At 54.5% G+C, this 230,686-nt stretch carries 178 protein-coding genes and 1 tRNA gene; 101 read left to right on the plus strand and 78 right to left on the minus strand.

Features of this window, described 5'->3' with window-relative positions:
- The first annotated feature begins 406 nt into the window (after window positions 1-406).
- The 4 genes from ABDW36_RS22145 (at window position 407) to ABDW36_RS22160 (ending at window position 8,218) form a co-directional block, all read left to right on the plus strand.
- Window positions 407-1,555, plus strand: coding sequence for a FecR domain-containing protein (locus ABDW36_RS22145; protein WP_343704114.1), 1,149 nt, complete (start codon window positions 407-409; stop codon window positions 1,553-1,555).
- Between the two features lie 222 nt (window positions 1,556-1,777).
- Entirely contained in the window at window positions 1,778-5,023 is a 3,246-nt protein-coding gene (locus tag ABDW36_RS22150; RefSeq protein ID WP_343704115.1) for a TonB-dependent receptor, read from the plus strand.
- 26 nt (window positions 5,024-5,049) lie between these two features.
- The gene (locus ABDW36_RS22155; protein ID WP_343704116.1) at window positions 5,050-6,495 is read left to right on the plus strand and encodes a RagB/SusD family nutrient uptake outer membrane protein; all 1,446 of its coding nucleotides are present in this window, start codon (window positions 5,050-5,052) and stop codon (window positions 6,493-6,495) included.
- 28 nt (window positions 6,496-6,523) lie between these two features.
- Entirely contained in the window at window positions 6,524-8,218 is a 1,695-nt protein-coding gene (locus ABDW36_RS22160; protein WP_343704117.1) for an FAD-dependent oxidoreductase, read from the plus strand.
- Between the two features lie 36 nt (window positions 8,219-8,254).
- On the opposite strand, the gene ABDW36_RS22165 is transcribed toward ABDW36_RS22160, so the two are convergent.
- Both ABDW36_RS22165 and ABDW36_RS22170 read right to left on the minus strand, forming a co-directional pair.
- Window positions 8,255-8,512, minus strand: coding sequence for a DUF4342 domain-containing protein (locus tag ABDW36_RS22165; RefSeq protein WP_343704118.1), 258 nt, complete (start codon window positions 8,510-8,512; stop codon window positions 8,255-8,257).
- A gap of 12 nt (window positions 8,513-8,524) precedes the next feature.
- Entirely contained in the window at window positions 8,525-9,286 is a 762-nt protein-coding gene (locus ABDW36_RS22170; RefSeq protein WP_343704119.1) for a hypothetical protein, read from the minus strand.
- A 131-nt stretch (window positions 9,287-9,417) separates the two neighbouring features.
- On the opposite strand from ABDW36_RS22170, the gene ABDW36_RS22175 reads away from it, so the two are divergent.
- The 7 genes from ABDW36_RS22175 to ABDW36_RS22205 all read left to right on the plus strand — a co-directional run bounded on the left by ABDW36_RS22175 (window position 9,418) and on the right by ABDW36_RS22205 (window position 19,811).
- Window positions 9,418-10,008: an RNA polymerase sigma-70 factor gene (locus ABDW36_RS22175; protein ID WP_343704120.1), complete on the plus strand. Its 591-nt coding sequence runs from the start codon at window positions 9,418-9,420 to the stop codon at window positions 10,006-10,008.
- A 65-nt stretch (window positions 10,009-10,073) separates the two neighbouring features.
- The gene (locus ABDW36_RS22180; protein WP_343704121.1) at window positions 10,074-11,201 is read left to right on the plus strand and encodes a FecR domain-containing protein; all 1,128 of its coding nucleotides are present in this window, start codon (window positions 10,074-10,076) and stop codon (window positions 11,199-11,201) included.
- A gap of 232 nt (window positions 11,202-11,433) precedes the next feature.
- On the plus strand, window positions 11,434-14,787 hold the full coding sequence (locus ABDW36_RS22185) for a SusC/RagA family TonB-linked outer membrane protein (protein WP_343704122.1): 3,354 nt from the start codon (window positions 11,434-11,436) through the stop codon (window positions 14,785-14,787).
- Between the two features lie 11 nt (window positions 14,788-14,798).
- Window positions 14,799-16,346 (plus strand): SusD/RagB family nutrient-binding outer membrane lipoprotein, encoded by a 1,548-nt coding sequence (locus tag ABDW36_RS22190; RefSeq protein WP_343704123.1) that lies wholly within the window; start codon window positions 14,799-14,801, stop codon window positions 16,344-16,346.
- Between the two features lie 20 nt (window positions 16,347-16,366).
- On the plus strand, window positions 16,367-17,140 hold the full coding sequence (locus tag ABDW36_RS22195; protein WP_343704124.1) for a hypothetical protein: 774 nt from the start codon (window positions 16,367-16,369) through the stop codon (window positions 17,138-17,140).
- Window positions 17,141-17,158: 18 nt separating this feature from the next.
- Complete coding sequence (locus ABDW36_RS22200; RefSeq protein WP_343704125.1) at window positions 17,159-19,042, plus strand: endonuclease/exonuclease/phosphatase family protein; 1,884 nt, start codon at window positions 17,159-17,161, stop codon at window positions 19,040-19,042.
- Window positions 19,043-19,052: 10 nt separating this feature from the next.
- Window positions 19,053-19,811: an endonuclease/exonuclease/phosphatase family protein gene (locus tag ABDW36_RS22205; RefSeq protein WP_343704126.1), complete on the plus strand. Its 759-nt coding sequence runs from the start codon at window positions 19,053-19,055 to the stop codon at window positions 19,809-19,811.
- Between the two features lie 96 nt (window positions 19,812-19,907).
- On the opposite strand, the gene ABDW36_RS22210 is transcribed toward ABDW36_RS22205, so the two are convergent.
- From ABDW36_RS22210 to ABDW36_RS22240, 7 genes are all read right to left on the minus strand, one after another.
- A complete protein-coding gene (locus ABDW36_RS22210; RefSeq protein WP_343704127.1) occupies window positions 19,908-21,947 on the minus strand; it encodes a DUF5689 domain-containing protein in 2,040 nt (679 codons plus the stop codon).
- A gap of 4 nt (window positions 21,948-21,951) precedes the next feature.
- Window positions 21,952-22,803, minus strand: a complete 852-nt coding sequence (locus tag ABDW36_RS22215; RefSeq protein ID WP_343704128.1) for an endonuclease/exonuclease/phosphatase family protein — start codon at window positions 22,801-22,803, stop codon at window positions 21,952-21,954.
- Between the two features lie 6 nt (window positions 22,804-22,809).
- A complete protein-coding gene (locus ABDW36_RS22220) occupies window positions 22,810-24,318 on the minus strand; it encodes a RagB/SusD family nutrient uptake outer membrane protein (RefSeq protein WP_343704129.1) in 1,509 nt (502 codons plus the stop codon).
- 14 nt (window positions 24,319-24,332) lie between these two features.
- Complete coding sequence (locus ABDW36_RS22225; protein WP_343704130.1) at window positions 24,333-27,788, minus strand: TonB-dependent receptor; 3,456 nt, start codon at window positions 27,786-27,788, stop codon at window positions 24,333-24,335.
- Window positions 27,789-27,870: 82 nt separating this feature from the next.
- Window positions 27,871-29,007: a FecR domain-containing protein gene (locus ABDW36_RS22230; protein WP_343704131.1), complete on the minus strand. Its 1,137-nt coding sequence runs from the start codon at window positions 29,005-29,007 to the stop codon at window positions 27,871-27,873.
- A 72-nt stretch (window positions 29,008-29,079) separates the two neighbouring features.
- Complete coding sequence (locus ABDW36_RS22235) at window positions 29,080-29,679, minus strand: RNA polymerase sigma-70 factor (protein ID WP_343704132.1); 600 nt, start codon at window positions 29,677-29,679, stop codon at window positions 29,080-29,082.
- 302 nt (window positions 29,680-29,981) lie between these two features.
- Complete coding sequence (locus ABDW36_RS22240; RefSeq protein WP_343704133.1) at window positions 29,982-33,398, minus strand: HEAT repeat domain-containing protein; 3,417 nt, start codon at window positions 33,396-33,398, stop codon at window positions 29,982-29,984.
- Window positions 33,399-33,576: 178 nt separating this feature from the next.
- Here ABDW36_RS22240 and ABDW36_RS22245 point away from each other — a divergent pair, with 178 nt between their 5' ends.
- Window positions 33,577-34,377: an alpha/beta hydrolase gene (locus tag ABDW36_RS22245; protein ID WP_343704134.1), complete on the plus strand. Its 801-nt coding sequence runs from the start codon at window positions 33,577-33,579 to the stop codon at window positions 34,375-34,377.
- Between the two features lie 63 nt (window positions 34,378-34,440).
- Here the strand turns inward: ABDW36_RS22245 and ABDW36_RS22250 are convergent, their stop codons facing one another.
- From ABDW36_RS22250 to ABDW36_RS22300, 11 genes are all read right to left on the minus strand, one after another.
- Entirely contained in the window at window positions 34,441-35,760 is a 1,320-nt protein-coding gene (locus ABDW36_RS22250) for a sulfatase (protein WP_343704135.1), read from the minus strand.
- A gap of 20 nt (window positions 35,761-35,780) precedes the next feature.
- The gene (locus ABDW36_RS22255) at window positions 35,781-37,358 is read right to left on the minus strand and encodes a RagB/SusD family nutrient uptake outer membrane protein (protein WP_343704136.1); all 1,578 of its coding nucleotides are present in this window, start codon (window positions 37,356-37,358) and stop codon (window positions 35,781-35,783) included.
- Window positions 37,359-37,379: 21 nt separating this feature from the next.
- A complete protein-coding gene (locus tag ABDW36_RS22260; RefSeq protein WP_343704137.1) occupies window positions 37,380-40,688 on the minus strand; it encodes a TonB-dependent receptor in 3,309 nt (1,102 codons plus the stop codon).
- Between the two features lie 243 nt (window positions 40,689-40,931).
- Window positions 40,932-42,122: a FecR domain-containing protein gene (locus tag ABDW36_RS22265; protein ID WP_343704138.1), complete on the minus strand. Its 1,191-nt coding sequence runs from the start codon at window positions 42,120-42,122 to the stop codon at window positions 40,932-40,934.
- A gap of 92 nt (window positions 42,123-42,214) precedes the next feature.
- The gene (locus tag ABDW36_RS22270) at window positions 42,215-42,805 is read right to left on the minus strand and encodes a sigma-70 family RNA polymerase sigma factor (RefSeq protein WP_343704139.1); all 591 of its coding nucleotides are present in this window, start codon (window positions 42,803-42,805) and stop codon (window positions 42,215-42,217) included.
- 62 nt (window positions 42,806-42,867) lie between these two features.
- Window positions 42,868-43,992 (minus strand): hypothetical protein, encoded by a 1,125-nt coding sequence (locus ABDW36_RS22275; protein WP_343704140.1) that lies wholly within the window; start codon window positions 43,990-43,992, stop codon window positions 42,868-42,870.
- A gap of 4 nt (window positions 43,993-43,996) precedes the next feature.
- Window positions 43,997-44,596 (minus strand): DUF4412 domain-containing protein, encoded by a 600-nt coding sequence (locus ABDW36_RS22280; protein WP_343704141.1) that lies wholly within the window; start codon window positions 44,594-44,596, stop codon window positions 43,997-43,999.
- 131 nt (window positions 44,597-44,727) lie between these two features.
- Window positions 44,728-46,737, minus strand: coding sequence for a T9SS type A sorting domain-containing protein (locus tag ABDW36_RS22285; protein ID WP_343704142.1), 2,010 nt, complete (start codon window positions 46,735-46,737; stop codon window positions 44,728-44,730).
- Between the two features lie 133 nt (window positions 46,738-46,870).
- The gene (locus ABDW36_RS22290; protein WP_343704143.1) at window positions 46,871-47,806 is read right to left on the minus strand and encodes a hypothetical protein; all 936 of its coding nucleotides are present in this window, start codon (window positions 47,804-47,806) and stop codon (window positions 46,871-46,873) included.
- A gap of 29 nt (window positions 47,807-47,835) precedes the next feature.
- Entirely contained in the window at window positions 47,836-49,068 is a 1,233-nt protein-coding gene (locus tag ABDW36_RS22295; RefSeq protein ID WP_343704144.1) for a DUF6596 domain-containing protein, read from the minus strand.
- A 155-nt stretch (window positions 49,069-49,223) separates the two neighbouring features.
- Window positions 49,224-49,577 carry a YciI family protein gene (locus tag ABDW36_RS22300; RefSeq protein ID WP_343704145.1) on the minus strand — a complete coding sequence of 118 codons (354 nt, stop codon included), beginning with the start codon at window positions 49,575-49,577 and terminating at the stop codon, window positions 49,224-49,226.
- A gap of 134 nt (window positions 49,578-49,711) precedes the next feature.
- Here ABDW36_RS22300 and ABDW36_RS22305 point away from each other — a divergent pair, with 134 nt between their 5' ends.
- Window positions 49,712-50,644, plus strand: a complete 933-nt coding sequence (locus ABDW36_RS22305; protein WP_343704146.1) for an alpha/beta hydrolase — start codon at window positions 49,712-49,714, stop codon at window positions 50,642-50,644.
- Window positions 50,645-50,683: 39 nt separating this feature from the next.
- Complete coding sequence (locus tag ABDW36_RS22310) at window positions 50,684-51,370, plus strand: GNAT family N-acetyltransferase (protein WP_343704147.1); 687 nt, start codon at window positions 50,684-50,686, stop codon at window positions 51,368-51,370.
- 3 nt (window positions 51,371-51,373) lie between these two features.
- Here the strand turns inward: ABDW36_RS22310 and ABDW36_RS22315 are convergent, their stop codons facing one another.
- A complete protein-coding gene (locus tag ABDW36_RS22315) occupies window positions 51,374-52,387 on the minus strand; it encodes a LacI family DNA-binding transcriptional regulator (protein ID WP_343704148.1) in 1,014 nt (337 codons plus the stop codon).
- Window positions 52,388-52,752: 365 nt separating this feature from the next.
- Between ABDW36_RS22315 and ABDW36_RS22320 the strand changes: the two genes are divergently transcribed.
- Genes ABDW36_RS22320 through ABDW36_RS22340 form a run of 5 tightly spaced genes read left to right on the plus strand, consistent with a single transcriptional unit; the run spans window position 52,753 to window position 63,052 of the window.
- A complete protein-coding gene (locus ABDW36_RS22320; protein ID WP_343704149.1) occupies window positions 52,753-55,836 on the plus strand; it encodes a TonB-dependent receptor in 3,084 nt (1,027 codons plus the stop codon).
- 13 nt (window positions 55,837-55,849) lie between these two features.
- Window positions 55,850-57,649: a RagB/SusD family nutrient uptake outer membrane protein gene (locus tag ABDW36_RS22325; RefSeq protein ID WP_343704150.1), complete on the plus strand. Its 1,800-nt coding sequence runs from the start codon at window positions 55,850-55,852 to the stop codon at window positions 57,647-57,649.
- A 28-nt stretch (window positions 57,650-57,677) separates the two neighbouring features.
- Entirely contained in the window at window positions 57,678-60,761 is a 3,084-nt protein-coding gene (locus ABDW36_RS22330; protein WP_343704151.1) for a TonB-dependent receptor, read from the plus strand.
- Window positions 60,762-60,784: 23 nt separating this feature from the next.
- Window positions 60,785-62,638 (plus strand): RagB/SusD family nutrient uptake outer membrane protein, encoded by a 1,854-nt coding sequence (locus ABDW36_RS22335; RefSeq protein ID WP_343704152.1) that lies wholly within the window; start codon window positions 60,785-60,787, stop codon window positions 62,636-62,638.
- Window positions 62,639-62,659: 21 nt separating this feature from the next.
- Window positions 62,660-63,052, plus strand: a complete 393-nt coding sequence (locus tag ABDW36_RS22340) for a hypothetical protein (RefSeq protein ID WP_343704153.1) — start codon at window positions 62,660-62,662, stop codon at window positions 63,050-63,052.
- Window positions 63,053-63,208: 156 nt separating this feature from the next.
- On the opposite strand, the gene ABDW36_RS22345 is transcribed toward ABDW36_RS22340, so the two are convergent.
- Both ABDW36_RS22345 and ABDW36_RS22350 read right to left on the minus strand, forming a co-directional pair.
- A complete protein-coding gene (locus ABDW36_RS22345; RefSeq protein WP_343704154.1) occupies window positions 63,209-64,702 on the minus strand; it encodes a glycosyl hydrolase family 28 protein in 1,494 nt (497 codons plus the stop codon).
- Between the two features lie 26 nt (window positions 64,703-64,728).
- Window positions 64,729-66,915, minus strand: a complete 2,187-nt coding sequence (locus tag ABDW36_RS22350; RefSeq protein WP_343704155.1) for an alpha/beta hydrolase family protein — start codon at window positions 66,913-66,915, stop codon at window positions 64,729-64,731.
- 135 nt (window positions 66,916-67,050) lie between these two features.
- On the opposite strand from ABDW36_RS22350, the gene ABDW36_RS22355 reads away from it, so the two are divergent.
- Together ABDW36_RS22355 and ABDW36_RS22360 are read left to right on the plus strand one after the other, a co-directional pair.
- Entirely contained in the window at window positions 67,051-67,326 is a 276-nt protein-coding gene (locus ABDW36_RS22355; RefSeq protein WP_343704156.1) for a hypothetical protein, read from the plus strand.
- A 41-nt stretch (window positions 67,327-67,367) separates the two neighbouring features.
- On the plus strand, window positions 67,368-68,153 hold the full coding sequence (locus ABDW36_RS22360; RefSeq protein WP_343704157.1) for a DUF481 domain-containing protein: 786 nt from the start codon (window positions 67,368-67,370) through the stop codon (window positions 68,151-68,153).
- Between the two features lie 257 nt (window positions 68,154-68,410).
- On the opposite strand, the gene ABDW36_RS22365 is transcribed toward ABDW36_RS22360, so the two are convergent.
- Window positions 68,411-68,707 carry an SWIB/MDM2 domain-containing protein gene (locus ABDW36_RS22365; protein WP_343704158.1) on the minus strand — a complete coding sequence of 99 codons (297 nt, stop codon included), beginning with the start codon at window positions 68,705-68,707 and terminating at the stop codon, window positions 68,411-68,413.
- A gap of 716 nt (window positions 68,708-69,423) precedes the next feature.
- Here ABDW36_RS22365 and ABDW36_RS22370 point away from each other — a divergent pair.
- Genes ABDW36_RS22370 through ABDW36_RS22385 form a run of 4 tightly spaced genes read left to right on the plus strand, consistent with a single transcriptional unit; the run spans window position 69,424 to window position 76,008 of the window.
- Window positions 69,424-72,588: a TonB-dependent receptor gene (locus ABDW36_RS22370; RefSeq protein WP_343704159.1), complete on the plus strand. Its 3,165-nt coding sequence runs from the start codon at window positions 69,424-69,426 to the stop codon at window positions 72,586-72,588.
- Window positions 72,589-72,600: 12 nt separating this feature from the next.
- Entirely contained in the window at window positions 72,601-74,181 is a 1,581-nt protein-coding gene (locus ABDW36_RS22375) for a RagB/SusD family nutrient uptake outer membrane protein (RefSeq protein ID WP_343704160.1), read from the plus strand.
- A gap of 27 nt (window positions 74,182-74,208) precedes the next feature.
- Window positions 74,209-74,907 carry a fasciclin domain-containing protein gene (locus ABDW36_RS22380; protein ID WP_343704161.1) on the plus strand — a complete coding sequence of 233 codons (699 nt, stop codon included), beginning with the start codon at window positions 74,209-74,211 and terminating at the stop codon, window positions 74,905-74,907.
- A 9-nt stretch (window positions 74,908-74,916) separates the two neighbouring features.
- Window positions 74,917-76,008 (plus strand): hypothetical protein, encoded by a 1,092-nt coding sequence (locus tag ABDW36_RS22385; RefSeq protein ID WP_343704162.1) that lies wholly within the window; start codon window positions 74,917-74,919, stop codon window positions 76,006-76,008.
- A 191-nt stretch (window positions 76,009-76,199) separates the two neighbouring features.
- Here ABDW36_RS22385 and ABDW36_RS22390 read toward each other — a convergent pair whose 3' ends face one another.
- From ABDW36_RS22390 to ABDW36_RS22410, 5 genes are all read right to left on the minus strand, one after another.
- Window positions 76,200-76,631, minus strand: a complete 432-nt coding sequence (locus tag ABDW36_RS22390; RefSeq protein WP_343704163.1) for a VOC family protein — start codon at window positions 76,629-76,631, stop codon at window positions 76,200-76,202.
- A 150-nt stretch (window positions 76,632-76,781) separates the two neighbouring features.
- Window positions 76,782-77,309 carry an SRPBCC family protein gene (locus ABDW36_RS22395; protein WP_343704164.1) on the minus strand — a complete coding sequence of 176 codons (528 nt, stop codon included), beginning with the start codon at window positions 77,307-77,309 and terminating at the stop codon, window positions 76,782-76,784.
- 97 nt (window positions 77,310-77,406) lie between these two features.
- The gene (locus ABDW36_RS22400) at window positions 77,407-77,886 is read right to left on the minus strand and encodes a DinB family protein (RefSeq protein WP_343704165.1); all 480 of its coding nucleotides are present in this window, start codon (window positions 77,884-77,886) and stop codon (window positions 77,407-77,409) included.
- 77 nt (window positions 77,887-77,963) lie between these two features.
- Window positions 77,964-78,251, minus strand: coding sequence for a hypothetical protein (locus tag ABDW36_RS22405; RefSeq protein ID WP_119080590.1), 288 nt, complete (start codon window positions 78,249-78,251; stop codon window positions 77,964-77,966).
- Window positions 78,252-78,399: 148 nt separating this feature from the next.
- Window positions 78,400-80,760, minus strand: a complete 2,361-nt coding sequence (locus tag ABDW36_RS22410; protein ID WP_343704166.1) for an ABC transporter permease — start codon at window positions 80,758-80,760, stop codon at window positions 78,400-78,402.
- A gap of 175 nt (window positions 80,761-80,935) precedes the next feature.
- Here ABDW36_RS22410 and ABDW36_RS22415 point away from each other — a divergent pair, with 175 nt between their 5' ends.
- Both ABDW36_RS22415 and ABDW36_RS22420 read left to right on the plus strand, forming a co-directional pair.
- Window positions 80,936-82,177, plus strand: a complete 1,242-nt coding sequence (locus tag ABDW36_RS22415; protein WP_343704167.1) for a geranylgeranyl reductase family protein — start codon at window positions 80,936-80,938, stop codon at window positions 82,175-82,177.
- An 89-nt stretch (window positions 82,178-82,266) separates the two neighbouring features.
- Window positions 82,267-82,776 carry a DinB family protein gene (locus tag ABDW36_RS22420; RefSeq protein ID WP_343704168.1) on the plus strand — a complete coding sequence of 170 codons (510 nt, stop codon included), beginning with the start codon at window positions 82,267-82,269 and terminating at the stop codon, window positions 82,774-82,776.
- Between the two features lie 31 nt (window positions 82,777-82,807).
- Here ABDW36_RS22420 and ABDW36_RS22425 read toward each other — a convergent pair whose 3' ends face one another.
- Genes ABDW36_RS22425 through ABDW36_RS22435 form a run of 3 tightly spaced genes read right to left on the minus strand, consistent with a single transcriptional unit; the run spans window position 82,808 to window position 85,403 of the window.
- Entirely contained in the window at window positions 82,808-83,830 is a 1,023-nt protein-coding gene (locus tag ABDW36_RS22425; protein ID WP_343704169.1) for an MlaD family protein, read from the minus strand.
- Window positions 83,831-83,833: 3 nt separating this feature from the next.
- Window positions 83,834-84,607 carry an ATP-binding cassette domain-containing protein gene (locus ABDW36_RS22430; RefSeq protein WP_343704170.1) on the minus strand — a complete coding sequence of 258 codons (774 nt, stop codon included), beginning with the start codon at window positions 84,605-84,607 and terminating at the stop codon, window positions 83,834-83,836.
- A 4-nt stretch (window positions 84,608-84,611) separates the two neighbouring features.
- A complete protein-coding gene (locus ABDW36_RS22435) occupies window positions 84,612-85,403 on the minus strand; it encodes an ABC transporter permease (protein WP_343704171.1) in 792 nt (263 codons plus the stop codon).
- A 148-nt stretch (window positions 85,404-85,551) separates the two neighbouring features.
- Between ABDW36_RS22435 and ABDW36_RS22440 the strand changes: the two genes are divergently transcribed.
- A complete protein-coding gene (locus ABDW36_RS22440; protein WP_343704172.1) occupies window positions 85,552-86,007 on the plus strand; it encodes a YhcH/YjgK/YiaL family protein in 456 nt (151 codons plus the stop codon).
- Between the two features lie 314 nt (window positions 86,008-86,321).
- On the opposite strand, the gene ABDW36_RS22445 is transcribed toward ABDW36_RS22440, so the two are convergent.
- Window positions 86,322-87,008, minus strand: coding sequence for a DUF1080 domain-containing protein (locus ABDW36_RS22445; RefSeq protein ID WP_343704173.1), 687 nt, complete (start codon window positions 87,006-87,008; stop codon window positions 86,322-86,324).
- 74 nt (window positions 87,009-87,082) lie between these two features.
- Between ABDW36_RS22445 and ABDW36_RS22450 the strand changes: the two genes are divergently transcribed.
- The 3 genes from ABDW36_RS22450 to ABDW36_RS22460 all read left to right on the plus strand — a co-directional run bounded on the left by ABDW36_RS22450 (window position 87,083) and on the right by ABDW36_RS22460 (window position 92,531).
- Window positions 87,083-88,915: a sugar-binding domain-containing protein gene (locus ABDW36_RS22450; protein WP_343704174.1), complete on the plus strand. Its 1,833-nt coding sequence runs from the start codon at window positions 87,083-87,085 to the stop codon at window positions 88,913-88,915.
- 132 nt (window positions 88,916-89,047) lie between these two features.
- The gene (locus tag ABDW36_RS22455; RefSeq protein WP_343704175.1) at window positions 89,048-91,888 is read left to right on the plus strand and encodes an insulinase family protein; all 2,841 of its coding nucleotides are present in this window, start codon (window positions 89,048-89,050) and stop codon (window positions 91,886-91,888) included.
- Window positions 91,889-91,946: 58 nt separating this feature from the next.
- Window positions 91,947-92,531: a GrpB family protein gene (locus ABDW36_RS22460; protein WP_343704176.1), complete on the plus strand. Its 585-nt coding sequence runs from the start codon at window positions 91,947-91,949 to the stop codon at window positions 92,529-92,531.
- Here ABDW36_RS22460 and ABDW36_RS22465 read toward each other — a convergent pair whose 3' ends face one another.
- Window positions 92,532-94,814: a GAF domain-containing protein gene (locus tag ABDW36_RS22465; RefSeq protein ID WP_343704177.1), complete on the minus strand. Its 2,283-nt coding sequence runs from the start codon at window positions 94,812-94,814 to the stop codon at window positions 92,532-92,534.
- A gap of 109 nt (window positions 94,815-94,923) precedes the next feature.
- Here ABDW36_RS22465 and ABDW36_RS22470 point away from each other — a divergent pair, with 109 nt between their 5' ends.
- Window positions 94,924-95,694: a DUF4846 domain-containing protein gene (locus ABDW36_RS22470; RefSeq protein WP_343704178.1), complete on the plus strand. Its 771-nt coding sequence runs from the start codon at window positions 94,924-94,926 to the stop codon at window positions 95,692-95,694.
- A gap of 78 nt (window positions 95,695-95,772) precedes the next feature.
- Here the strand turns inward: ABDW36_RS22470 and ABDW36_RS22475 are convergent, their stop codons facing one another.
- Complete coding sequence (locus ABDW36_RS22475; RefSeq protein ID WP_119080576.1) at window positions 95,773-95,976, minus strand: cold shock domain-containing protein; 204 nt, start codon at window positions 95,974-95,976, stop codon at window positions 95,773-95,775.
- A 191-nt stretch (window positions 95,977-96,167) separates the two neighbouring features.
- On the opposite strand from ABDW36_RS22475, the gene ABDW36_RS22480 reads away from it, so the two are divergent.
- The 5 genes from ABDW36_RS22480 (at window position 96,168) to ABDW36_RS22500 (ending at window position 101,048) form a co-directional block, all read left to right on the plus strand.
- Window positions 96,168-97,001: a S1-like domain-containing RNA-binding protein gene (locus ABDW36_RS22480; protein WP_343704179.1), complete on the plus strand. Its 834-nt coding sequence runs from the start codon at window positions 96,168-96,170 to the stop codon at window positions 96,999-97,001.
- 5 nt (window positions 97,002-97,006) lie between these two features.
- Window positions 97,007-97,387 carry an SRPBCC domain-containing protein gene (locus ABDW36_RS22485; protein ID WP_343704180.1) on the plus strand — a complete coding sequence of 127 codons (381 nt, stop codon included), beginning with the start codon at window positions 97,007-97,009 and terminating at the stop codon, window positions 97,385-97,387.
- Between the two features lie 9 nt (window positions 97,388-97,396).
- Window positions 97,397-97,876 carry a hypothetical protein gene (locus tag ABDW36_RS22490; protein ID WP_343704181.1) on the plus strand — a complete coding sequence of 160 codons (480 nt, stop codon included), beginning with the start codon at window positions 97,397-97,399 and terminating at the stop codon, window positions 97,874-97,876.
- 67 nt (window positions 97,877-97,943) lie between these two features.
- Window positions 97,944-98,780, plus strand: a complete 837-nt coding sequence (locus tag ABDW36_RS22495) for a metallophosphoesterase (RefSeq protein WP_343704182.1) — start codon at window positions 97,944-97,946, stop codon at window positions 98,778-98,780.
- A gap of 114 nt (window positions 98,781-98,894) precedes the next feature.
- Entirely contained in the window at window positions 98,895-101,048 is a 2,154-nt protein-coding gene (locus ABDW36_RS22500) for a TIM-barrel domain-containing protein (RefSeq protein ID WP_343704183.1), read from the plus strand.
- 94 nt (window positions 101,049-101,142) lie between these two features.
- Here ABDW36_RS22500 and ABDW36_RS22505 read toward each other — a convergent pair whose 3' ends face one another.
- Window positions 101,143-101,982 (minus strand): DUF3800 domain-containing protein, encoded by an 840-nt coding sequence (locus ABDW36_RS22505; RefSeq protein ID WP_343704184.1) that lies wholly within the window; start codon window positions 101,980-101,982, stop codon window positions 101,143-101,145.
- Between the two features lie 221 nt (window positions 101,983-102,203).
- Between ABDW36_RS22505 and ABDW36_RS22510 the strand changes: the two genes are divergently transcribed.
- The 3 genes from ABDW36_RS22510 (at window position 102,204) to ABDW36_RS22520 (ending at window position 108,060) form a co-directional block, all read left to right on the plus strand.
- Window positions 102,204-103,733 carry a carboxypeptidase gene (locus ABDW36_RS22510; RefSeq protein ID WP_343704185.1) on the plus strand — a complete coding sequence of 510 codons (1,530 nt, stop codon included), beginning with the start codon at window positions 102,204-102,206 and terminating at the stop codon, window positions 103,731-103,733.
- A gap of 103 nt (window positions 103,734-103,836) precedes the next feature.
- Window positions 103,837-105,564: a family 43 glycosylhydrolase gene (locus ABDW36_RS22515; protein ID WP_343704186.1), complete on the plus strand. Its 1,728-nt coding sequence runs from the start codon at window positions 103,837-103,839 to the stop codon at window positions 105,562-105,564.
- Window positions 105,565-105,696: 132 nt separating this feature from the next.
- Complete coding sequence (locus ABDW36_RS22520) at window positions 105,697-108,060, plus strand: ABC transporter permease (RefSeq protein ID WP_343704187.1); 2,364 nt, start codon at window positions 105,697-105,699, stop codon at window positions 108,058-108,060.
- 67 nt (window positions 108,061-108,127) lie between these two features.
- Here ABDW36_RS22520 and dinB read toward each other — a convergent pair whose 3' ends face one another.
- Together dinB and ABDW36_RS22530 are read right to left on the minus strand one after the other, a co-directional pair.
- Window positions 108,128-109,225 (minus strand): DNA polymerase IV, encoded by a 1,098-nt coding sequence (gene dinB, locus ABDW36_RS22525; RefSeq protein ID WP_343704188.1) that lies wholly within the window; start codon window positions 109,223-109,225, stop codon window positions 108,128-108,130.
- 15 nt (window positions 109,226-109,240) lie between these two features.
- Entirely contained in the window at window positions 109,241-109,555 is a 315-nt protein-coding gene (locus ABDW36_RS22530; protein WP_343704189.1) for a hypothetical protein, read from the minus strand.
- A gap of 95 nt (window positions 109,556-109,650) precedes the next feature.
- Here ABDW36_RS22530 and ABDW36_RS22535 point away from each other — a divergent pair, with 95 nt between their 5' ends.
- Window positions 109,651-110,163, plus strand: a complete 513-nt coding sequence (locus ABDW36_RS22535) for a DUF4251 domain-containing protein (protein WP_343704190.1) — start codon at window positions 109,651-109,653, stop codon at window positions 110,161-110,163.
- 51 nt (window positions 110,164-110,214) lie between these two features.
- Here ABDW36_RS22535 and def read toward each other — a convergent pair whose 3' ends face one another.
- Window positions 110,215-110,730 (minus strand): peptide deformylase, encoded by a 516-nt coding sequence (def, locus tag ABDW36_RS22540; protein ID WP_343704191.1) that lies wholly within the window; start codon window positions 110,728-110,730, stop codon window positions 110,215-110,217.
- A gap of 148 nt (window positions 110,731-110,878) precedes the next feature.
- Between def and ABDW36_RS22545 the strand changes: the two genes are divergently transcribed.
- Window positions 110,879-111,658: a helix-turn-helix domain-containing protein gene (locus ABDW36_RS22545; protein WP_343704192.1), complete on the plus strand. Its 780-nt coding sequence runs from the start codon at window positions 110,879-110,881 to the stop codon at window positions 111,656-111,658.
- 3 nt (window positions 111,659-111,661) lie between these two features.
- Here the strand turns inward: ABDW36_RS22545 and ABDW36_RS22550 are convergent, their stop codons facing one another.
- Window positions 111,662-112,819, minus strand: a complete 1,158-nt coding sequence (locus tag ABDW36_RS22550) for a DUF2341 domain-containing protein (RefSeq protein WP_343704193.1) — start codon at window positions 112,817-112,819, stop codon at window positions 111,662-111,664.
- Between the two features lie 146 nt (window positions 112,820-112,965).
- Here ABDW36_RS22550 and ABDW36_RS22555 point away from each other — a divergent pair, with 146 nt between their 5' ends.
- Entirely contained in the window at window positions 112,966-113,457 is a 492-nt protein-coding gene (locus ABDW36_RS22555) for a hypothetical protein (RefSeq protein WP_343704194.1), read from the plus strand.
- A gap of 203 nt (window positions 113,458-113,660) precedes the next feature.
- On the opposite strand, the gene ABDW36_RS22560 is transcribed toward ABDW36_RS22555, so the two are convergent.
- Both ABDW36_RS22560 and ABDW36_RS22565 read right to left on the minus strand, forming a co-directional pair.
- Window positions 113,661-114,347 carry a DsbA family oxidoreductase gene (locus tag ABDW36_RS22560; RefSeq protein WP_343704195.1) on the minus strand — a complete coding sequence of 229 codons (687 nt, stop codon included), beginning with the start codon at window positions 114,345-114,347 and terminating at the stop codon, window positions 113,661-113,663.
- 32 nt (window positions 114,348-114,379) lie between these two features.
- Entirely contained in the window at window positions 114,380-115,588 is a 1,209-nt protein-coding gene (locus ABDW36_RS22565) for an FAD-dependent oxidoreductase (RefSeq protein WP_343704196.1), read from the minus strand.
- A gap of 146 nt (window positions 115,589-115,734) precedes the next feature.
- Between ABDW36_RS22565 and ABDW36_RS22570 the strand changes: the two genes are divergently transcribed.
- From ABDW36_RS22570 to ABDW36_RS22605, 8 genes are all read left to right on the plus strand, one after another.
- Window positions 115,735-118,113, plus strand: coding sequence for an ABC transporter permease (locus ABDW36_RS22570; protein WP_343704197.1), 2,379 nt, complete (start codon window positions 115,735-115,737; stop codon window positions 118,111-118,113).
- A gap of 19 nt (window positions 118,114-118,132) precedes the next feature.
- Complete coding sequence (locus ABDW36_RS22575; RefSeq protein ID WP_343704198.1) at window positions 118,133-118,720, plus strand: hypothetical protein; 588 nt, start codon at window positions 118,133-118,135, stop codon at window positions 118,718-118,720.
- Window positions 118,721-118,854: 134 nt separating this feature from the next.
- Window positions 118,855-120,822, plus strand: a complete 1,968-nt coding sequence (locus ABDW36_RS22580; RefSeq protein ID WP_343704199.1) for a M1 family metallopeptidase — start codon at window positions 118,855-118,857, stop codon at window positions 120,820-120,822.
- Window positions 120,823-121,313: 491 nt separating this feature from the next.
- The gene (locus ABDW36_RS22585; RefSeq protein WP_343704200.1) at window positions 121,314-125,483 is read left to right on the plus strand and encodes a two-component regulator propeller domain-containing protein; all 4,170 of its coding nucleotides are present in this window, start codon (window positions 121,314-121,316) and stop codon (window positions 125,481-125,483) included.
- Between the two features lie 222 nt (window positions 125,484-125,705).
- Window positions 125,706-128,894: a TonB-dependent receptor gene (locus ABDW36_RS22590; protein WP_343704201.1), complete on the plus strand. Its 3,189-nt coding sequence runs from the start codon at window positions 125,706-125,708 to the stop codon at window positions 128,892-128,894.
- 18 nt (window positions 128,895-128,912) lie between these two features.
- Window positions 128,913-130,556: a RagB/SusD family nutrient uptake outer membrane protein gene (locus tag ABDW36_RS22595; RefSeq protein WP_343704202.1), complete on the plus strand. Its 1,644-nt coding sequence runs from the start codon at window positions 128,913-128,915 to the stop codon at window positions 130,554-130,556.
- Window positions 130,557-130,574: 18 nt separating this feature from the next.
- Entirely contained in the window at window positions 130,575-131,807 is a 1,233-nt protein-coding gene (locus ABDW36_RS22600) for a glycan-binding surface protein (protein ID WP_343704203.1), read from the plus strand.
- A complete protein-coding gene (locus ABDW36_RS22605; protein WP_343704204.1) occupies window positions 131,807-133,531 on the plus strand; it encodes an alpha-L-arabinofuranosidase in 1,725 nt (574 codons plus the stop codon). The genes ABDW36_RS22600 and ABDW36_RS22605 overlap by 1 nt, the downstream gene beginning before the upstream one ends.
- 149 nt (window positions 133,532-133,680) lie before the next feature.
- On the opposite strand, the gene ABDW36_RS22610 is transcribed toward ABDW36_RS22605, so the two are convergent.
- From ABDW36_RS22610 to ABDW36_RS22620, 3 genes are all read right to left on the minus strand, one after another.
- Window positions 133,681-134,379: a LytTR family DNA-binding domain-containing protein gene (locus ABDW36_RS22610; protein WP_343704205.1), complete on the minus strand. Its 699-nt coding sequence runs from the start codon at window positions 134,377-134,379 to the stop codon at window positions 133,681-133,683.
- An 11-nt stretch (window positions 134,380-134,390) separates the two neighbouring features.
- Window positions 134,391-135,452 carry a histidine kinase gene (locus ABDW36_RS22615; protein ID WP_343704206.1) on the minus strand — a complete coding sequence of 354 codons (1,062 nt, stop codon included), beginning with the start codon at window positions 135,450-135,452 and terminating at the stop codon, window positions 134,391-134,393.
- A 92-nt stretch (window positions 135,453-135,544) separates the two neighbouring features.
- Window positions 135,545-136,531, minus strand: coding sequence for a histidine kinase (locus ABDW36_RS22620; RefSeq protein ID WP_343704207.1), 987 nt, complete (start codon window positions 136,529-136,531; stop codon window positions 135,545-135,547).
- 236 nt (window positions 136,532-136,767) lie between these two features.
- On the opposite strand from ABDW36_RS22620, the gene ABDW36_RS22625 reads away from it, so the two are divergent.
- The 4 genes from ABDW36_RS22625 to ABDW36_RS22640 are packed head-to-tail and all read left to right on the plus strand — an operon-like array spanning window position 136,768 to window position 143,595.
- The gene (locus ABDW36_RS22625) at window positions 136,768-139,824 is read left to right on the plus strand and encodes a SusC/RagA family TonB-linked outer membrane protein (protein ID WP_343704208.1); all 3,057 of its coding nucleotides are present in this window, start codon (window positions 136,768-136,770) and stop codon (window positions 139,822-139,824) included.
- Window positions 139,825-139,836: 12 nt separating this feature from the next.
- A complete protein-coding gene (locus ABDW36_RS22630; protein WP_343704209.1) occupies window positions 139,837-141,156 on the plus strand; it encodes a RagB/SusD family nutrient uptake outer membrane protein in 1,320 nt (439 codons plus the stop codon).
- A 13-nt stretch (window positions 141,157-141,169) separates the two neighbouring features.
- Window positions 141,170-142,414 carry a TlpA disulfide reductase family protein gene (locus ABDW36_RS22635; protein ID WP_343704210.1) on the plus strand — a complete coding sequence of 415 codons (1,245 nt, stop codon included), beginning with the start codon at window positions 141,170-141,172 and terminating at the stop codon, window positions 142,412-142,414.
- An 11-nt stretch (window positions 142,415-142,425) separates the two neighbouring features.
- Window positions 142,426-143,595, plus strand: a complete 1,170-nt coding sequence (locus ABDW36_RS22640; protein ID WP_343704211.1) for a TlpA disulfide reductase family protein — start codon at window positions 142,426-142,428, stop codon at window positions 143,593-143,595.
- Between the two features lie 216 nt (window positions 143,596-143,811).
- Here ABDW36_RS22640 and ABDW36_RS22645 read toward each other — a convergent pair whose 3' ends face one another.
- The 7 genes from ABDW36_RS22645 to sufB form a co-directional block, all read right to left on the minus strand.
- Complete coding sequence (locus ABDW36_RS22645) at window positions 143,812-144,282, minus strand: GAF domain-containing protein (RefSeq protein WP_343704212.1); 471 nt, start codon at window positions 144,280-144,282, stop codon at window positions 143,812-143,814.
- Window positions 144,283-144,366: 84 nt separating this feature from the next.
- Complete coding sequence (locus ABDW36_RS22650) at window positions 144,367-144,675, minus strand: DUF59 domain-containing protein (RefSeq protein WP_343704213.1); 309 nt, start codon at window positions 144,673-144,675, stop codon at window positions 144,367-144,369.
- Window positions 144,676-144,681: 6 nt separating this feature from the next.
- Window positions 144,682-145,113 (minus strand): SufE family protein, encoded by a 432-nt coding sequence (locus ABDW36_RS22655; protein ID WP_343704214.1) that lies wholly within the window; start codon window positions 145,111-145,113, stop codon window positions 144,682-144,684.
- An 18-nt stretch (window positions 145,114-145,131) separates the two neighbouring features.
- Window positions 145,132-146,376, minus strand: a complete 1,245-nt coding sequence (locus ABDW36_RS22660; protein WP_343704215.1) for a cysteine desulfurase — start codon at window positions 146,374-146,376, stop codon at window positions 145,132-145,134.
- Window positions 146,377-146,391: 15 nt separating this feature from the next.
- Window positions 146,392-147,717: a Fe-S cluster assembly protein SufD gene (gene sufD / locus ABDW36_RS22665; RefSeq protein WP_343704216.1), complete on the minus strand. Its 1,326-nt coding sequence runs from the start codon at window positions 147,715-147,717 to the stop codon at window positions 146,392-146,394.
- A 3-nt stretch (window positions 147,718-147,720) separates the two neighbouring features.
- Window positions 147,721-148,488, minus strand: a complete 768-nt coding sequence (gene sufC / locus ABDW36_RS22670; RefSeq protein ID WP_343704217.1) for a Fe-S cluster assembly ATPase SufC — start codon at window positions 148,486-148,488, stop codon at window positions 147,721-147,723.
- A 17-nt stretch (window positions 148,489-148,505) separates the two neighbouring features.
- Window positions 148,506-149,951: a Fe-S cluster assembly protein SufB gene (gene sufB, locus ABDW36_RS22675; protein ID WP_343704218.1), complete on the minus strand. Its 1,446-nt coding sequence runs from the start codon at window positions 149,949-149,951 to the stop codon at window positions 148,506-148,508.
- 247 nt (window positions 149,952-150,198) lie between these two features.
- Between sufB and ABDW36_RS22680 the strand changes: the two genes are divergently transcribed.
- The 3 genes from ABDW36_RS22680 to ABDW36_RS22690 all read left to right on the plus strand — a co-directional run bounded on the left by ABDW36_RS22680 (window position 150,199) and on the right by ABDW36_RS22690 (window position 151,600).
- Entirely contained in the window at window positions 150,199-150,840 is a 642-nt protein-coding gene (locus ABDW36_RS22680; protein ID WP_343704219.1) for a metalloregulator ArsR/SmtB family transcription factor, read from the plus strand.
- 123 nt (window positions 150,841-150,963) lie between these two features.
- Window positions 150,964-151,314: a type II toxin-antitoxin system RelE/ParE family toxin gene (locus tag ABDW36_RS22685; RefSeq protein WP_343704220.1), complete on the plus strand. Its 351-nt coding sequence runs from the start codon at window positions 150,964-150,966 to the stop codon at window positions 151,312-151,314.
- A complete protein-coding gene (locus tag ABDW36_RS22690; RefSeq protein ID WP_343704221.1) occupies window positions 151,292-151,600 on the plus strand; it encodes a helix-turn-helix transcriptional regulator in 309 nt (102 codons plus the stop codon). Before ABDW36_RS22685 ends, ABDW36_RS22690 begins: the two co-directional genes overlap by 23 nt.
- Before the next feature lie 5 nt (window positions 151,601-151,605).
- Here ABDW36_RS22690 and ABDW36_RS22695 read toward each other — a convergent pair whose 3' ends face one another.
- Window positions 151,606-153,012 (minus strand): hypothetical protein, encoded by a 1,407-nt coding sequence (locus ABDW36_RS22695; RefSeq protein ID WP_343704222.1) that lies wholly within the window; start codon window positions 153,010-153,012, stop codon window positions 151,606-151,608.
- A 146-nt stretch (window positions 153,013-153,158) separates the two neighbouring features.
- Here ABDW36_RS22695 and ABDW36_RS22700 point away from each other — a divergent pair, with 146 nt between their 5' ends.
- Window positions 153,159-154,235 carry a hypothetical protein gene (locus ABDW36_RS22700; RefSeq protein ID WP_343704223.1) on the plus strand — a complete coding sequence of 359 codons (1,077 nt, stop codon included), beginning with the start codon at window positions 153,159-153,161 and terminating at the stop codon, window positions 154,233-154,235.
- A 120-nt stretch (window positions 154,236-154,355) separates the two neighbouring features.
- Window positions 154,356-155,852, plus strand: a complete 1,497-nt coding sequence (locus tag ABDW36_RS22705) for a S41 family peptidase (protein ID WP_343704224.1) — start codon at window positions 154,356-154,358, stop codon at window positions 155,850-155,852.
- Between the two features lie 5 nt (window positions 155,853-155,857).
- On the opposite strand, the gene ABDW36_RS22710 is transcribed toward ABDW36_RS22705, so the two are convergent.
- A complete protein-coding gene (locus ABDW36_RS22710; protein WP_343704225.1) occupies window positions 155,858-157,036 on the minus strand; it encodes a sialidase family protein in 1,179 nt (392 codons plus the stop codon).
- Between the two features lie 114 nt (window positions 157,037-157,150).
- Between ABDW36_RS22710 and ABDW36_RS22715 the strand changes: the two genes are divergently transcribed.
- A tRNA-Lys gene (locus tag ABDW36_RS22715) sits at window positions 157,151-157,223 on the plus strand.
- A 65-nt stretch (window positions 157,224-157,288) separates the two neighbouring features.
- Here the strand turns inward: ABDW36_RS22715 and ABDW36_RS22720 are convergent.
- Complete coding sequence (locus ABDW36_RS22720) at window positions 157,289-158,110, minus strand: DUF4249 domain-containing protein (RefSeq protein ID WP_343704226.1); 822 nt, start codon at window positions 158,108-158,110, stop codon at window positions 157,289-157,291.
- A 10-nt stretch (window positions 158,111-158,120) separates the two neighbouring features.
- Window positions 158,121-160,493, minus strand: coding sequence for a TonB-dependent receptor (locus ABDW36_RS22725; protein ID WP_343704227.1), 2,373 nt, complete (start codon window positions 160,491-160,493; stop codon window positions 158,121-158,123).
- 465 nt (window positions 160,494-160,958) lie between these two features.
- Between ABDW36_RS22725 and ABDW36_RS22730 the strand changes: the two genes are divergently transcribed.
- A complete protein-coding gene (locus tag ABDW36_RS22730) occupies window positions 160,959-161,714 on the plus strand; it encodes a histidine kinase (protein ID WP_343704228.1) in 756 nt (251 codons plus the stop codon).
- Complete coding sequence (locus ABDW36_RS22735) at window positions 161,711-162,433, plus strand: LytTR family DNA-binding domain-containing protein (protein ID WP_343704229.1); 723 nt, start codon at window positions 161,711-161,713, stop codon at window positions 162,431-162,433. The genes ABDW36_RS22730 and ABDW36_RS22735 overlap by 4 nt, the downstream gene beginning before the upstream one ends.
- An 18-nt stretch (window positions 162,434-162,451) precedes the next feature.
- Here the strand turns inward: ABDW36_RS22735 and ABDW36_RS22740 are convergent, their stop codons facing one another.
- The 6 genes from ABDW36_RS22740 to ABDW36_RS22765 form a co-directional block, all read right to left on the minus strand.
- Window positions 162,452-162,985, minus strand: coding sequence for a hypothetical protein (locus ABDW36_RS22740; RefSeq protein ID WP_343704230.1), 534 nt, complete (start codon window positions 162,983-162,985; stop codon window positions 162,452-162,454).
- 6 nt (window positions 162,986-162,991) lie between these two features.
- Window positions 162,992-163,504 carry a hypothetical protein gene (locus ABDW36_RS22745; RefSeq protein ID WP_343704231.1) on the minus strand — a complete coding sequence of 171 codons (513 nt, stop codon included), beginning with the start codon at window positions 163,502-163,504 and terminating at the stop codon, window positions 162,992-162,994.
- Between the two features lie 89 nt (window positions 163,505-163,593).
- Entirely contained in the window at window positions 163,594-164,727 is a 1,134-nt protein-coding gene (locus tag ABDW36_RS22750) for a glycoside hydrolase family 43 protein (protein WP_343704232.1), read from the minus strand.
- An 81-nt stretch (window positions 164,728-164,808) separates the two neighbouring features.
- Window positions 164,809-166,281, minus strand: coding sequence for a sulfatase-like hydrolase/transferase (locus ABDW36_RS22755; protein ID WP_343704233.1), 1,473 nt, complete (start codon window positions 166,279-166,281; stop codon window positions 164,809-164,811).
- Window positions 166,282-166,367: 86 nt separating this feature from the next.
- A complete protein-coding gene (locus tag ABDW36_RS22760) occupies window positions 166,368-166,811 on the minus strand; it encodes a DUF1572 family protein (RefSeq protein WP_343704234.1) in 444 nt (147 codons plus the stop codon).
- 69 nt (window positions 166,812-166,880) lie between these two features.
- Window positions 166,881-167,147, minus strand: a complete 267-nt coding sequence (locus ABDW36_RS22765; protein WP_343704235.1) for a helix-turn-helix transcriptional regulator — start codon at window positions 167,145-167,147, stop codon at window positions 166,881-166,883.
- 112 nt (window positions 167,148-167,259) lie between these two features.
- Between ABDW36_RS22765 and ABDW36_RS22770 the strand changes: the two genes are divergently transcribed.
- Entirely contained in the window at window positions 167,260-167,511 is a 252-nt protein-coding gene (locus tag ABDW36_RS22770) for a hypothetical protein (protein WP_343704236.1), read from the plus strand.
- A gap of 7 nt (window positions 167,512-167,518) precedes the next feature.
- Here the strand turns inward: ABDW36_RS22770 and ABDW36_RS22775 are convergent, their stop codons facing one another.
- On the minus strand, window positions 167,519-169,894 hold the full coding sequence (locus ABDW36_RS22775) for an ABC transporter permease (RefSeq protein WP_343704237.1): 2,376 nt from the start codon (window positions 169,892-169,894) through the stop codon (window positions 167,519-167,521).
- A 147-nt stretch (window positions 169,895-170,041) separates the two neighbouring features.
- On the opposite strand from ABDW36_RS22775, the gene ABDW36_RS22780 reads away from it, so the two are divergent.
- From ABDW36_RS22780 to ABDW36_RS22820, 9 genes are all read left to right on the plus strand, one after another.
- On the plus strand, window positions 170,042-170,731 hold the full coding sequence (locus ABDW36_RS22780) for an SH3 domain-containing protein (protein WP_343704238.1): 690 nt from the start codon (window positions 170,042-170,044) through the stop codon (window positions 170,729-170,731).
- A 314-nt stretch (window positions 170,732-171,045) separates the two neighbouring features.
- Window positions 171,046-174,117, plus strand: coding sequence for a TonB-dependent receptor (locus tag ABDW36_RS22785; protein ID WP_343704239.1), 3,072 nt, complete (start codon window positions 171,046-171,048; stop codon window positions 174,115-174,117).
- Window positions 174,118-174,128: 11 nt separating this feature from the next.
- Window positions 174,129-175,466, plus strand: a complete 1,338-nt coding sequence (locus tag ABDW36_RS22790; RefSeq protein ID WP_343704240.1) for a RagB/SusD family nutrient uptake outer membrane protein — start codon at window positions 174,129-174,131, stop codon at window positions 175,464-175,466.
- 11 nt (window positions 175,467-175,477) lie between these two features.
- Window positions 175,478-176,320: a cyanophycinase gene (locus ABDW36_RS22795; protein WP_343704241.1), complete on the plus strand. Its 843-nt coding sequence runs from the start codon at window positions 175,478-175,480 to the stop codon at window positions 176,318-176,320.
- A gap of 11 nt (window positions 176,321-176,331) precedes the next feature.
- On the plus strand, window positions 176,332-177,651 hold the full coding sequence (locus ABDW36_RS22800; RefSeq protein ID WP_343704242.1) for a DoxX family protein: 1,320 nt from the start codon (window positions 176,332-176,334) through the stop codon (window positions 177,649-177,651).
- 14 nt (window positions 177,652-177,665) lie between these two features.
- A complete protein-coding gene (locus ABDW36_RS22805) occupies window positions 177,666-179,213 on the plus strand; it encodes a hypothetical protein (RefSeq protein ID WP_343704243.1) in 1,548 nt (515 codons plus the stop codon).
- The gene (locus tag ABDW36_RS22810) at window positions 179,197-179,799 is read left to right on the plus strand and encodes a cytochrome c (protein WP_343704244.1); all 603 of its coding nucleotides are present in this window, start codon (window positions 179,197-179,199) and stop codon (window positions 179,797-179,799) included. The genes ABDW36_RS22805 and ABDW36_RS22810 overlap by 17 nt, the downstream gene beginning before the upstream one ends.
- 5 nt (window positions 179,800-179,804) lie before the next feature.
- Entirely contained in the window at window positions 179,805-181,028 is a 1,224-nt protein-coding gene (gene soxC / locus ABDW36_RS22815; RefSeq protein ID WP_343704245.1) for a sulfite dehydrogenase, read from the plus strand.
- Between the two features lie 19 nt (window positions 181,029-181,047).
- On the plus strand, window positions 181,048-182,493 hold the full coding sequence (locus tag ABDW36_RS22820) for an NAD(P)/FAD-dependent oxidoreductase (protein WP_343704246.1): 1,446 nt from the start codon (window positions 181,048-181,050) through the stop codon (window positions 182,491-182,493).
- Here the strand turns inward: ABDW36_RS22820 and ABDW36_RS22825 are convergent.
- Window positions 182,490-183,227 (minus strand): YggS family pyridoxal phosphate-dependent enzyme, encoded by a 738-nt coding sequence (locus ABDW36_RS22825; RefSeq protein ID WP_343704247.1) that lies wholly within the window; start codon window positions 183,225-183,227, stop codon window positions 182,490-182,492. The genes ABDW36_RS22820 and ABDW36_RS22825 overlap by 4 nt on opposite strands.
- A 138-nt stretch (window positions 183,228-183,365) precedes the next feature.
- Between ABDW36_RS22825 and ABDW36_RS22830 the strand changes: the two genes are divergently transcribed.
- From ABDW36_RS22830 to ABDW36_RS22855, 6 genes are read left to right on the plus strand one after another with little or no spacing between them, the layout of a single operon-like run.
- The gene (locus tag ABDW36_RS22830; protein ID WP_343704248.1) at window positions 183,366-183,635 is read left to right on the plus strand and encodes an Ada metal-binding domain-containing protein; all 270 of its coding nucleotides are present in this window, start codon (window positions 183,366-183,368) and stop codon (window positions 183,633-183,635) included.
- Window positions 183,636-183,678: 43 nt separating this feature from the next.
- Window positions 183,679-184,332, plus strand: a complete 654-nt coding sequence (locus ABDW36_RS22835; protein WP_343704249.1) for a methylated-DNA--[protein]-cysteine S-methyltransferase — start codon at window positions 183,679-183,681, stop codon at window positions 184,330-184,332.
- 12 nt (window positions 184,333-184,344) lie between these two features.
- Entirely contained in the window at window positions 184,345-185,196 is an 852-nt protein-coding gene (locus ABDW36_RS22840) for a methylated-DNA--[protein]-cysteine S-methyltransferase (RefSeq protein ID WP_343704250.1), read from the plus strand.
- 13 nt (window positions 185,197-185,209) lie between these two features.
- Window positions 185,210-185,923: a 2OG-Fe(II) oxygenase gene (locus ABDW36_RS22845; RefSeq protein ID WP_343704251.1), complete on the plus strand. Its 714-nt coding sequence runs from the start codon at window positions 185,210-185,212 to the stop codon at window positions 185,921-185,923.
- A 26-nt stretch (window positions 185,924-185,949) separates the two neighbouring features.
- Complete coding sequence (locus ABDW36_RS22850) at window positions 185,950-186,813, plus strand: hypothetical protein (RefSeq protein ID WP_343704252.1); 864 nt, start codon at window positions 185,950-185,952, stop codon at window positions 186,811-186,813.
- A complete protein-coding gene (locus tag ABDW36_RS22855; RefSeq protein ID WP_343704253.1) occupies window positions 186,810-187,406 on the plus strand; it encodes an alpha-ketoglutarate-dependent dioxygenase AlkB in 597 nt (198 codons plus the stop codon). The genes ABDW36_RS22850 and ABDW36_RS22855 overlap by 4 nt, the downstream gene beginning before the upstream one ends.
- Here the strand turns inward: ABDW36_RS22855 and ABDW36_RS22860 are convergent.
- Complete coding sequence (locus ABDW36_RS22860) at window positions 187,403-188,194, minus strand: hypothetical protein (RefSeq protein ID WP_343704254.1); 792 nt, start codon at window positions 188,192-188,194, stop codon at window positions 187,403-187,405. The two genes, ABDW36_RS22855 and ABDW36_RS22860, sit on opposite strands and share 4 nt — an antisense overlap.
- A gap of 427 nt (window positions 188,195-188,621) precedes the next feature.
- Here ABDW36_RS22860 and ABDW36_RS22865 point away from each other — a divergent pair, with 427 nt between their 5' ends.
- The 9 genes from ABDW36_RS22865 to ABDW36_RS22905 all read left to right on the plus strand — a co-directional run bounded on the left by ABDW36_RS22865 (window position 188,622) and on the right by ABDW36_RS22905 (window position 195,554).
- The gene (locus ABDW36_RS22865) at window positions 188,622-188,945 is read left to right on the plus strand and encodes a metalloregulator ArsR/SmtB family transcription factor (RefSeq protein ID WP_343704255.1); all 324 of its coding nucleotides are present in this window, start codon (window positions 188,622-188,624) and stop codon (window positions 188,943-188,945) included.
- A 6-nt stretch (window positions 188,946-188,951) separates the two neighbouring features.
- Window positions 188,952-189,419, plus strand: a complete 468-nt coding sequence (locus ABDW36_RS22870; RefSeq protein ID WP_343704256.1) for an SRPBCC domain-containing protein — start codon at window positions 188,952-188,954, stop codon at window positions 189,417-189,419.
- Between the two features lie 6 nt (window positions 189,420-189,425).
- Window positions 189,426-189,806 (plus strand): DoxX family protein, encoded by a 381-nt coding sequence (locus tag ABDW36_RS22875; protein WP_343704257.1) that lies wholly within the window; start codon window positions 189,426-189,428, stop codon window positions 189,804-189,806.
- A gap of 10 nt (window positions 189,807-189,816) precedes the next feature.
- Complete coding sequence (locus ABDW36_RS22880) at window positions 189,817-190,395, plus strand: YdeI/OmpD-associated family protein (protein WP_343704258.1); 579 nt, start codon at window positions 189,817-189,819, stop codon at window positions 190,393-190,395.
- Between the two features lie 245 nt (window positions 190,396-190,640).
- Complete coding sequence (locus tag ABDW36_RS22885) at window positions 190,641-193,043, plus strand: TonB-dependent receptor (RefSeq protein WP_343704259.1); 2,403 nt, start codon at window positions 190,641-190,643, stop codon at window positions 193,041-193,043.
- 157 nt (window positions 193,044-193,200) lie between these two features.
- Window positions 193,201-193,803: a DUF1629 domain-containing protein gene (locus ABDW36_RS22890; RefSeq protein WP_343704260.1), complete on the plus strand. Its 603-nt coding sequence runs from the start codon at window positions 193,201-193,203 to the stop codon at window positions 193,801-193,803.
- A 48-nt stretch (window positions 193,804-193,851) separates the two neighbouring features.
- Window positions 193,852-194,157: a DUF1493 family protein gene (locus tag ABDW36_RS22895; protein WP_343704261.1), complete on the plus strand. Its 306-nt coding sequence runs from the start codon at window positions 193,852-193,854 to the stop codon at window positions 194,155-194,157.
- Window positions 194,158-194,399: 242 nt separating this feature from the next.
- Entirely contained in the window at window positions 194,400-194,759 is a 360-nt protein-coding gene (locus ABDW36_RS22900; protein ID WP_343704262.1) for a hypothetical protein, read from the plus strand.
- Between the two features lie 327 nt (window positions 194,760-195,086).
- Complete coding sequence (locus ABDW36_RS22905; protein ID WP_343704263.1) at window positions 195,087-195,554, plus strand: hypothetical protein; 468 nt, start codon at window positions 195,087-195,089, stop codon at window positions 195,552-195,554.
- Window positions 195,555-195,622: 68 nt separating this feature from the next.
- Here the strand turns inward: ABDW36_RS22905 and ABDW36_RS22910 are convergent, their stop codons facing one another.
- A complete protein-coding gene (locus tag ABDW36_RS22910; RefSeq protein ID WP_343704264.1) occupies window positions 195,623-195,925 on the minus strand; it encodes a glycine zipper domain-containing protein in 303 nt (100 codons plus the stop codon).
- 305 nt (window positions 195,926-196,230) lie between these two features.
- Here ABDW36_RS22910 and ABDW36_RS22915 point away from each other — a divergent pair, with 305 nt between their 5' ends.
- From ABDW36_RS22915 to ABDW36_RS22925, 3 genes are all read left to right on the plus strand, one after another.
- Complete coding sequence (locus ABDW36_RS22915) at window positions 196,231-196,437, plus strand: hypothetical protein (RefSeq protein WP_343704265.1); 207 nt, start codon at window positions 196,231-196,233, stop codon at window positions 196,435-196,437.
- A gap of 143 nt (window positions 196,438-196,580) precedes the next feature.
- Complete coding sequence (locus ABDW36_RS22920) at window positions 196,581-197,588, plus strand: nucleoside hydrolase (RefSeq protein WP_343704266.1); 1,008 nt, start codon at window positions 196,581-196,583, stop codon at window positions 197,586-197,588.
- Window positions 197,589-197,621: 33 nt separating this feature from the next.
- Window positions 197,622-198,455, plus strand: coding sequence for a hypothetical protein (locus ABDW36_RS22925; protein ID WP_343704267.1), 834 nt, complete (start codon window positions 197,622-197,624; stop codon window positions 198,453-198,455).
- 68 nt (window positions 198,456-198,523) lie between these two features.
- On the opposite strand, the gene ABDW36_RS22930 is transcribed toward ABDW36_RS22925, so the two are convergent.
- Both ABDW36_RS22930 and ABDW36_RS22935 read right to left on the minus strand, forming a co-directional pair.
- Window positions 198,524-201,172, minus strand: a complete 2,649-nt coding sequence (locus ABDW36_RS22930) for a c-type cytochrome (RefSeq protein ID WP_343704268.1) — start codon at window positions 201,170-201,172, stop codon at window positions 198,524-198,526.
- Window positions 201,173-201,248: 76 nt separating this feature from the next.
- A complete protein-coding gene (locus ABDW36_RS22935) occupies window positions 201,249-202,127 on the minus strand; it encodes an AraC family transcriptional regulator (protein WP_343704269.1) in 879 nt (292 codons plus the stop codon).
- Window positions 202,128-202,285: 158 nt separating this feature from the next.
- On the opposite strand from ABDW36_RS22935, the gene ABDW36_RS22940 reads away from it, so the two are divergent.
- From ABDW36_RS22940 to ABDW36_RS22950, 3 genes are all read left to right on the plus strand, one after another.
- The gene (locus tag ABDW36_RS22940) at window positions 202,286-203,764 is read left to right on the plus strand and encodes a sodium:solute symporter (protein ID WP_343704270.1); all 1,479 of its coding nucleotides are present in this window, start codon (window positions 202,286-202,288) and stop codon (window positions 203,762-203,764) included.
- Window positions 203,765-203,796: 32 nt separating this feature from the next.
- Entirely contained in the window at window positions 203,797-204,741 is a 945-nt protein-coding gene (locus tag ABDW36_RS22945) for a dihydrodipicolinate synthase family protein (RefSeq protein ID WP_343704271.1), read from the plus strand.
- A 91-nt stretch (window positions 204,742-204,832) separates the two neighbouring features.
- Window positions 204,833-205,426 carry an RNA polymerase sigma factor gene (locus ABDW36_RS22950; RefSeq protein WP_343704272.1) on the plus strand — a complete coding sequence of 198 codons (594 nt, stop codon included), beginning with the start codon at window positions 204,833-204,835 and terminating at the stop codon, window positions 205,424-205,426.
- Between the two features lie 42 nt (window positions 205,427-205,468).
- Here the strand turns inward: ABDW36_RS22950 and ABDW36_RS22955 are convergent, their stop codons facing one another.
- On the minus strand, window positions 205,469-206,860 hold the full coding sequence (locus ABDW36_RS22955) for an amidohydrolase (RefSeq protein WP_343704273.1): 1,392 nt from the start codon (window positions 206,858-206,860) through the stop codon (window positions 205,469-205,471).
- Between the two features lie 15 nt (window positions 206,861-206,875).
- Complete coding sequence (locus ABDW36_RS22960; RefSeq protein ID WP_343704274.1) at window positions 206,876-207,718, minus strand: helix-turn-helix domain-containing protein; 843 nt, start codon at window positions 207,716-207,718, stop codon at window positions 206,876-206,878.
- Between the two features lie 121 nt (window positions 207,719-207,839).
- On the opposite strand from ABDW36_RS22960, the gene ABDW36_RS22965 reads away from it, so the two are divergent.
- The 7 genes from ABDW36_RS22965 (at window position 207,840) to pafA (ending at window position 221,295) form a co-directional block, all read left to right on the plus strand.
- Window positions 207,840-208,805, plus strand: a complete 966-nt coding sequence (locus ABDW36_RS22965; protein ID WP_343704275.1) for a FecR domain-containing protein — start codon at window positions 207,840-207,842, stop codon at window positions 208,803-208,805.
- Between the two features lie 21 nt (window positions 208,806-208,826).
- Window positions 208,827-212,288, plus strand: coding sequence for a SusC/RagA family TonB-linked outer membrane protein (locus ABDW36_RS22970; protein ID WP_343704276.1), 3,462 nt, complete (start codon window positions 208,827-208,829; stop codon window positions 212,286-212,288).
- Window positions 212,289-212,308: 20 nt separating this feature from the next.
- Window positions 212,309-213,775: a SusD/RagB family nutrient-binding outer membrane lipoprotein gene (locus ABDW36_RS22975; protein ID WP_343704277.1), complete on the plus strand. Its 1,467-nt coding sequence runs from the start codon at window positions 212,309-212,311 to the stop codon at window positions 213,773-213,775.
- Between the two features lie 6 nt (window positions 213,776-213,781).
- A complete protein-coding gene (locus ABDW36_RS22980; protein ID WP_343704278.1) occupies window positions 213,782-215,020 on the plus strand; it encodes a metallophosphoesterase family protein in 1,239 nt (412 codons plus the stop codon).
- A gap of 86 nt (window positions 215,021-215,106) precedes the next feature.
- Window positions 215,107-217,428, plus strand: a complete 2,322-nt coding sequence (locus tag ABDW36_RS22985; RefSeq protein WP_343704279.1) for a hypothetical protein — start codon at window positions 215,107-215,109, stop codon at window positions 217,426-217,428.
- A 3-nt stretch (window positions 217,429-217,431) separates the two neighbouring features.
- On the plus strand, window positions 217,432-219,594 hold the full coding sequence (locus ABDW36_RS22990) for a hypothetical protein (protein WP_343704280.1): 2,163 nt from the start codon (window positions 217,432-217,434) through the stop codon (window positions 219,592-219,594).
- 78 nt (window positions 219,595-219,672) lie between these two features.
- Complete coding sequence (pafA, locus tag ABDW36_RS22995) at window positions 219,673-221,295, plus strand: alkaline phosphatase PafA (protein ID WP_343704281.1); 1,623 nt, start codon at window positions 219,673-219,675, stop codon at window positions 221,293-221,295.
- A gap of 68 nt (window positions 221,296-221,363) precedes the next feature.
- Here the strand turns inward: pafA and ABDW36_RS23000 are convergent, their stop codons facing one another.
- From ABDW36_RS23000 to ABDW36_RS23035, 8 genes are all read right to left on the minus strand, one after another.
- Entirely contained in the window at window positions 221,364-222,353 is a 990-nt protein-coding gene (locus ABDW36_RS23000; RefSeq protein ID WP_343704282.1) for an outer membrane beta-barrel protein, read from the minus strand.
- A gap of 69 nt (window positions 222,354-222,422) precedes the next feature.
- Complete coding sequence (locus tag ABDW36_RS23005) at window positions 222,423-224,873, minus strand: glycoside hydrolase family 2 TIM barrel-domain containing protein (protein ID WP_343704283.1); 2,451 nt, start codon at window positions 224,871-224,873, stop codon at window positions 222,423-222,425.
- 249 nt (window positions 224,874-225,122) lie between these two features.
- The gene (locus tag ABDW36_RS23010) at window positions 225,123-225,824 is read right to left on the minus strand and encodes a hypothetical protein (RefSeq protein WP_343704284.1); all 702 of its coding nucleotides are present in this window, start codon (window positions 225,822-225,824) and stop codon (window positions 225,123-225,125) included.
- Window positions 225,825-225,931: 107 nt separating this feature from the next.
- A complete protein-coding gene (locus tag ABDW36_RS23015; RefSeq protein ID WP_343704285.1) occupies window positions 225,932-227,848 on the minus strand; it encodes a DUF2207 domain-containing protein in 1,917 nt (638 codons plus the stop codon).
- Between the two features lie 8 nt (window positions 227,849-227,856).
- A complete protein-coding gene (locus ABDW36_RS23020) occupies window positions 227,857-228,414 on the minus strand; it encodes a LemA family protein (protein WP_343704286.1) in 558 nt (185 codons plus the stop codon).
- Between the two features lie 45 nt (window positions 228,415-228,459).
- Complete coding sequence (locus ABDW36_RS23025) at window positions 228,460-229,092, minus strand: DUF1361 domain-containing protein (protein ID WP_343704287.1); 633 nt, start codon at window positions 229,090-229,092, stop codon at window positions 228,460-228,462.
- On the minus strand, window positions 229,089-229,829 hold the full coding sequence (locus ABDW36_RS23030) for a ferritin-like domain-containing protein (RefSeq protein WP_343704288.1): 741 nt from the start codon (window positions 229,827-229,829) through the stop codon (window positions 229,089-229,091). The genes ABDW36_RS23025 and ABDW36_RS23030 overlap by 4 nt, the downstream gene beginning before the upstream one ends.
- Window positions 229,830-230,047: 218 nt before the next feature.
- On the minus strand, window positions 230,048-230,452 hold the full coding sequence (locus tag ABDW36_RS23035) for a hypothetical protein (protein WP_343704289.1): 405 nt from the start codon (window positions 230,450-230,452) through the stop codon (window positions 230,048-230,050).
- Between the last annotated feature and the right edge of the window lie 234 nt (window positions 230,453-230,686).

Genomic DNA, 230,686 nt, shown 5'->3' on the forward strand with positions numbered 1-230,686 from the left:
ATGGGCGACTACTTGCCGCTTAAAGGCCAAATCATGGATACTACGACGGCCCCTTCTTTTTAATTGATTCATTGGTTTACATTTTTGGGTGTAAACCTATTTTAGGATGTGACCTGCCCCCAGGTTACTCCCAGTCTCCGGCATAGTAACCCCCACCATACTCCCAGTATACTCCCAGGATGGTACGTGGGGAGTGTATGTTTTAGCCATTTTCAGGGGTAAGGTACATTTGGGACAGTCCCGGTTTCCGGGAGTTTGGTACCGGTACCTGCAACTGCCGGTTTCAGGACTGTAACCCCCGCCCGTAAAATTTTTTTCCGGCAGGGTACCCTCCATGCCTTTCTTTTCGTCTTATACGGGAAAACACGTTATCCGCGGCCCACACGCGGCAAGCATACTGATACGCATGGAAAACAAGGCATTTTATCAACGGCTGGTACGCAGGTACATGGAAAACAAGGCTTCTGATGAGGAGCTGGAAGTTTTTTTTCACCTGCTGGAAAGAGGTTTGCTGGACGAGCCTATCACCGCCTATATGAATGCAAGGGCGGGGGAAGAACAGCCCGGAGGGGAAAGCGAAGCTCCCGTCCGCCGCATCTCCCCGCGAAAGCTTTGGTGGGCCGCCGCCACACTGGCGGGCGGGCTGCTGGCAGCAGGCGCCGTTTATTTCATGCAAGGCGGCAAAGCCCCGCAGCCGCTGGTACAACAAAACATAACGCCCCGGCAGGATATTGCGCCCGGCGGGGACCATGCCGTGCTCACGCTGGCAGACGGCTCCACCATTACGCTAGACAGTGCGGGCAACGGCTCCCTTTCCACCCAGGGCGGCACCACCATTTACAAACACGCGGGCGGCAGGCTTGCCTACCAGGCCGGCGGGGCACCGGAAACCGTTCAGTACAACACGCTCAGCACGCCACGCGGCGGCAAGTACCAGGTGCTGCTGCCGGACGGCACCTCCGTGGTGCTGAACGCGGCCTCTTCGCTTCGTTTTCCTACCGCTTTCAGCGGCAGCAGCCGGGAAGTGGAGCTGAACGGCGAAGCCTATTTTGAAGTGGCGAAAAACGCCGCCGCGCCTTTCCGCGTAAAAGTACAGGCGGCCGGCGGCCCGGGCAGAACAATAGATGTACTGGGCACCAGCTTCAATGTAATGGCCTATCAGGATGAGCCGGTGATGAGGACCACGCTGGTGAGCGGCGCGGTAAAGGTAACGGCGGAAGGCGCCCCGGCGTTGCTGCAGCCGGGCCAGCAGGCTGTTATCAGCAACACGCAGTCCGGCGGCATCAAGGTGGAAAAGGCCGCGCTGGATGAAGCGCTGGCATGGACGCATAACGAGTTCTATTTTTCAAATACCAACATCTACAGCATAATGCGGCAAATATCCCGCTGGTACAACGTAGACGTGAGCTATGAGGATTCCCTGCACGTGTTCCTCAACGGTAACATCCGCAAGAACGTGCCCGCATCACAGGTGTTCAAAATGCTGGAGCTGACGGGAGAAGTGCAGTTCAGCACGGTGAACGGGCAGGTGACGGTGCGCGCGGCAAAGCGGTAAAAGATTATTCAACCAAAAAAATCTGCCACGTATGAAAAAATGATCCATTCCACGCACAAAAAAGGCCAGGAACATCGGAAGTGTTCCCGGCCGGTCAGGCGCTAAAAAAATTCCGGGCGGAATTTCTCATTCACACCTAAACATTTTAAAAGTATGCAAATTTATGCACGCTGCAAAGTCTTATGCATAAGCAGTCCTTACCTTTCCAAAACCTTACGGTGTATGCGATTAACAACCATCCTCCTGTTCACCTTCCTGATGGAAAGCAGTGCAGAAGGTTTCTCGCAGCAAACCATCACGCTGTCTAAAAAAGATGCGGCCATTCAGCAGGTGTTCCGTGACATCCGGCGGCAAACAGGGTATGATTTTCTCTACAGCAGCCAGGTGCTGGCCAACGCGCTGCCGGTTACCGTTTCGCTCCGCAACGCTTCATTACAGGAGGCCATGCAGGCGGTGCTGAAAGGGCAGCCCATGGTCTACAATATTGTAGACAGAACGGTGGTGATCAAACTGAAAGAACGGGCGCCCGCGCCGGCGGCAGATACCACGCAGCCCCTGCAGGTAAGCGGGCAGGTGAAAGACGATAAGGGCGAGCTGCTGCCCGGCGTTACCATACAGGTAAAAGGCACCGCCACCGGCAAGGCTACAGATAAAGACGGGCGCTTCACTATTGCCGTGCCCGGCAAAGACGCCGTGCTGCAATTCTCCTATATCGGCTTCAGCCCGCAGGAGCAGCCGGTAGGGGAGAACACTGCGTTCAACATTACGCTGCGGCCCTCACTGGAAGGGCTCAACGAAGTAGTGGTGGTAGGCTATGGCACAGTGGCCAAAAAAGACCTCACGGGTTCTCTCACACAGGTGAAATCAAAAGAAGTGAACGCGGTACCGGCGGGCAACGTGCTGCTGGCGCTCAGCGGCCGCGCGGCCGGGGTGCAGGTCATGCAGAACAACGGCGCGCCGGGCGGGCCGGTGAGCATCCGCATCAGGGGCACCAACTCCATCAAGGGCAGCAACGAGCCGCTGTACGTGGTAGACGGTTTCCCGGTAAACGGCACCAACCCTACCATGATCAACAATATGGACATTGAGACCATAGACATTCTCAAAGATGCCTCCGCCACCGCCATTTACGGCTCCCGCGGCGCCAACGGCGTGGTGCTCATCACCACCAAACGCGGCAAGGCGGGCAGAACGAAAGTAGACTTCGAAACCAGCTACGGCATACAGCAATTGCGGAAGAAGCTGGACCTCATGAACGCAAAGGAATACGCCACGTTTTACAACGAACAGGCAAAGAACGATAACCAGCAACCTTATTTCACCCAGCAGCAGATAGACGGCTTCGGGGAAGGGTATGACTGGCAAGACCTGGTGTTCACCACCGCGCCCATGAAGCTGGCCAGCCTCAATGTGAGCGGCGGCAACGAGCGCACGCAATTCTCCATGTCTGGCAGCGTATTTGACCAGGCGGGCATTGTGAAGGGCAGCAACTACAAGCGTTATTCCCTGCGGGCCAATGTTAACCACGAGATCAGCAAGAAGTTCACGTTCAATCTCACCAGCACGCTCACCCGGCTGGAAACAGACCGCAAAGACCACGAAGGCGGCAGCCGCGGCAATTCCATGATCTCCGCCGCCATTTCCGCGCCGCCCACCTTAACGCCGTACAATGATGACGGCAGCTACCGCGTGCTCTCCGGCGCCTATCCCTTCGTAGCCACAGACCTCATCAACCCGCTCAATTTCCTGAACGAACGGAGCCGTACCACCAAAGCCAATGTGATATTGGCCAACGCCTCCCTCAGCTACCAGGTACTGCCGGGCCTCACGCTGAAAATTGCCGGTGGTATCGAGAACCGGGACGACCGTACGGACGAGTACGTCACCTCCAACTACATCAATTCCACCGGCTCCAGCAGCGTAAGTACCGGCCAGTTCACCAGCCTGCTGAGCGAAAACACCATCAGCTACAACAAAACCTTTGGCCGCCACAGCCTGGCGGCGGTAACCGGCTTTACTTTCCAGGACTTCCAGACCACCTTCCTCAGCGGCGGCGGCACGGGTTACCTGAGTGATGCGCCGGGCACGGGAAACATAGGCTCCGCAGATGCGCCCGGCGTTCCCAGCACGGGGTACGCCAAATCTGCGCTGGCTTCTTTCCTGGCCAGGGTGAACTATAGTTATGACGATAAATACCTGGCCACCATCAGCTTCCGGCAAGACGGGTCTTCCAAATATTCTGAAGGCAACAAATGGGGCGGCTTTCCCTCCGCGGCGCTGGCATGGCGTATTTCCAACGAAGATTTTATGAAAGGCAACGGCGTGGTGTCTGACCTGAAGCTGCGCGCCAGCTGGGGCGTTACGGGCAGCCAGGCCATTGACCCCTATGCCACGCTCAACCGGCTGTTCTCCAACAAAACCGTGTTTGACGACAAGCTGTTCACCACCTACGCAGCGGGCAACGTGCTGCCCGGCAACCTGCGCTGGGAAACCACGGAGCAGAAAGACATAGGCCTGGATGTTGGCCTGCTGCAAAACAAAATAACAGTAACGGCCGATTATTACGTGAAACATACCCGCAACCTGCTCAACACCGTGATACTGCCGTCTTCCATGGGTTTTGGCAGCACGCTGCGCAACGTGGGAGAGATCAAAAACCAGGGTTTTGAGCTGGGCGTGGACGCGCATATTTTCACCGGCGCCTTCCAGTGGGACCTGGGCGGCAACATTTCCTTCAACCGCAACAAGGTGGTAACCTTGTATGGCGGGGAAGACATCATGGGCGGCGGCGTGGGCGCCATCATCATTAACGACAACAGCAACATTCTGCGCGAAGGCCAGCCCCTGGGCCGCTTCTGGGGTTATGTGGAAGACGGGTATGACGACAAGGGGCGCATCAAATACATAGACACAGACAAAGACGGCGCTATCACCGCCAGGGACAAAACCTACATCGGAGATCCCAATCCTGATTTCATTTACGGCCTCAATTCCAACATGTCTTACAAAAACTTTTCACTGAACATATTTGTGCAGGGCTCCCAGGGCAATGACATCTTCAACATCAGTGCCATCGGCAATACCATAGACTACGGTTTTGGCCTCAACATGCCGCGGGATGTATACAACAACCACTGGACGCCGCAGCACACCAACGCAAAATACCCGCTCATCAGCGTGAACGCCAATGTGAAAACATCCAACCGCTTTGTGGAAGACGGTTCTTACCTGCGGGTGAAAAACGTGGAGCTGGCCTACCTGCTGCCGGTACAGAAAGCCGGCATCAACTGGCTGCAGAGCCTGCAGATATTTGCCAGCGGGCAGAACCTGCTCACGTTCACCCAATACTCCTGGTGGGACCCTGAGGTGAATGCCCGCGGGGGAGAGAACTCTACGTCCCAGGGCTATGACGCCTACGGCTATCCCATCTCGCGTTCTTATACATTCGGCATCAGGGCCGGTTTTTAACATTACTGGACGAAAAAAGAGGTATCATGAAAAACAACATTCTTGCAATATTGCTGAAAGCCGCCATGCCGCTGCTGTTGCTGGCCTGCAAGCACGAGCTGACGGAAAGCCCGCAATCATTGATGGCGGAAACTTTTTATAACACGAAGGCGGAAGTAGAATCTGCCGTGTTCGCTATTTACCTGCCGCTGCGGCCCAATACCATGCCCAACTATTACGCCACGCTGGAGTGCCAGTCTGACTACGGCTATGGCCGCGGCAGCTGGGCGCAGATGAACGAGTACCAGGGCTTCAACGATGTCAATACCAACCGCATCAACCCCTTCTGGGCAGATTTTTACGTGAGCATCCGGAACGCCAACTTTGTGATCAGGAACACGCCCAACGGCAATGCCATCAGTGAAGCGGAGAAAGCCATGTACATCGGTGAAGCCCGCTTCCTGCGGGCCTTCGATTATTTTCATCTGGTGCGCAACTGGGGCGGCGTGCCGCTGCGCACGGAAGAGAACCTGGATGTAACAGACATTCCGCGCAGCAGCAAGGAAGACGTGTACGCGCTCATCCTGGCAGACCTGGCGTATGCGGAAACCAACCTGCCCGATGTGGCCGCCCAATCAGGCCGCCCTTCCAAATGGACGGCTAAAACCCTGCTGGCAGACGTATACCTGGAGCTGGGGCGTTTTGCCGAAGCGAGAGACAAGGCAGACGAAGCCATCAAATCAGGCAAATACGCGCTGGTGCCGGTCAGCAGCACGGCAGACTACCAGAAGATTTACGGCCCGGAAGTGATCACCACCAAAGAAGAGATCTTTTATTTCAAATACAGCCGGCAGGTAGAGCAGGGCAACTACATGCTCTGGATCACCAATCACCCCAGCACCGGGCTGTTCAAGGCCGGCGGCGCCTATGCCATTTACAGCGAAACCACCAACCCCGTATATGCCGGCTGGAACAACGCAGACTTCCGCAAAGGCATGTGGACGAAGATCAATATCGGCCTGGGGCCTAATTCCCTGGTGAGCAGCAAGTACCAGGACCCGCAGGCCATCAGCCAGCGCGGCGCCGGAACAGACCTGCCGGTATACCGCTATTCAGAGCTGCTGCTCATGTACGCGGAAGCCGCCTGCCGCGCGGGTAACGCGCCCACGGCGGAAGCTATGGAAGCGCTCAACAAGGTACATCGCCGCGCGTACGGTTATAACCCGGAAGCGCCTTCTGCGGTAGACTTCAAGCTGGCTGATTACGATGCCCAAAGTTTTGTTGACCTGGTGATGAAGGAGCGGGGCTACGAGTTCCAGTTTGAAGGGAAAAGATGGTTGGAGCTGAAGCGCAGCGGCCGCGCCAAAGAGATCATCAAGGCGGTGAAGAACATCACGGTGGCAGACAAGAACATGCTCTGGCCCATTCCGCTGTCTGAAATGAATTACAACAAGGCGCTTGACCCGGCCAAAGATCAGAACCCCGGCTATTGAGGCATTCATTCACGTTTAAAAAAAGATCATGGAACATAAAAAAGGAAAAGACCAACAGCCCGCAGGCTCCCTGCAACACCGCCGCGCCTTCATCCGCTCTTCGGCACTGGCCGCGGCTTTTATTCCGCAGCTGTTTTCGGCAGGCACGGCCGGCGCGGCAGATTTTATACTGGACGTAACCGGCCCCCGGCAGGAATTTGACGTAGTGGTATACGGCGCCACGCCCGCAGGCATAGCGGCCGCCGTGGCCGCAGGGCGGGAGGGGAAACGCACCGTGCTGGTAGAGCCGCTGCTCATAGCGGGTGGCATGATGAGCGGGGGCCTCAGCTTCAGTGACTCCAACCAGATGGCGCGCGAAGCGCTGCGCGGCATTTTTGAAGAGTTTCACCTGCGCGTGGAAAAACATTATAAAGACAAAGGCGTACAGCTGCCCTATGAAGTGGGCGTAAAAGATAACCGCCCGTGGACGTACGAGCCGCATGTGGCGGAAAACATCTTCCTGGCCATGCTGCAGGAAGCAGGCGTAACCCTGGTGCTGGGAGAAACCTTGCAGCGCGTGCGCAAAAAAGGGAAAGCATTGCAATGGCTGCGTACCGCCTCCGGCAAAACCTTTGCCGGCAAGGTGTTCATTGATACTACCTATGAAGGAGACCTGATGGCTGCCGCGGGCGTGCAATTCCGCGTGGGGCGCGAGGGCAGGAGCGAGTTCAATGAAGCTTTGGCCGGCGCGGCTTATCCAAAAAAGCCGGTGAAGCTGGATGTGTACGATTCGCAGGGCAAACCGCTGCCATACATTTCCGCTACCAAAAGGCCGCCCGAAGGCGAGGGAGATGATCTCATCATGACCTACTCCTTCCGCTTCTGCTTTTCTACGGACCCCGCCAACCAGGTGCCCTTCACCAAACCGGACAACTACGATCCCGCCGAGTATGAGCTGGTACGCCGTTTCCTCAAGGCCTACCCGGAAACGGAAAGGCTCATTGATCTGTACCAGTTACCTGGCAACAAGTTTGACGGCAACAACGGCATCGGCCTGCAGCTGTCTATAGGCCTGGTAGGTCTCAACGCGGAGTATCCCAACGGCTCCGCCAGCCGCCGCAAAGCTATCTGGGACGCACACACGGAGTACTGCAAGGGGCTGTTCTATTTCCTCTGTACGGACCCGGCCGTGCCGGAACATATCAGGAGCAAAATGAAAGGGCTGGGGTATGCCAAAGACGAGTTCGCCAAATTCGGCCACTTCCCGCCGGTGCTGTACGTGCGCGAAGGGCGGCGCATGGAAGGGGCGTATTTCCTGACGGAGAAAGACATCTTGCATGATGTGGAGAAACCTGATTCCATCGGCATCGGCTCCTTCCCCGTAGATTCTCATGATTGCCAGCGCATAGCCACGGAAGACGGCTTCATCAACGAAGGCACTATTTTCCCCAAACGCCTGGGCAACCGGAAAATAGGCCGCCCTTACCAGATGCCCTACAGGGCCATTACGCCCAAAGCGGAGCAGTGTACCAACCTGCTGGTGCCGGTGTGCCTCTCTTCCTCCCACGTAGCGTTTTCTTCCGTAAGGGTAGAGCCGGCCTGGATAGTATTGGGGCAAAGCGCCGGCGTTGCGGCGGCAGCCGCCATTGATGAAGGTGCTGCCGTGCAGCAGGTAGATTATAAAAAGCTGGCGGCCCGGCTGGAGAAAAGCGGGCAGCAACTGAATATTCCTGTAGTAGACTAGTGGCAGGATGCTATGGTACGGAGGGCTGGTCTGCGATCAGCCCTCTTTCTTTTCTTCCCCGTCCCGCTCCACGGTAATGGTACATTCCCCCACAAAAGCCGCCACGGCGCCTACCGCGGCCAGCACCGGCGCCAGCAGGGCGCCCACTACGCCAATGGTGAGGGGAAAGCTCATGAATTCCTTGCCCTCCTTGTCGTGAATAGTGATCTTGCGAACGTTGCCTTCCGCAATCAGTTCCTTTACTTTTTTCAGCAGGTTTTCACCATGCAGGGTAAATGTTTCTTTGAAGCTCATGGTAAATGGATGTTATGATGATGAACGGTTGAGGTACATGTTGAGTTTCATGCGCAGGCGGTCCAGCCGGTCTTTCGGAAAGTTCTTGTGCTCGTACGCCGCGTTTTTGCTGGTGATGCGCAGGAGTTTGTGGTTGCGCATATAGCTGTCTACCCGCTTTTCAAACAGCTCGCCGCCATAGGCGGGGTAGCGGGCGGAAAGGGGATGGGTCTCGTTGTAGATGCGCTGCCTGAAATCTGCTGTTCTGACCAGGTAACACTGGTCTGAAAAACCGTAGCCCAGGTAAAAGTTGCCGATGCTGTCAAAAGATTCCTCTTCGGCGTGCGTGAAACGGTAGTCCCACGTAGGGTTGGCCACCAGCACGTCTTTCCTCTCTTTGAAAATAGCCAGCGCTTCCGGTATCCAGTTGGCGTGAACGGGGCCGGGCATGGTATCGCTGGAGAAATGGAGCAGGTATTCCGTCTGGCACACATAAATGCCTACCAGCTCTGCAATGGAGTAATAATAGCCGCCGCGGAAAGACTGCGGGTCAATATCAAAAAACGTCAGTGCCTCGGCGGCATGCTCTTCCGCCACGTAGTAGGCGTCAATAACGCCTTCCCGCACTTTTTTATCTGCATGCCTTTTGACCCTCCTGGTGTTCCGTACGTTGTTGATGATCACCACCCGCCTGGTGAAATCCACTCCGCACCGCTCCGCCATCTGTTGCAGGCGGGGGCCTTTGAGCAGGAATTCCCAGTCGTTTTCATAGCATTTTGTTTCGAATGTGAGCATGGTGCGCTGTTTCTGGGTTAAAGGTAGGTTTTTTCAGCTTTACGCTTCCTTAACGCGCCCAAATTTGAGTATTTGAAACAAACTGTTATTTTCGGCTTTATTTTTCAACCAAAATATAAACTGAAGCATAGTTGACGGAGCACATGTCATACGGCGATGAGGAGCTGGTACTGAAGAGTATCAGGGGCGATGTGCAGGCTTTCGGGGACCTGTACGAGCTGCACCGGGACAAGGTGTTCGCTTTCAGCTATACCCTCACAAAAAGCCGCGACGTGGCGGAGGAAGTAGTGCAGGAAGTATTTACCCGCTTGTGGGAAAAACGGGAACAGATCAAGCCTGACCACTCCTTTGCGGCATATCTCCGGAAAATCACCTACCACGAAGTGCTTGCCTTTTTCAGGAAAGTTCAACGCAACCATGCATTAAAGGAACGCCTGTACGCCAATATGCAGGCCCTGGCGCATACCAGCCCTGACGAGCTGATAGGGAAGGAGCTTTCCCGCCTGTACCGGGAGGCGGTAGAGCAGCTTCCCGCGCAAAAAAAGCAGGTGTACCTGCTCAGCCGGGATGAGGGCATGAGTTATGATGAAATAGCCGGCAAGATGGGCCTCAGCAAAAACACCGTAAGAAACCATATGACCGGCGCCATCCGGCAGGTACGCCATTATGTGGCTACGCACGGAGACCTGGCTTGCCTGGTGCTGGCCATTTGCCTGCGCTGAATTTTTTTTATATCCTTATAGTACTTTTTCTTTTCACCGGCATATAAGTATAGAGATCACCACGTATGCACGTTCCTGAAGATCAATTGCGAGACATTTACCGGAAGTATGTCAACAATCAATGTACACCGGAAGAGCTGGCCCAGCTGGTAGCAGCGCTGGGAGAAGATCTGTCTCCTGCAGCGGAGGAGCAGGTAGCCCGGCTGATGGACGAAACCTGGGAGCAGTTGCAGACCACGCCCGGGCAGTATCCATTACCCGGAACGCCCGTTGTTCCCATGCGCCCTGCCGCCGTTCGCCGTTGGTGGAAGCCGGTGGCGGCCGCCGCGGTGTTACTGCTGGCAGCGGCCTTGTATTTTTTAAGACCCTCTCCATCACTGCCTGCGGGCCAGCCACTGGCAGAGGCCGCCATCGCTCCCGGTCAGCAAGGCGCTTTGCTCACGCTGGAAGACGGCAGAGTAGTAGCGCTGGATAGCGCCGGTAATGGCGTGATAGCGGTTCAGGGCAGCGCAGAGCTGGCTATAGACAGCGGAAAGCTCACCTATAACACCCGGCCCGGCGCGCAGGCAGCGCCCGCCATGAACGTGCTGCACACGCCGAGGGGGAGAACGTTCAGGGTGATATTGCCTGACGGTACCGCCGTTTGGCTGAATGCGGCCAGTACCCTGCGTTACCCGGTGGCGTTCACCGGTGAGGAACGGGCAGTGGAGTTAAGCGGTGAAGCCTATTTTGAGGTTGCGAAGGCGGAACGGCCCTTCAGGGTCAAAGCCGGCGCCCTGGCGGTAGATGTGCTGGGTACCCACTTTAATGTCAATTCTTATGCAGATGAAGAACGCGCGGTTGCCACCTTGATGGAAGGGCGCGTAAAGGTCAATAACAATTTGTTGACACCGGGGCAGCAGTTTGTGCAGGAAGGGGGCAAAGGGCGCGTGATACCCGCGGCAGACACGGAAGAGGCCATCTCCTGGAAGAACGGTTACTTCCGGTTCAAGGATGAAAATATTCAACGCGTAATGAGGAAGATAGAACGCTGGTACGATGTAGAGGTAGCGTTCCGCGGAGAAGTGACCCGCGAAGAATTCAGCGGTACCATTTCACGAGACCGCAGCATCACGGAAGTGCTGGAGCTGCTGGAGTCTACAAAAACCGTCCATTTTAAAACCGAAGGGCGGAAAATCATTGTTTCCCGGTAACATTCATTGTGCCCTTACCTGAAGAGAAACCAGGGAACCGGCTGGAACCGGCTCCCCGGGGAAGGTATGGCATTTTGTGTACCTGCATAACAGATATTGATCACTGCAAAGCGTCCGGCCATCTTGCAAATGAAGGACATGCTTTGCGCAAAGCCAAACGTGCCAAATGTACAGTTTTTACATTAGAAACCTGCCTGTGCCTATACGGTACGTGCAAAAAATCCTGCTGGTTATGAGGATAACAGCATTTCTTGTCTTTGTGGCGCTGATGCAGGCCTCCGCCGCATCATACGCGCAAAAGGTCACATTGTCTGAAAAGAACGTTCACCTGTCTGTACTGTTCGAAAAGATCCGGGACCAGACCGGTTTTGACATCCTGTATACCAGGGCCATGCTGGATGGTACGCAACCGGTATCGCTCTCTGTGAAAAATGCACCGCTGGAAGAAGTGCTGCGCCAGGCCTTCAGTAACCAGCCCTTGCAGTATGAGCTGCGGAACAGGGCGGTGGTAGTATCCCGCAGGCTGCCCGGAGAAACAGTGCGGGTGGCCGGTATTGACGTGCGCGGGCGGGTGCTGGGAGAAGAAAAAATACCACTGCCCGGCGCTTCCGTGAAAGTGGCGGAAACAGGGCAGGCCACCGTTACTGGAGAAAATGGCCGCTTTGAGCTGAGCGGCGTGGAAAGCTCCCATCACCTGCTCATTACCTTTATCGGTTACCAGCCCAAACGCATAGCAGCCTCTGCCGTGAAAGGGGACATACAATTGCAGCCGCTCTCCCAGGAGCTGCAGCAGGTAGTGGTAACGGCCATGGGCATCAAACAGGAAAGCCGTGCGTTGGGCACTGCCGTAACCGTGCTGGACGGTAAAACCATTCAGGACGCGCAGCGGGAAAACTTCATCAATGCATTACAGGGCCGCGTGGCCGGTATTGAAGTAGCCAATACTTCAGGGCTGCCGGGCTCTTCATCTTCCATTGTCATACGCGGCATCACTTCGCTCAGCGGCAACAACCAGCCGCTGTTCATTGTAGACGGGCTGCCGATAGACAATACCACCTTCGGGGCAGAAACGCTGGCCTCCAATTCTCCCGGCTCTTCTACCGGCATCTCTTCCAAGAACCTGGATTTCAGCAACAGGGCCGCAGATATCAACCCGGACGATATTGAAAGCATCACGGTGCTGAAAGGCCCGGAAGCCAGCGCGCTTTACGGAATTGATGCGGCCTCCGGCGCCATTGTGATCACCACCAAAAAAGGGAAGGCCGGCGCCGCGCGCATCAATTACCAGAACAGTTTTAAGGTGGCAAAGGCTACCCGCTACCCGGAGATACAGCAGGTATACGGGCAGGGCGTGGTGGGCGCCCCTAATGCCGCCAGCTTTATGTATTTAGGCCCCAAATATGCAGAAGGCGAAGTGCTGTACGATAACATCAAACCTTTTTTCCGGAACGCCTTCACACAAAAACATAACATCTCTTTTGAAGGGGGAACAGACCGTGCCACGTATCGCCTGTCTTCCAGCTACCTGGACGAAAGCGGCATCATTGGCGGGGCGGACCTTAAAAGGCTCACCGTTACCAGCGCTACGTCTGCAAAGATCAGCAGGCTGCTCACGGCGGATGTTACGCTCAGCTACATCAACCAGGTGAACAACCAGGTGTTCAAAGGCGCCAACGGCGCGCTGCTGGGCCTGCTCACCTGGCCCACTACGGACGACGCGCGGAACTACCTCAACCCTGACGGCTCCCGGCGGGCCGTAGGCAGTGACGCCAACCTGGCGGACGAACCGGAGAATCCTTATTTCCTCATTAATAAAAACAAGAACCAGAGCACCACCAACCGCGTAATGACCAACGCCGCGCTGACGCTTTCTCCCGTAAGCTGGTTTACCAGTAAAGGGCAGGTAGGGCTGGACGTGTATGCTACAGACATCAGCGTGCTCCGGCATCCTGAATCCAATTTCGGATATTCCAAAGGCGGCCTGATAGATAATGCCACGGTGACCAACAAGAACCTCAACATCCAATGGATCAATACTTTCAGGTATAACACCGGTAAATTTAAAACCTCCCTGTTACTGGGCGGGTCTATCAATGACAGCCGGTATGTAACGCATTCCGTAACGGCAGAAAATTTCCAGGTGCCTGATTTTTTCAACATCAACAATACCCAGCTGGGTACCAGCCGGCCTTCCACCATTTACCGCAACCGTTACCTGGCGGGCGTGTTCTCCAACCTCAATGTCAACTACGGCAACCTCCTGTACCTCACGCTCACCGGCCGCAATGACTGGACGTCTACGCTGGCGCCCGCCAACCGTTCTTTCCCTTCGTGGTCTGCGCAGCTGGCCTTCATTTATACAGAGCTGGAAGCGTTCAGGAACATTCCCTGGCTGTCTTTCGGCAAGCTGCGCGGTTCAGTGGGCAGCACGGGTAAAGATGCGCCGCCTTACAGCATCTACGCCGCCCTGGAAAACCAGGTGACAACAGGCGGCGGCTACGCCTACGGCTTTACCGGCCCCAGCCCCAACCTGAGAGCGGAGCGTACCCGTTCTTATGAAGCGGGCATGGAGATGAAGCTGTTCAGGAACAGGCTGGGCATAGACGTGGCCTATTACCGCAAAAATTCCCTTGACCAGATCATCAGCGATCTCCGCCTGAGCTACGCCACAGGCTCCGTGCTGCAGGTGCTCAATGGCGGCGATATCTGGAACAAAGGCGTGGAAATACAACTGGAAGGCACACCGGTGAAGTCGAAAAAATTCAGCTGGAACATACTGGCCAACTTCAACGCCGCAAGAAGCCGCCTGGTACGCCTCCCGCAGGAGTTGCCGGAATTTTACGTGTCAACCACCCGCCTCGGCAGCTTCAACGTGAGGAATGGCGCGGTGCCGGGAGAATCTGTTACCTCCTTCACGGGTAAAGCGTACCTGCGCAACAACAGGGGAGATATTCTCATCAACCCCGCTACCGGCCTGCCCCTGCGCGAAGCCACAGATTTCAAAAAAATAGGAGACCGCAATCCGGACTTCACCGCCGGCCTTACCAATACCTTCCGGTACGGGAACCTGTCTTTGTCTTTCCTGCTGGATATGCGTAAAGGAGGAGACATATTCAACGGCACGGAGCTTTACCTGGTGAACCGTGGCCTGAGCATGCGCACGCTCAACCGCGAAGAGCCGGTGGTATTCAAAGGCGTGCTGAAAGACGGGCTGGAGAATACAGACCATCCCACCGTCAACACCCGGCAAATTGTTCCCTATTTCAACGTAGACTATTACAGCATTACGGCAGGCACCGCCAATGAAGAAGATTTTATTGAAAGGGACATTAACTGGATCAGGATGAAAGACGTAACGCTCAGCTATGAGCTGGGTAAAAGCATTATCAGGAAGGCGCGCGTTATCAGAACGGCCAGCGTATTCTTCACGGCAACAGATCTTTTTCTCATCACCAATTACTCCGGCCTTGACCCTGTAGTGAACGGCAACAATGCCTCCATTGGGGGCAGCGGCTCCGTAGGGTTCGACTTCGGGAATTTCGCTTTCCCCGTTGGGCTGAATTTCGGTATCAGGTTAGGACTGTAAAACAGAAAAACATGAAAAATTATTTGATCCTTTCTTTTATAGCGGTGCTTGTACTGGCCGCCGGGTGCAAAAAGCAACTGGAAGCCAACAGGAACCCCAATTACCCGGTAGAGATAGCCCCGTACCTGTATATGCCGCCCATTATTTCCAATATGGCGCTGGGTGTGCAGTTTGATGCAAGAGTAGTAGGCAAGCTCACGCAGAACTGGTCTTCCACTGCAGCCAACGATGTTTGGGAGCGACATGGCTATGCCCCCGGCAGCGATGGCGGCGGCGATATCTGGAAGGCCGTGTACTTCCTGCTGGGCAACAACCTGGGAGATATGATCCGCATTGCCGAAGAAGAGCAGCGGTGGGATATTGCCGGCGCCGGCAAAGTGATCAGGGCATGGGGCTGGCAAATGGCCACGGACTATCACGGAGAGATCGTTCTCAAAGAAGCATTCAACGCCAACCAGAAGGTATTTGCATATGACAGCCAGGAAGCGGTGTACGCGGAAGTGATGCGGCTCTGTGAAGAAGGCATTGCGCTCCTGCAGCGGACAGACGGCAGTGTGTCTCAAACTTACATGGCCAAGGGAGATATGCTGTACCAGGGGGACCGTTCCAAATGGATAAAGTTTGCCTACGGGCTGATGGCGCTGAACAGGCTGCATCTTTCCAATAAAGCCGGCTATGATGCGGCCAAAGTGGTGGAGTATATTGACAAATCTTTTACCTCCAATGCAGATGACGCACTGGTGCCTTTCACCGGCAGCAATACGGCAGATGGCAATTACTTTGGCCCGCGCCGCGCTATCATCACGGCTTTCCGGCAATCGGAATACCTGGTGAGCCTGATGAACGGAACGGTCATCACCGGTGTGGCAGACCCGCGTATGAGCCGCATGCTGGTACCTTCCCCTGACGGCACGTATAACGGCGTTCCCACAGGGCGCGGCCAGGGCGCTATAGCCGTGGCCGCCAAAAGACCGGTAACGGTATGGAATACCGCTGGTGCGCCGCCTGTCAATACTGTAGGGCGGTTCTTGTTTCATGACAATGCAAAGTTCCCGCTGATGACCTATGCGCAGCTGCAATTCGCAAAGGCGGAAGCCGCGCTGTCATCAGACCCCGCGGCCTCGCTGCGGGCGTATAAGAACGGCGTGCTGGCACATATGGAATTTGTAGACAAGGCCAATGCAGACATCCAGGCGCCCGGCGTAACACCCATCAGCCAGGCGGAAAAAGACACCTATATGGCTAGTGCGGCCATACCTGCCACGCCGGGAGAACTGACCGTTAGCCGCATATTGTTGCAGAAGTTCATTGCCCAGTATGGCTGGGGCTTCCTGGAAGCCTGGTGTGACATCAGGCGGTATCACTACGACCCTGACATGCTCAACGGGTTTACGCCGCTTGACAGAACAAAGCTGTACCCTGACAATAACGGCGCTTACGGCCAGCGCTACCGCCCGCGATACAACTCGGAGTACATCTGGAACGTAGAAGCGCTGGACAAAATAGGCGGCCTGAACCCGGACTACCATACATATGAAATGTGGTTTTCCAAACCTTAACCATTCAAACCGGTCAGACAATGAAAAAAGATCAAATCATCCGCTGGTGCATATATACCTGTTGCTGCCTGCTGGCAGCTTGTGCAAAAGACGGTCTCATAGACCGCACGGCGCCAGCCGGCAAAACAAGGCTCATGTTCATCCACGCGGTGCCGGAAGCCATTCAGTTCAACTTCTTCAGCGGCAATACCAAACTTACCGCCGCTATTCCCAACGCGTCTACGGAACAGCAGCAGGGCATGGGCTACAATACCGCCAACCAGCCTTCTTATTTCGGTTACCTCGGTATTGCGGGCGGGGCCATGCCCATCAGCGCCATATTGCCGCAGGATTACGGCGTAGGGGAGAAAGATACGCTGTATGCAGGCGCCAGCGTGCTGGACACCAGCTTTATACCGGAAGAAAATAACAGCTATACCATTGCCGCCTTTGGTACGGCAAAATCAGTAACCAGCCTGATACTGAAAGACAGCCTTATAGCGGCAGACAGCTGCGGCGGCATCCGCTTCATCAACCTGATGCCCGGCACGGTGGTGGTAGATCTTCAAATGACTTATACACCTCCCAACGGCGATGCTCCCGTTACCTCCCTCTTTGCGGAAAAGATCGCCTACGGCGGCGCAACAGGGTTTAAGGCGCTGAAGCCCGGCAATTATGTGTTTCAACGGAAAAGAACAGGTACGCAAACCAATGTGGGCAGCGCGCTTTCCATTACCCGCCTCAAAGCGGGGCAAAACTTTACGCTTTGCGCAAGAGGCACCCTGGCGGCCATGCTGCAGGTGCCGCATGAATAACCTTTTAAACCGTATCATATGGCAATTCATCATCGTTTTCTCACAGGCAGTGGTGTATGTATGATGGCAATAGCGCTGCTTTCCTGTTCAAAAAAAGAAAAGCAGGCCCCGGCAATGGCGGCACCCGCTACGTTGTCCGTAACCGCCTCTTCCTCAGCGGGGGCGCAAACCGTACAGGTAATGACGTACAACATACTGCGGGGCAAGAACCGGGACGGGGTAGACAAACTGGCCGAAATATCTTCACTCATTGAAACCTCGGGCGCGGACGTGGTGGCTTTGCAGGAAGTAGACAAAAATACCGTGTCTTCCGGCAATACGGACCAGATGGCATGGCTGGCGGCCAACACGCCGGGGTATCCCTATTATACTTTTGCCAGCCATTTCAACTACGACGGCGGGCAGTACGGGCTTGGCATCCTTTCCAAATACCCTTTGTCAGACATCCGGAATAACCGGATCACCCACCGCGAAGCCGGCGAGCCCAACACTACGCTTGCCATGCTGACAGCGCGGGTGGCGCTGGGCAGCGGGCGGTCTGTTGCACTGGCCTGTGTTCACTACTCCGGAGACAACAAGCTGGAACAGGCGGAAGAAACCCTGAACTATCTGCGGTATTATAACAACACGCCTGTTTTTGTAGCGGGAGACCTTAATTCCATCCCGGGCTCGGCGCCCGTGAACCTGCTGCTGGGCCAATTCGATGATACCGAAAACCGGTATGGCAACACTATCATGGACTATTATACATTCCCTGCGCATAACGTGCCTGACAGTACCTACCGCAAAAAACTGGACTATGTGCTGGCCAGCAAGCCGCATGTATCCGCCATACTTTCCCGCACAATTATCCGCGTACCGAATGTTACGAGAGATCATTATCCCTTCCTGGCCGCGGTGGAGATAAAAGGGAATTTCTTCACGGCAGGCAACCTGCTGGTGGAGCGTTATGGCAACGGGTCTGCCCTGAGCGCGGTTACCACGCAGGTATTCATAGATGAGTATACGCCATCGGGTACGCTGGTAAACACTGTTGCGGTGCCCGTTACTTCTTCCTCAACCGGTGGCGTGGTGTTTAACAGGAGGCTTACCGGCATTGGCACTTCCACCCACGAGGGGCTGATGACCCGTTCCCGCAACGGGCAGTCTGTTTCCTTGATGGGGTACGACCTGGCGGCCGGCGTTACGCCGCCTTCACCTATTGCTTACCGTGTGGTAGGCTTGCTGACGGCAGACGGCGTGCTCAATACCATGACGGCCACCAACACCAACTCCGGCAGCACTCGCTGTGTTACCAGTGTAGATGGCAGCGCGTTCTGGTCAGTGGGTTCAGGCGGCAACATACGCTACATGCCCATGGGCCTGAACGGCGCCGGCGGTACAGACCTTGGCGGCCCTTCCGGTTCCAGGAGCGTTTTCCTGTATGACAACAACGAGCGGCTCTATTTATCTACCACCATTGCCGGAGGCCCGCGTATTGCCCGGGTAGGCGCCGGCAGCACGTTGCCAACCAGCGGCACGCCCGTGCTGGGGCCCTTTCCGGGATACCCGGCTACCAGCACGGCGCCCAACCAGTTCGTGATGTTCGATACGGGTACCAACAACACGCCAGACGTTCTTTATGTAGCAGACGATGCCACCGGCGAAGTGCTGAAATATACCTACAGCTCCTCAGCGTGGGTGGCGCAGGGAGCGGTACCGGTGCCCGGCATCAAAAGCATCACCGGCAAAATAGCCTCCGGCACGGTTACCCTATACGTTACCACGGTGGGGGCCGCTTCCGCGCTGAAAACTATTACCAACGCCGCCGGGTCAACGCTGACGGGCGCTACCGTTACCAATGTAGTATCAGCCCCTGCCAATTGTGTATTTAAAAGTGTGGCTTACGCCCCTGTTTTCTAATTTTACCAGTATGAAAAAACAATTACTGCTGCTGTTTTGCCTGGCTGCGGCTGCGGCGCTGAACGCCCAAACGCTGAAAGTGATGAGCTATAACATCCATCACGGGGCAGACGCCACCGAAAAAGACCAGCTGGACAATATGGCCCGCTTCATCAAAGCCTCCGGGGCAGACCTGGTGGGCCTGCAGGAAGTAGACAGCGTGTGCCGCCGCTCCGGGCAGGTTGACCAGATGAAACGCCTGGCGGAGCTGACGGGCATGTATTACGCTTTTGTACGGCACCGTGCGTATGACGGCGGGGCGTATGGGCAAGGTATCCTTTCCCGTTATCCCGTGTCAGACGTCAGGAATGACCGTATCACTTTACTCACCGGCAAGAACGGCAGCACGGCGCTGTTGTCTGTGAAAGTAACGCTGCCGCGTAGCCGCTCCCTCAACTTCGCCTCCGCCCACTTTGCGCTGGACTCCGCCAGCAGGCTGGTACAGGCGGAAGAGACCATCAGATACCTTGGCAGCCGCGGCCTGCCCGTTATTCTCACAGGAGACCTCAACACGCTGCCTGAGAACCGGGACGTGCGTCTGCTGCACGAACAATTTGCAGAAACGGACCCGCAGGGGCTGCTTACCTTCCCGGTAAAAGTGCCGGTTAAAAAAATAGACTACGTACTGGTATCCCGCCAGCACCTGCGGAAAGTGAAAGACTACCGCGTATTCAATGATATTATCTATTCAGACCACCTGCCGGTAATGGCAACGGTACAGTTGCGGTAAGAAAAATACGGGTATAAAAAAAGAGGCTGCATCAGTTTGATGCAGCCTCTCGCTTTTAAACAATAAACAGTTGCAGTAATAGCAGGGTTTCCGTTCTTACTTGTTGTACTTGACAGATACATGCACCAGCCTGCAAGCCGTAGTAGCCCCCAACGTACCGCCGGAGGGGTTGGTAGACGTGCCCGCCGTTTTGTTGGCCACCCTTATTCTGATGTAGAGATTGGGCAGCCCGCTGGCGGCCTGCGGGAAGTTGAAGTTCACCACCTTGTAGCCCGGCACCTGTGTGAGCAGGGTGTTAGACCAGTTGGCCACGTCTTCAAAAGTAAAGGTGCCTACGCTGCTGAAAGTGGTATTGTCTGCAGACCATTCCACTACAAAGTTGCGCGGCCCGCCAATGTCTGTATTGCCTTCCAGCTGCAGGGAAATGGGCGTGCTGATGCCCGCGGTAGAAATGTTGATGCCCCAGTATTCGCCGCGGTTGGCGGTGGTGTTCCACCAGTTCTTGGAAGCCCAGCCGCCGTGGGTAACGGCGCCTTTCAGGGTGGTAGGGTCTTGCTGCAGGCCGTTGTAATCCGTAGTGGTGTAAATGCCTGTGCCGGTAAAGTCCATTTGCGTTTTGGCGCTCTGGAACAGGAGGCCCTGGCCTGCGTCTGGCGTGAGGGGATTTTGTGTTTCGGTAGGTGTAGCGGCAAATTCGTTCTTGAACCGGCTCCATTCCACCAGCACGTTGGAGAAGCCGTTGTTCCTTTCAGGTTGCAGGGCAATGTCTTCCCGCTTCAGGTGGCGGATGGCGTATTTGCCGATGTTGCCGCCGAAGCGCTCCATGGTCTCGCTCACCAGCACGCCGGCAATGGTGCCGGAGCCTTGCGGTACGGGCGTACCGTCACGGCGGTAGGGCACGTCCAGGTTGGTGAGCATGTACAGGCTGCTGCCCTGGATGTCACGGATGTGGGTGGGGTAGCAGTCCATACGGGCGGTATACCCTTCGTTGATGTTGGTGAAAGCGCCGGAGGGCACGGATATTTCCACGTCTTTCAGCTTCACGTAGGTGTACAGGTCGTTATCCGTCAGCTCGCTGATGTATTTTTCGCGGGGCTGCAGCGGGGCGCTGCGGCTTTCCTTGTGCATCACGCGGGTGGCTTCCAGGCCGCTGATCACGGTGCGGCCGGGGTTGTTGAGTTTGGCCAGCGTGGCGCCGCCGAGCCATATCTTCACATGGTCATTGAAGCTGAAAATATTATCGCCCGCGGTCTTCATTTTCAGGTAGAGGCCGGTGGTACCGTCCAGGCTCTGCACGTATACGGCAATGGCGTTCTCCGTTTTGTCTACCGTATGTTTATTGGTGGCGGTGTTGAGGTTTTTGGCAATGTTGGGATGCCCCTTGTCACTGATCACCACGCCTTCGAGGTAGATGTTTTCCGCAATGGCGCCGGCGGGCAACCCTTTGATGTACGCAAAATCTTTCAGCACGGCCCCGTCAAAGCTCATGCCGGGGTGTTGCCTGATCTTCACGGAATCACGCGTGGTGGCGCCCAGCGCGTCAAGATAGCTGAGGGTGAGCACGCCGGTGCGGGCAGCGGCGGTTTTATTGGTGTCTGCCTTTACGAAGAGGTAGCCGTTGCTGATGCTCACGTCTTTCAGCCAGCCGCTTTGCGCAGCGTCTTCATACCGGTAGTCTATGGTCATTTTCTCCAGCGGTACGTTGGTGGCAATTACGGTTTTGAGGGAGCCGCCGTTGGCGATGCTTTGCAGGGTAGTGTCTGCAATGGCCACCTGCGGCACCAGGCCGCGCTGCTGCAGGGAAATGGTGTCTGTTTTGCCGCCGGCGCGTACAATGAGCTTCACGGCGCGGGGCAGCTGCCCGTTGTTGTCCGTCACCTCCGCGCGCACGCTGCCTTTCCCGTTGCCGGCGGTTGATTGCAGCTGCATCCAGTCTGTTTCTTCCGCGGGCTCAATGCTCCACTTCCCGTCTGCGTACACAATGATCTGCGTAGTGTCTGCATTGGCGTTGAGGCGTACAATGCGGCTATCTATGGCCAGGTCTGTGCTGAACTTGTAGTCTTCCGTTTTGCGGCAGGCGGATGCCAGCAATGCTATCAACCCACAGGCCGCCAGGTATAAGAACGATTGTTTCATGCCGTTAGTTTTTTAATTCGAGTATGATGGGCTTGTGGTCTGAATGGGTAGCCGTAAAATCATCGTAGATGAAACGGCAGGTACCTATTTTTTTGGCCAGGTCGCTGCTCAGGTAGATATAGTCTATCCGGGAATTGGTGGCAATGGCGCTTTTACCGGTGCGGGCGGTCTCCCGCTTGTCCCAGGCGTGCCCCGCATCGGTGAAGCCGGCGGAGAGCATGTTTTGCTGTACCTGGAAGTCGATTTCCTTGCCGTTCACCAGGTTTTCCAGCACGGGCCTTTTGGCGGCGGCGGCCAGCGCTTTTTCCAGGTAGCCGCCCTGTGCCAGGCGCTCCTTGTCAAGCGGCGACACGGAGTTGAAATCTCCCATGATGAGCCAGTTCTTCCGGTCTTTCTGCAGCTCTATGTTTTTCAGCACCTGCGCAATTTCCGCCCTTCTCTTCCAGTACTTGTGCGGGTTGAGGTGGAGCACCACAAAATTGTACTGCTCTATGCGGGCCATGATGAAGCCGTGGGTCATGCTTTCGTTCACCTTGCGGATGTCTGCAATGGGAAACCTGGATGTAAGGCCGGTAGGGTAGCCGTTCTCCTTCACAATAACAGCGTAGGGATGGCCCCAGGAGAGGGCCAGCTCTTCCAGCGTTTTTTGCGTGAAGCCGTTGCATTCCTGCAGGGCCACCACGTCCGGGTTGAGCGCCTTCACCCATGCCACAAAATGTATCTTGCCTTTGGTAGTATCTTTTACCATGCCCTCCAGGATGTTGTAGCTCAACACCTTCAGGGAAGTTTGGGCCGCAGCGGGCTGCGCCAGGCAGCAGGCGGCCGCGATCAATAAAAAGCCGGTCAGTTTTTTCATGTGTTGTTATTGATATGCAGGGTTAGTTAATGCACCGCCGGAACGTACCACTTCTTTATCCGGTATCGGGTAGTATTCATGATAGGGGCGGAGGTTTTCCTTGATCACCGCGTATTCTTCCGCAATGGTTTCCGTCAGCACGCGGTAGTAGTCTCCCCAGCGCACCAGGTCCCATTTACGGCCGTATTCTCCCATCAGCTCCCGCGCGCGTTCTTTCTTCAGCTCTTCCAGGAACTCCGTTTTGCCGGGGTAGCTGGTGAGCTTGAAGTCTTCACCGGCCCTGCCTTTCACTTCGTTGATGCATTGCATGGCCAGGTCTGTATTGCCGGTTTCATTGGCGGCCTCCGCCAGCATCAGCAAGGCGTCTGCATAGCGGAACACTTTCTGGTTGTTGCCGTCTGCAATATTGGTCATGCCCGGGCACCAGAATTTGGGGCCCATCCAGGGTTTGCCGGTGCCGTTGTTGGCCATGGGGCGTTTGAACCAGGTGCCGTTGTAGCTGTAGGCCAGTATGGTTTCCTTGCGGGGGTCTGCCAGGTCGTAGAGCGACATGAAATATTCCGAAGGCGTGATGGAATTGAAAGGATTGGCGGCGGAGCCCAGCTCCGGGATGTTCACGCCGTCATACGTACTGGTGCCGGAGGCTTTGGTGGGCGTGAAGAAGGCGGCCACGGTGGTGGTCTTTTTCAGGCCGGTAGCGCTCCAGGTATACTGCACCTCAAAAATGGATTCAGGCGTGTTCTTGTTCCGGAACCAGGTATCGGAGAGCGGGTATTGCAGCAGCTGGCCGTATATCTTCCTGATCTCTTCCATAGCGGTTATGCAGGTAGCGTAATCCTTGTTCCAGAGGGCCAGCTTGCCTATCAGCATGTAAGCCATAGGCGCTGATATGCGGTTGTCTTTCACTTCAGCCGTGCGCATCTGGGGCAGGTGCGGCACGTATTCCTGCAGCTCCTTGATCAGCGCGGTGCGGGTGTCTGTAGCGCTCATGCGGCCCATTTTGGCAACTGTTTCCAGCACGGCCAGGCTGTTGATGTCTTGCGTGTAGTAAGGCACATCCCCAAAGCTGCTGGTGAGAATGTAGTAGTACAATGCCCGCAGTGCGACAGCTTCCGCTTTCAGCGGCGGCTTTTTCTCATCGGGGATGGTGGCGTTGTCTATACCGCTGAGGGCGGCGTTGCAATACATCACGCCGCGGTAGCAGGCCGTCCAGATGTTATCTCCAGCGCCGGGGTTGGCGGGGGAGATCTCCAGCTTGGCATCCAGGTTGGAGGAGTTCAGGAAAGCCAGGTCTGTAGCGCCTTCCAGGGCAATCATCAGGTCTGCCATGTAAAGGTTGTTCAGGTCCATGTAACAGCTGTTCAGCGCGGCAATGCACTGGCTTTCAGACTTGAAGAAACCGCCTGCGTCTACAAAGCTGTGCGGGTCTTCTTCCAGCAGCTTGCTGCAGCCGCCAAAGGTGAGGGTGCTGCCCAGCGCTATGGCTAAAAATATGTGGTGTTTGTTCGTTTTCATCGTCAAGATCGGTTTTAGAATTTCAGTTCTGCACTAAAAGTGATAGTTCTGCTGGTGGGGTAGGCGCCGTTGTCCATCCTGCGGATGGTGGAGCCGCCGCTCTGGGTAGATACTTCGGGGTCATACCCGTTGTAATATTTCCAGAGCACCAGGTTGTTGCCGGTGAGCGCCAGGTAGAGAGACTGCAGCTTGCCGCCGGTAACACGGGCCAGGTTCAGCGGGTAGCCTACAGATACGTTCTTGAGGCGCAGGAAGCTGGCATCGTGCAGGAAGCGGTCGTTCGGGATGTCGTCTTTGGAATCTGCCCGCGGGTAATCCGAGTTGGGGTTGCGCACGGGGTGCCATGCGTTCACCATGTAGCGGTACTGGTTGCTCAGGTAGGTACCGGTGCCCATGAACAGCTCCGTAGGGTTGTATATTTTACCGCCCAGGGAGTAGTTGAGGTATACGGACAGGCTCAGCTTCCGGATGTTGAACGTGTTCTGGATGCCGCCGTACACGTACGGGTCTGCATTGCCGAGGTAGATGAGGTCGTTATTGTCCAGCACACCGTCTTTATTCTGGTCTATATACCGCTGGCGGCCGGGAGAGTAGTAGCTCACCGCGGAAGAGGCGTACTCTTTGGTGGTTTTGTTCTTCTCTATTTCTTCCGCGTTCTTCCATACGCCGGCGTATTGCATGCCCCATACGGCGTTGAGCGGGCGGCCCTGTACATAGCCGTACATCATGTACTGGGCGCCGTAGGGGTTGTCATATACAGACACCCTGTCAAGCCCGCCGATGTCTTCCACGCGCTGCGTGTTATGCGCGGCGGTAACGGTGGTAGACCAGCTGAAGTTCTTGCGGCGGATGTTCTCGTGGTTCACCGTCAGCTCTATACCGCGGTTGGAGGTTTTGCCGATGTTGGCCAGGCGGGAGCCGTAACCAACCTGCGTGGGCAGCTGCACGGTGAGCAGCAGGTCAGACGTGGTGCTGCGGTAGGCGTCTATCACAATGTCCAGCCGCTTGTTGAAGAAAGAAAGGTCTATGCCCGCGTTGAAGGTGGTGGTCTTTTCCCAGGTCAGCCCTTCGTTGGAGATGCGGGAAGGGTAGTAGGCCACGGGTTGCGCACCACTGAAAATATATCCGCCGGTGGTGGAAGAAAGGCGGGAGAGCGACTGGTAACGGGAAATAGCATCGTTGCCGGAAGTGCCGCCGCTGAGGCGGAAAGACAGCTCGCTCAGCTTGGTGAACTGTTTCATGAACTGCTCGTTGCTCACGTTCCATTTAAAGGCGGCGGAGGGGAAGAAAGCCCACTTGTTGTCACGGGAGAAGTTGGAGGCCCCGTCACGCCGCATGGTGGCGGTGAAGTAGTACCGGCCGCGGTAGTTGTAGTTCAAACGCGCCAGGTGGCTCATTCTGCCCAGGGTTTCCAGGGAAGAGCCGAGGCTGATGGTTTCTTTTGACGGCAGGGCGCCCAGGTCGTTATTCTCAATATCGTCTACAAAATACCCCTGCCCGCTGGCGGTCATGTTGTTGTACTTCCTGCGTTGTACGGTGAAGCCGTACATGGCGTCGAAGATATGGTGTTTGTTGAACGTCTTTTTATAGGTGATGGTGTTCTCGTTCAGCAGGTTGTTTTCCGAATAGCTGCTTTTGTAAGCGTACCCGCCTGAATTGGCGTTGATGCGGGTGGGCAGCGTGGAAGGAAAATACTGGTCATTGTTGCGCACCAGGTCTGAATAAGAAACGGTGGAGCGGATCAGCACGTCTTTCACCGGCTTGATCTCGATATAGGCCATGGAGCTGAGGCTTTTCTCCAGCCGGTTGTTTTTCTTCAGGAGGGCGTTGGCCAGCGGGGAATCAAACAGGGTGCCGCTGTACCATTGCGAGTTCCAGTCGTTCAGGCTGCCGTCTTCCTTATACGCCGGAATGGTGGGCGCCAGGAAGATGGTAGAGCGGTACCAGAGCGTTTGCGTGCCTACGTCTGCATTGTTCAGTGCCCGGTCTACGTTGGAGTAGTTGAAGCGCACGCCGGCTTTCACGAACTTGCTGATGGTCCTGTCGAGGTTGAGGCGCACCTGGTAGCGTTTCATGCCGCTGTTGAGGATGATGCCCTGGTTGTTATTATAGTTGGCGGAGAAATAATATTGCGTGGCCTTGTCACCGCCGGAAGCGGAAAACGTCAGGTTGTGATAAGGCGCGCGGCGGGTGATCTCTTTGGTCCAGTTGGTGCCTTCTCCCAGCGCCAGCGGGTCAGGGTAGGGATATTCTTCCAGCGGTTTGGTCTGGTTAGCCGTGCTGGCAAAATAATAACGGTCGTTCTGCAGCTGCGCAAATTCCGTGGCGTTCATCAGGTCCAGGTAGCGGGGCAGCTCTGAAATGCCCACATCGTTGCGCAGCGTAAAATTGGTTTTACCGGTTTTGCTGCCGCCTGTTTTGGTGGTGATGATGATAACGCCGTTGCTGCCGCGGGAGCCGTAAATAGCGGTGGAAGAAGCGTCTTTCAGCACGCTGATGCTGGCAATGTCTGAAGGGTTCAGCTCGTTGAGGTTGGTGATGGCGTCCATGAGCCCGTCTACAATGTACAGCGGCTCGTTGCTGGCGGTAATGGAGCGCGTGCCCCTGATGCGCACGGAAGTGCCTGCACCGGGCTCGCCGTCTGTAGACACGAACTCTGCGCCCGCAATGCGGCCCTGCAGCATCTGGTCTACGCGGCTCACGGGCACGTCTGCCAGGTCTGACATTTTCACGGTAGATACGGCGCCGGTCAGGTCTTTTTTGGTAACGCTGCCGTAACCGATCACCACTACTTCATTCATGCTTTTATTGGAAGGCTGCAGTGTCACTGTCAGCGGCTGCTTGATGTCTTTCACCGGCAGTGCCCGCCTGTCAAAACCGATGTAGGAAATATAGATCACGTCCTGCTGGCCGGCGGTAATGCTGAACTCGCCTTTTTCGTTGGTCTGCACGCCGCGGTTGGTACCGGCAACAGATACGGTGGCGCCCGGGAGGGGATTGCCCGCTTCATCCGTTACCGTGCCTTTCACAGGCGGGTCTGCCACCACGGCGGGCTGCTGCGCGGGCGTAGCGGCCGTTTGCGCACGTTCCTTGATGGTGATGGTTTTGCTGCTGATCTCGTAATCAATGGGCTGGCCGGCCATCACCGTGTTGAGAAAGGTTTCCAGCGGCATGTTCTGCGCATTGACGGTTACCGGCGTTGTTTTGCCCAGGAGGGCCTGGTTGTAGAACACCACGTAACCCGTCTGTTTTTCCAGGCGGGAAAAAATTTCCCGGAATGAGAGGTCTTTGCCGCTGAGGGTAACGGTTTGGGCGGTGACCCTGCCCTGTACCTGCAGGCAAAGCACGGTCACCAGCATGGCAATCAGTTTCATGACCAGTAATTTTTGTTTGCTGAAAACCGGCGGAGCGGGCAGGCGCCCGGCTATGACCGGCATTGTTCCTGTTGTGCGGTAGTTGATTGGCAACATGTTCGTTTTACGAATTTTAAATACATAGGCATCCCGTCCGTAACCAGCGGTTACGGTTGCGGGGCTTTTCCTGTTACATGAATTATTGTGTGACGATCAGTTTTCTTCCTTCCAGCCTGCAATGCACATTGGATATTTCCAGTATCCGTGTAATGTTCATCAGGCTGAGGCTGCGTTCTATTTTTCCGCCGAACTGCATGGCGGGTATACCGTTTTCATATGTTACATCTATATCGTACCAGCGTTCCAGCTGTTTCATCACATCACTGATGCCGGCGTTCTCAAAGTTGAACATGCCGTTTTTCCAGGCCATTACCTGGCTGGTGTCTACGCGGCTCACCTTCAGGGCGCCGCCTTCCGCAATACGCGCCTGCTCTCCCGGCTGCAGCACTTTGCTGTTCACCGCTACCTTGCCGTGCAGCAGGGTGGTGGCCATTTGCGCATCGTTGCTGTAGGCGCTTACGTTGAAGCCCGTGCCCAGCACCACTATTTCCTGGCCGGCGGCCTTTACTTTAAAGGGCCGGCTGGCTTCCGGGCTGATGGAAAAATAGGCTTCGCCGCTCAGCTCCACCGTTCTGTCTGCACCGCTGAAGCTGGTAGGGTAGCGCAGGGTGCTGGCCGCATTGAGCCACACGCCGGAGCCATCTGGCAGCGTGATGTGGAACACACGGCCGCGGGGCGTATTGAGCGTGTTGAAGGTAACGGCCTCAGACTGGCTGCTGTTGTAGGATACAGAGCCTTTGCCCAGCAATACCTTTGTGCCCGCCTGGTTGGCAATGAGGCCCTGGCCCAGGCTGTCCAGCGAAATTTTGCTGCCGTCCGCCAGGGTGAGCACCGCGCCGCTCACGGCGGCGGGAATGTCTTGCACTACCGGGCTGCCTGCAGGCGGCGCCGTTGCCGGCCGTTGCTGGAAGTACCGGATGCCTGCCGCCACCAATGCCAGTATGGCGGCAGCCGCAGCCACCCGTTTAAGCAGGGTGAACACCTTGCTGCGCCGGCTTTTGCCGGTGCCCGCTTTCAGGATAACGGACAATATCTCCTGGGCGCGCGCGGCGTCTACTTCCTTCTCTTCGTCCATGCCGGCTATGAGCCCGTCCAGCAGCTGCTGCAGGGCCGCATCGTTCTCCGGCCGGGCAATGAGGGCAAACAGCTCCCGTTTTTCCTGCTGCGTGCAGGAACCGTTGATAAACCTGGAAAATAACTCATCGAGTCTGGACATAGGCGGCGTGTTCTATAAAAGGAGACAGTAAAAAAAGAAAGATGGGTCAGCGGAGGGGAAAATAAATGACACTCATAACAATTCCTTAATAAGGACCAGCGCACCGTACATGCCCAGGTGGGAGAGGCAGTATACGCGGATGAACTGCATGGCCTCGGAAAGGTGGCGTTTGACGGTTTCAGGGGAGAGGTTCAGCTCTGTGGCGGCTTCTTCCCGCTTGAGGCCGTGCTCCTTGATGAGGTGGTACACTTTTTTCTGCTGGGGCGGCAGCTGGTTCACCGCCTGCTGCAATACGCTGCGGTACTCTTTTTCCTGCAAGATGGCGCCGGGGTTGTCTGCATGGGGCAGCAGGTATTCTTCCTGCTCCATGAGCGGCGCAGGGGCCATTTGCATGGCCGTTTGTTTCAGCAGGTTAAATATATGGTTGCGGGTAACGGTGAACAGCCATGCGGTGAAATGTGTGATCTGCGGCAACTGGCCCCGCTTCAGCCATACCTTCAGGAATACGTCCAGCAGCACTTCTTCGGCAAGGGCTTCAGAGCCGGTTACCTTGAAAGCAATGGCGTATATCCTGTTGCGGTAAAGATGGAAGATTTCGCTAAAAGCCTTTTCATCCCCTTCAGAAACTGCTTTTAACAGACCGGGCTCAATATGTATTTTATGAGCAGACATCACATTGATTTAGGTTGCAAATATAATATGGCCGTTAAGAAAGGCAGTTCCATCCGCTTGCGCCCGCCTGCGCGCTTACCGGCGGCAGTAGCCGCAAAAGCTGCCTGCTGGCTGTAATACGCGGAAAAATAAAGCTCATGCCGTTGCCTTGAATTAACGATAATATAACGTGTTCAGATCCTGGTTTTGGTTGTTTTACGGGGATAAAGTACAAAATTAAAACTATCGGGAAGGAAAAAATAAAACAGCCGGGGCAGGTCTTTATTGGCGGCCTGCCCCGGCTGTTCAGCAACGTATGCGGGTTAATTATCTTCTTTCGCTTCAGAGAGGAAGCTCACCACGTCACGTATTTCTTTTTTGGACAGGATGGCTTTCATATCCGGCATGCTGGAGGGGGCCAGCGTTTTCTTCACAATGTCCGCCGCCGCAATGGTGCGTTCCGGCTCCAGCCCTTCTTTTATCTTGATGCCTGTTTTGCTTTCTCCCTGCAGTACGCCGGTGAGTTTTTTACCGTCTTTCAGCTCCAGCGTTACCATGCCGAAGCCGGGCGCCAGGCGTTTGCCGGGGTCTATGAGGGCTTCCAGCAATTGCTCGCGGGAGAGGCGGGCCGCTACGCCGTTGAGGCGCGGGCCGGCGTTGCCGCCCCTGTCGTCATACGCGTGGCATTTCATGCACTGCGCGTTCTGGTTGCGGTAGAAGATCTGCCGCCCGCGCTGCGGGTCTCCGCCCTGCAGGCTGCTGGCGTAGGAGGCCAGCAGTTCATCCTGGCTGAGGCCGCGGTTAATGGAGGCATAACGTTCTTTCAGCGCTTTGGAGCCGGTGCTGTCAATGGCTTCGCCCAGCTCCAGGTAAATGCCTGCGCCCAGTTTGCCGGCCGCCATTTTATCCAGCAAGGCGGTAATGGCGGGTTGGGTGTTTTCCAGCGGCAGGCGGCCCAGGGTGAGCACGGCGGCCTGCTGCTCTTCCATGGTTTTGGTATTGATCACGTCTGTGAGCAGGCTCACCATGGTGTTTTTGGGAATGTTCATTTTCTCCAGCAGGTCAAGCCCGGCTACACGCACCTTCTTTTCCCTGTCAGACAGGGCATGTTTGATGGCCTGTTCCATCCGCGCGTCCTGCACGGCTACCATGGCCTTGAGGGCTTCCACCCGCATGGCGGGCTCGGCGTCTCCCATTACGGCGGTGAGCAGGGCCGGCGCCGCATGCTGGATGTGGAGCTTGTTGATGGCTTTGGCGGCGCTGATCCTCACGGGCAGCTCTTTATTTTTCAGCAAGGCGGTCAATGCCGTGGCGGAGGCGGCGGTGGTGGTAGCGGCGCTTCTTTCCACGGGGCCGCGGAGGCGGCCGTCTACCCGGTCCAGCACAGAGGGTTTGGGCCATACGCTGATCACATCTATGGCTTCCGCCCGCATGGCCGCGGGAGCGCCTTCTTGCTGCGAGTAGGCCACCAGGCTGTGCAGCGCGCTGTCTGTACCCACGCGCAGGTTGGCGTTGATAACGCGGCGCAGCAGCGCTTCATTGGTGAACGCGGTAGTATGCAGCAAGCCGGCCAGCGCGGGCAGCGCGGCGGGAATGGACAGGTCGTCATTAATAGCGCGGGCGGTTTCGGTTACCACAAACTCATCCTGGTCTTTGAGGAACACGGCAATGCCGGGGTGGGCCATGCGGCGCAGGGCTACCACGGCGGCAATCCTCAAGGCGCGGGACGGGCTGGAGGCCAGCGCCAACAGCGGCTCCGGCTGGCCAATGCGGGCCAGCGCCAGGCAGCCTGCGTGGCGGAGGTAGGCATCTTCGTCATTATTAGCTTCCAGCATGGCAATGAGGGGCTGTACGGCCGGCGCATGTTTGATTCTGCCCAGGGCTTCCGCGGCAAAGAAACGGGCGCGGCTGGCGGTATCTTTCAGCAGGGGCAGCAGGGCGGCCCCGGCTTCCGCATAGCGGATGTCTCCCAGCCACTTGGCGGCCTGTGCGCGTATTTCAGCGTCCTGGTCTTGCAGCAGCGGCAGCAGGGGAGCGGCATACTTTTTATCTTGCCGGGCCAGCTGGGCGGTGCCCCAGATGGCGTGTACCCGTGCCAGTTGGTGGTCTTTCTGCTGCAGGGCGGCTTTAAACACTTCGGCGCCCTTGTTTTTCCGTTTCACCAGCTCAAACTGCGCTTTCTGGCGGATGCGCATGTCTGCATGTTTCAGCAGGCCGCCCAGCTCATCTTCCTTGCGGTCTGCAAAACTTTCTCCGAGCAGCTTTTTCACTTCAGCGCGGATGGCCATAGATCTGGCGTCTTTATGGTCCAGCTTCCAGATGCGGCCATAGTCATGCGTGTCCCAGCCGTCTATCCAGTCTGCCAGGTAGAGCGCGCCGTCTGGCCCAAAGTCAAGCCCGGTGGGCAATACGCCGCCCAGCACTTTTTTATGCTCGCCCAGCTCAAAGGTGGCGCCTTTGGGGTTCAGCTTAAAGCTGTGGATGCCGGAGCTGGAGGGGTTGCCTACAAACTCCGCAATAAAGAACGTGTTGTTGTATTCCGGGCCCAGGGCGGTGCCGGGGTTGTAGGCCATGCCGGCGGGGCCGCTTACGAAGTTGGTGATGCAGGGCGTGATGTAGGCTGCCTGGCCCTCAAAGCGGGGCAGGTACATCTTTTCGTCCATCCATACCTTGTAGGTGTTGTTATTGGGATCACGATACTTGCCGTATTGCCAGTTGCTGCGCCAGCCGGCGTCAGAACCGTTCACGATGTATACCAGCCGTTCTTTTTCGCCGGGGTGGTCTCCGTCGTTATCTTCACTGATGAGGTTGGCGTATTCGTCAAATACGAACTTGTGCGTATTGCGCGTGCCGTGGGCAAATATCTCGAAGTCGCTCCCGTCCGGGTTGCAGCGGGCAATGACGCCGCTGTTGGGGTGTTCCCATTTTTGCCCGTCAGGGCCTTTGCCGTTGAAGCCGATGTCTCCTATCTGCCAATAGATACGGCCATCAGGCCCCATCTCTATGCCGCTCATGCCGTGGCCGCTGAAGCCGATGTGTATGCCGTAGCCGTGGGAGAGGGAGATCTTTTCATCGGCTATGCCGTCTTTATTCTTGTCCCGCATCTTCCAGAGGTCTGGCGCTACGGCCACGTACAGATCTTCCCCATTGGCCAGCACGCCGCCGGCCACGTCCGTCACCTCGTCGTTAAAATCATCTACCACCAGCTGGGAGCGGTCTGCCACACCGTCGCCATTCAGGTCTTGCAGGCGGTATACATGCTCTTTTTCGATGGTGAGATCGCGCCAGTCGTGAGAGCTGTCTCCGTTCAGGTCTTTGAGCCATTTGTTGCGGTGGCTGTTTTCGGGAGAGAGTTCCTGGTGCAGGAAAGCGCGCCGGTCTTCTACCGTTTGCAGGCTGATGGAGGGAATTTCCCAGTCGCGGTGGCCGCGGATGTCAAATTCAGAGTTCTTTTGCCGGGAGGTGGTGGTGAAATACACCTGCCCCTGCTCATCCACATCGAGCGCAATGGGCGAGATCACCAGGGAGTCTATGCCCCACAGCTCAAGCGTGAGGTTGTCTGCGATGGTGGGTTTCATGGCTTTGGTGACAGAGTCTGCAAAGCGGGCGGTAAAGGTGGAATCCATTTCTTTTACGCGCAGGTCGGCGGCCTGTTGCGGCCCGCAGCCATGCAGCAATGCGGCTGTAACGGGTAATGAAAACAGGGCAAGGTGTTTAATCTTTCCGGTAAACGTGGACATTTTCAAGATTGTAGACGTTATAAAAATAAAGGCCGGTAGCCGGGCCATGAACGGCCAGTTAAAATATAGTAAAAAACAGCTAAAAGCAAGAAAAGCGGGATTTTTTGGAGGAGCGGCTTTCTGCCCCGGTTACCTGCGAAACGCATTTTTTCCTTTCTTTGCCTGTAAACATGCGCCCATGAAACATCTTGCATTCCTGTTACTGCTATGCCTGGCCTTGCCCGCGCTGGCACAGGACGCCGTTTATAAAGAGCAAAAAAATGTTGCCTACCGTACCGGTCAGCAAACGGACTATATGAAAGAACGTTGCGTGCTGGACGTATACTACCCTGAAAAAGCAAAAGGCCTGCCGGTGATAGTATGGTTCCATGGCGGCGGCATTACCGGCGGCAATAAAAGCATACCTGAAGAGCTGAAAAAGCAGAACGTCATCGTAATGGCGGCCAACTACCGCCTCAGCCCCAAAGTGAGCTGCCCGGCCTATATCGAGGACGCGGCGGCTGCCGTGGCCTGGGCCTTTCAGCATGCAGCCGAATACGGTGGGGATACGGCGCAAATTTACGTGGCGGGCCACTCCGCGGGCGGTTACCTCACCTCCATGATAGGGTTGGACAAACAATGGCTCGCCAAATACAACATAGACGCCAACCGCATTGCCGCGCTGTTCCCTTTCAGCACGCAGGCCATCACTCACTTCACTGTGCGGAAAGAAAAAGGCATTCCTGAAAAGCAGCCCACCATAGACGCCTTTGCGCCGCTCTACCACGTGCGGGCAGACGCGCCGCCGTTATATCTCTACACCGGCAACCGGGATATGGAAATGCTGGGGCGGTATGAAGAAAATGCCTACCTGGCCCGGATGATGCAGCTGGTGGGGCATAAACAGACCTACCTGTATGAACTGGATGGTTACGGGCACGGAGATATGCCGAAGCCTTCGTTTTATTTGATGTTGAAGGAGATCAAGAAGAAGAAGTGATGATATTGCAAGAAAGGCCGCCTCATTTTGGGGCGGCCTTTTGTTGTAAGGTTTATAATACAGTTAAAGAGACGGGTAGGCATCCAGCAACCGCTGCAGCTCCTTCACCTTGTCAGGGAAGCGGGCGGCGAGGTTGTGTATTTCCGAAACATCCCGGGAGAGGTTGAACAGTTCTGTTTCAGCCGGTGCCGTTTTGGCTACCCGCAGTTTCCAGTTGCCCTGGCGTACAGCTTCCAGCGCGCCTGAGGCGTTGAGGTAATAGAGCGTTCTTTCCGGCGGCGCGGGCTGTTGGCCGCTGATGTGGGCCCACATGCTGACGCCGTTCAGGTTGCCGGGCAGCGGCCGGGTGTAGCCGGTGGCGGCGGCCAGGGTGGGCAGCATGTCGTTCATGATGCAGGGGGCGGAAGAAGAGGCGCCGGCAGGTATGCGGCCGGGCCACCAGGCCAGGAAGGGCTCGCGGTGGCCGCCTTCGTAGGTGTTGGCCTTGCCGCCGCGGAAGGGGCCGGTGGAGCCATGGTCCCAGGGCTTTACAATATCCCGCCCGAACATGCGCTCCGGCATATTGTTCCAGGGGCCGTTATCGCTGGTGAAAATCACCAGGGTGTTTTTGTCCAGCTTCATGCTTCGCAATTGCTCCATAATTTTTCCAATGCTGCCGTCTATTTCTTCTATCACGTCTCCATATTCACCGGCGGCGGAATGGCCTTTCCAGCTTTTTCCGGCGGCCACGGGGGCGTGGGGCATGGGGATTGGCAGGTAGAGGAAGAAGGGCTTGCGCTGTTTCCCGGCCCGGCTGATATAGGCCATGGCGCTGTCTGTATACAGCTCCATCAGCGTGCTGTGGTCCGGTTTTTCCAGCACGCGCGTATTGTCATAGAACACGGCCAGCGTGGTGTCTGTTTTTACGAAGGGATCTTTATAGTCATGGCTGTACAGCATGCCGAAGAAATGATCAAAACCATGGGAGAGCGGTCTTGTATCCGGCCTGTCTCCCAGGTGCCACTTGCCGATGATCATGGTTTGGTAGCCCTGTTCCCTGAACATTTTACCGAGGGTGAAAATGCTGTCTGCCAATCCGTTTTTGCCGCCGGGGCCTACTACATGCCCCATGTTCACCTTGTCAGGGTAGCGGCCGGTGAGCAGGGCCGCCCTGGCGGGCGTGCAGGCGGGAGAGGGTACCATAAAGGCGCCGCTTTTAAAACCTTCACGCGCCATGCGGTCCAGGTGCGGCGTTTTGATCAGCGGGTGCCCGTAGCAGCTGAGGTCTCCATACCCCATATCGTCTGCCAGTATAAAAATTACGTTGGGCCTGGGCGTATTTTGTGCCTGTACGCCAGCCGCAGCCAGCAGCAGGGTGCATAGCAGCCTGTATAGTCTATTCATCCGTTATCTGTTTTATTGTTTTACCATCCCGGGTTTTGCGGCAGCAGGCCGGGGTTGAGATCTACTTCCGGCTGCGGTACGGGCCACAGGTAGTGTTTCGGTTCAAAGTTGCGGGTAAAGCCGCTGACGGTAATTGTTTTCAGGGCGCCGCCATCCATATACGTCATGCCGTATACTTCACCTTTCATAAGGTCTGCCGCCGTTTTCCAGCGCCTGATGTCAAAGAGGCGCAGGCCTTCCAGCGCCAGCTCTGTCATGCGCTCATGGCGTACTGCCGCGCGCAGCTGGTCCTGGCCGAGATTGGCGGCTATGGGAGGCATGTTTACGTCTGCGCGCGCCCTTACGTCGTTAATGGCCTTGTATACGCTGGCATCTATCTGGCCCAGCTCAATTTTTGCTTCCGCGTAGGTCAGCAGCACTTCCGCATAACGGAGCAGTATGATGTTGATGCCGCAGTTGCCGGGGTTGGCGTAGTCTTCCGCATTGATGTACTTTTTAATATTGAAGCCGGTGCTGGTGGCCAGGTAGGTATTGCCCACCGCATCTGCGGTGCCGCTGTTGGGAGCGGGATTGTAGGTAATACCTGAAGGCAGCGCGTCTCCCTGTATGAATATGGAGTATCGCAACCGGGGATCGCGGTTGTCATATGGATGCGCGGGATCAAAACCGCTGCCGGCTTCCGTGATGGCTTTGCCGTTGCTCATCTGGTAGGCATCGGCCAGCGTTTTGGTGGGCACGTAGTAGCTGGTGGCGCTTTTCTGGCTGTAGGGCGCCAGGCGGTTGAATATGTTATTGGCGGCCACATCCTTGATGTATTGCCGGTCCAGTATCACTTCGCTGTTATTCTCCGCGGCGTAGGAAAACAGTTGTTTATAGGAGGGATACAAGGTGTAGCCCAGGCCCATCACGGCCGCTGCGGCATCAGCAGCCTGCTGGTAGCGGCCGGCGTAGAGGTTGGCCCTTGCTTTGAGCGCCAGCGCGGCGCCCCGGGTGATGCGGCCTTTTTCAGCGGCCGCATAGGAGGGCGGCAGCAAAGGGGCGGCGGCCGTCAGCTCTGCGTCTATAAAATCCCACAGCTGCGTTACTGGCGCGCGTTTTACTTTGCCGGCTTCGGCAATACTGATGGTGGCCGTGATCAGGGGCGCATCTCCGTAGAGTGCGGCCAGCCGGATGTACTGGTAGGCGCGCAGCGTTCTGGCTTCGCCTTTCAGGCGGTTCACCAGCACGGTGTCTGTAATGGTTATTTTGTCAACGTTTTCCAGGAAATAGTTCACGGCGCGGATGCCGGCGTAGGCCCTGGCCCATTCGTCTATCACCGTTCTGTTCAGCGCGTCATAGTTGCCCCTGTCAAGCGCGGCTTCGGCGGCAATGTTCTGGTTTACGTGCGCAATATCGGTAAGTGCGTCCCAGGTGAAAATATTGGTGGAGTCCAGGAAAGGATAAAGGGCGTTGACGGCCAGTTTGGCATCGTTATCCGTTTTCCAGAAAACACCGGAAGAAAGCCGGTCGTTCGGCACGGTCTCCAGCAGGCTGTTATCACAAGCCTGGAAGCCGAGCGCCGATAGTAACAGGATGTATATGGTTTGAATACGTTTCATATGTTCTGCATTGAAGAATGATTAAAACTGGATGTTGCAGCCAATAGTGTACAGCGCAGTTTGCGGGTAGTACTGCAGGCGGCCGGAACCGGCTTCAGGGTCGAGGTTCCATTCATTCAGCTTTGATATGGTGAAAAGGTTGGTGGCGGCCACGTATACCTTCACGCTGTTCAGCACGTTGCGCGTCCATTGCTGCGGCAGGGTGTAGAGCAGCTGGATGTTCTTGAGGCGGAGGTAAGAACCGTCTATCACCAGCCTGTCTGAGGTCATCACGTTGCGGAGGTCGCTTTTCACGGGCCGGGGAAACCGGGCGTTGGTGCGTGTGGGCGTCCAGTAGTTGTTGGTGAAGATGCTGGACACAAAACCTTCCTGCACGCCCATTTCCGCCAGGGCGCCGGAAAGGCGGGCGTCTACATCGGCCACTCCCTGGAACAGGGCGTTCAGCTCAAAGCCTTTGTATTCCAGCCCTGCGTTGAACGCAAAGGTATATTTGGGAAAGGAGTTGCCGATGGCGGCCATATCTCCTGCGTCTATTTTGCCGTCATTATTCCGGTCTATGTACTTCACGTCACCGGGTTTGGTGTTGATGGCATAATGCGGGTAGCGGTCTATTTCGTCCTGCGTCTGGAAAAGCCCGTCCGAGGTGTATCCCCACAGCGTATTGATAGGCAGGCCCACCCTGATGATGTAGCGCGGGTCTGTATCCGAGCCGGTAATGTAAGGGCCGGTGCCCTTCAGGTCTGTCACCTTGTTCTGGTTGATGCTGAAGTTGCCGCCTAGGTTGTAGCGCAGCGCTCCCGCCTGGTTGCGGTAGTTCAGGGATACTTCCAGACCTTTGTTCTCTACCACGCCCGCGTTCTGCGGCGGCGCGGCCAGGCCCACTGCGGAGGGGATGGGGAGGTTCAGCAAAATATCGTCCGTTACTTTTTTGTAGTAGTCTACTGTGAGTGACAGCTTATTGTTGAACAGCGTAGCATCCAGCCCGATGTCTGTTTGTGTGGTGCTTTCCCAGCCAAGGCCGGGGTTGGCCAATACCAGCTGGCGGTAGCCGTTTACGGCGGCGCCTCCGAAGGTGTAGGAGCTGAGCACCAGTGATTCGTAGAAGCTGTACAGGTCTACAGACTGGTTGCCGGTAACGCCCCAGGAGCCGCGCAGCTTCACGTTGCCGGCCACTGTTTTGAGCGGCGCCCAGAAGCTTTCTTCAGACAGCCTCCAGCCGGCGGAGAAAGAGGGAAAGAAGCCGTACTGTTTGCTGCCGGTAAAGCGGGAAGAGCCATCGTACCGGGCGTTGGCTTCCAGCAGGTATTTATCCCGGTAGCTGTAGTTGACGCGGCTGAAGTAGGAGCGGAGGCCAAAGGTGGCGTCGCTGCCGTTGTTGGACTTGGTGCCGTCGTTAGCGCCCTGGCCAATGGAGCCCAGGTCGTTATTATAAAACCGCTCCCGGTAAGCGCTGAGGCGTGTTTGCGTGTTGCCTATCTGCGAATAGCCAACCAGCGCTTTCAGGTTATGCCCGCCAAAGTCCTTTTCGTAGGTCAGCAGGTTGTTCAAAGTGTATTCCCGCAGGGTATTGCGCGTTTCGGTAAGCGTATTGTTGGCTACCGTGCGCACAATGTTGGTGGTTTTATCGCGGTTCGTATAGGCATTGGTGTATTCCTTGCCGCCGGAGAGCATAAAACGCTCGCCGTATTGTACAGACAGTTTGAGGCCATTGATGATCTCCCATTCGCCTTTCAGGTTGCCCGTGAAATAGTCTATGCTTTGCCGGTTGGTACCGCCTATTTCCGCAAACATCAGCGGGTTGGCACCCTGCGGGCTGAGGCCGTAGGTACCGTCTGCATACTTGGGTACTGCCCACAGGGAGCCGTGCAGCATATACTGATAGATGGTGCTTTCATTAGCCGGGGAGAGAGATGAATTGTTGCGGTAGTTGGCGTCTGCGCTGAACTTCATGCGGTGCGGGGCATTGAAGTCTGTGCTGACGCGCACCTCTTTCAGCTTGCTGTTGAAGTTGGGGAGAATACCCTGCTGGTCTGCATACCTTACGCTCATGCGCGCCCTGAAGTTTTCACTGCCGCCGGCAACCGCCAGGCTATGGTTCATTTGCGGCGCCACGCGCAGCATTTCCTGGTACCAAACGTTCGGCAGCGGGAATTTTTCACGGTCTGTGGCATTCACCCAGTTGTTGATAGACTGTTCGGAGAAGCGCGCCGGAACGTTCACGCCGGCATTGGTATAAGCATCTACCTGCTCCCGCATATAGCTCTCGAGGTCCATCATTTCAGGATTGTTGATGCTTTTTTGCAGGGCGTAAAAGAAGTTGTAGTTCACGGCCAGCCTGCCTGCCTTTGCTCTTTTGGTGGTGACCATCACTACGCCGTTGGTAGCCCTGGAGCCGTAAATGGCAGTGGAGGAGGCGTCTTTCAGCAGGGAGATGGATTCAATATCGTCAGGGTTGATGTCTGACAGCCGTTGTTCAATACCGTCTACAATTACCAGCGGCTCATTTTTGCTGAGGTCATAACCGCTGACGCCGGCGGTGGCGCCGGCATTGAAAGTGGTAATGCCCCTTACCCTGATGGTGGCGCCAGACCTGCCGGGCGCGCCGCCGTTGTCAAGAATGGTAACGCCGGGGGCGGCTCCCTGGAGGGCCTGCTGGATGTTGGATACCGGCCTGCGCGTCAGATCTTCGCCGGTTACCTGGGATATGGAGCTGGTAAGGCTTACTTTTTTCTGTACGCCGTAGCCAACTACCACGATGTCTTTCAGCGCCTGCTCCTGTGATTGCAGCTGTATGTTGAGCGGGCCGCCGCCGCTCACGGTCACTTCTTTGGACTGGTAGCCCAGGAAAGAGACCTGGAGCACATCACCTTCTTCCACCGTCAGGGTGAAAGTACCATCTGCCGCGGTAACCGTGCCGGCGGGTTTGCCTTTTATTTTAATGGTAACACCGGGCAGCGGCAAGCCGTCTGAAGAGGTGACGGTGCCGCGTACAGGCGGAGCGGCGGCCGTTGCTGCGGCCAGCGGTGCGGCGGGCTGCGGCAGCGGTTTGATGATCACGTTCCGCTCCACTATCCTGTAGGAAAGGTTCAGCCCTTTCAGGCAGGCATCCAGCGCCTGCTGCAGCGAGGCGTCTTTCAGGTCTACGCTTACCGGCTGCAGGCGGTTGATCTGTTTATCATCGTAAAGGAAAAGGTAGCCTGTTTGCTGCTTGATGTTGTGCAGTACTTTTTCAAGCGGCATATTGCCGGCCGTCAGGTTGATCTTCTGGGAAACGGCCTTCCCGCTTACATGCAGCAGGCCCACCAATAAGAAGAATGCGGTCATTTTCATGGCCAGAAGGAGTTTGGATAAAGCAGGCCCCCTCATACCAGGAGCCTTCCCGATAAATTTTAAATGCATACATTTACAATGTTTGGGTAATACGAAAATCAGTCTTTGAAAGGATCGCATTTGCGGATGCCCGAACGCTTTACCGGGGGTGCTTCCAACACCTCCGGCTTTTTCGGGACTTAGCGTGGTGTTAAGTCTTCATGCCGTGTATTTTTTGGTTGATATAAACTTGTTGCCCGTTACTTACGGCAGCACGGTAAGCTGCCGGCCGCTGATGCGGAAATGCAGGTCGGCCGCCTGTAATACGGCCAGCGCCTGCTGCAGCGTATAGCTGCGGTATACTTCGCCGGTGAGCTGCCTGGCAGCCGGTTGCCCTTCAAACACCACTTCCACATCATACCAGCGGCTGAGCTGCCGCATCACCGCGTGAATGTCTGTTTTGTTGAAAATAAAAAGCCCGTTCTTCCAGGCCATGGTACCTTCCAGGTCTGCCGGCCGCAGCAGTATTTCTTGTTCCCGCATGCCGGCCTGGTAGCCGGGCTTCAGCATTTTTTGCGTGCCGGCGGCGGATATCATGACGGAGCCTTCCAGCAGCGTGGTGGTCACTTCCGGTTCGTCCACATAGGCGTTCACGTTAAAGCGTGTGCCCAGCACCGTTACTTCGCGCTGTGGGCCTATCTTCACCCTGAAGGGGGCGGCGGGGAGGTGCGTTACCTCAAAATACGCTTCGCCGGTAATGGTCACGTTGCGGGCCGTATCGCTGAAGGCGGTAGGGTAGGTGAGCGAGGAAGCGGCGTTGAGCCACACCCTGGTACCGTCAGGCAGCAGCAGCTGAAACTGCCGGCCGCGAGGCGTGGTGATGGTGTTATAGGCCACGGGTTCCCCTGCGCCTGTATGCTTGTCTTTTTTATAGGAGAGCTGCCCGTTTTGCAGTATTACCCGGGTAGCGCCCTGGGCGGCAATGGTGCCGTTGTGCAGGCTGTCCAGCTCAATCACGCTGCCGTCTGCCAGGGTGAGCACAGCGCCCGTGGCGCCGGGAGGAATGGCGCCGGCAGCTGTTTGCGCGGTTTGAACGGGTGTTGCGGGCTGTTGCGGTTTTTGCCACCATAGCAAGGTGGCGGTGGCTGCCAGTATTGCGGCGGCGGCGTAAGGCAACCACCGGCGGAGCGGCATCACACGGGCCGCTTCTTTTTTGCCCGGCGGTTCCGCCATGGCCAGCCGCACTTTGTCCAGCACGCGCTCACGGGAATCAACAGCCTCATACATCCTGGCTAAACCCTGTTTCAACACCTCCGGCCGGCCAAGCTCTTCATACAAACTGCGGTTGGCGGGAGATTCCGCCAGCCATGCATCCAGCTCCTGCTGTTCCGCCGGCGTCAATTCTCCCGTGAGAGACCTGAAAATCAGTGTGCTTAGTCTTTTGGTGGCGTCCATATGCTTGCGGTGACGGTGTGGTTTACCATAATAACAACCAGGTACCGCCGGCGTACAAGTGAAACAGGATATTTTTTTCGGGAATGAAGCGATCAGGTCAGGAGGAGGAAAGAGAGCACGAGTAAAAGGTCTGGGTCCCTGAAGATCTTCCGCAAGGTTTTCAGCGCTGTTACCTTCTGGTTTTTGACCGCCTGCACGCTGATCTGGAGGGCCGCCGCAATGCCGGCATTGTCCATTCCCTGGAGGAAAAACATTTGTACAATGCGTTGCTGCTGGGGGTGGAGCTTGTGTATTTCCCGGAGAATGAGCGCCTGGAGGTCTGCTTCAAGCTTGTCACGGAAATAGAGGTGCTCATACCCGGCTTCGGTTTCATGCAGCAGCCGGTGTTGTTTCTCCGTATGGCGCTTCTCCTGCGTCAGCACGTTCAGGCAGGCATTCCGCACCGCCACCCGCAGCCATTTATGAAGGGCGGGCATGCTGCTGAAGGAACCGGTGAATTGCCAGAGTTTGATGAATACTTCCGCCAGTACGTCTTCTGCCTGCTGAAGCGGTAAAAAACGCTGCGCAAAAAACAGCAGGCCATTGTAATATTCCTGGTAAATTTCCTCGAAAGCGGCCCTGCTGCCTGCCGCCAACTCCGTGAGCAGCATTTTTTCATCATCTTGTAGTTCACCTGTTGGCATGCCCGGGACAATCTTGGATCAGGTATAAACATACAAAAAAAGAACGTTGCACGGCCGGTGCGTCAGGGCATGCGCAAAAACTGCCAGTTCCGCATGTCTGCAAAGAAGGGGAAGTAACCGAAGCCCCACTTGTCAAGCGCTTCGCACTTTTTCAGATCGCTGATGATCTGCTGTTTGTCAGTGGCGGGAATATTGAGCGGGGGATTGGTGTTGAGGTATCGGGTCAACGCTTCTTCATCTGTACGTTTTACCTGGCTTGCAACGTACGCATATTTTGCAAGGCGCATATAGGCGCGTTGCAGGAAAAAATTCGGTTCGTAAGGTTCCAGCGAAAGGCAGGTATCCATATACTGAATAGCTTTATCAAACTGCAGGCTGTCTACGGCCGCCTTTGCCAGGTAGTGAAAAACGTCGGGATGGCCCGGATAGAGATGGCGGGCTTTGGTGTATTCCCGGTTGTCTACCAGCTCGTAGTATTGCCGGATGTGCGGGGGGCGGTACAGTTGTTTGCTTTTGTTCTTGTACTTCACTGTTGAGTCTCTTACAAGCCCGGAAGAGAAGTAGGAAACAGATAAGGTACGCTTGTCTGACACGGAGAGCTGGTGTTTCACCTGGCCGTTCACATAATAACTTTCCGTTTGCTCAGGCCGGTTGCGGTAGCGCACTTCACGCCTGGTGAGCCGGCCTTCGGTGTCTGTTTCGGTAACCTGTACCACACCGTTGCTCTTATTGGTGTAGGTGCGCCGCATGGCCACCCCGAAAGGATTGTAATAAAAGTGGGTGCCCTCCGGCTTCCCTTTTTTGATAGAACCCCGGTGGCTGACCTTGCCGTTGTAAAAATAGTCTATCACCTTGCCGGTATAGGGTTGCCCTTTGTAATAATACAGGTCTCCAAAAAGCGGGAGCTGGCCCATGGCCGGTATCTGCTTCAGTTCAGCAGGGCGGTCTACCCAGGCTTTGGTAAAGAAGTATATCAGGCTGTCATACGCCGGGAACGGAATAATTTTGCGGGTGGCCGGGTAGAGCACCATGTCATAGTAAGCAAGGTCTTCCTGCGATATTTGCGGGGCGCCGGTCAAGGGCACGGAATCAACAAAATACTTCACCCTGCTGCGGTTTTTGGGCTGCTGCGCGGCGGTGTGCAATGCGGCCATGGAGAGGAAGGTGATGATGAGGAGGCGGAACATAGCATTATTTCAATTGATACCCGGCCGGGAACCTGAAATCTTCAGTCGACATTTTTTGCTCGTTCACGACTTTTGCAACAGAAGTCCATATAAACTTGTTTTTGTGATCTTTCATGACAAACTTCAGCGGCAGCGCGCCATTGCTGGCTTCCATGTATTTATTCCAGTCGCCAAACTGGTGCCTGGCATAGGTGGCCGGGTCAACTTTTATCTTGTCTGAATAATAGTATATCGTGGTGGTAGAGCCGGTTTCCATCTGCAGCGCCTGACAGTCGAATCCGGCTATTTTTTCTTTTCCGGGATGTTTAGTGATAACAGCCGGAGAGGAAGAGCTGGTGGCTGCGTCAATTTTATGTGCAGCATTGCCCGAAAAGTGGTAGTAGGTATTAGTTTGGCCATTGTATAGTTGTATATACCGGCCATTTTCATTCAGGGCCTTATAATTTTTGTCATCTATAAGGTAGTGTTGCTCCCGTCCAAGTGCAGTATACAGTGCATTCATCGTCTCTTTCCCATCTAAATCTGTAAAAGTATGCTGGTAAACTATTTTGCCGGTAAAGTAGGAAGGGGCGTGTATAAACGAACTGAATAATGTTATCAGCATCAGACAATATATTTTTCTCATGGTATCGGTATAAGCAGTACTAAAACTAACAATTTATTGCCAACCACCCATGTTAAATATAACAAAGACGCCCGCACAGTGTGCAGGCGTCTTGATACAACCCGGGCTGCCTATAGCTTCAGCAGTACAGCCCCGCCCACTGTTTGCTGTGCGGCCACATCCCAGGCTTTCAGGAAGTAGACGCCCCGGTTCAAGGGCACGTTGGGCACAATGTTGATCTTGTGCAGGTAGTCTGCCAGCACCGTTACCACGGTACGGCCGCTGAGATCGTGCAGGGTGAGCACGTATTTCCTGGACGGCTGCAGCCCTTCTACCGTGAATTGTGTGGTGAAGGGGTTGGGGTAAACGATGATGAGCAGCTTGCTGTCAAAGTCTTTACCGGGTATGTGGGAAAGGAAGGTCTTGATGATGTGCACCCGGTCTGTTGCCACAGAATCTGTTCCGCAGCCGGTGCGCAGCCTTACGTAGATATTGTTGCCGCCTTGCTGCAATGCGCCGGGGGGCAGCAGCAGCACGGAGTCTGTGCTTTCCGGCCGCAGCAGGGAGGTGAACGATGTATCCCGCGCAAAGGCGAAGAGGCCGGGGGCGCTGCCATGGGCGGTGAGCACCACCGTATCACTGTTGTTGTTCACTACGTTGATGCTGGACGTAAGGGTGACCGCTGCAGGCGGGCAGGCCACGGGCGCAAAGCGGAACCTGATCAATGCATACGGCGTGGAGGTGGCGCCGTCATTGGCCGTCCATAACACAGAGTCTATGCCGGAGGCGTTGGGAGACGGCAGATACACCAGGCTGTCCAGCCGCGCACGGTCTATCCAGCGGTTGTACAGCTGGAGCGTATCTCCGGCGGCCACCAGGTAGCCCTGGTACGGGCCGTTGAAGAAACCGGCTGATTGCAATTGGCCGGGGCCGTATTTCACGCCGGTATAGTAATTCAGCAGACTGTCCAGCGTGAAGCGGTACGGAACGCCGGGCTGCACGGTTACTTCAAACGGCAGCACCTTTGGTTTAACCATGTCTGGCTGTACGCGGTACACGGAATCGTTATAGAAAACATAGAACGATCCGTCTTTATACACATGCGGGGGCACCTGGCTCCGGCCGTTCCAGGGGAAGCTGGCAATGAACCGTGATGCGCTGTCCCACGGCGTGTAATGCAACCCGTTTTCCCACCGGTAGTTTTCTTTGGCCAGCAGCAGGCCGCCGTTTTCAGTGAGGCCCCATAGCTCCGGGCGTACCCGTACGTCCCCGCGGTCTCCCAACTGGCTGAAGGCCAGGTTCCGTTTTCCGGAAGGGGCTCTTACGTACACCGTTGTGCTGGCGGTGGGGTAGGGCCAGGTGTCTCCCGTCTGGTCTATAGACACAAAAGCCGCGTACCCGTTGTTGAGGCTATATTGCTGTTTAAAGAAAATCTGCTGGTTGGAACCGCGCAGTATGGCCACAGTATCCGTTGCAGTACCGTTGTAGAGATAGAGCGTGGGGTTTTGATGTGCCTTTTCCATGAGGTACATGATCTGCTGCCCGTCAGTGACCACGTACAGGAACCTTTCAGACGTTTCCTCACCGGTGGCAAAGGGAGTGGTAACGCCGTTTTTGTGGAGGTACAGCGTATCGTCAAGGCTATACAGGTACCAGCCTTCGGGAGACATGGTGAACGTTCCCGGGTTGGTGGATACCCGTTGTTTTTCCGCGCCGGAACGCTGGGAGTAGAAGTAGCCCCAGCTTGTCCACAGCACGTCGTTACCGCCCACTTCCACGCTGGTGGCCTGTTTTTCCACTACCGAGAGCGTTTGGCCGCGCCACTCATATAGCGCCACCATGCCCGCCACGTCTGAAGGCACGGTAACGAAAGCACCGCTGTCTGTGAGCCATCCCTGCCTGTCTTGCTGCAGGGCCAGGGCGGGCGGTTGGTGCAGCGGAATGTCTATGGTATTGCCGGTATTCAGCTGGTGGATGTGATAAGCGCTGTCTCGCCAGTAGAGCAGCCGATCTTTTTGGAAGTCGAGCACCTGCGTGGGCCCGTTGCCGGGAATATCGTAGAAGAAATGGAAATAAGGACTTTGCTGGGCAGAGGCAGTCAGGCTGCACAGCAAAAGCAGAAGGGGGTAGATATTTTTCATGGAGATACGGTTGATAGTGTGAACGGAAGGGTTCTCGCCGTATTAAAAGTAGCAAGTAACGGCGGGGTAAAACATACTTGAATAAGTAGTTAAAGACCGGGAGGAGCGGGGGATGGGTTACTAGACCGCAGGGTTAACGGGGAGCAGTGAAGATATGCAGTAGTTGCGAACCAAGCCCGCTGATGAACATGCGTTCCTTTTTATCATGCAGCAGTTGTTGCGTCCAGTTCACCAGCCCGCCGTCACCTATTTCAAATTCCCGCTCCTCCAGGGCCACAATTATTTTCACCTGCAGGCCGCTGTAATAGTTCTTGTTGACGGGTTGCGGGCGGACGGTGACATGCAAGCCCGGCGCTGCTGCCTGCAGGTGCTCCATGCAGGCGGCTATGAGCGGGTGTGTGGCGGAATAGCCCTTTTGCGGGACCAGTTCGGCGCGTACCTGCGCTTTGCCATACACCTGCATGCAAACGGCGTTCTGCACTGTAATATGTTCGAGCAACGCGGTCTTCTCAAATGTAAAGCTGCCGGCATCGTGCCCCATGGTGGTGAGGGTACATACGGCAAAGTGCGGTGTGAAGGCGGGGTCTGGCAATGCCTGTGTTCTCAGTACTCTGCTGATGCTGCAGAACCGGTGGGCGCCCTTTGCCAGCGCGCCCGTTTTCCGCTGGTGGGCGTAGTGAAGGGCCAGGGCATTGGTAGGGTCTGCCTGCACTTCCGTGCCCCTGAGCGCCGTCAGCACTTTTTTCTGGTCTACCGCGGCTATCACAGAGCTGGTACCCAGTTGCGCCACCGGCGATAGTTCAACCGGTTCAAAACCCGCCTTTTGAAGCAGCTGGTAAGTTTGCAGCTCTTCGGCCTTCAGCCTGATAACGTCTACCGCGGCGGGTTTCACCAGGCGGTTCTGCGCATAGCCGCGCAACAGCGCGCCGGCATTCAGCTGTGCGGTGCGCTGATGAAATACGTCCAGCAGAATGGAGTTGAGGGCTGTTGCGGGGAGGCGGCGGGCGAGGGTGTTCACCAGTTCCGGGTCGTTTATTTTTTTGAGGATGTGGTGGCTGATGTTCTTCATACGGGAGCGGCGGGTTTGCGGGCCGGATGTTAAAGATACAACTCCGCCATCATCTCCGCTATCACCTTCCTGTCTGCCTCCGTTCTGGCCAGCCCGTGAGCTGCCTGCAGGCACGCGTGCGCCTTGTGGTTATCCATGCCGCGGTACAGTTCCCCCAGCAGGGTGTAGTAATATTGATTGCCGGTTAGCTGCAACTTCTCCGCTTCTGCAATGGCAGCGGCTTTGCCTTTGACCCTGGACAGTGCGAACGTTCTGTTCAGCGCGGCAATGGGAGAGTAGTGCAGCATCAGCAGCTGGTTGTACAATTGCAGGATGGCGCCCCATTTCTCCGCCGTGTCTTCCTTGATGGTATGATGGTAAGCGATGGCGGCCTCCAGGTGGAACCTTGACAGCCGGCCGCCCGTGGAGGCGTTATGCAGGTAAAACGCACCGCGGCCGATCAGCTCCTGGTTCCAAAGCGTGGTATCCTGGGCGTGGTACAGTACAATTTCACCGTTAGCATCTTTGCGGGCGGGGAAGCGCGAAGCATGGAAACACATCAGCGCCATCAGGGCGTTTACGGGCGGCAGGTTGGTGTTTTCATTCTCTATGAGCTGCAGGCAGAGGCGCATGGCTTCCCGGCAAAGATCTTCCCGCAGTACAGTGTTGCTGCTTTCAGAGTAGTAGCCTTCGCTAAAAAGCAGGTAGAGCGTGGTGAGCACCACGTCCAGCCGCTGGTGCACTTCCGCGGGTGGCGGGAATACGATGGCCACTTTTTCCTGCCGCAGTTTTTCACGCGCCCTGTACAGTCTTTTGTTGATGTTCTCTTTGGTGCTGAGCAGGGCGTCTGCAATTTCTTCTATGCCAAAGCCGCAGAGAATACGCAAGGCAAGGCCTATCTGCGCTTCCGGGGCAATGGCGGGGTGGCAGATGGCAAACAGCATTTGCAGCTGGCTGTCTGTAATGTTCTGGCCGGAAAGGTCTATGTCTGATTCTTCCGCGGCGGGCGTGGCACGCTGCAATGCGGGAGAAACATTGGCCTGAAAAGTACGGTTGCGCGAAAAATGATTGTGCGCCTTGTTTTTGGCCACGGTGTACAGCCAGGCCACGGGGTTTTCAGGCACGCCGCGGTAGGGCCAGGTTTCCAGCGCGGCCAGGAAGGTTTCTCCGGCAATGTCTTCCGCCAGTTCCATATGCTCCATGCCGAAGTGGCGGCAGAGCACGGCGGTGATCTTGCTGAACTCTGCGCGGAAAAGATGTGGTATGAGCTCCTGCTGTTTCATGTGATGAGGGGGCTGACCAAAGAGTAAAATCAAGGTGCCGGGAATTGCCGTGAACCCGGCTTCGTTCCGCCACCTGCCCGAGACGGGGAACCCGTTTTAGTCAGCCCCGTAAGTGTTTTAATATGCGGCCTGCCTTTCAGGGCCGCCCGTGATCTTTAGTGTACACCGTCTCCTGTTACTATCCGCCGTACCTCCACCGTATTCCCTTCTCCCTGCAGCACGGGACAGCCTTTGGCAAACTCCGCCGCTTCTTCGGCTGATTCTGCCTTTACCATCACATACCCGGCCAGCGTTTCCTTGATATCTCCAAAGGGGCCGTTGGTCACCACCTTGTTGTGGTGCACTACGAGGGCATCGTCAAACAGCAGGCCATTGCCCGCAATGAATTTGTTCTGCGCGGCAATACCGCCTATCCAGTCCATGGTCTGTTGCATCCAGACCTGTATCTGTTCGGGAGAGGCAACCTTTTTGCCATCTTCGTGCCTGAAAATCAGCATAAATTCATGCATGGTAAATCGTTTTAAGTGTTATTGAATGATGTTATAACCCAATAACAAACGCCCATGGCCGGATTGGACATTGCCCGTAAACTTTTTTCCGGGGCGCTCTTACAAAGTACGTGGTATTTTGTATAAATGCGGTCTTGCCGTATCTTCTGCCCCTGATCAATATTTCCAGGATGTATATACGCGGATATTTCATTTTGCTGACCCTGCTGCTTGCAGGCCCGGCGCTGCAGGGGCAGCAGGTTATTCCTTTGTACAACGGCCCGGCGCCAGACATGCTGCCGGCCGCACAGGTGCAGGAGAAAACCCGTACAGATGCGGTGATGGGCGTGCTGGTAACCATGGTTACCCGGCCTGCGCTTGAAATATTCCTCCCTGAAAAGAACAAGGCCACCGGTACCGCCGTGATCATCTGCCCCGGCGGCGGGTACGGTACGCTGCTGATGAGCCGGGAAGGCAGGGATGTGGCGCGTGCATTTAACCGGCTGGGCGTGGCCGCTTTTGTGCTCAAGTACCGCCTGCCCCAGCCGGCGGCTATGCGCAACCCTGCCATGGCCCCGCTGCAAGACGCGCAGCAGGCTATCAGGCTGGTAAGGCAGCACGCGGTGGAGTGGGGCGTAGATACCGGCAAAACAGGTATTATGGGCTTCTCCGCAGGCGGCCACCTGGCTGCTACGGCGGGCACCCATTTCAATCATCAAGGCATTGACCTGCGGCCCAGCTTTATGCTGCTTATCAACCCGGTGATCAGCTTTTCAGACAGCATTGGCCACAAGGGCTCCCGCAAGAACCTGCTGGGGCCTTCTCCGGATGCGGCGCAGGTGCGCTGGTTCTCCAATGAGCTGCAGGTAACGGACAAAACACCGCCGGCCTTCCTGGTACATGCCGGAGACGATTCTGTGGTACCCGAAGAGAACAGCCTTTCTTTCTACCGGCAGTTAAGGGCGCATGGCGTACCGGCGTCTTTACACATTTACCAGCGCGGGGAACACGGTTTTATAAAAGAGCCGGCTTTTGAGGAATGGTTCGGCCGCTGTGTGTTCTGGATGAAACAGGCGGGTTGGCTGTGAGTTGCCCGGCATCAACGAATTATGCAGTAACTTGCCCGTATGAACGAATTTTTGCTGGATAACCCGGCCTGGAGCGCGCTCACCACGGAGCATGCGGACTTTGCCATGGGCACTGCCCGCGCCAAAAGGTACCGGCCGGGCGTACTGCCCTTTACGGCCTGCCGCCAGCCGCAGGAAGAGGGCATCAGCGAACTGGCGCCCTGGATGGCCGGCGGGGAGAATTTTTATATCATCGGAGCGCTGCCGCCTGCCTTGCCGCCGCACTGGACGGTGGAGCATGAGCTGCCCTGCGCCCAGATGCTGCTGCAGCAGCCGCCGCGGCAGCAGGAGACAGACGCCGGCATTGTGCTGCTGGGGCCGGAGGATGCGGAAGTGATGTACCAGCTCATCAACCTGGTGCAACCCGGCTACTATAACATGGATACCCGTTTGCTGGGCACTTACTTCGGCATCAAACAGGAGGGAGAACTGGTGGCCATGGCAGGGGAGCGCATGCGCATGACCGGCTTCAGCGAGCTGAGCGCCATCTGCACCCACCCCCAGCATACCGGCCGCGGCTACGCACAGCGGCTGATCACAGCGCTTTGCAATAGGCATGCGGAGAAAGGGATCACTTCCTTCCTGCACGTAGCGCTCACCAATGACCGCGCCATCAGGCTGTATGAGCACATGGGCTTTGTACAGCGGCGGGTGATCAGCTTTTACAGGGTAAGGGTAAAGGCGTAGCATCTAGCTGCGCACCGCTGTAGACTTCCTTTCGATCAGCAAAGATTTCAGGATCACGTTTTCCCGCCGTTCCTTTTTATGCTTGCCGTCTATCTGTTTAAACAGTTCCCGCGCCGCCGTTTCACCAATGTCGAAAGCCGGCTGGGTAATGGTAGTGAGTGAAGGGTTGAGCAGGGAGGCTGTTTGCAGGTTGGAAAAGCTGATCACCTTCACCTGGTCCGGAATGGTGAGCTGGACCTTTTCACATACGCGGTAACAGATCACCGCCAGCTTTTCTACGGAGGCAAAAACACCATCCGGCCGGTGGGCCGTCAGCATTTTTTTAATGGTCATAAAAGCATCGTCATAATCACTGGCGCACTCCACCACCAGCGGCGTTTGCTGCGGGGCGTAGCGGCTCAGCGCGTCCAGGTAGCCCTGCATCCTTTTTTTACCGATGGAAATGTTTTTGGGCAGCTGCAGGTAGGCTATCTTTTTGCAGCCGGCGTTGATCAGGTGGCGGGTGGCGGTAATGCTGCTTTCATAATTGTCTGAGGTCACTTTCACATTGTCTGCCGTTTCACATACCCGGTCAAAAAAAACGAGGGGCACCCCGTTCCTGTTCAGCTCTTCAATATGGCTGTTCTGGTTGTTTTCCCCTGATACGGACAGCAGCACGCCGTCTACTCTTCCGTTGGAGAGCATGTTGATGAAAGATACTTCCAGCTCATGGTCTCCATGCGTAAAATACATCAGGATGTGATAGCCTTTCTGATGGGTTACTTTTTCAATACCGCCAATTACAAGGGAAAAGAAATCGTTCACCATTTCCGGGATCACCACTGCAATGGTTTTGGTCTTTTGCGCCCGTAAACCGCTTGCATTGGGGTTCGGCTGGTAATTTAGCGCTTTGGCCAGCGCAAAAACCTTTTCCTTGGTTTCCGCGCTTATTTCATAGCTGTCTCTCAAAGCGCGGGATACGGTAGATATGGATAGGTTCAATTGCCTGGCCAGGTCTTTGATATTGATCTTACTCATTGGATAGGTCTCAACTCGCTGTGCACTTTAAAATGTATGAATAATACGGTTTACTTCCAACAATAAATGCCCCTTTTCACGGAAACGTTTCCGTAAATAAATGATCTAAAACTGGCAAAAGCGGCGTTCTTTGTATCATGTAGCGGCCAGAAAGTTATTCCACGTAAACTATTCACGCCACAAAAAACCAAAATTGAATGAAACAGATCGCCACCAAACCGGCTACCCTTGGCATAACCTGAATACCTGGTAAAGCTGTTCCCTGAAGGGGGAGCTGTATGCCATTCCTATGCCTTGCCCGTGCACGGCCGGGATTGTTATGCGCGTTCTATTCGTCACTTTAAAAATCGCTGAAATTCCTACGTATGAAACATTTCCAACTAACCAGTATGGTACAACTGCCGTTTTGGACGGCCTGTTTATGCATCTGGCTGATCTCTTTCCCGGCAAGGGGCAGCAGCGGCGGGCCAGCCACGGTTACCGGCAAGGTGACGGCCCCCGGCGGCACTGCCGTGCGGGGAGCGCAGGTGCAGTTGAAAGGCGGTAAGGCCACCACGTTCACGGCGGATGACGGTAGTTTTTCTATTGCCGCGGAAGCCGCCGCCATTCTCATTTTCACGCACGAGCGTTTTGCGGCCAAAGAAGTGCCCGTGGCGGGCCGCACGGCGCTGGCGGTAACGCTGGAAGCTAACATGGCCGGCAGCTCGGACAGCCTGTACGTGTTCAACGGCCGCCAGGCCAAACACAATGCTACCGGCGCCTTTGCGCAGATTTACGGCCCCGTGGTTGACAATGTGCCCATTATCAATAACCGCAACAGGCTGCAGGGCATGCTGCCGGGGCTGTTTGTGATGCAAGACAACGGCGAGCCGGGAGATGAAGGCGCTTCCATGCTGCTGCGCGGCAGGCGTACCTTCCGTACCAACTCACCGGTGGTGATGGTAGACGGGTTTGAAAGAAGCATGGACCTGCTGGACCCGAACGAAATAGAATCCGTTACCCTGCTGAAAGATGCGGCGGCCACAGCCCTCTATGGCCTGCGGGGCGGCAACGGTATTATACTCGTTACCACCAGGCGCGGGCAGGAAGGGAAGATAAAAGTCTCCCTCAACGCGCGCGCCGGCATTAAATCGCCTACCACGCAACCCAGGCTGCTCAACTCTTACAACTACGCCACGCTATACAATGAAGCGCTCACCAACGACGGCGGTGCGCCCCGCTACACTGCGGCAGACATCGACAAATATGCAAAAGCGGCACAGGGCATTTATGAAAGCGAGCTGGACCGTTACCTCTACCCGGACATTAACTGGTACGATCAGTACGTGAACCGCTCCACCTGGCAGCAACGCTACAGCCTCAGCATAGACGGCGGCAACAAGAACGCCCGGTATTTTATTTCTGCCGGCTATACCAACAACAGCGGCCTGTACAAGGTGGATAAAAATGCCAATACCTATAATACCAACGCCAATTTCAACATGATCACGCTGCGCTCCAACGTAGACATTACCGTGAACAAACGTTTCTCCGTTACGCTGGATATTGCGGGCAGGCAGGAGCAGCGCACCTATCCCGGTTCCCGGACGGACGCTTCGCTGCGCGTGTTCCGCTCCCTCTATAAAACGCCGCCCAACGCCTTTCCCGTGTTTACGCCAGACGGGCTGCTGGGCGGCACCAAAGATTATAAAGACAATCCCTACGGCCTGCTCAATAACCAGGGCTACTCCCTTTATTACGTGCGCAGCATGTATGCCACACTGCGGGCAAAACATGAGCTGGACTTCATTACCAAAGGCCTTTCCATCAGGGGGAGCGTGGCCTTTGACAGCTGGTACGATCAGAATACCAACCGCAGCAAACAATTCAAGGTGTATGATCTGCGCCAGCCCAACGGTACCGTAGCGTACAAGCCGGATGGCAGCATCCGCTACGTGGAAACGGGCTCCAATACACAGATGGCGTCCGGTGTGGAATACCCCGCCACGCAGCGCGTATTCAACACAGACGCTTCGCTGGATTATGCGCGTGATTTCGGCCGCCACAGCGTAACGGCCTATGTAGGCATCATGCAGCGCATTCTCTCGGACGAGAACAATGGCAACGTAGACCGCGCTTACCTGGGCGGCAGCGGCCGGGTAGCCTATGCTTATCACCGGCGTTACCTGGCGGAGTTCAACTTCGGCTACCAGGGCTCCGAGCAGCTGGTGGAAGGGAGCAAGTTCGGGTTCTTCCCGGCCGTGTCTGTAGGCTGGGTGCTGACGGAAGAGAGCTTCCTGAAAAACAAAAAATGGATCAGCTTCCTCAAACTGCGCGCTTCACAAGGTATAGCGGGGAATGACGACCTGGGCGGCTATTTCATCTGGTACCAGAAATATGCGCAGTCCGGCACCATGAACTTCGGCTGGACCTCTCAAAGCTACACCGGCTGGAACGAGTCTGCCTTTGCCCTCAACAATGTGACCTGGGAAAAAGTGAAGAAGAGCAACTACGGCATAGACGCCGCCCTGCTGCAAAACAAGCTCACCCTTTCCTTTGATTATTTCCATGAAAGGGACCGGGATATTATGATACAACCGGCGCTGCCCAACATCATGGGCATCCGCTTTCCGGACTTTCCCATTGGCGTAGTGGAAAACAAGGGCTTTGATGCGGCGCTGGGCTATACAGACCGGATAGGGCAGCTGCAGTTCTCCATCAACGGCACCATTACCCGTGCACAGAACAGGGTGCTTGACAGGGGAGAGGAAAAGCAGCGCTTTGAGTACCAGGCCCGCACCGGCCGCTCGCTGGATGCCATTTTTGGCCTGGAAGCGCTGGGCTTGTTCCGTGACCAGGCGGAGATAGACGCCAGTCCCGCGCAGACCTTCGGCGTAGTGAAACCCGGAGACATCAAATACAAAGACCAGAACGGGGATGGCGTGATAGACGCGTATGACCAGGTATACCTGGGAGAGGGCGGCATGCCCAAACTGCAGTACGGCGCCGGGCTGGGGCTGCAATACAAGGGGTTTGACCTCAGCGTGCTGATCACCGGCCAGCAGGGCACCCTGCAGAACATGACCGGTGAGGCCATCTGGGAGTTCCATGACAACGGCACGGTACGGGAGCACCACCTGGGCCGCTTCAATCCCAATGATCCCGCCAGCTGGGACGGCGCCACCTACCCGCGCCTGTCTCTTTCCAACAAGGCCAATAACCAGCGCACTTCCACCTACTGGCTGAAAAACGGCGCCATGGTGCGGCTGCGGTCTGCCGAAATAGGGTACTCCCTGCCGCAAAGCCTCATGGCCCGCTGGAAGATGCAGAAAATAAGAGTGTATGTGAACGGTTATAACCTGCATACCTGGTCTTCTACAGACCTGATGGACCTGGAGGCGCGCTCCAGCCACTACGTGGTATACCCCATTCAGCGCATCATTAACGGGGGGCTGCAAGTAACATTCTAAAAGATTACCTGTCATGAAAAATACTGTGAAAAAACTGGTTGTTATCTGCTCCATGGCCGCGGCGGCATTGCCTGCCTGCAGGAAGCCGCTGTTTGTAGTGCCGGTGGAGTTCAAGTCTGCGGAAGACGTATTTACCGATTCCGCCCGGGCAGAATATTTTATCAATAACGCCTATACAGATATGCCGGCAGACGTGGCCGGCAGCTTCAACTGGCTGGACGGCAACGCCATGCTGGCCTCCGCATCGGATGAGGCCATGCACGTGTCTACCAACAAAACGGCCCCTTCCGCCGCACAGCGCATGAGCGCAGGCAACTGGAACCCTTCCAACATGCGCTACTACCGCGCCAGCGACGGGGCGGGGGAGATAGGCTCCTGGCTGAAATGGGGCGGCTATCATGGTAACCGCAAGGCCAACACCGCCCTTAAAAATGTGCACCTGCTGCCTGCTAATACTACCCAGCGCTTCCGGGACCGCATCAAGGGGGAGGCCCTCTTCATCCGCGCCATGCACCATTGGTTCCTGTTCCAGAAGTGGGGTGGCATTCCGGTGGTAGATAAATCTTTTGAAGCGTCTGACGATGTGCGGCAGCCCCGCAACGCCGTGCGCACCGTGGTAGATTTTATTGTGCGCTCCTGTGATGAGGCGTACGCCCTGCTGCCGGAGGAGCCCTACACCGCGCCTTCTGAAGTAGGCCGTGCAGACCGTGGCAGCTGCATGGCGCTGAAAGCGCGCGTGCTGCTCTACGCCGCCAGCCCCTTATACAACCAGGCGGGGCCTGACAGTCTGACCTCCTACGGCCATGAAGACGCCACCCGCTGGCAGCTGGCCGCCAAAGCGGCGCAGGCCGTGGTAGACCTGGGCTGGTACCAGCTCTACAAACCCAGCACCACCGGGCAGCGCAATTACCAGGAGCTGTTTAACGCCTGGGGCGCCGGCAACAGCAACCGGGAGTATATTTTTGCCCGCCTGAGAACGCCCAACCGCGATACGGAGAACGATAACTTCCCCGCCGGCTTTACCAACGCCAAAGGCGGCACCTGTCCTTCGCAAGACCTGGTAGATGCCTACGAGATGGAAGACGGCACCCTCTTCAGCTGGAATAATGCCACGCAGGCCGCTAACCCTTACCAGAAGCGAGACCCGCGGTTTTACGCCAGCATCATTTACAACGGCGCCAAGTATGCCAAGTTTGCCAATAAAACCAATTACACCTTCCAGACCTACACCGGCGGCGAAAATGCGCAGGGCCTCGCCAAAACGGAAACGTCCTATTACCTCATGAAGTTTATGGACTACGCCAACGTAAACCCCGCGCAGGGCACCGGCTCCGCCTACCATAACTGGCCGTATTTCCGGTATGCGGAAGTATTGCTGAACCTGGCCGAAGCGGGCAATGAAGCAGGCGGCCCCGCCTACGTGGTACCCGGAGCGGTAAACGCCCTCAGCCCGGTGGCGGCCATCAACCTCATCCGCGCACGCGTGGGCATGCCTGATGTGCAAACCACCCTTGCCCGCAGGGGCCAGCCGCTGGACCAGGCTTCGCTCCGGGAGCTGATCCGCAACGAGCGCCGTATTGAGCTGGCCTTTGAAGATCACCGCTACTACGACGTGCGCCGCTGGATGATCATAGAGCAGCTGCCGAAGTTTATCCGCGGCTGCACCATCACCAGAGAAAGCAACGGCTCCTTCACCTACAACCCCAACGTGGTGGTGGAAAACAAGGTGTTTGAACCGAAACACTACTTTTTCCCCATCCCGCAAACGGAGGTGAACAGGAACCAGAACATGCAGCAAAACCCCGGCTGGTAACAGGGCTTAACCTTTAAATTTTTCAAGGATGAAAAAAATTATATCCATCATCATACTGCTTTTTATGCACCTTCCCCAGCTGTGGGCACAGGGCAGGCAGGTGGCGGGCAAGGTAGTTGACCAGGATGGTGAGCTGCTCATAGGCGCCAACATTGTGGAGAAAGGCACCAGCAACCGCGCCATTACTGACCCCCAAGGAGAATTTACCCTGACGGTAGCCGGCGCCAACAGCGTGCTGGTGATCTCCTACATCGGTTATGTAGCGCAGGAGGTAGCAGTGGGTAACCGTGCCAGCGTCACCGTCCGCATGCGCCCGGACGCAACAAGCCTGGGAGATGTGGTGGTAGTAGGCTACGGCACGCAGAAAAAGGCCAGCGTGGTAGGCGCTATTTCCCAGGTAAAAGCGGAAGAGCTGCAGCAGTCTTCCACGCCCAACCTTACCAACGCCATTGCCGGCCGCGTATCTGGCGTAGTGACCATCATGGGCGCGGGCAAGCCGGGGGCAGACAATGCGGAGATATTCATCCGCGGCATGGCCACCACCAACACCACGGCCCCGCTGGTGCTGGTAGACGGGCTGGAGCGGGAGTGGAGGCAGATAGACCCGGCAGACATTGAGACCTTTTCCGTGCTGAAAGACGCTTCCGCCACGGCGGTATACGGTGTACGCGGCGCCAACGGCGTAATACTCATCACCACCAAACGCGGGGTGAAAGGGCGCCCGGTGCTCAGCGTCTCTACACAGGCCGCCGTGCAGCAGCCCATCCGCACGCCGCAATACCTGGGCTCTTATGATTTTGCCATGCTCACCAACGAAGCGCTCACCAATGAAGGCAAACCGGCGGAATATTCCGCCAGCGACCTGGAGCATTACCGTCTGGGCAATTCACCGTACACGCATCCTGACAATGACTATTACAAGGATTTTGTGCGCAGCTCCTCCTGGCAGCAAATGACCAATGTGAACGTGCGCGGCGGCAATGAGGTGCTGGCGTATTTTATATCGGCCAACCACCTGCACCAGGAAGGGCTCTACCGCGAAATTCCCAATGCCCGCTATGAAACCAATTCCAACTTTGAACGCTACAGCTTCCGCTCCAACCTCGACTTTACGGTAACGCCTTCCCTCAAAGTAGGGGTAGACCTTACCGGCCGCTTCGAAGTGCGGAAGCAGCCCAATTTCGGGGAAGACCTTTTTGACAAGCTGCGCAGGCTGCCGCCTAACTGGCAGGCCTATGTGAACCCTGACGGCAGCCTGGGCGGCCGCTCGGACGAAAGCCGCCTTTCGCCCTACGCCCTGCTGTCACAGTTCGGCAACCGCCAGCGCAATACCAACGTGCTGGAAGGCGCCTTCACCGTGAAACAAGACCTCCATAAAATACTGAATGGGCTCTCTTTCCGCGCCCTGGCGGGTTTTAACAGCAACTACGAATCACGGCGGGATATTGTGGAGAAACCGGAGCTGTGGGAGTACACCCGCTTCGGGCAATATATTCTCAACAAGTCTCCCACGGAGCTGAGCATTTCTACCGGCAAAGGGCCGGGGCGGCGCAGGATGTCTTTTGAAGCCGCACTGAACTACAACCGCACCTTTAATGACCACGCCGTTACCGGCATGGTGCTCTACCAGCAAAGCCAGTATTACGATGAAGGTAAAATACCTACGGGGTACCTGGGCTGGGTGGGCCGTGCTACCTACGCCTTCCGGAACAAATACCTGTTTGAAGTGAACGCGGGCTACAACGGCTCCATGCAGTTTGACGCCAGCCGCCGCTTCGGCTTTTTCCCCGCCGTATCCCTGGGCTGGGTGCCTTCTGAAGAAGCTTTCTGGAAGAACAATATCCGGTTTGTGAACTACTTCAAGCTGCGGGGCTCTTATGGAGAGATCGGGAACGACAAGATCGGCAACTTCAACTACCTCTATGAACAGCGCTACCTCTACGCGCCGGATGAAGACGGCTGGAAATACGTGTGGGGAGAAAACTCCTACTCGGAGCGCGGCCTCATTGAAGGGCAGCCTGGCAATGCATTCGTAACCTGGGAACGGGCCCAAAAATCCAACATCGGGTTTGACGCCAAAATGCTGACCAGCAAAATATCCGCCACGGTAGACGTGTTCTATGAAAAACGGCGTGACATCCTGGCCATACCTTATTCCGTGCCCCTGCTCTACGGCATGAACAACCCGCAGGGCAGCACCCGTAAAGACGGGCAGGGCCTTCCACCGGAAAACATCGGCCGCGTTACCAACAAGGGGATCGATTTTGAGCTGGGGTTCAATGACAAGGTGGGGCAGCTGAACTATTTCATCAAAGGCAATTTCACCTTTGCCCGTAACGTGATCGAGCGCATAGACGAAGAAGGCAAACGGTACGAATGGCAGAAGATAGAAGGCAAGCAGATAGGCCAGCACTTCGGTTTGACAGACATCGGCCTCTACTCCCGCAATGATTTTGAGATGGATGCCAACGGCGAGCTGCTGCTGGAAGGCGGTTTTCCCGTGCTGAAAAAAGGCATGCCCATTCCGTCTTTCGGCGTGGTATACCCCGGTGACGCGCGGTACAAAGACCTGAACGGAGACGGGATTATTGACAGCTACGATGTAGGCGCCATCGGCAAAGGCACCGTACCGGAGTACATCTACGGCATTACGCTGGGCGCCAGCTACAAAGGCTTTGATATCAGCATACTGCTGCAGGGCGCCGGCGGGGCGGATATGTATTACAAGGAAGATGCCGTGTGGGAGTTTTTTGCCATGGGCAAGGTGATGAAACACCACCTGGGCCGTTACAACCCGAACGATCCCTCCACCTGGGAAACGGCCACTTACCCGCGGCTGCACCCCAGCGAAAATACCAACAACCACCGCAAGTCTACCCGCTGGCTGTTTTCCCGCAACTACATCCGCCTGAAGAACGTGGAAATAGGCTACAACCTGTCCAAAGCCATGTTGTCTTCCATCAAGCTGAGCAGCGCCCGCGTTTTTGTGAACGGCACCAACCTGCTTACCTGGGACAAGATGATGAACTGGGACCCCGAGGCGGCCAGCGAAACCGGGAACTCTTACCCGCAGCTGCGCACGTGGAATTTTGGTGTAAGAATATCGCTGTAATGCTGACTAAAATGAAAAAGACCATGAAACAATTCAAACATATACTGGTGATGCTGCTGTGCGGCTCCCTGCTGGCCGCCTGCACCAAAGACGGCGCCGGCCTGCTTGACAAGGCAGAGTCTGGCGAGCTGAATGAGGAAAGAGTATTTTCCAACGCAAAATATACCAAGGAGTTTCTGACAGACATCTACCGCCGCATCCCTTACGGCTGGGACGAGCAGGTGTACCTGGACGCGGCTACGGACGATGGAGAGTCCCGCCCATGGTGGGGCTGGGTGAACAACGTGCATGTGGGCGCCTACAATCCCACCAGCCTGCCGGACAAGTTCAAGCGCTGGGCCAACTACTATGCCGCCATCCGCGCCTGCAACCTCTTCCTCAGTAAAATAGACAATGCGCCTACTGACCCGGAACAATACATGAGCTCGGAGGAGGTGAAGGAACGTATGAAGTACGAAGCCGTATGCCTGCGGGCTTACTTCTATGCGGAGCTGGTACGTTGGTACGGTGGCGTGCCCATTATCACCAAAGTGCTGGAGCGGGATTCTCCCGAACTGTATTCCGCCCGCGCGGGTTTGCAGGAAGTGAAAGATTTTATTACAGCGGAGTGTGACCTGGCCGCGGCGCATTTGCCTGCAAAACAAACAGGGGTAGACTACATGCGTATTACCAGCGGCGTGGCCAAAGCCATTAAAGCAAGGCTGCTGCTGCACCTGGCCAGCCCGCTGTTCAACAGCACCGGTGCGGGCCCTGTGAGCCCCTGGTCTTGGGGCGGGTACGATGCAAACCGCTGGAAAGAAGCGGCAGATGCGGCCCTGAACGTGATCAACCATACGGATGAGAACGGCGCGCCGGTCTACAGCCTGGTGGTGAAAACGGAAGCGAACAACTATTTCGGCAACGGCGTTACCTATCCCGGCTCCTACAAGGCCATGGGCTGGTACAACGTGTTCATCACCCGCGTGAACACAGAAATGATGCTGGCGTACGGCAAAAAAGGCATGACCAATGAGCTGGACAAATGGCAGCTGCCCGGCGCCATGCAGAAAGCGGGAGACGCCTCCTACACGCTGCCTACCTACAACTATGCCGCCTGCTTCGAGAATAAAGAGGGCATACCCGTTTACCAGACCAACGAGTACGGCATGCCGCTGCTGGACGCCCAGGGCCAGTTCCTCGTAAACCCCGCCTCCAATTTTGATCCGCAGAAGCCGTATGACAACCGGGACTCCCGGTTCTATCATTCCCTCTGGTATAACGGCGCGCGGTTTGGCGGCGCTACTTTCAACACCTGGCGTGGCGAAGATGGTTCCCTGGGCGCGGAATACCTCACCGGCTACGGGCATACCGGTCTTTTCCTGCGCAAGTTCATGGACCCGAAGAACATCTCCCTCAGCAACGGCGTAACGGGGCAAACCAACCATAACTTCCCGCTGTACCGTTATGTGGAAATGCTGCTCAGCTACGCGGAAGCCATGAACGAGTTTTTGCCTGACGGGGCTTCCCGCGCGGCCATTATCCCGGAGCTGAACAAAATACGCCTCCGCGCAGATATGCCGGATGTGCCCACCACCTTTACCCGCAACGGTTGGGACGTGAACAACCAGCAGCACATGCGCAAGTTCATCCGTAATGAACGAAGAATTGAGCTGGCCTTTGAAGAGCACCGCTTCTTTGACGTGCGCCGCTGGCTGATAGGGGAGCACACGCAGCGGGTAGTGTATGAGCATGACGTGCTGAAGAAAGCCAACGGCAGCTTTGAATACACCATCAAGGTGTGGGAGAGAAGGGTGTTTGAGCCCAGGAACAACCTGCTGCCCCTGCCGCAGTCTGAAGTGAACAACAATCCTAACATGCAGCAAAACCCCGGCTGGTAATGCTTTAAAAAAGATGGAACTATGAAAGGAAGATGGTTATTTTTTATACTGGCGCTCCTCACGTTCAGCAGTTGTAAAAAAGATGATTTTTATGACAAGTTTGCGCCGGAAATATTGTTTTACGAGAAGAGCAAGGTAGAGAATGCGGACTTCGTAAGCATTACCCTTGGCAGCGGCGTGAGTGAATGGACGGTGAAAGCGCGGGTGAGCGCACCTTCAAAATTGAAGCAGGTACGCCTGTCTAGGAACGGGTCTGTGCTGGAAACCTATGACGATCTGAGCCTCACGCCGCATGTATTTGACCTGGAATACCGGTTGCAGGGCATTACGGCGGAAACGGCGGTGGAAGTGACGGCGGTTGATATGAATAATAAAAGCACCACACGGCGGTTTACGGTGAAGGTGCAGCCTTGATAAACGTGAACGGCAGCATCAGGCCTGGTTTTCACTGGAACCACGCGGGTAGTTATGGACAAGTATATAAATTTATACTTGTCCATAACTATCAAGTATGATTTATTTCGGGACGATTATAAAAAATAATTACCTCTCTGGTCCCCCACTTATTATTTATTCCTCCGTTTTCTGTACCTCCTGCTTCCAGCCCAGCGGCGCCTCTACGGAAACGTTCCGCACATTCTTGCCATAGAAGAACGTACCGGCCGTATTGTTCCTGATCTTCGACACGTTACGGATCTGCAGGTCTTCCACGTCTACCGCAATTACCGGTGTACGCGGATCTGGCGCTTCAGCGCCCAGCATCAGCCCGTTGATCTGTACGTTGCTGGCGTGGCGGATGAAAAGGCCGGATGAAGGCAGCTCTTTCCACACCGTAGGCTGCGGGTAACCTTTTTCATCTTCCTTCACGTCTTTTATATCTGCAATATAACCACCGGCCTGTAACCCGCCTTTGTTGAAGAACTGCACGTTTGAAATGGACACGTTCTCCACATAGTGGCCGGGAATGGCCGTGATGGAGGAGCTGTAATTGCCGGTGCCGTAGGCCGTTACGTTGCTGATGGCAATGTTGCGCATTTGCCCCATGGGCGGAACAGGCGCGCTCTGCGTATGCTTGCGGGCGCGGTTGCCCAGCCTGATGTAAAGGGGGCAGGCCGTTCCTTCAATGGCGATGTTGCTGATGGTGATGCCTTCCATCATGCCGCCGTCTACGATCTCCAGGGAAAGGGCCGCAATGCCGCCGCGCATGCCGTAAACAGGCGGCCGGGTGTTTACGCCGGGTTTGACCACGCAATTGGAAATGGCAATATTGCGGAAGCCGCCCGTGCTTTCCGTACCCGCCTTGATGGCATTGCAGAAGCTGGATACTATGCAGTTATTGATCACCACGTCTTCTACCGCGGCGGCCCCGGTACATTTGAGCACAATAGCGTCATCGTCCGTATCAAAGGTGGAGTTGGACAAAATGAAGCGGCGGCAGCCGTCAATGTCTATACCGTCGTTATTGCGGTTGCCGTGGTTGTACACCTGTATGCGGTCTACCACCACGTCTTCGCAGTTCAGGTAATGCTGGTTCCAGATGCCGGCGTTGCGCATGTGCACCTGTTCTACCCGGATGTTCTTGCAGGAAATGAACAGGATGTTGCGCGGCCGGCCGTCAAGGTCGCCGCCCAGCTTGTTGGCAGGGTCCGGCTTTTGCTGCGCGCCGTTGCCGTCTATGGTGCCGGGGCCGGTGATGGCAATGTTATTCACTTCGTTGGCGTAGATGAGCGCGCGCCAGCCGCCGGGGTCTTTCTGGGAGCGGTAAGCGGGCTGCGGCTGCAGCGGGAAGTCTTGCAGGGCCGTGCTGGCCAGCAGGGTAGCACCCATTTGCAGGTGCAGCTCCACGTTGTTTTTCATCAGCAGCGTGCCGGTGCTGAATACGCCGGCAGGTACCACTACGCGCCCGCCGCCATGTGTATGGCAGGCCTGGATGGCTTTGTTGATGGCAACGGTGTTCACCGCCTTGCCGCCGGGTTTGGCGCCGAAGTCCGTGATGAGAAAGTCTTTGCCGGCGCTTTGCTGTGCAAGGAGGAGCAGGCAAAGACGAAAAATAGTTTTGAGCATGATACGTGGTTTACATGAAAGGCCGGCTACCTGGAGCCGCCGGTTAATGTGGTGAGAGATTGGGTTTGCAGCCATTTTTTCAGTGCATCGTGCAGCTGTTCCGTACCCGCTTCGGGCACTATCTGCAGGCGTGTCTCCGCATGCTGGCCGCGGTAGGCTTTTTTGACCAGATCCGCTTCATCCGCATCTCCGCCGTTGGCAATCAGCAAATAGCGCGGGGCCAGGCTGGCGGCCAGGTCTGGCAGGTCATACGCCCCCAGGGCGCGGGGTACGGCGCTCTGTATGGCCTCGGGAGGGTATTGCAGGGTACTGGCAATGGACTGGTATGAAAGGCCGGGATTGACCAGCGCTATCCTGGTAATGTTTTTATCGAAGGCAGCTGCATGCAGCAGCACGGGCGCCATTTCTTCTTTGGCCAGCGCGCAGACCTCCTTTACGTCTTTATCCTGCGCCAGCACCTGTGCCAGCCGCACCACATCTCCCGCGCGGATGCCGGTAATGCTGCGGCCGGTCAGCATGGCGGCAAACCAGGTGTTGTAGGTGCAGCTGTCTATATAGGAATCGCCTTTGAACACACCCGGGCCGGTTTCACCGGTGCCTAGCAGGTCTGGCGCCAGTACGGTGAAGCCGTTTTTCGCCAGCCACGCCATTTCACCGGCTGCGTCTGCCGCTTTTCCGGCGGGGTGCAGGTAGATGACGGCCTTGCCGGTGCTGCCGCTGCCGGGCCGCAGGGTGATGTACGGCACGGGGTAGTCTCCTTCTCCCTTGATGAACGCTTTTTCTATGGTATACCCTTCTTTTTGCAGCCGGCCGGTAAATACAGGTTTTTCAGCTTTACCGGGAGCGCGGTAACCGCTCAGTTCGCGGGCGTTTTTCACGGCCCCGGCAAGGTAGTCGGGCTGCTGCCGCGCTTTTTGCAGCTTGTTTTTCAGCCGGTCAGCTTCCCGGAGGTTGAGGGTGAACACCGTTTCTCCCTGCAGGGAGGTGGCTACCTGGCCGCTGGGCGTTACCTGCAGCTCTTCATCCGTCAGTGCCGTTACGGGCTCGTCTTTCCCGTTGCCGGGGTTGTTCAGGTGCCGCTGGAAAAAAGCGTACATGGCCTCCCGGTTCTTTTCCGTGGAGGCATGGGCCGCATCGTCTGTTACCATGCGGAAGTTATCTTGCTTGTGATAAGCGGCGTAAGCGGCTTTTACTTCTTCCGCCGTTTCTATGGAGCCTTGTATGGAAAAAATATCGCGGGTGGTGGTGATCATGAGCGTGGGCGCGGGCGCGCGCACCAGCAGCAGGTCCCCGATATCAAAACCGCGGGCAATGGCCTGGGGGAAGTTCTGCTCCGCGTCTTGCGGGCCCATGGTTTGCAGCAGCCGGGTATAGCTGGTTACATAATTCTCCGGCGCGGCGGCCTTCACCCGTTTGTCAAACGCGGCAATGTAGGCGCTTTGCGTGCCCCCGCCGGAGCGGCCGGTAACGCCGATGCGCTGCGCGTCTACCTCCGGGCGGCTCACCAGGTAGTCTACAGCCCTGATGCCGTCCCATATCATGTACCGCGCCATGGAGCTGCCGGTGATAAAGAGCTGTGCACCGGGGTAGGAATGCTCCCAGGTGGGCCATTTGAAGCGTGATGTTCCCGTTTCGGGGTTCATGTACTGCAGCCGCTCCCCCTGGCCGACGGGGTCAAATGCCAGCACAATAAAGCCTTTTTTGACCAGGTTCAGGATAACGCGCTGGTACGCACCGGAGCGGTAGCCGGTGTTGGAATGCCCGCTGCAATACAGGATGGCGGGCGCTTTGGCGCCTTTTTTCAGCGTGGCGGGCAGGTAGAGCGAAGCGGTTACATAAAAGGAAGGCTGTGACTCAAATACCACATGCTCCACCCGGTAGTCCGTTTTCTGCACTGTGCGCATCACTTTGGGGCGCAAGGGCGTTGGTCCGGGGAAAGGGCCCAACATCTCCATCAGGTTGTTGCGGATGCTTTGCTGCCGCTGCTGCCAGGCAGCCTGCCCCTTCAGCGCCGCTACTGCTGCCTGGCGCCGGGCCAGCAGGGGATAGGCCTCCCCGGCGAGGTGGCGGTAAAGGGAATTGGGCGCATCGGTAAAATGCATCCAGTTGCGTATCACATCCAGCTCCTGCTGGGCCTTCAGGCCGGCAGGGCAGCAGAGCACCAGTACGCATAACAGTTGGAACGTTCTGAAAAAGCCGTGCAATTGTTTCATATCTATGAGACAACTGAAATTACACAGGGGAGTAGTGAAAAGGAAATTTTTTTGCCGCCGGTACGGTTGTTCCGCTACTGCTGTGGCACCATATTTGGAGCCCGCAGGGTATTCATCATCCTAAAAATGCTATTTATGGACAAGCGGGAAAAGGCGCAATTGATGGACAAGATCCTCCGGGAGCTGGAAGACCTTAAAAATACCCAGTCTTCCCTGGTAAAAAAGATCGGGCAGATAGAAACGGATAATATCAACCTGGGAGACAGTGAGCTGGAGAAATCGCTCGGCGATATTTATGACAGCATTGTGGGCGGTACAGACAAGGTAGATGGCCTGCTGGTGAGCTACAAGGAGAAGCGGGACAAATACGTGGCGGATAACGGCCTGGAAGAATCGCTGGCTGTAGAATAGCCGCCCTGCCTGATGTTCCCTTTGCGCAAAAACGGCAGTTTTTGGCCGCAGCGGCATGTTCAGGCATGTTAATTGTGGCAGCGCAGGGCGTGATGACAAAAAGGACAATTTTACTGCTGGCGCTGCTGCTGGGCTGCGGCCAGCTGTTGGCGCAGTTTAGCGACTCTACCCATTATTACCTGAAATACGCTTCTACCGGCTCTATGAACCATACCAATGATGGCCGGGCCTATCTCCTCAACAATGCCCTGGGGTTCAAGGTGAGCAAAAGAAAGATCACGCTGAATGCCAATGCCGCCTATATTTACGGCCAGCAAAACAGCGATCTTACCAACAACGATTTTTCAGCCGCAGTGGATTTCAATCTCTACCGTGACAGCAGCCGGCTTTATTACTGGGGCCTGGCCAGTTATGACAAGAGTTATTCCCTCAAGATCAATGACCGCTTCCAGGGCGGCTTCGGGCTGGCGTACGATGTGCTCAACAAACCTAACGCCCAGCTCAATATCAGTGACGGCCTTTTGTTTGAGAACAATGACCTGATGCTGCATGACACCGTGCCGGACGTGTACCAGACCTTCCGCAATTCCCTGCGCCTCCAGTACAAGTTTACCATAGCCAATATGGTGGTGCTGGAAGGCAGGCACTTTTTACAGAACTCGCTCTACCTCCGCCGGGATTATATCATTAAAAGCAATACCAGCCTTTCCGTAAAGCTGCGCTCCTGGCTCAGCATTACGGCCGCCATGACGTACAACAAGCTGAACCGCACCAACCGGGAAAACCTGCTGATGAACTACGGGCTAACCGTGGAGAAATATTTCTGATGTAGCAGGAAAAAGTGATGGGCGACGGGGATTGATTGCCTGCCTTTTGAACAGGAATAGCGGCGCTGTGCCGGAAAATGCACCCTGGACCGCCAAAGAGCAGGGCCGGCCATCATCCGGCCGGCCCGTTAAAGAGGTATTCTCATGCCTGTTTCTGAACAGGCTGCGGGCATGCGTGCAGGAAAGGGCCGTAACGCCCTCCCGCGGGCAGAGGGCCCGCATTAAATACTGTTCAACTGCGATGTAACAATATCCGCTTATTTCACGTGCTGGTTGATCAGTTTGGCCAGCTCGAACATGGAGATCTGGTCTTTACCGAAAACAGGCTTCAGCTTGGCATCTGCGTTGATCATGCGTTTGTTTTTCTGGTCTTGCAGGCCGTGAGCCTTGATGTAATCCCAGATCGCTTTAACAATGGCGGTCCTTGCCAGGGGTTTATCGCCTATTACGGCTGCCAATGCAGGGCTGGGGGTGAGGGGCGCCATAAAACCTGAATTGGATTTTTCCGCCGTTTTTTTAGTTGCCGTAGCTGCTTTTTTTACTGCTTTTGCCATTGTGAGTTGATTTTAAGTTCGTTAACACTGCAATGTAATATATTGTTGCATAGGGCGGGTGCAAATTTTATGCCCCGGACGGGGAAATTTCTCCCCGGGCTATGCAAACGTTTTCAAAAACAGGCCAATTGCCGTATTATTTTCACCCGGTTCACCACACCTCATCGCCCCCTGCTTCAATGTCCGCTCCGCAAAGCAGCTTGAAAACTTCATTTTCCCGCATTTGAACACCATGTCAAAAAAGTATCACTATTAGCGAATAAACATCAAGGAATTTCAGGCGAATTAAGTGACTTTTACGGCAGTAAACGTTGATGCCACGGTTATGAAAGAGCAATAGCTTACCAAAATCAGCTTACGGACTTAGTATATGTAGCAGATGGATTTAGGTAGAATATTCAGGTTCATTTCAAACAATTTCATGTAAATAAAACGGCAGACCGGCAAAAATTTCATCGTTGAAAAACGGACGGGCTGGACCGCTATTTTTTTGAAGATTAATGCAAACGATTGCATTCCTTCGGTAAAAAAAGCAGGAGATCCGGCCCGGGATATATTTCATTGTAGAAAAAAGAGTAACACGTTATGACAGGCCATCTATGCTTCTTGTCCGGGTTTTACCCCGGAGCCAACTCAGCTAGTTCCTAAGGACCGTAGGCTAAATTCCAGTTCACCAGCTTCTGTATCTATTTCAAAAATTTTAAAGCAATTCCCTTATGAGAAAACGTATGAGCGCAAACACCTGCATTTTCTACGCCAGGAAGTGGCTTTTGCCTTTTACCTTCCTGTTGCTGCTGCAGGCCTGGGCCGCCGCAGCTTTTGCACAATCAGTAAAAGTGCAGGGCGCCGTAAAGGATGAGAAAGGCAACGCCCTGCCGGGCGTAAACGTTGTGGTAAAAGGCACCAAACAGGGCGTAGCCGCCAATATGGAAGGCCAGTACATGATTTCCGTAGCCCCCGGCGCCACCCTGGTGTTTTCCATGACCGGTTTTCTGAGCAAGGAAGAAGTGGTAGGAGATCGTACTACCATCAACGTTACCCTGCTCGAAAACATCTCCACCCTCAACGATGTGGTAGTAGTAGGCTACGGCACCCAGAAAAAACGGGACGTGACCGCGGCCATCAGCTCCATCAACGCCAAGGCCATTGAGGAAAAACAACCGGTCAGCATCTTTGACGCCATCCAGGGCGCCGCCCCCGGCGTAAGGGTAATGAGCAACTCCGGCGCGCCGGGAGATGAGCAGGATATCACCATCCGCGGCCTCTCCACGCTCTCCGATGCCGGCGTAAAGCCCCTGTACATTGTAGACGGGGTGACCATGAACAACATCAACAGCATCAACCCGAAAGACATCCAGTCTATCGAAATACTGAAAGACGCCGCCTCCGCGGCCATTTACGGCTCCCGCTCCGCCAACGGCGTGATCCTCATCACCACCAAGCGCGGGGAAGAAGGCAAGCCGCAGGTAAACCTGGATTACTTCCGCAGCTGGGGCAAGCTGGCCAACCGCGTACCGCAGTCTAACCGCCTGGAAAGGCAGATCTACGAGCGCCGCGCCAACATCGGCCTTGACCCCAAGCCGGATGATTCCACCTCCTTTGCCCGCAATGCGGACAATGATTACCAGGCCCTCATCACGCAAACTGCCATCAGGAACCAGTTTGACATCGGCGTGAAAGGCGGTACCAAACAGCTGAGCTACTATACCGGCCTGCAATACCTCAATGAACAGGGTATTGTGCTCAACACCATGAACAAAAGGTTCTCTTTCCGTACCAATATCGAATACCGGCCGGGTAAAAAACTCTCCATGGCCACCCGGTTTTTTGCAGGGTACCAGGACAGGAATAACGTAGATGAAGGCAACGTGATACGCCAGGCGCTGCAACGCCCTGCGGGCATGGCGCTGTACCTGCCCAGCGGGGATTACATCCTCAACAACGGCGGCCGCAGAAACCCGATAGCAGAGTCTTACCTCCGCAAAAATAATTCACACATCTACCGCTCCACTGTATACCAGTCTTTCGACTACGCGTTCATGCCCTCCCTGAGCCTGCATGTAGACGGGTCTGCAGACCTGGAGCTGAACAAGAACAAAAGGTTCAACTCCAAGCTGGTAGATTTTAGCGGAGACCCGGTGGCCACGGCCAGTGAAAACACGGCGCTGCCCATCAGAACACAGTCCAACGCCTACCTGAGCTATAAACAATCCTTCAACGATGCGCATAATGTATCCGCCACCGCGGGCCTGAACTATGAAAGGAACACCGAAGAAGTGACCAACATAGGCGGCCGCAGGTTTGTAACGGAATCTGTAGAATCATTGAACGCGGCTACGGACTTTTCTCCGGCAGACCTGTATACCAACGGCGTCAATTCCTCCCTGCTGGGCTTTTTTGGCAGGGTAGGGTATGACTATAAAGGCCGCTACCTCATCAACGGCGTACTGCGCCGGGACGGGTCTTCCCGCTTTGGCCGGGACATGCGCTGGGGTAACTTCCCCTCCGTATCAGCCGGCTGGCGCTTCAGCGATGAGCCTTTCATGCGCGGCCTCTCCAAAATACTCACAGACGGCAAGCTGCGCGCCAGCTGGGGCGTTACCGGCAACCAGGCCATTGGCGAGTACGATGCGCAAACACAGTTTGTTTTCGGTGAATACCGCTATGACGGCATCAGCGGCGTCAGAACAGACAGCCGCCTGGGCAACCCTGACCTGAAATGGGAAGAGACCGTGCAGTCAGACATCGGTATTGACCTTACCTTCCTCAACGGCCGCATTGTTTTTATAGCGGACTATTACGAAAAACATACCTCAGACCTCTTGTACGATGCGCCGTTGCCCCTGGAGGCCGGCTACCCCGGCAAGGTGCGAACCAACGCCGGCAGCATCAAGAACAAAGGCATTGAGCTGGGCATCACGGCCTACCCGCTGCATACCAAGAACTTCCAGTGGATGACCTCCGTGAACTGGACGCGCATCCGCAACAAGATCACCTACCTGCCGGGCGGCGATTACGTAGACGGTATCTGGTACGTGGGCCAGGGCATGGAAGCGGGTAACTTCTACGGTTACGAGTACCTGGGCATTTACGAGTATGACCAGAGCAACGCCTGGACGCCCGACTACAAAACCCGCCTCATTCCCGAGTTTCAGAAAGATGAGCATGGCAACGTGATCATCGAGAAAAACATGCAGCCCGTACTGGTAGGCTACCATACGCCTGACGGCCAGAAATATACCGGAGATGTGAAGCGTATGACCACCGGCGGCAATGTATCTAAAGGAGGTGACATCATATGGCGCAACCTGCCGGATGCAGACGGCAACCTCAACGGCAGCATCGGCAATGAAGACAGGAAGATCATCGGCTACGGCCAGCCGCGCTGGAGCCTGGGCTGGGCCAACTCCTTCTCCTACAAAACCTTCACGCTGTCTTTCAGCTTCTACGGCAACTTCGGCAACAGCATCTATAACGAGAACAGGCGCAACACCGCTTCCTTCTCCAACAGCAACACCACGCCCGAGCCGTATTTCATCTACAACATGTGGAAATACCCCGGCCAGATCACGGATTCTTACCAGGGCGGGGACAAGCTGGCAGACAACTCCCGCCGCGGCGGCAGCTACTTCCTGGAAGACGGTTCTTTCATCAGGCTGCAAACCGCCAGGCTGGGCTATTCCCTTCCGGCGGATGTTTCAAGAAGGCTGCGCATGCAAATGCTGAACGTGTACGTATATGGCAATAACCTTTTAACGTGGACAAAATACACCGGCTTTGATCCGGAAGTAAGCCAGCGCAGCGTGCTCAAGCCGGGAGACGACCCGGGCAAGTACCCGCGCCGGCGCGAAATAGGGATGGGTGTAAATGTTTCATTTTAATCTGAACAGTGTATGAAAAGATCCAACTTTTTAACAATAGTCTTTACGGGGCTGCTGCTGGTTTCCAGCCTGCAGTGCAACAAAATGCTGGATGAAAGCCCGGTGTCTACCGCAGATCCGAAAAACTTCTGGAAAGACCAGAACGACGCCAAATCCTGGATGGCGGGCATTTATAACCAGCTGCAGAATGTGCTGCGCACCAACTGGTTCGACTGGGGAGAGGTGCGCTCAGATAACATGACCGTGGCCGGTACCGGCAATGCGCAAACGAAGCTGCTGAACAATGCGCTCACGGCCAATGATAGTGATATCAACGGCATTACGCGGTGGACGGACCTCTACACCGCCATTTCCCTCTGCAACTTCGGCATCAAGTATTTCCCGGAAATGATCACGGAGAACCGTGACCAGGGCCAGGCGCTTTACAAGGATTACCTCGGCCAGTGTTACGCCCTGCGCGGGCTGCTGTATTTCTACGGCCTGCGTGTTTGGGGGAAAATGCCGATGCTGCTGGAGCCGGTGGAAGACCTCAACCAGGAGGTGCAGTTTCCCCGCTCGGAGATTGCCGTGGTGAAAAAACAGATACAGGACGATATTGAGGCTGCCCTGGGCCTTATTGGCAACGACCTGACCAGCCGCGGCATCAAATACCGCATCCAGAAAGCCGGGGTATACGCGCTGCAAACAGACGTGCATATGTGGTTCCAGGAGTATGACCAGGCGCTGGTGGCTTCGCAGAACTGCATCACTACCAGCAAATGCACCTGGGTAAGCACGCCCATGCAGTGGAAAGACATGTTCGTGAACCCCGAAGCCTCTACGGAAACCATTTTCAACCTCTACTGGAACGATGTGGAAAGGGGCAACACCGGCGTAGGCGTATGCCAGAAGCTGGGCTCCGGCTCCAACACCCACCAGTACAAGGTACGCCCGGAGCTGTGGCAGGAGCTGAAAAACCATACGGAGAACAACGTGACCACAGACGGCCGTTTTTACCTCTGCTGGGATACCGTTACCTACAACCTGCAGTCAGATTATGCCGCCAACGTAGTGCAGTTCGGCAAATTTGCGGTGTGGGAAGCATTGCCCGGCGGCGATTTCATTTTTGAAGGCAACAACCAGTGCAACGCCAAAATTCCCATTTACCGCTATGCAGACGTTATGCTGCTGCGCGCGGAAGCGCTCACCCACAAAGGCCGCTTCAGTGAAGCGCTGGAAATTGTGAACAAGGTGCGGCAAAGGGTAGGGTATATGGAAAAGGCGGAAGAAACAGACGTGCCTCCCGGTGAAGACAAAACGAAGTACATAGAGCGCCTCATCCTGAAAGAACGGCAGTTCGAGTTCATAGGTGAAGGCAAACGCTGGTTTGACCTCTGCCGCATTGATAAAATGTATGACTTCAGCAACAACGGCTATGCTTACCTGCGGGAAATGATGAACCCCATCCTGGCCGCCAGGGAAGGCGCTACGCAGTTTGATAACAACGCCGGCACGCCCAACGCCATGGGCCGGGTGCTGTATCCCATCAATTCTGACGCGTTCAATGCCAACCGCAAGCTGGTAGGAGATCAGAACCCGCCTTACGATGAATAACAACTTTAACGTCAATCCGAAATGTGTATGAAAAACGTTCGTCAATATATTTTACCGGTGCTGTTGTGCGGCATGGCGTTGTCTGCCTGCGAAAAGCTGCCGCTGCAGCCGGGATATGACTATGACAAGTCTTATTACGATAACAAGGTGAACATGACGGCCATGGAGTTCATGAAGTCACGGCCGGAGCTGTTTTCCAGCATGCTGGAAGCTATTGATTATGTAGACAGCGACCCGGCTTACAAAGACATCAAGCCGCTGTATTCCGCCACCGGGTATACTTACCTGCTGCTGCATAACACGGCGCTCAGCAACCTGGAAGACGCCAACAGCTTCTATTCCAAAAACACCTTCCCCAATCCTGACCCGGCGCTGCCGCCCAACAAAGGCACCAGCTGGACGCAGTATGACAAGAAGAAGGTGGCAGACCTGCTGAAGTACCACATCCTGAAAGGCCGCTGGGATTATTCCAACCTGAACTCCACGCCGGTTTGGGTGGATTCTTACCTGGCCGGGGAAACCAACCCGCTGGCCAAGGTGTACATCTACATGCAGGCCACGCGGGAAGGGTACATTTTCTTCAACAACTACCTCGTGTTCCCGGATGCCGCGTACAAGGAAATACGTCCGCGTACGCCCAATATCCAGGCCACTAACGGCCCCATTCATGTCATGAACCGGTACTTTGTTCCGCCCACGCAGGAGCAATTCGATAACAATAAATAATTGAGACCGATGAAAAAGATATATCACCCGCTGCTGTTCCTGGCCATGTGCGCGTCCATGGCGGCCTGCAAAAAAGATGACCCGGTGGAGATAGTGACCCTCAGCAAGGCAGGCAGGGAATTTTATTTCGGAGAGAAAGTGCCGGTATGGGCCGGTACCAATGGAGACAAAAAAGACATCACTTACTCCTGGACGGCTACCGGCGGCACCTTTGACGGCTGGAGAACGCAGAATCTGTTCGAGAACCTCTGGATAGCGCCGGCAGTGGCTGGAGAATACACCGTAACCGCCACGGCCAAAGACGGTAAAAACACGTCTACCCGGTCTACCACCATGAAGGTGACCCGTTATTTCTTTGACGAGTTCCAGGACAATTTCACCACCACCGGCTCCGGTTGGTCAGAAAGCAATACAGACCGGAAAGTGGTGGCGGATACCGATCCCGCCAAGTCTATCATAGAAATATCCAATAAAAGCACCAGCGGCCCCAACCTGCGCCGCTCGCTGAACCTGGCGGAGCTGAAAATACCTTTCTCCGTAAGCGCGCAGTTTGGCTGGAAGAGTTATTTCAGGGCCAACCAGGCCATCACCTTCTCCCTGTATTTTGTACAGCCGGTGGCCAACCCCACTTACCCCTTCCTGAAGGAGATACGCTGGGAAATTTTCCCCACCGTCAACCCGGCCACTACAGACAACTACCAGCTGCGGCTGGTAACCAACGTGCCTTCCAACACCACGGGAGACCAGTTCAGCGCCAACGGCAATACCGCTGCCACGCTGCCGCTGCCCCTGCCGCTCATCAGCCCCGTAAAGGGCAAAGTGCCGGCCCTGGCCATGGCCAGCGGTGTTGAAAAGAAGATCACCTTTTCTGTAGATGCCAACCACGTGTTCCACGCCTACATAGACGGCGTGCTGTGGTTTACCAGCAACGGGCTCAAAGACTGGCTGGCCTATTGCAAGGCTACCTATGCGGGTTTTGAAGACCCCGTTGCCAGGGAATTCAGGGTGGCGTTCCCGGCCAAGGCCAATAACAACGAAAAGGTATCTACCATCTTCCTGAACAGCGTGTATATTGTTAATGACGGCAGTATTCTGAAATAAATCTGCTATATTCGTAACAGCCAACAAAAAGCCGGCGGGTAAATTTTACCTGCCGGCTTTGTTATGTCTGGTATTATTTTAACATGGTGCCTGACCGACCCTCAAGCGAACGTGAAGCGAAGGAGAAGCGAAGGAGAAGCTTTTTTGAGAAGGGTTAAAATAATACCATAATTGTATGTTTTGGGTAGATGTTAAGCCTGCGGACTGCTGGGGCCATAAGATATCATCCACTGGATGCCGTACCGGTCTGTCAGCATACCGAAATAGTCTCCCCAGGGCGCGTCTCCCATGGGCATTTCCGCTTTACCGCCTTCAGACAGGCCTTTGTACAGCTTGTCTGCATGCTCCCGGCTGTCTGCGCCAATGGCGAGTGAGAAATTGTCTCCCTTGGTGGCCTTGCCGAAGGAAGAAGGGCGGTCGCTGCCCATCAGGATGGAATGCTGGCCGATGGGCAATGCCATATGCATCACCAGGTTGCCATCGTCACCCGCCTCCATATGAGGGCCGGGCATGTCTTTGAACCGCATCACCGTGGCGAACTCGCCGCCGAATACGGATCTGTAAAAGTTGAACACTTCTTCACACGTGCCGTCAAATGTCAGATAAGGATTAACGTTTGCCATATTGTATGCGTTTTTTGGTGGAATAATATGCTTCAAACTTACAACCGTTTTGCCATTCCGGGAGAGGGCAGTTAAGACAATGTGCAGGGTGTTTTATGACAAAAAAAACCTGCACGCAGGCAGGTTTTTTTACATGTTATAACGAACGTTTTATTTTTCTACCACTCTCCGGATGTTGTCGAAAGACTTTTCCATGTTACCGCCCATCATGTTTTCCATGAAAAGGCCCATGTACTTGTAGAGCGGGTTGTTGCCCATGCTGCCCTTGTCTGTCCAGGTTACTTTGGTGCCTTCCGGTACCGCTTCAAAATTCACATAGCCGTACATGGGTTCATCAAAACCTTCAAAGGCAATGGTAAACTCCATGGTTTTCGGCGGCTCGCTTTTCACAATGGTCATCTCTCCCTTTTCGTTCTTGTTGGCCACCCAGCTTTGTTTGGCGCCTACGCCGGAAGAAGGGTCTGAAGTAGTGTACTGTATCTCTTTATACATGTCATCAAAAGTGTTCCACTGCCGCCAGTTATTGAAATCATTGAACTGGTCAAACACCGCTTCGGGAGGGGCTTTCATAACAGTGGTACGGGTGATGCTGTAAGAAGAGGGGAGGAAAAAAGAAACGATCACCAGCAGCACGATAATAGCCGCCAGGATGAGGAGGATTCTTTTCAATACTTTCATGGTTGACAAATTTCACGCAATCTAACAGTTTCCATTGTTAAATTATACGGAAGCTGTCGCAATCAACCCCTGGAAGTTTGTTTTTTCATCCACCTGCCTAGTAACGGTCCCAGAAAGGCGCCGGTTCTATACCCAGCGAGCGCAGGTATACATAGCCCTGCCCGCGGTGGTGTATCTCGTTATCAAACCAGTAGAGCATGAGGGAGATCACCGTGCCTTCATATTCCCCGAAGGCTTTTTCAGTTTCGCGGAAGCGGCCGTCCGGCAGCTGTGCCCACAGGCGGTCTATGACCTCCGTGATCTTGTCCCAAAGGGCCAGTAGCTCCGCTTTTGTAGCAGGTTTGGCGCCGGTGTGCAATTGGCCCGTAGTGTCCAGGCTGCCGGTGGCCATCTGGTACATGCCGAACTCCGCAATACGGATCAGCTCCATGGCCATTTCGGAAAAGGGGCGCATGCCGCCGATACTGTAGGTAAAAAGCTCCTTTTCGGGGAAAGCGTCAATGATGCGGCGGGTAAGCCCGCGGTGGCCCTGCCAGTGCTGCAGTAATTCTGATGAGGTAAGAACGGTGTTTTCCATGTGTTATATCAATTTATAACACAAAGAAAAAGGGGGGCTATGACAACGGTATGTCAGCAGCCGTTCTCAAAAAAAGCTCAGTCTTTCAAACGTTGCAGCAGCTTGCGGCTTTCCTTGTTCACAAAAGTGATAGGCACAAATTTGTCTGTTGGGGTGCCGATGTAATACACCGTCCATTCAGGATCGTGATGGGCCAGCATTTCACTGATGCAGTCTGCCCGGTGCGCGGTAGGGATGGTACAGTCTTCCCAGTAAAACAGCTCCACGCGGTAGTGCAGCTGCTGCTTCTGGTTGTTGATGGTCACCTCGATCTCAATTTCCTGCTTGCCGGAATGAGGGGGGATGGGAATGACGATGTGGCTCATAAAAACCGGTTGAATGAAGTAAAATATTGTACGTACATCAAAAGCTTACCACAAGAAGATTGCCATATTGCAATGCACTGTTCTGCTCATGTTTTATGTATTGTTTTTATGAAAATGTGTTCACCGGTGAACGAATGGTGTCCGGTATCTAATCTGTACGGATGCTTCTCAGCGGGTTGGAGAGCGCGGCTTTGATGGATTGGTACGCCATGGTCAGCGCGGCAATGCCGGCAGAGGCGCCAATGGCGGCCATGAACACCCCGGCGCCCATGCTGGTCTGGTACGCGAAGTTTTCCAGCCAGCGGTGCATGATGAACCATGCCAGCGGCGCGGCCACTAAAAAAGCCAATGCTATCAGCACAAAAAATTCCCGTCCAAACAGGCTGAGGATGTGGAAGGGGGAGGCCCCCAGCACTTTGCGGATGCCTACTTCCTTGGTGCGCTGCATGGCAGCGTAAGATACAAGGCCGTACAGGCCCAGGCAGCCTATGATGATGGCCAGTATGGAAAACAGGCGGAAAGCGGCATACACCTTGTCTTCCTGCCGGTACATGCCGGCAATATGATCGTCAATGAACTCGTAGTGGAAGAGGGAGGCGGGGAACAGCGCAGACCAGTCTTTTTCTATGCGGGAAATGGTGGCGCGGGTGTTGCCGGAACGCAGTTTTACGCTGGCGGTAAAAAAGAGGTTTTCATGGTACATGAGTATGCAGGGCCTCCTTTTTTTGTGTTTGGACTCGCTCTGGAAATCTGCCACCACGCCTTGTATAATGGCCGGCCCGCCGCTATAGAAGGTAGTGCCGATGGCATCTTCCGGCTTGCGGTAACCCAGCTTCGCTATGAGAGATTCATTCACCAGCACGTTACGCAAGGTATCTCCGGGCGCGGTTTTCATCAGTGCCCGCCCGGCCAGCAGTTTGATGTTGAACAGGGAAAGGAACTTGTCGTCAATGAATTTCAGTTCGGTTACATCATCTTTGTCAATGCCCAGCTGCGGTGCGTTGAAAGGTGCAAAGTTGTTGTTGTAGGTAGGGGCGCCGGAAGAAAGGGTTACGTCTGCCACACCGGGGTTGGCCCGCAGTTGCTGCAGCAGCACTTCTTTTTTGCCGCGGTCAGGGATGGGAAAAGTGACCACGCCTTCCTTGCTGAAACCCAGCTCCTGGTTCTTGAAAAAGTCCATCTGGTTGGCCACTACCAGGGTGCCTATGATGAGTACCTGCGAAATGGCGAATTGTACGAACACCAGCGTCTTTCTCAATCCCAGCCCCTTGAAACGGATGGTGGTATTGCTTTTCAGAGACTCTACCGGTTTGAATGAAGATTGCACAAAGGCGGGGTACAGCCCCGCGGTCAGGATCACTGCCACTGCCAGCGCCGCCAGCAGGCCCAATACCGATGGTTGCAGCAATTGCTGGTTGGTCACCTGCACGTCCAGCACCGCGGCGGTGTGCGGCAGGAACGTCAGGGCCAGTATCAGTCCCAGTACAATGGCCAGCACTACCAGTATAGACGTTTCCCCCAGGAACTGGCGTACCAGCTGCAGGCGGTTGGCGCCAAGCGCTTTGCGCACGCCTACCTCGCGGGCGCGTTTCAAGGCCTGCGCGGTGGCCAGGTTGATGAAATTGATGCAGGCGGTGATGATGATGAACAACGCCACCACGGCCAATGCCCAATAGGTGGTGCGGGAGGTGGTGGGGGTGGGGCCGCCGGTGAGGTAACGCTGGTCAAAATGAATGTCTTTCAGCGGTTGCAGCAGCAGTTTGGCGCCCTCTGCTATATCTTTGCCCCAGTTCCGCTCAATAAAGGAAGGCATGGCGGCGGCCAGCTTTTTTACATCATAATGTTCCGGCAACAAAATGAAGGTATTGCCGCCGGCAATGGCGTAAAAATTCTCCAGGCTCACTTTCATTTCCGGTTCCACCGTTTTCCATGATACCAGGAAGCGGAAGGGCAGGTGCGTATTGCCGGGCTGGTCTTTTACAATGCCCGTTACCTGCAGGTCATAGGAGCTGTTCAGCTGCAAGGTTTGCCCCATGGCCTGCTTGTTCCCGAAAAACTTGCGGGCGGCAGACTCCGTGAGCACAACGCTGCCTGGCCCGGCCAGGGCCGTAGCGGGATTGCCGGCTACCCAGCCCAGGTCGAAAATGGCCGGGAAGGAGCCGTCTGCATACATGTAATCACTTTCATTATACCTTTCTTCTCCCGCCTGCACCATGCCGTGGCGCTGCCACCATATCTGCGATACCTGCTCCAGCTCCGGGAAGCTGTTCCGCAGCGCCGGGGTAACGGCCATGGATACACTGGAATTGAAGTCCAGCGCATTCAGCGTAACGCGGTAAATACGGTCTGCCTTCCGGTGGTAGCGGTCATAGCTCAGCTCATTGCGCGTGATCAGGAAAATGACCAGGCAGGCGGCCACACCTAAAGTAAGCCCCATCACGTTCAGTAATACATACCCCGCATTGCGGCGCATGTTCCGGAAAGCGATCATGAAGTAATTTTTGAGCATAACAGAAAGGGTTGAAAGTATGCCGAAGGCGCTCAAAGAAAATGCCTTTTTATAAAGATGTTGATAATCATTTTGTTAAAACAGCTGCCCGTACGCTGGTTGTCCGGATTTGATGAGGCGGATGTCCGTTTCCGGACACGGCGGCATGAAAAATATTTAGCTACCTTGCGGAACAATGATGTTTGAAACAAAGGTATGTATTATAGGCGCCGGCCCTGCCGGCGCTACCACGGCGCTGCAATTGGCTTATATGGGCATTCCCTGCCTGGTGATAGATAAAGCCGTTTTCCCGCGGGACAAGGTGTGCGGTGACGGCCTCAGCGGCAAGGTGCTCACCCTGCTGTCCCGCATAGATAAAGGCATTGCGGAAAGGCTGCAGCAGGCCGCTTTCAAGGAAGACAGCTGGGGCGTTACTTTTGTGGCGGCCAACCGCATGGGCATGAACATTCCTTACAAGCCCGGCTACCAGAAGCTGCCCGGTGAGCCGAGAGGGTTTGTATGCAAACGCCTGCACTTTGACAACTTCCTGGTGGAGGAACTGAAACGCTGCCCGCAGGTGCAGCTGATGCAGGGAACGGCTATTACCCGTTACCAGCTGGAGGAGGGAGGGTACCTGCTGTCTGATGAGGCCGGCACCGTGCAGGTGAAGGCGCAGCTGGTGATAGCGGCTAACGGCGCGCACTCCGGTTTCACCAAAGATGTAGCGGGCATCCACATGGAGCCGGCGCATTACGTGGCCGGCATCAGGGCTTACTACAGCGGCATTACGGGCCTGCATGCAGATAACCTTATTGAACTGCATTTCCTGAAGAACATACTGCCCGGTTACCTCTGGATATTCCCCCTGCCGGGCGGGGAGGCCAATGTGGGCATAGGCATGCTCAGCAAGGTGGCCCGCCGCAAAAAGGTAAACCTGAAAAAGATGTTGCTGGACACCCTGCAGCATGACCCGGTGATGAAAGAACGTTTCAAAAACGCCACCCTCCACGGCAGCATAGACGGCTACGGGCTGCCGCTGGGCAGCAAAAAAAGGCGCCTTTCCGGTGAAAGGTATATGCTGGTGGGAGATGCGGCTTTTCTTATAGACCCCTTTACGGGAGAAGGCATCGGCAACGCCATGTACGCCGCCCGCATGGCCGCGCAACAGGCTGCCGCCTGTATTGCGGCAAATGACTACAGCGCCGCCACCTTGCTGGCCTATGATGAGAACGTATACCGTGTGCTGGGCCCTGAACTGCAAATGAGCACCCGGCTGCAGCGCCTCATCCGCTACCCCTGGCTCTTTAACCTGCTCATGCGCATGGCCGCCCGCAACACCCAGCTGCAGGAGCTGATGTCTGCCATGTTCCATGAAGTGGACCTGCGGAAGAAACTGGCCACCCCGCAGTTTTATTTGAAGCTGCTGCTGGGGCGGTGAGTTGCGTATTTCCCCCTCTTTTTGTCGCTTTCCACCGCTGACCGGCGCATTTTTCCATGCTACCTTAGTACCTGTTAAAACTATTGTGCATGAAAAATGAATTACTGGCAGAGCTGCGGCAGAACAGCGAAGAGCTTTTCCGCGTGCTGCCCTCCTTTACGCCCGAACAGTTCAACCAGGTGCCTTTTGCCGGCAGCTGGACGGCCGGGCAGGTGGCCTCCCATCTTTCCATGGCGGAAACCGGCGTGGTGAGCACCCTCTTCGGCAGCAGCCGGCCCACCACGGAACGGGCGCCAGACAAGAACGTGGCCGGCCTCCGGGAAGCCTTTCTGAACTTTGACATCAAGATGCAGGCGCCAGACTTCACCATCCCGCGCGCGGACGGCTATGAACAGTCCGCGCTGATAGCCGCTTTCCGCCGCTCCCGTGAAAAGCTGGAGGAAGCCATTCAAACCATGGACCTTTCTGAAACCGCTACAGACTTCGAGTTTCCCACAGTGGGACATATGACCCGGCTGGAGCTGGTCAACTTTGCCATTGTGCATGCCATCCGGCACACCCGGCAGATGAAGAACATTGCGGCTAAAATATCAGCATAAAAAAAGCGCCCTGTTGAGGGCGCCTTCACTTTTATGGCTGGGTGGCGGGCTGTTGTGGTGCCTGCGCCGCTTCCTTTTTTTCACGCTTCGCTTTTTTCCTGAAAAAGCCGCGCAGCAGAAAGTTGTGCTGCAGCGCTTCCATGTTCTCATCCAGCTTTTCCGTGCTGGTTTCGAGGTTGCGGATAGTGGCTTTCAGGGACTCGGCCGTTTTTTCATCGTTGAGCAGCACGCCGGCAGGAGTGGAGTTGCTGCGGAGGTTTTGCTCTACGCCGGCAGAGGCTTCCCGCAGATTTTGCATCACGCTGTCTGCATTGCCCGCCACAGCAGAAAGCTGGGTAACCGTAGCGCGCAGGTTGGCAAACACTACCGTGTCTGTTACCAGGTCATTGGCCAGTGAGCCTTCCGTTCTCAGCTGGGCCGCATAGCTGGCCAGCCCTTCCGTTAAACGCTCGGTATTGGCCGCGGTTTTGCGCAGCGTGGCCAGGGTGCCGGCCAGGTTGAGGTACAGCGTTTCATCGTTCAGGAGCTTGCCTACCGTGCCTTCGCCGTTCATCATCTTCTGGGTGATGGTTTTCAGGTTGCCGGTAATTTCTACCAGGCTTTTATTGTTTACCTGCAGGGTGTTCATGATCTCGTCTGTGCTGATGCTGGTTTCCACCACAATGGTATCTCCGTCCGCAATAGGCGGCGCAGTGGCGGTGCCGCCGGCCAGCGCAATGATCTTGTTGCCCACCAGCCCGTCCGAGCTTACCTTGGCGCGTACATCTTTATGGATAAAATTGCGGGAGTTCTTGTCTATGTCCATCTGCACCTCAATACGGTCATGCGTAAGAAAAGAAATGCTTTTGATGGTGCCCACCTTCACGCCTGAATACCATACGTTATCTCCTTTAGAGAGGCCGCCGATGTCGTGAAAAAGGGCGCTGACCCTTACAGACCGCATGAAGGTTTTTTTCTGCCCGCCCAGCAGCAACACGCCGGTGGCGAAAATGACCAGGCCCAGCAAAATGAAAATGCCCACAATAACGGTCCTTTTGGTGCTCTTGTCTTTCATAGTTTACTGAATAAAATTGTAATCGTAAAATTCCTTGATCAGCTCGTCGTTATCGGCAAATACTTCATCAAATTTTCCCTGCCTGATAAATTTCCCTTCTTTCATCACGGCAATATTATCTCCTGTTGCCCTGGCACAGGTAAGGTCGTGCGTGATGATGATGGAGCTGGTATTGAACCGGCGTTGTACTTCGTTAATCAGGTTGTTGATCTCCGTGCAGGTAATAGGGTCAAGGCCGGCGGTAGGCTCGTCATACAGCATGATCTCCGGCCGCAGGATGAGGGTGCGCCCTATGCCTATCCGTTTGCGCTGCCCGCCGCTCAGCTCCGCCGGCATCTGGTCTATGGTATGGGAGAGGCCCACCGCGTCCAGCACAATATCTACAAGTTTGTTCCGCTGCTCTGCGCTCATGCCCGGCTCGTTGCGCTGCAGGGGGAAAGAGAGGTTTTCTCCCACGGTCATGCTGTCATACAGCGCGCCGTGCTGGAAACAGAAACCTACTTTCAGCCGCAGGGCGCGGAGGTCTTGCGGGCTGAGCTCCGCCACTTCCTGCCCCAGCACGTTCACCGTGCCCGCATCTTGCCGCAGCAGGCCTGAAATGATCTTGATCAGCACAGACTTGCCCGTGCCGGAGCGGCCCAGCACCACAATGTTCTCGCCCTTGTGCAGCTCCAGGTCCACCCCGCGCAGCACGTGATTGCTGCCGAAAGACTTGTACAGGTCTTTGATGGAGATGACCACGTTGTTCCAGTCTATTTCAGGCGTGAATGTTTTCATACCGTTACCGTATCGAGTTTACTATCTGAACAATGACTATTTCTTCAATAAATATCAGGAACATGGAGATCACCACGGAAATGTTGGCGGCCTTGCCCACGCCCTGCGTACCCTGGCTGGCGTTATAGCCCTGGTAGGCGCTCACAATGCCGATGGTGAAGCCGAATACCGTGGCCTTCACAAAAGAGGAGCCCAGGTCAAGGAACGAAATGCTTTCAAAGGCTTTCTGGAAAAAAGCCACCATGCTGGTCTGCTCGTTCAGGTGAACGTCCAGGTAAGAGCCCATCAGCCCCACTACGGCCGTGTAAGACATCAGCAGCGGCAGGCAGATGGTGCAGGCCAGCACGCGGGTTACCACCAGGTATTTGAAAGGGTTGATGGCAGATACCTCCATGGCGTCTATCTGCTCCGTTACCTTCATGGAAGCCAGCTCCGCGCCAATGCTGGAGCCTACCTTGCCTGCGCAGATGAGGGCCGTTACCAGCGGGGCCAGCGCCCTGATCACCGCTATGGAAATAAGCGAAGGCAGCCAGGAGGTGGCGCCGAACTCCGCCAGCGAAGGGCGGCTTTGTTTGGTGAACACCAGGCCGGTAATAAAACCGGTGAGGCTGATCAGCGCCAGCGATTTATAGCCCACCTGGAAACACTGGCGTATCAGCTCCTTGATCTCGAAAGGGGGAAGCAGCACCTCTTTGAAAAAACGGCTGATAAACCGGAAAATATCGTGCACGCCAATGAAAAAAGCATCAAGGCCTTTGGAAATAAGTGGTTTCTCCGTTTGTTCGTTAGGGTCCATTTGCTGCATTTTGTCAAAAATATTACAATTTCGGCTGATTGATTGTTATAATATCATGCCAATTCTTAACGCAAACCGCATACCGTTATCAAAATTGATGTTGTTTTAACCATACAATGAGTATCTTTCCGGCCGAATTTTTATAGCCATGATCATCGATTCTTTAGACAATGCGCATCTTTACCACGGCCTGGGCCCCAGGTTCGTGAAGGCTTTCGAATACCTGCAGCAAACGGATTTTTCCAGACTTGAAAAAGGCAAGTATGAAATTGAGGGCAACACCATTTTTGCTATTGTGAACGAGTACCAGACGGTAGACCCGGCCGGGGAGCAGATGGAATCTCACAGGAAATACATAGACGTACAATACGTGGCAAAGGGCGAAGAGCAGATAGGGCACGATTTTCTAAACGGGCAAACACCCTCCAAAGCATATGACGAGGAGGCAGATTACATGCTCTTCGGGCACAAGCCGGCCTTTTTTTCCCGGCTGGCGCAGCATCATTTTGCCATATTCTTCCCCTCAGACCTGCACATGCCCAACCTCACCGCCCAGGTGCAGCAGCAGGTAAAAAAAGTGGTGATCAAGATCAGTGTGGCATAAATTCCCCGGTTGATAACATAAAAGCCGGCCGGAAGGAGGAAACCCCTCGCTTCCCGGCCGGCTTTTCTTCATATAAGGCTGCCCGTTACCGCCTTAACAAACATTTAACCGGCTCGTAATCAATAATTTTACAAATTACGATCACCGCTTTCTCCCCCAGCTTCGGACCACCGGATTCACCTCGTTTTTTCCATTGTATCCCTCCGTATAATGCATACATGGTTGACATAAGCGTACATATAGAACCGCCGGTTCATGCCGGCATCTGAATACCTATGTTTTTGGTTTTTCGCTAGTGCCCATATCCATGGGCATTATTGTTTCCGGTTTCTTTTAAGCGGCGTGAGGTCTACTTTCCGGAACTCCACCTCTGAACCTTCCGCCTGCAAGGCAATCTGCCCGCGGGAAGCAGTAGCGTTGGTACCTTCGTTCACCAGGTCTCCGTTTACCCATACCTTTACCGTGTTGCCCCGGCATTCAATACGCATGTGGTTCCATTCTCCCAGCGGTTTTTCAGAATTGTCTGTCAGGTTCTTGATGCGGCGCTCCTTGCCCTCCGTAGTGCCCCAGTTTTCACGCGGGCCGCGCCGGGTTTCCATGTCAGGCACTTCAATGTTTTCACCGATGCACCAGAAGTCTCCCGCGTTCTGATGCATCATCTGCACCTCTATAGACTGGGGGAACATGCTGTACAACATTCTCGGCTTGGAGGCAAATACCAGCACGCCGCAGTTGCCCGGCTTGCCGGGGAAACGGTACTCCACATCGAGCCGGAAGTTTTCGTACACCGCGTCCGTAATAACGTGGCCCTGCGGGTTGGCCAGGCTCACCATCATGCCGTTGCGGATAATGAAGGGGCTGGGAGTGGAGCTGTCCTTTTCCATGGCGGGCACATCTATATGCCAGCCGGTAAAGTCTTTCCCGTTGAAAAGGCTGCGGGTTTGTGCAAAACATAACGTGGCGCTGCAGAGCAGGGCAGCGGAGAGGAGGAACTTTTTCATACTCCCAAGATATTCAAAAAATTACTATTTTACCTGCTTGCACCATTGAACAAAAAAGCACAAAACACAGGTTCATGAAGAAACTATTTTTATTACTGCTGGTGGCCAACATAGCGCAGGCGCAAAGCTGGCAGGTAGTACCGGGAAAGATCACCACGCCCTGGGCAGAGAAGGTAACGCCGGAGAATGTATTGCCCGAATATCCGCGCCCGCAGTTTGTACGCGGCAACTGGAAGAACCTGAACGGTTTGTGGGACTATGCCGTAACCCGCCGCAGCGGAGATAAAGCGGCCTCCTATGACGGGAAGATACTGGTGCCCTTTGCCATAGAGTCCGCCCTTTCAGGCGTAGGCAGAACCGTGGGGAAAGACAGCGTACTCTGGTACAGCACCACCTTTACCCCGCCGGCCGGCATCAAAGGAAAACGGGTGCTGCTGCACTTTGGCGCGGTAGACTGGGAAACGGAAGTATATGTGAATGACATGCTGGTAGGCAGCCACAAGGGCGGCTTTGACCCCTTTTCTTTCGATATTACCCAGCACCTGAAAAAGAAAGGCCCGCAAACCCTGGTGGTAAGAGTGTGGGACCCTACAGACCAGGGCCCCCAGCCGCGCGGCAAACAGGTACGCAAGCCGGAAGGCATCTGGTACACGCCGGTAACCGGCATCTGGCAAACCGTTTGGCTGGAAGCCGTGCCGGAAACCTACCTGGCTACCATGAAACAAACGCCTGATATAGACCAGCAGACCCTTACCGTATCTACCACCGTGGTGAACCCCGTACCGGGAGATAAAGTAGTGGTAAGCGCCTGGGATGGCGGCAACAAAGTGGCCGAAGGTGAAATGGAACCCGGCGGCACCGCCGTGCTGAAGATACCTTCCCCCAAGCTATGGTCTCCCTCCAGCCCCTTCCTGTACGACCTCCGCCTGGAAATTGCCCGCAAAGGCAAGGTAGTGGATACCGTACAGAGCTATTTTGCCATGCGCAAGTCTTCCATGGCCAAAGACGAGAACGGCGTATACCGCATGCTGCTCAATAACAAGTTCCTCTTCCAGTACGGCCCGCTTGACCAGGGCTGGTGGCCTGACGGACTGTACACCGCCCCCACAGATGAAGCCCTGCTTTTTGATGTGGAGCAAACCAAGGCCATGGGCTTTAACATGATCCGCAAACACATCAAGGTAGAGCCCGCGCGCTGGTATTATCATTGCGACCGCCTGGGCATGCTGGTTTGGCAGGATATGCCCAGCGGAGACCTGGGCAACCGCTGGGAACCGCGGCCGGGCATCGTAGGCAAAGGCACGGAGCAGCAACGCAGCCCCGCATCTGAAAAAGCCTACCGCGAAGAATGGAACGCCATCATGGAAGCGCTGCACAACAGTCCCTCCATTGTAGTATGGGTACCGTTCAATGAAGCCTGGGGCCAGTTCAAAACGAAAGAAATTACCGAATGGACCATGGAAAAAGACCCTTCCCGCCTGGTGAACAGCGCCAGCGGCGGCAACTTTTTCCCCACCGGCCACATCATTGACCTGCACAACTACCCGGAGCCCGCCATGCCGCAGGCAGACATCTACGGCGGCAAACAGGCCATTGTGCTGGGCGAGTTCGGTGGACTGGGCCTGCCCGTAGACGGCCACGTATGGCAGCAGAAGAACAACTGGGGATACCAGACCTTCAAAACGGCGGACGAACTGTTCAAACGCTATAAAGAATACATGACCAGGCTGAAAGACCTCATTCCGCTGGGCCTTTCCGCGGCCGTGTATACACAGACCACAGACGTGGAAATTGAGACCAACGGTCTTATCACGTATGACAGGAAGGTATTCAAAAACCCTGTGAAATCTTTTTATGAGGTGCATCAGCAGCTGTACAACCCGGCGCTGGTGAAAGGGAAGTTTTGATGTAAGCGGATAATATAATTGAACGGCTCATGCTATTGCGGCATGGGCCGTTTTTTTATAGTATATTTACCACCCCCGCCCGCGGGGTTGCGGTCTTTATCCCGCATTAAAATCTATAAACCAACACCATTTATGAAAAGAAATTTTCTACTGCTGACGCTTGCCGCTGCAAGCGTTTTGCCCGTATCTTTCATCCAGGCGCAGCCCAAACCCAAACAGGCGGCCGTTAAGTCTGCCATCGGCACCATACCGGCAGACCCCGATGTGAAGATCGGCAAGCTCCCCAACGGTCTTACTTATTACATTCGTAAAAACAGCGAGCCCAAAAACCGCGCGGTACTGTACATGGCCCTGAAAGCCGGCTCCCTTATGGAAACAGATGCCCAGCAGGGCCTGGCCCACTTTACGGAGCACATGGCCTTTAACGGCACCAAAGATTTTCCGAAGAACGAGCTGATCAACTACCTGCAGAAAGCCGGCGTAAAATTCGGGGCTGACCTGAACGCCTATACGTCTTTTGACCAGACGGTGTACCAGCTGCCCATTCCTACAGACAGTGCGGCCCTCTTCAAGAACGGCTTCAAGATACTGGCCAACTGGGCGGGTTATGTGAGCATGGAGAACGATGATATTGATGAGGAAAGAGGGGTGATTGTGGAAGAAGACCGCCAGCGCGGCAAAAATGCGCAGTCCCGCATGCAGAAAGAGCTGCTGCCGGTGCTGCTGGGCGGCTCCCGTTATGCGGAACGCATCCCCATCGGCAAGCTGGACATTATCCAGCACTTCAAGCACAATGAAATAAAACAGTTCTACAAAGACTGGTACCGTCCGAACCTGCAGGCAGTAATAGCCGTGGGAGATTTTGACGTGGCGCAGGTGGAAGCGCTCATCAAGGAGAATTTTAGCCCGCTGGTGAACCCCGCCAATCCCCGTCCGCATCAAAAGTATGATCTGCCTGACAACAAGCAGCCGGTGGTAAAGCAGGTAACAGACAAGGAATTTCCCTACAACGTGGTGATAGCCTTCATCCGCCGCCGTTATAAAGAAACCGGCGGCGTGGCAGACGTGCGCAAGGGACTTATTACCAGTATGATCAATTCCATGATGGGTGCGCGCCTGCAGGAGCTGAAGCAGAAAGGCACTGCGCCCTTTGTAGACGGCCAGTTCAGCTACGGCGCCTACCAGGGTGGCCTGGTGCCGGGCATTGACGCTGCTACCATTGTGGCCGTTACCAAAGACCCCGGTGAGCTGGCCAAAGGCCTCGGCGGGGTAGCGGCGGAAGCGGAGCGCATGGCGCAGTTCGGCTTCACCGCTTCGGAACTGGAAGTAGTGAAGAAGAACATGGAAGCCGGCAACGAAAAGAACTATCGTGAAAAAGACAAAATAAACTCCAACGCCTTTGTGCAAACGTACCTGAGAAACTTCCTGTACAAATCACCCATCCTCAGTCCTGATTTCCGTTACACGTTGACCAAACAATTGCTGAACGAGATCACCCTGGCGGAAGTGAACCAGTTTGCCAAAAAGATCATGACGCCTGAGAACATCACCATTATATCCCAGGCTCCTGATAAAGACAAGGCAAAACTGCCGGCAGACGCCCAGCTGCTGGACGCGTTGCGCAACTCCGGCAAAGGGCTTACCGCCTATGTGGATGCAGGCGTGAACAAGCCCCTGCTGGAAAAGAAACCTGCGCCCGGCAAAGTAACGGCGGAAGAAAAGATCGAAGGCATAGATGTAACCAAGCTCACGCTGTCTAACGGCGTGAAAGTATACCTCAAACCCACTACCTTCAAAAACGACCAGATCATCTTCTCTTCTTTTGCCGAGGGAGGTACCTCACTGGCGGAAGACAAAGACTACATGGCCACCAATTACGCCGGCAATATTGGCGGGGACGGCATCGGCGAATTCGAGAACACCCAGCTGAGGAAGATGCTGGCCGGCAGCACCGCCAACGCGTCTGTTTACATCAGCAGCCTGTACGAAGGCTACAGCGGCAGCGCTTCTCCCAAAGACCTGGAAACCGCGTTGCAGCTGGTATACGCCCACGGCACCAATCCGCGCAAAGATCCCATCCTCTTCAAAAAGAACATGGACGAGTTCAAAGTATACCTGCAGAACGCTGATGACAGTCCGGAAAATGTTTACGCAGATACCATCACCTCCGTGATGTCTTCCAACAACCTGCGCGAACGGAAGCCCACCCTGGCCGAACTGGACCAGATCAGCCTTGACCGCTCTTTCGAGTTCTTCAAAGACCGTTTTGCAGATGCCAGCGGCCAGACGTTCGTGTTTGTAGGCAACTTTGAGGTGGAAAAGATCAAGCCCCTGCTGGAAACCTACCTGGGCGGCCTGCCCGCTACCGGCCGCAAAGAGAAGTTTGTAGACCGCGGTGGGAAACCGCTCACCGGCAACGTGACCCGCATTGTGAAAAAAGGCATTGAAGACAAGGCGCAGGTAAAGCTGTTCTTCCACGGCGACTATGACTATGCCGCAGACAACAACCTGCAGCTGAGCGCCCTTAGCGATGTGCTGGAATTCAAGGTGCTGGAGCGCCTCCGCGAAAAGGAAAGCGGCGTGTACAGCCCCAGGGTAGGCGTGAGCTATGAAAAATACCCGCAGCCTTATTACAACCTCACTATTTCATTCAGCTGCGCATCTGCCAATGTAGACAAGCTGGTAAACGCCGCGCTGGACGAGATAGAGAAGATCAAGAAAGAAGGCGCCACCGCCGTGGATATAGAGAAATTCCGCGCCGAAAGCGCCCGCGCCATGGAAGTAAGCCTCCGGGAAAACAACTTCTGGCTGTCTTACATCACCTCCAAGCTCAAAACCGATGAAGATCCCCTGAGCGTGCTGCGCCATGCAGAACGCCTGAAGCAGGTAACGGAAGCCAGCGTAAAAGCAGCTGCTGTGAAGTACCTGGGCGGGGCCAACTACTTCAAGGCGGTGCTGGTACCTGAAAAATAGCTAAGTTTGCCGCAAATACGCACGAGGCCGCTTCCGGAAGGAGGCGGCCTTTTTTACCATGAAAATCATTATTGCACCATACTCCCCCGCATGGCCCGCGCTCTTTGAAGAGCAGGCGGCCATTATCCGTACCGCCATTGGCCATCTGCACCCGCGCGTAGATCACATCGGCAGCACCTCCGTGCCCGGCCTCGCCGCCAAACCGCTCATTGACATACTGGTGGGCCTGCAGCAGGAAGAAGACCTGGAAAAAGTAGCCGCTCCCATGCAGGCGGCCGGCTACACTTATTTCAAGATCTACGAGCCGGACATGCCTTACCGCCGCCTCTTTGTAAAATTGCAGCCGCTGTCTGACCGCCTGCCGCCGGCCATTGTAGCCCATGCATCAGACATTGACCGCAGCCTGTTCGAAAACAAGGTACATGTGCATATCATCCCGCAGGCCTCCCCGCATTGGCTGCGCCACATTGCTTTCCGGGACTACCTGCGTGCGCATGAGGATGTGCGTGAAGCTTACGCGGAACTGAAGCATACTATTGCACAGCGGGAGTTTAAAGACATGCTGGAATACAACGATGCAAAGGATGCATTTGTGAAGGAGATGGAGCGGCGGGCGGTGGAGTGGTATACGAGCGGCCTGTAATCAGATCACCACCTTCACCCTCAATGCCCGCAACCCGCTCAACCCCTGCAAATCCTCCAGCAGCAGATCTTCCACCTCCGTTTGCAGCACTTTTTTCTCCTGCAGGTACTGGATGAAGGGGAAATAATCATCCACGTCCTTGCGGTTAAAGTAGATGAGGGCAATAGTATCAGGCTGGGTCAGCCGCTCCTGCGTGTCCCGGATGTGTACCTTGTCTATCCGTTTTTTGATCATCTGGTAGCGGATGTTGTAGGCGCCTTCCACGTCAAATTTCCTTTCGTCTGTTCTGAAGCTGATATCAATGGTCTGGTTATGTACAAAGATAAGCTGCGTAGTATACAGCGGTCTGGGCATCTGTGGCAGCAGGCCGTGGGTGAGCCGGGCAATGGCGGCCATGGACGAAAGCTGCCAGAGGCGCACGTTTTTCAGGTGAAAGGGGGAGAAGGGCTGCTCCGGGGCTATTGACTGGCCGATGTAAATATCGTACTCAATACCGTCAGTCCTGAACTTTTCAAAGTAGCAGGGGTAGGAGCGCTGCAGCTCTTCCTTTTCCGCTTCCAGGTAAGTGTTGATGCGGTTGTTGAGCATCTGCATAGACAGTTCCAGCGCACTCTTGTGCGTATCTCCGGAGGCCGCGGCAGCCTGGTAATTGGTGACCAGCTGCTGCACGTCCGCATGTTGTGCGCCTATGTGCTGCAGGAAGGGCAGGGCTTCTTCCAGCAGAAAGTGGTTGATGTTGCTTTCGTCTATCGTGTTGAGCGGCTGCTGCAAGGTCTGCTGCCAGTTGCGGCAGGTGAACTGCATGCCGTCAAGCAGTGAGGAGTGGTGTTGCAGGCCAATGGCGGCCAGCGTGTTGGCCAGCAGCTGCAACTGCTGCTCCAGGTCTGACCTGATGGCCAGGTTCCTTTCCAGCGTGGAGTTGCGGATGTCTATGGCGCCGTACAGGGGGTATACGCCGGTAAACAGGATGGGGTCTGCCTCCGGCATGGGATCGTTCTTTTTCTTGCGCAGCAGGTATTGCCAGGCTGCTTCATTGAACTTCCATTGCACGGCGGGCTGTATGGAAGTGAATTTTTCCTTGATGATGTTCTCTATCTCCAGGTTGAACTCGTCTATGTAGATCTGCAGCAGCTGTGCTACGGCGCCGATGGCGGGTTCCAGCAGGGCCAGCATTTTTTCATCGAAATACTCATCTTTCCAGGTGTGCATGCACAGCACGCCTACCAGGGCCTGGTTATAAAACACAGGGGTAAGTGAAAGAGAGCCCACGCCCAGGTTGATGAACTTTTTCAGCCAGCCGTTCTTGACCAGGTCTTCCTGCGCCAGGTTGCGCGAAAAAAAGGAGTTGGGCCGGCGTGCATAGCCTTCCGCCTGTTGCTGGAAGGTTTCCGCGGTCATGGAATATTCGCCCCATACCTTGTACAAAATGCCGGTGCCGCCTTTTTCATAGCCGTACACCAGCTTGCCGTTTACCCGCACAAACGTAAAAAGGTCGAACTCTATGCGAGGATTGCCTACCAGTGTTTTCAGGCTTTGTATTACGTGGCGGTAGGTGGCGGTGTTGTCTTCCGGCGTGCGGCTGAGCCTCACCTTCCTGATGTTTTCCACGGCCTGCAGGGTGGTGACGTCTGTTACGGTAATAATGGAAATTCCCCTGAACCGGAACAGCTTCAGCGGGATGACATCTTCCAGTATATCATACCCTTCCCCGTCGTTCAGGCGGGCATGCAGGCTGGAGAAGTCTATAGACGGCAGCTCTCCCAGGGGCTCCACGTCAATAAAATCAGTATTGATGTTGATGGTGAAATATTGCAGCAGGCCTGTTTCCTGGTTGGAGTAGGCATGGTACAGCTCGCTTTTGCGCGGAGGCTGGAAGTTGTACAGCCGGCGGAGCAGGAAGGCGTAGATCTGCTGGAGGCGTTCTTTCTGGAAGTCTTCCGGCGTGCGCGGAAAGAGGTCTTGTTTCCGGTTGTTCAGCAGATGCATCAACCCGTCCGTAGCGTACAGGATCACCGGCTGCAGCGGTACGCACAGGCCCCAGATGCTGTCTTTTTTGGCCAGCAGCGAAGGGCTGAGGCAGGCATGCACCATTTGCACCATTTCTTCTTCAGAAGGGCCGGCGGCAAAGCGCTGCAGCACCTGGCGGTAAAACGCTGCCTTGATGGAGTCTTCTTCCTCCGCCTGTTTTTCAAGATGGGTTATGAAAGGCGCGAAGGAAAGTGCTGAATCAACGGGGATGCCGTCAGGCAAACCGCCTGATACATCTATCTGCAGTTTTTTCATTGGAACGGATGCTTACCCCGAATATACTCCTAATCAGGTTATTAATATTTGCCCGGGCACAGAAAAAAGAAAGGCATATGGAAATTGAACACATGCGCATCTTCCTGGCATGCACTACGCCCTGTTTCTCCTTTCCGCCTTTATTACGGCGCCGGCAACGCCGGCATCACCCACCGTTGCCGCCATTTCCCTTCCCCCGGGCTTCACCCGCATGCACCAGCCGCCCGGTTCTTTCGGGGCATGGCTGCGCGCCGTGCCGCTGAAAAAAGACAATACCGTGTATCTGTTCAACGGGAAGAAAAAACTCAACCAGGAGGCCCAGTTTGCCGTGCTGGACATATCTGTTGGCAGCAAAGACCTGCAGCAGTGCGCAGACGCCGTGATGCGCCTGTACGCGGAATACCTGTATGAGCATCAACAGTTCGGCAAGATAGCCTTCTACGCCACAGACGGTACGCTGATGGATTATGAGGGCTGGCGTAACGGCATCCGCTACAGCCTGCAGCAAGGCCGCCTGGTAAAACGCAGGGCAGCCGCGCCTGCGGAAAACCGGCAGGTGTTCATGCAATACCTGGAAACGGTTTTTGCCTGGGCAGGCACCCTTTCTCTCAGCCGGCAGCTGAAACCCGCAGCGGAAATACGGCCCGGCCATGTATTCATCCAGGGCGGCTCACCAGGGCATGCGGTAATAGTGATAGACGTGGCGGTGAACGGGGCGGGGGAGCGCAGGTATTTGCTGGCGCAGAGTTATATGCCGGCGCAAAATATTCATATTCTCAACAACCCCAACGGGCAAAGCCCCTGGTACAGCACGCTGCCGGACCAGCTGCTGGTTACTCCGGAATGGAGCTTCCGGCCGGGCAGTTTGAAGAAGTTCTGAGAAGGATGCCACCTGGCCCGGCGGACAAAAAAAAGGCCGGTCAAACAGACCGGCCTGTAAAACATATTTTAAGCAAGCTTAATCAATACGTCTAACGTTAACGGCATTCATGCCTTTCCTGCCTTCCTGCAGTTCAAACTCAACACGGTCATCCTGTTGAATTTCATGAATGAGGCCGTTTGCGTGTACAAAAGTTTCTTTAGCAGATTCATCATGTTTGATGAAGCCAAAACCTTTTGTTTCATTGAAGAACTTTACAGTTCCTGTGAATTTTTGTTCCATTGTGTAAAAATTATAAAAATAAGGAGCCGAAGGTAGCATTAATAATCCGTAGCGCCTAATAATATGTGTTTCAATTGTTCAGGGCATATTTATTAGTTGTTTACGAATACGCTATTTAAAGCATATGTGGCATATCCCCGCATTTTGCAAGATTTATTTTATTGTACCTTTGCGCTTTATAAAGCGAATTTATGATCCATGTAGGCGCGTACAATACTTTAAAAGTGAAGAAGGAAGCGGATTTTGGTGTGTACCTGGACGGCGGGGAGCAGGAAATCCTCCTGCCTAAAAGATACGTGCCGAAAGGAACGCGGCCCGGTGATGAGCTGGAAGTGTTCCTTTATCACGATTCCGAAAACCGCCTCATTGCCACCACGGAAAAACCCCTGGGCATTGTGGGCGATATTGTCAGCCTCAAAGCGGTAGATGTAACAGACCAGGGCGCCTTCCTGGACTGGGGGCTGATGAAAGACCTCTTCGTACCCAAGTCGCAGCAGCTCTCGAAAATGCGTAAAGGCCAGGAATACCTGGTGATGATCTACATAGACAAACTTACCGGCCGCATTGCCGCCACGGAAAAAATAGATCCTTACCTGAGCAATGAAGACCTCACGGTAAAGGAAAAAGACGTGGTAGACCTCCTCATTTACCGCCGCACAGACATCGGCTTCGTCACCATCATCAACAACCGCCATACCGGCGTGCTGCATTTTGCTGACCAGTTCAGGCCCATGGATATCGGAGACCGTTTCCAGGGCTTCATCAAGGCCATTAAAGACGACAATAAAATAGACGTGGTGCCCGGCCGCCAGGGGTATGGCAGGGTGGAAGACGAAACGGGGAAAGTACTGCGCCTGCTGCAGGAAAATAACGGCTACCTGCCGTACCACGATAAATCAGACCCGGAAGAGATCTATGCCTTCTTCGGCATGAGCAAAAAAACATTTAAAATGGTGACCGGCGCTTTATACAAACAGCAGAAGATAGCCTTCACCAAAACCGGCATTCAGTTACTGGAACAATAACGCACATGAAAGACTACAAAAAACATTTCGAGATACCCGCACCGCCTGAAGACGTGTACCGCGCACTTACCAACCCCGCTACCATCCAGCTGTGGACGGGAGAAAAAGCGGAAATGAGCACAGAACCCGGCACTGAATTTTCCCTCTGGGACGGCAGCATTGCAGGCAAGAACCTGGAGTTTGTGGAAGACAAAAAGATTGTGCAGGAATGGTATTTCGGAGAGCAGGAAGCGGCCTCCATTGTAACCATCATCCTCCACCCCCATAAAAAAGGCACCTCCGCGGAGCTGAAACATACCAACATCCCCGATGAGGCTTACCATGATATGGTGGAAGGCTGGAACGATGCCTATTTTGGGGCTTTGATAGATTTTTACCAGGAATAGCCGGGATACATGAAAGTAGCCACCATCAATGAACTGAAAACGGAGCTGGCCACCCTGCCGCCTGCGGGGCTGGTGGAGCTGTGCCTGCGGCTGGCCAAATTCAAGAAAGAAAGCAAGGAACTGCTCACCTACCTGCTGTTTGAAAGCCACAACCTTGACGGGTACATAGCCTCCGTGCAGGAGTACATAGCCCTTGAGTTTGACGGCATGACCACCACGCACCTCTACCATGCCAAAAAGACCCTGCGAAAAATACTGCGCATCACCAATAAACACATCCGCTTCACCGGCTCCAAACAGGCGGAAATAGAGCTGTTGCTTTTTTACTGCCAGAAAATGAGGCGCTGCGGCATCCAGATAAACAAGAGCGTACAGCTGGCCAACCTGTATACCCAGCAGCTGCGCAAAATTGAAAAAGCGCTGGAAACCCTGCATGAAGACCTGCAGTATGACTACCGGAAGCAGCTGGACGTGCTGACGTTTGCGTAGCAGGGCGCCGCATTAATTTTTCGTTGCCCGGCTTCCTCCGCTTCCCGGAAATAAGTATCTTCATGGCATGCTCACACGTCGCAAATTCCTCGAAAATACGCTCAAAGGCATCGTGCTCATTGGTGCCGGTAATACCCTGCAATCTTTTGCCGCTCCCGGCTTTACGCTGCCTGCCAAAGACAAGGTAGCCCTTCGTTTTGCCCTCACTTCAGACGGCCATTTCGGAGAGCCTAAAACTACCTGGGTGGAAAACCACCAGCGCATGACGGCCTGGCTCAATAAAGAAAAAGCAGGCAGGGGCCTGCATCGTGCCTTTATAAACGGCGATATCTTTCATAATGACCCCGCCTTTCTGCCGGAGGTAAAACGCACCTGGGACCAGCTGCAAATGCCCTACGCCGTGTCTCATGGCAATCATGACATGATTGCGGAAGACGATTGGGAAAAGACCTGGGGCACGCGCTGGCACCATGTGGTTGAACAGGGCAATACCGCTTTCCTGGTGCTTAATACGGCAGATGTAAAAGGCAAATATATTTGTCCCGACCTCGACTGGACGCGTGCCAGACTGCAGGAGCTACGTAGCAAAAAACACCTCTTCGTGATCATGCACATCACCCCCGTGAAATGGACGCAACACGGTATTGACTGCCCCGAACTGACGGAGATGTTCTCCGCCCAGCCCAACCTCCGGGCCATCTTTCATGGGCATGACCATGCGGAAGACGGCATGAAGGAAAAGAACGGCAAACATTATTTCTTTGACGGCCACCTGGGCGGCAGCTGGGGAACACCTTACCATGGCTACCGCGTGGTGGAAGTGCTGACCAGCGGTGAAATACTGTGCTACCAGGTAAACCCCGCCGAAAAGGAACCCGTGAACCGGAATGTGCTGAAGGCTTGATATATGTATGGCGCCCGCGGCTTCCAGTTTTTTACCGTTTCCTGCCAGTATATTGATCTAAAGGAGAAATGGCGGATTTTCTTGCTAACTTGACGCCCGCAATTCCATCGAGTTATGAAAACAGTCCGTATAATACTGGCGTGCCTGCTTTTGTGTGCCGCCGCCGCCGCACAGCAATTATCCTTAGAATGGCAGCAGGTGCAGCCCGGCGTCTGGAAAGCCGTAGCCGGCACGCCTGAAAAGATCAGCCTCCTCAAAGCCGCAGGCGCTACGCCCAACGCAACCTCCCTGAAAGAACTGCCCGCCACCGGGTTTCCCATGCCGCAGGCGGATATCACCGCCCGCCTGCAAGACGGCAAGGTATACCTCAAGTTTCCCCTGGAAAGGGACGAACAGCTTTTCGGCCTTGGCCTCAACTTTAAAACCGTGAACCAGCGCGGCCGTGTAAGCCAGCTGCATATGGACCACTACGGCGGCACAGACAACGGGCGCACGCATGCCCCGGTACCGTTCTACGTATCGTCCCGCGGATATGGCGTACTGGTAGACGCCGCGCGGTACCTCACAGTATACGCCGGTACCGCTGTACGGGTAGATACAAAGAACCCGCCGGAGCTGATAGACCGTAATGACAAGAGCAAGAAATGGCAAAGCATGCCGTACTCGGACGGTGTGGAAATACTGGTGCCCGCCGGCGGGGTAGAGATCTACGTGTTTGGCGGCCCTACGGCCATGAACGCCGTACAGCGGTACAACCTCTTCAACGGCGGCGGCTACCTGCCGCCCAAATGGGGGCTGGGTTTCACCCAGCGCGTGCCTACACTGTACTCCCAGTCAGACATTCTCCGCGAAGCCACGGAGTTTGAAGAGCACAACTTCCCGCTTGACTTTATTGGTGTAGAGCCGGGCTGGCACTCTATGAGCTACCCCTGCACGTTTGAATGGGACAAAAACCGCTTCCCCGATCCGAAAGGTTTCATCACCAGCCTGGCCCAAAAAGGCGTTCGCGCCAACCTCTGGCTGAACCCTTACGTGTCTCCCAAAAGCAGCCTGTACAGCAAGGTGAAGCCCTTCGCCGGCACCCATACCGTATGGAACGGGCTGGTAACAGACTTCACCATTCCCGAAGCCCGCCGGTACTGGAAGGAGCATTTTATCAAAAATCATATATCCATTGGCGTGAGCGGGTACAAGATGGATGAGAACGACGGGTACGACAAATGGCTGTGGCCCGATGTGGCTACCTTTCCCTCCGGCACCACGGCAGAGCAGATGCGGCAGGTGTATGGCGTGATCATGCAGAAAATGACGGACGAATGGTACCGGGAGCAGAACCTGCGCACCTATGGCCTGGTAAGGGCTTCCAACGCAGGCGCCAGCAACTTTCCGTACGTGATCTATAACGATTATTATTCCCATCCTGATTTTATTTCCGCCCTGGTGAACAGCAGCTTCATTGGCGTGCTGTGGACACCGGAAGTGCGCGCTTCCAAATCTGCGGAAGAGTGGGTGAGGAGAATGCAGAGCGTTTGTTTTTCCCCCATGGCTATGCTGAACGCGTGGGCAGACGGTACCAAACCATGGTCTTTCCCCGAAGTGGAAAAGGCGGTGCAGGATGTGGCCATGCTGCGGATGCGGCTGCTGCCTTACATCTATTCCACCTTTGCCCAATATCATTTTGAAGGCAAGCCCCCGTTCCGCTCCATGAACCTGATAGACGGTTTTGCCTATGCCGCACAGGAAACCGGCGGCAAGCTGGACGCCACGCTGAACCCCTACGAAGCCAAAACGCGCGCAGAGCTGAAAGATCAGTACATGATGGGTGACAATATACTGGTGGCGCCCGTGTTTGCCGGTGAAAAAAGCCGTAAGGTGCAGCTGCCCGCCGGCAAATGGTATGATTTTTATACCGGGCAGCTGGCCGGCGAAAACCAGGAGATCACCGTTACCGCTGTGCTGGATAAAATTCCGCTGTTCGTGAAAGACGGCGCCATTATTCCCATGATACCTGCCCGGCGGCAGGCGCCTAAAGCAGGGGATGTGCTGCCATTGGAAGTAAGGCACTATGGCACTGCAGCCGGCAGCTTTACTTTGTATGATGATGACGGCACTACGTTCAATTACGAGAAGGGCGCTTTTTCAAAGGTGATGCTGAAGGTATCAAAAGACAGGAATGGCAAGCTGAAAGGGGAGATGAGCGCACCGGCGGCAGGGAAACCTTTTGGGTATGAAAGGAATGTGAAGTGGGTGTTTATGACAGGGAGATAAAAAATTGCAGTGCTTTTTTTTGTTTCGTAAATAATAATTTACGTACCTTTACATCGGAGGCTTTGACCGGGAAACTGGCATTGCCTTTTTTCTTTTATACAGGTGTAACGCTCCAGATCAGGTGCTTGTTGTTATCGCCTATTTCTCTCGTCGTTTTATATCTCATCGGCTTTATCAGATCAACAAATTCTTTCAGCTCTTCCCTGCCTGGTTTTATCATTTTGGCTACCCGGAAACTCCAGGAGAACAGGTATGCAACAAAATCAACTATTTGTATGCCGGTGGTAAGATCGCTGTGAACAAAAAACGGTTCTGGTATGATACGGCTGCTTCTGGCTCTTCCCTTGGCAGTATTTTGAAAATACCGTTCCATTTGCGAAAGCAGGATATGACTGGCTGATTTATCCAGTTCATCGAATACAATAATACCCCTGGGTTCTCCCGGCATATCTTCCAGAAAATAATAGAACCGCTCAAACAGGTAAACGTAGTCTTTTCTTAACATGGAGGCATCTGCGGGCATTCTTGCAGGGGCCGTGGTGATGGCGGCAAAAACTTTGCAATAGTACCTCCGGCAGAGGCGGAAGATCTGGTTAACGTAAGACAATTTGGCCTGTGCAAGTGCGGTCAATTGGTTTCTGTTGGCATTTTCTCCATTGTCCAGCGCCTGCTTGGCCCATTCCGTACGTTCAGGCAAACCAATTGGCTCCATTTGGCTTGCCAGTCTGAAGGTTTTTCTGTTGAGGAAATTGGTGGCCTTGATTTCTCTACCGTCATGCCGGTATCTTCTGCCGAAGCAGCCTAGCTCTATCTTGTGAACTTCTTTCACCAGTTCCCAAAGCATTGTATCCATGATGGCAACGCCGGCCAGCACCTCATAAGGCGAGTTTCTGTGGTCGTGCCCGCTTTCATCAATAAAGAGGAAATATGCCATGCAATGATTCCTTAGGTTAACGCTTCAAAACAAATCCGGCCCCCGATTAAAAAGGAGGATCTCGTTTGCAGTGGTTGGTTTTATAATATTTCAATACTACAAAAAAATACAACCGGTAACTCACAGGAGTGTGAGAAATATAGGTACTCCCGGTTCCATATTTTCTCCCCCCTTTATCACAAAAATTCCCGTATATTCAGATTATACCCTATGTTTAAATCATGAAACATTTCCTTACCGCAGCCCTCCTGCTGGGCTGCAGCCAACTATATGCACAGAAAGGGCCCGCGCCCGCAAAAGATTCTGCTGACGGCAGGTTTTACAGCGCTGCCGCCGGCCGCTCGCTGAAAATAGACGCCAGCGTGGTAACCCGGCATGAAGTGACCATCCGCGGGCAAAAGGTGCCCTATAAAGTAACGGCGGGCTCACTGCCCGTGTGGGACGATGACGGCAAAACCATAGCTGGTGTTTTTTATACCTATTTTGAAAGATCGAATGTAGACAACCAGGCAGCCCGGCCGCTGGTGTTTTCCTTTAACGGCGGGCCGGGTACGGCGTCTGTATGGATGCAGATAGGGTACACCGGCCCGAGGGTGCTGAATATTGACGATGAAGGCTACCCGGTGCAACCGTACGGCCTGAAAGACAACCCGCATTCTATACTGGACGTGGCGGATATTGTGTACGTAGACCCTGTGAACACGGGCTTTTCCCGCACTACGGGCAAAGACGTGCCGGGCACGAAGTTCTTTGGCGTGAACCAGGACGTGAAGTACCTGGCGGAATGGATCAACACTTTCATTACGCGATACAACCGCTGGGCCTCTCCCAAATACCTGGTGGGCGAAAGTTATGGCACCACCCGCGTTTCCGGGCTGGCGCTGGAGCTGCAGAACGCGCAGTGGATCTATGTGAACGGGGTGGTGCTGGTATCTCCCACAGAGCTGGGCATTGAGCGCTCAGGCCCCGCCTCCGCCGCGCTGCGCCTCCCGTACTTTGCGGCCACCGCCTGGTACCACAAGGCATTGGCGTCAGACCTGCAGCAGAAAGACCTGCCGCAGATGCTGCAGGAAGTAGAGCAGTTCACCATCAAGGAATACCTGCCCGCCCTGGCGGAAGGCGGCTTTATTACCGACGCGCGCAAAAAGGAAATAGCCGCCAGGGTTAGCCGCTATTCCGGCATCTCCGAAAAAGCGGTGCTGCAGAACAATCTTGATATTCCACTGAACTTCTTCTGGAAAGAGCTGCTGCGCGAACGCGGCTACACCGTTGGCCGGCTGGATTCCCGCTACCTGGGCATTGACCGCCGCGACGCGGGAGACCGGGTGGATTTTAACGCCGAGCTGACCTCCTGGCTGCATTCTTTCACCCCGGCCATCAACATGTACCTGCGGGAAGAGCTGAAGTACAAGACAGACCTGAAATATTATATGTTCGGGCCCGTGTTCCCCTGGGACAACAACGGCAACAAAACAGGGGAGAACCTGCGGCAGGCCATGGCGCAAAACCCTTTCCTGCACGTGCTCATACAGAGCGGCTACTATGACGGCGCCTGTGACTACTTCAACGCCAAATACAGCATGTGGCAGCTGGACCCCAGCGGCCGGCTGAAAGACCGTCTCTCCTGGGAAGGCTACCGCAGCGGGCACATGATGTATCTCCGGAAAGATGACCTGGCCACTAGTAATGACCACCTGCGCGAGTTCATCCTCAAAGCTATTCCGAAAAACGGGCAGGCGGCAAAATACTGATCTTCACATAATTCACAGACCGGCAGCAACAGCTGCCGGTTTTTTTATGCCCGCACATGCCGCATTTTTCGGAACTTAGAACATCAGGAAAAAGTTACTGCGTATGAGGACCATTCTGCCTGCATTCCTGCTGCTGTTGTTTGCCGCCCCGCTAGAGGCGCAACAGCGCACGTACTGCAACCCGGTGAACATTGACTACGGCTATACGCCCATCCCTGATTTTGCTGCCTGGGGCAAGCACCGCGCCACGGCAGACCCGGTGATCGTTAACTACAAAGGGGATTTTTATCTCTTCTCCACCAACCAGTGGGGATACTGGTGGAGCAGCAACATGCTGCAGTGGCATTTTGTGCCCCGCAAATTCCTCAAACCCTGGCACAAGGTGTACGATGAGCTGTGCGCCCCGGCTGTAGCCGTGATGGGGGATACCATGCTGGTGTTCGGCTCCACCTACTCCACCAATTTTCCCATCTGGATGAGCACCAACCCCAAAGGCAACGAGTGGAAAGAAGCGGTTGATTCCTTTGCCATCGGCGGCTGGGACCCTGATTTTTTCCCGGACGATGACGGCCGCCTGTACATGTACAACGGCAGCAGCAACCGTTACCCGCTGTACGGTATTGAGCTGGACCGTAAAACCCTGCAGCCGCTGGGCGCCCGCAAGGAAATGTATCTGCTGGAAGACTGGCGCTACGGTTGGCAGCGCTTCGGGGAATACAGTGACAATACTTTCCTCGACCCCTTTATTGAAGGCGCGCATATGACCAAACACAACGGCAGGTACTACCTGCAATACGGCGCTCCGGGCACGGAGTTCAGCGGGTATGCGGATGGCGTGGTGGTGGGTGACCATCCGCTGGGGCCCTTCACGCCGCAGGCGCACAACCCCTTTGCCTACAAGCCCGGCGGTTTTGCCCGCGGCGCCGGCCACGGCAGCACCTTCCGTGATAACGACGGGCAGTACTGGCACGTGTCTACCATTGTTGTATCTGTCAAAAATAATTTTGAGCGCCGCATCGGCATCTGGCCCGCGGGCTTTGATAAAGACGGCGTAATGTACTGCAACACCGCTTTCGGGGATTACCCGCATTACCTGCGGCCCGATGGCGACACGTATTTCACGGGCTGGATGCTGCTGAACTACCAGCGGCCCGTGCAGGTATCGTCCACGCTGGGCGGCTACCTGCCTAACTACGCGGTAGACGAGCATATCAAAACCTACTGGAGCGCGGCCACGGGTAACAAAGGGGAATGGATCAGCACAGACCTGGGCGCTACCGGCACGGTGCATGCCGTGCAGATCAATTATGCAGACCAGGATGCGGAATTCCAGGGCAAACAGCAGGGTACTTACCATCAGTACAAATTGTATTACTCGCAGGACGGGCGGCAATGGAAACTGCTCACTGACAAAAGCAACAACCGGCAGGATGTGCCGCATGATTATGTAGAGCTGCCCCGGCCTGTAAAGGCACGTTTCATCAAGCTGGAGAACATCCACATGCCCACCGGCAAATTTGCCATCAGCGGTCTGCGGGTGTTCGGCAAAGGCAGCGGCGCCCCGCCTGATACGGTGAAGAACTTTGCCGTGCTCCGCACGGAGAAGGACAAACGAAGCGCCTGGCTCAAGTGGGCGCCGGTAGACAATGCGTACGCTTATAACATTTACGTGGGCGTGGCGCCTGACAAGCTGTATAACTGCATCATGGTACACGGCCAGAACGAATACTACTTCAAGGGGATGGACAGGGAGCGGCCTTATTATTTTTCCATTGAAGCCATCAATGAAAACGGTACCTCCGCGAGGGGGGCGGTGAGGATGTCTGAATAACCTGTCCGATTCCGGACAAAGGCTATCCTGAAAGCGAACACATGAATGCATAATGCCATCTGTTTTCCGTTCATATACAAATGCCCGTAAACTGGTATTGAATTAGCGCCGCGGTGCACATAATTCGCCTTTATGCTGAAAAACTATTTCAAAATGGCCTGGCGCAGCCTGCTGAATAACAAGCAGTCGTCTTTCCTGAATTTGGTAGGCCTTTCCACCGGCCTTGCCTGTGCCTTGTTTATTTACCTGTGGGTAGCTGATGAGCTGGCGGTAGACAGGTTTAATGAAAAAGACAGCCGGTTGTACCGGGTAATGGAAAACCGCATCCGCGCCGGCGGCATCTGGACGTCTCCCACCACCTCCGGGCCTATGGCGGCGGCCATGAAAGCGGACATGCCGGAAGTGGAATACGCTGTTACGGAGCAGCCGTTTGATAACGCCACCCTTAGCGTAGGGGAGAACGACGTGCGGGCCAACGGGAAGTACACCGGCAGAGACTTTTTCAAGATGTTTTCTTACCCTTTGCTGCAGGGGAATGCAGACCAGGTGTTGGCCGGTAATAACTCCATTGTGATCTCGGAAACCCTTGCCCGGAAGCTTTTTAACAATACCGAAAATGTAGTAGGGAAAACGGTGGAATTGCAGCATGAAAAGCAATACACCGTGTCAGGCGTATACAAACCTGCGCCCTCAAATGCCACCGAGCAGTTTGATTTTCTGCTGCCGATAGATATAAGGTTCGCCTCAAACATTTATATAGGCAGCTGGGGCAACACGGGTACGTATACCCGCGTGCTGCTGCGCGAAGGCACGGATATAGACCGGTTTAACAGCAAGCTGGCGGGATTCGTAAATGCGCAGACCAATGGTAAGGTCAAACACCGCACGCCTTTCCTGAAGCGCTATTCTGAAGATTACCTGTACGGCAGCTACGAAAACGGGATAACCACCGGCGGGCGTATTACCTATGTGAAGATGTTCACCATTATAGCCGTATTCATCCTGCTCATTGCCAGCATCAATTTTATGAACCTTTCCACGGCCAGGGCGGCCAGGAGAATGAAGGAGATCGGCATCAAGAAAGTGGCCGGCGCCAGCCGTTTTTCGCTGATGCTGCAATATATGGGTGAAAGCGTGCTGCTGACCTTTATGGCGCTGGCGGTGGCAGTGCTGCTGGTGGCCCTCCTGCTGCCTTCTTTCAACAATATTACGGGCAAACAGCTGGCCCTCTCCATCAATCCGGCCATGATCGGCTCTCTTGTGCTGATTACGCTGATGACGGGTTTGCTGGCGGGCAGCTATCCCGCATTGTACCTTTCCGGCTTCAAGCCCATTGCCGTGCTGAAAGGCCGGCTGGCCAGCTCCGCCGGGGAACTGTGGGTGCGCAAGGGGCTGGTGGTGTTCCAGTTTGCCATTTCCGCCGTGCTCATAGTGTCTGTAATGGTGGTCTACAAACAGATCGCTTTTGTACAAAATAAGAACCTGGGTTATAAAAGAGACAATGTGATCATGTTTGACCGGGAAGGTAAGCTTGACGCGGAAGATCACCTGGAGGCGTTTATGGAGAGGGTGAGGAGCGTGCCGGGCGTTGTGAGCGCCACTTATATGGCACATAACATGACCGGCCATAACAGCGGCACCTCCGGTGTATTGTGGCCGGGCCGCGATCCTGAAGACAGAACGGAATTCGAGAACGTGGCCGTTTCATACGACGCGGAAAAAACCATGGGGTTCGAGATAAAAGAGGGGAGGACTTTCTCGAAAGATTTTGCATCAGACAGCAATGCCATTATTTTTAATGAGGCCGCCATCAAATACATGGGCTTGAAAGAGCCCCTGGGCAAAACGGTGCAGCTCTGGGGCGAGCCCCGTCATATCATTGGCGTGGTGAAGGATTTCCATTTCGAATCTTTGCATGAGGAAGTAAAGCCGCTGTTTTTCCGCCTCAACGCCGGTAATACCTACGCGGTGGCTATCAAGATACAGGCCGGGCGGGAAAAGGAAACCATTGCCGGCCTGGAAAACCTGTACCGCCAGTTCAACCCCGGCTTTACTTTCAGCTACCAGTTCCTGGACGAAGGTTACCAGAAAATGTACACAGCAGAAAAAAGGATCGGCGTTCTGAGCCGGTATTTTGCGGGGCTGGCCATCCTGATATCCTGCCTGGGCTTGTTTGGGCTGGCTGCTTATACCGCCCAGCGCAGGCAGAAAGAAATTGGTGTGCGTAAGGTGGTGGGCGCCTCGGTAAGCAGTGTGGTAATGCTGCTTTCCCGCGAGTTTCTAAAGCTGGTAGCAGTGGCGGTGCTGATTGCGCTGCCCCTGGCCTGGTGGGCTACCCACAGCTGGCTGGAAGGCTTTGCCTATCACGTGACGCCAGGCATCGGCATGTTTGTGCTGGCCGGGGTGGTTACTTTGCTGATCACCTGTTTCACCATCAGCTTCCAGGCCGTTAAAGCGGCGCTGGCCAACCCGGTGCATAGCCTGAAAGCAGAGTGACGGGGAAGCCGGAAAGGGGCCGCAACCGGTGGGTGAGCAGTGTTGGCGCCCAAGCGGCCGCAGGCCATCAGAACAGGCTGAGCTGTTGTGCGGGAGCGGCAGGCGCATCGTCCGCAAAATTGGAAAGGGTGATGCCCAGCAGGCGGATTTTTACATCCGCAGGGTCTGTTTTCAGGAGTAATTGTTTGGCAGTAGCGGCAATGGTGGCCAGGTCTCCCACCGGGAGCGGGAAAGACTGGTTGCGGGTGATCTGGCGGAAATCGCTGTACTTGATCTTCAAGGTGACAGTGCGGCCGCGCAGCTGGTATTTTTCAAGCCGGGCGGCTACGGTGAGGGCTATTTTGTCCAGCTCCAGGTTCATTTCCTCAACAGTGGTAAGGTCATGCGGAAAAGTATCTTCGGCACCCAGTGATTTGGTTTCGCGGTGAGGCTGCACTTCCCGTTCATCAATTCCTCTTACTATGCGGTAGTAGAAATGCCCTGTTTTCCCGAAAAGCTGCACGAGGTTGGCTTCTGTCAGCTTTTTAAGGTCTGCGCCCGTGTGCAGGCCCATCCGCTTCATTTTGTCCGCCGTTACCTTTCCCACCCCAAAAAACTTTTCCACCGGCAGTTTTTCCATAAAATCTTCCACCTGCTCAGGCGCTATGAAAGTGAGGCCGTCAGGCTTCTGCATGTCTGAAGCAATTTTTGCCACGAACTTGTTAACGGAAACGCCGGCGGAAGCGGTGAGCTGCAGCTCGTCCCGGATGGCCTGTTTGATCTGCCGGGCAATGGCAATGGCGGAGCCGATGTGTTGTTTGTCTTCCGTCACGTCCAGGTACGCTTCATCCAGGGAGAGGGGTTCAATCAGGTCTGTATACCGCCTGAAAATATCGCGTACCTGCTGTGACACTTCTTTGTAAGCCGCAAAGCGGGGCCGTATGAAAATTACGTCGGGGCACAATTGCAGGGCTCTTTTGGAAGGCATGGCCGAGCGGATGCCGTATTTCCGGGCCTCATAACTGGCCGTTGCCACCACTCCGCCACGCCCTTCCGGGGAGCCGCCTACTGCAATGGGTTTGCCCCTGTATTCAGGAAAATCGCGCTGCTCAACCGATGCATAGAATGCATCCATATCCACATGAATGATTTTGCGAACGGTCATGCCTGCAAGATACAGAAACATTCCAGCCGGTGCGCGCTACCGGCCCTGGTAACGGGGCATCACCAGCAGCTTTACAATGGTGTGCGCAGCCGCAGAAAGGCCGAAGGCCACTACAATGATCAGCCAGCGCTTCACCGGCGTGTCAAATACATCGATAACAGGAGATTCCCCTTTGCCTGCATACAGTGTTGCCATAACAAAAAGAACGGCCCCGCAGATCCAGAGGGTGAGGTGAGACCAGAGGTACTTGCGTTTGTGGTAAATACCGCGGCCGAATGAGGTAAACAACAAAAACACATGGGCTACAAAAAATACGGCGGCAGCAACCGCCAACAGGGTGAAAAGAGTCATAGTGTATGGTTTAAGGATATATGATGGTTAAATATAATAAAAAAACCTATATGGTACATGATTTGTTCTATATGCAAAAGATAAAATCTCATCATATGAAAGTTGTCAAAGCTATACCTGTTCTGCTGCTGCTGATGGCCGCCTTCCTGACCGCGGGCGCGCAATCCAGGGCGCAGGTGAAAACGTCCAAAGCGGACAAGATCAAACAGCTGGTGCAGGGCCGGAACTATGTTTTTGAGGCGCAGTCTGTGTTCCCCATGAGAGGCCGTACAAGGCAGATAACGGGAGAGGGGTATGACCTTACCGTGTCAAGAGACACTGTCAATTCTTACCTGCCCTACTTCGGGCGGGCCTATTCCGCTCCGCTAGACCCTTCCAAAGGTGGCATCCAGTTCATTTCAAAAGATTTTGAGTATACGGAAAAACCCGGCAAGCGCGGCGGCTGGGATATTACCATTCAGCCGAAAGACGTGCGCGAGGTACAACAGCTTTTTCTCTCCGTATCTGAAGACGGGTACGCATCCCTGCAGGTAACCAGTACCAACCGGCAACCTATTTCCTTTAACGGCGTTATCACGGAAAAACGGACCAGGAAGAAGAAAAAATAGGCATTATACGCGTTTTTTACAAGCGGGCGGCAGGTTTCTGCGGCCCGTTTTTTATGTTGTGCTGCGCAGCGGGTAAGGGCAATCCGCCTTTCCCTTCAATACCCTGTTCAACCGCCCCTGCAGCAGCCGTTTCCGGAAGGGCGGGAGATAGTCGAGGTACAGTTTTCCCTGCAGGTGATCATATTCATGCTGAATTACCCGCGCGGCGTCATCTTCAAATTCCCCTGTTTGCGGCTCCAGCTTTTCATTGACCCAGCTTACTGCGATGCGTTTTGCCCGCGGCACGTTTTCCTGTATGCCTGGAATGCTGAGGCAGCCTTCTTCGTCCCACAACTGCTCCGGGCTGTACCAAAGGACCTGCGGGTTGATGAACACGCCGGCCGCTTCCGTCACAAATACACACTGCGGCACGTTCACCTGCGGGGCGGCCAGCCCGGCGCCATGCGCATTTTTCATGGTATGCAGCAGGTTGCCGACCAGGATGGGGAGTTGCGGGTCTGCCAGGTTAGCGGGCCGGCAGGGCACGCGCAGAATGGGCGAGCCGTAGGCTACGATGGGTAGTATCATTTTTTTGACGGCAATTTGCGGCGCTATGGAAAAACCGGAAAGCAGATTTTCGACATTTGTTTACAGCATGCGCTGAAACGCCCGGTTGCCGCTTCGCAAAGTACTTTTTAGACATTTCACCCACTGCCGGATTCCTTATTTTTGCAATATGCCCGTTCAATTGTACACATACTTCCTGCAACGCAGGGCCTTCCCGGAAAGCAGCCAGGTGCTGCCACCCCCGGCTTTGCTGAACGGCATTGTGGAAAGCTGCCGTTTATTTGACGGGCATGACGGCGCCTGCTGGTTCAGCGACGGCCGGCCCTGTATGGTGTTTGTGCTGAATGAAGAAGCACAGGTGCAGGCCGGCTGGTGCAGCCCGCAGCTTTTAGAGAACGTGCATCAGACCACCAATGGCCATGCCTTGCTGATAGTCCGTTTTACGCCCACCGGTTTTTACCGGCTGGCGCCCGCGCAGATGCGCCTGCTGCGGCATCAGCACCGCTGGGCGTTTGAAGAGCTGTTCGGGGAGAACTGGGTGGCCGCGTTACAGCCGCTTCGGGGAGTAAAACAGGTGGCCGCGCAGGTAATGCAGTTGCTGGCGGCACAGCTGAAACACCCGGCGCCGGTACCGCCGCTGCTGGAAGAGGCGTTGCAGCTGATCAGCAGGGCGAAGGGCAATATTGTTATAGATGATCTTGTTAGGCAGCTGCGCCTCAATTATAAATGGCTGGAAAGAAAGTGCCTGGCCGTAACCGGTATTGCTCCCAAGGAATATGCGCGCCTGCAGCGTTTTTTGCATGCATGGCTGCACCTGGTTGAAACAAACGGGCAAGACCTGATGGGCACGGCGCTTGACCATGGTTATTGCGATCAGCATCATTTCTCCAAAGAGTTCCGGCGGTTTACGGGGAAACCACCGCTGGCTTATCTTTCAGCAAAACAGTAATGCTCATTGCCGCACCGTTTTCCCGAATTGCAGCAAGCGCTGGCCTTCCCGCTGGCTTTCATAGTCCAGCTTGATCCAGTGCTCATCTTTCACCACTTTCAATACCCGCGCTTCATCCAGCCAGCCGTCCCAGAAGCGGCCGCCCTTGTCCGGAAACTGGCTCTGGTTGCCGATGCCCACCGGGTGATCGTCTGTTTTCCATTTGCTGTCAAAGGTAGCCGTGGCGTCCAGCACGCCGTTTACATACAGGCGTACATAAGGGTGATCATGCACGCCGGTGATGTGGAACCAGCGGCCGGTGACCATATCCGTTTTCCCGATCACGCAGAGGTCTCCTTTAGGGTCAAGGCGTTCCACGCAGATCTCTATCAGTTCTGCCGGCGGGTTGTGCCAGCCGCGGGCGCCGTACTTCTGCAGCCGCCAGGAGTTATCTCCCTTCGCTATCATGGTCTCGTAACCGGGCAGCACCCGTTTGGCCTCATTGCCTTTATTGGCATAGCTGCGGGCCCGGGCCCAGATGGAGAAGGTGAGCTGGTTGGTGAGGTCGAACAGCTTGCGTTTGTCGCTGTCTATTTTGATCCATTGCTGGTTGCTGTAATTGAACTGCTGCGCTTTGCCTAATATGCCGGGGGCCAGGTTGCCGGGCAGCATGTTCACGCCCGTGGCGTCCGCGGCGCTGGCGGTAGCGTCTTTATAGCCGCCGGGCAGGGTGTTGCCGGGCTCGTTGAGGTGGTATACGCCTACAAAACCTTCTTCCGTGTCAAATACTTCATGAGAGCGGTCTTCTCCGCCGGCCGCGGCATTGCCCCAGTGCAGCGTAATGAACTGCTTGGCGTTGTTGCCTTTGATGAGCGGCACCTTCACCCATACGAGCGCTTCGCGGTGAACGGGGTCCCACCACTCAATGCTATGGGGCAGAAAGGCGGCGCCGCCGGGCTGTGAAAAACGTATATCCGCGCCGTTAGCTTTGGCTTCCCCGAAATCAAAATGCTGTGCGTCCAGTTTTATGGCCAGCGGGTAGTTGTGTACGTCTCCGGGTATAGCGGCGCCGGCGGCCGTAGTGTTGATGGTGATGGTTTGATGGTATTTCCAGGGGCGGGTATCCTGTGCGGAGGCATGCAGGGCCAACGTCAGCATCAAAGGGACCAGGCAGTTTTTCATGACCGGAAATTTAATGAAATCCGGCTGCCTTTAAAAGCTTTTGGAACGGCATCTTTTTCCGCATCAGCCGCTGATACAATTTCTTTGGGGCGTGTGCCAAATAAATAATACTTTCGTGTAATACATAACCTCGAAATATCCTTTGAATGAAAAACAAACTCTTCCTGATGATGGCCGTGTTGCTGTTGGGTAGTCTGGCAACACAGGCGCAATTAAAACGTTTCAGCCTGGGCCCTTATGTAGAAGCCGGTTTTCCCGTAGGCGATTTTGGAGATATCAATAAGACCGGGTATGGCGTGGGCCTTAATGCAGACATCAAACTGATAGCGGGTTTTGGGGTAACAGGCTCCGTAGGCTACATGCGCTTCGGCGGCAAAACCGTAACCAACGTAGATTATCCTGCTGTAGCGGCCGTACCGGTAAGGGTAGGCCTGAAGTACCAGCTGGTATCCATCCTGTATGTGAAGCTGGAAGGCGGCGCCGCCAATTTTGTGGGCGACCTGGACGGTTCAGCGTTCCTGCTTTCTCCGGGCGTGGGCATCCGCATACTGGGGCTGGATGTGCAGGCCAAGTACGAAAACTGGTTCCGTGACAGCGGTCTGGGTTTCTTTGGGTTGAAAGCCGGGTTTAACTTTTAATTTTCGACAGAAAGACATAAGTAAGAAGCCTTTTGAAAGAGCCGTCCGGCCTTTCCAAAAGGCTTTTTCTCTTTCGCATCGTATTTGACATGACGGAGGAACGGTTCAGGAAAGCAGCCGGCCGCCATAAAGATCTCGATGACATCGAAAAACTGGCATCTTCAAAATGAAACATACAGCCCTAAAGGCTGCATATATAGTTGTCATTCCCCCGGCGTACACACCCCGTCATCGCAAACGGCGCCCGGCGCTGCATCTGCCGGCCGGCTTTCTTCCCATACTTTCTGCAGCGTCTGTTCAAACACGCTGACCGGTTGCGCGCCGGAAACGGCATATTTGCGGTCAAACACAAAAAACGGAACGCCCCTGATGCCGATGGCCTGGGCTTCGGCTTCATCCGCCCGCACTTCCTTCGTATAGGCGTCTGAGTCAAAAATGCCGGAAGCGTCTATGCCGGCGGCTGCGGCAATGGCCTGCAGCGTTTCAGGCCGGCCTATGTGTTTGCCTTCCGTGAAGTAGGCGGTAAACAGCAGCTCTTCCACTTCGTTCTGTTTGCCGTGCTGCGCGGCCAGTTGTATAAGCCGGTGGGCGTTGAAGGTGTTGGTAGGTTTCACATTATCAAAGTGGAACTGTATGCCGGCCGCGGCGCCGGAGGCTTCCACGCGCGCTGTGCTCATTTTGGCCTGCTCTACAGACATGCCGTATTTTTGGGCCAGCAGCTCATACTGGTCCTCTTCATAATCCTGCTGCGCACGCGGGTCCAGCTCAAAGCTGTGCCAGGTCACTTCCACGTTTTCCCCGTGAGGGAATTTCTCCAGCGCAGCCTCCAGGTGGCGCTTGCCAATATAACAGAAGGGGCACGCCACATCTGACCAGATATCTATCTTCATTCGTCTGCAATTAAGCTGCAAATTTACGCTTTTTATCCCTTATAGCGGCTGAAGGAGAACAGCGCCGCATCCGGGTGCTTTTTGCCCTGTACAAGCCGGCAAACAATTTCCGCGGCCACCTGGCTGAAGGTGATGCCATTGCCGCCGAAGCCCAGCGCAAAATAAGTGTGGGGCATGCGCGGGTATTCGCCAATGTAGGGCAGGCCATCTTGCGTGCTGCCGAAGGTGCCCGTCCAGCTGAATTCTGCGTGGAAGGGGATATGCGGGAACCTGCGCCGCACGTCTTGCTCCAGCTGGCGGGTTTTGGTTTTCAGCAGCTTGTCCCGGCGGGCGGGATTGTAAAACTTTTCGTCGCGGCCGCCGGCCAGGATGCGGTGGTCTGTCGTAACGCGCATGTACAGGTAGGGATCTTTGGTTTCCCAGATCAGGCAGTTCTCGTACCAGGGCATGGCCGTTTCACTGTGCTCGCCCGCTATAGCGTAGGTGGAGCGCAGGTTGACGATCTTTTCCCGGATGTACTGCAGGGATTCGTAGCCGGTAGCTATTATGATGTTGCGGGTACGCACGGTATGGCCGGTGGCGGTGGTGAGCACCGCGCCTTTTTTGTGGCATTGGATGTCTGTAACCAGCGTTCTGTCATACACCTGCGCGCCTTTTTTGATGTTGTAGCGGTGCAGGCCGTGGGTGAGCAGGTAGGCGTCTGTTTGCGCGCCGGTGCGGGAATAGATGGCGCCGGGCGCATCAAAACCGATGGTATGTTTCACCGTGTCTGCATCCCAGAGCAGCACGTCAAGCCCCATGGCGCGCCGCGCCTTGTGTTCCGCTTCTATCAGCGGCAGGTGTTTTTGCCAGGAGGCCAGGTAAAGGCTGGGTCTCATTTCAAAAGGCACGCCAGGCAGGCGTTTGCTGATACCCGCCAGCGTGGAGATGGAGTCTGCGCAAAGCCGGTAGGCGCGTTCCGCTCCCACGCGCCCAATTTTTTGCATGAGCCTGGTCAGCGGTATGTCTATTTCATATTGCAGCAGGGAAGTGCTGGCAAGGGTGCTGCCAAGGCCCACCGTGCGCGCGTCCAGCACCACGCAGTCTATGCCCGCCTGCACCAGCGCATGGGCGGTGAGCGCGCCGGATATGCCGCCGCCAATAACGGTAACGGTTGTACGGAGGTCACGGTCCAGCTTTGGATAATCATTGGGCAGGCCGTATTTTACCAATGAATAGGGGTAGCCTGATTGCAGGTCCATACGCACAGGTGGTTTTAATTGTCCGGAAACGGACGGGCATTGTACTGAAATGGACAATCGTTTAGTTATAATAAACTGATTGCCAGTTAATTGACAGGTGGTACGATTTTTAACCTGCCTTTATATCAACACAAAACGCATACCCAATGTTCCGTAATCACTTCAAAATAGCGCTGCGCCACCTCTGGAAGTACCGTTCCTATACGGCCATCAACCTGGCCGGGCTGGCCATTGGCCTGGCCGCGTGCTGGGTCATTCTGCTGTATGTGGGGAATGAATGGAGTTACGACCGGTTTCACCGGCAGGCCAACCGTATTTACCGCGCCGCGGTATTGGCCTCCTGGCCGGGCAGCAACCTGCAGCTGGCGGTATCTTCCGCGCCTATGGGGCCTATTCTGGAGCGGGACTATCCCGAAGTAGCTGGTTACGTCCGCGTACAGGCCGAAGGCGGCGGTTTGCTTACGGCCAACAGTAAAAGCCTGCAAACGGATGCGGCCATTTTTGCGGACAGCACTTTCTTCAGCATATTCAGTTTCCCTTTACTGGCCGGCAACCCCGCCACCGTGCTGGCAGCGCCGGATGCGGTGGTGGTGTCTGAATCCCTGGCCCGCCGGTTTTTCGGTACGCCGGAGGCTGCCCTGGGCCAGCAGGTAACCTGGGATTTGCAAAAGGCCAATACCATTACCGGCGTCATGAAAGACGTGCCCGCCAACTCGCACCTGCAGTTTGAGGCCGTGCGCTCCCTGCCCGCCAATTTTACGGACGGCCTGCAGAACTTTAACCTGTATACCTACCTGCTGCTGAAGCCCGGCGCCAGCATTGCCACGCTGAACAACCGCCTGCGTGATTTCTATGAGCGGTATATGAAGGCGGAAATGGGAGGAGGGATCGATTTCCGGCTGGAGCTGCAGCCGCTGCCGCATATCCACCTGCGTTCCGCGCTCAGTTATGAGGCGGGCGTTAACGGCAGCCTGCGCAATACCTACCTGTACGGCATGGTGGCAGTGCTCATCCTGCTCATTGCCTGCATCAATTATATGAACATTTCCACCGCCCGCTCCGCCGTAAGAGTAAAAGAAATTGGCGTGCGCAAGTCGCTCGGCTCCGTACGGCAGCAGGTGGCGGCGCTTTTCCTGACGGAATCTGTGATGCTCACCTTGCTGGCCGCCGTACTGGCTACTATATTGACATCACTGGTGCTGCCGTACTTCAATGCCATGGCCGGCACTTCTTTGTCTCTCTGGCAATACGGTGTGGGGTATACGGTCAGCGCGCTGCTGGCCTTTGCATTGCTGGCCGGTTTGCTGGCGGGTTCCTATCCTGCCTTCTTCATGTCTGGCTTCAAAACGGTGAATGCGCTCAAAGGCAGGCTGGGCAGCCGCTTTGGTAATGCATCATTCCGGAAGGCGCTGGTATCTTTCCAGTTCACCATTGCCATTATACTCATCGCGGTGTCTATTGTATGCTGGCTGCAGATGCGGTTCATGCAGCAGAAAGACCTGGGTTTTCAGAAAGACCAGGTGCTCACGTTCCACCTGCACAGCGAGGCCATGCGCAACAGCGTGGCGGCCATCAAGGCGGAGCTGAAAAAGAGCCCCTACATCGAAAACGTAGCCTCTTCCAGCAACCCCATTGGCCGCAACAACATCGGCTCCAACGGTTTCAAGGCGGAGAAAGACGGGAAGTTTGAAGTAGCCTCGCTCATCACGCAGAACTTTAAGGTAGATGAGGACTTTATACCCACCATGGGCCTGCAGCTCCTGGCGGGGCGCAATTTCACGCATGCAGACCGTTATACCGGCATGCTGGTGAATGAGACCATGGTGAAGGAAATGGGCCTGCAAAACCCCGTGGGCAAACGTGTGCAGTTCACGGCAGATACTGTTAGAGAACGCCGCATCATTGGCGTGGTGAAAGACTTCCATATCTATTCCCTCCAGCACAAGATAGCGCCCGTTGCGCTCATGATGCCGCCCACGCCTTCCTGGGAAGATAACCTGTATGTGCGCCTGCAGAAAGGCCGCATCCCCGAAGGGCTGCAGCACATTGAGAAAGTATATGCGCAGTTTGAAAAGAACTACCCGCTGGAAGTGCATTTTACGGACGATGACTTTGCGCGGCAATACCATTCGGAGCAAACACAGGGCCGCGTATTCCTGGTATTTACAGCGCTGGCCATCTTTATAGCCTGCCTGGGCCTGTTCGGGCTGGCCGCTTTCACGGCAGAGCAACGTACCAAGGAAATAGGCATCCGCAAGGTGCTGGGGGCTTCCGTGGCCAATATCACCGGCATGCTTTCGCGCGATTTCCTGAAGCTGGTGCTGCTTTCCGCCATACTGGCCATTCCCCTGGCCTGGTGGGTGATGGGTATGTGGCTGGAAGACTTTGCCTACCGCATTTCCCTCAACTGGTGGATGTTTGCGGTGGCCGGAGCGCTGGCCTTGCTGGTGGCCCTGGCCACCGTAGGGTACCAGGCGTTGCGGGCCGCGCTGGCCAACCCTGCCGGCAGCCTGCGGGCTGAATAATCCTTATTTTTACAGGGTTATGCTCATCAAGGAACGTCACCTGCAAGGCATATTGCAGGGCAAAATAACGCTGGCCTTCCGCAAATGGAACAGGCCTACGGTCAAGGCAGGCGGCCGGCTCACTACCAAGGCCGGCGTGCTGGCCATTGACGCGGTAGAGGTGGTAACCGCCCGCAGCATCACGGAAGAAGAGGCCCGGCAATCCGGCTTCCCGTCTAAAGCCGCCCTGCTGGCAGAGCTGGCCAAACACGCCGGGGAAAAGCTCTACCGCATCCGGCTGCGCTACGCCGGGGAAGACCCCCGCATTGCCCTCCGCGAAAACAGCGAGGTGTCTGACCAGGAAACCGCCGCCATTCTCAAAAAGCTGCAAAACATAGATGCCCGCAGCATTTACGGGCCGTGGACGAAAAAGGTGATGGGCCATATAGACCGCTATCCGCAGACCAAAGCGGGTGATATGGCCGTGGAAATGAACATGGACAAAGACTGGCTGAAGGTCAACATCCGCAAGCTCAAAGCCCTGGGCCTTACGGAAAGCCTGCACCCCGGTTACCGGCTGAGCCCGCGGGGAGAGGTGCTGCTGGCGGCTTTCAAGCGGCTGGGTTAGCGGGTGGCATCAAAGCCTCCCGGCGCCGCGTTTACTGCATCCCGCTGGCAGCCGCCGCCCCGCTTGTCATTTCCGGCTTTTTAAAACCGGATATTATCCCTAGTTTAGTCCGTTAACGCTAACAAAATCTTATTATGCCTGCACTACAGCGAAAAAAACAGTGGATAGCCATCCTGATGGGATGTATTTGCCTGCCTGCGGCCCTGTCTGCACAGGAGAGTGCCTCAAAGTTCAACGCCTACGAAGCCTTTAAGCCGATGTTCTATGAATCTGAAGGGAATGACATCCGCACGGCCAGCGGAAGGCCCGGTACCCGGTACTGGCAAAACGCGGCAGACTACAAGATAGATGTAACGTTCGATGATGTAAAGGAACATATCAGCGGTACCGTGCTCATCACCTACAAGAACAACAGCCCTGAAAACCTGCCTTTCCTCTGGCTGCAGCTGGACCAGAATATTTATAAGCCAGACTCCCGCGGTGCGGCCGTAACGCCGGTTACAGGCGGCCGCTGGGCTAACCGCAATTTTAACGGCGGGTATACCATTGGCGGCGTTTCCCTGCTCAGCGCGGGTAAAGAACAAACCGCCCGGCATGAAGTGATAGACACCCGCATGCGCATTGACCTGCCGCAGCCGTTGAAAGCCAACGGCGGCGTAGTACAGGTGAAAGTGAAGTTCGCGTTCAATATTCCGCAATACGGAACAGACAGGATGGGCATTCTGCCTACCAAAAACGGCAAGGTATTCGAAATAGCGCAGTGGTACCCCCGCATGTGCGTGTTTGATAACGTGCTGGGCTGGAATACGCTGCCATACCTGGGCCAGGGAGAATTTTACCTGGAATACGGGGATATTGAATACTCCATCAACGCGCCTGCCAACCATATTGTAGTAGGCTCCGGCCTGCTGCTCAACCCGGCGGAAGTGCTCACCCCGCAGCAGCTGCAACGGTACAAGCAGGCGCAGCAAAGTGATAAAACGGTGATGCTGCGGGATGTGAACGAAATAACGGACCCGGCTACACGCCCGCGCAAGGAGCGCCTCACCTGGAAGTTCAAATGCACCAACACCCGTGATGTGGCCTGGGCTTCCTCCGCCGCTTTTGTATGGGACGCGGCCCGCATCAACCTGCCCGCCGGCAAAAAAGCGCTGGCTATGAGCGCATATCCTGAAGAAAGCGCGGGAGACTCCGCCTGGCGCCGCTCTACAGAGTTTGTGAAAGGCTGCATTGAGCATTACTCCGAAAAATGGTACCCCTATACTTACCCGGTAGCGGTGAACGTGGCGGGCATTGTAGGCGGTATGGAATACCCCGGCATTGTGTTCTGCTCCGCCCGCTCCCAGAAGGCCGGCCTCTGGGGCGTTACCAACCACGAGTTTGGCCACAACTGGTTCCCTATGATCGTAGGCAGCAACGAAAGGAGTTTTGCCTGGATGGACGAAGGTTTCAACACCTTCATCAACGGCCTGGCAGATAAAGCCTTCAATAACGGCGAGTTTGACCGCAAAAACCGCGACCGCCACGCCATGAGCCGCACCATGTTTTACGACTCCGCCAGCGCCATCATGCACCGCGCAGACGTGATCCAGAACCGGAGCCTGGGCATACTGGCCTATTACAAGCCCGCTATGGGCCTTGACCTCCTGCGGGAAGAAGTATTGGGGGAAGAACGGTTTGACAAGGCTTTCCGGTATTACATAGACAACTGGGCCTTCAAACACCCCACGCAGTGGGACTTCTTCCGCGCCATGGAAAACGCCAGCGGCGAAAGCCTGGACTGGTTCTGGCGCGGCTGGATCATCAACAACTGGAAGGTAGACATGGCCGCACGGGGTGTTACCTACGCCAATGACACCACCGCTATTGTAACCGTGGAATGCATTGAACAGCTGCCCATGCCGCTGACGGTAGAGATCAAAACCACAGACGGGAAATCAGACCGCGTACAGCTGCCGGTAGAAGTATGGCAAAACGGCGGCGTGAAGCAGTTCAGGCATGCCCTGCCCGCCGGCGTCAAAATAGAAAGCGTAACGGCAGACCCGGACAAGCGCCTGCCAGACGTGAACAGCACCAATAATACATGGAACAGGCCGGCGTAGGTACAGCCTTCACTGCATGTTTATAATCCGCTTTACAGCTATATCATTTCCTCCGGCCGCCCTCTTGCTGATGCCCGCAACCAGGCGGCCGGGCTTTTTAAATTCCACGCCCTTCCGGGCCTTTTTTTGCGCCTTTATGGCAATTTGCAGGATAGCGTGAGGTGGACGGGACAGGGCCGGAATAAAGCCTTAAACAGGCGTTTTTCATCAACGGCCGGCAAACCTGCTGACATCCTCCTGCCATCCTTCGGTGATCCTTCGGTGTTGTTCGGTGGCAGTACGGGTTTGAGGGTGTTTAACCGAAGGTTGACCGAAGGATCACCGAAGGATGGCCGAAGCTTGTCAGGTTGATAATATATGTACATTTTTGTGAAGTGATATAACAATTAAATAATACTAAAAAGGACTGCTGTCAATACCGGAAGCAGCCCTTTTTTAGTGATATATCCACCTAAATTGTTATATTCACCACACACCCACGTCCAAATTCCATGTTAAGAAGTTGCATACTGGTTTTGTTGCTGCTTTTCCTGCTGCGGTTTACCTATGCGCAGCAGCAGCCTGTACAATTTTCAGGCCTCAACATCCACACGGGCCTCTCCAATAACCAGGTGAACTGTATTCATAAAGACGCCAAAGGTTTTCTCTGGTTCGGCACCATGAGCGGCCTTAACCGGTACGATGGCAGCAACTTCAGGGTGTTCAGGCACAGCCTCTCGGATTCTCTTTCCCTCAGTGACGATTACATCACGCATATTTTTTCCCTGCCGGATAACCGCCTGTTCATCAAAACCCGTAATGGAGACAATCTTTATGACCCGGTAAAGGAACAGTTCTCCAACGCCGCTCCCTGGCTGCAGGCCGCCGGCATGCCCGCTTTGGGCGTCAGCAGCGTGCTGAAGGCGGGCAGCAGTTGCTGGGTAGCCTATGCAGACTCCGGGCTATACCGCATGGAGGCCGATGGCCGCGCGCGGCGCATTCCGTTACCGGGCGGCGAAGCGTCTGTAGCGGATATGAAAATGTACGGCGCGGATTTCCTGTACGTGCTGCTCTACAACGGCGGCCTGCTGAAGCTGGACGCACGCACGGGCCATATTGTTCAGAACACCGGCGTGCTGCGGAAGTATGTTACCGCGCGCCCGCTCACGCTGCAGCTGTTTGTAGATGCGGCAAAAGAGCTGTGGGTGTACATGCCGGGCATAGACTTCGGGGTGATGTACCTCAACCCGCAGACCAATGTGGTCAAACACGTGTCCCGCCGCCAGGGCATTCTCAACAATGATATTGTGAACAGCGTGATACAGGATGAGCATGGCACCATGTGGATTGGTACAGACCATGGCGGCATCAACCTGGTGAACAAACATGATTTTTCTTCCACCTTCCTCACCAACCAGCCGGATGATGTAAAGAGCGTAGCGGAAAACGCCATATACGCGCTCTACCGGGACGATCAGGGCATCATCTGGTGCGGCACCTACAAGAGAGGCATCAGCTACTATGCGGAAAACAAAATGAAATTTACCCTCTACCGCAACAAGCAGGCGGGGAAAGGGCCGGGGTTGAGCTATAACGATATCAACTGTTTTGCGGAAGATAAAAAAGGCAACATCTGGATTGGCACCAACGGCGGCGGGCTCATCTACTTTGACCGCCAGGCGGGCACGTTCCGCCAGTTCAAACATAACCCTGCGGATGACAACAGTCCTGGTAATGACGTGATCATCAGCCTCTATGTAGACAACTGGGACAACCTCTGGATAGGGTATTACTTCGGCGGCCTGGATTATTACAACCACAGCCGCTTCAACCACTACCGCCATTCCGAGCAAGATCCCAACAGCCTGTCTAATAAAACGGTCTGGAAAATTTACCGCGACAAGCGGAACAACCTCTGGGTAGGCACCCTGGGCGGCGGGCTGGACAGGTTTGACCCCGGCAACGGCATCTTTTATCACAACAATATCAGCCTGCCCAATTCTGTACACTCCAACTTCATCAGCGCCCTGGCCGAAAGCCCCAACGGCGATCTCTGGATTGCCACGGCTTATGGAATAGATATTATGGACAAGGAGAAGGGCACTTTCACGCACCTGCTGCACAGCACGCATAACCTCAGCAATGATAACGTGACTTCGCTGCATTGTGACAGTCGCGGTAACATGTGGGCCGGCACGCGGGAAGGGCTGAACGTGTACAACGCCAAAACCGGCACTTTCCGTTCTTTCCGTATTGAAGACGGGCTGCCTGACAACAATATCAACAGCATACTGGAAGACAATAACCGCCAGTTATGGGTGAGCACTTCCAACGGCCTGAGCCGCATCACCGTAGAGCAAGACCATAACGGCATTCACATCCATTGCCGGAATTATGATGAAGATGACGGCCTGCAGGGGCGGGCCTTCAACGTCAGCGCCGGCTTCCGGCTGCGCTCCGGCGAGCTGCTGTTTGGCGGGGCAGACGGCTTCAATATTTTCAACCCGGCAGACATGCGGCAGAACCAGCATGAGCCGGTGCTGGTGTTCACCGGCCTGCACATCTCCAACAAACCCGTGACGGTAGGCGAGAAGCGGCAGAACCATGTGGTATTGCCCGCGGCGCTGCCGGAAACCCCGGCCATCACCCTGCGGCATAACGAGAACGATTTTGCCATAGACTTTGCCGCCCTCAATTTCATCAACACCCATAAGAACCGCTACGCTTACCAGCTGAAAGGTTTTAATAAGGACTGGGTGACCACGGACGGTAAAACCCGCCGCATTGCCTACACCAATATCAACCCGGGGGAATACGTGCTGCACCTCAAGGCCGCTAATGAAGACGGGGTATGGAACGAGGAAGGCATTTCCCTGCGCATCCGCATACTGCCGCCGTTCTGGAAAACCACCTGGGCGTACCTGCTGTACGCGGTGGCCGCGGTGGCGCTGCTGCTGTTTGCCCGCAAGATGACCATCAACCGCGCTCACCGCCGCTTTGCGCTGCAGCAGGAGCGGAGGGAGGCGCAGCGCCTGCATGAGCTTGACATGATGAAGATCAAGCTGCTCACCAATGTGAGCCACGAGTTCAGAACGCCCGTATCGCTCATTTTATCTCCCATAGAAGAAATGATCAAACAGGCGAGAGACCCCGATGAGAAGCAGCGCTTCCAGCTGATACGCCGCAACGCCCGCCGCCTGCTGAACCTGGTGAACCAGCTGATGGACTTCCGGAAAATGGAGATGCAGGAGCTGAAGCCGGCGCCCGCGCCCGGAGACCTGATGGCCTTTGTGCAGGAAACGGCAGACTCCTTTACAGACCTGGCGGAACGCAAGGGGGTGGCCTTCAGCTATCATACCAACTGCACCCGGCTGCCCGCGCTGTTTGACCATGACAAGATGGAGCGCATCCTTTTCAACCTGCTGTCTAACGCATTCAAATTCACGCCGGAAGGCGGCTCCGTCAGCGTAACGGCCAACGTGGCCGGCCAGTGGCTGGATGTCAGCATACAGGATACCGGCATTGGCATACCCGAAGAGCGGCAGGAAACGATATTCGAGCGTTATTTCCAGCTGCACAATCCCGGCACTTTTGTGAGCCATGGCAGCGGCATCGGGCTGGCCATTACCAAGGAGTTCGTGAAGCTTTGCAACGGAACCATTACCGTGTACAGCAAGGAGAACGAAGGCACCACTTTCAGCCTGCGCTTCCCGGTGGTGAGGGCCGGGGCGGAGGGCCTTGCGGCCGGTAATAATGACGGCGCGGAAGCGCTCCGGCGCGCCGCTTTGGGCCGGCCGGCGCCTGGCGGTACACATGAGGCGTTGCATGGCGCCGGAGATGTGGTTTCGGGCGCGGCGGCCTCGTATACGGAAGCCCCTATGGAGGATAACCACCGCGCCGCCGCCCGCCCGGCAGACAAACGGAAACGGAAAAAACAGAGCATCCTGCTGGTGGAAGACAATGACGATTTCCGTTTCTACCTCAAAGACAACCTCAAGGAATGGTATGATATTATAGAGGCCGCCAACGGCGCCGAAGGCTGGCAGAAAACCCTGGCCCGGTTGCCGGACCTGGTGGTGAGCGATATAGACATGCCGCTGATGGACGGGCTGGAATTGTGTAAGAAGATCAATGCCGATGCCCGTACCCGCCAGATACCTGTTATACTGCTCACCGCCATGGCGGCGGAAGATGCGCAGCTGAAAGGCCTGGAAACCGGCGCGGCAGACTATATGGTGAAACCCTTCAACTTCGAGATCATGCTTTCCCGCGTGCGCAACCTGCTGGCCAGGCAGGCGCCCGTGCAGCTGGTGATACCCCGGCCGGAGGCCGCGCAGGAGGCGGCGCTTACCGCAGATGACAAGTTCATGCGCCGCGCCCTCGAAATTGTGGAAAAACACCTGTCAGACGCCGGCTTCTCCGTAGAAATGCTCAGCCGGGAGCTGTGCATGAACCGGGTATCTGTATACAAACGCATTTTTGCCCTCACGGGGCATTCACCCATAGAATTTATACGCACCGTGCGCCTGCAGCATGCCGCCCGGCTGCTGAGCCAAACGGAAATGAATATCACCGAGGTGGCGTACGAGGTGGGCTTCAACAACCCCAAGTACTTTGCCCGGTATTTCAAGATAGCCTATCATATGCTGCCTTCGGCCTATGCTTCGGCCATGCGGAAGTAGCCAGGTCAGAATGCAGCACCATGGCCATTCTTCCCCCTGTCAGGCAACAAATGATACCCCTCAAATAAACATTTGATCTATAGCGGGCAACATTCTGTCCGTGATAATAAACATACTCCGCCCCGGAATATGAGCGCCTGTACCTAGCTTTAGCCACTATGAAATAACAACCAAAGTCGTCACTCAAAATTCCAGATTCCACTCAAAAACTAATTTCTACGTATGAAAAAAAACAGTTTTGCAGTAAGACTATGCCTGGTATTATGGGCCATGGTCTGCACCTGGCTGGCCACGCAGCCGGTGTATGCACAAAACGCCACGTCTACGGCCAGAAAGATCACCGGCACCGTTACGGACCAGGCTACCGGCAGGCCGGTGGCAGGGGCTACCGTAGTTGTCAGGGGCTCCACCAATGCGGTGGTATCAGATGCCAGCGGCAACTTCAGCATTCCTGCTGAAACGGGGCAGGTGATCGGTATCTCCTTTATCGGCTATGCCAGCCGCGAGCTGAAAGTAGGCAGCTCCAACGTCATGAACGTAAGCCTGGAAACAGACTACCGCATCCTCAATGATGTGGTGGTGGTAGGCTACGGCAAGATGAAAAAAACAGACCAGAGCAGCGCCCAGGTATCTATCACCTCGGCAGACATCAACAGAACGGTAAATACCACTATAGACCAGGCCATCCAGGGCCGTGCGGCCGGTGTGTACGTTACCCAGAACTCCGGGCAGCCCGGCGGCGGCCTCTCCGTGGTGATACGCGGGGTGAACACCCTGAGCGGCACCAATGAGCCGCTGTATGTTATAGACGGGGTGCAGATACAGCCGGCCACCGTTTCTTACGGCAATACCAGCTCTGTGAACCCCCTGGCCGGCATCAATCCCTCGGATATAGAATCTGTGGAGATACTGCAGGGCCCTTCCGCCACCGCGGTGTACGGCTCCCGCGCCACCAACGGGGTAGTGCTGGTGACCACTAAAAGAGGCAAGGCCGGGCAGCTGAAGATCGGGTATAATTATTTATACTCCCTGCAAGACAAGCCGGACAACCTGCCTACCATGTCTCTCCAGCAGTTTGCCATCATGAACAATGAAATTGCGGCCATCCTCAACCGCACGCCCACGGCCGAGTTTGCCAACCCCTCCGTGCTGGGCGCGGGCACCAACTGGCAGGATGCGCTGTTCAAGACCGCCCCCCTGCAAAAACACCAGCTCTCCATGAGCGGCGGCAACAATAATACCACCTACTACCTGGGCGGCGAGTATTTTGACCAGGAAGGGGTGGCCATCGGCTCCAACTTCGAGCGTTATTCTTTCCGCCTGAACCTCGATAACCAGGCGTTCAAATGGCTGAAGCTCAGCACCTCGCTCAACTTTTACCAGACCAAGGAAAAGCTGGCCTCCACCAGTGAAGACGTGATCCGCAACGCCATCAACCTGGCCCCCAATATTCCCGTAAAGAACCCTGACGGCAGCTGGGGCGGCGCCACGGAAAACGAGTACGGCAGCAATGCCAAGTTTGCGCCGCTGAACCCCGTGGCCATTGCCAACCTGGTGAGCAATAACCTGAAAAGAACGGGCGGCCTGGGCGGCATTTCCGCAGATGTGAACATCATTAAAGGCCTGGTGTTCCGCACCAGCTTCAACGGCAATTTTGAGTATGCGGACGGCAGCAAGTTCACCCCCACTTACCGCCTCGGTTTCAATGCCAATGAAAAGGCCAGCCTGAGCATTACCAGTAACCGCAATTTTTACTGGAACCTCAACGAGCTGCTGCAATACAATACGGACATCGGCAAACACAGCATTGGCGTAATGGCCAGCCATGAGGCGCAGGCCTGGAACTACCAGAACTTCTCCGCTACCCGCGTAGGTTTTGCCAGCAACGAGATACCTTCCATCAACCTGGGGGATGCGCTGGGGCAAACCACGGGCAGCTCCAAGGGCTCCGGCGCGCTGGAATCCTGGCTGGGCCGCATCAATTATTCTTATGACAATAAATACATCCTGCAGCTGGCCGGCCGGGCAGACGGCTCCTCCAACTTCGGGCCTGAGAACAAATGGGGGTATTTCCCTTCCGTATCGGCCGCCTGGCGTATTTCAGAAGAGCCGTTCATGCGCGGCCTCACTTTTATCAGTGACCTGAAACTGCGCGCGGAATACGGTACCACCGGCAACAACGGCAGCGGCGGGGCGCAGTACTCCGCCCTCAACTCCGTTACCACGCCCTGGGGCGCGGGCTTCCGCACGGGGCAGTATGGCAACGCCGGGCTGAAATGGGAATCTACCGAAACGCAGAACATTGGCCTGAACGTGAGCCTGTTCAAAGACAGGGTGCAGCTGGAAGGAGATTATTACATCCGTAAAACGGACAACCTGCTGATGCCGAACCCGCTGCCGGCTTACATGGGCACGCAGGGAGAAGGAGGCATCAACCCGCCCATCGTGAACATCGGCGCCATGGAGAACAGGGGCTTCGGCATCACTGTCAACACGGTGAATATCGATAACAGGAACGGCTTCACCTGGCGCAGCAACCTCAACGTCTCCTCCTTCAAAACCAAGATCACGAAGTTCTACTCAGACGCCGCCTTTCTTTCCCGCTCCGCCTGGTATATGGACAACTTCACTTCCCGCTCCGCCCTCGGGCAGGCGCCCTGGATGTTCTGGGGCTACATAGCGGAAGGTATTTTCCAGTCTGAAGAAGAGATCAACAAAAGCGCCATTCCCGCGCAGGCAGACGGCTCCCGCCTGCCGGTGAACAAAGATGCGGGCGTCTGGACAGGAGATATCAGGTACCGCGACCTGAATGGAGATAACATCATAGACTCCCGCGACCAGACCTTCATCGGCAACCCCTGGCCCAAGCTCACCTTCGGTTTTACCAACACCTTTGCCTACAAAGGCTTTGACCTGAGCATACTGGTTACCGGGGCGCAGGGGAACGATATTTTCAATTACCTGGCCTACACCAACACGCAGCCCAATAACATCAACCTGGGCCGCAACCTGCTGCGGGACGCCTTTAACTATGCCCGCGTAACGGCAGACGGCAAGCTGGAAAACCCCGGTACCACCGTACCCCGCATTGTAGGCAGCGACATCAACGGCAACGGCAACCGCTTCACCAATCTTTTTGTGGAAGACGGTTCCTACATCCGCATCAAAAACGTACAGCTGGGTTACAACATCCCCGGCGCCCTGCTGCGCAAACAGAACGTGGTGAAGGGCGTGCGGCTCACCGTAGGGGCGCAGAACCTTTTCACTTTCACGAAGTACAAAGGTTTTGACCCTGAGGTGGGCGCCTACCTCGGCAAGGAAGTGCAGCTCAACAGCCAGCTCATAGCGGTAGACGCCGGGCGCTACCCGCTCACGCGTTTGTACACGGCCAGCATTGGCGTTGATTTTTAATGCAGAAAATATTACATCATGAACAAGCTTACATATACCAGGTACATCATAGCGTTGGCAGGCCTCATTTTGCTGGGCGCATGCAGCAAGGAATTTCTGAACCGGCCGCCGGAAGACGCCATTGTAGACGTGAACTTCTACAAGACGCCGGAGCAGGTGCTGGCCGGTACGGCGCCGCTGTACAACATTGTATGGTTTGCGTATAACGACAAGGCCTCTCACGGCCTGGGAGACGGCAGGGGCGGCGTGCTCATGTCCGGCTCCTACCAGGTGGAGAACATCCGCATGCAAACCACAGACGTAACGGGGGAAGTGTACACCTCGTGGACCTCCTTCTTCAACGTGGTGGCCCAGTCTAACATGATCATCAACAACCTCACCAAGTATACCGCCCCCTCCGTGTCTGAAGCCGCCAAACAGGCCGGCATTGCGGAAGGCCGCTTCATGCGCGCGGTGGCATATTCCTACCTGGTGCAGAACTGGGGGCCGGTGCCCATCATTACGGACAATAACACCCTGCTCACAGACACGTCCATCACCCGCAACACCGTTGAAACCGTGTGGGAGTTCATTATCCGCGACCTGCGTTTTGCCGCTGAGTACCTGCCGCCCACACCCGCCCTCAAAGGGCGCCTCACCAAATGGGCGGCCAAAGGCATGCTGGCCAAAATGTTCCTCACCCGCGCCGGTGTTAGCGGCACGCGCAACCAGTCAGACCTGGACAGTGCGGCCAAACATGCGCTGGACGTGATAGAGAACAGCGGCGCCAGGCTGATGACCAATTACGAAGACCTCTTCCTCATGAAGAACAACAACAACTCCGAAAGCCTCTTTGCCCTGCAATGGAAGTATGATGGCGACTGGGGCACGCAAAACAGCGTGCAGGCCTTCCTGGCTTATGGTTCAGAGATCACCGGGTTTGGAGACGGCTGGGGCGGAGACCTCGGCGCCTCGCTGGACATCCTGAAGATGTACTCCCCGGCAGACAAGCGGCTGAAAGCCACCTTCATGATGCCCGGTACGCATTACAGCTACATCCACCAGTCTGTAGACGACCCCGCCAACCCCGGCAAAAAGATCATACAGGAACTGCAGGTGCCCTGGAACTTTGTAGGTTCAGACCGTTACAACACCCGCGCCTGGGTAAAGAAATACGTGGTAGGCAGGCCGGAAGACAATGACGGCAAGGTTACGCAGCAGCATACGGAGATCAACACCTACATGCTGCGGCTGGCAGACCTGTACCTCGTATACGCAGAGGCCAAACTGGGCGCCGCCGCGTCTACCGCAGACCCACTGGCGCTAAAATATTTCAACGCCGTGCGCACCCGCGCGGGGCTGGGAGAAAAAGCGCTCATCACCGAAGATGATGTGTTCAATGAGCGCAAGCTGGAGCTGGCCATGGAAGGGCAGGCCTGGTACGATGCGGTGCGCATGCACTATTACAACCCCGCCAAGGTGCTGAACATGCTCAGCAACCAGGACAGGGGCTCCTACCGCATAGTGCCCAACGCGCCCGCCTACGCCACGTCCTGGACCATCACGTCAGATGTGCCGGCCTATTACCCGGTAACGGAAAGCAACTTTTACCTGCCTTACCCGGCAGTTGAAATGGCCGCCGCGCCCAACCTGCGCAAGCCGCCTGTACCTTACCAGTTTTAATGCCTAAAAATGAAAATTATGCGTCAACATACCTGCATTGCATTTCTGCTACTATGCCTGCTCTGGGCGGCCTGTTCCAAAGACAACGACTTCAGCGGCCCGCCCGTGGTGAAGGCGGTGAGCCTGCTGGATTCCGCCCGGCAAGACAGTGCGTTCATCCGCGCCCTGCCCGGCACCCTGGTGCTGATCACGGGTGAGAACCTGGGCGGTGTTACCAGCATCTCCTTCAACGGTTTGCCGGCCTACTTCAATCCAACGTACAATACCCACACCCACATCATACTCACCATTCCTGACAATGCGCCCACAGAGGCCACAGACCCCGGTGTGCCCAACGAGATACACATTGTGACCACGCATGGGGAAACGCGCTATTCCTTTACGGTAGACATCCCGCCGCCCTCCATTGCCTACATCTCCAATGAGAACGCGCAGCCCGGAGACTCGCTGATCATTGTGGGCTCCAGCCTGTGGCTGATAGACAAGGTAACCTTCCCCGGCGGCCGCGAAGTAACGGCGCTTGCCGGAGATGAGGCCGGTACCTGGGTAGGGATGATCATGCCAGACCTGGGTACAGACACCGGGCGCATCACCATTCATGCCAAGTACGGCACCGTCAGCTCTCACGGCCCGCTGAACGACCACCAGAGCGCCAACCTGCTCAGCAACCTCACAGAAAAGCCGGAAGAAGGTGAAACGCCGGTGTTCAACTGGGCCTGGTGGGGCGCCAACCGCACCAACGATGCGGCGCTGTTCCCCGGTACCCGCGGTTATTACCTGCAGAACATCTTTGGCGGCGTAGGCGCTAACGACGGCGCCTGGTGGAACGGCAACCGCTCCGGCAACTTCAACGAAGTGCAGCGCTTTACGCCCGCCGTGCTTACGGAGCAGGCCAGCAACTACGCGCTGAAGTTTGAAGTGAATACGAAAGAACCGTGGACGAACGCCATCTGTGTACTGCGTTTCAACGATGGCCCCACCACCTTTGCCTACCGCTTTATGCCGTTCAGCGGCGCGCCGGGCCAGCGTTTCCATACCGAAAACAAATGGGGCACTGTAACCATCCCCTTGTCTGAGTTCAAGTCTACCGCAGACGGTATAGAAGGCACAGGCTCCAATGCGGTGGCCATGAGTGATGTGGTAAAATCAGACGGCAAGGTGGCCTTCGGCTACCGCTTTATTGCGGGAGATACGCCTATAGAAGTGTTCAACGCCGCATTCGACAATTTCAGAATCATAAAGATCAGGTAATGATAAGAACAGCTAGTGGTATGTTGTTAAGCATGGTGTTTACAACAGTGATGGCATGTAATAAAAAATCCGCGGAAAAATATAACGGGAGCGATACATCAGGAACGGTCATCACCGTTCCTGATCCCGCCGTGGCGCCCTCCATCGGTTTCTTTATGGAAGGCTGGAAGGAAAAGGCCTTCACGGCGCCGCCTTACGTGGAGAAGGAGCCGCCTGCAGATGCGGCCTACACCATAACGGCAGACGCTTCTACCATTGTTACCAAAATATCCCCCGCGCTGTTCGGCAATAACAGCAACATCTACATGAGCCAGGTGGTGACAGAGCCGCAGCTCTTGCATCACCTCAAGGCGCTCTGCCCCGGCATTGTGCGTTATCCCGGCGGCAACCTGAGCAGCGTGTTTTTCTGGAACGCGGCCCCCGGCGCCCGCCCCGCAGGCACGCCCGAGAAGCTGTCTGACGCAGACGGCCACCTCACGGACGCCGGCTACTGGTACGGCGGCAATACAGACAGCTGGACGATGTCTGTGGCCAATTATTACAAGATGCTGGAGCAAACCGTCAATGAAGGCATTATCACCATCAACTACGCCTACGCGCGGTACGGCACCGCCGCAGACCCCGTAGCCGCCGCCGCGCACCTGGCGGCAGACTGGGTACGGTACGACAAGGGGCGCACCCGCTACTGGGAAGTAGGCAACGAGAGCAACGGCGTATGGCAGGCCGGTTACCGCATAGACGTTACCAATAACAAAGACGGCCAGCCGGCCATCATCTCCGGAGACCTGTACGGCCGGCACTTCAAGGTATTTGCGGATTCCATGCGTAAAGCCGCGGCAGAGCTGGGCAAAACCATCTACATCGGCGCGCAGCTGCTGGAGCATGAGCCCGCGCTTTGGGCCACGGCTACAGACAAGCAGTGGAACGCCGGCGTACTGAAGCAGGCAACGGGAGCAGATTATTATATTGTGCACAGTTATTTCACGCCGTACAATACCAACTCCAACCCGCCGGAAATACTGGCCTCCGCAGACGCTGTCACCAAAGCCATACTGGATTACGTAACGGCCGCCGCTACGGCCGCGCAGGCGCCCATGAAACCGCTGGCGCTTACGGAGTGGAATATTTTTGCCACCGGCTCGCAGCAAATGGTGTCCCAGGTAGCAGGCATGCATGCTGTGCTGGTAGTGGGAGAGCTGATGAAAAACCGTTACGGCATGGCCAGCCGCTGGGACCTGGCCAATGCCTGGGAAAACGGGAATGATCACGGCCTGTTCAGCCAGGGAGAGCCCGCTTCCGGTGAAACGAGATGGGCGCCGCGCCCGGCTTTTTATTACCTCTATTATTTCCGCAGAATGGTGGGAGACCGGCTGGTGAATACCGAAGTGAGCGGCAGCAATGCCAACATCAGCGCATACGCGTCTACCTACAGCTCCGGTGAAATGGGGCTGGCGCTGGTGAACAAGGGCACCGTTGCCCGTAATGTGGAGCTGGCTTTCCGCAACTTCAGGCCGGGCAAGCGGTATTACTGGTATGTGCTCACCGGCGGAGACGGCGGCACCGGTTTTTCACGCAAGGTGCTGGTGAACGGGCAGGGGCCGGCAGGCGCGGCGGGCGGGCCGGAAGGGTACGAGGCGCTGAAGGCGTGGTCTGCACCGGTGGGGGAAAGCATCAGGCTGGCTTTGCCGCCCATGTCTGTGGTGTTTGCGGTGGTGGAGGATTAAGCGGAATAATAACATTGCCGTCGGCAAAGTAAAGCCGCAGAAAAGCACAGTGTTGACGGATGGCGCCCCGCGGCGCGTTGCTGTCAGTTGGTTGCCGGTATTTGCCGTGGCGTGAAGCTGGCATATTGCTGGTGAACGATGCCGCCGCCTCACCCCATCCTGATAGCCTCATAAAACTGTTTTACATACGTATCCCCGATGGGCACGGTATGCGGGCCCAAAAAGATACGCTGCCTTTCCACGCTGTCTATTTTGTCTATAGCCACAATGAACGATTTGTGCACCCGCACAAAACGTTGCGGCGCCAGCACTTCTTCAAAGCTGCGGAGGTTTTGCAGGGTGAGTATTTTCTGGGAAGTGGTCTGGATGGCCACGTAATTGCGCAGGGCTTCCAGGTAGAGAATATCTGGCAGGTTAACGCGTATGATGCGTTTGTCTGTACGGATAAAAATATGTTCGCTGGCGGCAGGCGGGGGCGCTGCTTTGGGCGTGTTCTTTTGCAGCACCTTGTGAACCGCTTTGGTGAACCTTTCGAAAGAAACCGGTTTGAGCAGGTAGTCTGTAGCGTCATACTGGAAGCCGTCCAGCGCATATTCATCGTAGGCGGACACAATGATCACGTCTGCCGTGCCCTGCCTGATCTGCATAAATTCTATGCCTGTCAGCTCAGGCATTTGTATGTCAAGAAATACCAGTCCTGTCTGCGGCTCCTGCTGCATGTACGCCAGTGCTTCCAGCGGGTTGTTGAAGCTGCGCAGCAGCTGCAGTTCGGGCATTTTCCGTATAAACTCCGTGATCACCTGTACAGACAGTGGTTCATCATCTACTACAATACATTGTACGGCCATATGTTTGCTATTTACCAGCGTATTTGCAAATTACAATAATAGTCCTGCTCCGTTTCCTGCACCTGCAGGGTATAACTGTTCCCATACACCAGCTCCAGCCGCTTGCGCACATTAAGCAGCCCTATGCCGCCCGTTTTGTCTTTCCGCCGCGCCGCCTTGGCATTGTGTACGCTGAACTCCAGCATTTCCGGGCCGCAATGCAGGCTGATGCGCACCGGGTTGGCCGGCTGGTTGGCAATACCATGTTTGAACGCATTCTCCACGAAAGGCACCAGCAGCAGGGGCGCAATTTCATGCTGGTCTGCCCGGCCGGTTACCGTCATCTGCACGCAGTTGCCGCAGCCTGTGCGCAGGCGCTGCATGGCAATAAAATCTTCCAGGTAACGTACCTCATCTGTCAGCTTGCTGCGGTAGCCGGTAACGGGCGGCTGCGCCACCATGTATTCCAGTATGTCCGTCAGCGTACGGGTGGCGCCCACCACTTCAGGAGAGCGTACCAGCGCCAGGGAATAGATGCTGTTGAGGCTGTTCATAAGGAAGTGCGTGTTCAGCTGCATCTTCAGGAAGGCAAACTCCGCTTCCTGCTTTTGACGGTACAATTGTTTGCGGCGCTTGTCTTCCCGCAGCCAGCTGAAAAAGAGCACATAGGCCGCCGCGGCCATGAGCACAAAGGAGTTGTTCCAGAAGCCGCTGCGGGCATACTGCCAGAAGGTGGTGTATACCTGCACTACGTTGCGCCTGCCCCGTAGCAATACATCGTCACGGAAGAAATTGTAAGCCACCAGGTATTTGATGCAGATAGCTACTACAATGAGCAGCAGCAGCGCTCCCAGCAGCCGCGGCCATTGGCGGTTTTCCAGGAACTGCGGGAAGGGCCAGCGGGTGGCGGTATAAAAAAGCAGGAAGTTGATGAAGCCGAACAGGCCGTTGCTGATATGCATTCTGCGCAGGATGGCGGGCGTAAGTTTTACGGAGGTGCTGAGCAGGTCCATACCGTACATGAGCGCCATCCATACCAGCAGCAGCGCCGTAAATTCAACCACCCTGCGCCCGGTATCAGACAGCTTCGGCATGAAATGGCGGTTTAGGACGAAGAATGCCCGTTTGTACTGCAAGCTTCAGCATGAACGGTGTTTTAAAAAGGAGGTTTCCCGCTTTTACTATATCAGACAGCTTCGGCATATAACGGTGTTTTGAAACGGTGCATCACCTGGTACCCTTTGAGGGAAGACAGCAGGCGCTGCCAGGCGCCGCGGGGCGGCAGGGAAAGGGCCAGCGCGCCGGGCGCTATCTGGAGGCGCAGCGTAACGGGGGCGGCGGTGGCTTGCTTCTGCAGCAGCTTTTCGGTAGCGGTTTGCAGCAGCAACGGCTCTATGTACAGGCCCTGCGGTGTGCCTTCCATATGCAGCTGCACCTGCTGGTGCGGAAAGAGGCGGTTGTGCAGTTGCAGGTAGGTATGATAGTATTGCAGTTCTTTTTCAAGGGGGGCTTTCTCCTGCTGGGCCGCCTTGTCATACAGCATGTACCGCAGCAGCTCAGACAGCTGGAGAATGGCGGCCACGCCTTCCCCGTCACGCTTGTCTTCCTGCTGCAGCATGGTGTTCAGCGCTTTCAGCTTGTGCAGCAGCAGGGTGGAGGAGAACTGCATGCGCTCGTATTGCCGCAGCGCGTCTGCAGCGGCCTTTTGCAGCAGGCGGCTTTCCTTGTCGCCGCTGCGCCAGCCCAGGAAAATATAATAGGCGTACGCCGCCGCCGTTACCGCTATGCCTGTTTGCAGCGTAAGGCGGAAGTAACCGGCAAAGGTGAAATACGTTTTGGGCAGGCCGATGAGGGCAATAGCCTTTTGCAGCACTTCATCCGGAAAGAGATGCCCCACACCGTATTTGATCAGGCAGAAAGACAATACCAGCGCCACGGCGGCCGCTGCCGCTTTGCCATGCTGCTTTTTAGCGTGCAGCGGCAGGGCGGTGAACACCAGCAGGTAAAAGAGATGGAAATTGATAAAACCGTAGCCGAGATACCGGATCACCGTCCACCGCAGGCCCAGGGTGCTTTCCCAGTTTACCCGCAGCACAGGGAAAATGTACAGGGTTACCAGGGCCATCCAGATGGCCAGGTGGGCAAGGTAACGGTATGGTGCGCGGTTGCTCATAACCGCCCCAAGATACAGCATCCGCGGGCATTTTGGCGCATATTTTTTCGTCCTCCCCGGCCGCCGGTACGTACCCGTAAAATGCCGGTACGTACAGTTTTTGACCTGCTGTTGCGCCTGCGCTGTATTTTGTGGGCCATTCATCCGGCGAGCCAACCCGTGCTAAAAGATTGTCATGAGATATTTTTTTACGAATCAGGAACCAATCATCCAACCACCAACCAAATCTTGAATGTATGAGGCATTTTCTATTATTGTCCCTTGCCTGTATGATGAGCATGGGCGCCCTTGCCCAGCAGGTGATCAGGGGCACTGTACGGGATTCCGTTACACAGGCCCCCATTCCCGGCGCCACCATTAAAGTGGTGAATGGCACCGGCGGCGTGGTGACCAACGCCAAAGGCGAATTTGAGCTGCGCGTGCCCGCCAACGCCCAGCTCCGCATTTCTTCCCTGGGTTTTGAAAGCATGGTGATACCCGCCGCAAGGGTGATCGTGAAACCTATTATGCTGCGCATTGCCGCCACAGACCTGCAATCTACCGTAGTGATCGGCTACGGGGACCAGCAGCGGCGCAACCTGACCAACAGCATCTCTACCGTTACCAGCAAAAAGCTGGCCCCGGAGAACAACATTGTCAGCGACATTGGCAAGGCGCTGCAGGGCCGCGTGGCCGGTGTAACGGTGGCAAACACTTCCGGTACGCCCGGCAATACGCCCAACATCCTGATACGCGGCGTGCAGTCTGCCCGTGCGCAGGATGCCGGCCCCCTGCTGGTGATAGACGGGCTGGTGGTAGAAGGCGGGGCCGTAGCGCTGAACGCCATCAACCCGCAAGACGTAGCGTCTGTTGAAGTGCTGAAAGACGCCGCTTCGGCCGCCATTTACGGCGCCCGCGGTTCTACCGGCGTCATCATCATCACCACCAAAAAAGGCAGGCAGAACAGCAAACCCGTTTTTGCCGTAAACGCCTACACCGGCTTCAACAACGTGCCTACCAGCCGGCGCATGCTCACCACGCCGGAATACGAAGAAGTGTTCAAAGAAGCACGCAGCAACCGCGTGCAGGATATTGACGCGCAGCTGGCCAACCCCGGCAACCTTACGCCCACGCAAATACTCCAGCTGCAATCTGAAAAAACCAGGCTCAACAACCAGGTGAACGCCTTGCAGATGGCAGACCGCAGCATAGACTGGATAGACCGTGTGAAGAACAAGCAGGCGCCCGTCAGCAATATACAGGCCAGCATGAGCGGCGGCGGGGAAAAGAGCAGCTACTATATGTCACTGGGCCGTTACCGCGAAGAAGCCACCATCGGCACCGGCCGCTTTGAAAGATATACCGGCAAGGTAGATATTACCCAGCAGGTGAATAACTGGCTGAAGCTGTCAGGCAACCTCAACATTTCCCAGGGGGTGAGCAGAGACAATTCCTACCCGCTGGTAAGCGCCTTCAATGCCCGGCCAGACACGCCGGAAGAGCTGATCTACCTGCCAGACGGCACGCTGACCTATTACGTGGGCCGCCAGCAAAACCCGCTGGGTGAAATGCTGGAGAACCGCAACAAACGCAAAACGCTTACCTACTTCGGCAACCTGGCCGCAGAGCTGAAGCTGCACCGCACGCTGCAGTTCCGCTCCGCCATGTCTGTCAACAAATACAACACCAATAATACAGACTTCCAGTCTGCTTTCGGTTACCTGGGCAACTTCAACAAAGGCTACCTGAAAACCAGCGGCAGCGATAACTTTTCCTATAACTGGGACAACTATTTTACCTACAACAACCGCTGGAACAAACTGGGCCTCACCGGCACCGCCGGCTACGCCTTTTACAGCATAGAACAAACTTCTTTCGGATATGACCTGAACGGCTTTCCCAAAGTGGACGGCATTACCGGCGGCGCGGCTGCGGCCGCATACGGCAGCGTAGGTTCCATTTCCTCGCTCAACGGCAACACCATCGAAACCTCTGAAGCCTATTTTGCCCGGGTAGGTTTTGACTGGGACGGCAAGTACCTGCTGAACGCCAGCATCCGTACAGACGGGTCTTCCAAGCTGGCGCGCGGCCACCGGTACAGCTGGTTCCCCTCCATATCTGCCGGCTGGGACCTGGCGCGTGAAGATTTCATGCAGGCCCTGCCTTTTGTGCAGCTGCTGAAGCTGCGCACCAGCTACGGCCTGAGCGGTAACATCCGCCCGCTGGCCACCTACGGCGCGTTTGACCTCATGCAGGCCACTACCTACCTGGGAGAGCCCGCGCTGAAGCTGCGGGATATGGTTAGCAATCCGAACATACGCTGGGAGCAGACGCGGCAGGTGGATGCGGGCATAGACATCGGCATGTTCAATAACCGCCTCAACCTTACGGTGGACTATTACAACAAGATATCAGAGGGCCTGCTGAGCACGCGCAACATTCCCTGGGAGTTTGGCGCGCAAACCATTCCCTTTAACATAGGAGACATCCGCAACCGCGGCATAGACCTGGAGCTGGGCTATGGCAGCCGCGCTGACGCCACGCTGCGCTGGAGGGTGGAAACCAACCTCAACTTCAACCGCAACCGCATCCTGTCACTGTCAGACTCTGTGCTGAATTACGGCACCTTCATTTTCGGCGGCCCCGGCTCCAAAGTGAAAGTAGGCCAGCCGGTAGGTTCTGTGGAAGTGTACCAGTCGCTCGGCGTAGACCCGCAAACGGGAGATATGGTGTATGAAGACCAGAATAAGGACGGGCTGATCAACACCAAAGACTATGTAACCGTACCCATTGCGCTGCCCAAATTCAGCGGCGGCCTCAACCTCAGCCTGGGTTACCGCAGCTTCTCACTGGAGGCGCTCTTCAGCTTTGTTGCGGGCTCCAAAATTTATGACTATTACGAACAGACGCTGCGTAACTACGATATGGACTTCTTCGGTGTGATGCCCAACAAGTTTGATGTGGTAACCACCCGCTGGCGCAAGCCGGGAGATGTGGCAGACGTGCCGCGCGCCGTAGTGGGCGCCCATGGGGCAGGCAAAACTACAGACTGGAACTACCGCCCGAGCACGCAGTTCATTTATGACGCCTCTTACCTGCGCCTGCGCAACCTGATGGTGGCCTATGAGCTGCCGGCCAGGCTGATAAACCGCGCGGGCATGACCAAAGCCCGGCTCTACGCTTCCGCCCAGAACGTGTTCACCATGAGCCAATACATCGGCTTTGACCCGGAGGCGGCCTCCAACAGCGGTATTGTATCCAGCAACCTGCCTAACCCGCGCGCCATGGTAATAGGTATAGATCTCTCATTCTAAATCGCAACCAACATGAAGAAGTATTTCATTTATCATATCACTGTTGCGCTGCTGGCCTTGTCTGCCTGCAGCAACAAGCTGGACGTGTTCCCTGATACGCAGATAGCGCCTGACCAGGTGTCCAGGAACAACCTGCCGCTGCTGGTGAACGGCGCCAGGCTGGGCCTCACCAACAATTCATTTTACGGGTATTATGTGCTGCACGATGTAATGTCTGACGATGTGCAGACGCTGAGCTTTGCCGGCTTTGAGGCCGGTAATATTCCCACCACGGAAAACGTGCTCACCTTTGCCTACCGCTATCCCTACCAGTGCATTGCCAATGCCAACAGCGCCATCAGCTTCGGTGAAAAGAACCTGGATGATGCTATCAAACCCGCAGTGGGAGAGGCCTACCTGTTGAGAGCCTACGCTTATTCCATGCTCACCGAGCAGTTTGGGGACGCCGTGATCATACTGGGCGGTGAAAACCCCCTCACGCTGCCGCACCGCGAGCCCGCCGCCAAGGTGGAAGCGCAGGTAGCGGCAGACCTGGCCAAGGCCATTGAGTACCTGCCAGACTTTGCCGGCAAAACGCTGGTGGCCAGCAAACAGGCCGCGCAGCTGCTGCTGGCAAGATTTTACCTGAACACCGGTAAACATACGGAAGCCAAACAGCTGGCGGAAACCGTGATCAGCTCCGGCAAGTTCAGCCTGGAAGCCGGGAAGTATGTGGAGATGTTCAAATACAACAGTTCCGCGAAGGAACTGATCTATGCCATTGGCGAAACTTCCAACAACAACAGCACCGCCTACGGCCTGCCTAATGTATACGGCCCCGGCGGCGCCGGCCAGGCAGGCAGCGGCAACACCTGGATAGATTCCCTGCTGGTAAAGAGCTATGAGAACGGAGACATCCGCAAAGCCGCTTACCTGAAAAAGAAGAACGAAAACCTGGGCATAGAGCTGTACTACCTCACAAAATTCCCGATGGAGGCTACGCCTGCGTACCCCATTTGCCGGCTCAGCGAAGCGTACCTTATTTCCGCCGAGGCCACGGCCCGTGGCGGCGTGGTAGACGTCACGCAGTACAACGCCCTGCGCAGCAAACGCGGCGCCAGCACCCGGCAGAACGGAGATTTTGCCGGTCCGCAGGCTTTTCTCGATGAAATTGAGCAGGAGCGGAGAAGAGAATTTACCGGCGAGCGCATGCGCTGGAACGATATGCGCCGCTTCGGCAAGGCCGTGCCTTTCCTGGCCAGCCTGCAACAACCCGCCGGCCACGTGCTGATGCCCGTGCCGGACAGAATGCTAACGCTTAACCCGAACATTCAACAGAATAACGACTATTAAAAAAACAGGAACCATGATCAAAGCAGCAATGAAATCAGCCATGGCGCTGGCTCTTTTGAGCCCGCTGGTGCTGATGGGGCAAAAAGCGGCCCTGCCAAAACAAATTACGGTGAAAGGGAAGGTGCAGTTTGCCACACCGGAAGGCCAGTCTAAAAAGATATGGCTCAGCCGCGATATGGGCACCGGCAAGATGGTGCCGGTAGACTCTACGGAACTGGGGGCAGACCTCACCTATACGTTCAGGATCAAACAAGATCATCCCGGCATTTACCGCCTGAATATCATGTACTGGGACCACATCAGCTTCTGGAGCGATGCGGATGTGAACATCAGCTCCCGCGGGTATGATACGGCAAAAATAAAAATGAAGATACCGCACTTCTATTTCGTGGAAGGCTCTTCAGACAACAACTTCATTAACCAGATGGAGCTGAACGGCACCAATAACTACCTGCGCATGGTAGACGAGCTGAACCTGGAGTACCGCGCCAGCCAGTACAAGGAAAAAACGGGAGACTCCGCCTGGATCACAGATCTGAAAACCACGAAGCGCTACAACCCCCTGCGGGAAGACTACAATCAGCGGCAGGAAGTGCTGATGAAGATCTATGAGAACAGGCCTGTGCTGATCTATGCCCTGCGTGGCATGAGCGGCCCGCAAAGCAGTGAAAAATACGCCGAAGCGCTGGCTAAGCTGGACAACCTGATCAGGCTGTACCCCTGGCTCACGGAGGCGAAAGACATGAAGGCCACCATTCTCAAAAACAAGGCCCAGGCCATGAAGCTGCAACCCGGTCAGCCCGTGCCCGTTATTTCTTACCCTGATGCTATGGGTAAGCTGCAGGGCTTGGAACAATACCGCGGCAAATACCTGCTGATAGACTTCTGGGCAAGCTGGTGCGGCCCCTGCCGCCAGGCCATTCCCAAAGTGCATGCCCTGTACGATGCCTATAAAGCCAAAGGTTTTGATGTGGTAAGCGTGTCTATCGACACAGATAAAAAAGCCTGGAGAAAGGCCATGGACGATGAGAAAATGCCCTGGCTGCAGCTGCTGAGCGATAACAAGGACAAGACCATGGAAGAGTTCCAGTTTTCGGGCATTCCCACCTTGTACCTGGTAGACCCGCAAGGCCGCATTGTGAACAAATACACGGGCTATTCTCCTTCCGCCGAAGCAGAGATCAAAGCCGCTATTGAGAAAGGTGTAATGGCGAAACCCGCAGGGGAACGGAAAGTAATGCCGGCCATGGCCATGTAAAATTAGACAACATGAAACGAACACTTGGTTTAATAGCAGCGTTTGCATGGTGCATGCCTGCATTTGCGCAGCAGGCCTATACAGTAAAGGCCCACGTGAAAGGGCAGGGCGCGTACAAACTTACCCTCAGCTACAACAGCCCGTCTGGCCGGGTATCAGACTCCTTGCAGCGGGAAGGCGAAGACCGCTTCCAGGTGACCGGTTCCGTACAGGAACCGGTAGTGGCCTACCTGTTCAACAGCCACCCCGCCGCCCGGCATGAAATTGTGAAAGGAGGGATGTTCATGCCCGCGCCCGCCCTGGAATTTGTACTAGAAGCAGGGCAGATCAGCATCAGCGGCAATGCGGACAACGGGTATTTGGCCACGGTAAATGGAGGCCGGCTCAATGCCGAACTAGGCAGGCTGAAACAAAAAGAAAACCCGCTGGTGCAAGAGAGCTGGGAGCTGCGGAAACGATCTGCTGCCATCAAACGCACTGATACTGCCGCTGTCAGCGCCATACGGCAACAAATAGCGGCCGTTGAGAACAAGCGGCTGCAGGTACGTAAAGACTATATTGCCGCGCATCCGGCTTCCTTCATCAGCATGTACCTGCTCAGCCAGCTGTATGCAGATTACAGCCCGGAAGCGTATGAGCAGGCTTTTGCAAAGTTGGCGCCCGCTTACAAAAACTCGCAGTACGGCAAAGTGGTAGCCGGCAAAATAGAAAGCGCCAAAGCCACTGCGCTGGGCCAAACCGCTATTGGCTTCAGCAAGAAAGACATCAATGGCCAGCCCTTCCACCTTTCTTCGCTGAAAGGGAAATACGTGCTGCTGGACTTTTGGGGCAGCTGGTGCGGCCCCTGCCGGCAAAGCCATCCGCACCTGAAAAAGGTATATGAAAAGTACAAGGCCAAAGGACTGGAAATTGTAGGCATTTCAGAAGAGAAGATGGCAGACCTGGCCAAATCTGAAGCCGCCTGGAAAAAAGCGGTGAAAGATGATGGTATTGACTGGGTGCATGTAATGAACAACTACGATAAGGAAACATTTGACCTGGTGCAGAAATACGGCGTAACGGGCTTTCCCACCAAGTTTTTGCTGGACAGGGAAGGCAGGATACTCTACAAGCTGATAGGCGCGGGAGAAGAAGGGGACAAGGCGCTGGATGAAAAGCTGAAAGCGGTGTTCGGGGAATAGCAGATCAAATATGGAAAGGTTTAGGCAGGGAAGGTGCGGGTAATGCCCGTGCCTTTTCTTTTTGTTCATGCCCGTAGAAAGCTGAAGGAACGGAGGCTGAACAAGGCGAATACAACCGGCATCCGCTTTTGTTTTTTGCCGGTGTATGTACAAAAGCTGAAGTGAGTGACACAACGGGGGCTGAGCAGGGCGCCAAAGCCGGTTCCCATTTCCTTTTTACTCCACCCAGGAAACGATCTCTTCCAGGTACTGCCGGTCAGTTTCGTCAAACGTGTTCAGCTCCGTGCTGTCAACGTCCAGCACGCCGATGACTTCACCGTTTTTGAATATGGGCACTACAATTTCCGAGCGGGAGAGGCTGCTGCAGGCAATGTGGCCGGGGAATTTTTCCACGTCAGGCACAATGAGGGTTTTTGCTTGCTGCCAGGCCGCGCCGCAAACGCCCTTGCCATAACGGATGCGGGTACACGCTACAGGGCCCTGGAAGGGCGCCAGCACCAGCTCATTGTTTTTCACGAGGTAAAAGCCTACCCAGAGCCAGCCGAACTGTTCTTTCAGGGCGGCGGTGATGTTGGCCAGGTTGGCCGTCTGGTCCGGCTCCCCGGTAATCAGCGCTTTGATCTGCGGGAGCAGGGCGGTATATTGTTCGGCTTTGCTGCCTTTTGCAATGGTTAAGTCTTCTGCCATAATGAAGTGTGTAAATGCGGTGGGGGAACAGGCCCGCGCCGGTATAAAAAAAGCGTACCATATTCCAGGTACACTTTATCGCTATTACAAAAATCCTAATTCGAGTTTAGCTTCTTCGCTCATCATATCCCGCGTCCACGGCGGGTCAAAGGTGAGCCTTACGTCTGCGCCGCCCACGCCGGGGATGGCCAGTATCTTGTTATTCACCTCTTCCATAATGCTGCCGGCTACGGGGCAGCCGGGGGCAGTAAGGGTCATGATCACGAGCACGTTGTTATGATCCCCGATCTCTATCTTGTATACCAGCCCCAGGTCATAGATATTCACCGGGATTTCCGGGTCGTGCACGGTGCGCAGCGCTTCTTCCACCTGGTCTCTGAGTGTTGTTTCCATGGTTCGTCAGTTTTGTTGAACAGATTTGGCCTGGTACCCGATGGCGTACAGCTTGATCTGCTTCAGCATAGACAGCAGGCCGTTGGAGCGGGTGGGGGAGAGATGGCTGGTGAGGCCGATGGCGTCTATAAAATAGATATCTGCGTTGGCAATGTCTTTCGGCGTCTGGTGGCTGAGCACCTGTATTACCAGGGCTACCAGCCCTTTGGTGATCACCGCGTCACTGTCTGCCGTGAACACCAGCTTGTCTCCCTGCATTTCCGCATGCAGCCATACCTTGCTCTGGCAGCCGCGGATGAGGTTATCATCCGTTTTGTATTGCGGGTCTATGAGCGGCAGGTCTTTGCCCAGCTGAATGATGTACTCGTATTTCTCCATCCAGTCTCCAAACACCTCAAAATCAGCTATGATATTATCCTGTTGCTCTTTTATGGTCATTGTACTGTTCCGTTTGGTTTATCCCAGCAAAGTTACGGCTTTTTGCACACCTGCTACCAGGCGGTCTATGTCTGCCGTAGTGTTGTACAGCGCCAGGGAAGCCCTGACGGTGCCCGGGCATTCGAAGCGGTCCATCAGCGGCTGGGTGCAGTGGTGGCCCGTGCGTACGGCAATGCCCTGCTGGTCAAGCAGCACGCCTACGTCTGAAGGGTGGTGCTGGCCTACCAGGAAGGAAATGGCGCCGGCGCGGTGTTTGGATTCACCTATCAAACGCAGCTCAGGTATGGTTTTCAGCTGCGCTACAGCATATTCCGTGAGCTGGTGCTCGTACGCCTGTATTTTGTGAATGCCCAGCTGCGTTACATAAGCTACGGCCGCGCCAAAGCCGATGGCTTCGCAAATGGCGGGCGTGCCGGCCTCAAACTTCAGCGGGGGCTCCGCGTAGGTGGTTTTTTCGAAAGTTACATGTTTGATCATGTCTCCGCCGCCCTGGTAGGGAGGCAGCTGCTGCAGCCAGCTTTCCTTGCCGTAGAGGATGCCGATGCCCGTGGGGCCGTACACCTTGTGGGCGGAAAGGGCCAGGAAGTCTACATCCAGCTCATGCACCCTGATGGGCGTATGCGCCGCGGCCTGCGCCGCGTCCAGCAGTACGGGAATGCCTTTGGCGTGGGCCATGGCAATAATGTCTTTCACCGGGTTGATGGTACCCAGGGTGTTGCTCACCCATGCTACAGACACAATTTTCACGCGCGGGTTGAGCATGGCGGCAAACGCGTCCATGTCCAGCTCGCCTTTATCCGTTACCGGTATTACTTTCAGGTGTGCTTTCTTTTCTTCACAGGCCAGCTGCCAGGGAACAATGTTGGAGTGGTGCTCCATGCCGGAAATGACCACTTCATCTCCCTCCTGCAAAAACGCCCTGCGGAAACCGGCGGCTACCAGGTTGATAGCGTCTGTAGTGCCTTTGGTGAACACCACTTCGTGATGGTGGGCGCCGATGTAGGCGGCCACCTGGTGGCGGGCCGCTTCGTAGGCGCTGGTAGCTTTCTGGCTGAGCGTATGCACGCCGCGGTGAACATTGCTGTTGTACCCGGTATAATATTCCTGCATGGCGCGGATCACCTGTACCGGCTTTTGCGTGGTGGCCCCGTTATCCAGGTACACCAGCGGGTTGCCGTTCACGGTCTGCTGCAGAATGGGAAATTCGTTCCGGATCCGTTCAATGTCCGGCCAGATAATATTTTTCGCGGTGGCGGTTTCCATGGTAATCCCTTTTTTTTAGTTGTTAACCGCGGCGCTCAGGTAACGGGTGGCAACTTGCTCCACCTGTTTGCGCACGGCTGGAATTTTGACCTGGGCGGTAATATCAAAGGCAAAGGCCTTCACCAGCATGCTGCGGGCCATGGCATCGCCAATACCGCGGGCTTTCAGGTAAAACAGCGCCTCTTCGCTCACCTGGCCAATAGTGGTGCCGTGGCTGCATTTCACATCGTCCGCAAAAATTTCCAGTTGCGGCTTGGTGTAAATGTTGGCCTCAGGGCTGATCACCAGGTTGTTGTTCTGCTGGAAGGCGTTGGTTTTCTGCGCATCTTCATGCACAAATATCTTACCGTTGAAAACGCCGGTGGCTTTGTCCATCAGCACGCCACGGTACAGCTCGTTGCTTTCGCAGTTGGGCATGCGGTGGTCTACGCTGGTATGATTGTCTACCAGCTGGCCGCCGGTAGCTATATAGAAGCCGTACAGGTGTGTTTCGGTACGCTCATCGTCTAGCGACACGTTGAGGTTGTTCCTCACCAGTTCCGATTCAGAGAGCGTGAAAGTGTAGTTGTTATACAGGCTTTTGCCGTGCTGCTGCACCAGCGTCTGGTTAATGGACCGGAGCTGGCTGCCGCCGGTCTGCACCTGGTAATGGCTCATTTGGGAGCGCTCTGCCGTTACGGCTTCTATCACACTGTTAACCACCATGGCGCCGTTCTGGTCAATGCCGGCGGCAGACTCTATGATCTGTATGCCGGCCCCTTCCTGCGCTACCCAGAGGTGGCGCGGGTTTACCAGCAGGCTGTTGGTGTTGTGGTAGAGGTGAATAACGTGCAGGGGCTTTTCCACCTGGGCCTTTGCCTTGGCTTCAATGAAGAGGCCGTTGGTGAAGAAGGCGGTATTGAGCTGGGCAAAGTGATGCTCTGCCAGTTTTTTGCTGTTGTTAAAGTGGGCTTTGAAGGCCGGTTCTGCGGCGGCGTCGCTCATTTTCAGCACGGTGGCCTGTTTGGCCGGCGGCAGTTCGGAGAGCTGCGGCTGCAGTTCGCCGTTGAGCAGCACAATGCGGTAAACGTCTGGCAGCAGCAGGCCGGTGGCCTCCAGCTGCGCTTCCGTTACAGCAATGGGAGCGGGCAGTTGCAGGGTTTGCAGGTTACGGAAGAAGGGGATCACGTTGGTGTATTTCCAGTCTTCCACCTTTACCGTGGGGAACCCGCCCAGCGCCTGGAAGCGGGCAAACGCCTCCTTCCGGGCTTCCGGCCATTGCGCGCCAGCGTTCAGGGTGCTGAACTGGTCCGGCAGCGTATCGTATAATGATGATGATATGTTGCTTGCTATAGTGGTCATGGTCTATTGTACAGGTTCTTCTAAACGGATGTCTTCTTTCAGCCAGTCGTAGCCTTTTTCTTCCAGCTCCAGCGCCAGTTCTTTGGTGCCTGATTTCACGATGCGGCCGTTGTAGAGTACGTGTACAAAATCCGGAACAATGTATTCCAGCAGGCGTTGGTAGTGGGTGATGATGATGAAGGCATTGTCTTTGCTGCGCAGCTTGTTCACGCCGGCAGATACTACGCGCAGGGCGTCAATGTCAAGCCCGGAGTCTGTTTCGTCCATGATAGCCAGTTTGGGTTCCAGCATGGCCATCTGGAAGATGTCGTTCCGTTTCTTTTCGCCGCCGGAGAAACCTTCGTTGAGGGAGCGGTTCATCAGGTTGGCGTCAAACTCCATCAGTTTCTGTTTGCTTTTCAGCATGTCAAGGAACGCCTTGGCCTGCATGGGGGGCTGGCCGTGGTAGGCGCGTATCTCGTTCACTGCTGTTTTGAGGAAGTTGATGTTGGATACACCGGGTATTTCCACCGGGTACTGGAAGGCGAGGAACACCCCTTCGCGGGCACGCACCTCAGGGCTCATGTCCAGGAGGTCTTTCCCTTCAAACTCCACGGAGCCGTCTGTTACTTCATAAGCTTCGCGGCCCGCCAGCACAGAGGCCAGGGAGCTTTTGCCGGAGCCGTTGGGCCCCATGATGGCGTGTACTTCGCCCGCTTTTACATTCAGATTAATGCCTTTCAGAATAGCATTTCCTTCTACTGCAGCATGCAGGTTCTTGATATTGAGCATCTCTTTATTATTAATAGTTATCCAACACTACCTTCCAGGGTAATGGACAATAATTTTTGCGCTTCCACGGCAAACTCCATGGGAAGCTGGTTTAAAACTTCTTTTGCGTATCCGTTCACGATCATATTCACTGCCTGTTCACTGTCTATGCCGCGCTGGTTAAGATAGAACACCTGGTCTTCCCCGATCTTGGAGGTGGTAGCCTCATGCTCTACCATGGCCGTATTGTTCTTTGACTCGATGTACGGGAATGTGTGCGCCCCGCAGCGGTCGCCTATCAGGAGGGAGTCACACTGCGTAAAGTTGCGGGCGTTGGTGGCATTGGGCCCTACTTTCACCAGGCCACGGTACGTGTTCTGGCCGTGTACGGCGGAAATGCCTTTGGAAATGATGCGGCTGCGGGTGTTTTTGCCGATGTGCACCATTTTGGTACCCGTATCTGCTACCTGCCGTTTGGAGGTAACCGCTACGGAATAGAACTCACCGATGGAGTTGTCTCCCTGCAGAATAACGCCGGGGTACTTCCAGGTGATGGCGGAGCCGGTTTCTACCTGCGTCCAGGATATCTTGGAGTTCTTACCCTTGCAGATGCCGCGTTTGGTTACAAAGTTGTAAATACCGCCTTTGCCTTCCGCATCTCCGGGGTACCAGTTCTGTACGGTGGAGTATTTGATCTCCGCATTGTCCATCGCGATCAGTTCCACCACTGCGGCGTGGAGCTGGTTCTCGTCACGCATGGGAGCGGTACAGCCTTCCAGGTAACTTACGTAGCTGCCTTCATCCGCCACAATGAGCGTGCGCTCAAACTGGCCGGTGTTTTTGGCGTTGATGCGGAAGTAGGTGGAAAGCTCCATGGGGCAGCGTACGCCCTTGGGGATGTATACAAAAGAGCCGTCTGAGAACACTGCGCAGTTCAGGGCGGCGTAAATGTTGTCTGACTGGGGCACTACCGTACCCAGGTATTTGCGGAGCAGCTCAGGGTGTTCCTGTACCGCTTCGGTGAAAGAGCAAAAGATGATACCCAGCTCATTGAGCTGTTTTTTGAAGGTAGTGGCTACGGACACGCTGTCAAACACCGCGTCTACCGCCACGCCGGAGAGCATTTTCTGCTCTTCCAGGGGAATACCCAGCTTTTCAAAGGTGCGGAGCAGTTCCGGATCAACTTCGTCCAGGCTCTCATACTTTACCTTGTTCTTGGGTGCGGCATAGTAGGAAACGCTCTGGAAGTCTACTTCCGGAAGCTTGAAGTTCTGCCAGGTGGGCATGGCCAGCTTCTGGAAGAGTTGGAACCCTTTCAAACGCCACTCCAGGAGCCATTCCGGTTCGTTCTTTTTGGCGGAAATGAAGCGGATAATGTCTTCATTCAGCCCCGGAGGCGCAATATCCATTTCGATATCCGTCTCGAACCCGAACTCATAATCCCGGCCGGCCAGTTCCTGTAATATGTCTTGTTCTGCGCTCATAATATATATACTTCTCTATCAATTTGTTGGGTTAAGCTACGGGGACGGGAATAATCCGCTTTTCCGCAGGGACTGCCACCTTTTCATACCGTAATTGAAGGGTAATTGCTGGTTACGCCGGTACAAAGATAGTGCCTTGGGAGCGGTAATTAATCACTGTTAACCGCAGAATTTCAAACTGGTTTTCAAATACTTTGTTTGAAATCCCCACAAAGTTACGATATTTGCGAATAAAGCAAGTAAAAACTTGGAAAACTATAAAGCATCTCACACTTCATCAACAGACCGTATGTTGCTGCTGCTCAAGACGAAAGGGCCGCTAGCCACTACTGCTGTTGCGCAGGAGCTGGGCATCACGGGTGAAGGCGCCCGCCAGCAATTGCAGCGGCTGGCAGAGGAGGGCTGGGTGGTGTTTGAGTCTATTTCCAGGGGGGTAGGACGCCCGTCCCTGGTATGGAGCCTTTCCGGGCGTGGCAACCGCCGTTTCCCGGATACGCATGCCGAATTGACGGTACAGCTGATCAATACCATCCGCGACGTGCTGGGAGATGAGGCCCTGGGCCAGGTTATTTCCTCCCGCGAGCACAAACAGCTGTTGCGGTATTATGATATATTAAGACTGGAAGACGGCCTGGAGGCCAAAGTGAAGAAATTTGCCGAACTGCGCTCCGCAGACGGCTACCTGGCCGAATACCGGCCGGACGGGGAGAGTTTTCTCATGATTGAGAACCATTGCCCCATATGCGCGGCCGCCACGGCCTGCCACGACATCTGCAAGGTGGAACTGCAAACCTTTCAGCAGATATTTAAAGAGTGGGGTACCATTGAGCGGCTGGACCACGCGCTGGAAGGCGCGCGGCATTGCGCTTACCGGATTACGCCTGTTTAGCTTGAAGTGACAAATATTTTGTTTAACCCGTTTTCCTGACAGGCATCACTGTTTTCAGCGGCATACTGCCATTGAAACAACTATATGGAAAGTTGTTCTTTAGGGAAACTTTTGTATTTTTGTATGGTAGCAAAGAAATACCGGACTGTAGCATTCTACAAGGATTATTTTTCGACTTTTATTGCGGCGCAGAAGGAGGAAGTCCGGAAGAAGATACTATGGACTTTGAAATTGATTGAAGAACTGGATGTTGTTCCGGAAAGCTACCTGAAGCATATTGAGGGAACAAAGGGATTATATGAGGTGAGGGTGAAACAAGGATCAGACATTTTCAGGATCTTCTGTTTCTTTGACAAGGGAAAGGTGGTTGTTTTAGCAAATGGCTTTCATAAGAAGACGCAGAAAACACCCCCCAATCAAATTAAAAAAGCACTGAAAATCAGGGAAGAGTATGAAAAAGACGGGAAACAGTAAACTTACAGGCCTTGACCAGTTCATAGAAAAAGAATATGGTAAACGCGGCACAGAAAAGCGGGATGAATTTGAAGCAGGATACGAGGTGTTCAAGCTGGGAGCTTTATTGCATGATGCAAGGGTAGCTAAAGGATTGACACAGGAGGAACTTGCGGCCAGGGTTGGGAAAAACAAATCTTACATCTCGAAAATAGAGAACGATATCAAGGAAGTCCGGCTTTCCACTTTACAAGAGATAGTGGAAGTTGGATTGGGAGGCAAGGTAAGGGTTTCTATCAGCCTGTAGCTACCTCAATCAAACGTATCCTCCAGCACCGCACTGCCGTTCAGCCGCGCCAGCTTCACGCTGTTCACAGCCCCAGGGCCTTCAAAACGGTAGCTGACGCCCACCACTTTGTTGGCCTCCCCGGCAAAAGCACCTTCATAAGCTTTTTTGCCGTTCACAGAGATCTTTATCTGTTTGTTGCGTACCTCGCAGCGTAATTGCACCCATTCATTCATATTCACGCCAAAACCGGAAAGGTCTGTGTTGGCGGCCATCATTTCCTTTTCAGGCAGCATCAGGAACATATCTCCCACGCATCCGGGAATGCCCAGCGGGATCATGAATATGGCGTTTTCACAGTGCACCAGCACGGTAGCCCGCTGGCATACGGCGGAGCCCTGGCCAAATTCGCTTTTCAGCTCGGTATCAAATACAAAATTATCGTTCATCAGGCCCTGCATGTCACCTATATTATAATAACGTACCTGGGGCACCTGCGGCTGGAGGGGGATGTTCCTTGTTTGCATGAGGGCAGGGGTGATGTGCAGCATGCCGCTATCTACTGTTTCCTGCCGGCTGAAATAGACCGGTACAGGTTCCTGCTCTACTGCTGCCAGCCAGCCGTTGGAGGTGATGAGCAGGTCATGCTCCTTGACGATCTTCTTGCCCACTACCAGCTTGGCCCGGAAGTAACCGGGGTAATAATATATAGAGGTGTAGGTACGTCCGCCTGCCGGTACAGGGAAGCGCCGCCGTGGGTCCCATGACTGCTGGATGAAAACAGAATCATCTCCCGCCGCGTCAGCGTTGTAATTAAATATCACTGAGTTGGGAATGCCGCTGGCCAGCGGCTGGCTGCTGAAGCTGTAGCTGTCTGAACTGGTGGCGCCGCTTTTTTTGTACATCCAGCCGGCCAAAGCTAGTACCGCTATCACGGCGGGGATGGCGTACCAGGCGGGGTGGCGCTTGCGCGGGGCGGTGATGTCAGCAGGCAGAGTAACAGGGTTCCCGGAGGAATGCCCGGTGCCGGTTACGCTTCCCTTCGCCGGCGTTTCGTTATCATCCGCATCCGTCCACTCCTCATCGCCTTCATTACCACCAGCCGGAGAAACAATCCGGTCTGCTAATTTGCCATCAGGCGCATCCTGCCCCCCGTTGCCATTACCCGCTACCTGCTGCCGGAACGCCCGCCAGTTTTCATACCCTGCAAATACGGCGAGCGTGTTGAGCGTGGTCACCGAGGGGAAGCTGTCATACTTCACCTTCCCCCACACTCTTTTTAATGTGCTTACGCTCAATACTACCTGTGTTTCATCAAATATGCGGGTGCTAAGGGCGTCAAAATCCTGGTTCTGCCAATGTTCGCTGCTGCCCCAATCAAGTTTTTGTTCTATCAGGGCGCAACATTGCTGCAGGAGTTGGGAGGTGTTCATGATTGATAATCAATTAAATATGGCGTGAACAACTTTGAACGGTTTTGCACTTTGCATGAATAGCCGCGGGCTGTTGGAAATAATACCTTGCATCTGGTACCACATCCAAAATACTGTTTTTTTTAACCACTTAACGCATTGTATTCATGTTCCGCCTTTTTATTATCCTGATTATTTTTTCTAGTCATGCTTCTGCACAAACGGCCATTCCGTTTGATTCTCCCCGCTGGACGATACAGGCGGAAGAGGCCGTGCAGGAGACCCACCTGGGGCAGCCCGCGCTACGGGTCAAACGGGGGGCCGCAGTGCTGAAAGATGCCAATTTCCGTAACGGTATTATTGAATTTGATATTGCCTTGTCTAACGGCCGCTACTTCCCGGCCGTCAACTTCCGCATGCAGGACGAGCTGAATTACGAACAATATTACCTGCGCCCCCACCAGTCCGGCAACCCTGACGCCATGCAGTACACCCCTGTGTGGAACGGCCTGGGCGGCTGGCAATTGTATTACGGCGCCGGTTACAACAACCCGGTGCAACTGCCGGTTGACCGCTGGCTGCACGTGCGCCTGGTGGTGAAAGACAAACAGGCCGAAGTGTATCTTGACAAGAAAGACACGCCCGTGCTTTTCATCCGGGAACTGAAAAGGGACGTGGCCAGCGGCATGATAGCCCTGGTCAACGGTGCCCCTGCTACCACCTGGTTCAGCAATTTCTCCTACGCGCCGGGTGATGACGTAACGCTCAAAGGCCGCGCCGAACCGCCGGCGCCGTTGCCTGCCGGAAGTATCACAGAATGGCAGGTGAGCAATGTGTTCACGGAAAAAAGCCTGGCCGGTAAAACCTGGCTGAAGCCGGAAGATGCGGCCGCGCTCAGCTGGAAAACGCTCGGCGCAGACTACAACGGCATTACAGACCTGGCTATGCTGGCCGGCGTTACGCAAGACAGCAACACCGTTTTTGTGAGAAAGGTAATAGAGGCAGACCAGCCCGGCATCCGGAAACTCTCTTTCGGTTTTTCAGACCGGGCAAAGGTATATCTCAACAACAAGCTCCTCTATGCGGGGGAAGACGTATTTATGTCGCGAGACTACCGCTTCCTGGGCACCGTAGGTTTTTGGGACGCTGTTTATCTTGATCTGAAAAAAGGCCGCAACGAACTGTGGATAGCCGTATCTGAAACCTTCGGCGGCTGGGGAATAAAAGCCAGGCTGGAGGAATAACACCTGCATCTACCGCTGCGATCCGGACAATGAGCGTATCCGCCAGCGCTCATTTCCGGATTTGACTATTATCCGCGCCTGGCGCAGCTTCATTTTTTGCTAGTTTGCCGGCAAAAAAAGATGAAGCCATGCTTGTTCGTTCTTACGTTCCTGTTAGTTTCCCGTTCCACTTATTCCCAGCAAACCACTTATTCCCGGCAGGCATTGATCAATGACCTGGATTACCTGGAGCAGGCCCTGAAAGAAACCCACCCCGGCCTCTACCGTTACCAGACCGCCGCCCAGTTTGACAGTGCGCTGGCCGCTACGCGCGCGGCCGTAACAGACAGCATGAGCCACCGGGCATTTTATGCCTTGCTGACCCGGCTGGTGGCAGGCATACGTTGTGCCCACACGGTAGCAGAGCCGCGCCGCAACTGGCTGGACACCCTGCATACCGCGGGTTTCTTCTTCCCTTTCCAGATCTATTTTCTGGAAGGGGGGCCCTATCTTGTCATGAACCGCACCACCAGTACCGCCGTTGCTACAGACAGCCGCCTGCTCACCATCAATGGCCGCCCCGTGAAAGACATTGTGCAGGAAATGTTCCGCCATATATCGGCAGACGGCTATAATGAAACCCTCAAATACCGGCAGATATTCGATTACATGTTCTCCTTTTATTACAATGCCCTGATAGCGCAAACAGACACCTTCCACATCACCTACGCAGACCGCAAGGGGCAGGAGCATAGCGCTACCGTAAACGCTGTTACCGTGGCGGAGGCCAGGCGCAACGGCCAGCAAAACCCGCTCAACAAGCCCCTTTTCCAGGGCGCCCGCAGGGAGTTCAAGGCCACCAAAGGATTGCGGCGGTATATTTCCGTTAACCGCAAAACCGGCGTAGCCACCCTGGTGCTGAAAGACTACTTCGGAGGTAAAACCGCTGAAGAAGCTGACGCCAAACTGCGGGCGTTTATGGACGATTGTATGCAGAAAATAGCGGGAGCCAAGGTAACGCACCTGGTGGTAGACCTCCGCCAGAACGCCGGCGGTTATGACTCCCAGGGCTTTGAGCTGCTGGGTTATTTTATTGACAAGCCCGTGCGTTATTATGAAAGCCTGCACATGATCACCAACAATTCTCCCTTCCTCCGTTATTCCAGCATTCCGCAGGAGCAGATAAAAAACGAAGCCCCCAGGCTGCAGCGGCAGCCAGACGGCACTTATCCGCTCAATGAGGGCCTTATGCGCACGCTGGGCTATGTACAGCCCAGGCCGAACGCGTTCAGGGGCAAAGTGTATTTCCTGGCAGACGGCGGCACAGGCTCTGCCGCCGCCGAGTTCACCGCCGTGGCCCACAGCCTTGGGCTGGGCACGTTTGTAGGGGAAGAAACCGGCGGCAACTACACCGGCGGCAATGGCGCCGAGTTTATTGGCCTGGAATTGCCTGCTACCAAAATGCGGGTGAATATTCCGTTGATGTATTACCGCAATGCTGTGAAAGAGCCGGCGGAGAAGGGCAGGGGCACCATGCCGCATTACGCCGTGTCTTATACGGTACACGACCTGGTGACCGTAAAAGATACGCAGCTGGAGTTTGTGTACCGGTTGATTGCGGAGGAAAAGAAAAAGTAGCGCTTTTACCTGTTTGCCTTTTCCCGGAAATTGCTGATGCGGTGGAAGGTGAGGTAATTGGCGTCATGATTATTGTGCGCCTGTCCGTCCTTTTCGTCAAACGCCGTGCGGCAGGCCACTATCATGTCTTCCCCTTCAAACAGCCAGTCTACGTACTGGAAACCGTGGCGCAATACATCCGGATGCTGCAGTATCACGGCATGCTCCTGCCACTGCTGCAGGTCTTTGGAGCTCATGAGCACCAGCGTATTGCGGAAACCGGCAGGGTTCCTTTTCGGGTATTGTTGCCGGAAGGTGTCAGGGATAGCGTTGGCCAGCGTCCAGTACCGGCCTGATTGCTGATCAAAACGTATCACGAACTTTTTGCTGCCGCCGGGGAAGGAGATAAAGCCGGTGGCAGGGTCAAAGCTGGCTTTTTTGCCGTCTGCGCTGATCTTCACAATGGCCGCTTTTTCATCAAGAGATGTTTTGTCGTCTACCCGGAGCATGTCTACCATACCGCCGTCTGGCGCAGGTACCGCGTTGCCTTCCAGCCAGCCGGTGAAGCGGCCGTTGAGGTAGCTGGAATCATAAAGGAGGGAGTTGCTCACCGTCCAGCTGCCGGCGTTCAGCAGGTTTGCGTCTACCGGGGCAGACATCACCATGGCGCCGTAGCGTTTCCCCCATTCCAGGATGGGGCCGTGGGCCGTTTCCATGGCGCGCCAGAGGCGGCCGTTGTGCACTACTACCGGCATGGGCGCGCAGTGATACTGCCCCGCCAGCAGCAGGCCGTTCTCTTTGGTGGTGGGCTGTGTCCATGTTTTGCCGCCGTTCACGGAGCGGCGTATTAGCACCGTACCGTGATGCCTGTCTGGCCCCAGGAGGTACAAGGTATCTTTATGCGTAAAGAGGCTGGACCAGAAGGCGCCCCTGATCTCCGACACTTGTTTCCAGGTTTTCCCCTTGTTTTTGGAGCGGTACACCCGCGTAACGGCCTGCACAAATTCGGAGCTGTTGGGGCCGAAGAGATCGTGGGAGGCTACGTAATCTCCATTCGGAAGAATAGCAATGCTTGGCGAGCCTATATAGGTTTTGGTGGCGGCGGGAACGTGGGTGATGATGGCGCCGGGAGGCCGCACGTCCTGCGCATGGGCGGTAACGAGGATGGCAATGACCAGGGCGATGGATAGTAAGTGTTGCTTCATCTGGTGGTGTGATTTGAGCGGGACAAAGAACAATGATAATAATAAAATTGGAGGGATGAAAGGGAGGAATTTTGTGGGAATTGCGGATAATTTACTAGATTTGACCACTTTTTTGACTCTGTAGCTCAGTTGGTAGAGCAGCTGACTCTTAATCAGCGGGCCTAGGGTTCGAGTCCCTACAGGGTCACGGTTTGGGATAAGTCCTTTTCTAGACTTGTCCCATTTTTTTTACCCGTTTCAGTTTGATTGGGATCACCGTACCGTATAATCCCTCACATCCACCTCCGACACCCTGAAATACCCATAAGCAAAGTTTGCAAAATGCGTCTGGTTGATGATATTCCCTCTCACCTGACCAGGCGTTGTTTGAAACGGGCCGCCACCAGCCCCGGATGCGGTCAATAATTTCCTGAAATAATCATAATATCTCCTGGAAATCCCATACAGCCTGATATTTATCATATCTCCGGGCTTCAGGTCTTTGTCGGAAAAATATTCCTGCATCAGGTTGCCCTGGCTGTTCCCGTCATCTTCGGCTTTATAGTCCGGGAATGTTGACACGGGAGATACGATGCGGTGCAGATAGTAATTTTCCTCATTGCCGTTATCCTGGTAGTAGTAGGAGATTTCCACTTCATCACCGCCAAATCCGCCGGCATTGTTCTGTTCAATATTATTTTCAATGTCCGGCGCAGCAATACAAGTTTCAGTGGCAGTATAGGTTTCGCCGTGTAAAACTACTTTTAATGTATAGGTTTCCCCGATAACCGGGTGGAAGTTTGAGCAGATATATTCTCCCGTACCGGCATTTTCTACAAAGCTGAAAACAGTATTCTCTGAATTTGTTACCACTATATCCGCTCCTGAAACTGCCGGGAATACCGGGTTGTAATACCCGGTTGTAGTGGAGAGTTTGATCTTCTGCTCATTGCCTGCGGTACCCTTTATCCAGTCAATAGATGCGTCAATTACCAGTTTGGGTTCCGCTGTTTCCAGGTCTACTTCCACTACTTTGGTGCAGGCCAGCGGAAATAAGCAGCAGGAAATAACCAGGTATCTAAGTATATTTTTCATGTTGTCAGGATTAAAATCTGAAATTGTAGGTCACACCGGGGATGATACCGAAAATAGATATCCGTTTGGCTTCGCTCAGCCCTGTTTCCCTGTTTTGCTCAAACATGAGAGATGCGGCGTTGCTTCTGTTGTAAACATTGTAGATGCTGAACACCCATTCGCCTTTCCACCGCTTTTTGCTGTCTGGCTTGGGCGTGTAGGTGGCTGATAAATCCAGGTGATGATAAGCCGGCAGCGAATTGATATTCCGCTCCCCGTAATTGGCCACGGTAATTCCCTGGTACTGATATTTGCCGATGGGATAGGTGGCGGCTTTCCCGGTCTGGTAGGTGAAAATGCCGCCAAAACTCCATTTCCTGGAGAGCTGATAAGCGGCTGTAAGTGACAGGTTGTGCGTTTTGTCGTAATTGGCACGGTACCAGTCGCCCCTGTTAATGCCGGGTTCTTCCGCGTTTCTGCCCGGCGTGCGCTGCTCTGCCCTGGAAAGTGTGTAAGAAAGCCAGCCTGTCAGCTTTCCGGTGTTTTTCTTCAGCATCAGCTCCAGCCCGTAAGCCCTTGCCTCCCCATTGAGCAGAACCTGTTCTATGGCTCTGTGGGCAATCAGTTCGGCGCCGTCAATGTAGTCTGCCTTGTTTTGGGTCTTCTTGTAAAAAGCTTCAGCTTCCAGAGAATATTTTCCGTTGCTGAAATTTCTGAAATAGCCCAAGGCCACCTGGTCGAGAATTTCGGGCTTCAGGTACTGGTCGCTCGGCGCCCAGATATCTAGTGGCGAAACGGAGGCCGTGTTGGAAATTAAATGGATATACTGGCTCATCCGGTTATAACTTGCCTTGATGGATTGGTGGTCATTCAGGGCATAAGATACCGCCAAACGGGGTTCCGGATTCCCAAAATCAATGATCTTCCTGTTTTTATCGTAATGTGTTGTGCTTACAGGCCTTGCTTCTTCATAGATTTGCAGCTCAGGGTTAAAAAGTACTGCCTGATCACCGGCATAATTATTTACATGCTGTTCCCCCAACCGTAGAAAACTGCTATACCGCAAGCCATAATTCAATGATATTTGATCCGTGAGCTGATGATCTGCGCTGATATATAATGCATTTTCCCAGGCATATTTTTTTTCGATCTGGCCGGCGTTGACAGGCGATGCAGCATCCATCGGTTTGATGGTGCCCGGATTGAATTGGTAATAGATGGAATTGACGCCGTAATTCAATACCAGCTTGTCAGACAGATGGTGGCTGAAATTGTATTTCAGATTATAATTACGGATGTCAGAAACCCAGTCAATGCCAACATATTTTATCTTCAGGCCGTAATTGTACTTGCTGTAAATGACCGATGCATTGGAAAATAATTTATCGGAAAAAACATGGTTCCAGCGAAGGTTAAAGAACGAGTTTGAATAATTATTGCGGAAAAAATTGCTGAAATCCATGTTATCCTTGCCGAAATATCCTGAAAGGAAGATCCGGTTGTTGTCATTGATCTTGTAATTCAGTTTGGCATTCAGATCATAAAAAGAAACAGCGTTGGGGTTGTCTGCCAGTTTCAGGAACAAATGACCGTAAGAAGCACGGCCTGCCACCACGAAAGACCCTTTATCCTTTACAATAGGCCCTTCTGCCAATAACCGGCTGGAAACCGCTCCAATTCCGCCCGTGAGGTGATATTCCTTGTTGTTCCCTTCTTTTTGATAAATGTCCAGCACGGAGGAAGTGCGGCCGCCGAAACTGGCAGGTATCCCGCCTTTATACAATTTCAGGTCTTTGATCACGTCAGCGTTAAAAACGGAGAGAAAGCCGAACAGGTGCGAAGTATTGTAAACCACAGCTTCATCCAGCAGTATCAAATTACCGTCTACCGGGCCGCCCCTGACGTTAAAGCCCGTTGCCCCTTCCTGTGCATTGGAAACCCCTGGTAGCTGCAGAATGGCTTTCAGGATATCAACCTCGCCCATCACTGCCGGCATCTTTTTGACGGTGGCAATAGATAGCTTATTCACGCTCATTTCCGGTTTCCGGATGTTGCTGGCCGAGTTATTGTATTTTACCACTACTTCATCCAGCGTTTTGCTTTTTTCAAGCATGGAAAAGTCTTTCCTGGTGTTTCCCGTCAGCATGATATGTTCCTCGATGTTCTCAAATCCTACATGGCTGATCACAATGGTATATTCTCCCCTGGGGAGGGTGATAGAATAAAAGCCATAAGCATTGGTAACTGTTGAAACTTTTGCTGCAGGAATAAAAATGCTTGCACCGCTGATGGTTTCCGTGTTCGTTTTTATGGTGATTGTTCCGCTCAATGTAACTTTCTCCTGTGAGTAGGCCCTGAATGAAGTGGTTATAAGCAGCAGCGCATAAATGATCTTGTATCTCATGTTTTAAAAGTCGATTTAACAATTTCAACCTGGATACAAAGAAAAATCCTTTCTATAACCGCCTTTTTCTAATTATACCAAATGTGGTATCTTTTATAGCAAAGTATAGCGGGGCGCTACAAAATATGCTTTCGTATAAAAAGGATGCGTTTTCGTATAAAACCAGGTCAGGACAGGGGGTTAAGTATTAAATTTGTATACATAATTTTATAAATGAGTGAATTTACCCGTCAGCAGCTTGCTAGCGAAAACATGCTTTTCCGCTTTCTGATCTCACCTGACCGGAGGATATTCCGGCACCTGCTGCTCATCGTTTTTATAGGTGCTGTGCTGTACAACAGCGCCTCTGTTATTGACAGCCCGGTATTGGTATTTGTGTATTTCATTATACTGTTTTATGTAAATATGTATGTGCTGGTGCCGAGGTTTTTGTTCAGGAACAGGAATATTGCTTACTGCTTGTCCGTGATCGGCATTCTTGTTATAGTAGCTGTTTGTGGTTATTTTCTCAATCCTTTTAATAAAGAGAATGGGCTGAACATTCCGCTTTTTTCCTTCCTTACCGCGCTGCTTTTAGCGGCTTCTTCCTCAATAAAGCTGTTCCAGAAGGGAATGATGGACAAACAATTGATCTACGAGCTGGAACGGTCAAAAACTTATGCGGAACTGGAGCAATTGAAAAACCAGATCAACCCGCATTTTTTGTTCAATACGCTAAACAATGCCAATGTGCTAACGAAGAAAGACCCTGAAAAGGCCTCCCAGGTTTTAATGAAGCTGAGCGATCTGCTGCGCTACCAGCTTTATGACAGCGCAAGGGAGAAGGTGTTGCTGACCTCGGACATTCATTTCCTGGAAGATTTTTTAAATTTGGAAAAGGTGAGGCGGGACAGCTTCGATTTCCTGATCTCAAAAGAAGGGGATTTGAGCGGTGTGCAGATTCCTCCTTTGCTATTCATTTCGTTTGTGGAAAATGCCGTGAAGCATAACAATGATGCAACAAGATCGTCTTACGTAAACCTGTATTTTAATGTCAGGAACAATGAGCTTTTCTTTACATGCATCAATTCCAAACCAGTGCTTAAGTCTGTTAATAATGCAGGCGGATTGGGGTTGGCAAATGTTAAACGGAGACTGGAGCTTTTGTTCCCGGCTGCACATAGTCTGAATATTGAAGATGACCCCGAAAGGTATTGCGTAACCTTAACCATAAAGCTATGAACTGTATTATTGTAGATGATGAGCCACTGGCAAGGGAAGCCATTGAAATGCTGGTTGACCAGACTGACAATTTGAATTTGACCGGGTCGTTCAACAGCCCCGAAGCAGCCAAAAGTTTCATGGAAAGCAATGCAGTTGAGTTGATCTTTCTTGACATACAAATGCCCGGCGTTAACGGAATTGAATTTGCCCGTACCATTCCGAAAGAAACATTCGTGATTTTCACCACCGCCTATTCTGAATTTGCTACCGACAGTTATGAAGTGGATGCCATTGACTACCTGATAAAACCCGTAAAGCTGGAGCGTTTTCAAAAGGCTGTTGAAAAAGCCCACACCTACTCCAGGCTATTGAAGGCGGGTTATGCCAATAATAATATTGAACAGGTAGCAGACGATTTTTTCTTTGTAAAGGCAGACCGGAGAATTTTCAAGATCAGTTTCAACAACATACTGTTTATTCAGGGGTTAAAGGATTATGTGGTGATGCACTGCGAAAATCAGAAAGTTATTACGGCAATGAATATCAAGACCATCTATGATCAATTGCCCAAAGACATGTTTGTAAGAGTAAGCAAATCTTATGTCATCAACGTTAAACATATAGATTCTGTGGATAATAACACGGTGTATATGGGTACGAACGAGATCCCTGTCGGAAGTATTTACAGGGATTTTTTCTTCGATGAATTTGTGACAAAAAAGATCGTGGGCAGGTAATTTACTTTCCGGCGCAGGTTATTTGACGCCGGGTACCAGCTCAACCCTGTTCAATGTATAACTGAATTCTTCATCCCCAACCCTGAATTGTTTATTGTCATCCAGCACAAAAAGAACATTTTCACTGCCCTTGTACAAATACAGGCGGGTTTTCGGGGCGTCGAAATCCAGCGCATATACCTCTGCCTCCGGGTCTGCGCCAAGCCCCTTAACGATTGACCATTTGCCCTTCAGGTACTGCCGGCGGTAGGTGTTCCCGTCTTGTTGCACCTCTTCGCCACCGCCAACGATATATAGCGTAAAGGTGGCCGGTTGCCGGTAAAACACAAGTTCACATTTCAACTTCGGGCAATCAGCCGGTACCGGCAGTTGCAGCTGTCTGGCTATGGCAGGGCAGGGTGGCCGCCCCTGGAAAACACCCAGAACGGAGGGGCCTTTCGGTATGGGCCGGAATGTGATGGCCTGTGAAAGCCTGTTGTCAGCCGCGGCTGTTTGCGCTTCTGAAAGATGCACAAACAAGAGGCAGCAAGCTATGGTGAGGACCGTTTTCATGATGGTTTATTTATTTTCAGTTCTGTTCAGGGTATAGCTCCATGCGGCGCTGCCTGTCATCAATTGGAGGTCGGCGTCCAGCAGGTGAAGCAGGTCGTTGCCGAGCTTTAAGAATGAGATGGCGCGGTTCGTTTTGCTGTCGTGGAGCTGGTAAATTACTGCATGAGGTTTTGATGCCGTGCCTTTCAGCACCGTCCATTTTCCTTCCAGCTCAATTGTTGTTCCCCCACGGGCAAGCCCGGTAGTTCCTTGCCTGGGTAAACCATACCAGCAATGGAGCTGGTAGGTGGCAGGGGTTTTCTTTTCCTTGTGCTGGTAAAGGACAAGCTTCCACTTCATCAGCTCGCAATCTGCATTGGCGGGAATGCCTGGCAGCGGTTTGGTGCCCTGGCTGCAGGGCGTGCTGGCAACAAAGGTTCCCAGAACGGATAAATTTTCCCGGCTATCGTGCTGTGAACGTGCGCATGCTGCTGTACATAACAATAAAGCAGCTATCAAAACAGGTCTGGACTGTTTCATATACGGCAATTTCCCCAAAGCTACGATCTGCCGGGCAGGGGAGAGGGATCTTTACACTTAATGCTGCATAATCTTGACAAACGGCAATATTACTCCGGTACCGCCTGTGGCGCAGTAGTAGGCCCTTCCACCACCAGCTTCCCGTTCTTCAATATCTTCATCCGGTCAATAAAGACCACGCGTTTATCGCCGGTTGCGGATGTGCGGGCATGATATACGCAAAGCATCTCTTTCCCGTCTGGCGACCAGGTGATGCTGTTATGCCCGGTGCCGGTCACTACGCCGCCTTTCTCCACGTTTTTCTGCAGCACGGGGTTGTTGGTTGCCTTGGTAAACGGTCCCAGCGGGCTTTTGGAAGTGGCGTACCCAACTGCGTAGTTCTTGCCGCCGAAATAGTTGGCGGAGTACATCATATAGTAGGTATCGCCTTTTTTGAAGGCAACGGAGCCTTCCGTCCACCGGCGGTTTACTTCTTTGGAGGTAACGGAACGGCTTTCCCATTCCGCCTGTTTATCGTTCATTTTTACAGGCGGACGCAACAGCATCACAGGTTCGCCAATTACGCCGCTGAAATCGGGTTTCAGCTCCACGCCGTATACCCAGCTTTCCTCTATGGTGTCATACCATCCCTGTTGCCGGGCCCAGGTGGCTACTTCGCTTTCTACCGCGTGTTTGTAGCAGCAGCGGGAGTAATAGAGATAAATTCTGCCGTCTTTATCAAAGAGTACGTTGGCATCAATAATAGGATAGCCGGGGTCAAAAACCGGCTTGTTGTGGAGGTCTATGAACGGGCCGGTGGGGCGGTCTGCCACCGCCACCCCTATGCGGAAGTTTTCCAGTTCCTTGGTGGGGTTCTCTTTCCATTGCGCACTGTAGAACATGTAGAATTTGCCTTTGTATTCATATACTTCAGGCGCCCAGTAGGCCCCGTTCCAGGCAGCGGTAGAATCACTCCAGCCGTTCTGGTTGCCGGCGTAATATACCTGGCCTTCTTTTTTCCAGTTCACCAGGTCAGGAGAGGAGTAGGCGGCAAACCCGTTTTTGGCGCCGCCCGTGCCGTACATGTAATATTTATCGCCTTTTACCTGCAACACGTACGGGTCGCCAAAGGCAACCGGTAACGGGTTTTGATAGGTGCGGCCGGCCTGGGCCTGTAATTCAGTGGTATTGAGGGCCAGTGTTAACAGGAAGAGACCCGTTGCGGCCTTTATGGTTCGTTTCATTATCCGGTATTTGTTTCTCTGCAGCCAAATATAACCGTAAGAAGTTACATATTATAATTTGGCGGGGAGGAAAGCAGGGGCCTACCTGTACCGGTGATGGTCTTCCCGCATAGCCGCCTTCCACCGGGCAAACTGTTCCTTCAGCCTGGCCGCTACGGCCGGTTCTTTCTCAAGAAGGTTCTCCCTTTCACCGGGGTCTTTTTCAAGGTTGTACAGGGCCAGTTCGTTATTATGCGCGCCCAGCAGTATCTGGCTGGTGATGGGGCGGTCTGCGGGATTATAGTCGAATGTGTGCACCAGTTTCCAGGGCCCGTCTATCACGGCGTAGTGTTTGTCAAACTGGAAGCAGAGGGGCGCCGCGGCCGCTGCGGAGGGGCGGTTTGCCTTTACCGGCTGGAGGATGCTCACGCCGTCAAACTGTGTGGTGTTATTGATGCCTGCCGCTTCCAGCGCAGTGGGCACAATGTCAAGCGCAGACACCCGGTGGCTGTATACCTTGCCTTCCGGCAGCTTACCCGGCCAGGCCATCATGAAGGGCACGCGTATGCCGCCTTCATGCATGGTATACTTGGAGCCGCATAGAGGAAGGTTATTGGCGCCGCTTAAAGGCTCGCCGCCATTGTCCGAAACAAAAATGATGAGGGTGTTCTCCAGCAGGTTGCGGGCATTGAGCGCATCCAGCAAACGGCCGATGTTATCATCCAAACAATTCAGGTTGGCCAGGTAATAGCGGCGCATTTCATCGTCCGTGATCTTGTTCACCTGCGTATAGTCCCAGTAGTACTGGGCGTATTTGCCGTAAGCCGTATCATAATCGGGAATTTTGCGAACGCCCCATTTGTTGAGGTACTTCTGCGGTACCTCGTGTATCAGGTGGTGTACGGCGTTGTAGGAGAGGTCAAGGAAGAAGGGCTGGCCGTTCTCTTGCTCGTTGATGAAGCGGATGGCTTCGTCTGTGAACAGGTCTGTAGTATAGGTATTGCGGAAACTTTCTTTGGTGGTGTCCCGGAACAATCGCCCCAGCGCTTCACTCGGGCCGTAGGGATCTGGCGTGGCCTTTTCAATATCCTCGTCCAGCAGAAAATAATCGTGCGCATGGGCGCTGAAGCCCAGGAAGTGATCGTAACCATGGCGGGTAGGGAACTCCCGTGCGTTGGCGGTATGATAGTGCTTGCCGTAGTCGCTTTTGCCGATCTTTTGCGTGGTGTACCCGGCGCTTTTCAGCATTTCCGCAAGGGTGCGCACATTGCCCGGCAAGCCGGGGCTCCAGTACATGGCGGAATCCCAGCGCTGCTGGTATTTGCCGGTATAGATGGCGGCGCGGGATGGGCTGCAAACAGGAGCGGAAGCGTAGCCGTTGGTGAACAGCACGCCGCTTTTGGCAATGCGGTCCATGTTGGGGGTGGTGCAATCTTTTGAAACGTGAGAGTAGGCGCTGAGGTCGGCGTAACCCTGGTCATCAGTTACTATCAGGATTACATTGGGTTTCTTTTCCGGCGTGGTACAGGCGGCGAAGAGCGTCAATACAAAACATGCGGCGAAGGCGTTTTTCATACGTAGCGTTTGGTTGCTACAATATTACTTTTACAGGGTTTTATTTTAATGGAAATTTTTATGGCATACATGGATAATATTACGCCTTATTCCAACACCCGGCGGAGATAATTCACCTGGCCCAGATGGTAGTTCAAATGAAGCGCCAGCTGCGTCAGTACATAGGCAACAGAACGTTGGGCGCCATCAAACTCCCGCGGGTACGCAGCTTCGAGCTGTTCCGGAGAAAGGCTGCCTACCGTTTTGCCGACCAGTTGCGCCAGCGCTTCCAGCCGGGTTATCAATACTTCCCGTTTCACGCCCTTTGTGGTAAATTCCGCATCACGGTCACGGATATACCCCGTTCCGGCCAGCGTTGCGCCTATCAGGAAATTGGTACCGCCAAGGATGTGCAGCACAAGGTTACCGCAGGAGTTCTTCACTGTTCCGGCGGTTTTCCAGAGATTTTCCTCATGTTTGAACAGCCTGACCTCTTCGATCAGTTTCTGGAGGTCTCTTTCGTAGAAGCCGGATAAGATGGTACTCAACATGGTGTGTGGATTTAACTAGTTCCCCCCTTTTTAAGAAGGATTAACAATCTTGCCAACCGATAGTAACTATCAATACCCCGTCAACGCTTTCATATCAATCTCCAGTGCATCTGCCAGCTTCACCAGGGTGGTCAGCGTAGGATTAGTTTCCCCGGCCTCTAATCTTCCCACAGAACTATGTGATATATCAGCCTTGTAGGCGAACTCACGAGTACTGAGTTTCTTTGCAATTCGCAACTTTTGCAGGCGTTTGCCAAAGTCAATAAGAAATTTGTTTTCTGTAATTGCCATATCAGGAAGGAAATTCCAACGATTTAATAAAATAATTGTACCCAAGTATGGGTACAATTTGGTATTTCATGTATATTGCATCAGTATGGCAACACCCGCAGTGCAGGCTTGTACGCGAGCCAGCAATTCCATTGTACATTAATCAATTCCAACCACAATGCAACACCAAACATCCAGAACCTGTTACCAGCTTCCGCAAGCTATCTCTGTCCTCAATCTCCTCAGCGACGCCGTTTACGCCCGCATCTGTATGGAATGCGGCTGGGACGATGAAACCTACAACTTCTATTTAACACACAGCCATCGCATCCCGCAGGAAGATCTTCAGAAAATCAATCGCATCATCACTTCTCAAACCCGTCGTCTGGCTAAAAAGCCGCCGCTGATAATAACTGCCAGGAGAAGCTGAACTAGCATCACTCCGCCCGCAAGCTCTTCACCGGGTTCACCAGCGCCGCCCTGATAGCCTGAAAACTCACTGTGCTCAGTGCAATCAGCAAAGATAGTACGCCCGCTGCCACAAATACCCACCAGCTGATGTCTATCCGGTAGTCATACTGTGCCAGCCATTCATGCATCAGCCACAGGGCCAGCGGGGAGGCAATGCTGCAGGCCAGCAGCACCAGCAGCACAAATTCTTTAGACAGCAGCATCCAGAGGTTGGCCACAGAGGCGCCCATTACTTTGCGGATGCCTATTTCCTTGGTGCGGCGCTCTGCCATAAAAGCGGCGAGTCCAAACAGGCCCAGGCAGGATATAAAAATGGCCAGCGCGGCAAACACGGCGGCCAGTTTACCGGCCTGGTTTTCGGTAGTGAATTTTTTGGCAAACTCCTCATCTACAAAACTGTACTCGAACGGGTAGGCCGGGTTGTGCCTTTCAATAACGGGCTGAATGGCGCCCAGCGCCTTGCGCAGGTCTGCCTGCGGTTTGAGGCGCACCAGCATAATAAAAGCGTTGGAAGGCTGAAAGAGGAGCACCCCGGGATAAACGGGCCTGAACGGGTCTCTGTTGATCACGTCTTCAATTACGCCTACCACGGTAAGCGGTTTATCATTCAGCTTCACCACCTTGCCGATGGGGTCTTTCAACCCGGTCACCTTCAGCGCAGCCCGGTTGAGTATGATGGCGGAGGTATCTGTGGCATAAGCGCTTGAAAAAGGCCTTCCCTGCAGGAACTTCACGCCCGTGGCCTGTTCGTAATCAACATCCGTCATCACCACATCAAACACTACATCGTCTTTCACGTTAGGAGCGGCGCCTTCCCAGGTAAAGCCGCTCCAGTTGTTGTAAGACTGTGTCATGGGGCTGGATGCACGCGCCACGGAAGCTACCAGCCCGGTGTTCAGCAGCTCCTGCCTGGCCGCCTTGAAATTTTTCTGCAGGTCGTTGCTCATGTCTATGGTGATCAGGTTATTGGGGTCGTACCCTACAGACCTGTTTTTGGCGTGCTGTATCTGCTGGAATACAATGATGGTGCAAACCACCAGCGCTATTGATACCACAAACTGTGACACCACCAGCACCTTCCGGAATGTGATGGCGCCCCTGCCTTGCTGCAGCTTTCCTTTCAGGGCTTTCAGGGGCATGAAGGAAGACAGGTAAAAAGCAGGGTAGCTGCCTGCTATCACGCCGGTGAACAGGCAAACCAGCAATACGCTGCCCAGCAGGGAAACGTCTTTGAAATCAAAACGGATATGTTCAAAACCGAGGTCTTTCAGCAACGGCAATATCATTTGTATCAGCAGCAGGGAGAAAAGGAAAGCGATGAAGGCGGTAAGCATAGACTCGCTGAGGAACTGCAGCACCAGCTCTCCGCGCCGGGAGCCTACCGTTTTACGGATGCCCACTTCCTTGGCGCGTTTTTCGGAACGCGCGGTGGCCAGGTTCATGAAGTTGATGCAGGCAATGAGCAGCACAAATATGCCGATGATGCCGAACAGCCGGATGTATTTGATGCGGCCGCCCGTGTTTTTCCAGTTCTTGTATTCTTCGTACAGGTGCACTTCTTTAAAAGGCTGCAGGAACAGGTGCTGGTTTTTCAGGGTGTTGTCTTTCTGCATGATGAGCGGGTCTATCATCTTCGATACGGCTTCCATAGAAGCGCCTTCCCTGATTTCCACCACGTTGGCCAGGAAGTTGTTGCCCCATTGCGTTTTGGCATTTTTGATAAAGTCAAAGTTCTGCACCTTGAACTCGAAAGGCGCCAGGAACTCGAAAGTGATAGAGGAATTGACAGGCACGTCTTTCACCACGCCGGTTACCATTACATGGTACTGATTATCTACTTTCAGGGTTTTGCCCACCGGGCTGCTTTCTCCAAACAGGGCTTTGGAGAGAGATTCCGTGAGCACCACGGAATTGGGCTCATTCAGCGCGGTCTCTATATTTCCTTCCACCATGGGAAAGGTGAACATTTGCAGAAAATCAGGGTCAACATAGAGCCCTGCTTTGGACAGCTTTTTATCTCCCGCCACCAGGCTGTGATTATTGCCCCAGTCCATCCGTGATGCACGTTTGATGGCGGGGTAATTGCTTTTCAGCTCGTCGTACAAGGGGAGGGGAATGCCTACCTGGGTCTTTTTTTCATTGTTGGAGAAAGTATGTTTCCGGATCAGGCCAATACGGTCCCCGTTCACATGAAAGGTGTCAAAGCTGGTCTCATACCTGATCCACAGCCCGATGATGATGGCAAACGCCATCCCTATGCCAAGGCCCAGGATGTTGATGGCGGAAAGGCCCTTGTTTTGCCGGAGATTGCGCCAGGCAATCTTGAGGTGGTTTCTAAGCATGGGAAAACGGCCGCCAAAAGAATGCCATCTGCATAAATATTGCGAATGAGGATTAAATACATGGTGTTTATTTGTATGTGTTCGGTTTTGGAACAGGGCGCGTCCGGATGCGGGAATTAGGTTATTTTAGGGCCTAACCTATACCACATGAGACTTTTTTTCCTCTTCGCGCCGCTATGCTTTTCACTGCAGTTACATGCCCAGTTTGCATTGGTTGAAGACAAAGACGGCCATGTGAACGTGCGTGACAAACCTTCGCTCTCAGCTGCCATAACAGACCGTGTGCCCGCCGGCGGTATTGTTTTCTGCATGGAAACGGAAGGGGAGTGGTATTATGTGGATTACGGCACCGGCAAACAACCCGGCTCCGGATATATTCACCGTTCCCGCCTGAAAATGGTGCAGGGTTTTCCGGAAGTGCCCGTGCATAAAACGGCGGGAGACAGCCTGGTGTTCCAGCATGATTCGCTGCGCCTCGTGCTGCGGAAAGGCCCTTTCAGGCAGGAGAGCCGCCGCCTGCAGTATAGCCGGAACGAAGGGTTTGAATTTGTGACCCATATCGACGGCCGCGACTTCTGGGGTACAGACGGCGGCGTACCCCGCGAAGAGTACAGCGCCTTCCGGCCGTCCTGGAAAGGCCGCCCCGTAAACATGCCAGATAGTGCGTTCAACGACGTGTTTGAGCCCAATTTTTATCATACGCAGCTGCGGTACGACGGTGCAGGCGGCAGATGGTTCCTGGAAGCCTTCAACTCGGATGGCGCCGGCGGTTATGTAGTGCTGTGGATGTTTGAGCGCAACATGTATAAAGGAAGGCAGCTGTTTTACGGGTTCTGATAGTTCGCGCGTACCCCAAAATTATTAGTCTACTAGTTTGGTAGATTAATAACTTGTATCTATATTTGACTTCTGAAAGAGATGGGCCATTATCTGACATCGAACGATCCGTACGCATGCTTCTCTGCCAACCAACAGTACCAGTGCGGCTTACCCGCAGGGGAGGTGTTATTCATCACTGCCAAATACATAAAAACATGAAAACATAAAAAAAGGGAAACACCTCACGGTATTCCCCCTGGTTAATGTATGAAACAGGCTATCAATTGGCGTTGTCACCTGCTTCAATTTTCTCAATCAACCATTGTAAAAGTATGCAAAATTTCCAAAAAGCAGTTCGCCTGTTCACGGCGGAGGCTTTCACGCGTGCGCGGTTTCACGGTTGGGCCGTTGCGCTGCTGTTCTCACTTCTCCCGGCCCTTTTACGGGCGCAAACCAAACCATTGATCAATTCTACCCTTACCGGCAAAGTAGTGGACGCCACTACCAAAGAACCACTGCCGGGGGTAGTGGTACACATCAAAGGGACTACCCATACGGTACAGACAGATGACTACGGCAAGTTCGATTTTGTAACTGGCCAGAAATTTCCTTACACCTTGCAGCTGAGCCTGCTGGGTTATGAAAAGCTGGAGCTGGATGTGAGCTCCAGCCCGGTTACATTGGCGCTCAGGGAAGTGGCCAGTGAGCTGAACACCGTAGTGGTAGTAGGCTATGGCACGCAAAGCAAAAAGAACCTGCTGGGCGCTGTATCTGCTGTCAAGGCAGACGAGATCCGCAATAAGCCGGTAGCCAGCTTTGACCAGCAGCTGCAGGGCAAAGCGGCCGGCGTGCAGGTATCTGCAGGCACCGGAGTGCCGGGAGACGGGCTTTTCTTCCGCATCCGCGGCTCCACTTCCATCAACGCTTCCAATGATCCGCTGTATGTGGTAGACGGGGTGTTCATCAATAACTCCTCCCTGCAAAAGATCACCACGCAGGGCCAGGCCAACAACCCGCTGGCAGATATCAACCCGGCGGATATAGAAAGCATCTCCATTCTGAAAGATGCCGAAGCAACGGCCATCTACGGCGCGCGCGGCGCCAACGGCGTTATTCTCATCACTACCAAACGCGGCGCGTTCAACAGTCGCCCCAAGGTTGGTTTTTCCGTATACGGCGGTGCAGCCTGGGCGCCGGAGCTGTGGGAACTGCTCACCGGCCCCGAACATGCCACCATTATCAATGAGGCATGGGCCAATGACGGCAAGCCTTTTGCCACAAGACCGTTCCGCCCGGTGTCTGAAGGCGGGCGCGGTACGCCGGAAGAACAGCCCACGTATGACCGGCTGCACGATATTTTCCGTACAGGCTACCTGCAGAACTACGATGTGTCTGTCAGCGGCGGGAACGACAAAACTCGCTACTATATTGGCGGCGGTTACAACTCCCAGCAAGCCACGCTGAAAACGAACGATTTTCAGCGCGCCAGCTTCAAGGTGAACCTGGACCAGCGCATCAACGATGTAGTGCGCATCGGTACCAGCAACTCACTGGCCAGAACGCGGCGCACCAATGCAAGGGTGGGAGACGGGCCGCAGGGCGGCATTCTGCAGGCAGCGCTGCATACGCCCACCTATCTGCCCAAGTTCAACCCTGACGGCTCCTACGGCAAATGGGCGGGCTTTGATAACCTGGATGTGCTCATCAACAATACAGACATGCACTCCACCAGCCTCCGCTACATCGGCAATATTTACGGTGAGGCAGACCTCCTGAAAACCCTGAAATTCCGTTCCAGCTTCAGCATAGACTATAACAACTACGAAGAGTTCGAGTACTGGAACCGCCTTACCAACCGCGGCTCCGCCAACGGAGGCCTGGGCACCTCTTCTATCAGCACTTACCTGATATGGTCTGCAGAGCAAACGCTCACTTTTGCGAAACAGTTTGACCGCAACCATTATTTCTCCGCGCTGGCCGGTAATTCCGTACAAGGTGCGGTAGACCAGCAAACGCAAACACAGGGCACCAATTTTCCGAATGACGATTACCGGTACATAGCATCAGCGGCCACCACTACCGGCACTTCTAACCGCTCCCGTTACAACCTGCTTTCTTTCTTTTCCCGGCTGGGTTACAACTACAAAGGCCGCTACTTTGCGGAAGTGAACTTCCGTGCAGACGCTTCGTCCAAATTCGGGGAAAATAACCAGTGGGGGTATTTCCCGTCCGCCGGCGTGGCCTGGCGCATAAAAGAAGAAAACTTCCTGAAAGGCTCGTCCCTGTTCAGCGATCTGAAGATCAAGGCCAGCGCCGGGCTCACCGGTAACCAGAACGGTATTGGCAACTATGCGGCGCGCGGTTTATGGGGAGCGGGCCAAAACTACCTGGAGAACCCCGGCACCGCGCCGGTGCAGCTGGCCAACCCTGATCTGAAATGGGAAACTACCCGCCAGCTGAACCTGGGTGTAGACGCGGGTTTCCTCAAAGACCGCTTGTCCTTTGAGCTGAACCTCTACAGCAAATACACTACAGACCTCTTGCTGAGCGTACCGCTGGCGCCCACTACCGGTTACGGTTCCATTATCCGCAACGAGGGGGAGATCAGCAACAAAGGCATAGAGCTGGGCATCAGCTCCCTGAACATAGACCAGGGCGGCTTCCGCTGGCAAACCGCCTTTAACATTGCCCGCAACGTGAACAGGATTGAGAAGCTGAACACGCCCATAGATGCATCTTACAACGCCATCCGCATGGTACAGGGCTACTCCCTGAACACTTATTTCGTGTACAAACAATTGTATGTAGACCCGCAAACGGGAGACGCGGTGTATGAAGATGTGAATAAAGACGGCAAGCTGACGGCCGCAGACCGTCAGGCAGTGGGCACGGCACTACCCGATTTTTTCGGCGGCCTGAACAACACGCTTTCCTATAAAGGCTTTGACCTGTCTTTCCTGTTCAGCTTCCAGTTCGGCAACCATGTGTACAACAACAACCGCTTCTTTCATGAATCCGGCGGCACGCGGGACGACCGCCGTGCCATCAACAAGAACCAGCTCAACCGCTGGCAGAAACCCGGAGATGTTACAGACGTGCCGCGCGTTACCACCACCGGCGTGAACTATACGCTCAGCCCCAGCAGCCGCTTCCTGGAAGATGGTTCCTTTGTACGGCTGAACACGCTTAACCTGGGTTACACGCTGCCGCCCGCCGCCCTCAAACGCCTGGGCATCGCCAGCCTGCGGGTGTACGTAGCCGGTTCCAACCTCTGGCTCTGGAAAAAATACAGCGGCCCTGACCCGGAGATCAACGTTACTGCCAACCCTTCCGTATTGGGGTATGACCTGGGCACGCCGCCTATTCCCCGCACCGTACAGGCCGGCTTTAACCTCACGCTTTAAAAGATCTGAACATGAAACGAATTGCATATTTACTTTTTATAACGCTTACCGCCGCTTCCTGCAAGAAGTTCCTGGACGTGCAGCCTGACCTGCAGATAGACGAGTCCCGCGCGCTCAACAATGCGGGTTCTGCGGAAACGGCGCTGAACGGATTGTACAACCGTTTGGGAGATAACGGGTATTACGGCTCCAACTTCCAGGCGCTGTCTTACCTCTCCGGCGGTGATATCAAATGGACCGGTTCCCAGGCCGCCCCGCAGGAAGTAACGCTCCACAAACTGTCTGCTGACAACGGTTATGTGGGGGATGCCTGGAATGCCATTTACACCACTATTCTGCAGGCCAACCTGCTTGTTGGCAAAGTGCCGGGCATTACAGACCCGGTGTTGACCGAAGCGCGCAAAAAGACCATTGTGGGGGAGGCGCTGTTCATCAGGGCGCTGGCTTATTTTGACCTGGCCCGCGGCTGGGGTGGCGTGCCGCTTATTCTTTTACCCACCGAAGTGGCGTCAGACAACGAAAACGTAGCCCGCAGCACGGAGGCGGAAACCTACGCCCAGGTGCTTAAAGACCTGGATGCCGCTGAAGGCCTGCTGGCAGAAACCGTGAACCGCAACAAGGTGACCAGGAAAACGGTATGGGCGCTGAAAGCGCGGTTCCATCTCTACCGGCAGAACTGGGAACAGGCAGATGCCTACGCTACGCTGCTGATCAAAGACGTTGCCAATTATTCATTGCAAAAGCCCTACAGCAGCTTCTTTGCCAATAATGCCGCCAACACGCCGGAGTCTATCCTGGAGCTTGCCTACAGCAATTCTTTCAAGAACAACCACAGCAACTGGTGGCTGCCGCCCGCTTCCGGCGGCAGAAGGGAATGGTCTCCGGCAGACCACCTGGTAACGCTGCTGAACACCCCGGCCACCGGCGGCACACGCAGCGCTGCCATCAAACAAACGTCTGCGGGACTGTGGTATGGCAATGTGTATTACCGCAGCCCTGTGGGTATTGACCCCAGCTACGTGCTGCGCATAGCGGAACAATACCTGATACGGGCGGAAGCCAGGGCGCACCAGCACCGTACAGATGCTGCGCTGGAAGACCTGGACGCCGTGCGCAGCCGGGCCGGGCTGGCGCCCTCCGGTGCTACCAGCGAAGAAGATATTCTGCGTGCCATCAGCGAAGAACGCCGGCTGGAATTTGCCTTTGAATCAGACCGCTGGTACGACCTGCGCAGAACAGGGCGCATCACCGAAGCCACCGGGGTTGCCGACCCTGACCGTTTCCTGTTCCCGATACCTACCAAAGAACTGCAAACCAATACAGCCATTATCCAGAACGAAGGATATTAAAAATCAATGCCATGAAGAACATCTTTTTTATTGCATGCATGCTGTCTGCCCTGGTGGCGCAGGCGCAAAGCAAGGTAGGGCCGGATAAGGGCTCGCTTGTGATCGTAGGCGGAGGTGAAATAGGCCCGGAAATATGGGCGGAGTTCGTAAAGCTGGCGGGCGGCAGCAAGGCCCGCATCATCTATGTGCCTACTGCGCAGGAAGACAGCACTATTGCCCGCAGCCAGTTGCGCACCATCCGGAAGCTGCGGGACGCTGGCGCTGCGGATGTAACGGTATTGCACACACGAGACCCTAAAGTAGCCAATACCCCAGCTTTTACAGCGCCCATCCGGCAAGCTACCGGCGTGTGGTTTGAAGGCGGGCGGCAATGGCGCATTGCAGACGCTTTCCTGAACACGCTCACCCACCGGGAGTTTAATGCCCTGCTGGCGCGCGGCGGCGTAATAGGCGGCACCTCGGCGGGAGCCACCATCATCGGCTCCTTTTTGGTGAGGGGGGATACCAAAGGCAATACCATTTTGGTGGGAGACCATGTAGAAGGGCTGGGCTTTGTGCGCAATGTGGCCATAGATCAGCACCTGCTGAAACGCAACCGCCAGTTTGATCTGGTAGAGGTGGTACGTACGCGGCCTGAGCTGCTGGGCATCGGCATTGATGAAAGCACAGCGGTAATTGTGAGCAGGGACACGTTCAGGGTGGAAGGCCGGTCTTACGTGGCCATCTACGATCCTGCACGCCTCACCGCATCACCGGGCCCCTTCTTTTACCTGCAAGCCGGGCAGCGGTTCAACCTGGCTGAGCGGCAGGTGATACCTGTGCCCAAACCCGTTTCTTCCACCGCGTCCAATTAAACGTTCTGCTCATGGCACATACATGGAAATCATCAGAGAAAGCCGTGTTCAGGCTGGTGTTTCTCTTCTTCTTCCTGCAGGTGGTACCGCTTGACTGGAAATACTGGCGGCACGTGTTTGCCATTGACTGGAGCGCGCTGCATTTCGGAGATATCTTTTACATCAGCCGCTATACCCCGCAATGGCTGGAGAGTTACCGGCCGGGCAAATGGGGACTGTTCTCCTGGGAAGACTGGGGTATTAACGGCATCATAGCATTGGCGGGCGCCATCATATGGGGGCTGGCAGAAAAAGGCCAGCCTGATTACGGGCGGCTGCAATACCTGCTGCGGGCGCTGGTGCGCTACCGGCTGGCAGTGGCGCTGCTGGCCTATGGTTTCATCAAACTCTTCCCGATGCAGGCGCCATACCCGTCTTTGTCCCATTTAAACACGGCCTATGGAGATTTCTCCGCCTGGAAGCTGTTTGCGCTGAGCCTGGGCATAGTACCGGGCTACGAGTCTTTCCTGGGCGTGGTGGAAACGCTGGCGGGCCTGCTGCTGCTGTTCAGGAGAACGGCCACCCTGGGCGCGTCAATTGTGATCTTCTTCACGGGCAACGTGTTCATGAGCAACCTGGCTTATGAGGGCGGGGAAGTGGTGTACAGCTTTTACCTCGTTTCCCTGGCCCTGTTCGTAGTGGCCTATGACCTGCAGCGGATAATAAGCCTCATCATTCTCCGGCGGCCCGCGCAGCCCGCTATACACCGCCCCTTGTTTATTACAACCGGCTGGCGGTACGGCAAGTTGGTGGCAAAGGCACTGTTCATCTTCTTTTTTGTGGCCTTGTACGGCAGCCGGGTGTACACGGCCTATGCAAAGGGAGGCTATCATTACCCTGCCGCGCCCGGCCTGAAAGGTTGGGAAGGTATTTACAACGTAGCCGTGTTCAGGCTCAACGGGCAGGAGCTGCCTTACGCGCTGAACGACAGCATACGCTGGAAGAACGTGGTGTTCGAAAAATGGGCCACCCTCAGCATCGGCATCTCCCGTGAAAACGCGGCGACGGTTACCAATACCGAAGAGATCAGCGTACCGGATGGCGGGAGAACTTTTGAATCAGACGGCGTAAGCGGCAGGAGGTATTACGCCTACAAGGCAGATACGGCGCAGCGCGTAATTGTGCTGGCAGACAACAGCCGCCTTCGTTATGAAAGAAAAAGTGATTCATTGGTAGTGCTGGCCGGGCTGGTGCACGGCACAGATTCCATTTATGCGGAGCTGCAAAGAACAGATAAACGCTACCTGCTGCAAGAAGCCAAAAAAGGCAGGCGGAAACCGTTGAAACTTTGATAAAAACCATTCTTATGTCTAATATAGATATACCGGTACCGCAAAGCCGGCCGCTGAACGTGCAGCCGCCGGAACGCAGCGCCACGCAGCCGCCTGCTGTGTGGAAGGGGTACGAGAAATACCTGTTCAGGGTGGCGTTCATCTTTTTTGTGATCATGAGCATACCCACCGGCAGCGGCTGGTATGTGAATCTTTTTACGATAGACTGGACGGCGGTCCACTACCGTGATCTTTACGATATTGCCCGCTTTCAGCCCAACTTCCTGGGCGGCGGGGGAGAAGGCGGAGGGCCTTCCGCCCTTTACGGCTATGCGGACTGGCTGCTCATACTCGCCATAGCGCTGGCCGGTGGTGTGATCTGGAGCCTGTTTGACAGGAGGCGGCTCAACTACAACTTGCTCTATTACTGGCTGCAGGTGATCGTCCGTTACAGGGCGGCCATCGGTATTATCGGCTTCGCCTACACGAAGGTATTGCCTGTACAGATGCCGTACCCGTCTGAAGGGTTGCTGAACACGAATTTCGGAGATCTTACGTCGCAGAAGATCTACTGGCTCAGCATCAGCATTGTACCCTGGTACCAGGTGTTTGCCGGCATAGTGGAGCTGACGGCCGGCATTTTGCTGCTCTTCCGCAAAACCGCCACCCTGGGCGCTATTTTCCTGTTTGCCGCACTGGGAGACATTGTATACGTGAACCTGGCGTACGATGGCGGTGTACATGTATACAGCTCTTACTTTGTATTGTTTGCCGCCTTCCTGCTGGTGAAAGACGTACCCAAAATATATAACCTGCTGGTGCGGGAGCGCTATACGGCGCCGGTGAATTACGAGCTGCAATTCAGGCAGCCCTGGCTCCGGTGGGCGCGCATTGGGCTGAAAGCGGCCGTGATCTATATATTTCTCATACTCCTGGGCTGGGTGCAATGGGAGAATTTCCGGTACGATCCCTACAAGCAGCCCGCCGCCAAAGGCATTACGGCGTTGCGGGGGTACTACGAAGTAACGGAGTTCCGCCTCAACAACCAGCTATTGCCTTACCACCCGCTTGATTCACTGCGCTGGCAGCAGGTTACATTTGAAAAATGGACAACGCTCACCTTCAAAGTGAACCGCCCGCAGCGGCTGGACCTCTCCAACGGCGGCGGCTCTCCCATGCGTGATATTAACCGCACCTTTGAGCTGGCCGGTGTAGGCGGCGGGCAAAGAGTATTTTATTACGAAGCAGATACCGTTCATCATGTGCTGTACCTGCAAGACAAGAACCGCAGCGGTGTAGCGCGCAATGCCCCGCCGCAGCCGCAGTTCCTCACTGCCGACCAGGAATACCGCCAGATACATGAAAGCGCGCTCACCACACGCCGCCGGCGCGGCATTCCGCGGGAGAGGGCCCGGGATGGCGGCCGCCCCCGCATGACGCTGCATTACGAAACCAATGCAGACGGTTCGGAAGTAGTGCTGCGCGGTGTGGATGAACGGAACGATTCTGTTTATGTAGCCCTGAAGCGGTTGAATAAACAATATACCCTGAGCAAAAGCAGTCTGAATGCGGGCGAATATTAGAATGTTGGTGCCGGTGCTGCTGGCCGCCGCTTGCCGGCAGGCGCCGCAGAACACGCACCAGGCAGTACCATATGAGCAGATCAGCGTGCCGCCGGCAGACAATGGCCGCTGGCCGCAAAGGTTCGGCTGGGGCCGTGCGGCAACAGGGGAAGACATCCGCGCCAAAGATATTGACGTGCGGCCGGACGGGAAGGGGTTGCCCCCCGGCAGCGGTAATGTGGCCGGCGGCCGCGGCGTTTACGCGCAGAAATGCGCCGCCTGTCATGGTACAGATCATACAAGCGGGGCTTATGGCCGCCTGTTCCCGCATGCCGTACCTGATTCCTCCAAAGGGGAGAAGCTGATCGGGAATTACTGGCCGTATGCTACCACGCTGTACGATTATATTAACCGCGCCATGCCTTTTAACCAGCCCGGCTCTCTCAGCAGGGAAGAAGTATACAGCGTTACGGCCTACCTGTTGCACATGAACGGCCTTTGGGCGGAAAAAGCGGTGCTGGACCAATACAATCTTCCCGGCGTACAGATGCCTGCCAGGGAAAGGTTTGTGCCTGACAACAGGAGTGGAGGCCCGGAAATCAAATGAACAGCATGAACGAAAAAAAGAAGATCAGCAGGCGCACACTACTGGGCGGAGCGGCCGCCACTGCGGCAATAGCCGTTCAGCACGCTTTCGGAAAATGGGTGCAGCGCCCTGCTGTAATATCACAGCCTGCAGACCCCACGAAAGTGCAGGGCCCGCCGCCCGGCGCGCTGGGTACACGCTCGCCGTTTGAGCAGCTGCGTAAAACCACGTCAGAAACTTCTTCACGCACGCCCCTGCAATCACTGTACGGCGCCATAACGCCATCAGACCTTCATTTTGAAAGGCATCATGGCGGCGTGCCCGCCATTGACCCGGAAAAACATGAGCTGCTCATACACGGCATGGTAGATAAACCCATGGTGTTCACCCTCCGGGACCTTAAACGTTTTCCTTCCTTCTCCCGCATCTGTTTCCTGGAATGCTCCGGTAATTTCAGGGGCAACCGGCCAACCTTGACCCCGCAGGATATTTGCGGCCTTACCAGTCAAAGCGAATGGACGGGCGTATTGCTGTCTACCCTGCTGCGTGAAACCGGCCTGCGCCCCAAAGCAAGCTGGTTCCTGGCAGAAGGTGGAGACGCCGCGGTGATGACGCGCAGCATCCCGTTAAAAAAAGGACTGGAAGACGGCCTCATTGCCTACGCACAAAACGGAGAGGCGCTGCGTCCGCAGCACGGTTATCCCTTCCGCCTGTTTTTACCGGGCTGGGAGGGCAACACATCCGTGAAATGGCTGCGCCGCCTGGAGCTGTCAGATCAGCCGTTCATGACGCGGGAAGAAACGTCTAAATACACGGAGGGCATTAAAGACGGCAAGATCAGGCAATTCAGTTTTGACATGGACGCACGCTCCATCATCACTTTCCCGGCCTACCCGCAGGTGGTGGAAAAAGGCTGGATTGAGATACGCGGGCTGGCATGGAGCGGCCGTGGAAAGATAATACAGGTGGAGATCAGTACAGACGCGGGCAAAAGCTGGTATACCGCCAGGCTGCAGGAGCCGGTGCTGGACAAGGCCCATACCGCCTTCCGTTACCTCTGGTACTGGAATGGGGAGAACACGGAGATCATGAGCCGGGTCACGGACGAAACGGGTTACCTGCAACCCACCATGCGGCAGCTCGTGGAAGCCCGGGGCAGCAGCATGGGCGGCTATCACCTGAACCCAATTACAGCCTGGGTAATAAAAAAAGACGGTACGGTGCTTTTCCGGCCGGAAGAACGAAAATAGATTAACGTATATTTAGCAGATGGAACAACGGGATTTTGACGCCATAGTAGTAGGCTCCGGGCCAAACGGCCTATCTGCCGCTATCACCCTGCAGCAGCAGGGCCTGCGGGTATTGGTGCTGGAAGCAAAAGAAACCGTTGGCGGAGGGCTGCGCACGGCGGAGCTGACGCTGCCCGGTTTCCTGCACGATGTCTGTTCTGCCATTCACCCCATGGCCGCCACATCCCCCTTCTTTCAGACCTTGCCGCTGCAACAGTTCGGGCTGGAGTTTTTATATCCTGCCATTGCCGCTGCCCATCCTTTTGATGACGGCCATGCTGCCGTATTGAGCAGTGATATGTCTGAAACCCTTGCCACCCTGGGGCCTGATGCGGAGGCTTATCAATCCCTGTTGCAGCCTTTTATAGAAAGCTGGCCGCAGATAGTGAATGATGCGCTGGGGCCTTTCCATTTTCCCACACACCCGCTAAAAATGGCTGCTTTCGGTTTGAAGGCGTTGCAGCCTGTTACCATGCTGGCCAAACGTTTTGAAGGCATGTACGCCCAGGGCTTGCTGGGCGGCATGGCGGCGCACGCCGTTCAGCCACTTGAAAACATGGCCACCGCTGCGGTTGCACTGGTGCTCTCTATTGTAGGTCACCGGCAAGGCTGGCCGCTGCCCAAAGGCGGCTCGCAAAAAATAGCAGACGCGCTGGCGGCATATTTCACTTCACTTGGCGGCCGCATTGAAACTGATACCTATGTGCAGCATCTGAGACAGCTGCCTTCCCATCACGCGCTGTTGCTGGATATTACACCCAAACAATTCCTGGAGCTGGCAGGACATAAAATTTCCGGCATCTACAAATGGCAACTGGAAAAGTACCGTTATGGCATGGGCGTGTTCAAGATAGACTGGGCGCTGTCTGAGCCTATTCCATTCACTGCCGCGGCCTGCCGCCGGGCAGGTACCGTACACATCGGTAACACGCTGGAAGAAATGGCGGCTTCTGAAGCCCTCTCTCACCGCGGCGAACATGCGGAAAAACCGTTTGTGCTGCTGGCACAGCAGAGTATCGTAGACAGCACCCGCGCCCCGGAAGGCAAACACACCGCCTGGGCGTATTGCCACGTGCCCCATGGATCGGAGAAGGATATGACGGCAATTATTGAAGCGCAGGTAGAACGGTTTGCGCCCGGTTTCAGGGATGTCATCCTGGCCCGGCATACTTTCAATACGCAGGCATTACAGGCTTACAATCCCAACTACATTGGCGGGGATATTGGCGGCGGCATTATGGACGCGCGCCAGTTGTATACCCGCCCCGCCATCAGGCTGAATCCCTACAGCACACCGGCCAAAGGCATTTATTTCTGCTCATCTTCCACGCCGCCCGGCGGCGGGGTACATGGCATGTGCGGTTACCATGCGGCGCGCAAGGCGCTGAAAGATGTTTTTAACATCCGGGTATCGTTGCCGGCTTAACGCCCCGCGCTGCTTTCATCCCACACCTCTTTCCCCGGAACCCGGTTGCCGAACACGGCGGTGCCTATACGTACCAGCGTAGCGCCTTCTTCAATAGCCATTTCCATATCGCCGCTCATGCCCATGGAAAGCCCCAGCGGGCCGGCAACGCCTTCGCGGTGCAGTTTGTTGCGCAACAGGCGCAGCCTGCGCAGGGAAGGGCGCCGCCATTCGGGGTCAGCGTCCAGCAGGCCAATGGTCATCAGGCCTTTGAGATGCAGGGTATCGAAACGTTGCAGGGCCTGGATGAAAGGCACGGTTTCTTCCGGGGTAATACCAAACTTGCTGCTTTCTTCTGAGGTGTTGACCTGTACGTATACGTTCAGGGTACGGCCCTCCGCCTGCAGCCGCTGATGAAGCTGTTCGGCAATGCTGAGCCTGTCTAGCGACTGGATGCAGGTGGCATATTTGAGCACGTCTTTTATCTTGTTGCTTTGCAGGTGGCCTATGAAATGCCGCTCCACCGGCAGCCCTTGCAGGGCGGCATCTTTGTCACGCAGCTCCTGCACCTTGTTTTCTCCAATGAGTCTCTCTCCTGCATCAATGGCCATGCGGATGACCTCCGCCGGTACTGTTTTGGTGGCCAGCAGCAGCTGCACTTCTTCCGGGCTGCGCCCGCAGGCGTGGCAGGCGCGGTTGATCTTTTCCCTTACACGGGCAATGTTCTGTGCAATGGTCTGGTGAGTATGGCGCATGGTTTCCGGCGTGAGCCGCAAAGTTCAGGCGTTGACGTGATAGGCAGGTCATCCAGTTTTAAGAAAAAATGAAAATACAGGCCCATCTGCCGCAAGATACGGGTTGGCCTCACCGTGCCGCTGCTTTACATTGCAGACATGTACCATCATCTGCAACTAGGCAATACCCCCGCGGCCCGCAGTCGCCGCCTGGCGCTGCTGGTGCGCTCCGGCGCGGTAACGCTGGGCGGGTATAAAAAAGCGCGCATTTACGGAACGCTGCATTGCCGTGCCGGTAAACGCATGAAGGCCGCTAACCGCGTGTTTTTTAAAGACGAGGCGGAAGCGCTGCGGCATGGGTACCGCCCTTGCGCGGTATGCCTTCCCGAAAAATACCGGCGCTGGAAGACCGCGCAAGAAACGGGTTGAGCAGGAAAACGTTCGCCGCTAATTTTGTATAAAAAAGAAGATCATGAAAACGAACATGCAACAAGTTATTACGCCTGCAGCCATCAGGGCGCGTATGACAACCGCCCGCCAGCGGCTGGATGTGATCATCAGTGTGCTGAAAAAGGAAGACCTGCCCGGTTTGCCTGTTCACTATGGCTTTTATAACACAACCATTGGTGAAATACTGCTGGCCGCCACGCCGCAGGGCATCTGCTACGCAGGGTTCACCAATGGCCAGCAAGACGTAGCGCTGGTAGACATGGCCCGCCGCCACCCCGGCGCCGCGTACAGCCAGCAGGCAAACGCTTTCCACCAGGAGGCGTTGCAATGGCTGGACCAGCCCGGCCGCACCTCGCCGCCACTGCACCTGCATTTGAAAGGCACATCTTTCCAGCTGGAGATCTGGCAAAAACTGCTGGCCATCCCTTTTGGCGCTGTTACCACCTATGCGCAGCTGGGCGGCAGCCCCCAAATGGCGCGGGCTGCAGGTACGGCCGTGGGAGACAACCCCGTGTGCTTCCTGGTGCCCTGCCACCGCGTTGTGCGCAGCAACGGGCGGTTTGAGGGGTATTTCTGGGGCATGGAGCGCAAGCAACAACTGCTGGCGCTGGAAGCACAACCGCAAGAAACGGGTTCCCAAACCCGCCCGTCACCGGTAACTTTGCCGTATATTTAAAAATCATCGGTCATGGAAACGCAACAGGAACTGGATTACAAGAGAATAGCGGAGGCCATCGGTTTCTTCAGGGAAAACTTCAAGGCCCAGCCCAAACTGGAAGAAGTGGCGGAACACGTGCACCTCAGCCCGTTCCATTTTCAGCGCATGTTCCAGCAGTGGGCCGGGGTAACGCCCAAGCAGTTTTTGCAATACCTCAGCGTGGAACATGCCAAGGAAATACTTAAAACCACCGGCGCCTCCCTGTTCGATACTGCGTTTGAGACCGGCCTTTCCGGCACCGGCCGCCTGTACGACCTCTTTGTGAAAATAGAAGGGATGACGCCGGGAGAATACAAGAACGGCGGCGCTTCGCTGCAGATCAACTACTCCTTTGCAGATACGCCCTTTGGCACGGCCATCGTAGCGTCTACAGACAAAGGCATCTGCCATATGGCCTTTGCGGATGAGGGCGAAGAGGTGGCACTGGCGCAGCTTAAAGCTATGTTCCCGAACGCCCGTTACCACCAGCGGGTAGACATGACACAGCAGAACGCGCTGTTCGTGTTCAGCCAGGACTGGAGCCGGCTGGACGAGATCAAGCTGCACCTCAAGGGAACGGACTTCCAGATAAAAGTATGGGAAACCCTGCTCAAAGTACCGCCCGGCGGCCTTACCACCTACGCAGACCTGGCCCGCAAAGCCGGCCATGCCGGCGCTTCCCGCGCCACCGGTACCGCTGTGGGCAGCAACCCTGTGGCCTTTCTCATACCCTGCCACCGCGTTATCAAAGCCAGCGGTGAAATAGGGGAGTACCACTGGGGCAGCATACGGAAAAACGCCATCATAGGCTGGGAAGCCTCCCGCCGGAACCGCACAGCATAAAAATCATCACCACATGAAAACGGTCAAAGAACGCATCGCAGCGCAAAACTGGGAGCAGATCTCCATGCACTTGCATCAACAGGGATTTGCCATTGTTCCCAATGTTCTGTATAAACAGGAGTGCGAACAACTGATAGCAGACTACCAGGAAAACGAGAACTACCGCAAAACCATCAGCATGGAACGCTACCGCTTCGGCAGCGGCGAATATAAATATTTCCGTTACCCGCTTCCCAACCTCATCACGGAGCTGCGGGAAAACGTATACCCGCACATTGCGCCCGTAGCCAACCGCTGGATGGAGGAGCTGGGCCTGCATACCCGCTTCCCCGCCACCCACGCCGGCATGAAAAAGCTGTGTGCCGACAAGGGGCAAACGAAACCCACCGTGCTCATCCTCAAATACGGCCCCGGCGGGTTCAATACCCTCCACCAGGACCTCTACGGCGAAGTGTACTTCCCCATGCAAATGGTGTTTGTGCTCAACCAGGCCAATGAAGACTTCACCGGCGGCGAGTTCGTGATCACCGAACAAATACCCCGCGCCCAGTCAAAAGCCAACGTCCTGGCGCCCGGCAGGGGAGACATGCTGATATTCACTACCAGCTTCCGTCCCGCCAAAGGCAGCAGGGGTTATTACCGCGTAAACATGAAACACGGCGTAAGCCCGCTGCACAGCGGTGAACGTCATAGCATGGGCATTATTTTTCATGACGCATTAAGTTGATAACTTGCAGGCAAAAGGAACAAAGCATGGCAAAAAGAATAGCCCTGGTTACCTGCACGGCCCAGGCCCTGGAACATGACAGCGAAGATGCCCGCCTGCAGGCATGGTTACAGGAAAAGGGCCTGGAAGTGAACAGGGAAATATGGAGCAACCCGCAAACAGACTGGAAAAGCTACGACCTGGTAGTGCTCAAATCCCCCTGGGATTACCATGAGCAGGCAGATGCCTTTCACGCCTGGCTGCGGGCTCTGCAACAGGCCGGTGTAGCGGTACAAAACCCCGCTGACACGGTTGTCTGGAACAGCAACAAAAAATACCTGGCGGAAATTGCAGACAGCGGCCTGCCGGTAATACCCACCGCACTGCTGCCGCAAGGAAGCCTGCCTGGCCTGGATACGTTCTTTACCCGCTGGAATACGGAGCAGATAGTGATCAAGCCCTGCATCAGCGCAGGCGCTAAAAATACCTTGCTGCTGCGGCGGGAGGAGGCGGAAGCGGAAGAAGACAAGCTGTACATCATGTTGCAGGCGGAAGACTACCTGGTGCAGCCTTACCTGCAGGAAGTGGAGCACGGGGAATGGTCTTTTCTCTTCTTCGGCGGGCAGTTCAGCCACAGCCTGCTGAAAGTGCCGAAAGCGGGAGATTTCAGGGTGCAGCACATTCACGGCGGTACCTACGCCCAGGCCAGCGCCGGAGCGGCGTTTGAAGAAAAGGCCGCCGCATATGTACAGCGTTTTGCCAAAGATACCCTCTACGCCCGCGTAGACGGTATCATCAAAAACAATGAATTTTACCTGATGGAGCTGGAGCTGATAGAGCCGTACCTGTTTCTCAGCACTACCCCGGATGGTTTCGATAATTATTACAAGGCGCTTGCGTCAAAACTATGATAGACCTCTTTACCGCCTACGGCAGCAATCTGTTGCCCTGCAACGGCGAGGTGAACTACTACGGACCCGTGCTGCCGGATGCAGATCGCTACCTGCACGCCCTGCTCCACACCATCCCCTGGCAAAACGACCAGGTGTTTGTAGCCGGAGAGCTGCGCAGCACCAAAAGAAAAGTAGCCTGGTACGGCAATGAGCGCTACCGTTACACCTACTCAGGCGTAACCCGTGAAGCCCAGCCCTGGACGCCGGAGCTGCTGGCCCTGAAAGCTGTGGTTGAAAGCAGGCTGGGCGTTACGTTCAATTCCTGCCTGCTCAACCTGTACAGCAACGGCGCTGAAGGCATGGCCTGGCATAGTGACGATGAGGCCGCCCTGGGCCGCAACACTACAATTGCTTCGCTGAGCCTGGGCGCCGAGCGCAGGTTCCTGCTGCGGCATAAAACCACGGGAGCAACCGTGTCTGTACTGTTGCAGCACGGCAGCCTGCTGGTGATGAAAGGCGAAACGCAGACATTCTGGCGGCACAGCGTACCCAAATCTGCCGCCATACACGCGCCGCGTGTGAACCTCACCTTCCGCACCATCGTACTTTAACCTGCTGCCAGTATTTTGGCAGCACCCTGCCGGGGAACGATCTCAATCAGCTTGTCCGTCAGCGGCGTGCCCATTTCTATGCCCACAGACACCACAACGGCGTACCCTTCTTCTGGCTTGTAAAGGTGCTCGTCCAGCTTCATTTCCACTTGCTGTGCTGCAGATCGTTGCCGCACCGGCTGCCACTCGCCCATAAAATCTTCCGCAAGGGCAGCATCCTCCATCGGCTGTGGTGTTACGCTGAACAGCTCATCCGGCACAACACCGAAAGTTATCCTGAGACGGTAGTATGGAGATTTCCACGGCAGAAAGAGATTAACGCCCGCCTGCAGCTCCGGGATGCTGATGATGGCGGTCCCGGTTTCCTTGTTGATGGTACATTCCAGCGGGTGGCGCACCAGGCTGTCAAACGTGTTTTTCTGATTCAGCTGAAAGCCCTTCAGCAAATAAGCGAAGCGGGAGAAGTAGATGTTCTTTTCTCCGAGTTTGTGTTGATCGTCCCGCTCCTGGATGTTTTTGCAGACCACCTGCAGCACAGGGGAGAAATTATAGTCCGCCAGGTGCAACAGGCGGTAAAGGGGATACCTGATGTTGCCCACTGCCCGGGAGCATGCCCCGAAATCCCGGTTGAGCTTGCGCGTGCGGGCATACGCAGGATCGTTCTTGATCCGCTTTTTGGAAACGCCTCTTTTGAAGCGCACTATCACTTTACCGGTGCTTTGTTGCTGGTAGAAGCTGAGGTTCTTCAGGCGGCCAACGAGGGCGCCGTTATCCAGTAGAATAGCCATAGTTTGGTTGTTTTGGTGTAATACTGATAACAAGCCGAAGCTTAAATGGTTGATACCCGGATTTTTGCCGGCTTTTATAAAGACTGGCATATATCCGGCGATCATCCGGCTTATATCCGGCTTATATCCGGCTAACCTATTCTAACGGCATAAGGATGAGACACTTATGCTAACAGGTTGCCCAACGGTTGCTACGTTATAACCCAACTTGAACGCACCCGTTGGTCAGCTGCAAATCATTGATAATGAATTGCTTGAGAAGCAAGATGCGCATCCGGGCCTGCGGTTCGGGCGCCCCTGCAGTCACACAAATTAGTTTGTGAAACATAGTACTTCATGCGGCGCACATCCGTCTACCAAAAAAACTGAAAAAAATATTTGCGTAGTTAAGTGGCTACATGTATATTTGTAGTCAAATAGCTACGCAATGAATTTGAGAAGAGATGTTTTCCAGGCCATAGCAGACCCTACCAGGAGGGCCATACTGGTATTGGTAGCCTCCCAGGCCATGACGGCCGGGGCCATTGCTTCCAACTTTGACACGGCCCGGCCAACCGTGTCCAAACACCTGCAGATACTCACGGAGTGCGAATTGCTGAAACAGGAGCAGAACGGACGGGAAATATACTATCACCTAAATCCCAAAAAGATGAAAGAAATAGCAGACTTCATTGAACCGTTCCGCCAACTGTGGGACGAGCGGTTCAATAAACTGGAAAGCATCATGAAAAACTATAAACCTAAAAAATAAGCCCATATGGAAATGAAAACAAAGGTGCATGCTGAGAATGGCCGGCACGACCTGGTGATTACCCGGGAATTTGACCTGCCTGTAGAACTGCTCTTCAAAGCGTATTCAGAACCCGAACTGCTGGAGCAATGGATGGGCACAAAAGTGCTGAAGCTGGAGAACAAAAGGTATGGCGGCTGGCAGTTCCAGACCTCTGACGATAAAGGGAACGTGCTGTTCGGGGCCCATGGCGCCATTCATGAGTTTATTCCTGAAAAGAAGATCACCCGCACGTTTGAGATGGAGAATGCGCCGTTTGGCGTAACGCTGGAGTTCCTCGAGTTCGAAAAACTGACAGAAGATACCAGCAAGCTCACTATACACACCGTATACAGAACGCCGGAGCTTCGTGACCAGAACCTGAAACTGCCTTTCAAACAAGGTATCAATATGGCACATGCCCAGCTGGAAAAAGTTGTTAGCAAACTAAAATAAAACCCCATGTCAAAAAGAAACAAGATCATATACTGGATAGCCACCGTATGGCTGGCATTAGGCATGTTTTCCACCGGCCTGGTACAACTGCTCAAAGTAAAAGAGGAAGCGGAATTTATTCTAAATTTGGGCTACCCGGCCTATTTGCTGACCCTGCTGGGCATCTGCAAAATACTGGGCGTGGTGGCGATATTGATCCCGAAATACCCGGTGCTGAAAGAATGGGCATACGCAGGCTTTTTCTTTGTGATGACAGGCGCCATCTTTTCCCATTTTGCCACGGGAGACATGAACAAGATGCTGCCCGCCGTGCTGCTGCTGGTGCTCACAGTAACGTCCTGGTATTTCAGGCCGCCGAACAGAAAACCCGTTTTGGTTAATCAATAAATTTACACGTATGAATCCCAAAGTTGATTTCTTCTTTAACAAAGCCAAACAGTGGAAGGAAGAGCTGGAGCTTATGCGGCAGATTGCGCTGGATTGCCAGCTGACCGAAGAATTAAAATGGGGCTGCCCATGTTACACCTATGGGAAAAGTAACATTGTGCTGATTCATGCATTCAAGGAATACTGCGCGTACCTGTTCTTCAAAGGCGCTCTGCTGAAAGACCCAAAAGGTATCCTCATACAGCAAACGGAGAACGTGCAATCCGCCCGCCAGGTCCGCTTTACCAGCGTCAGCCAAATAAAGAAGCTGGCGCCTGCGCTGAGGAAGTACATTTTTGAAGCGGTGGAAGTGGAGGAATCGGGGGTGAAGGTGGAAATGAAGAAAACGGCTGATTTCCCGGTGCCGGAGGAGTTTCAGAGCAAGCTGGATAAAATGCCTGCCTTGAAAAAAGCTTTTGAAGCGCTCACGCCGGGGCGGCAGCGCGGATACCTTTTCCATTTTAATTCCGCCAAGCAGTCAAAGACGAGAGAGGCACGGGTGGAGAAGTATGTGGAGCAGATACTGGCGGGGAAGGGGCTGGAGGATTAACAAAACAGTGAATATAAACTGCTTTTATGGTGCAAATTGTTGTTATTTAGGTGGTTGTGTGTTTTTTGCTTGAATTCCTAACTTTTTCCCGATTGCGTAAATGAAGTTCCAGATTCGAGTGTTGATAGCGGAAAAAACGGCTGTTCTTTGCAGAAATTTTCAGGGAGCAAATGAAACATGTTTACACCTTAATGCTTGCCGGCGCCCTTGCGGCCCGCCCGGCGGCGGCAGAACCAACCTATCATATGGCAGCAGCGGGAAAAGATACCGCCACCACCGTACCCGAAGACGAAAATCCGCAAAAAGGTGTCTTGAAAGGCCATATATCCACCGCAGACGGCAAGCCGGCAGGCTTCGTAACCGTTGTAGTGCGCGAGCTGAACCGTGGTACCACCACCTTTGAAGACGGCTCCTTCTCGCTCCGCAATATCAAACCCGGAACATACACTTTATACGTGTCTTCTGTTGGCCTCAAACCGGTGGAGAAACAGATTACCATCACCACCGAAGATGGCGCTGAAATCGATATTGCACTGGAAGAAACGGCTCACCAGCTTTCAGAAGTGGTGGTATCCGAAAAGCGTACCCAGAACGATAAGGCCGTTACTCTCAGCAAACTGCCCATTCCCGTGATGGACCTCCCGCAGGCCGTAGCCGTGATAGGACAGGCCACCATCCGCGAACAGCAGGCCCAGCGCCTCAGCGATGTGGTGAAAAACGTAAATGGCGTATACCTCGCCTCCACCCGCGCCGGCACCCAGGAAACCTTTTCTGCCCGCGGTTATGGCTTCGGCAGTTACAATATGTTCAAAAACGGCTCCCGCGTCAACTCCGGCACCTTCCCGGAAATGAGCTCCCTTGAGCGTGTAGAGGTCCTTAAAGGCAGTGCCGCCATCCTCTACGGACAGGTTGCCCCCGGCGCCGTGATGAACCTTGTAACCAAACAGCCCAGATTCGAAGGGGGCGGCGAGATCAGCATGCGCGCGGGCAGCTATGATCTGTACAAACCTGCATTTGATATCTATGGCCCCATCAGCGGAAAAGTGGCCTACCGCCTCAATGGTACCTACGAATCCGCCGGCAGCTTCCGCGATCACGTGCAAAGCAAACGTTATTACGTGAACCCTTCGCTGCTCTTCAGAGTGTCTCCCCGCACGGAAGTGGTCGTACAGGGCGATTACCTGAAGCACGACTTCACCCCGGATTTCGGCGTAGGCACCAACAACGGGAAATCCATCGTAGACGTGCCGAGGAACACCTTCTTCGGCGCGCCCTGGCAATACGCGAAAACGCAGCAGTACACCGGCGGCGTTACCGTAAAACATCACCTGAACGAAAACTGGGCCCTCAATGCCAACGTGGCCTATCAAAAGTATAAGCGTGACTACTTCTCCATCGAAAGGCTGCAGTTCAAAGACGGTAAACTCGGCCGCCCGCTTGGCCGCCAGCTGAACGATGAAGATTATTACAGCGCTACCTTTGATGTAACCGGTAAAGTGAAAACCGGTTCCATCGAGCACACTATCCTGGCAGGCATCGACGGCGACCGGTATAAAACCGAGGCTACCGCCTTTACCATAGATGCGATCAAAGGTGTTACTTACGACACCCTCAGCCTCGATAACCCCGAAAATTACCCGCTGCGTACCGACATGCCGAACGCAGTGGCCAATGCTTTAACGGTTACGCCCGTCACCCGTTTCGGCGGTTATGTGCAAGACCTGATCAGCATCTCCGCGAAATTGAAAGTACTTGCCGGCGTACGCTGGAGCTACGTGCAAACCGGTGCTCCCGAGGTAACGGACTATAAAACCGGCGCTGTTGCCAAAACCGCCGCTAACCGCTATGACAATGCATTTTCGCCCCGTTTCGGCGTAGTGTACAAACCCATTCCCACCACGGCTTTCTTTGTAAGCTACAGCAACTCGTTTACACCGAACAGCGGGTATGACGTGGATTCCGTGAACATGAAGCCTTCCCTGATAGATCAATTCGAAGCAGGGGTGAAGAACGATTTCTTCGACGGCAAATTATCCGCCAACCTGACCGTTTACAAGATCAGGAACAGCAACCTCGCGCAGGTATCTCCCTTCAAGCGTGACGGTGTTACGCCCAACACTGACGCTAATATGAAAGCCCTTATTGGCGGGACTACCAGCAACGGGGTGGAAGTTGACATAGCGGGGCACCCCCTTGCAGGCCTCGACCTGATCCTGGGTTACAGCTACAACGACATCTTCGTGTCTGAAGCCGTTGCGCCCGCCGAAGGCAAGACCAACGGCAACCTCCTCAAAGGCGACCGCCTTGTGAACAATCCCCATCATACCGCCAATGCCAGCGCATTCTATACCCTGCAGAACGGCGCGGCCAAAGGCCTCAAATTCGGCGTGATGGCCTTTTACACCGGAGATCGCAACGTAGGCTGGAACAACACTTCGGCGCAGCCCGACCGCATGTTCAACGTCAAAGGCTACACTACCCTCGACCTGAACATCGGCTACACCTGGAAACAATTCTCCTTCATGGGTAAAATTTCCAATATCACCAACGAATACAACTTCCTGGTGCACGAAAACTACAGCATCAACCCTATTCCGCCGCGGCAATTCACTGCTACGGTGGCTTACCGGTTTAAATACAAGAAATAAGGATACTGGCATATGAAAAGGGGCCGCCTCAGAATTGAGACGGCCCCTTTTGCGTACACTGAGGGGCGGGAAGTTCAACGGCAGTTTTCTGTTATCTGATTAATATTTTATATTCGAGGAGCTGGAAAATTCCGGTAAGCAGACATGTCACAGACCAATGAAAAATTACTATTTATTAAGTTGGGGGCACAAACGGGATTTGGCAAGCGCCAATGCTTTGCAGGCATTGAAATCGGATCATGAGTTAATAGCTCAGCTTGGAGATGAAAAGTCTTTGCCATTCGACTTTGAATTAAGAAGAGTTATAGAAACCGGCAATGGGCTGGTTGTAAATAATGATTTAGCAAGACTAAGTCAAACATGGCTGGACTATCAGCCGAATAATCTTGCATGGCCATTGATGTCGGAACGATTGAGATCTGTTATAGAAAGCAATCTTACGGGAAAGGAAATGGTAGACTGGATTACCTGTAAAGTTAAGGGCGTTGACGGCGAGCGCTTATATTTTATACTCCGGTTTAAGGAAAGGCTGGATGTTTTGGACGTGGAGAAAACAACATTTGTTCATGGTACTGATCATGTTATAAAACCTGTTTTCAAGGGAAGTAAGGTTGCCAGGTTTGGCATATTTCATAAACCACTGTCACATGAGTTATGGAAAATAACACCAGGGCTTTATATTAGTGAAACCGTAAAGGAAGATATTTGGCGGCAGAAACTAACTGGAATGGATTTTGAAAAGGTTTCGGTGTCATGGTAAAGTGAAAGCGCGTCCGGATTCCCCAAATCTCCTGATAACAATATTCAAATGGAAGGAATATTTAACGATCTTGTTGCTTTTATATACGATCAATGCGCTTGTTCAGAAGTGCCGATAACACTGGATAGTGCTATTGAAGACGATCTTGGTATAACGGGAGAAGATGGGGAAGAGTTCATAGTAAAATTTAGCAGTCGATATAAAGTAAATATTGATAATTTTTACTTTACTAAATATTTTTATCCCGAGCCGTTTGTGTCTCGAATGCCAGATAAAATAGAAGGACTAACAGTTGGTCATCTGCTTAAGGCAATTGCAGCGGGAAGGTTGGATGATAATGTAATTAACGGTTAAATACAGGAGCAGATAATAGAATACGAATGTCAAAAAGAGACAAAATACTCAATGAATATGAGAGAATGCTTCTGCTTGATTCGGCGAAAGCCAGAGATCTGATCAAGAAGCTTGATTACAAGAATGCTCCATTGTTATTAGATACATAAAGGGACTAGTACGATATATATACCATTGGAAAGATTTTTATTACCGTAACCAGCATCGTATTATCGCATATGCGGTAAGTGATAATTTGGGATATGAAAAAGCAGGCAATAGCAATTTTCGTTTTTTTAGCGATAGCTATAATTCTAACTGTGACTTGGAAGCTGGTGACTTTTGAAATGTTTGAAGTAACGGAAATTAGTTTGGCAAGCCATCCGGTCAAATCTGGGAATTATACCGTCGAGATAAAATATGTGACCGCAGGGGCAACAACCGTGGACGTAATGCAGGTAAGGAAGGTACATAATGACGGGAAGGTTGATATTGTAAAAAACATCGAAGGGTATAATGATTTAATTTATTCATATCTAACAGGAGATAGCGTGCTGTATATGATGATCAGGGATACCGGATATGATAAAAGCTTTCCGGATACATTGGTTGTCAAACTTTGAGTAGCGTGAAAGGACACTGCTTTAGGCCCAGCGTCTTGAAGGATCCCGATAAAATGAAAAACAGTATGGTGAAAAAAAAAACACTCAACTTTTTAAGAGGGCATGAGTGTCTTGAAGAACTTGAAAAGGAGCAGAAATTAAGGGCTTCCGTGAGAGTTTTTCATTTTGGCTTCGATGACTGTCTGATTAAGCCCTTTACTCACATGTTTTTGCTAACCGTGACAAATTGGATGAGTATTCGTTCGATTTGGAATTTTTGAAGTAATGTAGGCAGCCTTATTCCAACCTAAGTAGTATATTTTCCAATAATTTATATACAAAATAAGTATGACGATAGATGAGACTATTAGAGCATTTTCTGTTTTTTTGAACAACAGCTGGGACACTCTAATGCCTCTGCTTTCCGGCAGGCCTTATGCTACTGATGAAAGTTCGAAAAGTGACTGGCTTCAATCCAATTGGGAGATGTTGGTGGAACGAAAAGTGTTGCAATTGAATGAATACCTGGAAGTATATGGAGAAGGGGCAGATTTTAACGGCAAAAGTAGTCGAATAACGGACATTGAGTCGGTACCTACTCATTCAGTAAAGGTTTTAATTGATGGCTCAAAAGATATACTAAACAATCTGGAAATAGAGGACGGCAGGTATGATTTTGAACGATTAGTAGGATTTGAAAATGGCTTTTACACCAGCATTCCTCCTTTCAATTTTGCCCTTGTACAAGATGAAGGTGCCGGAATAGAAAGAGTATTCCCGCTGGAAGAAATCAGATTTGAATTGCAACTTGTTTAAATAAAAAGCGTCCTCCAGAGGAGGACGCCCGGGTTGTCAAACGATTTATAATTACACCTGTGTTATCATTATTGCTGTGCCTGCTTCTTCTTCACCTGCTTGTCTACAATAGCCCCTGTACCAGCGCCTACACCGGCGCCGATGATGGTACCGATAGCAGCACCTTTCAGACGGTCTTTGTTCACGATAGCCCCGGTAATGGCGCCTGCGCCGGCACCTACTACAGCGCCTTTAGCAGTATGGCTCCATTTCTTTTTCTGGGCGGGGGCAGGAGCGGGAGCGGCGGCGGTTTCCGTTACGGGCGCCGCGGCGGTATTTTCATTATGGCTGAAAGAGGCCGCTTTTGAGCGGTTGGCCTTTACAGCGTTCATAGAGTCAATAACATGTTGTTTTGCGGCCGCAATGGCATTCATTGAGTCTATTGTGGCCTTTCTTGCGCTTTCAATAGCTGCAGTGTCCGGGTTGCCGCCACAAGAGGCTAAAACCGTAGTTGCTGCTAATACTGTTAATAACTGTTTCATGGTTAAAATTTTAGATTTATCACATCCGGCCAGGTACTTGCAGAAACCATGCCAAACTGGTTAATCCTTTGCTGTAGCTGGTTTGAAGTGTTTTTGCTAATGGGGATGACTGCGTTGCCAGTTGGTTTTAAGCTCCAAAATCCCGAAATTGAAGCATGAAGAAAATTACAGATATAGGAGATTTTCCGCAAGGCCTTTCGCAACCTGCCTTGCGTGCATTGGCTACGGCCCGCCTTACCAGCCTCAAACAATTAACTACTGTTACAGAGAAAGAGGTGGCGGGTCTGCATGGTATGGGGCCTAAAGGGGTGAATCTGTTGAAGGAAGCATTGGCAGCAAAAGGCTGGAAGTTTAAATTATAATTGCCGCGGCATTGGAAAGTCATTTTCTGCCATTTGTGTTAAATTTTTGGCCTTAAATCGGATTTTTTCCGGTTTTTGTACAAAAATTTGACAACGAACTTTAAGGATAGTATCCATTTTAGTCCAAACCTATAAACCCGACAATGAAACCAATTTTCCACGTAACTCTTGCAGCCTCCCTGCTGCTCACCAATGTGCCCCTACACGCACAAACAAAACCGGCCCCGGTCATCTTTGATACGGACATGGGCAATGATACGGACGATGTATTGGCGCTTTCCATGCTGTATACCTATCACAAGGCACGCAAAATAGACCTGAAGGCGGTTACCATCAGCAAAGGCCATCCTTACGCGGTTACCTTCACAGACCTGATGAACCGCACCTATGGCCTGGGGCATATTCCGCTGGGCTATGTAGGCAACAATGGCCCTACGCCGGAGGCAGGCGGGTATAATATGCAAACGGTGAAATATACGGAGGAAGGCAGGGCCTTCTTTACCTATGACTCCACACTGGCAGAAAAAGTACCGGAAGCTTACAAATTGCAGCGCAAGGTGTTGGCCGCCGCGGCAGACGGATCTGTGATCATGATCGTAGTGGGCTTCTCCACCAATATTGCACGCCTGCTGCAATCCGGTGCGGATGAGTTCTCGCCGCTGGGCGGCCGGGAGCTGGTGGCTAAAAAGGTGAAGGCGCTGTATATGATGGCGGGTATGTTTGGCACCAAGCCCTTCCCGGAGTATAATGTAGTGAAAGATATTGCAGCGGCCCGTACCGTGTTTGAGCAATGGCCGGGGCAGATCATTGCCAGCGGATGGGAGGTAGGTTCCCGCCTGCATTTCCCCGCGCGTTCGCTGTTCCGCTATTACCCGCAGCTCTGGGAGCACCCGCTGGTGAACGCTTATTTCCACTACAAAAAAATGCCGTACAACCGGGAAACCTGGGACCTCACAAGCGTATTGCAGGCCATAGAACCGGGGAAACAATTCTTCCGGGAGTCTGCGCCGGGTACCATCCGCATTGAGGCGGACGGGAAGAGCACGTTCAGTGAAGGCGGCGGTGGCAAGCATCGTATCATGCTGCTGGATGAGGCGAAGATCAAGCCGGTTCTGGCTCGGTTTGAGGAAACGGTGGGCGGGAAGTATTGACCGGCTGGCGGAATTTGTTTATTTTAATACCTGATGTTTACTCCGTTATACAAATCCCTGCCATATGTTGCCGCCCTCTGCCTGCTGGGTTGCGCACAACCGGAAAACAGCGGCCGCAATGGACCGGTTATCCGCTTTGCGCACACAGAGGTTTTTACCATGGTGCGCGGAAATGATTCCACTTTGACGGCGGAAAACCAGTGGTTCAAAATCACCCCTTCGCCCAACGGCGTGATGAAGTGTGAGCTGTTCCTGCAATCTTACCAGAAGAAACAGAACCAGCGCACGCTTTCTTATTTCAGTACCGAACGGCTCCAGGACTCCAACCACGTGAACAAACGGCTCATCAGGGCGTTCAGGGATGTACCGCTGGAATTTACCGGCGGGGGCAAAGGCGGGCCGGTGGCGTTGCTGAATTACAATAGCCTGGCAGACCGTATCCGGCAGGATGCGGCGCTTGCCCGCTCATCGGCGGCCCGGTTTTACCTCGACAGTAACACGGTAAAAAAAATGATCAGCAGCTTTTTTATGGCGGATGCAGGCAGCTACCTGCTGAAGGAAATAGATACGGTAAAGGGGCTTGACAGGCCTGTTTCCATCCATGTAACTAAAAACAGTACCCAGGTGCTGGCAGATTCTGTCATTGTCAACATTGCCATGGAGCATGCGGAGGAAGAGAATGTATTATTGCAGCGGAACGTGCTGGCATCTGGCCGGCTGACGCGGTATTTGCGGGCAGATACAGGCACCGGCCTGCTTTATTCGGCACTGTTCCGGCACAGGATGCAGTGCCGCTTCCCGGAGAAAAATGACAGCATGTTGATCGTCAATACCAAAAGGATCATCAGGGTCTATAAGGCTTTTTAAGAGAAGGGTTCATAAAAAAGGGAGGCTTGCATCATGATGCAAGCCTCCCTTTTTTATGAACTAAACGCTTATTTCTTCTTCTGCTGAAATACCGTATCCTGCGGGTTTCCACCGGCCTTCAGGTAAGCCATCAAATCTCTCAGCTCTTCGGCATTCAACCGGTTGATCAGCCCCGGCAACATCACAGACACCTTGGACAGTTTGGTGCCAGTTACCTGGTCTTTCTCCAGCTCGCGCAGCGTTTGCGGGGAGAAAGGGTTCTGGGAAATATAGTATTTCTTGCCATCGTCATTCACCATTCTGCCCAGTACAGAGCTACCGTCTTTCATGGTGAACACGGTGGCGGCGTATTGGTCAGATACCGTTTTGCTGGGGTCTATGATCGCTTCCAGGATGTCTTTGGTGGTAAAGCGGGTACCCAGCTGCGTAAGGTCGGGGCCAGCGGTGCCGCCTTCGCCGCGCATGGTGTGGCAGGAGCTGCAGAGGGTAACGGCAAACATGGCTTTGCCCTGTTCGTAGTTACGGTTGCTGAGGCCGCTGTCTATCACGGCTACGGCTTCTTCCAGCTTCCACCTTCTTCCTGGGCCTTTCGGTTGAGGATAGCCGGCTGTGAGGCTGTTGCGGCCGTTTTTCACCAGGGAATCTCCGGAGATGCTGTTGAAATGGGCAAAGTCGTTTTTCGGCAGCAGGGCCAGCGCGTTCTTGCGGGCCATGTCAAGGAAACCGATGAAGCTGCGGCCGCCTTTGAAGCCGAAGGCGTTGGCAAACCATTTAAAGTAGGTTTCCTGCAACTCCGGCGTCCAGCCGGTTTGGGCCTGGCTCAGCACGGTAGCGTACCAGGTTTGCTGCATGGGCGGCATTTTGGCCAGCATGTCCGCAATATCAAGTCCGTACTGGGGGTTGCGCATGATGAGGTCTTCGGAGGAAGTGGCGGTTTTTTGCTCTTCCTTGTCATCTACGGCTTTCGCCATCAGGGCCATGGTTTTAGACACGGCGTCAGGCGCGTTGAGGTACACCAGCAGTTTGCTCAGGGAGCGGTTGAGGGCATTGTTGGCGGCGGGGTAATGGGGGTTGAGGTAGGCAATGAGCCGGGCCTGCTGCGCAGTATCGGGTTTGCCCATGCGGGTCATTACCAGTTCGGCGGCGCGCAGCAGGTCTATTTGCTGGGCGGCGCTGAGCTTGCCATAGTCTACTGTGAGCAGGCGGTTGAAGATGCTGTCTTTGAGCACGGGGGTACCCTGGCGGGCCAGGGCAATGCCGGTTTGTATGATGGTAACCGGGTCTGTTTCCGCCAGTGCGCGGCCCTGCCATTCGGCTACGGGCTGGTTTTCCAGCGCTATGCGGGCGGCAAAGCGGATAAAACGGTCTTCATGCTTCAAATAGGGCCAGGCCACATCTACGGCGCCGGCGCGGGGGCCGCCATGGTATTGCTCCAGCCTGCGGCGTACCTGTTGCGCGTCTGTGAGGGCGGGGGCTTTGAGGGGACTGTTATCTGCGGTATTGTCTTTATAGTATACACGGTACAGGTCTGATTCCAGGCGGCGGCCGCCGGTGAGGAAGTACATGGCGCCGTCAGGGCCAATTACACCATCTGTCAGCGGCAGGGGAGCGCCGGAAAGGAATTCTTCCGCGGTGGCTTTATAGCTGGCGCCGTCCGGCTCCAGGTGTACGGCGTAGATGATGCCGAAGCTCCAGTCAAACGCATAAATGGCTTTGCGGTATTTTTCGGGGAAGCGGGCATCTCTGCCTGATACTACGTTGGTGGGGGAACCCTGGCCAATGTTCAGGATAGCGGGCAGATTGTCCGGGTAGTTGGGAGACCATTTGGCCGTGCCGGGCCGCCAGCCGAACTCGCTGCCGCTGGTTACATGGCAGATGCGGGTAGGGCGGTACCAGGGCATGCCGAAGTCCCATTCCATATCGGAATCATACGTGAACAAGTCTCCTGATTCATTGAACGCAATATCGAAGGGGTTGCGGAAGCCTGAGCTGATCAGCTCCCAGTTGGAACCGGTAGAATCTATATGGGCCACCCAGCCGCCGTGGGAGTTCACGATCCTGTCGTGACCACCGGGGTCTTTGATCATGGGCAGCAGGTTATCTATGCTGTCTGTGGGTCGGCTGCGGTAGCTGTTCATTTCCGGTATGCGGGTGAAGTTGCCGGCCACTACATAGAGTGATTTTTTATCGGGACTGAAAATAATGCTGTGCGGGCCGTGCTCGCCTTCGCCTTTCAGCTCCTTGATCAGGGTGATCTTGTCAAACTGGTCGTCTCCGTCCGTATCCTGCAGGCGGTACAGACCGCTGCCCTGGTTGAACTTCTCGTCCTTGTTATGGTTTACCATCACATACAGGCTGTTGAAGGCATACAGCAGGCCTTGCGCGTAACCCATGGATACTTTGGAAGAGGTGTCCGTACCGATCTTCAGCCGTTCTGTGCTGAGTTTGGTGGTAGTGTCCCCAATGGCGGGTATGGTTACGCGGTAGAGGTAACCGAACTGGTCTGAAACGATCATGCGGCCTTTCGGGTCAAAGGTCATGGATACCCAGGAGCCCTGCATGCTGTCACCGGGACTGTACAAGTGCTCTGCGGTAAAGTTGTCAGGCAGTTTCAGTTTCTCCACCTTTGGATCTAGGGGCCCGGTCTTTTTGGGCTGTGTGGTACAGGCGGCCATGGTAACGGCTACCAGGGCCATTACAGATAACGGTCTAAGCATAGTTTGATGTTAAAGTGCTGTTTACGTGGATGCTCATAAAAAATGCGGGTATAAAATACGCTTTAAGATTTGTTTTTTATAGGGGGCGGCGTAAATATCTTTCTTCGCGGAACTGTTTGGGGGAGGTGCCCATCACCAGCTTGAAGGAGCGGGAGAAGCTGTATTGGTCTGTATACCCCATATCCTGCGCAATCTGTTTGATGCTCAGCCTGGTTTCTTTCAGCAGCTGGCTGGCTTTCTGTATTTTAAGAGAGGTGAAAAGCTGTATGGGCGAGTACCGTGTTTTTTCCTTGAACAGGGCGGAGAGGTAGGAGGCTGACAATTGTGTTTCACGGGCCAGGTCTGCCAGCGTGAGTTGCGTGTGCAGGTGTTGTTTCATGATAAGGATGCTTCTTTCAATAATATTGTCCGCGCCCTTTTTCATATAGTTGAACACCGTGAGGCGGAAGGTGCCCAGAAAACTGTAAAAACGGAAGTTGGCGTACAGCAGGTTCTCGATATTGTTCATCAGGTCCAGGTGGTGATGAATGTCATCAAACTGCGCAATGCGCCCAACCAGGGGCGGCACGGTACGCGGTGCGCCTTTTTTGTCTGTGGAGAGGTAAGCGTAGATCTCGTCTGCCAGCAGGCCGTTGAACTGGATGGTATACAGCCGCCAGGGATTTTTGGGATCGGCCCCCGCTGAAAAGGCCGTTTTTTTTGATATGATCACAAACTGGTTGGTCTTGACAGGAATACGACGCCCTGCATCGTACCAGCCCTTGCCGTGGGCGCAGTATAACAAGGTGTAGTTCGGGTTGCCTTTTGGCTGCTGCCAGCTACGGGGGCTGTTTTCCGGGGAAAATACCATTTCGGTGATATAGAGGTTTTTGCCCAGCGGATGTTTCTCCAGTTTCTTTTGCAGCTGCGGCGGTAATATCCAGTTGGTTTGCTGGAAGGCGGGAGAATTTGTCATAATTACAGTAATTTAAGCTATTCTTTTCATAACATTAAACATTGCGCGGGTGATTATTTTTGGCAAACTTCGCATTCATATTCCGCGTGACACTTTCAACGACTATGAGCCATCTGCCTTTAATTGATTTACTGGTTATTTTCATTTACCTCGTCAGTATGGTTCTGGTTGGGGTGTATTTTTCGAGGAAAAACAAAAATGCGGCGCAGTTCACTACAGCGTCAGGAACAATACCGGGCTGGGCGCTGGGCCTTTCCCTGTATGCTACTTTTTTAAGCAGCAATACGTTCCTGGGCGTGCCCGGCAAAGCATTCGGCAGTAACTGGAACGCTTTTGTATTCAGCCTGTCTATGCCGCTGGCGGCCTACATAGCCAGCCGGTACTTTGTACCATTCTACCGCAAGAGCGGGGAAGTGAGCGCCTACACGCACCTGGAGCACCGCTTCGGGGCCTGGGCCAGAACATACGCCATGGTGTGTTTTATATTGACGCAGCTGGCGCGGATGGGCTCCATCTTTTTTGGAGTGGCGCTGGCCTTGCAGGCCTTAACCGGGCTGGACATGAAAACCATCATGATCGTCACCGGCGCCTGTATTATTGTATATACTGTGCTAGGCGGCATGGAAGCAGTGATCTGGACGGAAGTGATACAGGGCCTCGTCAAAACGGCGGGAGCACTCATTATACTTGGCATCATTCTCTTTGAAATGAAAAACGGGCCTGGAGATATTATCCGGATAGGGGCGGCAGACCACAAGTTTGCGCTGGGCAGTTTTAACATCACTGACCTCAGCACCTCTACCTTCTGGGTGGTATTCCTGTACGGCTTTTTCATCAACCTTAACAACTTCGGCATGGACCAGAACTACGTGCAGCGCTACCACGCCGCCCGCAGTGAAAAAGAAGCTTCCCGCAGCATATGGCTGTGCGTGTACTGGTATGTGCCCGTGTCCCTGGCGTTCTTTTTCATCGGCACCGCGCTGTACGCCTACTTCCAGCAGCAGCCGGAATTGTTGCTGGCGGTGAAGCAGCAGGTAGCGCTGGAGCGGAACGTACCGGTTGATTCGCTGACGCCGGCAGACTATGGAGACAAGATACTGCCTTACTTCATGGTGGCCAAAGTGCCGAAAGGGCTGGTGGGCCTCATTATTGCGGCTATTCTCTCCGCCGCCATGAGCACCGTTTCCAGTGGTATGAACAGCTCTGCTACGGTATTCCTGAAAGACATTTACCAGCGTTATATCAACCCCGCGCCGGGGCCGAAAAAAGAAATGAAGGTGCTTTACATCACCACCACGCTCACCGGCATCATCGCCATCGGTTTTGGTATGGCCATGATAGGGGTGAAGAGCGTGCTGGACATCTGGTGGGAGCTTTCCGGCATCTTTGCCGGCGGCATGCTGGGGCTGTTTTTGCTGGGTGTGGTATCCAGGGCAAAGAATACGGAAGCAGTGGCGGCTACATTGATCGGCATAGTGGTGATACTGTGGATGTCTTTATCCAAATACCTTCCCCAAAGCTGGCAGCACCTCAAAAGTCCCATGCATGTGAACATGGTCATTGTGGTGGGCACCCTGTCCATTTTCCTGGCAGGCACACTGTTTACGCGGCTGAAGCGGGCGCTGGTGAAAACATGAATTTGTACCATTTAATCATAAAACGGCTATTTATGCAAAAGAAGTTTGTGCCTGTGATGATAACCCCCTACAACCTGAAAGCGAAAATAGATTTCGGGGTGGTGGAGAATCTGATCGACTTTTACCTGGCCGCCGGCGTGAAGGGTTTTTTCGCTAATTGTCTTTCTTCGGAAATGTACAGCATCAGTGAAGATGAGCGGCTGGAGCTGACACGGCATGTGGTGAATTACGTGAACGGCCGTGTGCCCATAGTGGCCACGGGCTCCTTCGGCCTCACCATTGAAGACAAGGCGGAGTTCGTTAAAAAGATAGCAGATACGGGCATAGATTCCGTGATACTGATCACCGGCCATTTTGCGCATGTTGATGAGCCTGATGACATATTATGGGAGCGCTTCCACCAGCTCTTCACCCTTACGGGTGATATACCGCTGGGCCTCTATGAATGTCCCGCGCCTTACAAACGCATTATTTCCCCGGAGATATTAAAACGGCTGCTGGACACCAACCGGCTGAACTATCATAAAGACACGTCTTGCAACGTAGACAGCGTGCGGCAGAAGCTGGCCATTGCCGCGGGCAGCAAGCTGGAGTTCTATGATGCGCATACGCCCAACGCGGTAGCGTCTTTGCAGATGGGAGCGGCGGGCATGTCTTCCATTTCCGGCAACTTTTACCCGGAAATACTGGTATGGCTGTGCCAGCACGCCAATGATCCTGACAGGCAGGAAGACGTGGCCTGGATACAGGCGGAGCTGCAGCGTGTAGACCCGCTGATACACATTGCTTACCCGATGAGCGCCAAGTACTTCCTGCAGCTGCGCGGGCTGCCGGTGCGCACCATCAGTCGCGCCCACGTGCTGGAGCTGACGCCGGAGCAGAAGGAAGTGCTCAATAATATTTACCAGGATTTCAGGAGGTGGTGTAAACGCCTCAACATCAGGGAGGTGGCAACGGAGGCGGCTGCGTACCATTAATTCATCGTTATTCCTGCGCGGGAAGTATTGCCGGGTGATTTTTTGTTTGTAGTTTGGAACGCCGATTGCTATTCCCTAATCCTTGCTGCATATGACCAACTTGCATATTCCGCTACAAGATGAACACACGCTCTGGACAAAGCTCCGGGAGGGTGACCGGGATGCTTTTGGCGAAGTGTACCGGCGGTATTTCCCGCTGCTGTTCCGGTACTGCATCCGGTTCACGGATAACCGCCCGCTGGTAAAAGACGTGCTGCAGGATTTTTTTACGCAACTTTACCTCAAACGGCAAACGCTCGCCGTGCCGGAGCGCCCCAAAAGTTACCTGCTGGTATCTGCCCGCCGGGAGCTGGTGCGCAGGCTTGGGAAGGAAACGCGCCATGCCGGCGAGACCCTGCACGCAGAGGCCTATGATTTCAGTCTTGAGCTTTCCGCGGAAAACCTCCTCATCAACCGCCAGCATGAAGAAAGAACGGCGCGCCAGCTGCAGCGCAGCCTTTACCTGTTAACAGACCGGCAGAAAGAAGCTATCTACCTCCGCTTTTATGAAAGCATGAGCTATGATGAAATAGCCGGCATTATGCAGATGAAAGAAGTGAAATACGCCAGAACGCTGGTGTACAGGGCTATTACAGAGTTAAAGGCCGTGCTGGAAAAAGACGGCCACCTGCTGGCAGGGCATTGACGGCGTCATTTTTTTGATGGGTATGTGTTAGTGCGTATGCACTCAGAAAACGATTTTGCCTTTGTATACAAGTGATTTGACTGCGGGAATACGTGCAACGGCTTCGGCAGAGCAACTGGCGTCTACCAGCACCAGGTCTGCATCGTCACCCGCTTTAGGCCATTGCTGTACCCCATTGTCATCTAAAGGCACCGGCCCGGCTGTTGCCAGCTTTAGCATTCTTGACAAGCCGAACTCCGTGCTATAGCCGTATAGCTGCGCCGCCAGGTTGGCTTTTGCCAGCACGCTGCCTGTGCCGAAAGTGTTCCAGTGGTCTATAATGCTGTCGTTCCCCGTCAATACTTTCACATTGTGCTTTAACAAGGTGGGAATGGGCATGATGAGACCGCCGAAAGGTATGGTGGATGCAATGCCTATCTGCGCGGCACTCAGCTTTTCCGCTATTTCTTCCTGTTTAGGTTTATCCAGCCTGCCCAGCACAAAGCAGTGGCTCAGGTAGGTTTTCCCTTTCAAGGCAGGGTTTTCGTTCACCTTGCTGATCAGGTATTCCACGGTTTTCAGGCCGGACTCGCCCGATTCGTGCAGGTGGATGTCTATGCCTTTGCCATTGTCCAGGGCCAATTGTACAGTAAAGTCAATCGTCTTTTCAATGGCTCCGTCTATGGTGTAGGGATCTAACCCGCCGATGAAGTCTATGCCGGATTTGGCGGCTTCTTTCAAGAAGGGTACGGTATCTGTATAGAACACCCCATGCTGCGGGAATGCTACCAGTTCAGCGCCAAACGTGTTTTTCCTGTTCTCCAGGGCTGTCTGGAGGTTTTTGAGAGATGCCAGCCGCGATGTTGGCTCAATGTTGACATGGCTGCGGGCAAAAGAGGTGCCCTTTGACTGCAGCAGCTCTATCAGTTTCTCCGCCCTGAAAGTGGAGGTTTTCAGCATGTCAGGCAGAATCTTTTGCTCCAGGGCTATCATTCCCTTTACGCCGCCTGTTCTTTTCCTGACCGCTTGCCAGGGGCCGCCGTAAAAGGTTTTATCCAGGTGGATGTGCATGTCCCTGAACGAAGGGAGCATAAGCATGCCCCCGGCATCAATAGCCTTAGCGGGCGGCTGGCCGGCGCTGATTTGCTTTATTTTGCCGTTTTCAATGTCAATGGAAAAAAGCCCCGTTCTGGTGGCAATCACTTCATCGTTCTCATACTCAAAGCCGGTTTCCAGGCGAACGTTCTTCAGCGTGTAGCTGGTCCCGCTCGTTACATGTTTCTTTTGGGACTGCGCGTTGAGCGCATCCGGTACCAATGTTAGTCCTGCAAGTCCGAGGGTGGAGTTTTTAAGAAAGTCTTTACGTGATATGGCGGGCTGGTTCATGCTGTTGCTTGTTATTGTTTGCAAAAGTACGCCGCCTGCCGCATGGAATGCGTGCGGTATTTCTGCCATTCCTTGTAAGATTTATCACTTTTCCCGGAAGGCGGTAGGGGTGAGGCCGGTCTGGCTTTTGAAGAAGTTGGAGAAATAGGCATGGTCTGCAAAGCCCAGTTGGAAGGCAATTTCCTTAATGGACAGGCTGGTGCCCTGGAGCAGCCGCTTGGCCTCTGTGCATACCCGTTGCTGTATGAGCTGCGTGGCGGATACTTTCAGGTGCTTTTTGCAAAGGATGTTCAGGTAATTGGCGGAGATATGCAGCTGTTCCGCATAAAAGGCCACCAGCTTCTGCTCCTTGAAGAATTTATCTATAAGCAGATTGAAGGTGGCCAGCCTGGGGTTAGACTGGTATACCCTGAATTCCGCGAAGGCATTTTCAGCTTCCTTGCTCACAATGGCAGCAATTACCGCCGCCCGCGCACTGATCAGCTGCCGGAGGGAGTTTTGCGCTTTCAGCTCGTCACGGATGGCGTTAAATTCATAATGCAGCAGCCTGAAAGCGCTTTCCGTCAGCTGAATGACAGGATGGTTCTGGTAATTGGTGAATGAAAAACGGAAGTAAGGCGCAAACTGCTCCAGGAATGCTTTTTCTATCATCAGCTGGTAGCCTACAGACCCGCTTTTGATGTCCCACGTATGTACCTGGCCCGGAAACAGGATGTGTATCTGGCGGTTGCCCACCCGGTGATCTACTGAATCTATGGTATGTACGCCCTGCGCCTGCTCAAACAGCACAATAACAAAAAAATCGTGCTTGTGTGGGTGATCGATATGTTTTTCACCATACAGGTAATTAAACAGCAGCTCCTCTCTTCCTGCTTCCTGGCCTTCCCTGAAACCATGAAGGCTGATGACGGGAATTAGCGGTTCCATAAATAAATATTCATGTCATTTTAACAAGTATGTGGAAAGGTAAGTTTTTTATAAAAAAAGGGGCATTCCCTGAGGGTATTTCACCTATCTGTTGCCTCCTATATACAGATACACGAGCAATATGACGAATTACAGGCAATTTGAAGCTGCGGATTTTGTTGCGGACACCTCTTTCCAGGCCTGGGTGCAGCACGGCAGTAACCAAGAGTTCTGGGCCGGCTGGCAGGCCGCCAACCCAGACAAGGCACAGGCCATTGCAACCGCCAGGGAGCTGGTGCTGGCCCTGCGTTTTCATTCAACGGAAGTTGACCCGGCTGAAATGGAAGCAGTTATGAGCAATATTGACCAGGCGCTTGACCAGGCTAAAAAAAATAACTCCACTGCGCGGCGGCGGCTGATGTATGTTATATCAGCGGCGGCGGCCTCATTGATATTAGGGCTGCTTTTCCTGTGGCCATCTTCATCAGACACCGTTACCATAACCACCGCATTTGCTGAAACCAGGGAAGTTGTGCTGCCAGACGGCTCGCGGGTGATGCTGAATGCCAACTCCAGCCTGCATTATCAAAAATCCTGGTCAGCCTCCCGAGAAAGGGAGGTGATGTTGAACGGGGAGGCCTTTTTTAAGGTCACCTCCCAACCTTCCGGCCTGCACCCCAAATTCAGGGTGCGTACGCCACTGGCCAGCATGGAAGTGCTGGGAACAGCCTTTAACGTGCATAACCGGCGGGGCGCGGTAACCGTGGTGCTGGAAGAAGGCAAGGTGAAGATGAACGATATGGATATGACACCGGGAGACCTGGTGACCGTTTCTTCCGCAGGGAGCGAGCGCCGGAAGGTAAACCCGGCCAGGTTCCTGGCCTGGAAAGACCACCAGCTGGTATTTGAGAACGAACCGCTTTCATCCATTGCAGACATGCTGGAAGATACTTATGGCTATACCGTACAGTTCCGGAAAACCGCTGCAAAAGACCTGCGGCTCACCGGCACTTATCCCGATAACCAGATAGGCCTGCTGTTCTCTGCCATGCGGGAAGTGCATGGCGTAACAGTAAAGCAGCGAGATTCAACCATCGTTATTGAATAAGATTATTTAAAAACTACCGTTATGCAAAAGAGCTTTACAAAGTTTATCGCTCCATTTCTGGTGATGTTGGTTTTGTGCGGTCCACTGGCCTTGCAGGCACAGGGAACGTTTGTGCGCGGCGCTGAGAGAAGCGCCGGCAAGGTGGCACTGCTGAAGGTGCTCACCGGCCTCGAAGCCCGCTTCAAGGTGCATTTCAGTTATAATTATGAACAGATAGCCAACAAGTACGTAGCCGCCAGCAGCGCCGGAGACCTGGAGCAGCAGCTGGACCGGATGCTGCCGCCCGTGGGCCTCACCGCGGTGAAGCTGGGAGAGGGGGCTTACGCCATCCGCCCGCGGGCCGCTGCCGCAGAGCCGAAAGCAGCTGCGCCCAAAGTGGTTGACCTGGCGGTAAGAGGCCAGGTAACGGACGACCAGGGGCAGGGCATACCCGGTGTGAGCGTTCAGGAAAAAGGCACCAGCAATGGTACCGCTACAGACGGCAACGGCCGCTTCAACATCCGCGTGGCCGGCGCCAATTCCATTCTTGTGTTCAGCTCCGTAGGTTTTGTGACCAGGGAAGTGGCCGCCGGGAATGGCAACCTTGCCATAAGACTTTCGCAGGATGTGCGGAGCCTGGAAGGGGTGGTAGTGACGGCGTTGGGGATCAAGCGGCAGGAGAAGGCGCTGGGTTATTCCATTGCTACGCTGGACGCTGAAAAGATCGCCACCGTAAAAGATGTGAATGTTGTGAATTCGCTCTCCGGCAAGGTGACCGGCGTGAACGTAAGGGCTACCAGCTCTGATCCAGGCGCTACCGTACTGGTAAATATCCGCGGGCAAAGCCGTTTTGGGGACGCCTCCAAGAACCAGCCGCTGTATGTGGTAGACGGGGTGCCCATTGCCGGCGCGGTACGCAACCCGAGGCAGCCGGTGGGCCAGTCTGTGGTAGACTATGGCAGCACTGCTTCTGATATCAATCCCGATGATATTGCCAGTGTTACCGTACTGAAAGGCGCCAGCGCTTCAGCGCTGTACGGCAGCCGGGCCATCAACGGCGTGGTGCTCATTACCACCAAATCAGGCAGCGGCGCCAAAAAGGGATTGGGCGTGAGTGTCAACTCCAGCGCCATGTTTGACCAGGCATGGCTTTTCCCCAACTTCCAAAACGAGTTTGGGGCGGGAGACAGGCCCGGTTCAAATGAAACCATTTCGCCCGCCACATGGGGCCCCAGGATGGACATCGGTACCAAGCACATTCAGTGGGATAGCCCGCTGGATGCCAACGGCAACCCTATTCCTACAGACTGGGTATCTTATCCCAACCGGCACAAAGATTTTTATAGAACAGGTGTTACCCTCACCAATAACATTGCCATTACCGGCAATAACAAAGACGGGCACTTCCGTCTTTCCTACACCAACCTCATGAACGAGGGAATTATTCCCAATACAGACTTGAAGCGTAATACGCTGAATGTGGCCGCGGGCTACAACCTCAGCTCCAAAGTAAGGGTGAGCACCAACGTAGGCTATACGAAGAACAAAAGCGGCAACCGCCCCACGTTTAACCGCGGCAGTGTAGGTAACATTGTATATACCACTACTCCCAATGTGAACATCAAAAAGCTGCGCAACTACTGGATGCCCGGCAAGGAAGGGCTGGAGCAGTTCACGCATCTGCCCGGGGATATGGACAACCCGTATTTTGTGGCTTACCAGTTCATCAATGCTTATGACAGGGATCGCCTTACAGGAAACGTAACCGTAAACATAGATATTACCAAAGACCTTTCGCTGATGGCGAGAACGGGCCTCGACATGTTTTCCGAGTTCCGTGAAAGCAAGCGCCCCTTTGGCTCCATCCGCAACCCTACGGGCGCTTACGCTGTTGAAACCGAAACTTTCCGCGAACAGAACACAGACTTCCTGCTTACGTATAAAAAGAACCTGAACACAGACTGGTTCGTATCAGTGTCAGCCGGCGCCAACCGCATGGACCAAAGCGGCACCAGCACTGTACAGTCATCTGAAAGCCTGGTGATGCCGGGGCTTTACAACATTTCCAATGCCAAAGCCGGTACCGTGTTCAACAACTCTTGGCGTCAGCGTAAGCGTATCAATAGCGTGCTGGGTATGGGACAAATAGCGTATAAGAACTATGCATTTCTTGACCTGACGGCGCGGAATGACTGGAGCAGCACCCTGCCCACGTCTCATAATTCCTATTTCTATCCCTCGGCCAGCCTCAGCCTGATACTGTCAGACATGCTCAAGGTAAGCTCCGGCGCGCTCAGCTATGCAAAGCTTCGGGCCAACTGGGCGCAGGTAGGTGATGATACCGATCCTTACCAGTTGTACAACACCTATGGCTTCGGGCAGGATTGGGGAGAAGTGAAAAGGGCCAACATGCAGTTCGGCTTGAAAAACAATCTGCTGAAACCGCTCATGGCCACTTCCTATGAATTCGGTACAGACCTGCGCTTCTTTAACGGCAGGCTGGGATTCGACTTCACTTATTACAACACCATGATCCGCAACCAGATCGTGAACATACCGTCCACTATGGCATCGGGCTACAGCTCCAAGCTGATCAACGCCGGCAAGGTGCAGAACCAGGGCTTTGAAATAGGCTTGTCAGGTACGCCGGTACAAGGGGCCCTAACCTGGGACGTGAACGTGAACTTCACCCGCAACCGCAACAAGATCATAAAGCTGACGGATGGTTTGACCAGCTATCTCGACGGAGGCGCGGAAGGTGTGCAATATGAAATCAGGGAGGGCCAGCAACTGGGCGATTTTTATGCCCGTACCTGGGCTACCGTACCAGACGGCCCATACAAGGGTGAGCCGCTGCTTGACAGTGACGGCAGCAACCAGCGCCTGAATGAATACATGAAGATCGGGAACTACAACCCTGACTTTATGGTGGGTATCACCAATACCTTCCGGTTCAAGAACTTTACCTTGAACGCGCTGATAGACTGGCGGCAGGGCGGCGAATTTTATTCTTACGTGGCCAAGAACCTGCTGAGCGATGGGCGCACCACCACCACGCTGCGCGGCCGCGACCCGCAAACCGGTGGCATTGCCTGGAAGGACGCCGACGGCAACGAGCGTACAGACGGTATGATTCTGCATGGGTATATTGAAGATGGCGCGGGTGGTTACAAGCTGAACACAAAAGTGACGGACCCTGAAAACTATTACGGTGAATACTATTGGGATTACAATAGCCGGTCTACCTTCGATGCCTCTTACGTGAAGCTGCGCGAAGTGTCACTTACCTATTTGCTGAACCAGAAGGCATTGGGCCGTCTGCCTGTTTCCAACGTATCTTTTGCGCTGATTGCCCGCAACCTGTTTACCTGGACGGCGGCAGAACAGGGATATGACCCGGAAACGTCCATGACCATTTCCAACGGCCGGTTCTCTCCAGGCGTTACCAGCTGGGGCATGCCTTACACGCGTTCCTTCGGTTTCAAGCTCGGGTTTAATTTCTAACACATTAACTATCTCCGCTTATGAAACGTTTGAATAAATATTGGCCGGTACTGTTGATTGCCACGTTGTTTTCCTGCGCAAAAGGGCTGGAAGAAATTAACGTGAACCCTAACCAGTCCGAAAAGGTAAATCCTCAGTTCCTGTTGTCTACGGTACTCATCGCTTCCGCGTACGACTACCAGAAAGACGCATATTATGACAAACCTGCTTCCGCCGGCCGCTACATTACGCTGGTGCGGAATGAAGGCAACGATAAATTTGACTGGGGCCCGCAAAACTGGGACGGTCTTTTTTCCAAGCTTTCCACCATCAAAAACATGATGGACCTCGCTGTGGAAAGTGAAGAACAACAGTATGTTGCACTGGGCAAAATACTCAAGGCATTCAATTTTGCCTATCTCAGCGACCTGTATGGAGATGTGCCCTATTCAAAAGCCCTGCTGTCTAAAGATGAAGGAATCTTGCACCCGTCTTACGATCAGCAGAAGGACATTTATCCTTCCCTGCTCAACGAGCTGAAAGAAGCCAACACTATGCTGGCGGGAGAGCTGGAGGCCATAGATGACAAAGCAGACGCCATGTACGGCGGCAACGTGATGGCCTGGCGCAAGTTTGCCAACTCCCTGCGCCTGCGTATGCTGCTGCGTATCTCCAAAGCCTACCCGCAGGCGTTTACAGAAATGCAGGAAATACTGAACAACAAAACGCAATACCCCATTTTTGAATCCAATGCAGATAACGCGGAAATAAAGTACCTGGGAGACATAGGCGCCAATACCTGGCCCGGCGCCCCGCTGGCCAATGCTTTCTCCGAGTTTGACAAAAGGAAGCCCAGCAAGGAAATTGTAGACGCGCTGCTGCAAAGGAACGATCCCCGCCTGGAAGTATGGATAGCACCGGTAGACGAGCCCGCGGGAGGAACCGTTGACCACAACCTGTACGTGGGTGTTCCCAACGCCGTTCCCGCACCATATGATTACAATGGCGGCACACCTCACATATCCCGGCTGAGCGCCATGTTCAACAGCAACCTCCACCCTATGGTGAAAGCCAGCATGCTCACCTATGCAGAAGTATGCTTCATACTGGCGGAAGCGCTGCAGGCAGGCAAGATCACTGTAGCCGGTGAAACGGCTGAAAGCATGTATTACAAAGGCATCAGGGCCAACATGCGTTATTATGGGGTAGAGGAAGATGCAGATGACGAAGGCTATTTTGACCAGCCGCTGGTGAAATACAACGGAACGCTGGAGCAACTGATAGGCCAGAAGTGGATTGCCGGTTTCCTGAAAGGGGCCGAGGCCTGGTTTGACTACCGGCGCACCGGTTTTCCCAAATTTGTGCTGGGGCCCCTGGCGCCGGGCGGTATTCCCAAACGCTACATCTATCCTGAAACAGAAAGGTCTTACAACGAAGATCAATACCAGAAAGCACTCACCGTATTTGGAGAAGATAAACAGACCACGCTGATGTGGTATCTGAAATAACATGTAATGAAAGGAAGAATAAGCAGCATATTATGCCTGGCGGCGGTTGCAGGCGGAGCGTTCTGCGCATCCGCCCAAACCGCCCGGCCAGACAGGATCATACTCAACGTAACAGAAAACCCGGCTACCTCAGCGGCGGTTACCTGGCGCACTAGTACCGCCGTGAAGGAAAGCTTTGCAGAGATCATTCCAGCGCAGGCAGACCCGCGCAGCATGAGCAAAGCTGTTCAGAGCAAGGCGGTTACCGCGCCCTGGCTGTCAGACACACTTAATGCGCATTACCACAGCATGGTTTTCCGCAACCTGGCGCCCAACACCCTGTATGCTTACCGCGTAGGGCAGGGAGAAGACTGGAGCGAGTGGTTCCAGTTCAGAACGGCGGGCAAGCCGGGAGAGCCCTTTACCTTTATTTACCTGGGAGACGGGCAAACCAACCTGCTCTCCATGTGGTCCCGCACCATCCGCAAGGCGTATGAGATGGCGCCTGAAGCCCGGCTCATGCTGCATGCGGGAGACCTGGTGAACCGGGGCAACCGCAATGTTGAATGGCAGCAATGGTTTGAAGCCGGCGGCTTTATTCACAGCAGCATACCTTCCATGCCTTCTCCCGGCAACCATGAGTACTATTACACGCCTGAAGACAGCGGCATGGTGTCTGCCTTCTGGCGGCCGCAGTTCACATTGCCGGAAAACGGGCCTGCGGGGCTGGAAGAGACCTGTTATTATGCAGACGTGCAGGGCGTGCGTTTCATTTCCCTGAACTCGCAGGAAATCGAGATCAACAAGGCCAACATGCTGAAACAAAAGGCGTGGCTGGAGGAGGTGTTGAAAAACAATCCCAACCAGTGGACATGCCTCGTTTTCCACCACCCCGTGCTCTCTACCAAAAGCACGCGCGATAACAAGGAAGTGCGCGGCCATTTTCAACCGCTGTTTGACAAGTACAAGGTAGACCTCGTAATGCAGGGGCATGACCATACCTATGCCCGCGGCAAGGTTGGCAATACGGTGTACGTGGTGTCTGTGAGCGGCCCCAAGATGTATGAGCTGGACCCTCAGCCCTGGATGCAGAAAACGGGCTCATATACCCAGCTGTTCCAGCTGGTGCATGTAAAAGGCAATAAACTTCGTTACGAATCCTATACCGCTACCGGCGAGCTGTTTGATGCTTTTGAGCTGGAGAAGAAAAAAGGCAGCGGAAACATTTTTACCAACAAGGCGCCCGCAGGTACGGCAGGGCATTGAGAAGATGCAATGCAGCCGCGGGCAGGCGTTTTGAAGTGGACTATTTTCTAACAGCGTAATTGGCTTAAAACGGCAGAATTTCCGGCATGAGGATATTACTTTGGCAACGGCTTTTTTTCATATTACTGGTAGCGGGCTTTTCCAGGCCCGCTGTTGGTGCTGACCCTGCTTTATTGCAGGCGGTCATTTATGCGCCCGGTCACAGTATGGCCGCGCAGGTATTGCAGGAAGAAGTGGCCAAACGTACCGGCCTCCGCTGGGCTGTAACAACAAAGTTCCCTGCTACCGGCACCGTGATCGTCCTGAAGGAAAAAACGCAATCTCTTCCATTCTCCATCACTGCAACGCCCAGGCTGCCCGCAAAAGCAGAAGCCTTCCGGCTGGCAGAACAGCAGGTGAAAGGGCGGCAGGTGATAGTAGTGGAAGGTTTTGACCGCAGGGGCGTGATGTTTGGCGTGGGCAAGCTGCTGCGCATGATGCGTTACGCCCCGAACAGGGTAACGCTACCGGAAGGGCTGGCCCTGGCGGAAGCGCCGGAAAAAGCCCTGCGCGGCCACCAGATAGGCTACCGCAACCTGGCCAACTCGTACGACGGCTGGAGCCCGCAGCAATATGAACAATACATCCGCGAGCTGATGATCTTCGGCGCCAACAGCATAGAAGGCATTCCTTTCCAGCCATGGGGGCCGCATTTCACGTTACCCTCCATGGAGATGAACCTGCGCATCAGCGAGATATGCAAACGGTACGATGTAAATTTCTGGGTGTGGACGCCGGCCACTTTTGACCTGAATGACGCCGCGAAGAAAGCGTACTTTCTCCGCCAGTTCGACACCTTGTTCCGCAAGGCGCCCCGGCTGGACGCGGTGTTTTTTCCCGGTGGAGACCCGGGGCATAATGACCCCAGGCTGGTAGTGCCTTTTCTGGAAGACCTGTCACGCCCGCTGATGCGCCGCCATCCCAAAGCGCGCATCTGGCTTTCGCTGCAGGGCTTTGATAAAGCGCAGAGCAATTTTGTATACGATTATATCCGGCAACAAAAACCGCAATGGCTGGCCGGCCTCGTAACCGGCCCCGGCAGCCCGCCCATGGAAGAAACCCGTGCGGCTTTGCCGGAGGGTTACCAGTTGCGGCATTATCCAGACATTACACATAACGTACGTTGTGATTTTCCCGTGCCCTGGTGGGACCCCGCTTTTGCCTTTACCCTGGGCCGCGAAGCGGTGAACCCCCGCCCGGTGTACCACACCGCGGCATTCCGGCACACCGCGCCGCTGAACGATGGGTTTATCAGCTACTCAGATGGTGCGCATGACGATGTGAACAAAATGATCTGGAGCATGCTGGGCTGGAACAGTGGCCGGGAGCCCCGGGACATGCTGCTGGAGTATACCAATTTCTTTTTTGACAGCGGAACGGCGGAAGCCGCCGCAGACGGCATTCTGGCGCTGGAGCGCAACTGGGTGGGGCCGGCATTGAAAAACCAGGGCATTGTAACCACCCTGCAGCAGTGGCAGCAAATGGAGCACAAACACATCGGCAACTGGCGTTGGCAGATGTTGCTGCTGCGCGCTTACTACGATGCCTATACGCGGGAGCGAGCCTTTAACGAAGCCATTGCGGAAGAAGCCGCCTGCAACGCGCTGATCAAGGCGCCGCTGACAGGCGCAGACTCCGCCATGCGGCTGGCAACAAAAATATTGCAGCTGGCAGACGCTCCGCCGGAACCCGCGTGGCGCGCAAAGATCGTAGCCCTCTGCGATTCCCTCTTCCATTCCATTGCACTGCAAACCAGCGTGCCCAAATACCAGGCCTCCGGCCCGGAAAGGGGGGCCGTGCTGGATTTCCTGGACAGGCCGCTCAATAACCGCTGGTGGCTGGAAGACCAGTTTGCCCGCATACGGCAGCTGCCCGCCGCGCAGCAGCTGGCCGCACTGGACACTATTGCCACCTGGACGCATCCCGGCCCCGGCAGCCATTATGACGATGTAGGCAATGTAAGCCGCGCCTGGCATGTAGTGCGGCCGGAAACACTGGAAACAGACCCGCTGATGCTGCGGAGCGATAACCCTGGGTTTGACTGGTGGGACGGCGGCAAAAGCCGCAAGCGCCTTTCCTGGCAGGTGAGCATGCGCTGGCCGCACAGCCTGGCATATGAGCGGCTGGACACGGCTGCTCATTATACCGTACGGGTTACCGGCAACGGAGAATGCCTGCTGCGCGCAAACGGAGAAAAACTGACACCCACATTATACGGCAAAGGCATCGGAGAGATCAAGGAATTTCCCGTACCGCAGGCCCTTACCCGCCAGGGCCGCCTGCAGCTTACATTCGATGCCATTGATGAAGAACATCTTAACTGGCGCCAGCACTCCCGTGTTACGGAAGTATGGCTCATCAAAAAATAGATCATGACAGCGAAAACTCTTGCAGGGCTTGGGCTTTGCATGTCTGCCTTTACCATGGCGGCCGGCCAGGCTACGGACTTCCCGTTCCATCAACCCGTATCCCTTCAGTATGCCATGCCTGATGAACTGAAAGGCAGCGTGCTTAAAAAAGTAATCACGGATTATAACGATAACGTACATGTGCTGACGGACAAAGGTTTTTACCGCACCAGCGGAGAAGCCCTGGTGCGGGACGTGCGCTTCCGCCCGCTGGCGGAAAAAATACCGCTGGATGTAACAGCGCAGGAGGGCAGCGGGCATTTGTATTACCTGTATGCAGACAAATGGCTCACCAACGGCTACGCGGGTATTCCCTACATGGCATTGCCCGTGAAAGGCCGCTACAACCAGCTGGCGGTAGCAGCCAACGGCAGCGTGCTGCTGGCCGGCCCGGGCGCAGCGGCGCTGGCATATAACGGCAAGCTGGTAAACTGTGTTCCGCCGCCTGAAGAGCTGGAACAGCTGCAGGTGCATAACGGCCGCTTCTATGCGCGCACTGCCAAAGGCATCTATTACCTGGACGGGGAAAAGTTTGTGCTGCTGCAGGCCGTACAGCAACCGCAGGCCATGGCTTTCCGCAACGGAGATGTGATCATTGGCACGCGTATAGGCTACTACGCCGTGAACAGCCAAACGGGCGATACCAGCCTGCGCCTGCAGCAACGGGTGCCCGTACCGGATATCAGCGCTCTGCTGGTACGCAATGGTCGCATCTGGGCCGGTACGCCGGAAGGAGCTTTTGCGGAAGATTCCGCAGGGCTGTACCGTTACTTTGCCTCACGGCGCTGGCTCAACGAAAATGCGGTGAAAAGCATGGCAGTAGACGGGGAAGGGAACATCTACCTGCTCAGCCCCACCGGCCTCAACCGCATCAGCTTCCCGGCGCATACGCTGGCGGAAAAGGCGGCCTACTTTCAACGCAAGATCAGGGAGCGCCACATCCGCTACGGCTTCATTGCCAACCTTCATCTCAGCCGGCCGGGAGACGCGGGCACTTCCCAGATGGCCGATACGGACAACGACGGCCTCTGGACCGCTTTTTACCTGGGCAGCCAGGCTTTCCGCTACGCGGTTACCAAAGAACCCAAAGCCAAACGTTACGCCTGGGAAGGGTTTGAAGCCTTTGAACGCATCCTTTCCGTGAACCAGCTGAAAGGGTTTCCGAGCCGCACGTTTGAACGCAAAGGTTATAAGAACTCCGACCCGGAAAGGTGGAGAGATTCCCCTGACCCTGAATGGGAGTGGAAGGGGCACACCAGCAGCGACGAGTTTGTAGCCTATATCTGGATTGCCGCCGTACTGCATGAAATGGTGGCGGAAACACCGGAAGAGCAGCAACGGGTGGCGGCTTTCATAGACAAGATCATGACCCACATCATAGACAACAAGTACTATTTTGTAGACATAGACGGTAAACCCACGCTCTGGGGCCGCTGGAACCCTGAATACATCAACTGGTACCCTGAAACCATCGGAGACCGCAAGCTGGGCAGCACTACCATCATAGCAGGCCTGCAGCTGGGCTACGCCCTTACCGGTAAAAAGAAATACAAAGACGAAGCCATGCGCCTGATGAACAAACATGGCTATCTCAAAAACATCCTCATCGACTACCGCAAGATCACCTACACGCCCGGTTATAAGCATATGGGCATAGACATGGGTACGGGCGGCTGGAACCATAGTGATGATGAAATGGCCTTCCTGACCTATTGGGTGCTGTACCGCTATGCCTTCACAGACCAGCTGAAGCAGCAATACGCCGGCGTTATCCGCAATCACTGGGAGATGGAACGGCCGGAAAAAAACGCGGTATGGGACCTCATTACCCTGGGCACGGCAGGTGATTCGGACGCGGACGCCACGCTCTGGTGGCTGCGTACCTTTCCGATGGATTTGGTAACCTGGCAAATTAAAAACTCCCACCGCAAGGATTTGACGTTTTTACCTGCTAACTTCAGGGAACAGACCACGGAAAGACTGATACCGCTGGATGAACAGCCTGTTCACCGCCACAATGCCAACGCCTTCAACCTGGACGGCGGCCGTGGCGGCGCCACTGAGCTGGCGGGAGACGAGTATTTGCTGCCTTACTGGATGGCCCGCTTTCTAAAAGTATTGAAATGATAATGTTGCGGAAAAGGAATTGCAGGGTGGAATTGGCAACTTTACCGGTATGTCAAGTGACCGAAAAGTATTGAACCAATGAATAAACAAAAGCTGATTGCCTTATTAGGCTGCTGCCTGCTGCTGCAGGCGGCCTTTGCCCAGAAACCCGCAGAACGCCCTAAAATAGTAGTGGGCATGATGGTTGACCAGATGCGCTGGGATTTCCTGTACCGTTACGGCCAGCGCTACGGCGCGGGCGGTTTTAAACGCCTGCTGGGCGAAGGGTTCAGTTGCGAGAACACCCTCATCAACTACGCCCCCACGGTAACAGCATGCGGCCACACGTCCGTATACACCGGCTCCGTACCGGCAGTGCACGGCATTATCAGCAACGGCTGGTATAACCGTGCATTGAACAGGGATGTGTATTGCGCGGAAGATACCACGGTGCAACCCGTAGGCATCCCTTCACAGAAAGGCGGCATGTCTCCCCGCAACCTGCTTGCCAGCACGGTAACAGACGAGCTGCGCATGGCCACCAACTTTGAAAGCAAGGTAGTAGGCGTTGCCATCAAAGACCGCGGCGCCATTTTTCCCGCGGGCCACAGCGCCAACGCTGCCTTCTGGTATGATGGCGGCTCCGGCAAGATGGTGACCAGCACTTACTACATGAAAGAGCTGCCGGCATGGGTGCAGCGCTTTAATGACAGGAAGCTGCCGCAGCAACTGCTTGCCAACGGCTGGAACACGCTCTACCCGCTGAATACCTACAAACAAAGCGAAGCAGACAATAAAGATTATGAAAAGCCCTTCGGCCATGAGCAGCAACCCGTGTTCCCTCACCAGTTCAAGGGCAGGGAAAACGGGGACGTTCGCTCTACGCCTTACGGCAACACGCTCACTTTTGAATTTGCCAAGGCTGCTATTGAAGGTTATGGCCTGGGCAGTGGCAAGGCAACGGATTTCCTGGCCGTAAGCTTTTCTTCGCCAGACGCGGTAGGCCACCAGTTTGGCCCTAATTCCATAGAAGTGGAAGACGTATACCTGCGGCTGGATAAAGAGCTGGCGGAGTTTTTCAGCTGGCTCGACCAGCGTTTCGGCAAAAACAATTACCTCTTTTTCATCACGGCAGACCATGGCGTATCCCAGTCTCCCGGTTATTTGGAAGAGCACCGCCAGCCCACCGGCATCATTAACGGCAAGGAAGCTATTGCTGCCGTAAACAAGGCGCTGGACGCGCAGTTTGGCGTGCCCAACGGCGTGCTGGCCGTTTCTGCCCACCAGTTGTATCTCAACCGCCCCGCTTTTATGGAACGGAACATAGATATGAGCGTTGTAGAGAAAACGGTAATACGCGTGCTGAAGCAGCAGCCCGGTGTAGTGGCCGCTTACAGCCTCTCGCAGCTGGGTTGCGCGCCTATTCCGGAGCCGGCCAAAACCATGTTCGTGAACGGGTTTAATGAAGAAAGAGGAGGGGATGTGCTGGTGATCTACAAATCTGGATGGAAGGAAGGGAGCCGCACCGGCGCTACGCACGGCCTGTGGTACCCTTACGATGCGCATATTCCGCTGGTATGGATGGGCTGGGGCATTAAACCCGGCAAAACGCACCGTACTACGGGTATGACAGACATTGCGCCCACGCTGGCCGCCCTGTTGAATATACAGATGCCCAGCGGCAACGTGGGGCATGTGGTAACGGAGATATTTGAAAAATAGAGCACATTTATACGAAATATAAAAAACGGGCCGGCTGTTTTTGCCGGCCCGTTTTTTATAGATACTCGTTAAAGCCTTATGCGTACCCCCAGGTTCACCCCCAGGCCGCCGATGTTGATGTAGGATTTAAGATCATTGGCAGGCGCGTTATCATTCTTGTAATTCGTTTTGGCGCCCGTAGTGCCTGTAGGCGTATTGGAATTCTGGTCAAGCGTGGTTACGTAATCCGTATGCCGCTCCGCGGTACTGAGATCATTCAGGCCGCGGTGTTGAGTAGAGATCACCTGCCCGTTGGTGGTGTTGACAACGTTGGTCACCTCATCGTACTCCGTTACTTCCTTGCTTTTACCTTTTACGGGCACGTTGCGGTATTCCGTTTCCAGGAAAATGTCAAGCCGTTTGCCAAGCGGGTAGGTAGCCCCTAATGCGCCCTGGAAGCCGATGGTGGGGCTGGGCTCAATTTCTTCCTTTCGGTGAATGGCGGTCTGCGCCATCACAAAAGCCGGCTGGCCGGGTACGGCGCTTGCCCTGGTGGCATCTGTCTCAATAAAAAGCCGGCCCCATAAAGGCACTACCACGCCGAACCTTACGTACGGGTTCAGCTTTTCGAAGCCGGGATTGATCACCAGGCTGGGCGCAAAATCTACAGCGTTTACATGACCGTGGCTTTCCACGCTGCCGGCCACAGCGCCGGAACCTTCTACCGTGGTGATATTACGCGTCATTAGGTTCTTTTTGCTGTGGAAGTAATTGAACGTTCCTTCCAGTGCCATATACCGGTTAAAGTTATACCCGAAAGTAAGGCCGCCTCTTGCGCCTTCACCGTAAGAGCCCGTGAGCACCTTCTCCGAAATGGTAGTGGTGGCGCCTGTGTTCGGGTTTACCGAATTACGTATGTCTCGCGGGGGATAAGGGCCTACATCAGGGAACTGGCCATTTGAAACGCTGAAAAAATAGCCGCCGGCCGCCTTGATGTAAAATTTGCCAGATTGCGCCTGCGCCATACCGGTGCCTGCCAATACGAGCAGTGCAGAAAAAAGCAGGTGTTTCCGTTTCATATTGACTTTGTTTTGGTGAGAAGAATATGGTCAATACGGAATTTACTGATTTTTAAGCACTTGCGCAAATTATAAATCGAGCGTGACGGTGGTGAGGCCGTCGCTTTTTACGGCTGCTACGTTCACGCCGCCTTTGCCGGTATCTACCTGGATAGTGGCGCGGCCGTTATACAGCTGTACCTTCCGTGAGCCGGAAGACGTGCCCAGGTTGTCTATCAGCCGCCCGTCTCCCGCCAGTGAGAAGTACACCCAGTTAGCCGCGTCCAGACACTGGATGCCTTTATCGTCCAGCAGTTTTACTTCCAGCGTAGCCATACTGCCATTGACTGCCTTCTTTTCAAGTGTCATTTTTGCGGGCTTGCCCCAACTCTCTGTCTGGTATTGAAAAGCGATCTTGTCTTCCACCACGGCTTTGCCTTTTGCGGCCACCACGCGCACTTCATTGCTGCCTTTAGCGAAAGCCACGTTCCAGCGCAGACCTGCAGCCGGAAAATCTGCGCTGCGCCGTTTTTTCTTCCCGTAACTTTTCCCGTTCACGAACAGCTCTGCTTCGTCACAGTTGGAATACACTTTCACCATTTTTTCTTCTCCTTCCTGGCCCCACCTTACCGGCTGGGAATGGCCATAGATGTGTGCCATGGGCTGCGTAGCCCAATACGACTGGAATACGTAGTAGGCTTCCTTCCTGGTGAGGTCCCTTTCCACCAGGCCTTTCTGGTTCATATACGGTACGGGATTGTCTGGCCGGATGGGTGTGGAGAAATCCTTGAATACCCATTGGGCGGTGCCGGTGAGCCAGGGCATGGTTTCCTGCTCTTTCAGGTGCCAGTCCATCAGGTTGCAGATATAACTTTCACTCCAGTCACCATCTTTTGAAACGCGTGCAGCGCCGCCGTATAGGGACGCATCTCCCGCGCGCTCGTCCGTCCCGCCGCCGGTTTTGATGTTTTGCAGGGCCTTGTCAGGACTTTCAGAGTGGCGGCCGGCATGGCTGTCTCCGCCCCATTCCACATGCAGGAAATGGTTTACTTTTTTCATTTCCGTTTCGGAAGTGGATTTGTATTCCGTATAAATGCCCCGGTACCAGCCGGCCCAGATGGAGGGAGAGTATACATCTACAATGTCTTTACAGAAATCGCACCGGCGGATGGCCGTTTTGCGGGAAGGGTCCAGCTGGTGGGAGAGGTCATGCAGCTCTTTCATGAACGCGCGTATCTTCTCCTTGTCAAATTCAGGAAAGTCTCCCGGCCAGTCGTTTTCATTGCCCAGGCCCCATATCACTATGGAGGGATGGTTGTAGTGCTGGTTGATCATGTTGGTGAGCATGCGTTTGGCCTGCTGCTGGTATACCGGGCCGCCAAGGCCGCCGCGGCACCAGGGGATCTCTTCCCATACCACCATGCCCAGGCTGTCACACAGGTTGAGAATGATGCGGGACTGCTGGTAGTGGCCCAGCCTGATGAAGTTCACGCCCATTTCTTTCATGAGTATCATTTCCTGCCGCATCATGTCTTCCGTCATGGCGGCGGCCACCCCGGCATGATCTTCGTGACGGTGCGTACCCTTCAGCAGCAGGCGTTTGCCGTTGAGCAGGAAGGGGCCATGCTGTACAAATTCAAAGGTGCGGAAACCGGTTTTGACCGATTGTGTGCAGCTGGCGCTGTTTTTTGATACGGTAGCTTCTACCGTGTACAGCACCGGGTGGTCTGTATGCCAGGGCTGCGGTTTTTTGACGGTGAAAGTAGCGGCGTTGATGGCGCCATCAAGGTTGCTCACTTCCTGTGTAGACTCGTTGATCTTTTTGCCGGAAGGGTCTTTGAGCGTGGTAGTGATGGTAGCGCCGGTCAGTTTGCCGGGATTGTAAAGCTGCAGCGTTACGTTTACGGTGGCGCTTTTGCCGTTGTCTTTAACTTCAGGCCGCACATGCATTTGCTGTATGGAAACAGGCGGTGCGTAGATGAGGTTGAGATAACGGTAAATACCGCCATATACGTTGAAGTCAGAAAGATCTGAAGGGATCATTTCCAGGTCGCGACTATTATCTGTGCGGATAGAAACAGGTACGGCGCCTTTGAATTGCGGCGTTTTTTTGAAGGCCTCTACGGCGTCTGTAATATCGGCAGTCCATTCATCGTAACCGCCGGTATGGGAGGCTACTTTGGTGGTGTATACATACACGTCCGTTTTCTGACCGGCGCCTTCAAAATGCAGGATGGTCCTGCCGCCGGCGTAGGGATTGTTGATCTTTAGCTGTGTGCGGTACCAGGCGGGGCCCTGGTAATAGTTCACATCAGGGTCTACCGCATCATAGGCGTTGACGCAATGCGGGAGGCTTACTTTTTCCCATATGGGAGAGGCCTCCGGGTTGCCTTTGCCCACGGGGCGTACCGCTTCCCAGATGCCGCCAAGGTCTGAGCGGAGAAATTCCCAGCCGGTGTTCAGCCTTTGCTGTTGCTGGGCACGGGTGGTGACAGACAGTAAGAAAAGTGCTGCAGGCAGCAGGTAGTTTTTAATCTTCATAACGTAGGAATTTTAAATCGTGCCAACGATCATCCCGGCAAAATAGCAAACGTTTGCATAAAATCCGAAAAAAATAGGTATGGAGCGGTGAAAGTGGCCATAGTCGGGCGTTTGGGGCCAGGTGGCGGAGCAGGCAGAAAAAACAGGCCACTCCGGGAGGGAGCAGCCCATTTTTGATAATAGATCCGCCAATCTAAAACTTCTTTTAATTGCAGGCTGCGGTTATGTAGCCTGCTTGTGGTCCGGTGTTTAAGACCTGCCGCCCTTTCCGAACAACCTGTCTTGTTTGTACTTCACATCCTGCTGGCGCTGGTTTTGACCGTTGCCGCGGTTTTCTATCAGCCGGTTGCTGTTGCCGCGGTTGTTATTGTTCCAGGAATTGTTGCGGCGTTCCGCAGGGCGGTTGTTGTTCCAGTTGTCGTTACGACGTTCGGCTGCGCGGTTATTGTTCCAGTTATCATTCCGCCTGTCGTTTCCGCGGCCGTTGTTCCAGCCGTTATTGCGGTGATCATTGCCGCGGCCGTTATTCCAGGCGTTGTTACGGCGGTCATCATCCCAGTGGCGGTTGTTCCGGGAATCGCGGAGCAGCGGCTGGTGGTAGTAGGCGTTGCGGTATTTGGCGTATTGCACACGGTACCTGTCGTGATAACGGAAAGGATCGCGCTCGTTGATCACCACCTTGTAAGTGCGGTAGAAGTCAACGTGGCGGTAGCGGGCCGGCACGTAAGCCGTTCTGATCCAGCGGCCGCGGTCAAAGTAAATATATTGCCGTGCCGGAACATAATAATACATGTCCATGGCGGGCAGGTAGTAGTATTCTACATAATCGTACCCTGCGGGGCCCCAGGCGGGCTGCAGGCCAATATTGATGCTCACTCTCACCTGCGCGCTGGCCGGGCTGAACACGGCGCCTGCGGCTATCAATGAAACCAGGATTAGGAATCGTTTCATACACAATCGTTTTAGTCTGCATATTAGACCGATTGCTGTAAACGGGGTTTAATCTGTTAAAGCAGTTTTAACATATACAAAACAGTTGAATAACAGTAAGTTAGAGCTTACCAGCCACCGCCTCCGCCACCACCTCCGCCGCCGCCTGAAGAACCGCCTCCACTGCTGCCGGAGCTCCAGCTGGAACTGCCTGAGCTGCTGCTGCCGCTGCTGCCGGAAGAGGCGGTAGGGTCTACCTGGGCACGGCCCAGGGAAGATATAAATCCGGAACTGAAGGAAGACGAGAGGCTGCCGTACCGGATCTCCTTGCCTTCATACCAGTCTGGCGCATAGCCGGCCTGCTCCAGTACTGTTTCAAACTTGCTGCCCCATTCGTTCTCAAGGTCGAGCGCAATTGCATAGGGCAGCAGCCTTTCAAACAGCGCGGGCGTGCGCTCGGGCGGAGTGAGCATGTTGAGCCGGTGTTCTTCCGCTGTTTTCAGGTACATCATAAAACCTTCTATTTTGGCCAGCTGTGCCGCGCCCAGGGTGGTGGGCGCCTTGATGAGGTACACGTACCAGGCGTAGGCGAGCAGCAGCGCTATTACAAAGGCGATGGCAATGAAGGGTATTTCTCCCATGTCCATCACCACACATATAAGCGGCATGAAGGTGAAAATAGTGCCCAGGATGGTGAGGAATATGCCTGAACAGCCGTTTTTCAGGCTTCTGAGCCCGCTGATCAGCAGCGTGCCGCCCACAGCTATGAAGGGAGCCAGGAACAGGAGCACAAAAAACTCTCCGAAGTTCATGGTCAGTATGTAGCCAAGCAATACCGCCAACGTAATGAGGCCGCCTATCAAAATGTGTTTGGTATTGCTGACGTAGTAAGATTTCAGGTTGTGTTTGCTGCTCAGTGAATTGCTGTAAGCAGATTGTGCGCTGGAAAAAGCCCTGTGCTGGGAATCGTTCACCTTGATGCTGTTCCTTCCCTGGAACAGTTGGGAATAGATGCCGCGCTCCTCCGGGGTGAGGGCGTCTGCGGGCGTGTCTCCTTTTTCCAGCTTGAACTGGGAGCCGTCTTTTTTGATATGCAGGGCCTTTTTAATGGCCATGCTGATAATGGCGGCTGTAAAACCGGTGTTGTCTGCTTTCTTTTTATACAGGTAGCGGATACCGGCAGGAGAAAGCCCGTCCGGCGGCTCAAAAGCGGGTACCACCACCGGTTTTTCCGGGTCTTTGCCATGTTTGCGCCAGGTGAAGAAACCGTAGCAGAACACAATGACGCTGCCCAGGAGGGCCAGCAGGTACTCTTTGTAGGCCATCAGCTTGTCCCAAAATATTTCCCAGGCGGTGGGCGGGGGCGGGCGGGTGATGATGCCGGGAGTGAAACCGGCTGCAACGGTGAAGCCGTTGCCGGGGGCCAGCAGCTGGCGTGTGTGGAACACGGGAGCACCGCTGCTGTTATACTCCACGCTGCAGTCTGTTTCTTTGGAGCCCATAGGCCCGGTGTAACAGGCTGTTTGCAGCACTTTAGCGCCGTCGGGCACGGTTACCGTGGCACTGGCCTGGTAAATCGGGAAGTTCCAGTTGTTGCCCGTTACGTTCCAGTACAGCTCATCGTACCCGTCAAAAAAACCGACCTGGCCGGATGTTTGGTAAGCAATCAGGTATTCATATATGCCCGCTTCCAGGTCTATGTTTGCATCACCGATGCGTATGCTCAGCTCGCCGTTCTGCTCCGTTTCCTTGTATGGCTCATAGCTGCCGTTTTTCCGTACTTCCGTTACATGAATGGATGCGCGTACCCTGCGGCCATACATGTCATACCGGTAAACCGGAATGTTGCGGAAAATGCCTTTGCGGACCTGCGTCAGGTCAGTGATCACTTTGATATGTTCCGTTACCTGCAGCAGGCCGGAAGGCAATATGCGGAGGTCTGCATGGAAAGAAAGGATGCCTTCGGCAAAAGGGGGCGCTTCTTCCTGTGCCGGGGCTACGCGTGCCGAGATGATGAGCAGCGCGAGCAGGAGTAATTTTTTCATCATAGGGGTTACTGGAAAGAAACGTTGGGCCTTTCCCGGTGAACGGGATTGTCTATCTCGAAGAATACGCTGGTTTTAAACCCGAACATGCCGGCAACAATGTTGGAAGGAAAACTTTCCACCAGTATGTTGTTTTCACGCACGGTGCCGTTGTAGTAGCGGCGGGCGGATTCCAGGTTGTTTTCAATGGCGCTCAGCTCATCCTGCAGCTGGAGGAAGTTGGTACTGGCCTTGAGGTCAGGGTAATTTTCCGCCACGGCTATCAGGGAGCCCAGGGCCCTGCTGAGGTTGTTTTCCGCCTGTATTTTATCTTGCGGGGAATTGGCCTGCATGGAGGCCGTGCGGTAGCGGGTTACGTTTTCCAGCGCCGTTTTTTCGTGTGCGGCGTAGCCTTTGACGGTTTCCACGAGGTTGGGGATAAGATCGTACCGTTTTTTCAAACTGACGTCTATGCCGCTCCAGGCTTCTTTCACAAGGTTTCTCCTGCTAACGAGCCGGTTGTAGAGCGATACTGCCCAAAGAGCGGCAATGGCAATAACGGCGATAACTGCAATGGTGATGCCCATACTGGTGATGTTTGGTTTCTGGGCAGGAAAATAACGAAAAAACAGCTATTGTTTGAGGTATTTGAGGGTAAAATAGAAGATGGAGAACATGCCGGCAAATAACAGGCTGAACGCCCAAACGGAAATATGCGCCGCCGGCTGCAGCCAGTGCTGCCCCACGGCGGAGAACAGCGCGTAAGGGTCAGCCAGCACGTCCCAGCTGTTGAAGCGGAGAAAGCGGCCCAGGTAAACGCCGTACCCGCAAAGCACCATGATGAAGAGCAGCGTTCCGTTCACAGCGGCTTTGCTGAAGTGGGGAGCAAGAAAGCTTTCTACATGCAGCAGAGACAGCGCGCCCAGCAGCAGGCCGTTCCAGGCTGCGGTAGTTACCAGGATGAGATCGAACCACGGGGGCGCGGAAGATGTACCGGTAAAGTGCAGGATGTCCGTAACCAGGTAGGGCGCATTGGGAAAGAATACCAGCCATGCGCCCAGCAACAGCAGGCTGCGCCAGTGCAGCGGCCGCCTGTCTGCCAGCTGCCTGCTGAAAACGAGCGGCATAACGGCCAGCACCATGTTCCATATGTAGAACCCATACATAATGCTACCGGTGTAATACATGCGCACGCCTACGAGGAGCAGGCAGAACGCAACAGACACCAGTAGCATTTTTGCGGCGGAGGAGAGGGGAGCGTTCATATAAAAGCAGCTTGCGGCATATGTTGCGGATGTGTGATACGGTACAGCGTTTTAATGTACTTGAAATACATTTTCCGCATGTACCCTTTGTATGTATTGCCGCCGGCCTTCAGCAGGCGGTGGTGGCCTATCCATACCGTCAGCGCCGTTCCGAAGAAAAAGCAGCGGTAGAGCTGGGCGCAGATCATTTTCCCGAAAGTGGATTTTTGTTCGAATATGATGCCCATCCTTTCCGTCTGGAAGGTGATGTGGCAGGCTTCATCAATAAGTATATCCCGGCAGATCTGTTTGAGCAGCACACAATAAGTGGCGTCTTTCAGGGCCTGGTAGTAGATCTGGGCGGCACTTTCCACGGTGATGACCGCCAGCGTCCATATTTCCATGCTGGTGTTAAAACCGCGTACCTTCCGGAAAAGGGTATCTCCCCAGTCTTTTTTGATGCGCGGCTGGCCAATGAGATCCAGGTATTTGCCCAGGTTTTCCCCATGTTTCTGCTCTTCCCGGATGAAGAGGGTCATGGCCGTGATGTAATCCGGGTCGTTATGCTGGCGGGCGTATTGGGTAACGGCCCGCAACAGGTTATGCCCGTCAGACGTTTCGCCCAGCTGCCAGGCTTGCATGGAACGGAGTATGACGGCGGTTTCCCGCGGGGAGATAGCGGGCTCCAGGTCCCAGTTGATGCGGTGGTACCGCAGGTTGTTGCGGAAATGTTCTATCCATTGGCGGGCGGTGTGCATGGGCGCGTTTTTTTTGCTCACTTTGTGTTGCAAAGTGAAAGGGTGAAAAATCAGCCCGTGTGGACGGGCTGTATTAATAGGATTGAAAAGTACTTTGAATTACAAAGTAAATGTGCAGCAATGACACTGCCAAATTTTTTTTGAGCAGGAGAGGAACGCTTGCGGCGCCGCCGCCGGGAAGGGGGTGACCTCCGCTACGCAAGCCCGTGCGAGGGCGCTCAGGAAGCCGTGATCACGTTTGCCAGCAATTGCACCACGCCGGCTTCCTTCACCGTTACTTTCAATGAAAGCTGCTTGTGGAAGGTAAGCGGTACGGGCCAGCCGATGGTTACCGTTTCAAGGCCGGCGCCGCTGCGGAACACGGAGATACCGTAGCTGTTGTGTGTGGTGAGCCCCTGGTTGAAAAGAGCGGCAATACTGATATTCACCACATTTTTGCCGTCTATGTCCAGTATCACGAAAGAAAGGTCGGAAATACCGCCCTGTTTGGTGATCTCAGCTGAAATGAAGAGGCCGGGGCCTTTGAGCTTTACAAGCTCTTTAGTGGAGTTGATGGCGGGGCTGGTAGCCAAACCCTGCGTACGCACGGGATTTACCACGGCGCCAATTAATGCGGAGGCCATAATACAATGTTTTGGGGTTATGAATTGATTTGTTCCCTGAAGTTACGCATTTTACGGGGTATAAAATGCGGGTTATTGCCTGTATGCATGCGTATTTGTACCTGAACATGCAGGCATTGAAGCGGGAAGAAGGTTGGGGCATTTAAAAATAATTCCGTATATTTGCTGCAATGTCAGGTACACGTACATATATCACCAAAAACGTCATTCGCCGCACTGTTGCGGATGCAATGC

The sequence above is a fragment of the Chitinophaga sp. genome, from assembly GCF_039596455.1.
Lineage (GTDB): Bacteria > Bacteroidota > Bacteroidia > Chitinophagales > Chitinophagaceae > Chitinophaga.

Coding starts and splice junctions, on each gene's coding strand:
- ABDW36_RS22145 (WP_343704114.1), top strand. CDS start 407: ATGGAAAACAAGGCATTTTATCAACGGCTGGTACGCAGGTACATGGAA.
- ABDW36_RS22150 (WP_343704115.1), top strand. CDS start 1,778: ATGCGATTAACAACCATCCTCCTGTTCACCTTCCTGATGGAAAGCAGT.
- ABDW36_RS22155 (WP_343704116.1), top strand. CDS start 5,050: ATGAAAAACAACATTCTTGCAATATTGCTGAAAGCCGCCATGCCGCTG.
- ABDW36_RS22160 (WP_343704117.1), top strand. CDS start 6,524: ATGGAACATAAAAAAGGAAAAGACCAACAGCCCGCAGGCTCCCTGCAA.
- ABDW36_RS22165 (WP_343704118.1), bottom strand. CDS start 8,512: ATGAGCTTCAAAGAAACATTTACCCTGCATGGTGAAAACCTGCTGAAA.
- ABDW36_RS22170 (WP_343704119.1), bottom strand. CDS start 9,286: ATGCTCACATTCGAAACAAAATGCTATGAAAACGACTGGGAATTCCTG.
- ABDW36_RS22180 (WP_343704121.1), top strand. CDS start 10,074: ATGCACGTTCCTGAAGATCAATTGCGAGACATTTACCGGAAGTATGTC.
- ABDW36_RS22185 (WP_343704122.1), top strand. CDS start 11,434: ATGAGGATAACAGCATTTCTTGTCTTTGTGGCGCTGATGCAGGCCTCC.
- ABDW36_RS22190 (WP_343704123.1), top strand. CDS start 14,799: ATGAAAAATTATTTGATCCTTTCTTTTATAGCGGTGCTTGTACTGGCC.
- ABDW36_RS22195 (WP_343704124.1), top strand. CDS start 16,367: ATGAAAAAAGATCAAATCATCCGCTGGTGCATATATACCTGTTGCTGC.
- ABDW36_RS22200 (WP_343704125.1), top strand. CDS start 17,159: ATGGCAATTCATCATCGTTTTCTCACAGGCAGTGGTGTATGTATGATG.
- ABDW36_RS22205 (WP_343704126.1), top strand. CDS start 19,053: ATGAAAAAACAATTACTGCTGCTGTTTTGCCTGGCTGCGGCTGCGGCG.
- ABDW36_RS22210 (WP_343704127.1), bottom strand. CDS start 21,947: ATGAAACAATCGTTCTTATACCTGGCGGCCTGTGGGTTGATAGCATTG.
- ABDW36_RS22215 (WP_343704128.1), bottom strand. CDS start 22,803: ATGAAAAAACTGACCGGCTTTTTATTGATCGCGGCCGCCTGCTGCCTG.
- ABDW36_RS22220 (WP_343704129.1), bottom strand. CDS start 24,318: ATGAAAACGAACAAACACCACATATTTTTAGCCATAGCGCTGGGCAGC.
- ABDW36_RS22225 (WP_343704130.1), bottom strand. CDS start 27,788: ATGTTGCCAATCAACTACCGCACAACAGGAACAATGCCGGTCATAGCC.
- ABDW36_RS22230 (WP_343704131.1), bottom strand. CDS start 29,007: ATGTCCAGACTCGATGAGTTATTTTCCAGGTTTATCAACGGTTCCTGC.
- ABDW36_RS22235 (WP_343704132.1), bottom strand. CDS start 29,679: ATGTCTGCTCATAAAATACATATTGAGCCCGGTCTGTTAAAAGCAGTT.
- ABDW36_RS22240 (WP_343704133.1), bottom strand. CDS start 33,398: ATGTCCACGTTTACCGGAAAGATTAAACACCTTGCCCTGTTTTCATTA.
- ABDW36_RS22245 (WP_343704134.1), top strand. CDS start 33,577: ATGAAACATCTTGCATTCCTGTTACTGCTATGCCTGGCCTTGCCCGCG.
- ABDW36_RS22250 (WP_343704135.1), bottom strand. CDS start 35,760: ATGAATAGACTATACAGGCTGCTATGCACCCTGCTGCTGGCTGCGGCT.
- ABDW36_RS22255 (WP_343704136.1), bottom strand. CDS start 37,358: ATGAAACGTATTCAAACCATATACATCCTGTTACTATCGGCGCTCGGC.
- ABDW36_RS22260 (WP_343704137.1), bottom strand. CDS start 40,688: ATGAAAATGACCGCATTCTTCTTATTGGTGGGCCTGCTGCATGTAAGC.
- ABDW36_RS22265 (WP_343704138.1), bottom strand. CDS start 42,122: ATGGACGCCACCAAAAGACTAAGCACACTGATTTTCAGGTCTCTCACG.
- ABDW36_RS22270 (WP_343704139.1), bottom strand. CDS start 42,805: ATGCCAACAGGTGAACTACAAGATGATGAAAAAATGCTGCTCACGGAG.
- ABDW36_RS22275 (WP_343704140.1), bottom strand. CDS start 43,992: ATGTTCCGCCTCCTCATCATCACCTTCCTCTCCATGGCCGCATTGCAC.
- ABDW36_RS22280 (WP_343704141.1), bottom strand. CDS start 44,596: ATGCTGATAACATTATTCAGTTCGTTTATACACGCCCCTTCCTACTTT.
- ABDW36_RS22285 (WP_343704142.1), bottom strand. CDS start 46,737: ATGAAAAATATCTACCCCCTTCTGCTTTTGCTGTGCAGCCTGACTGCC.
- ABDW36_RS22290 (WP_343704143.1), bottom strand. CDS start 47,806: ATGAAGAACATCAGCCACCACATCCTCAAAAAAATAAACGACCCGGAA.
- ABDW36_RS22295 (WP_343704144.1), bottom strand. CDS start 49,068: ATGAAACAGCAGGAGCTCATACCACATCTTTTCCGCGCAGAGTTCAGC.
- ABDW36_RS22300 (WP_343704145.1), bottom strand. CDS start 49,577: ATGCATGAATTTATGCTGATTTTCAGGCACGAAGATGGCAAAAAGGTT.
- ABDW36_RS22310 (WP_343704147.1), top strand. CDS start 50,684: ATGAACGAATTTTTGCTGGATAACCCGGCCTGGAGCGCGCTCACCACG.
- ABDW36_RS22315 (WP_343704148.1), bottom strand. CDS start 52,387: ATGAGTAAGATCAATATCAAAGACCTGGCCAGGCAATTGAACCTATCC.
- ABDW36_RS22320 (WP_343704149.1), top strand. CDS start 52,753: ATGAAACATTTCCAACTAACCAGTATGGTACAACTGCCGTTTTGGACG.
- ABDW36_RS22325 (WP_343704150.1), top strand. CDS start 55,850: ATGAAAAATACTGTGAAAAAACTGGTTGTTATCTGCTCCATGGCCGCG.
- ABDW36_RS22330 (WP_343704151.1), top strand. CDS start 57,678: ATGAAAAAAATTATATCCATCATCATACTGCTTTTTATGCACCTTCCC.
- ABDW36_RS22335 (WP_343704152.1), top strand. CDS start 60,785: ATGAAACAATTCAAACATATACTGGTGATGCTGCTGTGCGGCTCCCTG.
- ABDW36_RS22340 (WP_343704153.1), top strand. CDS start 62,660: ATGAAAGGAAGATGGTTATTTTTTATACTGGCGCTCCTCACGTTCAGC.
- ABDW36_RS22345 (WP_343704154.1), bottom strand. CDS start 64,702: ATGCTCAAAACTATTTTTCGTCTTTGCCTGCTCCTCCTTGCACAGCAA.
- ABDW36_RS22350 (WP_343704155.1), bottom strand. CDS start 66,915: ATGAAACAATTGCACGGCTTTTTCAGAACGTTCCAACTGTTATGCGTA.
- ABDW36_RS22355 (WP_343704156.1), top strand. CDS start 67,051: ATGGACAAGCGGGAAAAGGCGCAATTGATGGACAAGATCCTCCGGGAG.
- ABDW36_RS22365 (WP_343704158.1), bottom strand. CDS start 68,707: ATGGCAAAAGCAGTAAAAAAAGCAGCTACGGCAACTAAAAAAACGGCG.
- ABDW36_RS22370 (WP_343704159.1), top strand. CDS start 69,424: ATGAGAAAACGTATGAGCGCAAACACCTGCATTTTCTACGCCAGGAAG.
- ABDW36_RS22375 (WP_343704160.1), top strand. CDS start 72,601: ATGAAAAGATCCAACTTTTTAACAATAGTCTTTACGGGGCTGCTGCTG.
- ABDW36_RS22380 (WP_343704161.1), top strand. CDS start 74,209: ATGAAAAACGTTCGTCAATATATTTTACCGGTGCTGTTGTGCGGCATG.
- ABDW36_RS22385 (WP_343704162.1), top strand. CDS start 74,917: ATGAAAAAGATATATCACCCGCTGCTGTTCCTGGCCATGTGCGCGTCC.
- ABDW36_RS22390 (WP_343704163.1), bottom strand. CDS start 76,631: ATGGCAAACGTTAATCCTTATCTGACATTTGACGGCACGTGTGAAGAA.
- ABDW36_RS22395 (WP_343704164.1), bottom strand. CDS start 77,309: ATGAAAGTATTGAAAAGAATCCTCCTCATCCTGGCGGCTATTATCGTG.
- ABDW36_RS22400 (WP_343704165.1), bottom strand. CDS start 77,886: ATGGAAAACACCGTTCTTACCTCATCAGAATTACTGCAGCACTGGCAG.
- ABDW36_RS22405 (WP_119080590.1), bottom strand. CDS start 78,251: ATGAGCCACATCGTCATTCCCATCCCCCCTCATTCCGGCAAGCAGGAA.
- ABDW36_RS22410 (WP_343704166.1), bottom strand. CDS start 80,760: ATGCTCAAAAATTACTTCATGATCGCTTTCCGGAACATGCGCCGCAAT.
- ABDW36_RS22415 (WP_343704167.1), top strand. CDS start 80,936: ATGATGTTTGAAACAAAGGTATGTATTATAGGCGCCGGCCCTGCCGGC.
- ABDW36_RS22420 (WP_343704168.1), top strand. CDS start 82,267: ATGAAAAATGAATTACTGGCAGAGCTGCGGCAGAACAGCGAAGAGCTT.
- ABDW36_RS22425 (WP_343704169.1), bottom strand. CDS start 83,830: ATGAAAGACAAGAGCACCAAAAGGACCGTTATTGTGGGCATTTTCATT.
- ABDW36_RS22430 (WP_343704170.1), bottom strand. CDS start 84,607: ATGAAAACATTCACGCCTGAAATAGACTGGAACAACGTGGTCATCTCC.
- ABDW36_RS22435 (WP_343704171.1), bottom strand. CDS start 85,403: ATGGACCCTAACGAACAAACGGAGAAACCACTTATTTCCAAAGGCCTT.
- ABDW36_RS22440 (WP_343704172.1), top strand. CDS start 85,552: ATGATCATCGATTCTTTAGACAATGCGCATCTTTACCACGGCCTGGGC.
- ABDW36_RS22445 (WP_343704173.1), bottom strand. CDS start 87,008: ATGAAAAAGTTCCTCCTCTCCGCTGCCCTGCTCTGCAGCGCCACGTTA.
- ABDW36_RS22450 (WP_343704174.1), top strand. CDS start 87,083: ATGAAGAAACTATTTTTATTACTGCTGGTGGCCAACATAGCGCAGGCG.
- ABDW36_RS22455 (WP_343704175.1), top strand. CDS start 89,048: ATGAAAAGAAATTTTCTACTGCTGACGCTTGCCGCTGCAAGCGTTTTG.
- ABDW36_RS22460 (WP_343704176.1), top strand. CDS start 91,947: ATGAAAATCATTATTGCACCATACTCCCCCGCATGGCCCGCGCTCTTT.
- ABDW36_RS22465 (WP_343704177.1), bottom strand. CDS start 94,814: ATGAAAAAACTGCAGATAGATGTATCAGGCGGTTTGCCTGACGGCATC.
- ABDW36_RS22470 (WP_343704178.1), top strand. CDS start 94,924: ATGCACTACGCCCTGTTTCTCCTTTCCGCCTTTATTACGGCGCCGGCA.
- ABDW36_RS22475 (WP_119080576.1), bottom strand. CDS start 95,976: ATGGAACAAAAATTCACAGGAACTGTAAAGTTCTTCAATGAAACAAAA.
- ABDW36_RS22480 (WP_343704179.1), top strand. CDS start 96,168: ATGATCCATGTAGGCGCGTACAATACTTTAAAAGTGAAGAAGGAAGCG.
- ABDW36_RS22485 (WP_343704180.1), top strand. CDS start 97,007: ATGAAAGACTACAAAAAACATTTCGAGATACCCGCACCGCCTGAAGAC.
- ABDW36_RS22490 (WP_343704181.1), top strand. CDS start 97,397: ATGAAAGTAGCCACCATCAATGAACTGAAAACGGAGCTGGCCACCCTG.
- ABDW36_RS22495 (WP_343704182.1), top strand. CDS start 97,944: ATGCTCACACGTCGCAAATTCCTCGAAAATACGCTCAAAGGCATCGTG.
- ABDW36_RS22500 (WP_343704183.1), top strand. CDS start 98,895: ATGAAAACAGTCCGTATAATACTGGCGTGCCTGCTTTTGTGTGCCGCC.
- ABDW36_RS22505 (WP_343704184.1), bottom strand. CDS start 101,982: ATGGCATATTTCCTCTTTATTGATGAAAGCGGGCACGACCACAGAAAC.
- ABDW36_RS22510 (WP_343704185.1), top strand. CDS start 102,204: ATGAAACATTTCCTTACCGCAGCCCTCCTGCTGGGCTGCAGCCAACTA.
- ABDW36_RS22515 (WP_343704186.1), top strand. CDS start 103,837: ATGAGGACCATTCTGCCTGCATTCCTGCTGCTGTTGTTTGCCGCCCCG.
- ABDW36_RS22520 (WP_343704187.1), top strand. CDS start 105,697: ATGCTGAAAAACTATTTCAAAATGGCCTGGCGCAGCCTGCTGAATAAC.
- dinB (WP_343704188.1), bottom strand. CDS start 109,225: ATGTTTCTGTATCTTGCAGGCATGACCGTTCGCAAAATCATTCATGTG.
- ABDW36_RS22530 (WP_343704189.1), bottom strand. CDS start 109,555: ATGACTCTTTTCACCCTGTTGGCGGTTGCTGCCGCCGTATTTTTTGTA.
- ABDW36_RS22535 (WP_343704190.1), top strand. CDS start 109,651: ATGAAAGTTGTCAAAGCTATACCTGTTCTGCTGCTGCTGATGGCCGCC.
- def (WP_343704191.1), bottom strand. CDS start 110,730: ATGATACTACCCATCGTAGCCTACGGCTCGCCCATTCTGCGCGTGCCC.
- ABDW36_RS22545 (WP_343704192.1), top strand. CDS start 110,879: ATGCCCGTTCAATTGTACACATACTTCCTGCAACGCAGGGCCTTCCCG.
- ABDW36_RS22550 (WP_343704193.1), bottom strand. CDS start 112,819: ATGAAAAACTGCCTGGTCCCTTTGATGCTGACGTTGGCCCTGCATGCC.
- ABDW36_RS22555 (WP_343704194.1), top strand. CDS start 112,966: ATGAAAAACAAACTCTTCCTGATGATGGCCGTGTTGCTGTTGGGTAGT.
- ABDW36_RS22560 (WP_343704195.1), bottom strand. CDS start 114,347: ATGAAGATAGATATCTGGTCAGATGTGGCGTGCCCCTTCTGTTATATT.
- ABDW36_RS22565 (WP_343704196.1), bottom strand. CDS start 115,588: ATGGACCTGCAATCAGGCTACCCCTATTCATTGGTAAAATACGGCCTG.
- ABDW36_RS22570 (WP_343704197.1), top strand. CDS start 115,735: ATGTTCCGTAATCACTTCAAAATAGCGCTGCGCCACCTCTGGAAGTAC.
- ABDW36_RS22575 (WP_343704198.1), top strand. CDS start 118,133: ATGCTCATCAAGGAACGTCACCTGCAAGGCATATTGCAGGGCAAAATA.
- ABDW36_RS22580 (WP_343704199.1), top strand. CDS start 118,855: ATGCCTGCACTACAGCGAAAAAAACAGTGGATAGCCATCCTGATGGGA.
- ABDW36_RS22585 (WP_343704200.1), top strand. CDS start 121,314: ATGTTAAGAAGTTGCATACTGGTTTTGTTGCTGCTTTTCCTGCTGCGG.
- ABDW36_RS22590 (WP_343704201.1), top strand. CDS start 125,706: ATGAAAAAAAACAGTTTTGCAGTAAGACTATGCCTGGTATTATGGGCC.
- ABDW36_RS22595 (WP_343704202.1), top strand. CDS start 128,913: ATGAACAAGCTTACATATACCAGGTACATCATAGCGTTGGCAGGCCTC.
- ABDW36_RS22600 (WP_343704203.1), top strand. CDS start 130,575: ATGCGTCAACATACCTGCATTGCATTTCTGCTACTATGCCTGCTCTGG.
- ABDW36_RS22605 (WP_343704204.1), top strand. CDS start 131,807: ATGATAAGAACAGCTAGTGGTATGTTGTTAAGCATGGTGTTTACAACA.
- ABDW36_RS22610 (WP_343704205.1), bottom strand. CDS start 134,379: ATGGCCGTACAATGTATTGTAGTAGATGATGAACCACTGTCTGTACAG.
- ABDW36_RS22615 (WP_343704206.1), bottom strand. CDS start 135,452: ATGCCGAAGCTGTCTGATACCGGGCGCAGGGTGGTTGAATTTACGGCG.
- ABDW36_RS22620 (WP_343704207.1), bottom strand. CDS start 136,531: ATGAGCAACCGCGCACCATACCGTTACCTTGCCCACCTGGCCATCTGG.
- ABDW36_RS22625 (WP_343704208.1), top strand. CDS start 136,768: ATGAGGCATTTTCTATTATTGTCCCTTGCCTGTATGATGAGCATGGGC.
- ABDW36_RS22630 (WP_343704209.1), top strand. CDS start 139,837: ATGAAGAAGTATTTCATTTATCATATCACTGTTGCGCTGCTGGCCTTG.
- ABDW36_RS22635 (WP_343704210.1), top strand. CDS start 141,170: ATGATCAAAGCAGCAATGAAATCAGCCATGGCGCTGGCTCTTTTGAGC.
- ABDW36_RS22640 (WP_343704211.1), top strand. CDS start 142,426: ATGAAACGAACACTTGGTTTAATAGCAGCGTTTGCATGGTGCATGCCT.
- ABDW36_RS22645 (WP_343704212.1), bottom strand. CDS start 144,282: ATGGCAGAAGACTTAACCATTGCAAAAGGCAGCAAAGCCGAACAATAT.
- ABDW36_RS22650 (WP_343704213.1), bottom strand. CDS start 144,675: ATGGAAACAACACTCAGAGACCAGGTGGAAGAAGCGCTGCGCACCGTG.
- ABDW36_RS22655 (WP_343704214.1), bottom strand. CDS start 145,113: ATGACCATAAAAGAGCAACAGGATAATATCATAGCTGATTTTGAGGTG.
- ABDW36_RS22660 (WP_343704215.1), bottom strand. CDS start 146,376: ATGGAAACCGCCACCGCGAAAAATATTATCTGGCCGGACATTGAACGG.
- sufD (WP_343704216.1), bottom strand. CDS start 147,717: ATGACCACTATAGCAAGCAACATATCATCATCATTATACGATACGCTG.
- sufC (WP_343704217.1), bottom strand. CDS start 148,488: ATGCTCAATATCAAGAACCTGCATGCTGCAGTAGAAGGAAATGCTATT.
- sufB (WP_343704218.1), bottom strand. CDS start 149,951: ATGAGCGCAGAACAAGACATATTACAGGAACTGGCCGGCCGGGATTAT.
- ABDW36_RS22685 (WP_343704220.1), top strand. CDS start 150,964: ATGGTAGCAAAGAAATACCGGACTGTAGCATTCTACAAGGATTATTTT.
- ABDW36_RS22690 (WP_343704221.1), top strand. CDS start 151,292: ATGAAAAAGACGGGAAACAGTAAACTTACAGGCCTTGACCAGTTCATA.
- ABDW36_RS22695 (WP_343704222.1), bottom strand. CDS start 153,012: ATGAACACCTCCCAACTCCTGCAGCAATGTTGCGCCCTGATAGAACAA.
- ABDW36_RS22700 (WP_343704223.1), top strand. CDS start 153,159: ATGTTCCGCCTTTTTATTATCCTGATTATTTTTTCTAGTCATGCTTCT.
- ABDW36_RS22705 (WP_343704224.1), top strand. CDS start 154,356: ATGAAGCCATGCTTGTTCGTTCTTACGTTCCTGTTAGTTTCCCGTTCC.
- ABDW36_RS22710 (WP_343704225.1), bottom strand. CDS start 157,036: ATGAAGCAACACTTACTATCCATCGCCCTGGTCATTGCCATCCTCGTT.
- ABDW36_RS22720 (WP_343704226.1), bottom strand. CDS start 158,110: ATGAAAAATATACTTAGATACCTGGTTATTTCCTGCTGCTTATTTCCG.
- ABDW36_RS22725 (WP_343704227.1), bottom strand. CDS start 160,493: ATGAGATACAAGATCATTTATGCGCTGCTGCTTATAACCACTTCATTC.
- ABDW36_RS22735 (WP_343704229.1), top strand. CDS start 161,711: ATGAACTGTATTATTGTAGATGATGAGCCACTGGCAAGGGAAGCCATT.
- ABDW36_RS22740 (WP_343704230.1), bottom strand. CDS start 162,985: ATGAAAACGGTCCTCACCATAGCTTGCTGCCTCTTGTTTGTGCATCTT.
- ABDW36_RS22745 (WP_343704231.1), bottom strand. CDS start 163,504: ATGAAACAGTCCAGACCTGTTTTGATAGCTGCTTTATTGTTATGTACA.
- ABDW36_RS22750 (WP_343704232.1), bottom strand. CDS start 164,727: ATGAAACGAACCATAAAGGCCGCAACGGGTCTCTTCCTGTTAACACTG.
- ABDW36_RS22755 (WP_343704233.1), bottom strand. CDS start 166,281: ATGAAAAACGCCTTCGCCGCATGTTTTGTATTGACGCTCTTCGCCGCC.
- ABDW36_RS22760 (WP_343704234.1), bottom strand. CDS start 166,811: ATGTTGAGTACCATCTTATCCGGCTTCTACGAAAGAGACCTCCAGAAA.
- ABDW36_RS22770 (WP_343704236.1), top strand. CDS start 167,260: ATGCAACACCAAACATCCAGAACCTGTTACCAGCTTCCGCAAGCTATC.
- ABDW36_RS22775 (WP_343704237.1), bottom strand. CDS start 169,894: ATGCTTAGAAACCACCTCAAGATTGCCTGGCGCAATCTCCGGCAAAAC.
- ABDW36_RS22780 (WP_343704238.1), top strand. CDS start 170,042: ATGAGACTTTTTTTCCTCTTCGCGCCGCTATGCTTTTCACTGCAGTTA.
- ABDW36_RS22785 (WP_343704239.1), top strand. CDS start 171,046: ATGCAAAATTTCCAAAAAGCAGTTCGCCTGTTCACGGCGGAGGCTTTC.
- ABDW36_RS22790 (WP_343704240.1), top strand. CDS start 174,129: ATGAAACGAATTGCATATTTACTTTTTATAACGCTTACCGCCGCTTCC.
- ABDW36_RS22795 (WP_343704241.1), top strand. CDS start 175,478: ATGAAGAACATCTTTTTTATTGCATGCATGCTGTCTGCCCTGGTGGCG.
- ABDW36_RS22800 (WP_343704242.1), top strand. CDS start 176,332: ATGGCACATACATGGAAATCATCAGAGAAAGCCGTGTTCAGGCTGGTG.
- ABDW36_RS22805 (WP_343704243.1), top strand. CDS start 177,666: ATGTCTAATATAGATATACCGGTACCGCAAAGCCGGCCGCTGAACGTG.
- ABDW36_RS22810 (WP_343704244.1), top strand. CDS start 179,197: ATGCGGGCGAATATTAGAATGTTGGTGCCGGTGCTGCTGGCCGCCGCT.
- soxC (WP_343704245.1), top strand. CDS start 179,805: ATGAACGAAAAAAAGAAGATCAGCAGGCGCACACTACTGGGCGGAGCG.
- ABDW36_RS22820 (WP_343704246.1), top strand. CDS start 181,048: ATGGAACAACGGGATTTTGACGCCATAGTAGTAGGCTCCGGGCCAAAC.
- ABDW36_RS22825 (WP_343704247.1), bottom strand. CDS start 183,227: ATGCGCCATACTCACCAGACCATTGCACAGAACATTGCCCGTGTAAGG.
- ABDW36_RS22830 (WP_343704248.1), top strand. CDS start 183,366: ATGTACCATCATCTGCAACTAGGCAATACCCCCGCGGCCCGCAGTCGC.
- ABDW36_RS22835 (WP_343704249.1), top strand. CDS start 183,679: ATGAAAACGAACATGCAACAAGTTATTACGCCTGCAGCCATCAGGGCG.
- ABDW36_RS22840 (WP_343704250.1), top strand. CDS start 184,345: ATGGAAACGCAACAGGAACTGGATTACAAGAGAATAGCGGAGGCCATC.
- ABDW36_RS22845 (WP_343704251.1), top strand. CDS start 185,210: ATGAAAACGGTCAAAGAACGCATCGCAGCGCAAAACTGGGAGCAGATC.
- ABDW36_RS22850 (WP_343704252.1), top strand. CDS start 185,950: ATGGCAAAAAGAATAGCCCTGGTTACCTGCACGGCCCAGGCCCTGGAA.
- ABDW36_RS22855 (WP_343704253.1), top strand. CDS start 186,810: ATGATAGACCTCTTTACCGCCTACGGCAGCAATCTGTTGCCCTGCAAC.
- ABDW36_RS22860 (WP_343704254.1), bottom strand. CDS start 188,194: ATGGCTATTCTACTGGATAACGGCGCCCTCGTTGGCCGCCTGAAGAAC.
- ABDW36_RS22865 (WP_343704255.1), top strand. CDS start 188,622: ATGAATTTGAGAAGAGATGTTTTCCAGGCCATAGCAGACCCTACCAGG.
- ABDW36_RS22870 (WP_343704256.1), top strand. CDS start 188,952: ATGGAAATGAAAACAAAGGTGCATGCTGAGAATGGCCGGCACGACCTG.
- ABDW36_RS22875 (WP_343704257.1), top strand. CDS start 189,426: ATGTCAAAAAGAAACAAGATCATATACTGGATAGCCACCGTATGGCTG.
- ABDW36_RS22880 (WP_343704258.1), top strand. CDS start 189,817: ATGAATCCCAAAGTTGATTTCTTCTTTAACAAAGCCAAACAGTGGAAG.
- ABDW36_RS22885 (WP_343704259.1), top strand. CDS start 190,641: ATGGCAGCAGCGGGAAAAGATACCGCCACCACCGTACCCGAAGACGAA.
- ABDW36_RS22890 (WP_343704260.1), top strand. CDS start 193,201: ATGAAAAATTACTATTTATTAAGTTGGGGGCACAAACGGGATTTGGCA.
- ABDW36_RS22895 (WP_343704261.1), top strand. CDS start 193,852: ATGGAAGGAATATTTAACGATCTTGTTGCTTTTATATACGATCAATGC.
- ABDW36_RS22900 (WP_343704262.1), top strand. CDS start 194,400: ATGAAAAAGCAGGCAATAGCAATTTTCGTTTTTTTAGCGATAGCTATA.
- ABDW36_RS22905 (WP_343704263.1), top strand. CDS start 195,087: ATGACGATAGATGAGACTATTAGAGCATTTTCTGTTTTTTTGAACAAC.
- ABDW36_RS22910 (WP_343704264.1), bottom strand. CDS start 195,925: ATGAACGCTGTAAAGGCCAACCGCTCAAAAGCGGCCTCTTTCAGCCAT.
- ABDW36_RS22915 (WP_343704265.1), top strand. CDS start 196,231: ATGAAGAAAATTACAGATATAGGAGATTTTCCGCAAGGCCTTTCGCAA.
- ABDW36_RS22920 (WP_343704266.1), top strand. CDS start 196,581: ATGAAACCAATTTTCCACGTAACTCTTGCAGCCTCCCTGCTGCTCACC.
- ABDW36_RS22925 (WP_343704267.1), top strand. CDS start 197,622: ATGTTTACTCCGTTATACAAATCCCTGCCATATGTTGCCGCCCTCTGC.
- ABDW36_RS22930 (WP_343704268.1), bottom strand. CDS start 201,172: ATGCTTAGACCGTTATCTGTAATGGCCCTGGTAGCCGTTACCATGGCC.
- ABDW36_RS22935 (WP_343704269.1), bottom strand. CDS start 202,127: ATGACAAATTCTCCCGCCTTCCAGCAAACCAACTGGATATTACCGCCG.
- ABDW36_RS22940 (WP_343704270.1), top strand. CDS start 202,286: ATGGTTCTGGTTGGGGTGTATTTTTCGAGGAAAAACAAAAATGCGGCG.
- ABDW36_RS22945 (WP_343704271.1), top strand. CDS start 203,797: ATGCAAAAGAAGTTTGTGCCTGTGATGATAACCCCCTACAACCTGAAA.
- ABDW36_RS22950 (WP_343704272.1), top strand. CDS start 204,833: ATGACCAACTTGCATATTCCGCTACAAGATGAACACACGCTCTGGACA.
- ABDW36_RS22955 (WP_343704273.1), bottom strand. CDS start 206,860: ATGGCAGAAATACCGCACGCATTCCATGCGGCAGGCGGCGTACTTTTG.
- ABDW36_RS22960 (WP_343704274.1), bottom strand. CDS start 207,718: ATGGAACCGCTAATTCCCGTCATCAGCCTTCATGGTTTCAGGGAAGGC.
- ABDW36_RS22965 (WP_343704275.1), top strand. CDS start 207,840: ATGACGAATTACAGGCAATTTGAAGCTGCGGATTTTGTTGCGGACACC.
- ABDW36_RS22970 (WP_343704276.1), top strand. CDS start 208,827: ATGCAAAAGAGCTTTACAAAGTTTATCGCTCCATTTCTGGTGATGTTG.
- ABDW36_RS22975 (WP_343704277.1), top strand. CDS start 212,309: ATGAAACGTTTGAATAAATATTGGCCGGTACTGTTGATTGCCACGTTG.
- ABDW36_RS22980 (WP_343704278.1), top strand. CDS start 213,782: ATGAAAGGAAGAATAAGCAGCATATTATGCCTGGCGGCGGTTGCAGGC.
- ABDW36_RS22985 (WP_343704279.1), top strand. CDS start 215,107: ATGAGGATATTACTTTGGCAACGGCTTTTTTTCATATTACTGGTAGCG.
- ABDW36_RS22990 (WP_343704280.1), top strand. CDS start 217,432: ATGACAGCGAAAACTCTTGCAGGGCTTGGGCTTTGCATGTCTGCCTTT.
- pafA (WP_343704281.1), top strand. CDS start 219,673: ATGAATAAACAAAAGCTGATTGCCTTATTAGGCTGCTGCCTGCTGCTG.
- ABDW36_RS23000 (WP_343704282.1), bottom strand. CDS start 222,353: ATGAAACGGAAACACCTGCTTTTTTCTGCACTGCTCGTATTGGCAGGC.
- ABDW36_RS23005 (WP_343704283.1), bottom strand. CDS start 224,873: ATGAAGATTAAAAACTACCTGCTGCCTGCAGCACTTTTCTTACTGTCT.
- ABDW36_RS23010 (WP_343704284.1), bottom strand. CDS start 225,824: ATGAAACGATTCCTAATCCTGGTTTCATTGATAGCCGCAGGCGCCGTG.
- ABDW36_RS23015 (WP_343704285.1), bottom strand. CDS start 227,848: ATGAAAAAATTACTCCTGCTCGCGCTGCTCATCATCTCGGCACGCGTA.
- ABDW36_RS23020 (WP_343704286.1), bottom strand. CDS start 228,414: ATGGGCATCACCATTGCAGTTATCGCCGTTATTGCCATTGCCGCTCTT.
- ABDW36_RS23025 (WP_343704287.1), bottom strand. CDS start 229,092: ATGAACGCTCCCCTCTCCTCCGCCGCAAAAATGCTACTGGTGTCTGTT.
- ABDW36_RS23030 (WP_343704288.1), bottom strand. CDS start 229,829: ATGCACACCGCCCGCCAATGGATAGAACATTTCCGCAACAACCTGCGG.
- ABDW36_RS23035 (WP_343704289.1), bottom strand. CDS start 230,452: ATGGCCTCCGCATTAATTGGCGCCGTGGTAAATCCCGTGCGTACGCAG.